The organism is Lysobacterales bacterium (assembly GCA_016703225.1).
In the GTDB taxonomy this organism is placed as follows: Bacteria; Pseudomonadota; Gammaproteobacteria; order Xanthomonadales; family Ahniellaceae; genus JADKHK01.
Genome location: JADJCM010000002.1, coordinates 791,122 through 971,608, shown reverse-complemented (window position 1 = coordinate 971,608; position 180,487 = coordinate 791,122). Strand labels below are relative to the sequence as shown.

The window sequence follows — 180,487 nt, the reverse complement described above, 5'->3', positions numbered from 1 at the left end:
CGCGCGCGAGCACGCACGCAGCCACATCGATATTCCCCAGGCACGACCGATGGCAGCCGCGATCGCCTACGCGCTGCACGCTCCGTCGCTGATCCCCGAGGATCCCGCCGAAGTCAGCAACGAGCCGGCGCCGAGCGAACCCGCAATCGAGACGTCTCCGGTAGTTGCAGAGGCAGTCTCGCCACCACCCGCAGCGCCCTGAAACCGCGTTTCCTGCAATCGAAAGAGCCGCGCCCTAGCGCGGCTTTTTTCTGCTGGATTCAACCAGACCGTGCTGGATGGCGAGATGCGTCAGCGCCACGTCGCTGTCGACTTCAAGCTTCTTGAACACGTTGTACTTGTGCGAAGCGATGGTCTTGGCGGTCACATGCAGACGCTTGCCGATGCCCGGCATGTCCTCGCCTTGGGCGAGCGCCACCACGATCTCGATTTCGCGCTTGGTCAGCAGATCGAACGGAGATGACGCCGCGCCATTCATCGCATCCAGCGCCATCGCCTGGGCGATGTGCTGGCTGATGAAGCGGCCGCCGGCGGCAACGGTGCGGATCGCCTGCACCAACTCTTCGACCGGGCAGTCCTTGGTCACGTAGCCGGCAGCTCCGGCCTCGATGAACTTGCGCGGGAATGGCGATTCATTGTGCCCAGTGAGCGCAATGACCTTGCACTCGGCATCGTGCTGGTGGATGCGCGCTGCGGCTTCCAGCCCGCTGATGCCGGGCAGGTGCAGGTCCATCAACACCACCTGCGGCTTCAATTCGCGCGCCAGCTTCACACCGTCTTCGCCGCTGCCGGCCTCGCCAACCACGTCGATGTCGGCGATCTTCGCCAGCGAAGCGCGATAGCCCGCACGCACCATGGCGTGGTCGTCCACGAAGATCACACGAATCATGCGAGTTCCCCTGTGCCCGGCGTCCCGCCCCGATTAGACGCCGCCGCAGCACGATCCTGCAACAAAAAAGCGGGCCGAAGCCCGCTTTTCTTGTCTTGGCCGGTTCGAACCGTCGCGAATCAGTCGTCGAGGTCGAGCGCACCCTTGGTCTTCTCGCGACGGCGGCTTTCCTTGGCGTCGTACTCGGCGACGCAACCGTCCCGCTGGACCATCACGCAATTGAGGTAATCGGTGATCTCGATGATCGCCGCGCGGATCGCCTTGCCAGCCGGCGTCTTCTGCTGCTTGCCGAGCGCGCCGCCAAAACCACCACGCGAGATGCCGATGCTCATGCCGCCGCTCTTGGCATTGCCTTCGACGGTACGCACGAAATCAAGCTCACCGGTGGTGGCATTGATCACACGCAGGTCGACGGCCAGATAGGCATTGGACTTGTTGCCACCGAGCGAGATGCCCTTGAAGCTGACGCCGCCGCCGGTGCTGGCCGTGTCCTCTTCGTAGGCAGTGACGGTGCCGGCGATCAGGTATTGGGCGCCCGTCAGCTTGCCGATCTTGGCGCCGGTACCGGCCGCGACGCGACCCGATGCGGCCAGGTTCTGCTCGGACAGCACGGCTTCGATCTTGCTGCGCTCCAGCACCTTGAAATCACCGGTCGCCGCCAGCTCGTTGGAGACCAGCCCCGCCAGCTCCCAGCCCACGCCGCCGCTCCACCAGGCAGCGCCGGACTCGTTCCGGAACTCGATGACCGCGACCACGGGCTTTCCACCCGCCAGCACCGAACCGGCTCCGAACAGCGCAGCGGCAGCGGCGAAACCCAGCATCAACTTCTTCATGACTCATTATCCTCGGAGTGTATTCGGGCCATTCGGCCATGCGCCGTGCTCGACGCATGGGATCGGGTCGATTCTAGCCGTGGCAATCGCCGCTGCAAGCGCGCCACGCACGACCGTCTGTCGACCCGGGTCTACCGGCAATACGCCAAAGCGATCACGAACCGGTCGGTGCCAATTGTCGTAGAAGGAAAACTCTAAAGCTTGCGTTCAGTTTCGCACCCGGCAATGCCGCCAACCCGAGGTATCCCGATGAGTCTTTCCCGCGCCTTTTCACTTCTGCTTACGACCGCAGCTGCCCCGGTGCTGGCTGGCACCACGATCGACATCGCCGACCGCGATGCCGACGCCCTCGCCGCAGCGATCCACCAGGCGAACCAGTCCGCCGGAGAGACGACGATCCGTCTGGCCCGCGGAGGCCTGTACTTCCTGGCCACGGCCGCTGACGACGAGCGCGAACTCGGCCTGCCCACGGTCACCGGCAAGATCGTCCTCCACGGCAACGACGCCGAACTGCGTCGCTATTCGAACGAGGACTTCGCCCTTCTCGCCGTGGCCAAGGGCGGACAATTGCATATCGACTCCCTGACCATGGCCGAGGGCTCGCGCGGCGCGCTGGTGAACCACGGCGACCTGTGGCTGGACCGGGTCCGCGTGGTCGACAACATTGCCAAGAACGTGCCGGCGATCATCGAGAACTACGGCCACCTGCGGGTAGCCTCCAGCGAGATCAGCTTCAACCAGCTCGCCGCCACCCAGCGCGACGCCGGCACCGTGCTGAACTACGGAACCCTGGAGCTGGCGCGCTCGAGCATCGAGTCAAACTGGATCAGCCGCCGCTACGATTCGCTGATCGCGGCATCGGCGGTGCTCAACCTCGGCGAGCTCCGCTTGGCCGGCGTCAGCATTCGCGAAAACACCGCCAGTGCCGAGGACGCGAGCGCCGCCGTCGGCGCCATCGTCAACGCCGGCAATGGCGCCTATGAAGGCACCGAAGTCACGCTGGAGAACAACGATCCGGTGGACACGGTCACTGCGGCACGGCTGGCGAACTGACCCCGACCATCGAGATCTGCAACAGCCACGCCTGTACCGCCTCACGCGCGGGGCGGGCGTGGATCGGCAAGACCAGTACGTCGCCCGACCGCGCGAGGTCCATGGCGGCTTGGGCCGCATCCAACTCGGGCAGATGCACACTCAGTTGTTCCCGCGCATAACCGCGCGCGAGCAACTGGTCCTGCAGCAAGGCCGGCACGGCACCGGGCGCGCGGCCGCGCAACATGCCATCGATGTCCTTCAGCACGATAAAGGCCGGCTGCGCATCTGCGGCGATATCAGCGAGCGCACGGATGTCGTCGTCAGTGCGATTGCCCGCCTGGCCGAGCACGAGACCCAGCCGACGCTGCGGGAAACGGCGACGTGCGAGTTCAAGCAGGCCCGCGAGCCCTTCCGGGTTGTGCGCGTAATCGAGCAGGACGTCGATGCCACGCGCGTGGAAATGTTGCAGGCGACCCGGGTTGTCCGCGCGTTCGCGACCGAAACTGGCCATCACCGCACGGAGGTGTGCGATGTCGACACCGAGCAACGCCGCCGCGAGTGCAGCACCGAGCAGGTTGTGGATGTTGTAGCGGGCAGCGCCATCGAGCGTCAGCGGCAAGGCGTCGATCTCGCCGAGATCATGCTCGACGCCGGCCAGCGTCAACACGACACGACGCGCGCGCAACCCGCAGGTTGGCATGTCCGCCTTCGCCCACTGGCGTGCCTGCGCCGCGTCGAGCGCGAACCATGCAACCGGCGCCTCGAGCTTCAGTGCGCGCTCGCGCAGCACGCTGTCGTCGGCATTGACGACGATGCGTGCACCGGGACGCAGCGCGCGCGCCAGGGTGAGCTTGACGTCGGCGAGATCGGCGAGCGTGTCGATACCGTATTCGCCGAAATGGTCGGCACTGACATTGGTGACCACGGCGACATCGGCCTCGTCGATCGCGAGACCACGCCGCAGAATGCCGCCACGCGCCGTCTCCAGCACCGCCGCCTGTACACGCGCATCACGCAGCACGCTGCGCGCCCCGGCTGGTCCGGAATAATCTCCGCCCTGCTCACCGACACCATTGAAGAACAGACCATCGGTGCAGCTGTGACCGCAGAACCAGCCCTGCGCACGCGCCATCGCCGCGATCAGGCGCACGCTCGTGGTCTTGCCGTTGGAGCCACTGACCAGCGCAACCGGCACGCGAGCGAGCGACGTCCACGGCACTGCGGCGACCTCGGGCAGCGAGGTCATTGGCCAGCGCGCACTCGTCGCACCGGCGCCGATGCTGAGTTCCTCGTCGTCCCACAACAGCGGCAGCCCGTGCGCGGTGGCCGCAGCGATCAGGGCCAACAGCGCCGGTCGGAGTTCGGCGATCGACGAACGCGACAAGGTCGCACGCGCCGAAGCCTCATCGTCGACTGCAGGATGCGCGGGCGCGTGCATCTCGCAGCGACCGCAGGCTTGCTGCCAGGCCCATTCATTGACTTCGGTCGCGGTGAACAATTGGTCGAGCGGCGCCGCAATCGCGAGCATCGCGCCGCGCCGATGCGGGCGCGCAACGATCGCGTCACCCTGCGGCCAACCCAGCCACGCGCGCGCCTGCTGCACGCGATCGCGCCAGTGCTCGATCTGCGCGGGCGTCGGCATCACCCCCACGGTGTCGAGCACGGCACCGGACGCGGCGAAATACAGGTTCGGGCCGGTCAGCCGGCGCGAGTCTTCGAAGCAGTACGACAACGCCGCGGCCGTCTCAGTCTTCGGCGTCGCGGCTGAAACGCACGCCGCGCTCGTCGCGCACCAGACCATCGAAACTCGCGAGCACGGCCTCGTCGGCAAGCGCCGGCTGGTCCTCGGGCTTGTTCGCCGCCGCGGGCGCCGGCGTGCGTGCCGGCGGACTCGTGCCTTCCGGGCGGAAATAGATCACCTGCTTCCACGATCGCACCAACGCGTCCGCGAAGATCAGTAGCAGGTCTCCGTGCCGGCCCTGCTTGAGCGCGTGGCCGATCGCTTCCTGCTCGTCGGGGATCAAGGTGATCGCGGCATCGCCAACGCCATGACTGCGCAACTGCGCCGCCAGCATTTTCGGCACTTCATCGGCTTCGCGACCGCGCAGCGTGTCATCGCGCCGGCAGATGTAATGATCGAAACGGCCGGCGACGGCATCGGCGATCGCGCGGATGTCCTCGTCGCGACGGTCACCGGGCCCGGCCAGCACGACGATGCGCCGACCAGGCACCTCGAGCCGTTGCGCGAGATCGGCCATCGCCGCCACCGCATGCGCGTTGTGGCCATAATCGAACAGCACCTTGAACGGATGCTCGTTGAACACGTTCATCCGGCCTGGCGCCTGGAAGAAGGTGGTGTCGAAGGTACGCAGGCCCTGGCGGATGGCGTCGAGCTTGATGCCAAGCGCGAACGCCATCGCCGCCGCGAACATGGCGTTCTGCACGTTGTGCATCGCGCGTCCTTCCAGGGTCGCCGGCACAAGATGCGTCCACAGCAGTGGGATATGGCTGCCCTTGTCGTACAGCGTGATCATCTGGCCGTTGACGCCGGCCTCGAGCGCGCAGGCGCGGCCGCCGGCACGGATGTGCTCGCGCACCAGGGCGTGGCTCGGGTTGAGAGTGACGTAACACAGCGACTTGGCGTCGGTGTACGCGCTCATGCGCACCACGTTCGGGTCGTCGGCATTCAGCACCGCGCAGTCCTGCGCCACCTCGACGACGATGCGCTTGACCTCGGCCAGCTGCTCGAGGGTGTCGATGCCCTTGAGGCCGAGATGGTCGGACTGCACGTTCAGCACCGCACCGACATTGACTTCGCGCACGCCGAGGCCAGCACGCACCAGGCCGCCGCGCGCGGTCTCCAGCACGGCGAGATCGATCTGCGGATCGGACAACACCATGCGCGCCGACACCGGCCCGGTCATGTCGCCCTCGACCGTGCGCTGGCCGTCGATGTAGACGCCGTCGGTGGTGGTCAGGCCCGGTGTGTAGCCGGCCATCTTGGCGATGTGCGCGAGCATGCGCGAAGTGGTGGTCTTGCCATTGGTGCCGGTGATCGCCGCGATCGGCACGCGTGATGGCGTGCCCTGCGGGAACAGCATGTCGATGACCGGTGCGGCGACATCACGCGGTGTGCCTTCCGAGGGCGCGACATGCATCCGGAAGCCGGGCGCGGCATTGACCTCGCAGATGCCGCCGCCGATGGCGCGATAACTCTCGGCGATGTTGGTCGACAGGAAATCAACCCCGCCGACATCGAGGCCGATGGCACGGATCGCACGCACAGCCATGTCGCGGTTGTCGGGGTGGATGATGTCGGTGACATCGGTCGCGGTACCGCCGGTGGACAGGTTGGCGGTCGAGCGCAGGTAGATCACGCGCCCGACCTCGGGCACCGATTCGGCAGTGACGCCGGCGCGCGTCATCATCATCTCGGCCTGGGCGTCGAGCACCAGGCGCGTCAGCACCTTCTCGTGGCCGATGCCGCGGCGCGGGTCCTGGTTCACGATGTCGACCAGTTGCGCGATCGTGTGCTGGCCGTCGCCGACGACGTGACCGGGCGTGCGCCGGGTTGCCGCGACCAGCTCGCCGTTGACCACCAGCAGGCGATGGTCGTCGCCCTCGAGGAAGGTCTCGACAATGACCGAACGCGAGATCTCCTTGGCCTTCGCGAAGCCTTCGGCGACCTCCTCGTCGCTGCGCAGGCCAATCGAGATGCCGCGACCATGATTGCCGTTGTAGGGTTTGGTCACCACCGGAAAGCCGATGCGACGCGCGGCGCGGATGGCACCGGTCTCGCTCTGCACCAGTTCCTGGCGTGGCACCGGCAAGCCGAGCGAGCCGAGGATCTTGTTGGTCTCTTCCTTGTCGGACGCGAGTTCGACCGCGATGTGCGGCGTCTTGCCGGTTACCGTCGCCTGGATGCGTTGCTGGTACTTGCCGTGCCCGAGTTGCACCAGCGATTGCTCGTTCAGGCGCAGCCAGGGGATGTTGCGCGCTTCGGCCGCGCGCACCAGCGACATCGTCGACGGCCCGAGCGCACGCCGTTGCGCATACCGGATGAACTCGTCGCGGGCGTCTGCCCAGTGCCAGTCATCGGGCGTGGTCTCGCGATCGCGCAGGTCATCCGGCAACAGCGAGTTCAGCAGTTTCAGCGCGAGTTCGCCGGCCTCGATGCCTTCCTCGCGCTGCGCGTATTCGTAGACCACCGTGTACACGCCGGGTCGGCCATCGATGCTGCGCGTCTTGCCGAAAGTCACGTCTTCACCGGCGCAGTTCTGCAGTTCAATCGCGACGTGTTCGAGCACATGGCCGAGCCAGGTGCCCTCGCCTTCCTTCATGCGACGGATGAAGCCGCCCGGTTCGCGATAGGAACAACCGTGTTCGGCGAGCCCGGGCAAGGCCTGCACCAGCGCATCGACATAACCCGCGCCGAGCTTCGCGGTCGGCCACGCCTCGAGCGCGCCGAGATCGAGCTCGAGCCGGATCACCGGGAAATGCGCATACAGCGAAGGGCCGACATACACCGAACGATCGAGAATGCGCATCGTGAAACTCCCCCGTGGGACTTATTCCTTGGAACGGATCAGCGAACCGGCGCTGGCGCGGCGCGTGTGCAGGTTGAAGGTCGCACCACGCGTGAGCATGTGCAGCTTGAGCCCGAGCAGGCAGACCGGCTGGCCTTCGTCGACCAGGTCCATCGACGAGAACTCCAGTTCCGCCGCATCGACGATGGTGACGCCGCCGGAACCCGATACCTCGAGCGTGTTGTCGGGAGCAATGAAGGCCGCGGTGTCCTCGTCAAGGCCGATGCCGACCGCAAACGGGTTGTACGCGAGCGAGGTGACCAGGCGACCGAGGCGGTCGCGCTGGCGAAAGTGCTGGTCGATCACGAAGCGGTTGGTCAGGCCCAAACCCGGCGCCAGTCGCACCGAACCGGCGATGGCCGAGCCGCCCTCGTCGCCGAACGCGATCATGTGTTCGCTCAGGAAGCTGGCGCCGGCGCTGGTGCCGGCGATATGCACGCCTTCGGCATTGCGGGTGCGAATGCGCTTCGCGATCGGCGTGCCGCCGATGATCGTGGCCAACCGCAGCTGGTTGCCACCGGTGAAGAACACGCCGGTCGCGGCGTCGAGGCGATCGAGGCGGCTTTGCTCGTGGGCATCGCGGCGGGTATCGAAGTCCATCGCGTCGGCGCGTGCGGCACCGAGTTCGCGGAACAGCTTCTCGTACCTGGCGCCGGTGTCCTTCATCCGGCTCGCAGTCGGAATCACCACGATGTCAGCCTGTGCTCCACCGCAGAGTTCGACAAAGCGCGACAGGATTTCCGGCCCGTCGGTTTTCTCCTCGGCGCCACCGATCGGAATGATCCATCCACGTTCGGCACCTTCGGGGACTTTCGCTGGACACATACGGCATTTTCCTCGGACGACAATGGGCTGGAACTTAGCACGGGCACCACATTCCGCTCACCCTTCGCGTGGCCGACATCGCGCTGCATCGAAAGCCCCGTTCGCCCTCCTGCAACCGCGCCTTTACCTTCACAACGGGCGACCACTATATTTCCCCATGCACCCGGAACAGCAGCCAGCGCAGCATGCGATCCTCCAGCACCAGTCGGCTCGGCGCCAAGGCAGAAATTACGCAATTGCTGCGCCGTTGGCAGAACGGTGACGACGCCGCCCGTGAACAACTGGTGGAATTGGTCTACGACCAGGTGCGCGCCATTGCCCGCGGCGCCATTCGCCAACACCCCGGAGGCACGCTGTCTGCCACCGATCTGGCGCATGAGGCATTGATACGACTACTGGGCGAACAGGCCGACTGGGAAGACCGCCGCCACTTCTACAACGTGATTGCCCAGGCCACTCGTCAGCTCCTGGTCGATGCCGCGCGACGCCGACAGCGGCAAAAGCGCGGTGGCGGCGTGGTTCCAGAAGCGCTTTCCGCTGCCGAGAACGTGGCGATTTCCGAGGATGACAACCTCCTTCGTCTGAACGAAGCCATCGAGAAGTTGATCCTGCGCGATCCACGCAGCGCCCAGGTCATCGAGCTCAGCTACTTCGGCGGACTGGAGCGCAGCGAAGTAGCCAGCGCATTGGGTCTGTCGGTGCCGACGATTGATCGCGACCTGCGCTTCGGACGCGCATGGCTCAAGCGAGCACTGGAAGCATGAACACGGACAGCAACCCGGCGCGACGCGATGCACAGTGTGAGCGATTCGCAAAATTGGTCGAGCTACCGGAAGCAGAGCGCGGCCAAGCCCTTGCGGCAATGGCCATCAGCGACGTCGAACGCATCGAGCTTGGCCAGCTGCTGGCCGCCGACGCCATCGCTGATGAGGCATTGGATGCCAGCGTATCGAGCTGCGCGAAGCAGACCTTCGCCCCGTCGCGCGCAGGTGATCGATTCGGGCCTTGGCGGGTCCTCGGCGAAATCGGGGCCGGCGGCATGGGCACCGTGTTTCTTGGCGAGCGCGCCGATGGTCACTTCGAGCAAAAGGTCGCGATCAAGCTGTTGCGAGGCTTCCCCACCGCGGATGGCCGACGCCGGCTGCGGCAGGAGCGCCAGGTACTGGCGCAACTGGATCACCCCGGTATCTGTCGACTCATCGACGGCGGCGAAACCGACGACGGCCAGCCCTACTTCGTCATGGAATTCGTGGAAGGCGAGCTGGTCACCGCTTTCGCGGCGCGGCGCGCATTGCTCCTTCCCGCGCGCATCGAGCTGATCGACCTGATCGCCCAGGCGCTCGCGCATGCGCATCAGCGCCTGGTCATCCACCGCGATCTCAAGCCCGCCAACGTCATGGTCGGTAGCGATGGTCGGCCCAAACTGCTCGATTTTGGTGTCGCCAAACTGATCGACATCGACGCAGCGGCAGACGCCACCTCCACACGCGTCTGGACACCGGGTTACGCCAGCCCGGAGCAAATCGCCGGAAGACCGATCACCACGGCTAGCGACGTGTTTGCGCTCGGCACACTGCTGCGCGAACTGCTCACTGGCGAACGCCCGGACACAGTCCGGAGTGCGGCGGAACTGCTGCCGGTGGCCATCGATGCAGATCTCGCTGGTCTTATCCGCAAGGCAACCGCGGAGGATCCCGCACAGCGCTATGCCACGATCGAAGCCTTTCGCGACGACCTGAGCCGCTGGCGCGACGGGCGCCCGCTGCGCGCAGCACGCGATGACTTCAGTTACCGCCTGAGGAAATTCCTGCAGCGGCATCGCATCGCGACCAGCTTGGCATTGCTGGCTGTCGTCGCCTGCGCGCTGTTTGTGTGGCAGCTTGCGTTACAGCGCAACCGCGCAGTGAGCGCCGAGCAGCAGGCTCAGCAAGCACGCGTCCAAGCCGAAGCTTCGGCACTGGAAGCAGGCAAACAGCTCGACCGCTCGCGCCAGGCGATCGAGTTTCTCTCGTCGATCTTCAAAGCCGGCGACCCGGACCAGACCCTGGGCAAGATGATGACGGCAAGAGATCTGCTGGACGCCGGCGAACGGCAACTGCAATCGTCGCCGCCAGCCGACGCCGGCGTGCGTGACGATTTCGCGGCATTGCTCGCCCAGCTCTACTACAAACTTGGCGACAATCAGGGCGCATTGCGCATGCTCGATATCGCGCTTGGCGCGGCGCCGCCACGTGATCGCAGCGAAGCGCTGGAGTTCGCACTCCGGCAGGAGATGCGCATGGGGGTCCATCTCGCGCAGGGCGATGCAAAAAACGCGAGGGTCGCTGCTGAAGCCGCGGTGGCTCTGCGTGACCGCTGGGCACCGAATGACGAACCGGCGCGCATCGCCAGTCTCTGGGCGCTCAGCGAGGTGCGCAAGGCCGAGGGCGATCTTGAAGGCGCCAACCGGCATGGGCTAGAAGGCCTGCAATTGGCCGATCGCAGCACGGGTTACGCGCCAATCTTGCTGATCAATCTGCTCGGCACGCTGGCCGATTCGGCATCGCAGGCCGGAGACGCTACCGCAGCACTGACCTACGCCGATCGCATGGCGCGCGAGATCGCTGCAAACCCCAACATCGAGCGTTCGCGTCAGGTATGGACGCAGCAACTGCGTTCCCGCGCACTGCAAAGTCTGGGACGACTCGCCGAAGCAGAGCTCGCGCTGCAAGACGCCATCGATGCACAGACGCGCCTGATCGGCGACCGCGGCTTCGCGAGCGCGCATCTGATCAACGACCTCGGCTTGCTGCAGGCCAGTGCCGGCCGCTTCGATCGCGCCATTACCTCGTATCAGGCCTATGCCGAATTGATGCGCCAATCCAGCGACCGCAAACCCGAGATGGATACCGTCTTCCTCAACAATGTCTGCGACGCACAGAACGGGCTGGGCGACTACGCGGCGGCACTGTTGAACTGCGAGCAAGCGGTGCGCCTGATCCGCCAACGCTCCGCACCGCTGGCGCCCGACCGGCTTGCCGTGGAAAGCCAGTACGCGCGCACCCTCGGATTTGCGGGGCGCGCGCAGGAAAGTCTGCTGCTGTTCGACGACGTGATCGCGCGCGCCATCCAGGCCTTCGGCGAAACCTCGGTGCCGGTGGCGGTCGCCCGCTTTCGTGCCGCGCGCGTTGCGCTGCTGGCCAACGACCCGAAGCGCGCGCACCAACTCGCGGAGCAGGCGCAGCAGAGTTTTGTCGCGCAGTTCGCCTCACCTCACCCGTGGCGCGCACGCGGTGCGCGGCTTCTGGGTTTGATCGCGCTCGAAGATCGCCAGCCCGACGACGCTGCCAAAGCGCTGGCGGAGGCCGCAGTCGAGATCAAAGGCAGTATTCCGCCCGAGCACATCATCCACTTGCAGCTGGTCGCCGACCAGGCCGAACTCAGCAAGCTGCGCGGCGATCCAGCGCAAGCGAAGGCACAACTGAATGGCGTGCTGACCGCACTGCGTCGTGCCTCCGCCGCGATGGAAGTCGATCGCGTGCGGGCCGAGCGCTTGGCAAAAACGCTGGGCTTGTAGCACGACGCCCAGAGCATTCGCGCGCCGACGATCGCATTACGACGAAGATGATAGGTGCCGGCATGGAACGACGTAGCGGGAATCAACCTCGTTGCGGAGTTGCTGCGCCATGTCCCGATGTCTTGCATCTGTCGTTCTTCTCATGTCCTGCAGCAGTGCGACATGCGCCCAGCAATTCGCCTTCTTCCGCATTGAAGGTCAACCCGCAATTCCGGGCGGCAGCGGCATCCAGTCGAGCGGAGCATTGACGCAGCCGGCTTTGTCTGCCGACGGCAAGACACTGGTGTTTCGGGCCAATGGCGGCAATCTGGTGCCGGCGCCCGGCGGCGCCCAGGTCTTGGCGTATTCACTGACGAGCGGTGCGATCAGCATCGCCAGCAGGTCGCCGAGTGGTCAAGCGTCGGCTTCGAGCACCAGCAACGAGAGACCCGCCGTCTCCGCAAACGGTCGCTATGTGGCGTTCGAAACCACATCGTCCACCTACACCGGCGGCATCGCGGGCGTGCACATCGTGCGGGTCGACCAGCAAACCAGTCAGTTCGAGCTGGTCAACCTCGATGCTGGCAGCGCGCTGCCCCCGGCCACGCTTTCCAAAATGGGCGGAATCTCCGGAGATGGTCGCTTCGTTGCCTTCACTTCCAGTGCGGCCAACCTGGTGGCCGGCGAACCTGCCAACAGCAGCAACAGCGTCTACCTGCGCGATCTGCTCAACGACAGCACGCAACGCATCGACATCAGCAGTGCGGGCATCGGCGGCAATGGTGGGGCGTTCGGCGAGACCCCGACCATCAGCCTTGATGGACGCTACGTGGCGTTCGCCTCCACGGCGACCAATCTGGTCAGCGGCGCATTCACGGGTTCGCAGCGCATCTACGTGCGCGATCGCAGCGCCAGCACGACGACCCGCGTCAGCATCGGGCCTGGCAATAGCGACCTCAGTGGGTCCGGCAACGCGGCGATCTCCGCCGACGGCAGCAGTGTCGTGTTTCGATCGAATGCCGGTGGCGGCAGCGCCACGCAACTCTGGGCGAGAAGACTGAGCGCGCCGACGGCCACCGCCGTACCTGCGGCGGCAGGCATGGGACTGTGCGATATCGCACGCATCGCCGACTCCGGTCTGGTGATCACGCAATGCCGCAATACCAGCGCGATGCTGCCCTACCAGGCGTTCGTCTGGTCACTGAACACTGCGGCGATTGCACCGGAACTGATCAGCGGCAGCGATTGGGCCAACACGATTCCCGGCAATGGCACATCGGGCAGCAACGTGACGATCAGCGCCGATGCGCGGGCGTTCGCATTCGACTCGCTGGCCAGCGACCTGGTTCTGTTCGACACCAACAACGTCAGCGACGTTTTTGTCTATGCCGAGGTCAGCCTGATCGACACGCTGCTTGCCGATGGGTTCGAGCAATGAGTAAGACGATAGCTTCCGCACCACAACAGCGTAACCGTCCGGCAAGCCCGACTGCTGGAGAAACCTGATGCGCCGTTTCAGTACCGATCGAGCGCGCGACGCGATGACAATTGCTGCCGCCTGCTTGCTACTTTTCGTCTCTACCATGCTCCCGGCACGCGCACAGCAGTTGTCGCTCGACACCAGCTTCGGCAACGCCGGCGCGCTGACCCTGGATGCGGGCACCGACTGGTACACCGCCTGGAACGATCGCAATGCACATATCGCCGAAATCGACAGCACGCGCTGGATGCTCGGTGGCAGCTTCAGTCGCTTCGTCAGCCCCGATCTGTTCTATATGCGCCGCTACAGCGTGTTCAGCGACGATACTGTCGGGGCCTTGAGCAGCGTTGGCTGGGGCGTTGGACCACCACTCTCCACCGGCGGAATTCTGTACTACGGCGACGACGGCAGCATCGGCTTCGTCGGTACCGGCAATCCCGGTGGCGGCGCGGCAACCACGGTGCACCAAGCGCGCACGTTCGTCGACTCCGGAAGCGTTTACAGCGACTGCACAGGCGGCTTCCAGAGCAACCACTCCTTTGGTCCGACGGCGCAGGACGAGGTTCGCGGCGCCACGCGCGGATGGTTCGCGCGCGGTGTTCATACTGCGGTTGCGGTCGGCAGCACGCGGCTGGCGAACGGTGAATCACGCGGCTTGATTGCACAGTTTCGATCCGACTGCGTACCCGACGCCGGCTTCGGCTCTGGCGGCGCCATGCTGCTCGACGTCAACCCGTTCGTGATCGGCGCGCCACTGCGCGCGGTGCGGATCAACACCGTGGGGCGGTATCTCAATGCGTCCGGCGAACCGCGTCTGGTCGTGGCGGGCGGCGTGCGCTACGGCCTCGGCGCGAGTGATCCTGGCGCCTGCTTCATCGCGATGCTGACCAACGAAGGTGTGCTTGACGGCGCTTTCGACTTTGATGGCATCCGCATCTATGACCCGCCGGCACAAGGCGGTGGCAACATCGCCTGCGACTTCAACACCCTCGCCTTGACCTTTCAGCCCGGCGACACGATCGGCACGGTCGCGGACTGGAAGCGCGTTGGCGGTGGCACTGTGGTCTATGCCGCGGCACCGGTGCGATTCCATGGCAACGGCGCCCTGTTTGCGGATTGGTCCAGTCACTACAACCTCGGCAGCGTGACCGAACGAGGACCCAGCACGCTGGCCGTTCGATCCGATCAGCAGTGGGTTTTCGGATCCTCCCTGCTCTCCGGTGTTTCGGCCGGCGGCCAACCGCTGTCGTCCACCGAGCTGCGACTGATCCATCCCGGCACCGGACTCGGCAGCAGCGCTGCCACCGTACCCTGGCAATTCAGCGACAGCAGCAGGCAGATCTCGGCCATCCTGCCGCTGCCGGACAACCGGGTCCTCGTGATCGGCACCTCGGGCGATGGCCGCTTTGGTCATCGGCGTTTGCACGTGGCGCGATTCAACGACGGCCGCTTGGCGCTCCATGTAGCGGTCACCGGCAGCGGCGGTGGCGATATCGGAAGCGCGCCCGCAGGCATCGCCTGCAATCGATTTGGCGGAGATTGCGAAGAGTACTTCGCCCCCGGAACAGCGGTTACGCTGACGGCAACGCCTGCGCTCGGCTCGCGATTCACCGGTTGGTCGGGAGCGGCATCCGCCTGCAACACCAATCTCACATGCCCGCTAACGATCGATGCGAACACTGCAGTCGGAGCGAGCTTCGCTCCGTTGGTTAGCGTAGCCGTGACCCGCATCGGCAACGGACTCGTCGTCAGCACACCCGCCGGTATCGACTGTGGCGCCACCTGCTCCGCGTCTTTCGCAACGGGATCCACAGTAACTTTGCAGGCCACCGCAATCCCGAACAGTGGCTTCGTGTTCGACTCCTGGTCCGGAGACGCAGCCGTCTGCGCGTCCAATCCGCTATGTGCGCTGAACGTGACCAGCACACTGGACATCACCGCCAGCTTTCGAAGCACATCGGAAATCGTGTTTGCCGATGGCTTCGAGTAGTCCTGCGGCCAATCGGTCGCTGGCGCCGCGCCGGGGCGGGTGAACACGGCGAGACGCGTCGGGTATTTTCGCCCCGACCCGATCTCGCCTACCATCCGCCGTTCGCTCGCCGCGCCGAGCCCCGCTTCGAGAACACGACATGACCGCACCTGCGTCATCCGGCAGCAGCAACAAGCTCACCCTGTGGATCCTCATTGCGCTCGTGCTCGGCGCCGTTGCCGGCTTCGTGATCCACAAGCGCGTCGCCGACCCGACGCCTTGGGTCACGAACCTCGGCCTGGTCACCACCATCTTCCTGCGCCTGATCAAGATGATCATCGCGCCGCTGGTGTTCGCGACGCTTACCGTCGGCATCGCCAAGATGGGCGACATGGCGGTGGTCGGGCGCCTGGGATTGAAGGCGATGTTGTGGTTCATCGCCGCGTCGCTGATGTCGCTTGGCCTCGGCCTGCTGCTGGTGAATCTGTTCCAGCCGGGCATCGGCCTGAATCTGCCGCTGCCCGATGTCAACGCCAATTCGGGCATCGCCGCCTCGTCGATGTCGCTGGCCGACTTCATCACCCACCTGGTGCCATCGAGCATCGTCGACGGCATGGCGCGCAACGAGATCCTGCAGATCGTCGTGTTCTCGATCTTCTTCGGTGTCGGCTGCGCCGGCGTCGGCGACAAGGCCAAGGTGCTGGTCGAGGCGCTCGAAGGCCTGTCCTACGTGATGCTCAAGGTGACCATGTTCGTGATGTGGTTCGCCCCGTTCGCGGTGTTCGCGGCGGTGGCGGCGGCGATCGCCAAGAGTGGACCCGGCATCTTCGAGACCTATGCCTTCTTCATGGCCGAGTTCTACCTCGGCATCGTGATCCTGTGGCTGCTGTTGTTCGTCGCCGCGTTTGCCGTGCTGGGCCGTCGCTGCGGCGCGCTGTTCAAGGCGGTGCGCGAACCGACCATGCTCGCCTTCGCCACCGCGTCGAGCGAAGCGGCCTACCCGAAGACGCTGGCCCAGCTAGAGAAGTTCGGCTGCAGCAACCGCGTCGCCTCCTTCGTGCTGCCGCTTGGCTATTCGTTCAACCTCGACGGCTCGATGATGTACTGCACCTTCGCGGTGATGTTCATCGCCCAGGCCTATGGCATTGAACTCAGCGCCGCCCAGCAGGTGACCATGCTGCTGATCCTGATGGTGACCTCCAAGGGCATGGCCGGCGTGCCGCGCGCGTCCCTGGTCGTGATCGCCGCGACGCTGTCGCAATTCAACATTCCGGAAGCCGGCCTGCTGCTCCTGCTCGGCATCGACCACTTCCTCGACATGGCTCGCTCCGCAACCAATGTCATCGGCAATTCGGTCGCCACCGCCGTGGTCTCGAAATGGGAAGGCCACCTGCGCAGCGAAGCCGAAGTGGCCGAGGAACTCGCCAACGCGACCAAGGCCGAGCTGCCGCATCATCCGATGTGAGTCGATCCACGTCGCTTGGGTGTGCTTCAATCACCACGACCACGACAGCGCCAGGACTGGCATGGACTCGACCGACCCGATCGCCGAACTGCTCGAGCGCATCCGCGGCGGTGACAGCGGGGCCTCGGATCGATTGTTCGCGCTGCTGTACGACGAGTTCCGCGGCAAGGCCCATCAGTTGCTGCGCATCGGGCCGCGGCAGACGCTGTGCACCACCGAACTGGTCAACGAAACCTGGCTGCGCCTGCGCGGACACGGCATCCCGGTCGAGAGCCGCGAGCACTTCGCGCATCTGGCCGCGCGCGCGATGCGCTTCGTGCTGATCGACCGCGCCCGCCAGCGCCAGGCGCTGAAGCGTGGCGAAGGCGAGGCGCCGCTCGAACTCGGCACCCTCGACGCCGGCGGCGACGACCCGTTCGAGGTGCTGGCGCTCGCCGACACCCTGTCCGAACTGGCGCGCATCGACCCCGACCTGGCACGCATCGCCGAGCTGCACCTGTTCGGCGGCTACTCGATCATCGAGATCGGCGAGTTGCTCGGCATTCCCGAGCGATCGGCGTTCAGGCGCTGGCGCACGGCGCGGATGTTCCTGGTCCGCACACTCACGGGTCGGGACGACCCGACGCCGGAAAGCTGAACCGCGCCTGTACCAGCGCGGACACGGTGGCAGCAACCGGCATCCGCCGCCGAATCAGCCGGCACGTCCCCAAGGAGTGCCGCGTCATGTTCCGCCGTTTCCTGATGTCCTTGTTCGCCTCTTGCCTGCTCGCAGGCCCGCTGCGTGCCGATGTCGTCTGCGTCGATACCGTGTCCGAGCTGGTGAACGCGCTGGCATCCTTCGAGTACCAAGTCGACGGAACCTCTCGCACCGTCAAGGTGGTGCAAGGCACCTATCTGGTCGGCAACCAGCTCGGCGGCACCTTCGCGAGCTATCCGAATTCGGTCACCTTCTCGATCAAGGGCGGCTACACCGCCGGTTGCGCCAGCCGCGTGATCAATCCGGCCAATACGGTGATCGACGGCAACAACCTGGCCGACAGCGGCTTCTCTTTCTCGGTGACTGGCGATGCCAACTTCTTCGTCGAGGGCCTGAGTTTCACCCGCCTCGACGGCAGCGGCTGGCCAGCGTTTGGCATCGGGCTCGATGTCGGCACCAGCAACACCGCGCGCTTCACCATTCGCCACTGCCGCTTCACGCGCAATGCGGGCGCCAGCATCGTGCGCATGAACGGGCCGGAGATGCGCTTCACCAACAACCTGGTCGCCGACAACCTGCCGAGCGGCAGCGGGCGCGCCGGCGTACTGCTGGAATACTCCTACGAAGCAGGCAGCGGCGCGATCGCCACCAACAACACCATCGCGACCAATTCCGGATCGGGACTGCGCCTGCTCGATTTCGACGGCCAAGTGGGCGTGCGCTTTTCCGAGATCACCAACAACATTCTCTGGAACAACGTGGCCGACCTCGACCTGGGCGAGTTCGATCCTCTCCTGAACCCGATCTTCGTCGAGGGCAACGTGGTCGAGGACTATTCCGGCATCCAGCCGCTCAGCAGCTCCAACCTGACCAGCAATCCGCAGTTCATCAATCTGGCCGCAGGAAACTACGGACTGAACTTCGCTTCTCCCGCGATCAACAGCGGTTTCATGTTCCAGTCGCTCGGCTTCCCATCGAAGGACCTGGCCGGCGGCGAGCGCGTGGTCGGGACCAAGATCGACCGCGGCGCGTTCGAGTCCTCGATCGACGACCGCGTCGCCTTCGTGGTCACCAACGTCGGTGACAACGGCAGCAACACCAGCCCGCTTGCGGGATCGCTACGCGCAGCGATCAAGGCGGCCAACGCGGCCGCTGGACCCTATCGGATCACCTTCGAAATTGGCGGAGCCTGCCCGCACATCATCAACCTGACCACAACCATGCTCGACATTACCGGCGACGTCACCCTGGACGCGCGCACCCAAAACGGATGGAGCCCCAACACGTTTTACGGACGCTCGGACGCGAACCTGTGCATCGTGCTCAACGGCAGCGGCGCCACTGCGCATGCCTTCCGTGTCCCCTCACTGGCCGGCAGCGACGCGCGCCTGGCGGTGTTCGGCATGATGTTCGCCGGGTTCACCGATGCCGCGCTCAGGGTCGAAAACGGCCACGACCACCGCATCGCCGGCAACCAGTTCGGTGCCGTGCCCTTCACCTCGCCGAATGGCGCTGCAGTGCGTGTCACTGGCTCCTCCGGCGGTGCCTTCATCGGCGGTTACGACGATCCGGCCTCGATGAACCTGATCGCCGGCAGCACCGTGGCGGGCGTCTATCTCGACAATGCGAACGGCGGCAGCACGATCGCCAACAACGTCATCGGCTACCAGACCGACGGCATGTCGGCCGGCGGCAACCAGATCGGCGTGTTCGTGTTCAATTCGCCGAACAACCACCTCCAGTACAACTACATCGGCTACAGCGCGGCCACCGGCATCACCTTGTCCGGCGCGGCCAGCCAGGACAACGAGATCCAGTACAACGGCATCGGCGCGGACTGGGTGAATGGCACGCCGGGCAACACCGGCGCCGGCATCGGCATCCTGTTCGGCGCGCACGACAACACCATCGGCGCGCCCCTGCTCGGCGCCTACGGCTGGAACTACATCGCGCGCAACACCGGCCCGGGCGTGTGGATTTCCGCGAGCGGCGGCGCCGGCAACCGGGTGCTGTACAACACCTTCTTCGACAATGGCGCAATCGACATCGACCTCGGCGCCGCCGGACCGAGCGCGAACCAGGTCAGCAATCCCGCCGTCGGACCGAACCACCTGCAGAACTACCCGACCCTGACGCTCGCCGAGCGCAGCACCGGCAACAGCCCGACACTCAGCATCAGCGGCCAGTTGCACAGCGCGCCGAACACCGCTTACCGCTTCGAGCTTTACGTCGGACGCTGCGATCCGCAAGCGCCGACCCGAGGCACGGCCGAATACTGGGTGGGCCGGATCAACCGTCTGACCGACGCCCAGGGTGACGTCACCTTCAGCGCGGTGTTCAGCGTGTCGAACGTGTACAGCCACCTCACACGGATCAGCGCCACCGCCACCAGCAGCAGCGGCGATACCTCGGAGATCGGCGAGTGCTTCCCCATCACCGACGTTGCGCCGCCGGATGCCTTGTTCCAGAACGGCTTCGAGTAGCGCGATCGTGCGCACCCGCGGGTGGCTGCTGGCGCAGACGGAGGGGCCGGCTATGCTTGCGCCAGGCCTTCTCCGGAACCGGTCCATGATCGACGCGCAGCAGCACACCGAACGGATGCAACGCGCGCTCGGCATCGTCGGTGCGGCGCTCGATCGGCCGGAGGATGAGCGCGAGCCGTGGGCGATTACGCAATGCGCGGACGACGCAGCACTCGCGAACGAAGTGAGGTCGCTGCTCGCGGCCGATCACGCGACGCTGTGGCCCGAGCGCGCTCGCAGCGAGCCGCTTGATGATTCGCTGATCGGCCAACGCATCGACCGTTACCTGATCCGCGCCCGCCTCGGCGCCGGCGGCATGGGCACCGTCTATCGCGCCGAGGCGCAGGGCGAGCTGGCGCTGCCGGCGGTGGCGCTGAAGGTGATCAAGCGCGGCATGGACAGCGAGGAGATCGTTTCCCGCTTCCTGCGCGAACGCGAAATCCTGGGGCGCATCGAGCACCCGCACATCGCGCGCCTGCTCGATGGCGGCATGAGCCAGGACGGCCGCCCCTGGTTCGCGATGGAACTGGTCGACGGCGAGCCGCTGCTCGCGCACTGCGACCGCCTCGCGCTCTCCATCGAAGCGCGGCTGGCGCTGATGCTGCAGGTCTGCGATGCGGTCGCGTACGCGCACCGGCTGCTGATCGTGCACCGTGACCTGAAGCCGGGCAACGTGCTGGTGGATCGCCAAGGGCAGGTCAAGCTGCTCGACTTCGGCATCGCCAAGTTGCTCGACCACGAGGCCGGGTCCGGCACCGGCAGCGCAGCGCTGATGATGACCCCCGAGTACGCCGCGCCCGAACAGTTCGAGCGCGGCGCGATCACCACGCAGACCGATGTCTATCAGCTCGGCATGCTGCTCGCCGAACTGCTCGGCGGTCGCAAGCCGTTGCCGGCCAGCCTCGGGCGCAGAGAAACGCAACACCGTCTCGATGCTCCATTTCGCGCCACTGGTGCCGCCCGCGACGAAGCCATGCGGCGGATCGCGGCCCGTCGCGACCTGCAGGTGCCGACACTGGCGCGGCGTCTGGCCGGTGATCTGGACCGGATCACGCGCTGCGCCACGGCCGCGCAGCCGGAGGCGCGCTACGCCAGCGTCAGCGCGCTCGCCGATGACCTGCGCCGGCACCTGCGCGGCGAACCGGTGCACGTGATGGGCGACCGCTTCGGCTACCGCCTCGGCAAGTTCGTGCGCCGCCACCGGCTGGCGGTGGGTGCCGCGGCGGCGATCGTCTTGTCGCTCGCGCTCGGCCTCGGTGCCACGCTGCGCGAAAACGCGCGCTCGCGTCGCGCCGAAGCACAGACGGAAACCACGCTGGCGCTGCTCGAAGACGTGTTCCTCGGCGCCAATCCCTACGCCGCCCGCGCCGGCGACACGCGCGCCAGCGACTTGCTCGACGGCGCTCGCGAGCGCTTGAATCGGTCCGCCGACTTGGCTCCGGCGCTGGCCACTCGGCTGTGGGCGAAGATCGCATCCTCCTACGTCTCGCTCGAGCAGCGCGAGCCGGCGGAGGCGGCGTTGCGCCAAGCACTCGTCGAAGGCGAACGCGCGCTGGCCTGTCGCGGTGCGAGCTGCGTCGGACCCGATGCGCTGACCACGCGCGCCACCATGGCCGCCGCCCGCGCCCGTCTCGCCCACTATGCCGTTGCGCACGATCACGTTGCGGACGCACGTGGCGATCTGGAAGGCGCCATCACCGAGATGCGTGTGCTCGGCGCGCGCGCCGACATGGAACTGGCCGAGGCGCTGCAGCTGTTGAACGACCTGGACTTCGGCCAGGGCGACTACTCGCAACTCGACGCCCGCGGCCAGGAGGCCATCGACGTACTACGCCGCGCGCGCGGCGAGCGCAATGCCGACACGATCATGGCGATCGCCAACCGAGCCTCCCTGTTGCGCGCCAGTGGCCACGCGGACGCGGCGCTTGCGCCCGCGGCCGAGGCCTATCGGCTGCTCGCCGGCCTCGACCATGGCGCGCCGGCGGCGGTCGCCCTCTACGTCGAACAGCAATACGCCGGCGCGCTGTCCGAAAGCGGCCAACCTGCCGCGGCGGAACCCGTGCTGCGCCAGGCCCTTGCGCGCGCCAAAGTGCTGCGCGGCGCAAACAGCGGGCTCGCCATCGGGCTCGCCTGGGACCTGGCCGGCGCCCACACCGAACTCGGGCGCAACGCCGAGGCCATCCCCGAATACCGCGCGCTGCTCGTGCGCATGCCGGACCTGAAGTCCGCCAACGTCGCCGCGATCCACAATTCGCTCGGCAATGCGTTGCTCGCCGAGGGTGATGCGGCGGCAGCCGAAGTCGCGTTCGGCGACGCGCTCGCGGTCCTTTGCATAGCCGAGTCAAACAGTCCGCCCTGCCAGGTGATCGGACTGAACCGCTGCGATGCCGAGTTGAGCCAGGATCGGCGCGGCTGTCTGGCCACGCTGGCGAGCGGCGCGCGCACCGCCGGCGGACCCATCGCACGACGCCACGCCATGCTGCGGGCACGCGCCGCACTCGCCGATGGCGACACCGCAGCCGCCGAAGCCGCACTTGCCGAAGCACGATCCTTCGATCCCGCGACCGCGAGCGATCCGGTGCTGCGCGGCCACATTCTGCGCCTGCAAGCCGACATCGCCAACGCCCGCGGCCAGGCCGAACCGGCGCGCCAACTCAACCGGCAAGCCGTGCTCGCCTTCCGCGAGCGCTGGACCGGCGAACCCGCGGCACTACGCGCGGCGCTCGTGGGCAGCGGGGAACGCTGAGGTTGCGTCCCGCTGCTACCCGGCCAGTGCGCGCACCGCCGCCGGAATCTCTGCGGCGCGGGCGACTTCGCGCAGGCGCGCTGAAGCCGGCAGCGGCTGACCCGACTCCATCGCCCACAGCAGGTGATAGGGCACGTACACCGCGCTGCCGCCGAGTTCGAGCACGGGTTCGATGTCGGACTTCGGCGAGTTGCCGACCATGATGAACTGTTCGGGCGCGACACCGATCTCGTCGAGCACGCGCCGATAGGTCGGCACGTCCTTCTCGCTGACGATCTCGATGCGATGGAACCACTCGCTCAGGCCCGACTTCGCGATCTTGGCCTCCTGATGGAACAGATCGCCCTTGGTGATCAGCAGCAGGGTGAAGTCGCGTGCCACCTCGGCCACTGCCTCGGTGATGCCGGGCAGCAGTTCCACCGGGTGTTCAAGTACGGCCACACCCAGATCAACGATGCGCTGGATGTCGCTCGCACTGATGCGCGCTTCGGTCATCGCGATCGCGGCCTCGACCATCGACAGCGTCATGCCCTTGGCGCCGTAGCCGAAGCGCTTGATGTTGCGACGCTCGACTTCGAGCAGACGCGCATGCACGTTGGCATCGGCGACATCGATGTAGGACGCGAGCAAACGCTCGTACGCCGCCTGCGCATCGTGATAATGGCCCTCGCTGTGCCACAGCGTGTCGTCGGCGTCGAAGGCGACGTGGGTGATCACGCCCGCACCAGCTTCAACGCCGCCTCGAGCACGGTCGCGTCCGTCGGCAGGATCAGGTTCGCGGCGCCGGCGAGTGGAGTGTAGGTGTCGTCGCCGACGACGCGGACCAGCGGTTTGGCACCGTGACCACCTTCGACGATGGCGGTGATCACGCCTTCGCCGATGCCGGCGCTGCGGCGACCTTCATCCAGCACCAGGATGCGGTCGCAGTCGCCGGCGTGTTTCACGATTGCCTGCGCGTTCAGCGGTTGCAGCCAGCGCAGGTCGACGACGCGGGTTTTCTTGCCGGTCTGCGCTTCGACCGCCTTCGCGGTGCGCAATGCGAACGGCACGCCGTTGCCGAAGCTGAGGATCAGCAGGTCCTTCGCGTCCTCGTGGTAGACGCGCTCGGCGCCGTATTCGAGTGCCTGGTCGGGCGCCGGATACGGGAACGACCATTGCGCGTCGCCGGCTTCGTACAGGTCCTTGGTCATGTACAGCGCGATCGGTTCGAGGAACACGCAGACACGCCCGTCCACCTTCGACAGCGCGGCGAGCGTTCGCAGCATCATTGCCGCGTCATCGCCGCGGCTCGGGCAGCCGACGACGAGACCCGGGATGTCGCGCAACGCGGTCACCGAGTTGTCGTTGTGGAAGTGGCCGCCGAAACCGCGCTGGTAACCGAGGCCGGCGACGCGCATGACCATCGGGTTGCGGTACTGGTCGTTGCTGAAGAACTGCAGCGAGCAGGCTTCGCCGCGGATCTGGTCGCAGGCGTTGTGGAAATACGCCAGGTACTGAATCTCCGGGAACGGCAACATGCCCAGGTTCGCGAAACCCTGGGCCAGGCCGAGGATGGTGGTCTCGTCGAGCAAGGTGTTGAACACGCGGTTCGACTTGAACGCCTTGTGCAGGCCCTTGGTCACCGTGTACACGCCGCCCTTGTGCGCCACGTCCTCGCCAAACAGCAACGACTCCGGGTACTTGATGAACAGGTCATGCAGGGCCTGGTTGATCTGGATCGCCAGGTGCTTCGGCGGCTGGTTCTCGGGCAGCTGCTTCTCGGAGCCGAACACCGCGATGCGCTGCTCACTCGTCGGCGCACGCGTCGCCTCGGCGCGCACGCGCTCCGGCGAATACGGCGCCAGCGGGCGCATGACCTCTTCCTTGCTGAGCAGCTTCGGCGTCTGGTCGGCATGTTCGGCGGCGGCCATGCACTTGCCGCGGATGGATTCGTACTGCGCCAGCAATTCGTCCTTGCCCATCAGCCCGGAGGCGAGCGCGATCTCGGCCGAGCGCAGCAGCGGGTCGGTGGCTTCGACGCGCAACAGTTCCTCGATCGGGCGGTATTCGATCTCGAAGTCGGTGCCGGCATGGCCCATGATGCGCGTGGTGCGCAGGTGCAGGAAGGTCGGACGGCGCGTGCTGCGACAATGCAGGATCGCGGCCGCCACCTGTTCGTAGCCCTCGGCGAGGTCGAGGCCGTTGGCGTAGAAGTAGTCGAGCGCTTCGCGATTGCGAAATGCGGCGCCGACCCAGCCGCCCGGCGTCCGCGTCGAGATGCCGATGCCGTTGTCCTCGCAGACGAACAGCACCGGCGCCGGCAGATGCTGGTACGCGGTCCACTGCGCTGTGTTGAACGCGCACTGCGCGGTGGCGTGGTTGCTGGAGGCGTCGCCGAAGGAGCAGATGGCGATCGAATCCTCGGGAATCGGCAGCGTGTGGCCGATGCGCTTCGCGGTCTCGATGGCGATGGCGGTGCCCAGCGCCTTCGGCAGGTGCGAGGCGATGGTCGAGGTCTGCGGCAGTACCCACAACGGCTTGCTGCCCCAGACCTTGTGGCGCCCACCCGAGGCCGGATCTTCCTTGCTGGCGGCGAAGCTCAGCGCCGAATCCTGGATCGGGTCCATGCCCGGCAGCTTGCGGAAGCGCTCGGCCATGAAGCCGCCGCTGCGGTAATGCAAGAAGGCCGGATCGGTATGGCGCGTCAGACGCGCGACCATGGCATTGCCTTCGTGGCCCGAGGACCCGATCGTGTAGTAGACCTTGTTCTGCACCCGCAGCACGCGCGCCATCAGGTCCAGATGGCGGCTGATCAGCTGCGACTCGAACAGCTTCAGGAAATCCTCGGCTGTGCACAGGCTGCCCGGCAACACGGCCTCACCCGGACGCGGCTTCGCCGCCACCGGCCCGGCATAACCGCGCACGAACTCGACGAAGTTCTCGTCGCAGACCTTGGCGCGGTTGACGTCCTTGAGACGGGCGGGAATCGGATTCGGAATCTGGATCGCGGACATGGCAGGGACGCTTGGAAAAGAGGCGCATTCTACGGGCTCGACCGCGGCGAATGCGGGCGGAATTGGGGAAGGCCAACGCCGCCCGCAGCGGCTTTGCGTTAGGCTGGGCGGATGTCACCCAAATCCACCGTCTACAAAGTCGAGTTGCAGGTCTCCGACCTCGATCGCCACTACTACCAGGAACACAATCTCACCCTGGCCCTGCATCCCTCGGAAACCGAGGAACGGATGATGGTGCGGCTGCTCGCGTTCGCGATGAACGCCGATGAGCGCCTGAGCTTCGGCCGCGGCCTGAGCACGGAGGACGAGCCCGACCTGTGGCTGCGCGACGACACCGGTGAAATCGGGCTGTGGATCGAGACCGGGCAACCGGACGAGGCCAGAATCCGCAAGGCCTGTGGCCGCGCGCGGCATGTGTTGATCTACACCTACAGCGGCCGCGGCGCCCAGGTCTGGTGGGACAAGGTCGGCTCGGGCCTCAATCGCAAGAACCTGAGCGTAATCGACCTGCCGGGCGAATCGGTCACCGCCCTCGCCGGCCTCGCTGCACGCACGATGCGGCTGCAGTGCATGATCGAGGACCGGCACGTGCAGCTCATGGACCAGAGCGGATCGGTGTCGATCGATCCGGTCGTGCGCGTCGCGGCGCAGCTGCGCTGAGGCGGCGGCGCTACTCGAAGTCGCCCGGTTCGCCGCCGAAGACGATATCTAGCGGGCCGCCGAGCACGAAGGCGGGACTTGGTCGTTCATGCACGCCGCCGACCTGGCCGTCGCCCAGTTGCCCGAAGTTGCCGTGGCCCCAGCACATGACGTTGATCGGGTCTTCTCGCACGCGGGCGCAGGTGTGTTCCGCGCCGGCGGCGATCGCGGTGACGTCGCCGACGCCGACCACGACCACCGGACTCTCGCGGTTGTTGCGATTGCTGCCATCGCCCACGGTGCCGAACCAGTTGTAGCCCCAGCAGCTCATTGCGCCACCCGAGCGAATCACGCAGGCGTGGAAGTCGCCCGACGCGATCGCGGTGGCGTCGGCGATGCCGCTGACCGCCACCGGCACCGCGCTGTCGCCGCTGGCGCCATTGCCCAGGTTGCCGTAACCGCCGTGGCCCCAGCAGCGCACCGCGCCACCCTGCAGCAGCGCGCAGGTGTGGTTGGCACCGGCGGCGAGCGCGACCGCGTTGCTGATGCCGAACACATCGACGGCCCCGAGTACGCCCGGGTCGGCATCGACCGCGCCGTTGCCGAGCTGTCCCTGATGGTTGCGACCCCAGCACTTGATCGCGCCGGCGCCGACGATGGCGCAGCTGTGGTTTTCCCCGGTCGCGATGGCAGTGGCGGCCGCGATGCCTGCGGCCTGCACCGGGACGTTGCTCTCGGTGAACGTGCCCGAGCCAAGCTGGCCGTGGTAGCCGTGGCCCCAGCACCACACCGAGCCCGCGGCGAGCAATGCGCAGCTGTGATTGCCGCCGGTGGCGACGGACAGCGCGGTGCTGATACCCACCACCGGCGTCGGCGTGGCTGGACTCGCGCCACTGCCATTGCCGATCTGTCCCCAGCGGTTGTAGCCCCAGCACCAGGCGCCGCCGGTGCTGGTTGCCGCGCAGGTGTGCTGGCTGCCACCGTCGACCGAGACCACGTCGGTCAAGCCTTCGGCCCGCACCGGTTCGGCGATGCTGTAGTGCGGCGCACTGTCGCCGAGTTGCCCCTGTTCATCCCAACCCCAGCAGTGCAGGTTGCCGCCGGGGACGATCGCGCAGGTGTGTCCAGCTCCGGCGGCCATTTGCTGTGCCTGCGCCGTGACCGGCTGCAGCAGCAGCACGGCGAGGCCGACCAGCGCTGCCGCGAGCGCCCGGGAGGAAAGCGAGGGGGTAGCCATGTCGGTCGTCTCCAGATGCGACGCGATGGCGTCGTTTCCGGTACACGCACGGAACCGGGGCGAAAAGGCTCAGTCGCGCGAGAGCCGCGCGCGCAGGGCGTCGCGGCGCGCGGTGGCCGGCACCGACAACTTGCCTTCGGCGGCGAAGGCGTCCCAGATCGCGAGCGCGGACTGCGCGGCTGAAATCGCCTGCGGCGCATCGGGCTGCGCTTGCCAGCAGGCGTCGGCGAGCTGCGCCCAGGCTTCGGCCTGATGGTCGCGATAGCGCGTCGCCTCGGGATTTGCGGCGACCAGCGCGGTGATTGCATCCGCCGCCGCGCGCAGCGATTCGCGCGCCGCGACAACCTCGCCCGCCGCCGCCAGGTTGCGCCCGAGGTGCATGCGCGACAATGCCTGGCCCAGAGCGAAGTCGGGCGAGATCGCCACCAGCGTGGCCTGCAACTCCAGCGCCGTTCGATGGCTGCTCGCGGCGGCGGCGAAATCGCGCAGGGCTTCGCGCAGTTCGCCCTGGCGCCGATGCGCAAGCGAGAGCGCGAAGCGCGCTTCCGGATTGTCCGGCGCGGCCTGCAACCAGCGCTGGTTGATCTCGATCTGGCGTGCCACCACCGGCGCGGCTTCGGCGGCACGATCGGCCTTCAGCAGTTGCCGTGCCGCCCAGCCGCAACTGGCCGACACCGCCTGCCACAGCATGTCGTTGCCGGGATCGCGCGCGAGCATCGCCTCGGTCGTGGCCAGCGCCTGCAAGGCCGAATCGACCGAGGCATCGAGCCGGCCCTGCGCCTCGAACACCGGCACCCGGCGCGAATGCACCAGCGCCTGTTCGTAGCGATAGAAGCTGTCGTCCGGATCGACGGCAACCAGCGCGGAAATCGTTTGCAACGCGGCGTTCAATGCGGACTCGGCCTGCGCCATGTCCCCCTGGCCGATCCAGTACTCGCCCTCGCGCAGTTCGCTTTGGTAGCGACCAAAGCGCAAGCCTGCATCGTCCGGATGAGCAACCAGCGCTGCCTCGCGCAGTGCCCGCGCGCGCTGGTGGGCCTGGCGCGCGGCATCGACCTGGTTCAGCGAGGCCGCGCTCTCGCGACCGAGCAGATCGCCGTAGTGGTCGAGGACGTTGGCCTGCTCGATCACCACCTCGTGGCGCTGCTGCAACGCGGACGGCAGCGCCGTGAAGCGCGCCAGCGCGCGCTCGAACTGCGCCTTCGCGACCTCCAGTTCACCCGCCTGATGACGCAACTCGGCCTGGCGCGACTGCAGGCGCGCGTCGAGCAGGCGCAGCGACTCGACCTCCGGCCCCATTCCGCGCAGGCGCGCCAGCAGGGCCGCGGCGGTGTCGTAACTGCGCGTGGCGCCCTCCAGGTCGGCGATGTTCGGGCCATAGGGATTGCCTTGCAGGTCGCCGACCTTCAGGTAGGCAGCGGCGAGATCGGCGAGCAGCGCGGCATCGTCGCCGGCCTCGCGCCGCAGCGATTCGAGATAGGCCAGCGCATCGGCGACGAGCCGCTGCTGCATCGGCAGCGAACCGGCGAGCTTGCGGATGCGTTCCTGGTAGTCGAACAGCACGGTGTTGGCGAAGCGGTGCACGTCCTCGAAGCGACGCTCGGCGTGCGCGCGCTGCTCGGCCGCGACGCGCGACTGCCACAAGGCCGCGGCGGTGGCCGCGAACAGCAGCATCAGGCTCACGCCGAGCGCGGCCACCGCGACGCGATGGCGCCCGACGAAGCGACGCAGCACATAGCCGGCGCTGGCGCGACGCGCCGATACCGGACGGCCGGCGAGCACCGCACGCACGTCGGCGGCCAGTTCGCGCGCCGACGCATAGCGCCGCTGCGGCTCCTTCTCCAGCGCCATCGCGACGATGCGGTCCAGATCGATGCGCCAGGACTTCGGCATTGCGACCAGCCCGGTCTGGCGCAGCAACGGCGGCGCGTCTTCGTGCAGCAGTGCCTGGCGCAAGGCCTCGTCACGGCGCCCATCGCGACGGAACGGGTGCGCGTTGCACAGCAACTCGAACAGCAGCAAGCCGAGCGCATGCACATCGGTCGCGGTGGTGACCGGTTCGCCGCGCAACTGCTCCGGTGCGGCGTAGGCCGGGGTCAGCGAGGTGCCGAAGTCGCGCGTCAGCGTGCTGTCGCCGGCGTCGCCGAGGAGCTTGCCGATGCCGTAGTCGAGCAGCTTGGGTCTACCCTCGCGGTTCACCATCAGGTTGCCGGGCTTGATGTCGCGGTGCACGAGCAGGCGCTGGTGCGCGTAGGCGACGGCATCACAGACCTGCGCGAACAGCTCGAGTCTTGGCCCGACACCCGGGTTCGCCGCGGCCAGGTAGCGATCCAGGGTTTCGCCATCGACGCATTCGAGCGCGAGGTAGGGCCGTCCGTCGACGGCCACGCCGGCATCGACCAGACGCACGATGCCCGGGTGATCGAGCCGCAGCAGCAGGTCGCGTTCATGCTGCAGGCGCCGCGTTCCGATCGCGTCGAGACGTCCGCCGTGCAGCAGCTTGATCGCGACGGTCTGCGCATAGTCGCCCTCGCGATGCGCGCGATAGACGCTGCCCGAGCCGCCTTCGCCGAGGTGCGCGTCGAGCACGAACGGACCGAATCGTTGTCCGATGCGTTCGTCGCCCGCGGCCCCGGCATCGAGCGCCGCCAGCGCCGACAACGGCAAGGCTTCGGGCAGCGCCACACCATCCAGTTGCGCGAGCAGCGAGTCCAGCTCCTCGGCCAGTTCGGGCGAGGCGGCGCGCAGCGCGTCCAGCCGCGTCTTGCGCGCCGCGGCATCCCGTTCCAGCAGATGGTCGAGCTCGTCTTGCAGTTCGCGCCAGCGGGCGGCGTCCGCGCGCGAACTCATGCCGACAGCTCGCGCGACAGCCACAGCCGCGCCATGGTCCAGTCGCGCTTGACGGTCGCGAGCGAGACCCCGAGCAGTTCGGCGATCTCGGCCAGTTCCAGGCCAGCGAAGAACTTCATCTCGACCACCCGCGCCTGGCGTGCATCGAGCCGGGCCAGCACCTCCAGCGCTTCGTGCAGGCCGAGCAGATCGAACTCGCCCGCTGCCACCTGATCGGCCGCCGACAGGCTGACCAGGTCGACGCCATCGCCGCGCTTCTGCGCCGCGCGATCACGCGCGTGGTTGACCAGGATGCGCCGCATCATCGTCGCCGCCAGGCTGAAGAAGTACAGGCGGTCGCCGCTGCCGGCGGCGTCCTGCGCGGCCATGCGCAGCCAGGCCTCGTGCACCAGCGCCGTGGTCTGCAACGTGTGGTTGGCACGCTCGCCGCGCATCAACCCGCGCGCGATGCGTTTCAGCTCCTCGTAGATCACCGGCAGCAGGCGCTCCAGCGCAGCCCCGTCGCCGCTGCGGGCACTGCGCAGGTCAGCGTCGATCGATCCCTCTGCGAACACGAATCCCCCTGGTGCAAGGCGCGGCACGATCCCGGACCGGCGTGATTCTACGTCGATCGGTCGCGACCCTGCCGTTCTGGCAAGATCGGGCGCGCCCACCGGGAGCCCGGCATGCCCTTTCCCATCCGCAGCGTGCGTCCGCTCTACCCGCCCTTCCCCGACGGCGTCTGCGACTGCGAGCTGCTGCCGAGCGATCACCCGACCATCCTCGAAGAACTGGTGCACACGCGCCTGATCGATTCGCAGCCGCTCGACCTCGCGCTCGATGAAGGCCGAACGCGTGCGCACTGCACGATCGAGGTGCGGCAGTGCCCGTACTGCGGCCAGTGGTGGTGGGCCGAGCGCAGCTCGCGCACCGACATCACCTACGCCCGCGACAGCGACAACACGGTTCCGGTGGGTTCGGTGTCGGTCATGCTCAGTTCGGCAGTGCGCTGCGCCAACGCCGAGGAGGCCGCCGCATTGACCGCATGGTGGGCCGAGTACCAGGAAGCGCTGGCGGTGCGCGACCGCTACGCGCGCAAGGACGACGGCCGCGGCGTGGCGCGCTGCATCGAACTCGGCGCACGCAGCGCGGCCGCGCAAATGCTCTCCGAGAGCACCGCGCGTTCGGTCAAGCTGGCGCGCAACACGCGCGCGGCGCTCGATCGCGAAATGCAAGCTTGCATCGAGATCCTGAATCGGAAGCCCGACGACGAAGCCGCCTGGACGGAGTTGCAACGACTGCAGCGCCGCTGCGCGCTGGCACGCGGTTGGGACGCGGCAGCGGAACCGCAGGACTGGACGATCGAGGAATGGTGGACGCCCGCGCTGGCTGGCGTGAGTCGCCTGGAGTTCGAGTTGCATGCGGTGCGCCATGCCGCGCGCGGCAAGGCGCTCGGTTCGCCCGAGCACCTGGAGCTGCGGCGTTGCGAGGACGAGCTGGCGACGCGCTGGGAGGCGCACTGCGCGCGCGTCGAATGGCCCTCGCTCGCGGTCGGCTTTCACGCCCTGCTCGAGCACGCCAAGTTGCTGCAGCCGCTGGTGGTGGCCGGGGACATGGCGTCCTGGCGCCATCCCGACCGCATCGGGCGCATCCTTCGCGACTGGTTCCAGGCCGGCGTGGTGACCCCGACCCGTCACCTGGCCGTGGTCCCGTGGCTCGCCGCGCGCACCGGCCTGCCCGACAACCTGGTCCGCAACGAAGCACAGAACCGCGCCAACTACTGGCGGCCGATCCGCCGCGCCATGCGCGCCGAAGCCCAGCAGCGCTGAGGACGGAGCTTGGCGCTCAGGCTTGCTGCGCGATGAAGCGCGGCTGCCCCTCGACCCGCGCCAGCCACGCTCGCAGGCGCGGGTATGCATCGAGACCGACGCCACCGGCAGGCGCGTCGTGGGTGTAGGCATACAGCGCGATGTCGGCGATTGAATAACCGCTCGCGAGCATGAAGTCTCGCGTCGCCAGTTCACCTTCCATCACCGCCAGCGCCTGGTGGCCGCGCTCCTGCAAACGCGGCAGCTCGGCGCGACGCGGATGGTCGGCGGGCAGGAATTTCGCGATGAAGCGCGCAACCGCGACATAGGGTTCGTGGCTGTACTGCTCGAAGAACAACCATTGCAGGATTTGCGCGCGCCGCCACGGATCGGCCGGGAAATACGCCGAGCCCTCCGCGAGATAGCAAAGGATCGCGTTCGACTCGGCGAGACAACGACCGTCCTCGAGTTCGAGCAGCGGCACCTTGCCGTTCGGATTCTTCGCGAGGAACTCAGGCGTACGCGTCCCGCCGCTCAAAGTATCGACCTCGACCCAGCGATAGGGTCGTGCGATCTGCGCCAGCAGCAATTGCAGTTTGTAGCAGTTGCCCGACGCCGACATGCCGTGGATGGTGATCATGCGATCTCCAGATCGTTTGCGCGGCGCCGTGCGAACCATTGTGCGCGCGACTGCGCCCAGATGCCGATCTTGGCGTCAGCGAAGGGTTCAGGCAGTTGCCCGGGGCCGCGGTAGCTGGAACCGAGTCGCTCGGCGAGGCGGATGGACGCGGCATTGTCCGGATCGATGCTGTGGATCACCTCGCTCCAGTCGAGATGAGCGAAGGTCCAATCGATCGCCGCGGTGGCGGCTTCGCTGGCGTAACCCTTGCCCCAGGCATCGCGATGGAACGACCAGCCGATTTCGGTACCCGGCCAGCCTTCTGGAAACCACGGCCCGGTCTGGCCGACCCAGCGACCGCTCGACTGCTCGACCACGCTGAACATCGCGAATCCCTGCACCGCCCAGGCACCCGGCATCTGCAGGAAACGCCGCCAGGCCGCGGTGCGCGGCAGCACGCCGCCGATGTGGCGGGCGCTGGCGTCGTCGCCGAGCATCTCGGCGAAGCGCTCGAAATCGCCGGCAATCGGCCGGCGCAGCAGCAACCGGGGGGTCTGCAGCGGAACGTCGGAAGGTTCTGGGATGGCGGACATGCGGGTCGCTCGTGACAGCGGCCGAAGCCGGCCGCCACCGAGCTTGCCGCGCCCGTCGGCCGCGCGCAAACCCGACTCGCCGCAGCGCGCGCGAGGGCGCTAGACTCCGGCCAGGCCCGTTCTCCGGAGATTCCCCGCCATGAGCAATTCCCAGCGCTACCGTCTGGTCACCCGCAGCGACTTCGATGGCCTGGTGTGCGCGGTGCTGCTCAAGCAACGCGGCATCATCGACGAAATCACCTTCGTGCATCCGAAGGACATGCAGGACGGCAAGGTCGAGATCGGTCCGCGCGACATCACCACCAACTTGCCCTACGTCGCCGGCTGCCACATGGCCTTCGACCACCACGCCAGCGAAATCGTTCGCCTTGCCGGTGGCCGTCCCGCCAATCTGGTGATCGATGCCGGCGCTCCCTCGGCAGCACGCGTGGTCTACAACCACTTCGGCGGTGCCGAGGCGTTTCCGAACATCACCGAAGAAATGATGGCCGCAGTCGACCAGGCCGACTCGGCGCAATACTCGATCGACGAGATCCTGAATCCGCAAGGCTGGGTGCTGCTGAACTACCTGATGGACGCGCGCACCGGGCTCGGGCGCTTCCGCGACTTCCGCGTCTCGAACTACCAGTTGATGATGGAATTGATCGACTACTGCGCGACCCACAGCATCGAGGAAATCCTCGCGCTTCCCGACGTGCGCGAGCGCTCCGACCTGTACTTCGTGCACCGCGAGCGCGCCGAGGACCAGATTCGCGACTGCGCCAAGGTGCACGGCCCGTTGGTGGTGCTCGACCTGCGCGACGAAGAAACCATCTACGCGACCAACCGCTTCATGCTGTACGCGCTGTATCCGGCATGCAACATCTCGATCCACGTGCTCTGGGGCCTGAAGCGACAGAACACCGCCTTCGCCATCGGCCGCTCGATCGTCAACCGCAGCTCGCGGGTCGACGTGGGCGAGATCTGTCTCAAGTATGGCGGCGGCGGCCACCTCGCCGCCGGCACCTGCCAGGTCGACCTCGAGAACAGCGAACGCGTGCTCTCCGAGTTGATCCAGGCGATCACATCGGGTCACTGAGAATCTGGCGAGTTCGCGGTCCCCTTCACCGAGGCCCGCAGAATCGAGCAGCGCAAAACCGCGCCATGGACCACCACGGCGACCTTCGCGCTCGCCCCCCGCTGCAAGTAAGTTGGCACTCGTTACCGCGGGAAGAACGCGGCGACTCCGGCGACTCGATCCGAACAGGACGCGAGTCGGTCAGGTCAGGAAGCGATTCGCGTGCGTCCAGGGCCGGTGCAAGTCGGCCAGCGGCGGCGTGCCTGCGGCTTCAGCGAAGCGAATCGTCTGCGCAAGCAGGGCGAAGCGTTGTTCGATGCTCAAGTTGCGCTCGTACTCGAGCAGCTGCGGCTCGGCCACGGCAAATGCCGGCTTGAGTTCGGCGGCCCAGGCCAGCCACTGCCGCTTTTCCGCTTCACTGATGGGCGAGGAGTCGTTCGAGTTCTTCATGGAAACCGAAAAGGCCGAAGTAGTCACGCACGCGTTGCATATTGATCTCGTCGCGGCGCAAGTCAAGGATGCCGCGGATGTCGCCCCAGTCGCGGTATCGACTGGGGTCGTTGGCCAGCGCCTGCAGCTTGAGGCCAATCAAGTCTTCCGCGGCGATGACGGACAGCGCGACATCGCCCAATGATTCCTTGCAGGCTCGTTCGAGCATTCCTTGTCCGAGCGCTGAGCGTGCATACAACGCGTCGACGCGACGCCCGTCCTCACGCATGTAGTTTCCGAAGGCGGAAGCCTCGTGGAACGGCTCGAATCCGAGTTGGCGCAGGATGTCGACAAAAGCCTCGCGGCGCTGCGCAGCGACCAGGAAATCGATATCGAAGGTGACCCTCGACTTGCCTCGAACCAGCACGGCCAATCCACCGATCAGCGCATGATCGATGCCGGCCGTCGTGAGCGCCTGCGCGATCACGACCATGTCGGCTTCGAGACCTGGCGCGGGGCGCTGCGTCAAAACGCGTTGATCCCGGTCAGTTCGCGGCCGACCACGAGTTGGTGCACGGTTTCGGTGCCCTCGTAGGTGATCACCGATTCCAGGTTCAGGGCGTGGCGGATCGGGCTGTATTCGGTGGTGATGCCGGCACCGCCGAGGATGTCGCGGGCCTCGCGCGCGATGTCGAGCGCCATGCGCACGTTGTTCCACTTCGCCAGAGAAACCTGGGTCGGCTGCATCGTGCCCTGGTCCTTGAGCCGGCCGAGCTGCAGCGACAGCAGTTGCGCCAGCGTGATGCGCCGCGCCATGTCGGCGAGCTTCAGCTGCACCGCCTGGGTCGAGGCGATCGGCTTGCCGAACAGGATGCGCGACTTGGCGTACTCGTTGGCGGTGTGCAGGCAGTCGATGGCGGCGCCGATCGGACCCCAGGTGATGCCATAGCGCGCCTGCGTCAGGCAGCCGAGTGGTCCCTTCAGGCCGCGCACGTTCGGCAGGCGGTTCGCTTCCGGCACGCGCACGTTGTCGAAGAACAGCGCCGAGGTGACCGAGGCCCGCAGCGACATCTTGCGATGCACGACCTGGGCCGTGAACCCGGGCATGCCCTTCTCCAGAATGAAGCCGTTGATGCCGTCCTCGGTCTGCGCCCAGACGATCGCGATGTTGGCGAGGTTGCCGTTGGTGATCCACATCTTGGCGCCGTTGATCAGCCAGTCGCCGCCGTCACGCTTGGCGTGCGTCTTCATGTTCGCCGGGTCGGAACCGCCATGCGGTTCGGTCAGGCCGAAGCAGCCGATCACCTCACCGCGCGCCATCGGCGGCAGCCACTTGCGGCGCTGATCTTCCGAGCCGTAGGCGTAGATCGGATACATGCACAGCGAACTCTGCACCGAGGCAAAGCTGCGGATACCGGAATCGCCGCGTTCGAGTTCCTGGCAGATCAGTCCGTAGCTGACGCCGTTCATACCGGCGCATCCGTATTCGCTCGGCAGCGAAGACCCGAGCAGGCCCATCTCGGCCATTTCCGCAACCAGGTGCTGCGGGAATTCGCCCTTGTCGAAGCAGTCGCCGATGATCGGGATCACGCGCTCGTCGGTGAACCGCGCGACCGCATCCTGCACCGCGCGCTCTTCCTCGGTCAGCAGCGAACGGATGTCGAACAGGTCGTAGGGATTCAGGGCCATGGCAGCGCATCCGGCAGCGAAAAAAGGACGGGCATTGTAGTCAGCCACCCAAGCCCGGTCACGCCAACACCCGCCCCCCCCCCCCCCCCCCCGGCCCCCTTCGGGACCGGCTGCCCCTGCTCGCGATTCGCAGCCCGTTCCCCCCCCCCCCCCCCCCCGGGGTATTCCGCCGGCGGCGTGGGCCGGTGCGGTGGCGACAGACACGCGGGCACGCTCGCGGGGTGAACTCTTGCCGATGAGGGTGATGTCGGGCTTGTCCCAGGTGCCGCGGACGCGGTAGCGGGTGGAGATGACCTCGTCGATCGGCTTGCGCATGACTTCCTGCGCCAGCACGCCAACCACCGCCCCGACCGGGCCGCCCGCGACGGCGCCGACGATCGGCAACGCGCCGCGCAGCTTCGGCGTAACTTCCATCTCCTGCTCGTAGTCCTTGTCGCGCAGTCCGGTGCGGCCGCTGACGCGGATGTCGGCCGCAGGTCCCTTGATCAGCAGATTGGCGGTGTACGCACTGCCATCGCTGAGGGTGAAGCTGCCGCGGATGCTGTCGAAGGCCATGCCGCTCTGGAAAAAATCGCGGAAGTCGAGCGAGAGTCGACGCGGGATGGCGCTGAAATTGACCAGGCCGAAGATGCGTCCGGCGCCCGGATCGACGTTGAGGATGCGGCCTTCGCCGACCTCGCCGGACAGTTCACCGTCGATGCGGTCGAGTCCGAACAGCGCCGGCGAACCCGCCCAGCTGCCACGCACGTGCGCGACCGTCTGGCCACCGTCGATCACGCCCGCGTATCCGAGCGAGCCGAGCATGTCGCCGAGGCTCTCTGAGCTGAGCGTGATGTCGAGCATGCTGCGTTCATCGCCATCGACCAACTTCCATTCGCCGCTGGCGCGCATGGTCAGCGTCGGCGAGCGCGCATCGAACTGTTCGATGCGCAGGCCGTCGAGCATCGGCTGGGTCTCGATGCGCGCTTCGCCGAAGCTGGCGTTGCCGAGCTTGAGGTCGCGCACCCAGATGTGCAGCGGCGGCAACTGCGCCGGATCGGCCGGGCGGGTCGCGCGTTGGCGCTCCTGGGCGTGCGCTTCGGGCCAGTGCAATTTCTCGAACTGCAGGGTCAGGCCGCGGGTGCCCAGTTCGGCGCGCGGCACTTCGAAATTGCCGACGATGCCGGCGCCATCGAGATCGACGCGGGTCAGGCGCGCATCGCGCTCGATGCGCAGCGACGTATCCGGAAACGCTCGCCCCATCACGTCGAGTTCGCTGGTGCTGAGATCGACCGAGAGCTCCATGCCGGATTCGCTGCCGGTACCGAAGGCGCTCCAGCCGCCGAGATCGATGCTCGGCGCAGTGCCGCTGATGCGCAGCCCCGGCCGCGACGGCAACGCCGCCAATTCGCCGCCAAGCGCAAGATGGCCTGCAAATGGCTGCTGTTCCGATTCGATGCGCGCCCTGAACCGCGCCATCGCCCCGAGCTGCACGTCGAGTTCGTTGCCGGCCACCGGCAACTGCACCACCATGCGCAAGGGCAGCGGCGACTCGGCGTCCTTGCCGAGTGGCGCCGGCAGATCGAGCGCGATGCCGCGCAAGTCGGAGATCAGGGTCAGCGTCGACAACGGCGGCCGTTCCGGGCCGGCGGCGCGCGGCACCGCCAGCGCCAGGTCGAAGTGCGCGCGTCCCGGCATGCGGTTCCAGTACGGGTCGAGCGCATGAAACGAGCTCATCGCGGCTGATGCCTGCATGCGGCCACGCAGGCTCGCCTCGACCTGGTTCTCCGGGTCGGCCACGAACTGTCCGACCGCGATACTGAACTTCGCAGCGTCGCCATCGACCAGCACATCGAGCGCGTCCGCCGAGAATCCCTGCCGCGAATAGCGGATTGCGCCGCTGGCACGATCGAACTTCAAGCCCCAGCGGGCGTCGACCAGATCGGCATCCTGCAGCACCACGCTGCCGCCGACCTCGGGCTCGCCGAGCCGCGCCGCCAACGGCAGGGTCAAGTTGAAATCGGCGATGCCGCTGCCACCGATCTTCAACGCCAGCAACTCGTCGCGATAGTGCTGGTTCAAGGGCGTGGCGCGCAGGAATTCGAGCAGGGCGGCGCCCGCGCCGCCGCCGCTCCCGGCAATGCGCAGCACCGGGTCACGGAAGCTCGGCAGGTCGGCCTCGACCGTGCGCACGGCAACGCCAAGCACGCGGCCGTCGCGCGCGGTGGCGCGCATGCCGCCATTGCGGAAGCGCGCTTCGGTGCGGCGCACCTCCCCGCGCGGCCAGTCCCGGTGGTAGTCGAGCACCAGATCGACGATCTCGGCGTCGGCCAAGAAGCGGCCTTCGTCGTGATGGAAGGGCCAGTCGTCAAGGTCGCCGCGGATGCTGGCGACGCCACGTGTGATGCGCCCGGAAACCAGCGCGTCGTCCAGCCAGCTGCGCGTGCCCTGCGGCATCACCGCGATCGGCCAGAACGCCTTGGCCGCGACCACAGCACTGTCGCGCACGTTGACCGCTCCCTCGATGAATGGACGCCGCCCTCCGCTTTCGAACGCCAACGCCAGCCAGCCGTCGAGCCCGAAGTCTTCGCCCTGCAATGCCAGCTCGGGGAACTCCACGCGCACCGCATCGCCGTCACGACTGAGCACCAGTTGCGCGCGTTCAATCAGCACCGGGAACGGCGCCGGAAACATGCCGGGGAAGTCGATCACGGTCTCGACCGGCTCGATGCGCAGCGCCACCGCGTCGGCGTCGCCGTGGATGCGCGCATCGATTCCGGTCAGGCGCGGACTGTGTCGCGTCGACTGCAGCGACAAGCCCTGCAGCGCGCCGCTGATCGAGGCGATATCGCCGCCGCGCCCGCTCATGCGCAAACCGCGCAGATGTCCGCTCGGCGCCGCTTCGAACAGCCAGCCGGCGGCGCCTGGCGACGCCAGGCTGCTCAGGCTCAGCCACGGCATCAAGCGCTCCAGCGCCAACTGCTCGACATCCAGAGACCACGCACCGCTGGCACGCTCGCGCGTGAACTCGAGTTTGCTGCGCGCCGGCTCGTCCGTACGCCAGATCCGGTCCTTCGAGCACCGCCAGCTGTTCGCGCTCGGCGTCGCGGGTCCAGTGCAGCGAGAGGTGGGTGCGGTCCGGGCTGTAGCGCGCTTCGATCTCAGCCCCGTTCGCAAGCCGAACCGCGTTCAGACCGCGCAAGGCCAGCTCGTCGGCCGCCAATTCGATACGCGCCTCGGCGACTTCGCCCTGCTGCAGGTTCAGCCACATCGAGACATCGGCGCTGCCGCCGGCGAAAGCAATCCCGCCGATGCTCAATTCACCGAGCGCCGCCGCAACCGGCAGGTCCCGCGCTTGTGCGTAGCAGCGTCCGGAATGGAAGTCTGCGGCCAGATCGCAGCGCACGCCGAGGTCGGCATCGGCCCCCAGACGCACGCTGCCGAGGATACGTTGACCACCAACGCGCTTGCCAACGGCGACGTCGATGTCGCTGAAGTGCAGACGACTGCCGCTGCCGACATCGTGCAGGGCGAGCGACGAACGACTGATGCGAAACGCGCCGAGCGAGCGCAAGGCATCGAGTGGATCGCCCATGGCATCGGCGGAGCCGCGCCATTGCACGATGCGGAAGTGGCCTTCGGCATCGCGTTCGGCGTCGATGTCGAGGCCGATGATGCGCAGTTCATGCCAGGACACGCCGCGCTTGAATGGCGCGTAGAAATCGATGACCAGCTCGGCGCGCTCCAGCTCCAGCGCCGGATGCCCGGCGTCGCCACCGATGCGCAGCGCGTCGAGCCGGAACAGCGGCCCACCGGGCAACCATTCGCCGTCCAGGCGGGCGAAGCTGACCGGCCGCTGCAGCCGCTCGGACAGAAACACCTGCACGCGCTCGGGGTGCGCCAGCAGCCACGGGAACATCAGGCTCATGCCACCGACCAGGGTCGCCGCCAGGATCAGCAGCCCGCCGACCGTGAACAGCACGCGGCGGCGGATGCGGCGGCGACGCGCGCGGTCGGCGTTCATCCGCCCGGAACCCGGCGTTCGGCGCGCAGCGTGTTCACAACAGCACCACGTCGTACTGCTCCTGAGCGTACTGGTCCTCCGGCTGGAAGCTGATGCTCTTGCCGGTGAACTCTTCGAGCTCGGCGACTGCGGCCGACTCCTCGTCGAGAATCTTGGCGACTACCTTCGGCGCCGCCAGCACCAGCAACTTCTCGGCATCGAACTGCCGCACCGCGCGGGTGATCTCGCGGAAGATCTCGTAGCACACGGTTTCCGCAGTCTTCATGGTGCCGCGCCCGGCACAGCACGGACAGGGTTCGCACAGCTGGCGTTCCAGGCTCTCGGTGGTGCGCTTGCGCGTCATCTCGACCAGACCGAGCGGCGACATCTCGTAAACCGTGGTCTTGGCGTGATCGCGCGCCAGCAGCTTCTCCAGCTGCCGCAGCACCTGGCGCCGATGTTCCTCATCGGTCATGTCGATGAAGTCGATGATGATGATGCCGCCGAGATTGCGCAGGCGCAGTTGCCGCGCAACCGCCTGGGCGGCCTCGAGATTGGTGCGATACACCGTCTCCTCGAGGTTGCGCGTGCCAAGGAAAGCACCGGTGTTCACATCGACCGTGGTCATCGCCTCGGTCTGGTCAACGATCAGGTAGCCACCCGATTTCAGCGGTACTTCCTTCTTCAGCGCGCGCTGCATTTCGTCCTCGACGCCGTAGAGATCGAAGATCGGGCGCTCGCCGGGATAGTGCTCGACGCGCTCGACCCAGTCCGGCATGAACTGGCGCGCGAACTTGAGCAGGCGTTCGAACGTCTCGCGGGAATCGACGCGCACCTTGACGATGGCGTTGCGCATGTGGTCGCGCACCGAGCGCAGCGGCAGACTCAGGTCCTCGTAGACGCAATCACCGACCTTGGCCGCGGCGAAGCGCGCGCTCACCGCCCGCCAGACCTTCTGCAGGTAGGCAATGTCGTCGCGCATGGCTTCCTCGCCGACGCCATCGGCATTGGTGCGCACGATGTAGCCGTGCTCGCGCTCTCCGGCCAATGCCTGCACCAAATCCTTCAGGCGCGCGCGTTCGATCTCATCCTCGATGCGCGCCGACACACCGATCTGCTTGCTGGTGGCGAGCAGCACCAGAAAGCGCGAAGGCAGCGACAGATGCGTGGTCAGGCGCGCGCCCTTGCTGCCGATCGGGTCCTTCACGATCTGGACCACGATCTCCTGGCCCTCGTGCAATAGTTCATTGATCGGCGGCGTGACCGAATTCGCCTCCGGCTCGACATCGGCCGAAGGCGTGCGCAGGATGTCGGACGCATGCAGGAACGCAGCGCGTTCCAATCCAACCTCGACGAACGCCGCCTGCATGCCCGGCATCACCCGCTGCACGCGCCCCTTGTAGATGTTGCCGACATAGCCACGGCGCGAGGCACGCTCGACGTACACCTCCTGCAGCATGCCGTTCTCGACGATGGCGACACGCGTCTCGCGCGGCGTGACATTGATCAGGATCTCTTCGCTCACGCGGTTCTTCCATTCTGCTTTGCTGCTTTATAGCCCGGGAGCGATGAACCGCGATAGTCCGCAATCGCGTGCGCCGCAAACAAACGCGACTCACGAATTTCTTACAACGCGAATCCGAAGCCACGCAGCAATGCGGCAGTTTCGAACAGCGGCAGGCCCATCACCCCGGAGTAGCTGCCGGACAAATGCGCCACCAGCGTCGCGCCGCGTCCCTGGATCGCATAGCCGCCGGCCTTGCCGAACGGCTCGCCGCTCTCTACGTAGGCGCCAATGGCGGCTTCGTCGAGCGCTGCGAACGTGACCTCGGAGATCGCCACCGCTTCGTCTTCGCGCCCGGCACTGACCACCGCCACCGCCGAAATCACCTGGTGCCGCCGCCCGGACAACAGGCGCAGCATGCGCGTTGCGTCCGCTGCGTCTCGCGGCTTGCCGAATACCGCACCATCGAGCACCACTTCAGTATCGGCACCGAGCACCAGCGCCCCGGCCACCGCCGACACCTGCAGCAACCCGGCTCCGGCTTTCTCGCGGGCCACCCGACGTACATAGTCCAGCGCCGGCTCGTCTGCCGCCGGCGTCTCGTCCACCGCGACATCGAGCGGCTCGAACACCACCCCGATCTGGGTCAACAACTCGCGCCGCCGCGGCGACTGGGAAGCGAGGAACAGGGGCATCGGTTTGGGCTCAGGCGCGGTGATAGGGATGCCCTTCGAGGATCGAATGGGCGCGGTAGATCTGTTCGGCGACGAGCACGCGCACGATGCCGTGCGGCAGCGTGAGCGGCGACAGCGACCAGCGCGCCGTGGCGCGTTCGAGCAGCGCCGCGGCGTGCCCGTCGGGGCCGCCGATGGCGAGCGCGACGTCGCGCCCGTCCAGCGTCCAGCGTCGCATCTGTTCGGCCAGCTGCACGCTGGTCCAGGCAGCACCGCGCTCGTCGAGTGCAATCAGTTGCACGTCGCGCCCGCCTGCGGCGAGCAGGCGTTGCGACTCTTCCTCCTTGTACTTCGCCGCATCGCCCGATTTGCCGCGTTTGGCGAGCGGCAGCTCGACCAGCTCCGGCGCCAGGTGCTTCGGCAGGCGCCTGGCGTATTCGGCGAAGCCGTCGTTGATCCAGGCCGGCTGGCGCTCGCTGATCGTCAGCAGGCGGATGCGCATGCTCAGGGCGGTGCGTCGAAGCCTTCGTCGCCACCGACGCTCCACAGCCGCTCCAGGCCGTAGAACTCGCGGATGCGCGGCAACATCACGTGCACGACGATATCGCCGAGATCGACCAGCACCCACTCTGCTTCCTTTTCGCCCTCGATGCCGAGCGGCATCATGCCCGCCTTCTTGACGAACTTGACGACCTCGTCGGCAATCGACTTGACGTGCCGCGTCGAGTGCCGCTGGCGACGAACAACAAGTCCGCGAACGACGCCTTGGCGCGGATGTCGATCTCGCTCACATCCTTCGCCTTCAGCTCCTCGAGCGCTGCCACCACCTGCCGCCGCAATAGCGCCGTTTCCTTCGCCAGCGCCGCGGGTAACGGTGCGGTCACCGCCACCTCCGGCTTCGCCGACGGTTTGCGCGGTACCGCAACCTTCCTGACCGCTGCCTTCTTCGCCGGCTTCTTCGCTGCCGCCTTCTTCTTCGATGGCGCCTTGCGCGCGCCGCTCGCGGCCTTCTTCGCGGGCGCCTTGCGCGCGCTTGTTTTCGCCTTCGGCCTGGCCTTCGAGGTGGTGTTCAAGTCGGACATTCCCTTTCGCGCGACGGCTTGCCGCGGTCGCAGTATAGGCCTGGAGCGGCACCGCTTGCAGTCACGAGCGATCGGCGCAGAATGTGCTCCGTCGCTCCCGCAGGAATTCGATCATGGCCTGTACCCGCGCCCTCGCCGGCCTTGTCCTGGCTTCCGTGCTGGTTGGCACGCACGCAGCTGACTTCGAGGTCTCGACCCGCGACTGGAACGACTCGCAGGATGGAGACCTCAGCCTGCGGGAGGCCATCGATGTCGCCGCTGGAAACGGACGCTGCCTGACGTCCGGGGAACACGACCATGTCAGCGGCGGCAATTGGCAGGAGATCTTCCTGAGCGTGCCCGGCTGCACCGTGCCCGTCGGGGGCAGCCGCTGGATCGGTCATCCGGCGCTGCCCGACAATTTCGGTGATGGCGTCGCCGACCTGATCAAGTTCAACAACTTCTCCGGCAGCAACATCCTCAACCCCGCAGGGACCCTGATTCTCGACAGTCTGGACACGCTGGATGGGCGGCGTCCCGACGGCGTGCTGGTGGTGATCGACGGCAACAATGCCGCGCGCCACGGCATCTCCACCGAGATCGACAATTGCGTGGAGTGCTACGAGAGCAACATCACCTTCCGCAACATCGTCGTCGAGGACGTCAATGGCGACTGCTTCAACTTGGGCGCCTCCAACAGCATCACGCTGGAGCACGTGGTGGCACGGTCCTGCAATACCGGCATCGCGGTCTACACTTCGTTCACCGGCAACCAGCCGGAAGGCTTCCGCCTTCGAGGCAACGGCTACGGCCGCAGCGAAGTCGTCAACAACCGCGGCGACGGCGTCTACATCCTCGGCAACGGCAGTACCCCCGCGACCAATTTCCTGATCACCAGCACGCTGGTTGCCGACAACACCGGCACGGGCATCCATGTCATCAACGTGCCAGACGTGGCCATCGGCCTCAATGATGCGAGCGACGGCGTCGAGGTCAGCGGCCACGGCGGCGACCCCGGCATCCTGTTCGAAGGCGCCAACACCGCCGGCGGACGCGTCGTCGGCAGCCTGGTGTTCAACAATGGCAAGGGCATCCAGCTCGGCGGCGGAGCGCAGCAGATCACCATCGGCAGCGCCAGCGATGTCGCCCAAGCCAACCGCATCGCGCTCAATGGCGCGGAAGGCGTTTACCTCACCGGCGCAACCACGCATGCCAACAGCATCGAGGGCAACCTGATTGGCGCGCTCGCGGTCGGCGACGCCAGCTCCGGCAACGGCTTCGATGGCGTGCTGATCAACCTCGGCGCCTACGGCAATTTCGTGCACGACAACGTCATCGTCGACAACGGTGCCGGCGCCGACGCGAACTACGGTTGGGGCGTGCAGATCCAGGACGCCGGCAGCAACGCCAACGAGATCGCCGACAACCGCATCGGCGTGCATGCGAATGGCGCGGCGGCGGGCAACCGTCTCGGCGGCATCCGCGTCCGCTACGACGCCGCCGCCAACCTGATCGGCACCGCGGCCAGCGACGCCGCCCAGCACGTGTCAGGCAATGGCGGGCCCGGCATCGTCATCGACGGCGAGGGCGCGGATGCCAACCTCATCCGCCGCAACGACATCGGTTTCACGCCCGCCGGCGCTGCACTCGGCAACGGCGCCGATGGCATCGTCGTTTCCGGCGGTGCCGACAACACCGAAATCGGCGGCAGCGGCAACCAGCGCAACCGCATCGGCAGCAACTCCGGCGACGGCATCGACATTTCCAATGACGCCAGCGACGGCAGCAAGGTTCTCGGCAACGTGATCGGGTTGAGCGCTTACAACGGCGTTGCCCGCGGCAACGCCCAGCACGGCGTGCGAATTGGTGACGGCGATGGCGGCACTGTGCAATCCAACCTGGTATCCGGCAACGGATGGGACGGCATCCAGCTCGCCGGGAGCGCCAGCGGCTGGCAGGTGCTCGGCAACGAAGTCGGCACCGACGGTGACCCGTTCGCACCAGACCGCATCGCCAATGGCTTCTCGGGCTTGGCGCTGCTCAGCGGCGCCATCAACAACCAGATCGGCACCGTTGCATCCCCCAACCTGATCGTGGGTACCGGCGATGGAATCTTCATCGCCGACAGCGGCACCACTGGCAACGTGATCGAGGGCAACAATCTCGGCACTGGCTGGGGACTCGCTCCGGGCATCGCCGTCGGCAACGACGGTCGCGGCATTCACGTGCTGGCGTCGGCGCACGGCAACACCCTGCGCGGCAATGCCATCGGCGCCAGCGGCTTCGCCGGCATCGAAGTGGCCGGCGCCAACAACACCTTGATCATCGGCAACCTGGTCGGCCGCACGCGCAACGGCTATTACTTCGGCAACGCGCGCGGCATCCGCGTCAGCAACGCCAGCGGCACCCAGATCGGCGGCACCACCGTGGCCGACCGCAACCTCGTGATCAGCAATCCCACCTACGGCATCGGACTGCTGCCAGGCACCAGCGGCACAACCATTCGCAACAATCACGTCGGCGTCGACAGCGATGGCGGCACGGCGCGGGCCAACGGCAACTACGGCATCGTGCTGGAGAACGCCGACAACAACTCACTGGTCGGCAATCTGGTGTCGGGCAACAACGGCATCGGCATCCACCTGTATGCCGGCGCCTCGGGAAACCTGGTCGCCTCGAACCGGATCGGCACCACGGCAGGTGCAAGCGCGTCGCTGGGCAACAGCGGCCAAGGCGCGACGGTCTCTGGGCTGGGCAGCGATGGCAACGAGTTCTTCGCCAACATCGTGGCCTACAACGGCCTCGAAGGCGTCCTGGTCCAGAACGGCAGCATCGGCAACAGCATCGGCGCGCCCGACGATGGCAACCAGATCTATGGCAACGGCGGCGACGGCATTGCCATCCGCGATGGCAGCGGGCATCGCATCGAGGGCAATGATCTCTTCGCCAACGACGAGGACGAGATCGATCTGGGCAACGACGGCCCGACCCCCAACGACCCGGGCGATACCGACACCGGACCCAACGATTTGCAGAACTACCCGAACCTCGTTTCCACCTACACCAACATCAGCCAGAACCTGACCCAGGTGACGGTCTCGCTCGATTCGCTGCCGCTGCGTGACTACCGCGTCACCGTGTACGGCGATACCGACTGCGAACAGAACGGTCGCGGCAGCGGCACGGCGTTGCTCATGCTATCCGTGCAGACCAATGCCGCCGGCATCGGCCAGGGCACCTGGCTGGGCCCGGCGATCACGTTGCCACGATTCAGCGCGAGCGTGCGCGACCTGGCGAACGGGAATTCGTCGGAAATCGGTCCTTGCTTCAGCAACGTCGTGCGGCTGTTCGAGGACGGCTTCGAGGACCCCTTCCCGAACCGCGCCCCCGTCACGGGCAATCAGGGCGAGACCGGCGAGTACAGCCTGCATCCGCCGATGTAGTCGGCGACCGCTTCGGGGACCAGGAAGCGCGGATCGCGGCCGGCGGCGATACGCATTCGGATCGCGGTGGCCGAAATCGACAAGGGCGTGACCGCGAGTTCGGCGATGCGACCGGCGGGGGCGTGGGAGAGATCGGGGATCGATCCGCGCCGAGTCACCGCATTCGTGCGCAGCGCCTCAGGCCACGCCGCGCGCGTGCCCTGTCCCGGACGCGTCAGCACCAGCACGTGCGCGAGCTCGAAGATATCGGCATGGCGATGCCAGGTCGCAAAACCGGCAAAGGCATCCGCCCCCACGCACAGCACCAGCGGCGTGTCGGCACCCAGCTCGTGGCGCAGTTCCGCGAGCGTGTCGACGGTGTAGCTCGGACCGCTGCGTCGCAGTTCGCGATCATCGACTGCGAGGTGCGCGCAACTGCCGACGCCGAGCCGCAACATGGCCAGGCGCTCGTCCGCCGATGCCAGGGGCTGCGGACGGTGCGGTGGAATCAGTGCCGGCATCAGGTGCACCACGGCATCGAGCGCCTCGGCCACTTCGAGCGCCACGCGCAGGTGACCGACGTGGATCGGGTCGAAGGTGCCGCCGAAGATCGCGGTCAGCTTGCGCATCAGGCCACCATGCGCTTGCCGGCACGCACGTCGCTGATGCGCAGCAACAGGCGCTCGAGCGCGACGAAGGGATCGCCGCTGCCGCGGCCCTTGGCGAGCCGATCCACGGCGGCGGCCTCGGCCAGGCGCTGTTCCCAGAAGCGGGCATCGCCGCGTGCCAGCGCCTTGCGGAACGCGGCATCGCGCGTGCCCCAGATGCCTTCGCTGCGAAACGCTCCGGCCTGCTGCGCCCGCGGCAACTGCGACAGGCGCGCCGCCGCATGCAGCTGCATCAGCAGCCAGGCCATCAGCATCGCCGGCTGCTCGCCCTCGGCGCGCAAGGATGCGAGCATGCGCCGTGCACGCGCGCCATCGCCGGACAACGCGGCTTCGGTCATGCCGAACACATCGAAACGCGCGGAGTCGGCAACCAGGTTATCCAGTTCGGCCTCATCGACCCGGCGCCCGTCGGCGAGCAGGGCGAGCTTGTCGATCTCCTGCGCGCAGGCCAGCAGGTTGCCCTCGGTGCGCCGCACCAGCGCCGCGACCGCATCCGCCGTCAACTGCACCGAGCGCGAGGCCGCACGCGACTGCACCCAGGCGCCGAGTTCGTCGCGCTTCAGCGGCCACACTGCCAGGAACACGCCGCAACGTTCGATCGCCTGGGTCCACTTGCCTTCCTGCTTCTTGCTCCATTGATTGCAGGTGATCAACAGCACGCAATCCGACGGCGCACGCTCGCACCATTCCTGGATCGCCGCCGAACCCTCGGTACCGGGCTTGCCGGTCGGCAGGCGCAGTTCGATCAACCGCTGCGATGCGAACAGGGACATCGCCGCGCCCGAGCGCGCCAGATCGTTCCAGTCGAAGCTCGCATCAACATCGTGCACTTCGCGCTCGCTGAAACCGAGTTCGCGCGCACGGCTGCGCAGCGCGTCGGCGGCTTCCATCACCAGCAGGTGTTCCTCACCGGCGATCAGGTACACCGGTTTCAGGTCCGCCGCCTTCGCGATGCGGCTCGCGAACTGTGCGGAAGCGCTCATCAGCGGATCGCTTCGATCCGGCGCACGAGGGCGTTCAAGGTGTCGCGGCGCAATTCCTTGCGCGCCAACTCGTCCTCGGCGGCAGCGCCGAGCGCCTGCGTCTCGTCGAAGCGATAGTCGCGACGGCGTTCGATGCTGTGGCGTGCGACCAGCACCGCACCGTCCGCGCCCAGCACTTCGAACTCAATGCGATGAACGACCTGGTACTCCTGCACGCGCGCGGTGCCGCTGACCGACAGCGGCACCGTGCTCAGCGCATCGGTGTGGATGCGCACCACCGCGACCTTGGCGCCGTCGTCGTCATGCAGGTTTGCGCCAGCGCGACGCAGGGCGCGGCCGAGTTCGGGACCGATCGGACTGAACGGATCGGCGATCTCGATGCGCAACTCGGACAGCGCCGCCGGCAACGCCGCCTGCTCGCGCAGATGGAAGCCGCAGCCGGACAGCAACACGATCGCAATCAGGACGAGGCTGCGCATCTCAGTTGGCCACGATGTTGACGATCTTGCCGGGCACGACGATGACCTTGCGGATGGTCGCGCCTTCGAGGAACTTGAGCACGGTGACATCGTTGCGCGCGGCCGTTTCCGCATCCTCCTTCGAGGCCGAAGCCGGCACCTCGATCTGGCTGCGCAGCTTGCCGTTGACCTGCACCGCCAGCGTGATCGAATCGCGCACCAGCGCCGCCTCGTCCGGCTTCGGCCATGGCTGGTCGTCGATCTGGGTCTCATCGTGGCCCAGCGCCTGCCACAGCGCGTGCGCCATGTGCGGCACGATCGGATTCAGCATCAGGGTGATCGCCGTCCACGCTTCCTGGCGCACCGCACGCGCGTGCTCGCTGGCGTCGTCGAACTTCGCCAGCGCGTTCATCAGCTCCATGATCGCGGCGATCGCGGTGTTGAAGGTGTGGCGACGGCCGAGGTCGTCGCCGACCTTGGCGATCGTTTCGTGCAGCTTGCGCCGCACGGCTTTCTGCTCCGGATTCAAGCTCGCCGGATCGATGCCAAGCCCCGTTCGCCCTGAGCTTTCCGCCAGAGACTCCGTTCGCCCTGAGCTTGTCGAAGGGCGCTGCGATGAAGCATCGGGCTGTTCATGGTTCGACAGGCTCACCACGAATGGTTGGCCTCCCGCTCCCTCCGAGCCGGCCGCGACATGCGCATGCACGCCGGTCCACAGGCGGCGCAGGAAACGCGCCATGCCCTCGACGCCGGACTCGTTCCAGTCCAGCGACATCTCCGGTGGCGATGCGAACATCGAGAACAGACGCACGGTGTCGGCACCGTAGCGCTCGATCATCAGTTGCGGGTCGACGCCGTTGTTCTTCGACTTCGACATCTTCTCGGTGCCGCCGATCAGCACCGGCTTGCCGTCGGACGCGAGCTTGGCGCCGGTGATGCGGGCGCGCTCGTCGCGCTCGATCTCGACATCGGCCGGGTTGAACCACTCCTTGCCGCCGTTCGCCTGCTCTCGATAGAAGGTCTCGGCGACGACCATGCCCTGGCACAGCAGGTGGGTCGCCGGCTCGTTCGTCTGCACCAGGCCGGCGTCCCGCATCAGCTTGTGGAAGAAGCGGAAGTACAGCAAGTGCAGGATCGCGTGTTCGATGCCACCGATGTACTGGTCGACCGGCAACCAGTAGTTCGCGCGTTCGTCGACCAGGTCGGTCGCACCCGGCGAGGTGTAGCGCGCGTAGTACCAACTCGACTCCATGAAGGTGTCGAAGGTGTCGGTCTCGCGTTCGGCGGCGCCGCCGCACTGCGGGCAGGTGGTCGTGCGCCAGGCCGGATCGGCCTTGATCGGCGACTTTACGCCGGAGAATTCGACGTCCTCGGGCAGTACCACCGGCAACTGGTCTTCCGGCACCGGCACCGCCTCACATTGGGGGCAGTAGATGATCGGGATCGGGCAGCCCCAGTAACGCTGGCGACTCACACCCCAGTCGCGCAGACGGTAGTTCACCTTGCGCGCGCCGGACTTGCACTTCTCCAGCCGCTCGGCGATCGCCTTGAAGCTCTGCTCGAAGGTCATGCCGTCGTACGCGCCGGAATTCAGCAGCAAGCCGTGTTCGGTGTAGGCCGCGGCCTGCACGTCGATGTCGCCGCCATCGAGCGGACGGATCACCTGCTTGATCGGCAGGCCGTACTTCTTCGCGAACTCGTGGTCGCGCTCGTCGTGGCCAGGCACCGCCATCACTGCACCGGTGCCATAACCCATCAGCACGAAGTTCGCGATCCACACCGGCACACGTTCGCCGCTGATCGGATGGACCACGTGCAGACCGGTGGCGATGCCGCGTTTCTCCTGCGTCTCCAGCGCCGCTTCGGCGGTGGCGAGATGGCGGCATTCCTCGATGAATGCGGCCACCTCGGCGTTGCCCTGCGCGGCCTTCTGCGCCAACGGATGCTCGGCCGCGACCGAGACGAAGGTGACGCCCATCAGGGTGTCCGGGCGCGTGGTGTAGACGCGCAGCGGCGCAGCGTCCTGGGCGCCGGTCGCTCCCGGCATCCTGCCTTCCGCGACACTCGTGCGTCCCTGCACGTCGGTCGCTCCCGGCATCCTGCCTGCCGCGACGCTCGTGCGTCCCTGCACGTCGGTCGCTCCCGGCATCCTGCCTTCCGCGACACTCGTGCGTCCCTGCACGTCGAAGTCGATCTCAAGCCCTTCCGAGCGACCGATCCAGTTGCGCTGCATGGTCTTGACCGCATCCGGCCAGCCCGGCAGATGGTCGAGTTCGTGCAGCAGTTCCTCGGCGTAGGCGGTGATCTTGAAAAACCACTGCGGGATCTCGCGTCGCTCGACGACCGCTCCGGAGCGCCAGCCGCGGCCGTCGATGACCTGCTCGTTGGCGAGCACGGTCTCGTCGACCGGGTCCCAGTTCACCACCGAGTTGCGGCGATAGACCAGGCCGCGCTGGAACAGGCGCGTGAAGAACAGTTGTTCCCAGCGGTAATAGTCGGGGCGACAGGTGGCGAATTCGCGTGACCAGTCGATCGCGTAGCCGAGCGCCTGCAGCTGGCCGCGCATGTGCTCGATGTTGGCGTAGGTCCATTTAGCCGGTGCGGTGTGGTTCTTGATCGCGGCATTCTCGGCCGGCAGGCCGAAGGCGTCCCAGCCCATCGGCTGCAACACGTTCTTGCCCTGCATGCGCTGGTAGCGGCTGATCACGTCGCCGATGGTGTAGTTGCGCACGTGGCCCATGTGCAGCGCGCCGGACGGATACGGCAACATCGACAGGCAGTAGAACTTCGGCTTGCTGCGATCCTCCGTCACCGCGTAGGCACGGGTTCGCGTCCAGTAATGCTGTGCGGCGGCTTCAATCAGTTTCGGGTCGTATTGCTCGTGCATGTCGGGTCCACGCCGCGGGGGCGCGCAATCTCAAGAGGGATGAGGGCCAGACTAGCGCAGCGGCTTTCCGGGCGGCAACCGAAGCCGGCGTGGCTTGGCTACACTGCCGGCCTTTCGTCAGGAGTCCACGCATGCGCCCCTTGCTTGCCGCCAGTCTGTTCGCCCTCTCCGCCGCCGCCGCGGCCGCCAACGACCCGGCGCAAGTGATCGACTGCGAGCACGCTGTCGATGTGCGCAGCGGAAAAATGCTCGGGCGCACCGTGCTGCTGGTGATCGACGGTCGCATCGCCGAACGTGCCGACAGCGTCGAGGCGCTGCGCAGCTCGCCCAAGTTCGCCGAGCATGGGCTCGACTCGCAGTCCTTCCGTGTGATCGCTCTGCCCGGGCATACCTGCACGCCGGGCTGGACCGATCTGCACGTGCATCTCTCCGGCGAACAGAACAAGGAGTCCTACAGCGAGGGCTTCCGCCTGAACCCAGCCGACTACGCGCTGCGCGGCAGCGTCTATGCCGAGCGCACGCTGCAGGCCGGTTTCACCACGGTGCGCGACCTCGGCGCCGGCGACGGCGTGTCGATCAGCCTGCGCAATGCGATTGCCAGCGGCTGGATCGAAGGCCCGCGCATGTTCGTCGCCGGCAAGTCGATCGCCACCACCGGCGGCCACGCCGATCCGACCAATGGCATCAACGCGCGCCTGACCCGGGCGCTCGGCTATCCCGGACCGGAAGACGGTGTCGTCGGCGGCGTCGAAGAAGCGCGCAAAGCAGTTCGCCAGCGATACAAGGAGGGCGCCGATCTGATCAAGGTCACCGCCACCGGCGGCGTGCTCTCGTATGCGAAGTCGGCCGACAACCCGCAGTTCACGCAGGAGGAAATCCAGAGCGTGGTGAACACCGCGCGCGACTACGGTTTTCATGTAGCCGCGCACGCGCATGGCGCCGAAGGCATGAAGCGCGCGATCCGCGCCGGTGTGACCACGATCGAGCACGGCACTCACGCCGACGACGAAGTCTTCCGGCTGATGAAGGCGCATGGCACCTATCTGGTCCCGACGCTGTCCGCCGGCGCCTATGTCAGCGAAAAGGCCAAGGACCCGACCTGGTTCCCGGCGATCGTGCGACCCAAGGCAGAGCGCGTGGGAGCGCAGATTGCCGCCACCTTCGCCAAGGCCGTGAAAGCCGGCGTGCCGTTCGCGTTCGGCACCGACGCCGGGGTATCGCCACATGGCGAGAATGCCAAGGAGTTCGCGCTGCTGGTCAGCGCTGGGGCCACGCCGATGCAAGCGCTGCAGGCGGCCACGATCACCGCCGCGAAAATCCTCGGCGAAAGTCGCGACCAGGGCACGCTGGACGTGGGCATGCGCGCGGACATCGTCGCCGTGCCGGGCAATCCGCTCGAGGACATCGGCGTCACCGAACGCGTCGCCTTCGTCATGAAGGATGGCGTCGTCCACCGCGAACCGTGACCACTGGCGGTTGCCGTCGACACGGCGCCTGCTAGCGTTCGCCCCCTTTTCCTGCCGAGGTGCAAGCGATGCGTCGTCTCCTGCGTTGGTTCTTCCGCGGCGGCCTGCTGCTCACGCTCCTGCTCGGCATCGTCGTGGTGCACGAGTGGAACTTCCGGCCGTGGTCGCTGCGCGTGTTCTACGAGCGCGTGTTCGTCCAGTTCGCGGTCGAAAGCCCGCAGATGCTCTCCAGCATGCGCATGCTGCCGTCCTGGCTCGACTGGTACAGCGACGACCTCGACGACGTGTCGCTGGCGCAAGGCGAGCGCATGCGCCAGAAGCTGTTCGCCGACCGCGCCACGCTCGCCAGCTACGACCGCAATGAGCTCGATGCCGAAGGCCAGCTGAGCTACGACGTGCTCGACTACTTCCTGGCGATGCAGGCTGAGGGCGACCCGTTCCGCTTCCACGACTATCCGGCGAACCAGCTCTCCGGCTTCCAGAACGGCCTGCCGAGCTATCTGGCCTCGCAACATCCGGTGCGTTCGCTGGCCGATGCCGAGGACTACCTGGCGCGGCTGTCGCAGTTCGACCGCTACTTCGCGCAGCAGATGGAGGGCGTGCGCCTGCGCATCGATGAACACCACATCGTGCCGCCGCGCTTCGTGGTCGAGAAGGTGCTCGCCGAGACGCGCGAGTTCGTCGCCGCGAAGCCCGAGGACAACGTGCTCTACGCCTCGTTCGCCGAGAAGCTCGACAAGATCCAGCCGCCCTTGCCCGCCGCCGAGCGCCAGCGCCTGCTCGATGGCGCGCGCGAACGCATCGAGCGCGTGGTCTATCCCGCCTACCGCACGCTGATCGAACACCACGAGGCGCTGCTGCCGAAAGCGCGCCCGAACAACGGCGTCTGGGACTTGCCGCAAGGGCCCGAGTTCTACGCCTGGGCGGTGCGCATGCACACCACCACCGACATGAGCCCCGCCGACGTGCACGCGCTCGGGTTGGCCGAGGTGGCGCGCATCGAAGCCGAGATGGACGCGATCCTGCGTGGCGAAGGCCTGCTCGAAGGCAGCAACGGCACGCGCGTGCGCCAAATCGCCGAGCGCCCCGACCAGTTGTACCCGGACAGCGACGAAGGCCGCGCGCAGATCATCGCCGACTACCAGGCCATCCTCGACGAGATCGACGGTGGCCTTGCACCGCATTTCGGCCTGCGTCCGAGCACCGGCGTCAAGGTCGAACGCGTACCGGTGTTCCGCCAGAAGACCGCGCCCGGCGCCTACTACGAGCCGCCGGCATTCGACGGCAGTCGTCCCGGCACCTTCTTCGCCAACCTGCGCGAGGTGGGCGAGATTCCGCGTTTCAGCATGCGCACGCTGGCCTATCACGAGGGCATTCCGGGACATCATTTCCAGATCGGCATCCAGCAGGGCATGGAAGGGCCGATGTTCCGCAAGCTGCTGCCGTTCACCGCATTTGCCGAAGGCTGGGCGCTGTATGCCGAGCGGCTCGCGTCCGAGATGGGCTTCCAGCGCACGCCGCTCGACAACCTCGGCCGCTTGCAGGCCGAGATGTTCCGCGCCGTGCGTCTGGTGGTCGACACCGGCATGCACGACCAGCGCTGGACGCGCGAGCAGGCGATCGCCTACATGATTGACAAGACCGGGATGTCCGAGACCGATGTCGTCGCCGAGATCGAACGTTACCTGGTCAACCCGGGCCAGGCGCTGGCGTACAAGGTCGGCATGAACACGTTGCTGCGACTGCGCGACGAGGCGCGTGCCGAACTCGGCGAGCGCTTCGATGCCAAGGCCTTCCACGATCTGGTGCTCGGCGGCGGCAGCCTGCCGCTGACTCTGCTCGAACGCCGCGTCGACGCCTGGGTCGCGACGCGCAAGGCCAGCGCCTGAGCGCCACCACCCTTGCATCCTGGCGCAGGCGAACCCATGTTTGCCGCGCCCATCCTCCGACAGCGAATCCGCCATGAATGACGCCGCCAAGCCACACGTGTTCGACGCCAGCCTCGAAGGGTTCGAGCAGACGGTATTGGCGAAGTCGAACGAGACGCCGGTGCTGGTCGACTTCTGGGCCACCTGGTGCGGCCCGTGCAAGTCGATCGGACCAATCCTCGAAAAGCTCGCGGAAGAATTCAACGGCGGCTTCATGCTGGCCAAAGTCGATGTCGACAAGGAGCAGCAGCTCGCCGGCTACTTTCAGATCCGCTCGGTGCCAACGGTAATGTTGGTCAAGGGCGGCCAGATCGTCGATGGATTCCCGGGCGCGCTGCCGGAAGGCCAGGTGCGCCAGTTCCTGCAACACCACGGCATCGTCCCGCTCGATGCCGTGGCCGCGCCCGCAGTCGAACCCGAAGTGATCGAACTTTCGTTGTCGCCCGCGGAACAGGTGCAGGCCGCGCGCGATGCCGTGGCCGCGTCGCCAGAGCAACCCGAACTGCGCCTCGACCTGATCGCGGCCCTGCTCCAGGCCGGCGATGCCGCCGCCGCCGAACACGAACTCGACGACCTGCCCGCCAATCTCGCCACCGACGACCGCACCAAGCGCGCCCGCGCCCAACTCGATTTCGCCAAGGCCCTGGACGGCGCACCGGGCGAGAGCGAACTCGTCATCGAACTCACCGCCAACCCGAACAACCTGCGCGCCCGCCACCAGCTCGGCGTGCGTCGCCTGCTCGCCGGCGACAGCGTCGATGCACTCGAATGCTTCCTCGCCATGATGCGCGCCGACCGCAAGTTCGCCGACGACCTCGGCCGCAAGTCCCTGATCTCCGCCTTCGCCCTCATCGACGACCCCGACCTCGTCAGCCGCACCCGCAAGCAAATGGCGGCGCTGATTTTCTACTGACCGTCTCATAAAGAATGCAATGTTCAATGCAAAAAAATGGGCAAATCAGATTGCGTGACACAGCCTCGCATCACGCGTTGCGAGGCTCGGGTCTTTCGCAAGCTTGCAACCAGTGCATCACCAAGTTCCGAGATGCTGTCAGGCCGGCCGTTGGCCAGCGGATGCTTGATTGCATGCCACGCGGCTTCGATCGGGTTGAGTTCCGGCGCGTAGGCCGGCAATTTCTCCAGATGCAGCCGCGGATATTTGCGACAGAAGCCTTGCAGTGCCTTGGGGTTATGGATCGAGGCGCCATCCCAAACCACAAAGACATGGCCACGCAGATGCTTGAGCAGATACCAAAGGAAGTCTTCCACTTCATCAGCGGAGATATTCTTGGCGTGGGGCCTAAAGTAGAACCCGAGCCGCGTGCGCTGGGGGCTGATCGACAGGCCCCCGATCACCGAGATCCGGGCATGGTTGTAGCGGTGGCGAATAACCGGGGTCTGACCCGAGTGCCCAAGTACGTCGAACAGTCGGAGTCAACATGAAGCCGGATTCGTCGACAAAGACGATGTGCGCACCCAGCCGCGCAGCGTTTTTTTTACCTGCGGCCAGTCCTTGCGCTTCCACTCTTCAATGCGTGCTTCATCCCGCTCCAGTGCCCGGCGTTCGGGCTTCTGGCAACTGAAGCCAAAGTCATGCAGCAGGCGGGCGACGTGACTGCGGTGGAATTGAACCTTGCAACACTGCTGAATGACCGTCGCCACCCGGCTGGTGGTCCACAGTTCTGTGGTGAACCCGTTGGCCATGGCACCCTTCATCAGTCGCTTGATGATGCGCTGCTGCTGCGTGTGGGTCAGTGTCGGCGGTCGACCCGGCGTCGGACGCACCTTCAGCGCCTGACTGCCACCTTGTGTTCGAGCATCGCGCCAGCGCATCACGGAACTGGGTGCGGAGTCGATCATGCGGCCAACCTCAGCCAGCGAGTAACCTTGGTCCAGCAAGCGCAGCGCTTGGTGCCGCCGCGCTTCGATCAGTTCTGCCGATCCTGTTGGTCGTGCCACACCCGTACTCCTTCGTGGAACAGGTGTGCAGTATTGCATTATTTATGAGACAGGCAGTAAGCGGGGTCGAAAACGGGGTCAGAGCACAATGGCGCTTCCTTAAGCCACAGCGGCGCGTAACGTGGCTTGCTGCTTGACGATCCGGACCCTCGCGCGTTGCCTCGGCTCAGTCAGAAGTGCTCGTGGCTTGGGTCTTCGCTTGACCGCGCGGGGTTCGATTCGGCCCGGCCGATCCGGGATGCGCCAGTAGCTGATTTGCTGCAGCATCAGGAATCGCGCCGCAGCGCAGTTCTTCGTGGTCGCGTTGTTGCGGACATTGCTCTGGTACATCGCGGCGGCGCGGCGCGCGGCGGCGAAGCTGAGCTGGCGTAGGTCCAAACCTTCGGGACGCGCCGCTTCGCCCATGGCGACACGGATCAGGTTGTAGGCAAGCAAGTGCGCAGCGACTTCCTTGCGCACCATGTCCGGCGACTTGCAGCGCAGCACGTCCATCTCCATCACGCACTTGATGCTGCGGAAATCCAGTTCGATGTGCCAGCGCTGGGTGTAGAGCCAGGCAACCTCGTCGGCGGACACCTCGCTCGGGTCGCGCAGGCTGGTGACAATCAGCCGTTCACCATCGCGCACTTCACGCACACACATCGCTTCCGGTACGGCATCGTATGTCGCCTGCGACATCCAACTCGGACGAGTTGGGCGCGACCACACCAGGAGGCGATCGTTACTCCCCAGCACTTCGCTGTAGGCGGAGGCATTCTTGCGTGCACCGTGTTCGCGCATCACGAAATCGATGCCTCGCAGCGAAAGGGCAGCCAGCAAGAAGTACGAACAGTAAGCGCGGTCGGCGATTACCACCTCGCCAGGCGCGAAGTGATCCAGCAAGTTCCATAGCTGGCTGCACTCCCCGTTACGCTTGCCTTGAGCCGCCGTTATGGTCCAATCGGTGACACATCCCGACCCGAGCGAGATCACGCCGACGATCAGCGCGTGCGGAAAGCCTACACCTGGCGCCTGGCTGCGACTCTGCGGAAACGCGGCCTGCAGGCTGGGTGTGTCCGGCATCGAGACGCCAGTGCCATCGATCAGCTTGATCTCTCGCCCCCCGCCAGCGCGCCGCTGGCGACAGTGCTCGCGCTGCGATGGTCGCAACCTCGGCTGCGCAGTCCTGGATCAGCGCCAGCGGCAATCGCTGGCGCGCCTTGCAATACGAGCTCGTTCCCAGCCCATTCGGTGCCAGCCCCAATGCGGTTCGCTCGCTCAGGTAACGCCCCACAACATCCTGGCAGGCAGCGTCGACATTCATCACTTGCTCGACCAACAGCCCCAAGGTGACGCCAGGCGGAAAAACGCGCTGGCGGTGTCTGCCGCAGTGCTGAGCGACCACGTCGTCGAGCCCGCTGCTCGACAACACGCCCAAAAGCCGACCACGCGCACCCGCTTGCAACAGCAGGCGCTGCTGCTCAATGGCTGCGTACAGGCGTTTTTTTGGTAGTCTGCATCAGGGCTGATCCTCTCAGTGCACTCAGCGGTTTAGACATCTGCAGAGTACCCGCCGTGAGGCTCTCAGCCCACTCCCTTAACCTGTTGATTGAACAGCGCTTCTGGGCTTAAGGAAGTGCCATTGGTCCCAGTGGCCTCTTTTCTCTCCGCCACATGACGCACCGGTCAGCAGCAACTCCATTGGGTCCGGCGCTCACGCCTGCCTGAGGAAATCGGGATGTCGGTGCAGGACCTGGGCGCGCCAGTCGGCCTGGGTGCGGTCGATCTCGTCGACCGGCAGGTTCGGAAGAAAGCCGCAAGCACGATTGCGGCCGTCGCGCTTGGCGATGTAGAGCGCGCGATCAGCGATGCCCAGCACGAAGTCGAGGCTGAACAGGTCGGCGCGCTCGCGATAGAGCGGATACACCGACCAGCCAACCGATGCGGTCGGGTCGAGCAGCACGCCGCCTTCCAGCTCGACCTGAACCTGCGCGATCTCGCGCACGAGCGACTCGGCCAGCTGCGCGCCTTCGTCGCGATGGCGCTGCGTGCCGAGGTAAACGAATTCCTCGCCGCCGAAACGGAAGATCAGGTCGTTCGGGCGCCTGCAGCCTTGCAGCCGATCAGCCACCGCCTTCAGCACCAGGTCGCCGGCGGCGTGGCCGTGCTGATCGTTGACGCGCTTGAAGTGGTCCAGATCGATCACGCAGACGATCAGGTCGACCGGCTCCTCCGCGGGCGCGACCACGGCCTTGGCGTTGAGGTCGATCATCTCCTTGCGCAGCCACTGCCCGAAGCGATGGCGATTCCACAACCCGGTCAACGGGTCGGTGTTGGCGGCGACCTGCAAGGCATCGGTCTTGATCATGACCAAGCGCTCCAGCTCGACGCCGCGCATGCGCAGCGCACGCACGCGCCATTGCACGCCGATGGCGATCAGCAGCAGGCCGGCGACGCTGAACGCGACGATCGCCCAGCCGCGCTGGTACCAGGGCGCGATCACGGTGATCGGCACCGAAGCCACGCCGCCGCTGACGCCGGCAGCGTCCTCGGCCTCGACCTCGAACAACAGCTCGCCCGCGGGCAGGTTGGTGAAGTCGCGTCGCGTTTCGTTGCTCCAGCCGCTCCACTCGCTGCCCTCGCCCGCATGGCGAATGCGCGAACGGAAGCGATTCAGTTCGGGCGCGCGGTAGCTCGGCAGCGTGAATTCGACACGCAGGCTCGCGCCCGCATCCAGCTGCGCGGTAGTGGGCCCGCCGCGCCCGCCGAGCAGGCTGCGGTCGCCCACGGAGAGGTCGCGGATCAGGACTTGCTGCGGCGTCGGCTTCGGCACCTCCATCTTCGGATCGATGCGCACGACCTTGGAATCCTGCGCCAGCCAGACGATGCCGTCGGGATCGACGTGCATCGAGCGCGTCTTCTCCACGCTCGCGATCTCGTCGAAGATGCTCGGCTGGTGCCGATAGACGCCGGTGATGTCCCGCCGCAGCAAGCGCAAGCGGCTGTTCGGACTGCTCACCAGCAGCTGCGCTTCGTCGATCCGCTTAACCTCGTTGATCGGTCCCGATTCCTCAGCCGGCACGATCCGGCTCGGATGAAAGGTGCCGTCACGGAACTCGTAGAAGTGCCCGCCCTGCGCCCAGAAGAAGATCTGCTGGCCGACTTGCTCCAATGAGATGGTGGCTTTCGGCAGACCAGCGGACTGATCGAACTCGTCGATTTCGGCTCCCTGCAACGAACCGTCCATTCCGAGGCGAACCCGAGCGGCGCGGCCAACCAGTGAGCCAAGCCAGAGCGTTTGTGGATCGGACTGCATAACCGAAACCACGTCGAACGAAACCCTGGAGCTCCGGCTGATCTCGATCCACGCGGGGCCAGCGCGCGTCAGTCTCGCAACGCCATTGCGGAGACCCGTCCAAATGCCGGTCTCGCTGCCCATCGCCGGCGCGGCCGAAAACACAAGGTCGGCTGGAAGTGCCAGTGTCTCCTCCTGCAATGACCCAATGCCGCCAGCCGTACCAACGAGATCATAGCCGTCGATCGATTGGATCATCAGGATCGAGGGTCTGGGTTCTCCATGCGGTTGGAACTCCCAGCGCTTCGTGCCGGCTGTTTGCTGCAGGGCCCGCACGGTATTGCCATGAAACGCGGTGATTCCCAACTTCGTCCGCGACAGCACCATTGACTGACCGAACAAGCTCGGAGGCAACGCGAAGACGCGCATCCTTGACGGATACTCCACTCGGGAAATCGCGCTCCTCCAGGCGATCCACAGCGCCCCCTCGCGGTCGACCATCAGCGCCTGCGCGCCTGTTCCAACGCCCAGATCGATCGGGTCGATACGGTCGACGAGATGTCCCTGGGTATCCAGAATGGCCACACCACCGTTGTCTTCGGGAAGTGCAATCCGTTCTCGCGCCACGTTCCAGCCAATGCCTTTTGGCTTGGCTACTTGATCGCGGGACAGATGCTCGCGTATCGATGGCGTTTGGCCGGAACGCCAGTGCCAAAACCCGTGCTGTTCGTTGGTAACGGCCACAAAGGTCCCATCTGGGAACTCGACCAAGGACTGCAATCCGGCCCGAATGAACCCCTCACCACCCGGAATGACCTCGGGGCCACGCGAGGTCACAAGACTGAGACCGACTTCATCCACGTCAACGAAAATGCCGCTCCGCCCCTGAAACAACCTGCCGAATCCAGAGCGGGCTGGGTAGGTAACGAATTCTTGTCCCCGACGGCATACCAACAGGGCAGTGGACCGCAGGCACCATTGCGAAGGGTCTTCGGCAAACTCCCAGAATTCACCGACACCGCGCAGCTTGTCGGAAAGCAGTTTGCCCACATCAACCGCTCGATTGGAGCGGCCGGGATCTTCGACCGCAAGAATCGTTTCGGCGCCGCCCATGACCAGCGTTCCAGACCGAGTAACGCCAAGCACGGTAATGGCAGAGTTGATGTCGAGCGGGAGTCTTCGCCACTGCAGACCATCAAACTCGAGCACGCCGCGCCGATCGCTGGCGTAGATCAGCCCGCTTTGCGACTGGGCCAACGCGAAGAAGGGAGGGTCTGGGTAGTCGTCGCCCAAGCGGATCTGCTGGATGTCCCACGTTCGCGCCGGATGAACGCCCGCCTCCGACGCGATCACCTGCGCCGGAGCGGACATCAGCAGTGCGAGCAGGAGCAGCTTTCGCGGGCGCATGCGAATCGAGGGTGTGGTGGTTCCGGAACCATAGAGAGTCGTCAATTGACGCGCAACGGCTCGAACCGTAGGCTCGGCAGCGCTGCGGCATTCCGTCGCAGTTCAAGAACCGAGGGAGAGCGCAATGAATTCCATCGTCAAAGCAGGATCGGCGGTTTCAGTACCACCATCGTTGATCGACCAATTGCAGCGCATGGCCAAACCCGTCGATGCCTCGATCATGGCTGCCCCTCAGGTTCCGGGGCCCGCACCCCGCCCGACGCCCGGACCAGCGCCCGTTCAATCCTGACCGCACCCGCCCGATTCCATGCACCTATCCTCGCTCGGGTTGGCCCTCAACCCATGCGCCAGCATCAGTGTTCAGGGCGGCTCCGAGCCGCCCTTGTTCTTGGTGCGGGCGCCGGTCAAGGGAGCGCAGTATTCGGCGCGTGTGGTGGATCCGGTCGATTTGCCGGAGGCGCATGGGTTCCTTGCGGCGGCGTTGATTCGCGGCGAGGCGGTCGAGCAACTGTCCGAGCAGGCCGTAGCCGAGCTGCGGCAGATCGGGCTGCTGGCGCCGGCGGATGCGCTGCCGCGGCCGGTGCATTACGAACTCGCTGCGACCGTGCATGCCAACGGCCAGCCAGCGCTGGCACGGCATGCAGCCGCAGCGGCCTGCGGCGAGCCGGTGCGCAGTCGCGGATTTCGCTTGCCAGCGGACTGGGCGGAGCTGCCGCTGCAGTTCCTGCCGCACCACCACGGCAGCGTGTGGGCGCCGGTGCTGGCCAGCGAGTCGCTGCGGCAAGCAACCGACGACCAGGCGCCGGTCGAACTCGACACCCAGGAAACCCGCGACTTCTTCGCGTGCGAAGGTTTCGTCGAACTCGCCGACCTGCTGCCGGCATCGCACGTGGCCGAACTGGCGCGCTACTACTGGGCACTGGCGGCCGAGGGCTTCATGGCGCTGGACCAGGATCGCGGCTGCCGCCGCCATGTCGCGCACAGCCATCCGGTCGCGGACTTCTGGCATGACCAGTTGAACGAGCGCGTGTCGCAATTGGTCGGGCGCCGCACCAAGCCCTCGTACTCCTTCGTCTCGCTCTACCTCGAAGGCGGCGACTTGAAGTGGCACAACGACCGCCCGCCCTGCGAGTACACCATCACCCTGCTGATCGATTACGCGCCGCTCGACGACGCCGGTCGCTCGCCCTGGGCGCTGCAGGTGAAGGGGCGCGATGGCACCCTGCACCGCCTGCATCAACGCATCGGCGACGCGCTGATTTTCCAGGGCCGCGAGCTGTTGCACTGTCGCGATGCGCTGCCCGCCGGCCATCGTTCCGGCTCGCTGCTGTTCCACTTCGTCGATGCCGAATACGACGGGGTGATGACGTGACCGAAACAGCTTCGATGCATCGCGTCGAAGCGTTCTTCCGGCGCCTGGGCGACGATATCGCCGCCACGCTCGGCGAATCGCGCGAGGCGATCTATGCCGGCCTGGAGCAAGTCGCGCTGGCCAAGCTCGACGAGCACAATCCGTCCGCGCACATCAGCCAGGCCGACCTGATCGACTACGTGCTGGGCGCAGACAATCTCTGCAAACAGGCCGACCTCGATGCACGCTTCGCCGAGCCGCCGTTGTCGCTGTACAACGGCACGCACTTCGACATCTCGGTGCTGACCTGGCTCGACGGCACCACCAGCATCCACCAGCACGCCTTCTGCGGCGCCTTCCATGTGTTGCAGGGATCGAGCATCCACAGCCGCTACCGCTTCAAACCATGGCAATCCCCCGAGCCCAGGCAACGCGCGATCGCGGGCGAACTGGAGCTGCTCGACATCGAAGTGCTGCGCACCGGCGACACGCGCGTGATCCGGCGCGGCGACACCCTGATCCATGCGCTGTTTCACATGATCCGACCGTCGCTGACGATCGTGATCCGCACCATCACCGACGACCCCGAAGCCGAAGTGCAGTACGACTACCGCTGGCCCGGCCTGGCGCACGACCCCTTCCACAAGCATGCACCGACCATCCGCAAGCTGCAGTACCTGCGCATGTTGCGCGTGCTCGACGGCGACGCCTTCCAGGCGCATCTGGCGCACGTCCTGCCGCGCTGCGACCTGTTCCTGGCCTATGCGCTGGTCTCGGAGCAGATCCAGGTCAGTGCCGACGTGGACGCAGCGCGGCGCCTGGCCGAACTGTGCACGCAACTGCCGGCGGCCGAGCGCGAGTTGCTGGCCAGGGCGGCGCACAACGACCTGCTCAGCCGCACCATCATCGACTGTCGGCGCAAGCTGCACGCGCGCGAGCATCGCTTCCTGCTCGCGCTGCTGCTGAACGTGTTCGACCGCGCGGAGTTGCTGCGCCTGGTGCAACGCGAGACGGGCTGTGCCGATCCGATCGCGCAGGTGTGCACCTGGATCGCCGAGATCAGCGGCAATACCGAGCGCTACCCGAACCTGATCGGCATCGACTTCAATGCCACCGCGCTCGAGATGCTGGTGTGCATGTTCGCCGGAATGAACGTGGCCGAAACGCTGGCGCGCATGGGCGCGCGCCACGGCGAAGCCGCGGTGGACGAACAGCGCGACGCGCTGGGCGCGTTGTATCGGGCACTGCAGCGATGCGCGCTGTTTCATTCCGTGTTCGCCGAACTGAATGCCGGCGTGGATGAAAGCGCGCGCGGCTAGACCTTCTTCAGGAACTCCGCCTTGAGCAGCATCGGCCCGAGGTCGGTCTTGCAGTCGATCTCGTGGTCGCCGTCGACGATGCGGATGTTCTTGATGCGCGTGCCCATCTTCAGTGGCGAGGATGCGCCCTTGACCTTGAGGTCCTTGACCAGCACCACGCTGTCGCCGTCGGCGAGCACGCTGCCGTTGGCATCGCGCACGATGCGCACGGTGTCGTCGAGGCCGGCACTGGCAGCGCCGGGGCTCCACTCATGGCCGCACTCGGCGCAGACCAGCAGATCGCCATCGGCATAGGTGTTGTCGTTGCCGCAACTCGGGCAAACAGGTGTCACAGCCATCGCAGCAACCTCAGGGGAAGAAATCGGCGCCTACCGTTCTATCGCGGTCGCACGTGTTCCTGGGGGGAGGAGACACGCGGGCAGTCCCGCGCCGGGCGCGCATGTTAGCGGCTGCACCCGGATGCGCAAGTGCGCCAGCGTCACTCGTCGACTTCGTCGAAGTGGAACCACAGGCCTTGCTCCGAGCCATCGATATCGCCGCGCTCGAAACCGATCGCCTCTTCCTGATCGCCGAGCAGATAGAGCACGTCGTCGGCCTCCTCATAAAGGTGATCGTGCAAGGAAAGGGCCAGCTGGCGTTCAAAACCCATGCACTGGGTCTCGCCGACGATGTCGTCCTCGTAGCTGATCATGGCCGCGAACGGATTGTCTTCGAGGTGGCTGGACAGCAGCACTTCCCACTGCGATTCCGGAAAGGCATAGGGCAACTCGCCGGGACCACAGCGCCCCGAGGCGCGCAGCACCGACGGATATTCGTCCTCCCAGTAGTCGAGCACGAGGTCGCGGCGAGCGTCGGCGAAGCGCTTGCCGATGAAGCGGCGGCCGGCCTCGATCAGTTCCGCGTCGGTGTCGTTGTCGCGGGCCTTGGCCAGTGCGTACTCTTCCAACGTGACCACCGCTGCGGGCGCCAGCAGCGCCGCGCCCGGTTGACTGGCGCTGCCGATGTGCAGACTGCCGTGCGCGAGCACGAAGTCGCGATAGGCCTTCGGCAATGAGCGGCGCAGGCGGCGTTCGGCGCTGACCAGCGCCGACATGCTCGCAACGCCGCCCCAGTGGATGCGCAGGTTCTCGATCGGAAACTCGGGCGCGGCAGCGTGCAGGTCGGTCAGCACCGCCTCATACACGGCGATGGCCTGCATGGCGTCCTTGGCCTGGCCGATTCGATCCATCGCCGCCGTGCGCAGGATCAGTCCCCCGCCGGCAATCGCGACGCGGCTGCCGTCGTTCATGACCGCTTCGCCACTCAGCCGATAGCGGTGTTGATCGCCGGGAAGCGACAAGTCCAGGCCGGCCTGTTTGCGCTTGCCGTCCACGCGCAGCACCCCGACCTCGTGCCCGTCGATTTCGACCCGGATCGTCTCGCTGCGCTGGTCTTGGCCCAACTCGTTGCGCAATTCGACGGCGTGAACCGTGACCGCTGCCAGCAGTGCAAGGATCGGGAACAGCAGGCGCATGGCGAATCTCCGTGGGTGTCTTCCGTGGCGGCCGCGGATTCTAGCCAGTCATCACGCCGAGCTGCAGCCCACGACCTGCGTCTCCCAGCCCTCGTAGTCGCCGTCGCATTCGCAGGCAGCGTGATACAGCGGTAGCGTGAGCGCGTCGATGTTGCGATGGGACGGAATGCCGAGGGCGGACACGCGCACGCCGAACTGGTCGCCGCGCTCTTCCGGATCGATCATCTCGATCGCGCGAAAGCCGAGCGCGTTGGCGCGCAGCACGAACTCGGCGCGCGCGTCGACATCCGGGAAGTAGGCGCAGTGTTCGATCGGCCGCTCGCGGTCGAGGCGATCGCCGCCCTGCTGCAGCGAGTCGCACATGCGCCGATTGCGCAGGCGCTCCAGATCTTCGTCCGACGGACTCAGTCGCTCGAGATAGATGCCCCACTCGCGATCCGGACGCGAACCGCACTGGAACCTGCAGTCAGGGAACGCCGCCAGCGCATTCGCGACCTGCTCTTTCCAGCCCTTCGCGGCTGCGGTGTAGAAGTAAAAATCGCAGCGCCCGCCACTGGCCACACGCCCGACATAAGCAGTGGCCTTCGACACCAGCCGTGCCTTCAACGCCGCCTCGATCGCATCCAGGCGCGCGCCCTCCTCCGCATCCGCCGGGCCGTCCGCATCCGCCCGCAGCATCGCCACCTGCACCCAAGCGGCCAGGGGCAGTCGCTCGACCGGCACATCCTCGGCAATGCCCATGTCCACGAACACCGCCGCCGGCTTGCCGTCAATCTCGCAGCGATAGCTGTCCCAGTCCTTGCTCATGTGTGCTCCCGAAGCGTCGCCGATCATCACGCCAAACACCCGATTCAGGAAGTTCGAACTGCGGTGCCGAGATCGCATGCCCGCGCAGCCCCGATGGTTGCAGTCGCTGGCAGGCACGCGCCCCGATCCCTAGAATGAATCGCCGGCGTTCGATGATGCACCCGCAGTCGCTGGCGCTTGCGGCGCTCGAGCGCGCCGCCGCAATGCGACGCAGCAGCGGCATGAAGCAAGGAGTCCTGAGATGAATCTACCTGAGACGATCTACGCCCATGCCCGGGCGCTGCCTACCGACCTGCAACGGGAAACACTCGATTTCATCGCGTGGCTCGAGAATCGCTATGCCATTCAGCGCGCTGCCAATCCCGGATTGGCAACCGATGCGTTCCTCCAACGCTTCGCCGGCAGCATTGGCGATGACTTTCCCGATGACATCGACGATTCCGGGTGGGCGGGCGATCTGCCGCGCGAGGCGCTTGAATGACCGGCTTCGTGCTCGATACCAATGTCTGGATCGCCCTGCTGAAAAGCAATCCAGAAGTCGTGGCGGGCGTGCGTCGCGTGGGTATCGAGTCCCTGTATCTCTGCGCGCCAGTATGGTCGGAGTTGTGGTTTGGCGCGTGCAACAGCCAGCGCGTCACCGAGAACCAGGGGCGCATCCGTGAGCTGGCGTCCCACGTGCCCAGCCTGCCCTTCGATGATCGCGCGGCCGAACATTGTGGGGAGATTCGCGCGCTACTGGCGCGACAGGGCCGGCCCATTGGTCCCTATGACCTCCAAATTGCCGCCATTGCCCGATCCGCTGGGCTGCGCCTGGTGACACGCAATATTTCGGAATACTCGCGCGTGCCCGGCCTGACGATTGAAAACTGGCAGACCGATTCTTGACGACGTTCGCGCCCAACCTTTCACCGCTGGGCGCTGCAGCGTCCTGATGGCAAGGCACTGACGACTGGATTGGATCGAGGAGCCGCTGATCTGATCGATGGCGTCGCGCGGCTCTGCACCCTGCGGCAACGGAACGGAACTCGATCGAAAGCCGACCTCATTGCTCGAACCCATTGCCGAAGATCAGCGTGCCGGTGTCGCTGACCAGCGCGTCGGCGAGCAGGTTCAGGTACACCTCGAGGTTGGTGTAGCCGGAGACGCCGGTGAGCGGCAGCGACAGCGCGGCTCCGTTGTGGTCGGCGACGTTGGGATTCAGTCCGAGCGCGGCGTGTTGCAGCTCGAACGCGTTGGGCATGCCGTCGTTGTCGCTGTCGACGGGTGCCGGAGGCGGCGAGCCGGCGGGGAAGTCGAGCGTCAGGGCATCGAGCGCGAGCGGGGTCTCGTGTGCGGTCGGGTCGATGCTGCCATCGGCCACGTCGCTGCGGATGCGCCGGTCCATCGGGTCTGCGGGCAGCGCGCCGGTGTTGCCGAGCAGCGCGCCAGCGAGCGTGGTCGCATCGAGGTAGGCGACGTCGCCGAAGGCATGCCGACTCGCGCGTCGCATGGCGACGCCGAGGTCGGTGTTCGGGGCCTCGGTCGGGAAATCGTTGCAGCAGTAGAACAGCTGGTAATCGAGGTAAGCCGGGTACGGGCTCAGGTGGTTGTCGTTGACGTAGAGCTGGTTGTCGGCGACATCGAGCACGTCGTGCAGCACCATGCCGTAGGGATGTCCGGCGCGCACCTGCATGCGGTTGCCGACCAGGTTGAACTGCAGCCGATACGGCCCTAGCCCCGCGTTCTGGTCGACATCGCGGTTGTACCAGAGCAGGAACCCGGGATCGTGGTAGTAGTTGTTCGACACTTCGAGCTGGTAGGCGTGCGCCTGGCAATCGGCGCTGCTGCCCGGGTCGCCGTCGTACCCGCTCGCCTCGCAGCTGATCTCGGGCAGGCGCCCGCGGATGCGGTACCACAGGTTCTTGAGCACGCTGACCTGATTCTGCGGATGCTCGGGATGCGAGTAGTTGATCAGCATGCCGCCGAACTCGGCATGGCTGCCGACGGTTTCGGCGATGATGCTGCGCTGGATCGTGCCTTGCGACGCCCACGACACCTGCACCGCCTCGTCGGTGGCGTGCGCGATCGAGAAATGATCGAAGATGAAGCGGCTGATGCCATCGAGCCGCAGACCGTCGTCCAGGTGCTCGCCGCCCGGCGGCAGCGGGTCGGCCCAGGCTGGGCGCGTGCGCAGGTGGCGTGCAATCACGTTGTCGCAGTCGTTGCGCTCGTAGTGTCCGTCGCAGATCAGCCCGCGCACGATCACGCCGCCGGGCGAGGTTTGTCCGGCAATCGTCACGTCGCCGTGGACGATGTTGCCGATGCCATGGATCACGCCGCTGACCTTGAACAACACGTAGCGCGGGCCGCTCTGGCGCAGCGCGTGGTTCAGCGAACCGGGAATGACCCCCATCGGATCGGGATCGAGCGTGGTCACGTAGTACACCGTCCCGCCGCGACCGCCGCTGGCGACCGCTCCGAAACCCTCTGCGCCGGGGAAGGCAGGCGGAACTGCTGTCACCGCCAGCGACCAGGCAAACACGGCGAACGAGATCAGGAATCGGAATGCTGCGGGCATCGGGTCACCTCGTCGGAAGGACCACGATTACAGGATGCCACGAGTCGGCGCCGTTAGGCTGGATGCGCCATTTGTTTGCCTGATCGCGCCAATCAGGCGGCGTCGGCGCGATCCGCCCCGAGTCGCGACGGTGCCACCCCGTAGGCGGCGCGGAAGCGACGCGAGAAGTGCGACAGGTCCTCGAAACCGACGCGACTGGCCACTTCCGACACGCGCAGACCGCCGGCAGCGAGCAACTGGTAAGCGGCCTCCAGGCGCGCCGCCAGCACCAGTTCCTGCGGGCTGGTGTCCATGCCATCGCGCAGACGCCGCTGCAGACTGCGCAGGGAGACGTGCATCGCCGTAGCCAGCGCAGCCGGCGACAAGTCGCTGGCGAGATGCGTTCGCACATGTGCCAGCACCCGTTCGGCGAAGGCACGGTCGCGTGGGTCGGCAGCGGCACTCGATGTCTCGTCAACGACGCCGGGCAAGGCGACGCCCGGTTCCGCTGACGCGACCACCGACTGCGCGTCCGCCGCCGGCCGCGGCCACTGCGCGAGCAAGCGCCGCAGGTGCCGTGCCGCGCGGCGCTGGCCGAGCCAATGCGTCGTCAGCGCGACCACGGCCAGCAGGACCGCCACCACGACCGTCAGGCGACCGGTTCCGAGCGTGCGCAAAGTGCGTTCGAGCGCAGTCGGGCCGCCGACCAAACGCAGCGACTGCCAGCGATTCGGAAAACCGAAGTCGCGATCCCCGCTCCAGTTCAGCGGCCAAACCTGCGTGCCGACCTCGGCCGCGGGCGGCAGCGACGGCGTGTCTTCGCCCTCGCGCAAGCGCTCCGCAGTGAAGGCCGAGGACGCGGCCGGGGCATGGTCCTGCACCCAGTCGTTCATCGCGATGTCGATATGCATCGGCGCGGCCAGTGGCAACTGCACGCCGAGGCCGGACCACGGAATCGCCAGCTCGAATGCCCAGCCCTGCGCTGTGCGCCGCGCCGCATAGCGATGGCTGAGCGGCGCCGCCTGGCGCTGCGGCACGCGCACATCGGCCAGCTCGGCGATCAGCTCGTCGCCACGCAACACGCCGGAGCGGCCATCGGGCAACAGCAGCAGATCGAGATCGTCAGCGTTCATGCGCTGCGTCGAATCGCCGAGCGGGTCGAGATAGACCTGGATCGAGTCGTATTGATGGAACTGCTCGACCTCGATCGCGGCGGGCGCGTCGATGCGGTCTGCATCCTGCACTTCGGCAGCGATCAGCAAATCGTCGAGCGTCCAGGCCATGCGTGCATGCACGCGGTTGCGCAACGCGACTGGTGCCTGCAGCTCCTGCCACTGTCGCTCGAACCAGGGCGCGCGCCACTCGTCGAGCACGCCATCGACCTGCACCCGAAACGTGGCATGGGGCAGCGCCTGCAGCGAACCGATGGCACTCAGCAACAGGCACGCGACTGCGGCCTGCGGCTTGCGCGAAACCGGCGCTTGCTCGGGTCGTCGGCGATGCATGCGGGCTCCATGGGCGGGACCTGCGGATCATCGCGCAATGGCTGCCGCTACGGCAGCCTCCATCGCCCGCGGGCTACGCCGCCTGCTGCATCCGCGTCGTCCGCGCGGCCGCCGCGAGCGCCTGCTGCAGGTCGGCCCAGAGGTCGTCTACGTGCTCGATGCCGACCGAGATGCGCAGCATGCCCGGAGTGATGCCGCATTCGGCGCGCGCGGCGTCGTCGAGCACGCGATGGGTGAGCCCGGCCGGATGCTGGATCAGGGTATCGACCGCACCGAGGCTGACCGCCGGCGTGAGCACGCGCACCGCACCCATCACCGCCGCTGCCGCCTCGTGGCCGCCGTGCAGGTCGAGCGCCATCAGCGCGCCGGGGCCTCGCATCTGGGTCTTCAGCACGGCGTCGTTGCGCACCGTGCCGAGGCCCGGAAAGAACACCTTGCGCACCGCCGCATGCTGCGCCAGCCGCTGTGCCAGTTCGATCGCGTTGCGCTGGGCGCGCTCGACGCGCAGGGCGAGCGTGCTGAGACCACGATGCAGCAGGTAGGCGGCGAGCGGATGCAGCAGTGCGCCGGTGGCGGCACGCATCGTGCGCAGCGGCTTGGCGTCGGCTTCGCTGCACGCGATCACGCCGGCGATCACATCGCCATGGCCGCCGAGGAACTTGGTCGCGCTGTGCAGCGCATAGCGCGCACCGAAGGCCAGCGGGTTCTGCAGGATCGGCGTGGCGAAGCTGGAATCGACCACCACCGGCACCGTGCCCGCAGCCGCGACCACGGCGGCGATGTCGACCAGGTCGAGCGTCGGGTTGGCCGGGGTTTCGATCAGCACCAGCACGGTGTCGGGACGGATGCGCGCGGCGATCTCGTCGGCGCGCACGAACTCGCACTCGATCCCGGTGAGCCCGCTCGCCAGCAAGTGATCGCTGGTGCCGTACACCGGCCGCACCGCGAGCATGTGCGCGCCACGCTGGCGCGAGACCAGCAACAACGCGGTCAGCGCCGCCATGCCCGAGCCGTAGGCGACGCAGGCTTCGGCGCCCTCGAGCTGCGCGATCGCGTTCTCGACCCGGGCCACGGTCGGATTGTGCAGCCGCGCATAGATCGGGTTCGCCGCGCTCGCCGCTCCACCCACGAGCGCGTCGAAGCTGGCGGTGCCGACATCCAGGTCCGGCACCGGATAGGTGGTCGACAGGTCGATCGGCGGCGCATGCACCCCGAGGCGAATGAAATCCTCACGGCCGGCGTGGACGCAACGGGTGTCGATGGACTCGTTCATGGCAGCTCCGCGGTCGGTGGATGCCGATGACACTAGAACGATCGTCGCGCTATGGTTCACGCGCCGAATACTATTTCGCGGATGATCGAAATCATGGAACTGGACCGAATCGACATCGAACTCCTGCGGCTGTTGCGAAACAACGCACGGATGCCGAACAAGGACCTCGCGGAAAAGGTCGGGGTGGCGCCCTCGACCGCGCTCGAGCGCATCCGCCGCATGCGCGAGGCGAAGATCATCGAGGGCTACCACGCCGAATTGTCGCCCACCGGCATCGGCATCGGCCTGCAGGCGATGGTGGCGGTGCGCCTGTCGCGCCACCTGCGCGAACAGGTGCTCGCCTTGCACGACCACCTGCTCGCCCTGCCCGAGGTCATCGCCTTCTATCACGTCGCCGGCGCCAATGATTTCCTGGTGCACGTCGGCGTGCGCAACGCCGACCACCTGCGCGACTTCGCCCTCTCGGCGCTGACCTCGCGGCCCGAGGTCGCGCACATCGAGACCAATCTGATCTTCGAGTACCGCCGCAGCGCGGAGTTGCCGATCTACCTCGACGGGAACCGGTGACTCACGCCGCCGCGGCAACCGGGGCCGCGTCCAGCGATGCCAGCCAGTCGTCATCCGAGCCTTCGTTCACGCCTTCGAACAGGATCGTCGACAGATAGCGTTCGCCGGTGTCCGGGGCCATCGCCAGGATGGTGGCGCCGGGCACGGCGCGCTCGGCCACCTTCAGCGCCGCGGCGATGGTGCCGCCGGCGGAGAGTCCGACGAAGATGCCTTCCTCCGCCGCCAAGCGGCGTGCGGTGTCGCGCGCGAGCAAGTCGTCGACCGGAAGGATCTCGTCGGCGACGTTGCGATTGAGCACCTGCGGCACGAAGTCCGGCGTCCAGCCCTGGATCTTGTGCGGCGCCCAGGTGTTGCTCCCGAGCAGGGACGCGCCCGCGGGTTCGGTGGCGGTGATGCGCGTTTCCGGGCGCGCCAGCTTGAGCACTTCGCCGACGCCGGTGAGCGTGCCGCCGGTGCCCCAGCCGCTCACGAAATGGTCAAGCCTGCGACCGGCGAAGTCGCGCAGGATCTCGGCCGCGGTGGTGCTGCGGTGGTAGGCGGGATTGGCCGGATTCTCGAACTGGCGCGCCAGGAACCAGCCATGCTTTTGCGCCAGTTCCTCGGCGCGGCGGACCATGCCCGAGCCGCGCTCGGCGGCCGGTGTCAGGATCACCTTGGCACCGAACCGGCCGGATTGAAGGCCTCGACCTTGACGTAGAGATCGACGTGCTTCGGTGCGATGCGGTGCAGCTTGACCACGGGCGTGTTGCCGATGGTGTCGAGGATGGAGTGGTAGATGGCCATGGCGGATCTCCTGCGATGCGGGTGGTTCTGGATTCAAGCGGCGAGTTCGAGCGGAGGCTGAGTAGTGATCGCGTGTCGACATCGGCCATCGATCGGCGCCGCGCCGAACCAGTGCAGCCGCTCGGCGAGTGCCGCCACTTCGCCGAGAATCAGCAGCGCCGGCGACTGCACCGAATGCGCGCGCGCGATCTCCGGCAGTTGCGCCAGCGTTCCGGTGATTACGCGTTGCTCGGGGCGACTGCCGTTCTCGACGATCGCGAACGGCGTCGAAGCCGCGCGTCCGTGTGCGAGCAGCCGGTCGCGGATGCGCCCGAGGCCGGCCACGCCCATGTAGAAGGCCAGCGTCTGCCGGTCCTGCGCCAGCCCCGCCCAGTCCAGGCGGTCGGCCGACTGCTCGCAATGCGCGGTCACCAGGCGCACCGATTGCGCGTGGTCACGATGCGTCAGCGGAATCCCGGCATAGGCGGCGCAGGCATTCGCGGCGGTAATGCCAGGCACCACTTCGAAGCGGATACCGGCGGCCTGCAGCGCTTCCAGTTCCTCACCGCCGCGACCGAACACGAACGGATCGCCACCCTTGAGCCGCACCACGCGTGCACCGCGGCGGGCGTGCGCGATCATCAGTCGATGGATCCGGGCCTGATCGACGCGCGCACCCTGCGCCTGCTTGCCGACATCGATCATCTGCGCATCACGCCGCGCCATCGCCAGGATTTCGGCGCCGACCAGATGGTCGTGCAGGATCACGTCGGCCTCGTTCAATGCCCGCAATGCGCGCAGGGTCAGCAGGCCAGCGTCGCCGGGGCCGGCGCCGACCAGCAGCACGGAACCCTGTGCATCCGCACCTTCGGCTGCATCCAGCGCGTCCTGCAACGCGATCTCGGCGGCGGCATGCTGGCGCGCCCGCAGCAGTCGCGGCACCACGCCCGCGAGCACGCGTTCGAACCAGCGGCGGCGTTGCGGAAGATCACGCAGGCGCGAGCGAATCGCGTCGCGGTGGCGCTCGAACAATTCGACCAGATCACCGAGCGACTCGTCGAGCAACGCCTCGATGCGCGCCCGCGCCTGCCGCGCCAGCATCGGGGCGGCGCCGCCCGAAGACACCGCGACCTGCAGTCGTCCGCGCTGAACCACCGCCGGGAACTGCACCGCGGAGCGCGCGACATCATCGACCACGTTCGCGAACACGCGGCGCGCCGCCGCGGCGTCGGCAACGCGGGCGTTGCTGGCATCATCGCCGGTCGCGGCGATCACCAGCCAGGCATCCTCAAGCTGTGCTTCCGCGAATTCGCCGAGATGCAGGGCGATCCGACCCCGCGCCGCGAGTTGGGTGATCTCCGCGTTCGCCGCACGCGCAACGACCTCGATCCGCGCCCCGGTATCGAGCAGCGCACCAATCTTGCGCGACGCCACGCTGCCGGCGCCGACCACCAGCACGCGGCGTCCGCGCAGGTCCGCAAACAGCGGAAACAGGCGGTGCGAAGTGGCGCTGACGGCGGCTTGGCTCATGGCCGCAAGCTAGGCCAGAGCATCCCCGGAGCGGAAATGGCGCGATCGACTGGCCATATTCCCGGACGTTATGTGCTGCTCGACCGACGGTCTTGCCAAAATGGCACCACGCGCAGCATTCCGACATGGGCACCATGAACATCTCGCTCCCCGACCCGCTGAAGGACTTCGTCGACGAACAAGTTTCGCAGCGAGGCTTCGGGACCAGCAGTGAATACGTCCGCGAACTGATCCGGCGCGATCAGGAACGCCTGCAGCTGCGCGGCCTGCTGCTTGCTGGCGCGCAGTCGCCTCCCGCCGCAGTCAGCAACGACGCGTTTTTCGCCGGCTTGCGCGAAAAGATCGGGCACCAAGCCCGCTGATGGCGGCGAAGCCAGTCCGCCCGCGAGCGCTTGCCCAGGCGGATATCGATGCCGCCGCGATGCACTATCTCGGAGAGGCTGGCGCCGGATTGGCATTGGCGTTTGTCGATAGCGTCGAGCGCGCCTTTTCGCAGTTGGGCGCGCATCCCGGAAGCGGAGCAGGTCGCTATGCGCGCGCACTGGACTTGCCTGGACTGCGCTTCTGGCCATTGAGGCGATTTCCCTACCTGATTTTCTACGTCGAGCGAGCCGATCACGTGGACGTCTGGCGCGTGCTCCACGCCAGTCGTGACGTGCCGGCATGGTTGAGGGCGCCCGGCTCCAAGTGACTGGCTTTACAACTCCAGCCATCGCCGCTAGCTTCGCTTCATCCTTTCATCGCGATAGTGAGATATTTATGCGTCGCCCGTGTTGTCGAATGTCGATCCCCCTGGACCGCGTCGACCCTTCCCCAGCACGAGCCATGCCGCCATGACCCTCACGCAACTGCGCTTCATCGTCGCGATCGCCGACGCCAACCTCAACATCACCCAGGCTGCGACCAAGGTGCATGCGACCCAGCCGGGTCTGTCCAAGCAACTGAAGCAGCTGGAGGACGAACTCGGTTTCCAGCTGTTCACGCGCCGCGCGCGCAGCATCGAGGCGGTGACGCCGGCTGGCGAGAAGGTGCTCAAGCATGCGCGCATCGTGCTCGCCGAAGCCGCCAACATCCGTGCGGTCGCCGCCAACCTGCGCCGCGAAGCCGAAGGCGAATTGCTGATCGCGACCACGCACACCCAGGCGCGCTACGTGCTGCCGCGTCCGCTCGCGGTGCTGAAGCAACGCTTCCCGCAGGTCGCCCTGCACGTCGCGCCCGGTGGCGACGCCGAAACCGTGGCCCGCCACGAGAAGGGCGAGGCAGACATCGCCATCGTCAGCAGCTCGGGCACACCGCCGCACGCCGACCTGACTCTGCCGATCTATCGCTGGGAGCGCATCGTGCTGGTGCCGCGCGGGCATGCATTGACCCAGCTCGGGCGCGCGCTCACCCTCGCCGATATCGCCGCGTATCCGCTGATCAGCTACGAGTCGAGTCGCGCGCCGGACTCGTCGCTGCGACGCGCTTTCACCGAGGCCGGGCTCACGCCCGAGATCAGCGTGACCGCGCGCGATGCCGACCTGATCAAGACCTATGTACGCACCGGCCTTGGCGTCGGCATCCTCGCCGAGATGGCGATCGACGCCAGTGATGGCGATCTGGTCGCCCTGCCCGCGCGCGGCCTGTTCCCGACCTGCACCACCTGGCTGCTGATCCGCAAGGACCGCGTGTTGCGCGACTACAGCGAAGCACTGATCCGCACCCTGGTTCCGGAGATCGACCTGCGCGACCTGCGCCGCGCGTTGAGCGACGGCGCACCGCTGCGCATCGAGGCGCAGACCTGGACCCAGCGCGAAGACCTGTCGAAACCGGCGCCGGTCGGCGAGTTCCAGATCTGAATGCACGACGCCCGCACAAGGCGGGCGTCGGCAACGTGGGCTGGCGGACCGGATCAGCGCTGCGCGGTGGCCTTGGCGGCCGGGGTCACGGTCATCTGGTCGCGGTTCTTCTCGACCGTCTTCAGACCGATGCCCTTCACGTTCGCGAGTTCATCGACCGACTTGAAACCGCCGTGCTCGGCGCGATAGGCGACGATGGCTTCGGCCTTGGCGGCGCCGATGCCATTCAGCGTTTCGAGCTGGGTCGCGCTCGCGGTGTTGAGGTTGATCTGCGCCGCGAAGGCAGCGAGCGAGGCCAGCGACAGGGTCAAGCCGAGGACGAGGTTCTTGATGAAGTTCATGGCGGTTTCCTTGGATGGGTTGGAGGTTGTGCCGGTGTGCTCACCGGACAGGAACCATTCTCGGCATCGGCCCATCACCGCGCCTCCGCGTACTTCGGAACCGTCGCTCAGCATTCGCCGCGCGCGGGCTTGCGAATTTTCCGAACTCCGCACACCGCTGCCCCGTGCTTCTTCCAGGCCACTGACACCAGACGCGCCGTGTTCGCAACACCGCTCGGTGGCAGCACGAACGTCGATTCCGGATACCCGAATTCGCGCGTGATCGCCTGCATCCGCGCATCGCTCAACCCTTCAGCATCCAGCACCACCGCCAGCGGATTCCCGCCAAGCTGTGGCCGATGACACCGGCACGATTGCCCGCACGCGAAGCGGGCAATACCATCGATCCGGTCCGCGCGCCCACGCGCATCCGATTCCCGGGCGAACCAGGGCATTCGATCGACGGAGCCGAAGCATGAACAGGCAACAAGCGCTAAAGGCATTGGCACATGCGAAGTCGCCGCTGCAGCAGCAGTTCGGCGTGACCCGACTGGCCTTGTTCGGTTCGACTGCGCGCGATGCCGCGAAGCCCGATAGCGATGTCGACGTGCTCGTCGCCTTCGACGGTCCGGCCACTTCGACCCGCTATTTCGGCGTCCAGTTCTACCTTGAGGACCTACTGGGTCGCCCTGTGGATCTCGCATCCGAAAGAGCTCTGCGCCCCGAACTTCGCGCCGCCGTCGAACGGGAGCTGGTCGATGTCTGAAGCAAGTCGCGAGTGGCGTTTCTACATCGATGACATGATCGCGTTTGCCGAAAAGGTGCTTGCCTACACGGACGGCATGGATCAAGGCATGTTCGAGGCCAGCGCGCTCAATTACGACGCGACCCTGCGAAACCTCGAATTGATCGGAGAAGCGGCCACGCATGTTCCGGCAGCGGTCCGCTCACGCCACCCGGAGGTTCCATGGCGCACGATCGTCGCGACGCGCAATCGTTTGATCCATGGCTATCTTGGCATCGACAACGACACCGTCTGGAGCATCGTTCGCGACGAGATCCCGAACTTGCTAGCGCGACTCGAACGAATTGACGGCTGACCCCAGCGACTGCTTCTCGAGTCGGCATGGTTCACGCGTGCAACCCGCACTCCCTCACCAGCCCTGAAAAACGGGTGTCTTCTTCGCGCATGCCTTCGGACCAGCGGGTGGTGCTGTGGGTGTCGCCGATGCTGAGGTAGCCGTCGTGCCAGAGTGGGTGGTACGGCAAGTCGTGAGTTTGCAGGTAGGTCCAGATGTCGCGGTCGCGCCAGTCGGCGAGTGGGTGCAGTTTGAAGCAGCCGTCGCGCAGTGAAAGGAAATCGATCTCGGCGCGGCTTTCGGATTGCTGGCGGCGGATGCCGGTGATCCAGGTGCCGGCACCGAGTTCGGCGAGCGCGCGTTGCATCGGCTCGACCTTGCGGATGCGGTTGTACAGGCGGATGGCCTCGCGGCCCTGGGTCCACAGCTGGCCGTGCTGTGCCTCCATCGCTTCCGGGCTTTGCGCGGCGCGGTAGACATGCAGATTCAGTTGCAGGCGATCATGCAGTTCGCGCACGAAATCCAGGGTTTGCGGAAACAAGTAGCCGGTATCGACCAGCACCACCGGGATCTCGGCCCTGCGCTGCACGGCCATGTGCAGCGAGACCGCGGCCTGGGCGCCGAAGCTGGAGGACAGCACGTGCGTGCCGGGAAGGTGTGCCAGCGCCCATTCGATGCGCTCGCCGGCACTCAACGGCGCAAGCCGCGCGTTCAATTCGGCCAGACGCTCCGGCGCCAGCGCGTAGTGGTCGAAGTCGAGCGGCTTCATGCGCCGAGCTCCACGGCGATGGCGACCGGCGCCCGCACGATGCCCACACGCACGACAAAGTCCCCGAAATGTTCATCGGGCCTGTGCTCCGCGGCAAAGCGCGCGAACAGCACGTCGAGTTCGGCCAGGATCGCCGCCTCGTCGATGTTCTCGCGATGCAGGCGGTTCAGCCGCCGCCCCTCGAAATCGGCGCCAAGCATCAGGTTGTAGCGGCCCGGGCCCTTGCCGACGAGTGCAATCTCGCCGAGGTAGGGGCGCGAGCAGCCGTTGGGGCATCCGGAGATGCGAAACAGAATGGGCTCATCACGCAATCCATGCTTGATCAGTACGGACTCGATGCGATCGAGGATGTCCGGCAGGTAACGCTCGGCCTCGGCCATCGCCAGGGTGCAGGTCGGCAGTGCGACACAGGCGAGTGCGAAGCGACGGAAGGTCGCGCCGCGCAGCTGACCATCGAGACCATGTTCGGCGAGCAACGTGTCGATCCGCGCGCGAGCGGCGGCGTCGACATTCGCGATCACCAGATTCTGGTTCGGCGTCAGCCGGAAGTCGCCGCGATGCTCGGTGGCGATCGCGCGCAGTCCGCTCAGGCCACGCACGGTCTCGGTGTTGCGCAGTCGGCCGCTCTCGATGCGCAAGGTGTAGTGCCAGCGGCCGTCATAACCTTCGACCCAGCCGAAGCGATCGCCGTTGTGGTCGAAACGGACCGCACGTGCGGGTTGCAGCGGCTCGCCCAATCGATTCTCGACCTCGTGCTTGAACGCATCGAGTCCGAGCCGGTCGATCGTGTATTTCAGCCGCGACAACTTGCGGTCGGAGCGGTTGCCGTGATCACGTTGCGTGGTCAGCACCGCGGTGGCCGCGGCGATGACCTGGTCGGCGCGGATGAACCCGAGCACATCAGCCAGACGCGCATAGGTGCGCGCGTCGCCATGGGTGGTGCCCATGCCGCCGCCGGCGAGCAGGTTGTAGCCGAGCAGTTCGCCACCTTCGATGACGGCGATGAAACCAAGGTCCTGGCTGAACACGTCGACATCGTTGGTCGGCGGGATGGCGAAGCCGATCTTGAACTTGCGCGGCAGATAGGTGGGCCCGTAGATCGGCTCGGACTCGTCGGCACCGACGACCTGCTGCTCGTCGAGCCAGATCTCGTGATAGGCGCGCGTGTGCGGCAGCAGGTGCTCGGACAAGGCGACCGCATGCGCCTGCACCTCGGCATGCGCGCGCGACTCGACCGGGTTGGCGCTGACCATCACGTTGCGGTTCACGTCGCCGCAGGCGGCGATGGTGTCGATCAGGGTCTGGTTGATCGCGGCGATGGTCGGCTTCAGGTCCTGCTTCAGTATTCCGTGGATCTGGAACGCCTGGCGCGTGGTCAGGCGCAGCGTGTCGTTGCCGTAACGTGTCGCCAGCGCATCCAGCGCTAACCACTGCGCCGGAGTCGCGACGCCACCGGGCAGGCGGGTGCGGATCATGAAGCTGTACGCCGGTTCCAGTTTCTGCAGGCGACGCTCCTCGCGCAGATCGCGGTCGTCCTGCTGATAGCTGCCATGGAATTTCAGCAGTTGCGCATCGGACTCGCGCAGGCTGCCGGTGATCGCGTCCTCCAGGCTTTCGCGCAGCGTGCCGCGCAGGCCGCGGCTCTCGCGCTTCAGGGTTTCGACGGGGGAGAGCAACCCCCTCCCGGCCTCCCCCTCTCTGTGCGAAGGGGAGGAGAAATTCGGCGCGTCGTGACTGCCGATCGCTGCCATCAGTAGACATCCCGCGCGTATCGACCGCTGCGTTGCAGTTCGCCGAGGTACTCGTCGGCACGCTCGCCATCGACCGCAGCGTGTTCGATCACGATCTCGCGCAAGGCGGCGTGCACCGACTTGCCCATCGCAATCGCACCGCAGACATAAAGGTGCGCGCCGCTCTCGAGCCAGGCATAGACGTCCCTGCCCTGTTCACGCAGCCGCTGTTGCACGTACACGCGCTCGACCTGGTCGCGCGAGAACGCGAGGTCGAGTCGGTGCAACTGCCCTGCCTTCAGTGCGGCCTGCCATTCGAGCTGGTACAGGAACTGCGAACGTGCATGGCGCGCGCCGAAGAACAGCCAATTGCGACCGGCCGCCGCGATCGCTGTCCGTTCCTGCACGAAGCCGCGAAACGGTGCGACGCCGGTGCCGGGACCAATCATGATCACGTCGCGCGACGTGTCCGCCGGCAAGCGGAAACGTTCATTGCGCTCGAGATACGCCGGCAACGACGCGCCGACTTCGGCGTCGACGAGGAACCCGGAGGCAACCCCGCGTTGCGCACCGAACGGACCCTGCGCGTCGAACACCGCGACCGCCAGATGTGCCTCGTCACCGACCGCCTTGCGGCTCGACGCGATCGAATACAGCCGCGGCGCCAGCGGGCGCAACGCAGCGACGAATTCGCCCGCACTCCACTCGCCCGGGAACTCCTGCAGCACGTCGTCAACCTGGCGTGCGCCGAGCCATGCGTTGAATGCCGCGGCATCGCCAGCGGCGAGCAAGGCATCGAGCGCGGGTACATTCGCGCGCTGCGCCTGCTGCTGCACGAAGCCGCGATGCAGGCGCGTCAGTTCGCGATGGCCGCTGAGCCAGTCGTGCAGGGAGCGGATCTCGTCGCCAATGCGCACGCTCTCGTGCCCGGACAACCCGAGCCGGGTGATGACCCGTTCGACCACGGCGGCAGCGTTCCGTGGGCGGATGCCGAGGGCATCACCCGGCTCGTAGTCGAAACCGGCATCGACGGCGATCTCGAGATGGCGCACGTCCTGCGTGCTCTCGCGCGCGGTGATGCGCTGGTTCACCAGCAATTCGGCGCTGCCGGGCTGCTCCTTGCTCCAGGTGGTGGCCACCGGGGCGATGCCGGTGGCGCCGATCACTGCCACGCTCGACGACGGCTTCAGCGCGCGCACTTGCTCGCGCGCCTGCGCGAGCCACGGTGCGGCAACAGTCGCGACATCGACATCGGCCTCGCCGCGCGCAAACAGGCGCCGGCCGCCGAGTGCCTCGAAGCGAGTATCGAGCAAACGCCCGACCGCATTGAACTGCGGATAGCTGGAGTCGCCGAGGCCGAGCACCGCGAACTGCAGTTGATCGAGTTTGGGCGCGCGTCGCCCGGACAGGAATTCGACGAAGGCACGCGCATCGTCCGGCGGCTCGCCTTCACCCTGGGTGCTGATCACCACGAACAGCACGCGCTCGTCGGCGAGTTCGCGCAACGGATAGGCATCAGCGCGCAGCAAACGCACCTCGGCGCCTTCGCCACGCAAGGTCTCCTGCAGACGCTCGGCCTCGCGCTTGGCATTGCCGGTCTGGCTGCCGTACAGCACGGTCACGCGGGTGGGAGCGACGTCCACGTCGCGATCTCTTGCTGGCACCACCGCCAATGCCGGTGCACCGCGCGCGGCGAGACCGGCGGCGTAACCGGAGATCCAGTGCAGCGCGGCCGCATCCAGTCCATCGGTCAGCCGCGCCAGCAGGGCGCTGCGTTCCTCGTTCAGCGACGGAACCGGAATGATGATGGGCGGAAGAATCGGTTGCGCGGACATGGCGACCACACTAGGCCGCGCCGGAAAGACTCGGAAACAATCGCTGGCGATGAACTTATGCCCGGGCGTCATTTCCGGGCCGCGGGGGCGCACTCGACACTGGCCTCACATCGTCACGGACCCCCATGTTCACGACCGCCCTGCTTCCCTTCATCGGCATCGGCCTGCTCGCGCAGTCGATCGACGGCGCGCTCGGCATGGCCTATGGCGTGACCAGCTCGACGCTGCTGCTCGGGCTCGGCATGGCGCCGGCGCTGGCATCGGCCAGCGTGCACATGGCCGAACTTGCAACCACCGGCGTGTCCGGGCTCAGCCATGGCTTCTTCGGCAATGTCGATCGCCGACTGTTGTTGCGCCTAGCCCTGCCCGGGGCACTCGGCGGCATGCTCGGCGCCTTCGTGTTGAGTCATCTGCAGACACCCTGGCTCGGTGCCGTGGTCGCGGCGTATCTGCTCGCGCTCGGCCTGTTGCTGATGCTGCGGGCGTGGCGCAATCGCCCAGTCGATGCCGAGACCCGCCCCCGTCGCACCAAGCGCCTCGCGCTCGCCGCCGGATTCCTCGACGCAGTCGGCGGCGGCGGCTGGGGCCCGATGACCAGCACCAGCCTGATCGCGCAAAACCTGCCACCGCGCATCGCCATCGGCACCGCCAACGCCGCCGAGTTCTTCGTCAGCCTCGCGATCAGCGCGGTCTTCATCGGCACCCTTGGCCGCGTCTACGGCCAGGCCGTGGTTGGCCTGTTGCTCGGCGGCCTGATCGCCGCCCCCTTCGCCGCCTGGCTCACCCGCCACCTGCCGGCCCGCATCACCACCGCCGCCGTCGGCGGCCTCGTCACCGTGCTGAGCCTGGTCACGCTGGGAAGGCATTTGGCGGGGTGAATGCGCCGCTGCCCCGCCTCAAGCGGGCTTGCGCCGAAACAGCGCGTACACCCAGACCGCTGCGTGCAACGCCGCGAATAGCGACAACAACGTCCACCGCAGGATGTCGTAGAGGCCGACCACGTCCCCCGCCATTACCTCCCATGCCAGATAGCACAGCACCGGCACCGCCAGTACCGAGGGGATAGCGAAGCACCAGAGCGCCATCCACCAGGCCCAACGAGGCATGACCGTGCGGGAACAACCCGCAAGCAGATCGACTTCCGCAAAGTTGATCTGGAGCGGATCGGAAGTCGAGCGTTTCGGCGCTGCCTCAAACTCCGCCACCACGCCCGGCAAGGAAGCGGTCGTCTCGGAAGGCGTGGGCGGCAACAGCTCGTGCACGTTGGTGCGCCTCAACGCTGCGGCCAGTCGCTTCGCACTATCGGGCACGACTGCGCTCCGACTTGTAGTCACAGGAGGCATCCCACTCGAGCTTACCGAGCAATTCGGCCACACGGCGCTGCTCGCGCCTCGCGATGAACTCCTGCAGCGCCTTGGTCACGACAGCCTCTCGGGTGGGCTCGCCGCTGATCTTGATAGCGCGCTCCAGCAGCTCGGGATCGATGACCAGACGTGTTGCCATGGACAGCTTCGTGGGAGTTGACGAAGCCAGCATACACAGGCTTCGGACCAGGACCAATCGCAAGCGCGAACCTCATCCTGCTTCTGGGCTGCCCATCAGAAACCGAATCTTTTCAGATGGATACCCGAAATTCCGGATCGATCATCTCAGGTTCCGAGAAGACGCCGCCGGACATTCCGGCCATTGCCGAACGGCGGCGGATACTGTACATATTTACAGCATGAACGAACCCCTGAGTCCCCGCCAGAAAGACGTCCTCGCGCTGATCGAGCGCTCGATCGCGGAGCATGGCTACCCGCCGACGCGTTCCGAAATCTCGGCCGCGCTCGGCGCGACCAGCCCGAACGCGGCCGAGCAGCACCTGCGCGCGCTGGAGCGCAAGGGCTACATCGAGATCCTGCCGCTGGCGCGCGGGATTCGGGTGTTGGGGGAAAAGCGGAGGGAAAAACGGGGTCAGAGTGAATTTTCGAAGCGGAAAGTGTTTTCTGGCGTTGTCTCGATTCCGAAAATTCACTCTGACCCCGTTTTTGCCCGCATCCTGCGCCTGCCGCTGATCGGTCGCGTCGCCGCCGGGCAGCCGATCCTGGCCGAGCAGTCGATCGAGGACGAGCTCGCGCTCGATCCGCAGCTGTTCACGCCGACGCCGGACTTCCTGCTGCGCGTGCGCGGCGACAGCATGCGCGATGCCGGCATCCACGATGGCGATTTCGTCGCGGTGGCACGCAGTCGCGATGCGGCGAACGGCCAGATCGTGGTCGCGCGCATCGACGACGAAGCCACCGTCAAGACCTTCGAGCGCAAGGACGGTCGCATCCGCCTGCTGCCCGCGAATCCCGATTACGCCCCCATCGACGTCGATGGCGACCTGGTCATCGAAGGCCGCGTCGTCGGCGTCATCCGCAGGAGTCTCTGACATGGCCGCCAGCATCGAATCCCTGCTCACCCGCCCCGACCTCTGGCGTGCCGGCGAGCGCCATGCGACCACACCGGTGATCGCCAGCGGCCATCGCGAACTCGATGCCGCCCTGCCCGGTGGCGGCTGGCCGCTGCAGGCCCTGACCGAGGTCTGCCATGCCCGACCCGGTCTCGGTGAATTGAGCCTGATGCTGCCGGCCTTCGCCCGCGCAATGGACGACAAGCGCTGGCTGCTGTTCGTGTCGGCACCGCACCTGCCCTATGCACCGGCGCTGGCCGAAGCCGGTATCGACCTCGAACGCTTCGCGCACCTGCGCTGCGCGACCAGCGAACAGGCACTGTGGGCAGCCGAACAGGCGCTGCGCAGCGGCGTCTGTGGCGCACTCGCGTTGTGGCTCGGCCATGCCGAGACCAATGCCTTGCGCCGCCTGCAGCTCGCGGCCGAATCCGGGCGCAGCCTGGCGGTGTTGTATCGCCCGCTCGCGCATGCCGACCAGGCCTCGCCGGCGGCGTTGCGGATCGCGCTCGAAGGCGAGCAGATGCGCGTCGTCAAATGTCGCGGCGCGCTCGGTGATGTTGCCCGTTTCGTGCTGCGGCGTACGCCGCACGGGGTCAGCGTGCATTCGCAACTCGCAAGCGTACGCGTCGTGCCGTTCGCGCGCAGCCGCTGAGGTCGCCATGCTCTGGCTGGCACTGCAATTCACGCGGCTCGCCCTCGACACCCGTCCCGGCGCCGAGGTCCACAGCGAACCGCTCGCGATCGTCGAGGCCCAGGGCGCACGCCGCATCGTCGTCGCCGCAAATGCCGCCGCGCGCGCGCAGGGCGTGCGCGCCGGCCAGGTGCTCGCGGCGGCGCAGGCGTTATGCGCGGGACTGAAGACCGAGCTGCGTCGCCGCCAGGACGAGGACGCGGCGATGCAGAGCCTGGCCCTGTGGGCGCTCGGCTACAGCTCGCTGGTCGCGCGCCATGGCGAGGACGTGCTGCTGGTCGAGATCGGCGCCTCGCGCCTGCTGTTCGGCAACGAACGCCGCCTGCTGCAGGCGATCGCGCTCGATCTCGAAGGCGACGGCTACGCCTGCGTCGCCGGGCTCGCCGCGACACCGAGCGCGGCGCGCCTGTTCGCCGCTGCCGGCGTGAGCCGCATCGTGCGCGATGCCGCGGCGCTGCGCGAACAGGTCGCCCACCTCGAACTCGTGCATGGCGATCTGCCGCGCGAGACCTGCGAAGCGCTGGCCGCGGTCGGCGTGCGCAGCTACGGCGCCTTGCTCAAGCTGCCGCGTGCGGAGGTCGCGCGCCGCTTCGGCCAGGTCGTGCCCGACCATCTCGATGCGCTGCTCGGACGACGCGCCGAAGTGATCGTGCCGATGCGCATCAGCTCACGCTTCCGCCAGCACCTCGAATGGCCGTATGCGATCGACAGCAGCACCGCCCTGCTGTTCCCGGCGCGGCGCCTGATCGTCGCCGCCGCGCACTGGCTGGTCGCCTGCCAGCAGTCGGCACTGCGCCTGCGCATGGGTTTCGTGCACGAGGACCACGTCGACACCGTGATCGACATCGGCCTCGGCCAGGCCAGCGCCGACCGCGAACATCTGCTCGCGGTCGTGCGTGCGCGTCTCGAACGCCTGACGCTGCCGCAGGGCAGTACCGCGTTGACGCTCGAGTTGACCGAGACTCAGGCGCTGAATGCCCCTTCGCGCGATCTGTTCGTGCGCCATGGCGAAGCCCCCGAGGATGCGACGCAGTTGCTGGACCGGTTGCAGGGACGCCTCGGTGACGGCGCGGTCGAGCGTTTCGTGTTGAACGCGGATCACCGACCCGAGCGCGGCACAACCCCTTCTTCTGTAGGAGCGCCGCGTGCGTCGCGACCATCGATACCGCGCCGCATGCCGGATCGCGCCGCACGCGGCGCTCCTACACAAGCGCGCATGCCACAACGCCCGATGTTCCTGTTGCCACAACCGACGCCGATCGAACAATGGCCGAGCTTCGACTGGCGCCGGGCGCGACTCAGCCTGCCCGAGCGCATCGAGAGCGGCTGGTGGGACGACGCCGACGCAACCCGCGACTACTACCGCCTCGACCAGCTCGACGGCGCGCGGCTGTGGGTGTTCCGCAACCGCCAGGCCCCGCACGACTGGTTCGTGCAGGGGGTGTACGCGTGAACGGCCATGAGCGATGCCCCTGCCTACGCCGAACTGCATTGCCTCTCGAACTTCACCTTCCTGCGTGGGGCATCAAGCGCGATCGAGTTGTTCAGGCGCGCACAGCGCATGGGTTACACGGCGCTCGCGATCACCGATGAGTGTTCGCTCGCCGGCATCGTGCGCGCGCACGAGGCGGCGGAGAAGACCGGGCTCAAGCTGATCGTCGGTGCCGAATTCACCCTAGTCGAAGGCACGCGCCTGGTGTTGCTGGTGATCGACCATGACGGCTACACGAATCTCTGCCGCATCATCACCCAGGGACGCCGGGCCTCGCCGAAGGGTTCGTACCGGCTCGCGCGCGCCGACCTCGAAGGCCGCGGCGATGGCCTGATCGCGCTGCTGTTGCCCGATGCAGAGCACCCCACCCCAACCCTCCCCTCCGCGCTGCGCGCGCAAGGGAGGGGGTATGAGCCAGAGACCTTCACTCATGAGGGCTTGTCTCCTCCCCTTGGCGAAGCCAGGGGGAGGCCGGGAGGGGGTTCGCCCTGCAGTACCGACTCCATCGCATGGGCCAAGGCGCTGTTCGGCGAACGCGTGTATCTCGCCGTCGAACTGCATCGCGGCGCCGCTGACGACCAGCATCTGACGGCGTTGCTCGCACTTGCGGAACAGCATGCGTTGACCCCGGTCGCCTGCGGCGACGTGCACATGCATGTACGTTCGCGGCGCGCATTGCAGGACACGCTGACCGCGATCCGTCTGAACACCACCATCGCCGAAGCCGGTTTCGCCTTGCATCCGAATGGCGAGCGCCATCTGCGCAGCATCGAGGACCTCGCCGAGATCTACCCGCGCGCACTGCTCGACGCCAGCGTCGACATCGCCGCGCAATGCCGGTTCTCGATGAAGCAACTGCGCTACGAATACCCGCACGAACTGGTGCCCGCGGGCCTGAGCGCGAGTGAACACCTGCGCAACTTGACGGAAGCAGGTGCCCGCTGGCGCTGGCCCGAAGGCACGCCCGCACACGTGCGCGTGCTGATCGAAAAGGAACTCGATCTGATCGCGCAACTGCGCTACGAAGCCTTCTTCCTGACCGTCGAGGACATTGTCCGCTTCGCGCGCAGCAAGGGCATCCTTTGCCAGGGCCGCGGTTCTTCGGCGAACTCGGTGGTCTGCTTCTGCCTCGGTATCACCGAGGTCGACCCGGCGCGCATGTCGATGCTGTTCGAGCGTTTTGTGTCGAAGGAACGCAACGAGCCGCCGGACATCGACGTCGACTTCGAACACGAACGCCGCGAGGAAGTGATCCAGTACATCTATCGCAAGTACGGCCGCACCCGCACCGCGCTGGCCGCGACCGTGATCGCCTATCGCGCACGCAGTGCGGTGCGCGACGTCGGCCGTGCGCTCGGCCTGCCGCTCGACACGCTCGAACGCATCGGTCGCGCGCTCGGCGGCTGGGACGACACCAGCGAACTCGAGACCCGCCTGCGCGAGCAGGGCTTCGACCCGCAGGCGCCGGTGCTGCGCAAGCTGGCGCGCCTCGCCGGGCAGTTGCAGCGCTTCCCGCGGCACCTGTCGCAACACGTCGGCGGCTTCGTGATCTCCGAACGGGACCTGGCCGAACTGGTGCCGGTCGAGAACGCGGCGATGCCCGACCGCACCATCATCCAGTGGGACAAGGACGACCTCGACGCGATGAACCTGCTCAAGGTCGACGTGCTCGCACTCGGCATGCTGAGCTGCCTGCGCCGCTGCTTCGACCTCGTGCACGCATTGCGTGGCCAGCGCTGGACGATCGCGACCCTGCCGCCCGAAGACCCGGCGACCTACGCGATGATCCAGGCCGCCGACACCCTCGGCGTGTTCCAGATCGAATCACGCGCGCAGATGGCGATGCTGCCGCGGCTGAAACCGCAGCACTTCTACGACCTGGTCATCGAGGTCGCGATCGTCCGCCCGGGTCCGATCCAGGGCAAGATGGTGCATCCCTACCTGCATCGCCGCCAGCACCCGGGCGAGGTGCGTTACGAGTCGCCGAAGCTCGAACCGGTGCTCGCGCGTACGCTCGGCGTGCCGCTGTTCCAGGAGCAGGTGATGCAGATCGCGATGGTCGCCGCCGACTTCACGCCCGGCGAAGCCGACGAACTGCGCCGCTCGATGGCGGCCTGGAAACGCCACGGCGGCCTCGAGCACCTGCGCGAACGCCTGTTCAGCGGCATGCGCAAGAACGGCTACAGCGACGATTTCCAGGAGCGCATCTTCGAGCAGATCAAGGGCTTCGGCAGCTACGGTTTCCCGGAATCGCACGCCGCGAGTTTCGCGATCCTGGTCTATGCCTCGTGCTGGCTGAAATGCCACGAGCCCGCGGCCTATGCCTGCGCGCTGCTGAACTCGCTGCCGATGGGCTTCTACGCGCCGGCGCAGATCGTGCAGGACGTCGAACGCCACGGCGTGCAGGTGCGCCCCGCCGATGTCGTGCACAGCGACTGGGACTGTACCCTTGAGTCTGATTCGAGTTCTCCCGATCGAACTGCTCCGCCAACCCCCGTTCGCCCTGAGCCTGTCGAAGGGCGTTGCGATGCGGTCACAGATGCCGTTCATGGTTCGACAGGCTCACCACGAACGGCACACGTCCGCGCGCTGCAGCATGCATTGCCGCAACCGGCGCTGCGCCTGGGCCTGTGCCTGATCAAGGGACTCGCGGAGGAATGCGGGCAACGCATCATGGATGCGCGGCGCGAGCGACCGTTCATCGACGTGCGTGACCTGGTCGAGCGCGCGCGCCTCGATCGCTCCAAGCAGGCGCGCCTCGCCGATGCCGATGCGCTGCGCAGCCTGTCCGGACACCGCCACCGCGCGCGCTGGGATGTCGAGGCGCTCACCGCGCCAACGCCGCTGCTCGGCCAGGCGCGCATCGCCGAGGAGAAAGTCGAACTGGTGCAGCCAAGCCTGTTCGACGATGTCATCACCGACTACGACCGCGTCGGCCTGTCGCTGAAGGCGCACCCAGTGAGTCTGGTGCGCAGCCAGTTGCAATCACGGCGCGTGGTGTCAGCCAAGTCGCTCGAACAGCGCCCCGATGGCGCCCGCGTGCGCATCGCCGGGCTGGTCACCGTGCGCCAGCGCCCGCAGACCGCGAGCGGCGTCACCTTCGTCACCCTCGAAGACGAAACCGGCGTCGTCAACATCGTCGTCTGGCGCCGCCTCGCCGACGCGCAACGGCGCGTGTTGCGCGAATCCCGCCTGCTCGCCCTCGACGGCCGCATCGAACGCGCCGACGGCGTCCAGCACGTCGTCGCCGAACGCCTGCACGACTACAGCGCCCTGCTCGACGGACTCGCCGCACCATCGCGGGATTTTCACTGACTCGCTACGCTCGGACATGCGCCTGCTCCCGCGGCTACTGGATCTTTCGATGATGGCGACCCCGCTCGTCATCGCGTTCCGCTGCGACTGGACCTTGTACGAATTCGCGCTGCTGGTCGTCTACGACGCCACACTGATTGCGCTGCTGGCCCTGCTCGCACGCCCTCTGCAAGCCGTGTTGACGATGCTCGACCTGGCGATGCGGGGACGGTCGCCTGCTACGCTCGGGCTTACGTCACCTTCGGCCACAGAATCGGCATGGAACTACTGGGTCTGTTCGCGGTTTTGCTCGTCCTCTACCTGCTGATCGCGCCCGCGGTCGCATGGATCAAGGCCAATGGCGCCATCAACGAGGCACAGGAACTGGTGGCGCGCCAAGCGCGCGAAGTCAGCGACCTGCGCAAGGAATTGCGTCAGTTGCGCGAGCAGCACGCTCAGCTGCTGCAGCGTGTGGAACAGTTGGGCGAAGGCCCCGCGCCAGCCGACGCGGAGACCGCAGCCGCAGCAACTGCGCCAACACCGACACCAGCGCCCGTCAGCGGCCGCGCCGTGTTCACCGCATCCGAGCCGAAGCGGCCGCCACCATTGCCGACAGCACCCCCGCAGCCCACCGTCGTCCCGGAAGAGACTGCCAGCGAAGCGTCGGTCGATCTCGCGGACACGCCGCCGCTTGCGCCGAGCGCCGACGTGGTCGGGGTACCGATCCCGGACGAACCGGTGCAGGCGCGTTGGAACCCGCCGCGCGTGCAGGAACCGGTTGAAACTCCGGCTGCACGCGAACCGATGCCGCAGCCGAACCCGACCGTCGAAGCCGCGCCGACACCGGCCCGCGCGCATGAACCGGCGGCGAAGCCCAAGCCAACGATCGACCGCCCAGCGCCACGACCCGCGGCGCCGCATGAACCAGACCCGGTCACGCGCCTGTTGACCGGCGCGAAGGACTGGCTGTTCGGCGGCAACCTGGTCGCGCGCATCGGACTGATGATCCTGTTCATCGGCGTCGCCTTCCTGCTGCGTTTTGCCTCCAACTACGTCGTGGTGCCGATCGAAGTGCGCCTGGCCGGAATCGCCGCCGGCGCAATCGCGTTGCTCGGTTGGGGCTGGCACATTCGCACGCGTCGGCCCGGCATCGCGCTGCCGACCCAGGGTGCGGCGCTGGCGACGCTGATGCTGGTGGTGTTCGGCGCCTACAAGTTCTGGCACCTGCTGCCGACCGGCGCGACCTTCGGCCTGCTGCTGACGCTGGTGGCGTTCACCTGCGTCCTCGCGGTGCTGTAGGACGGGCTGTGGCTCGCGATCTTCGGCATCGTCGGCGGCTTCGCCGTGCCGATCCTGGTGTCGAGCGGCAGCGGCAACCACGTTGCCCTGTTCAGCTACTACGCGCTGCTGAACGCCGGCATCTTCGCGATCGCATGGACGCGCGCCTGGCGCGTGCTGAACTTCCTCGGCTTCCTGTTCACTTTCCTGATCGGTACCGCCTGGGGCGTGCAGCGCTACGAGGCCGAGCATTACCAGAGTTCGCAGGGCTTCCTGGCGCTGTTCGTGGCGATGTACGCGGCGATCGCGATCCTCTATGCCTGGCGCCAGGCGCCGAGGCTCAAGTCCTATGTCGATGCGACGCTGGTATTCGGCGTGCCGATCGTGGCCATGGGCCTGCAGTACGGCATGGTCAAGGACATGCACCTCGGCAGCGCGCTGTCGGCGGTGGCCTTCGGTGTGTTCTACGCCAGCCTCGGACTGGCGCTGTGGCGCTGGCGTGCGGGCAGCCTGCGCCTGCTGGTCGAATCCTTCTTCGCGCTCGCGGTGGTCTTTGGCACGCTGGCGATCCCGCTCGCCTTCGATGGCCGCTGGACCAGCGCCGCCTGGGCGTTGCAGGGCGCCGGCATGGTCTGGGTGGGACTGCGGCAGAAGCAGGCGCTGGTGTGGCGCTTCGGCATCCTGCTGCAATTCGGCGCCTGGATCGCTTTCCTGCGCGTGCTGACCGGGATCGACCCGCTGCGAGCGCTCACCGAACACATCAGCCTGGGCTTCCTGCTGCTCGGTGCCACCGGCGTGTTCCTGGCGCTGACCCTGCGCCGCCAGAGCCTGCCGGTCGGCGACGACAAGGACGCCGCGCGCGCCGGCTTCGGTGGCTGGGCCGGCATCTTCATTGCCATCGCGGTGATCTGGCTGCTCGGCGGACTGTGGGTGGAAGTGTGGTTGCGCGTGCACGGCGTGCACCGCGCCAGCCTGTACGTGCTGACCGCGATGCTGCTGGTGTACGGCCTGCAATGGCTTGGCCGCCGCGCTGACTGGCGCCTGCCGGCCGTGCTTGCCGGCGCGGTCACGGCCGTGGCCGGGCTGACCTTCCTCGGACTGATGACCCGCTACATGCGCTGGCACAACGTACCGGTCTATCCGGAGGCCAGTCTCGGCGAGGTACTGAGTGGCGGCGCGCTGTTCGGCGGCTTGCTGCTCAGCATCGGGGCGCTGGTCTCGGCCTTCGCTTTCAAGCGCCGCTGGCAGAGCGACACCGGCATGGCCCAGGAACGCGACCGCAGCGCCAGCGTCGCCTGGCTGTGGCTGTCCATGTTCTGGTGCTGTGGCTTCGCATTGCACGGCGCGGCGCACGCGCTGGCTTTCGCCACCGGCGCCGCGGCCGCTGCGCCAATACCGTGGTACCAGGTGAGCTTCTGGGCCGCCTACGGCATCGGACTGGCGCTGTCGGGCTACGGCTTCACGGCGCTGGCGCAGCGCTTCGCATTCGCCAATGCTGCAAACCTGCAACGCATCGCCTGGCCGCTGCTGACCGTCCTCGGCAGCTTCATCTTCCTGGTCCAGGTGGCCGACAGTCTGGTGGTCGAACGCCTGCTGCAGTTCGACTGGGCGCTGCCCGCGTCCGGCGATGGCAGCACGCGTGACGCCTGGCTCGCCTTCATCGGCGGTCCCTTGTCCGGCACCCTGGTGTTGTTGGCGCTGGCGTGGCTCGGCCTGACGCGGATGCGAGACGCCGAGCGCTCGCCCGCGCTCAGCGAGCACCAGCGCGGCACCGCGGCGGTGGTCTGGCTGATCGGCCTCGGCATTCTGCTGTACCTGCCGCTGGTGGACGTGCTGGCGCAATTCGGCGCGCGGCTGCTCGAAGCCAACGGGTTGATGCGCGACGAATCGAGCTGGTTCGGATACGCCGATTGGCGCTTGGCGTGCATGACCCTGCTGGCGATGGCGGCACTGTTCATGGCGCGGGCTTGCGCGACACCGCTGCTTCGCTTGCTGGCGGTGCCAACGATGGTGATGCAGGCGCTGGTCTGGATGGTCTTGCTGGCCGATGCCTACCTGCAACAGCAGTTGCCTTCGCCGGGCACGGCCATTGCGGTGCTGCTCTGCTGGGCGGGCATGGCCTGGTGCCTGCAACGTTGGCAGACGCACCGGGATATCCCGGATGGTGGCCTCAAGGGCCTGCACTTCAGTCGGGTGGTCGCACCCTGGCTGATGCTGGCGCCAGTGGTGTCGCTGAACCTGATGCCCTGGCTCGCGGGCGATCCGGAACTCGCGCTGCAGGCGCAAGGCGGCTGGGTGGTGGCGGGCATGTGGCCGGACTACCTCGCGGCGTGGGCAGCCATCGCTTGTCTGTTCCTCGGACTGATGCAGGTGCGCCGCGGCGGCTGGCCGCTACAGCCGCTACACGATTGGTACGGTCGCGTCGTGATCCCGCTGGCGGCGCTGTGGGCGCTGCTGCTGGTGATCTACTGGAACCTGCGCCAGGACGGCAACATGGCGCCGCTGCCCTACCTGCCGCTGCTCAATCCGCTCGACCTGAGCACCGGCTTCGTTGCCTTGCTGCTTGCCGATCTCTGGCGCCTGCACCGCGAGCGCGCCAGCGACGAGCAGCACCGCCTGGCGCTGCGAACTTCGATGGCGCTCGGCTTTGGCTGGTTCAACCTGATGCTGCTGCGCACCGCGGCAAAGTATCTCGACCTGCCCTACCGCTTCGAACCGCTCTTCCACTCGCAGTTCGTGCAAGCGATGTTGTCGCTGACCTGGACGCTGTGCGCCTTTGCGCTGATGCGCCACGCCGCGCGCCGGCTGTCCAAGCCGCTGTGGATGATCGGTGCCGCGCTGCTCGGTGTGGTCGTGTTCAAACTGTTCATCATCGACCTGCGCAACGTCGGCAGTGTCGCCCGCATCGTGTCCTTCATGGGCGTCGGCGGGCTGATGCTGCTGATCGGCTACGTCGCGCCGTTGCCGAGGGAGGCAGAGCAATGAAGCGCTTGCGGCTGACGCAATCGGGGACGCGCACGATACGCAGATGCGATGCGCACGGTCGCCCTGAATCGGGACGGTGCACGGGCTGGGTACCGGCGATGGCCGTTGCCGCCCTGGTCGCCATCACCCTGACCACCGCGCCATCGCGAGCCAGCGCCACCGCCGCGCCGCACGACCCCAAGCTCGATGAATTCGCAGCCGTGTTCCCGCTCGCGGCCAGCGGCGATGACGGCGTGCTGCAGTTGCAATTGCCGCTCGCGGTGTACCAGGCGTCGCGCACCGCGGGCCTGGCCGACCTGCGGATTTACAACGGTGCCGGCCAGTTGCTGCCCCACGCCCTGCACTTCCCGGAGCAACGCGCGCGCACCGAAGTGCGCGAACAGGCCGGCACGCTGTTCCCGATCTACGCCGACGTCCAGACCCCGGGCAACACCGGCGGCCTGGACCTGCAACTGCGCACCGACGCGGATGGGGCGCTGGTCGAACTCGATGTCCGCACGAACACCGCGCAGGTCGAGCGCGACCCGCGCGAAGCAGCGACGGCGGTCACGCGACCACTGGCCGCACTCGTGGTCGATCTCGGCCCGAGCGCCGCCAACGAGGTGCTGCAGGCGCTGCGCTTCCAGATCGGCGATTCGGTACGCGACTACCACGCGCGCCTCGCGATCGAGCGCAGCGACGACCTGAAACTCTGGGATGGCGTGGCACACGGCACGCTCGACTGGATCCCCGGCAACGACCCGACGGTACGCCTGGTCAGCGACCGCATCGAACTACCGCGCGGCAACGGTCGCTACCTCAAGCTGCGCTGGCTGGACGGCGCGCCACTGGCCTTCACCACCATCCTCGGCGAATGGCGCGGCGCCACGGCCACGCCAGACCCGGGATTGGAACTCACACTGCAGGCTCAACCGGGGCGCGTCGACAGCGACTTCGTCTACGTCACCAGCCCGTCGATCGCCGCCAGTTCGATCGGCCTCGATCTGCCCGAACCCAACACCGTGCTGCCGGTGATCATCGGCGTCTATCGCGAGCAGCGCGGGCCGAAACCGCAATGGCTGCTCGCACCGCAGATCAGCAGCACCTTTTATCGCCTGAACCACGACGGTGGCGAGCGTCGTTCCAGCCGCATCCAGGTAGCACCAATGGGCAGCGCCGAGTGGGTAGTGCGGCCGCAATCCGCCGGATCGACACCGCCGCGGCTGGTGCTCGGCTGGCGCCCGCAGACGCTGGTGTTCACAGCGCGCGGCAAGGGCTTCCGGTTGGCGGTCGGCGCAGCGCCAGAAGTGGTCCGACACTGGAACGGCGGCGCGGCGGCCCTTGCGCAGGTGGCGCCAGGGTTCAGCACCAGGGAAATCGCACAACTGCAAAGCGTGCTGATCGGCAAGCCGCAACGGCCAACCGCTCCGATTGCGCCGGCCGCTGCGTCCGCGCCGACCGACGACGCCGATGCCGCTGCGCGCACGCGCCGCTTCGCGTTGTGGGCAGTGCTCGCCCTCGGCCTGCTGGTGCTCGGCTGGATGACCTGGCGGCTCTACTCGCAACTCGGCCAGAACGCGCATCCCGAGGACTGATCGGGGCCGGCCGCAGTGGCAGCCAACGCAGGTCACGCCGTGCCGAGGGGGTGTCGTCCAGAACCTCGATCGCGCCCAACATCTGGGTGTTCGGGCGCGGCCAATCACCCGCGCCGGTAGTGCAGCAGGCAGCCGCGAAACGGCGGGCGGTCCTTGGCGTCGAAGCGGGTGCGGGTTTCTTCCATGCTGAAGCCGAGCGCGGCCATGGCACGGGTGAAGCCGCCGCTGTTGCCGCGGCCGGGGTCGGTGATGACGACTTCGGCCTTGGGTTGGGCGTGGCGCTCGCATAGGGCGGTGAGCAACACGGCGTGATCGCGTTCGTACAGCACGTCGCTGGCGATGATCAGGTCGAAGCAACCCAGGCCTTCGTCGGCGACCGCCCACTGCAGGTCGTGGAAGTGCGGAATGCTGAGGTCGTTGAGGCCGGCGTTGTGCGAGAGGAAGACCTCGGCGAGCGGGTGGTGGTCGCTGGCGGTGACGTTGGCGCCGCGGCGGGTGAGCACCAGGCTGGCGAGCCCGAGGCCGCAGCCGAGTTCGAGCACGCGCTTGCCGGCGACATCAAACTCGGACATGGCCTCGGCCAGCAACCGCCCTGATGGCCAGAGCTGACCGAACAGGCTCCAGTTCGCCGAGGAAATGCCGGCCTTGGCGGCGCGACCGAGCGGATCGGCGAATTGCTGGCGATCGCTGAGTGAACGAATGCGGTAATCGTGTCCACCGAGTTGCACGGTGGAGACGCGGGTGTTGTAGCCCGACATGGGAGCTCCCTCGGCGATACGCGCCCACTCGACGAGACGGGCCGTGACGGGAGCGGTTCGACGCAGCGGGTACCGGAAGAATCGCGAGAGACGCGTTGGAGCGGGCCGACTATAGCGCGGATCGCGCGCGCTACCCGGCACGCGCTGCCACCGCCTACTTCATCGTCAACCGCAACCGCACCTGGCGCAGGTTGCGTCGCTCCGTGGGCAAATCGTCGAGCACCTCGATCCCCACGAACATCGTGGTGTTCAGGCGCAGGCGCTTCAGGATCATCTCGGTTGTTTCCGGGCCGATCACGTCGAGCGTGGCGACGTACACATCGCCGTTGACCTCAACCTTGCTGACGCTGACCATCGGGTGCTGCATGCGCTCGATCTCGTGCTGCACGCGAAACACGCTGGGATGCCAGCCTGCCTTCACATCGCCGCCGCCAGCACCGAAGCGAAACTGCATGCTGTAGCCGTTGTTCGACCAGATCGGCGATCGCGTTACGTCATAGGCGATGCCCGCGGCGTGCAATCGGTCTTCGAACGCGATCACATCCTCGGATCGCGGCGCATGGAGGCTGGCGAGCACGCCGCTGCTGCCGCCCTGCAAGCCACCGAGGTTGATGCTGCCGAGCAACGATGCCGTCAGCGTTCGCCGCATCGCCTGCACCGGCTCGGACTCGGGCGGAGCGACATAGGTGTCCGCGAACGGCCGCGGCTCGCTGATATTCGGCCAACGGATTGCATTGGCGAACGTGCGCGAAGTGCCGAACTTGGGCAGGCTGATGCGTGCCGAGTCGTAGCTGTAGATCGTTGTGCGCTGACGGCCGCTGAACTCGCTGGCGAGGCCGAGGCCGCTGCCCGAGCGCACGAGCCGCACCGTGGCACTGCCCTCGAGCCAACCTTCATCGCTGTTGCGGCTCGCGCTCACCTTGCGCTTCAGCACCACCGCGCCAGCAACGCAGTCGTAGTCCACGCCATGCGTCAGCGTGCGACTGGGCTGGTTCGACATCGGGCTGCTGCCGCCGCTCTTGATCCAGAACTGCAGCGAAGTCTCGACACGCCCGGTGATCTTCACTTCGCTGCCGGTGAACCCGGCCATGCGCAGGTCGAGCGCATCGAGCGCGTCACCGAGCACGGGTCCGAAGCCGTCGACGCGGTAGTGACCGGCGAGATCAGAGCAGTTCTGAGCACCGCTCGCTTGTGCGCCAGAGCTGCGAGTCAATCCGAGCGCAAGAGTCATCAGCACCACCGCGGCGGCACGCGCCCGAACGCAGTCGGGCTGCGCACCTTGTCCACCCGTACCGATTTTCCGATGCTCGAAGCGCATGAGGTTCCTTGTCCCGAGGTCAGTTCATTCCTCGAACAGATCGGCATGCGTGCCCGCACGGACGAAGATGAGGGTCTGGCCTTCCATTCGATGGATCAACAGGAAATCGCCGCCGATGTGGCACTCGCGATGGTCGGCCCATTCGCCCTTGAGGGGGTGATCGAGCCATTCGGGTCCAAGCGGAGCATCGTTGGCGACGAGCAGGAGCATCACCTGCTTGAGTCGCTGGAGGTCGTAGCGACCCGATCGCGACAGGCGCTCCCAATCCTTGCGGAAGGCCTTGGTGAAATCGCACGGCCTCGGCGGCGCAGCGCGCTTGTTATGCGTTGGTTTTTTCGAGGTCATCGATCAACGCGCCAGCCGATCGAAAGCGGGTCTTTCGGGACTTCGTCATCGCACGGGCCTCGACCATCGCCGCGCGTGTCTTGGCATTGGGCACCTTGAGCTCCAAAGGAAATGCCTGATCGTTGACCAGCCGCGTCAGCAGAATGCGCACGGCATCCGACACGGTCAGCCCCATCGCCGCCAACGCCGCTCCGGCCTGCACCTTGATTTCGTCATCCACCCGGACGTGCAACATCGACGAACGCGCCATGGCTCAACCCTCCGTTGGGGCGAATTATGTATCTCTTATGCGAGACATTCAATGCGTTCGAGTCCAAGCGTCAACTAGCGCAGCCTCAGTGCCTGCGCACCGCCGACTTCGGGCAGTGGCAGGGGGCGCTGGGGCCGTATTCGATGCCGAAGCTGCGGCCGTTGCGGTGGCGTTGCCAGTAGAACTCGGGGGCGCGGGCCTGGCGGTGGCCGATCTCGGCCATGTCGGCGTCGACGTCGAACAGGCGACCGTTGACCATCACGTAGCGGGTGTCGATGGTGGCGCGGATGTTCTCGAGCGGATTGCTGTTCAGCACCACCAGATCAGCGCGCTTGCCGGCTTCGATCGAGCCGAGTTGCTTCGACAGGCCGATCAGGTCGGCGCCATCGATGGTCGCCGCGCGCAGCGCTTCGAAGTTGCTCATGCCACCCTGGGTCAGGCTCCAGATTTCCCAATTCGGCGACAGCCCCTGCAACTGGCCGTGACCACCGATCTGGATGCGCACGCCGGCGTCGCGCAGCGTCTTCAGTGACTTCGCGACTTCGATATGGTGGTAGTCCCAATCCGGTGCCGTCTCGCGACGGATGGCACGCGCAGCCAGCGTTTCCTTCGGGAAGAAGCGATTGAGTTTCTTGTCCTCCCAGACGTTGTCGCGCGCATACCACCAGTATTCGCCATTGAGGCCGCCGTAACTGACGACCAGGGTCGGCGTGTTGCGCACGTCGGTCTGCGACCACAGCTTGATCACGTCCTGGTACAGCGGCGCGACCGGCAGGTTGTGTTCGATGCTGGTGGCGCCGTCGAGGATCATCGGCAGGTTGTGATTCAGCGTCGAACCGCCTTCCTCGACCACCAGCATGCCGAGCTCGCGCGCGGCCTGGTTGATCATCTGATGCTGTTCGCGTCGCGGCTGGTTGTAACTCTTCACGCTGAACGCGCCATTCGCCTGCATCCGTCGCAGATGGGCGCGCGCATCGTCGAGCGAGTTCACCACCGCCTTGAAGTCGCCGTCGGCGCCGTACAGGATGGTGCCGGTCGAGAACACGCGCGGGCCGACCAGCTTGCCGGCCTTCTGCAACTCGGCCTGCGAGAACACCGTTTCCGTGGTTGCCGAAGGATCGTGCATGGTGGTGACGCCGAACGCGAGGTTCGCGTAGTAGGCCCAGTTTTCCTGCGCGATCACGCCGCCGTTGAAGTGATTGGCGTTCGCATGCACATCGATGTAGCCGGGCACGATGGTCTTGCCGCGCGCATCAATCACCCGTGCGTGGCTCGGCACCGGCACGTCGGTGCCGACATTGGCGATCATGTCACCGGCGATCAGCACGGTGCCGTTCTCGATCACCTGCTCGCCCTTCATGGTGACGATGCGTGCATTCGTGAATGCGACCACCTCGTCGGTGGAATCCACTTCGACCTCGAGACCGACCGCAACGCCCTTGGCCGCCTTCGGGTCCGGCAGTTTCGCCGGCGCGCCCGGCACGAACGCGAACGCATCCTTCAGGTCACGCGAGAAATACTGGTCACCGACCATCCAGTGCACGCCACCACTGTTCTGCGACCAGTGCAGGTAGGAACCGACATCGGTCGAGATCTTTGCCACCGGGATCGCCGTGGTGTCCTTGCCGAGTTCGATCACGCCGCCGGTTTTCGGCATCGGCGCGATGTAGGCGTTGAACAATTCGGTGAACGCGACCCATTGCCCGTCCGGACTGACCGAGACGTAGTCGGTGTACTTCAGCGTGAACACGTCACGCGGTTCCTCGCCATGCAGGCCCACGCTCTGCAGCTTCTTGTTGAGCCCACCGCCGGTCTGGAAGCTGACGCGCGTGCCCTCGGCAATGAACTGCGGCGCGTAGCCATCCTTGGCGATGCGCTTGGCGGCACCACCGGCGACCGGCATCCACCAGATGCCCTGCTCGCCGCTGTTCAACGATCCGGTCAGCGACGAGCCGCTTTGCTTCGACCACACGATCTTGCTGCCATCACGCGAATAACTCGGCGAGTAGTAGAAGCCCGGCTGCGTGCTCAGGGTGCGTTCGTTGCCGCTGGCGAGATCGCGCTCGATGATCGCGCCCTGGGCGGCATCGTTCCAGGTGATGTAGAGCAGCTTGCGGCCATCGGCGCTGAAGCTCGGCTGGTATTCGAACGCGTCGGCGCGCGTGCTCAAGCGCTGCGCTTTGCCGTTCGGCAACGCCTTGGTCCAAAGCTGTCCGACGGCGTGGAAGACCAGGGTCTTGCCATCGGGGCTGGTCGCGACATCGCGGATCATCTTCGCGGTGAAGCCGCCTGATTCGATTTGCTGCTCGAAGCGCAGCGGAGCGGCCACCGTCTGTTCGACCTCGGCCGTGAACGGAATCGCAGACGGCGCGCCACTCGCGGCGTCGACGCGCCACAGCTTGCCCTGCGCCCAGATCACGATGGCGCCCGAGTCGGGCGTCCAGCCGAAGTTCGCGTACGGACTGAATACGGCCTAGCCTTCCTGCTGGTCGTGCGAGAGCCCGTTCCACAGCGGCTTCACTTCGCCGCTGGCGAGTTCGATCTTGTGCAGCACGGTCTTGTCGGCGACGCGCTTCACGAACGCGAGCGACTTGCCGTCGGGTGAGGGCTGCGGACGCACCGCACCACCGGCGGTCGCGACGATGGTCTCGATTTCGCCGGTCTCGCGGTCGAGGCGCTTGATCGCATAGATCACGCCATGCGGGTTCTTGTTGTACTCGAAGGTACTGCCGCCACTCACGTCTTCGGAGAAATACACATAGCGGCCGTCCGGGCTGAGCGCAGGCTCGCCAAGGTCTTGCTGGTCGTTCTTCTTCTTGGTCAGCTGCAATCCGGCGCCACCACTCTTGTGGAACAGCCACAGTTCACCGGCGCCGAGCGAGCGCTCGGAGGTGAAGTGCTTGCGCCCGATCAGGTACTGGCCATCGGGCGTCCATACCGGGTTGTTGAGCAGGCGGAAGTCTTCCTTGGTCACCTGCGCGTAGTGGCTGCCGTCGACCCGCACTCGCCACAGGTTGTTGCCGCCGCCGCGATCCGAGGTGAATGCGATCTCGCTGCCATCCGGCGAGAAGCGCGGCTGCACATCCCACTGCGGGCCCGAGGTCACACGCTTGGCGTCGCCACCCGCAATCGGCAGGGTGTACAGATCGCCGAGCAGCGCGAACACGATGGTGCGGCCGTCGGGACTTACGTCCAGATCCATCCAGGTGCCCTCGTCGGTCGTGAACTTCACCGACTTGACCGCACCGTGGGCGGCGTTGACGTCCCACTTCGGCGGCTCCGGCTTGTCCTTGTCTGCGGCCATCGAGGGCATGCACAGGGCGCAGGCAAGCGCCAGCACGAGCGGGTGAGGAATCATGGCGATCTCCAATGGATGAACCCGGACATGCTATGCGAAGCCGAATGGCGACCGCCCTGCCACACGTCCCGCGATGGCAACGGCTCGGCCGATTCGCCCGCCTTTGGGCACAGGCAGGATGCACGCAACTCGCGCATCATGGGCGCCCGGAGGAAACCCTGAATGTCGATGCAAGCAAAGCCTGCGCTACACCGTGCCCATCGACGGGCGACCGCGTGGTGTGGCGCGCTGCTGTTCGGCGCCATCGCTGCCGTGCAGGTCGCGCCGCCGCGCGAGCCCCCACGCGCGGTCCCGGTACCGACGCACGCGCGCGCCACGTTTGCGACCGAAGCGGCCGCGCATGCGTTGGCCCGGCGCCTGCCGAGCGGAGCGCGCACGCTGCCGGTCGGCTACCGCGAACGAGCTGCGCGATCTGCCCAAGCATCGCAACGCGAGCGGAATCGGCAAGACATCGGGCGGATGGGAGTGGATCGGCCCGCAGGGCGTGGCCGGGCGCATGCGCACGCTGCTGTTCGATCCGCGCAACCCGGAGCGGCTGCTCGCCGGCGGTGTCTCCGGCGGTATCTGGGAGAGCACGGACCGTGGGCTGCATTGGCAGGCGATCAGCGACGACGCGGTCAACCTCAACATCGGCGCACTCGCCTTCGAGCCTGGCAATCCGGACGTGATCTACGCCGGCACCGGCGAGCTGTACCGCAACAACGCCATCCCCTACGCCGCCATGAGCGGCGCCGGCATCCTGCGCTCGCGCGACGGTGGCCGCAGCTTTCTGCAACTGCTCGCCACCGCCAGCGACGATTTCCGCTACGTCTCCGACCTGGTCGTCAGCCGCATCGATCCGCGTCGCGTCTATGCGGCGACCAACAGCGGCCTGTGGCGCTCGCCCGATTCCGGCGCCACCTGGCAGCACATACTGCGCCCGGCGAACGCGGCCGGCGAGGCGAGCTACGAGGGCTGCACCGATTTGCTCGCGCTGCCGGTCGATGGGCGCGACGTGCTGCTCGCGGCCTGTGCCTCGCGCTCGCTCGACGACCGCTACTACCAGCCGGGCAGCGTGCTGCCGCCGGCCTGCAGCGGTCCGTGCCCCGGCGCGGTGTTCCGCAATGACGACGCGGGCGGCAACGGCACCTGGCAGACCGTGCTGAGCGAAACCGGCATGGGTCGTACCAGCCTGGAAGTGGCGCGTTCCAATCCGAACGTGGTCTACGCATTGTCCTCAAGCATCGTTGCCGGTTTCGATCGCACCGGTGATGGCTACGGCGACTACGACAACGGTCTGCACGCGCTGTTTCGCTCCGAGGATGGCGGCCGCACCTTCAGCGCGCGCCTGCGCAACGACAGCCCCGACGCACTCTCGACCTACCTGCTCAGCTACGCCGACGGCTTCGATGCGCCGCGTTGCGGCTTCGGCTCGGTCTGGGTGTATTCCGCCGGCTGGTACAACCAGGCGCTCGCGGTGCATCCGGAGAACGCCGATGTCGTGTTCGTCGGCGGCATGGAGCTGTACCGTTCCGACGACGGCGGTCGCAGCTTCGGCAAGGCCAGCTACCACTGGCTCGACGAATCACAGCCCGAAGGCCTGCACGCCGACCTGCACCGGATCGTGCATGCGCCCGACTACGGCCCGGATCGCCGCGAGCTGTTCGTGCTCGGTGACGGTGGCGTGGCCATGACCGCGAACGACCTCGCACCGACCACGCGCGGTGCCCAGGCCGCCTGCGCCCCCGCCGCAGGGACCATGCAATGGCAGGCCCGGGTGAACGGCCTTGGCACCACCCAGTTCTATGCCGGTTCGGTCAGCGCCGATGGCGCGATGGTGCTCGGTGGCCTGCAGGACAACGGCACCTGGCGCGGCCGCTGCGGTTCGAACGGCTGCAGCTGGGCGCACGTGCGTGGCGGCGACGGCGGCCAGAGCGCGATTGACCCGCGCAGCAACGAACGCATCTACACCAGTTACCAGGGCGTTACCATCGCGCGCTCGGAAAACGGCGGCGCCACGCACGTGCAGGCGACCAGCGGGATCTCCGACAGTGTCCACTTCATCATGCCCTGGCAGCTCGACCGCAACGCGCCCGATCGTCTCTGGGCCGCCGGCATGCGTCTGTGGCGCAGCGACAACCGCGGCGGCCAGTGGCGCGCCGCGAGCGCGCGCGTCGGCACCACGTTCTCCGACCGCATCAGCGCGTTCGCGATCGCACCCGGCGACAGCAACCGCATGCTGCTCGGCAACCTCGACCGCATCTACCGCAGCGACAACGCCCTGGCCAGCGCCAACACCACGACCTGGCCCTCGACGGCGCCCCGCCCCGGATGGGTGTCGTCACTGGCCTTCGCCGCGGATGATCCGCGAACGGCCTATGCCACCTACTCGACCCTCGGCGGCGGTGCCCATGTCTGGCGCAGTCGCGACGGCGGCGCAACCTGGAGCGCGCTCGATGGCAGTGGCGATGGCCGTCTGCCCGACGTACCAGTGCACAGCATCGCCATCGACCCCGGCGATCCGCAGCGATTGTTCCTCGGCAGCGACATCGGCGTGTTCGCCTCGGTCGACGCAGGCGAGCACTGGTCGGTCGAGCACACCGGCTTCGCCAGCGCCATCACCGAACACCTGGTGGTCCGCCCGGCCAGCGGCAGCGAACCGGCCTGGCTGTACGCCTTCACCTACGGCCGCGGCATCTGGCGCGTGCCCCTCGCACAGCTCGATGGCACCGCCAGCTATCGCATCGGTGCCAATCTGTCCGGATCGTTCTACGACCCGGCACAGAGCGGCCAGGGCTTCGTGCTCGAACCGATTCTGGTCGACGGCGTGTTGCAGGTCAGCGCCGCCTGGTACACCTATGCCGACGGCCAGCCGCTATGGCTGTTCGGCACTGGCCCGGCCGATGGCGACCGTGTGCAGATGACCCTGCACACCGCCCGCGGTGCCGACTTCCCGCCACGCTTCGCTGCCGGCGACGTGCAGATCGATGCGTTCGGTGAACTCGAACTCCGTTTCTCCTCGGCCAGCGTCGGCAAAGCGACCTGGACCACAACGCGACCCGGTTTCACCTCCGGCAACATGCCGCTGCAGCGTCTCGCCGCCAGCATCGCCGACGACGGTCGCGATGGCCACGACGGCATCGCCGCCTGCCACATCGGCAGCTGGTACCAGCCGGCGCAGAGCGGCCACGGACTATCGATCGACATCCACGCCGTGGGCACGCAACGCCTGCTCGCAGCCGCTTGGTACGTGCACCTCGACGGCGCGCCGCTGTGGCTGGTCGGCACCGGCGAAATCGTCGGTGACCACGCCGATCTGTCCATGTACCGCACCGAAGGCACCGGCTTCGGCAGTGCATTCGACCCCGACGATGTGCGCCGGATCGCTGTCGGCAATTTGCGCTACACCACCACCGGCGCGGCTACGGCCCGGATCGACTGGCAATTCAACGAGCCGCGACTCGGCAGCGGCTCCTTGGAACTAGTGCAACTGGCGCGAGTGCTCGGCCGCGACTGCGGCGACTGAAGCCACAGGGATCACGGCGCGCCGTCGAAGATGCGTCTCAAGCGACGCGCTTCCGCGGCCGCCCACCTAATTTCCCATTGCGACGCGCGGCAGCGACCTTGCGTTGGGTAGTGGCCTTGCCGCCGATCTTGCCGGCCTCGGAGGCAACCCAGCGTTTGCTGCCCAGCACTCCCTGGAGCAGCGCCGGCAGATCGATGTCTGCGTCTAGCGCAGGGAAGTGCAGCCCAAGCCCCGACGGCGATATCTCGGCTGCCGACAGTTCGCTCGCAGACGCGCCCGCCAATCCCTCGACCAACTCGGCACGAAAGCCGATCTGGACACCCGTGGCCAATTCGACAATCACCCGGGCCGTGCGCCGATCGAAGCGCACCGACAGCGCGTGCGGAAATGCTGCGCGCCGCGCTTCGCCGCGTCGGCTCGCGGCATCGAACTCGTTGTCAGAAATCGCCATGAATGGCTCTCCAGCGTTGGCACACTATGGCGCACCGTCGATGCGGATGCGATCGCGGTTCTTCTGGACGGTCTTGGGACCCACGCCCTTGACGTCTTCCAGTTGCTCCACGGAACGAAAGCGGCCGTTGGCCTCGCGATGCTCGACGATAGCGCGCGCCTTGACCTCGCCGATGCCGTCGAGCGCGGTCAGCTGCTCGACGCTGGCGGTGTTGATGTTGACCGACTCCGCAGACACGGCCGGCGTGGCGATGGCGAACAGCAGCGCGAACAACAGGGACTGGATCAGGTTCATGCCGACACTCCTTGAGTCAGGAACATCCCCAGGCACGCTGCGGCTCGGGGCGTGCCGGCATTCTGCGGAAGTCCCAGGCAGCGCGCCTCGGTCGAAATCCGGAAATCGTCTGCGAAATTTCGCAGGCCTTGAAAGTGAAAACCCGCCTTGCGGCGGGTTTTCACTCGAAACAGGCGGTGGCTCAGGCCTGCGGCGCCGGGGTGCCTGCGACCGGACCGGGCGCGGGCACGTCGGGCGTGCTGTCGTCGCTCTTGCCCCAGTCGCGCGGCGGGCCGGGCTTGCGCCCTTCCATGATCGCGTCGATCTGCTCGATGTCGATGGTCTCGTACTCGAGCAGTGCCGCCGCCATCACATGCAGCTTGTCGAGGTTGGCCGCCAGCAACTCGGTAGTGCGCTGGTAGGCGCGATCGAGGATGCTGCGCACCACTTCGTCGATCTTGGCTGCGGTGTCGTCGGAGACGTTCTTGGTCTGCGTTACCGAGCGCCCGAGGAACACCTCCTCGTCTTGCTCGGCGTAGGCAATCGGTCCCATCTCGGTCGACAAGCCCCATTTGGTGACCATGTTGCGCGCCATCTTGGTCGCGCGTTCGATGTCGTTGGAGGCGCCGGTGGTGACGTGCTCGCTGCCGAAGATCAACTCCTCGGCGACGCGGCCGCCATACAGCGAACACAGCCGGCTCTCGATGTTGACCTTGTCGTAACTGTAGCGGTCGCCCTCGGGCAGGTACATGGTCAGCCCCAGCGCGCGCCCGCGCGGGATGATGGTGACCTTGTAGACCGGGTCATGGTCGGGCACCAGCCGGCCGACGATGGCGTGGCCGGCTTCGTGGTACGCGGTATTGCGCTTCTCCTGCTCGCTCATGACCATGGACTTGCGTTCGGCGCCCATCAGGATCTTGTCCTTGGCCTTCTCGAAGTGCTCCATGCGCACGTTCTTGGCGTTCTCGCGCGCGGCGAACAACGCTGCCTCGTTCACCAGGTTGGCGAGATCGGCACCGGAAAAGCCCGGCGTGCCGCGCGCGATCTGCGTCGGATTCACGTCGTCGGCCAACGGCACCTTGCGCATGTGCACCTTGACGATCTGCTCGCGCCCCTTCACGTCCGGCAAGTTCACCACCACCTGACGATCGAAACGACCCGGTCGCAGCAGCGCCGGATCGAGCACGTCGGGGCGGTTGGTCGCGGCGATCACGATGATGCCCTCGTTGCCCTCGAAGCCGTCCATCTCGACCAGCAACTGGTTCAGCGTCTGCTCGCGCTCGTCATGACCGCCGCCAAGCCCGGCGCCGCGATGGCGGCCGACCGCGTCGATCTCGTCGATGAAGATGATGCAGGGCGCGTGCTTCTTGGCCTGCTCGAACATGTCGCGTACGCGGCTCGCGCCGACACCGACGAACATCTCGACGAAGTCGGAACCGGAAATGGTGAAGAACGGCACCTTGGCCTCGCCGGCGATCGCCTTGGCCAGCAGGGTCTTGCCGGTGCCGGGCGAGCCGACCATGAGTACACCGCGCGGAATGCGGCCGCCGAGGCGCTGGAACTTGCCGGGGTCACGCAGGAACTCGACCAGTTCCTTGACCTCTTCCTTGGCCTCGTCAACACCGGCGACGTCGGCGAAGGTGATCTTGACCTGGTCCTCGCCCTGCAGCCGCGCACGCGAACGCCCGAACGTCATCGCGCCGCGACCACCACCGCCGGCCTGCATCTGGCGCATGAAATAGAACAGCACGCCGATGAACAGCAGGAACGGCAAGGCGTTCAACAGGAACCCGAGAATCATGTTCTCCTTCGGCACCGGCTTCTGCACGATCTCGACCTTGTGCTTGATCAGGTCGGCGAACATGCCGAAGTCGCGCACCGGGGCGGTCGTGGTGAACTTGTCGCCACCCTTGCGCTCGCCGCTGATGCTGCTGCCATCTTCGGAAATGGTGACCTTGGCGACGCCATCGTTGCGCACCTCGGCCAGGAATTCGGAATACGCCAGCTCACCGCGCGTGGCGGTGTTCTGGCTGAGGCTCTGAAACACGGAAAGCAGCACGACCGCGATGACGATCCACAGCAGCAGTTGTTTGGCCCAATCGTTCAACACGGTCTCGCTCCTGTCGTCATTTCGCTGCGCCGGAACGGAATCCGGTGCAGAGCGCGTACACCTCCGGGCTGCGTGCCCGCGAGGCCTTCGGCTTGCGCATCGTTACCTTGGTGTAACGCTTGCGCAAGTCCCGCACGTAATCATCAAAGCCCACACCCTGAAACACTTTCACCAGGAAGGTGCCACCGGACTTGAGATGCTGCTCGGCGAAGTCGCGCGCCAGTTCGCACAGATGCATCGAGCGCGCCTGATCGACCGACTCCACGCCGCTCATATTGGGGGCCATGTCGGACAAGACAAGATCAACCGCGCGCCCGCCGACCATCGCCTCGAACACGGTCAACACGGACTCTTCACGGAAGTCGCCCTGCAGGAACTCGACGCCGGGGATGCTGGGCATGTCGAGGATGTCGAGTGCGATCACGTCGCCATTGCGACCGAGCGCGCGACGCACCATCTGCGACCAACCGCCGGGCGCGGCGCCAAGATCGACCACGACCATGCCCGGCGCGAGGATGCGGTCGCGTTCGATCAGTTCTTCGAGCTTGTACGCCGCGCGCGAACGCAGGCCCTCGGACTGGGCGCGTTTCACGAACGGATCGGAGAAGTGTTCCTTGAGCCAGCGCTGACTGGACTTGCTGCGCGTCACGGGCGATTCGGGGAGGGATTCAGGGCCGCGCATGATACCCTCGCGCCCGTTTTCTTTCCTGAAGGTGTGCCCGTGGCACTCGACGCAACCCAGATCCGCTTCCTGCGCGGCCTCGCGCACGACCTCAACCCGGTCGTGATGATCGGCCAGAAGGGCATGTCCGACGGCGTGCGCATCGAACTCGACGACGCGCTGTCGCGGCATGAACTGGTGAAGATCCGGGTGATCGCCGAGGATCGCGCCGAGCGCGACGAGATCATCCAGTCGCTGGTGCGCGATACCAAGTCCGAGTTGATCCAGAAGGTCGGGCATACGGCCACGTTCTATCGCCGCGCCAAGAAGCCGACGATCCTGATGCCGGGGGAAAAGCCGGCGAAGAGCGAGTCCGCCTTCGGTGCGCGCCCGGCGCGCGATGGCCAGCGCCCGTTCCGCGCCCGTCGCGATGATGCCGGCGGTGGCTATGGCGAGCGCCCGCATCGCCCGCATGACCCCGCCGATACGCGTCCGCCGCGCCGCGAAGGTGGCAAGTACGCGAAGGCGCCCGCGCGCAGTGGCGCCGGCGGATTCAGCAAGCGCCCACCGCGCGCCCAGGACATCGTCGGCACCGCGCCGCGCCGCGAGCGCAGCTTCGGCGGCCGCGCCGATGGCCCAACCCATCGTCCGTCGCGTCCTGCGCGCGACTTCGGCGATCGCGCGGCACGTCCTGCGCGCGACTTTGGTGACCGTCCCGCACGTCCCGCCGGCAATTTCGCCGACCGGCCCAAGCGCGCCTATGGCGATCGGCCGGCACGCCCGGCGGGCGGTGCGAGCGATCGTCCCAAGCGCGATTTCGGCGACCGTCCCGCACGTCCCGCAGGCGCCTTCACCGACCGACCGAAACGCACCTATGGCGATCGTCCGGCACGTCCCGCGGGTGCTGCGAGCGATCGTCCCAAGCGCGATTTCGGCGACCGTCCCGCACGTCCCGCCGGCAACTTCGCCGACCGACCCAAGCGCGCCTATGGCGATCGCCCGGCGCGTCCGGCGGGCGGCGCAGCCGATCGCCCCAAGCGTGATTTTGGCGCCAAGCCGGCGTACAAATCGGCGAAGCCCGCGTACCGGGCAGCGACGACCAAGCCCGCCGGCAAGACCGGAAGCTCGGTGTACAAGCCGCTCGCTGCCAAGCGCAGCAAGCGCGAGGCTGACGAGGACTAGGCGCGGCCATGCAATTGAGTCATGAGGCGCCCGGCGGCGATCATGTCCGCGCCGTCGGCCCTGACCGCATCCTGCTGGCCAGCGGCGAACGTCGTTCGAGCTTCGTGCTGGGCACCGGCGTCGCCGCATTCGACTGGCCGGTGCGCGACGCGAAAGCGCTGTCTGCAGGCGAGTGCGAGGCCCTGCTCGCACTCGAACCCGCAGTGGTGATTCTCGGCACCGGCCCGAGCCAGGTATTTCCCGCGCGTGAAGTGTTCGCCGCCTTCCTGACGCGGCGCATCGGCATCGAAGTGATGGACAACGCCGCCGCCGCGCGCACCTACAACGTGCTGCTCGGCGAAGGGCGCAAGGCACTCGTCGCCTTCATCCTCCCGACCGTGGACTGAAGCAGCAAACCCCGAACCGCCTGCATGCGCGTTGCCCGCTCTACCGGAGCCGTTCCGGTTTCAGAGGGGAAGCTCATGTCAGCACTTGCCACCACCGCTCCCGAAACCCGCATCAGCCCGGCGCGTACCAGCGCCATGGCCTTTGCCCTGGTCCTGCATGTTGGTGCATTCGCCCTGCTCATCGCTCCGGTGCGGGCACCGGACACCGCACCGAATGTGGTCGCCGATCCGATCGAAGTGCTGATCCGCGAGCGCCCGATCGATCCGCCGCCACCGGCGCCGCTGGTTCCGCTGCAGACGCCAAAGCCGACAGCGGCACCGACACACCGCGCGCCGCCGCTTCCAGCAGCGATCCCGAATCCGCTACCGGCTGCGTCGCTGGCCGAGCTCGTGACCGACACCGCGCCCACGCTGCCAACCCTGCCGCAAACCGCAATCGGCGACTCCGAAGCCTTCACACCGGAACAGATCGGCGCCGCCTCCTACCTCGAAGCACCGCCGCCGCGCTATCCGACCGCAGCCATCCGCAAGGGCTGGCAGGGCGAAGTCCTGTTGCTGGTGACGATCGGCGTCGACGGTCGGCCGGAAGCCGTGCAGGTGCAGCACGGTTCCGGGCACGGCGTGCTGGACCGCAGCGCGATCGAACAGGTGCAGCGCCGCTGGCGCTTCCGACCCTCGATCGAGAACGGATTGCCGGTCCGTTCGCGCGCGCTGGTGCCGATCTACTTCAGCCTGGCGCAAGGCTAGTTCGGTTCGCGCGCTCGCACGCGCAACCGCGCCAGAGCCTCGGCTTCGATCTGGCGCACGCGCTCGCGCGACACGCCGAGCACCTGCGCCACTTCGGCGAGTGACTGCAGCGGTTGTTCGAGCAGACCGAATCGCCGCTCCAGCACCTCGCGGCTGCGCGCCGGCAGTTCCGCCAGCCACAGGTCGAGGCGGGCATCGTGCGCGATTTCACCGAGGCCGTCAGCGGCGGCCTCGTCGGGCGTCGGCACCAGTTCGCCGAGCAGTCGCTCGTCGTCCGCTGCCAGCGCCGCATCGAGCGAATCGATGCGCGCGTTGAAGCGATACAGGCGCGCGACCTCGGTGGCGTCCTTGCCGACGGCGCGGCCGATCTCTTCCAGCGTCGGCGTGCGCGCCAGCGTGCGCGTCAGCTCGCGGCCGGCGCGCAGCACCTGCGCCAGTTCGCGCAGCACGTGCACCGGCAGTCGTACCGCGCGCGTCTGCCGCATCAGCGCGAACTCGATGGCTTCGCGAATCCACCACATCGCGTAGGTCGAGAAACGGAATCCGCGCGCGGGATCGAACTTCTCCACCGCGCGGATCAGCCCGAGATTGCCTTCGGCGATCAAGTCCAGCATCGGCAGGCCACGCCCGAGGTAGGCACGGGCGGCATTCACCACCAGACGCAGATTGGCTTCGATCAGGCCTTGTCGCGCAGCCAGTTCGCCGGCGCGGGCGCGCTCGGCCAGTTCGCGTTCGGCCGCGGCGTCAAGCAAGGGAATCAAGCCGATCTCGTTCAGATAGGCGGTGGTCGAGTCGCGTTCGAAGGTGTCCGCATTCGCCGGCCCGAGCAGTTCGAGCAGGTCGTCGGTCGGCAGTTCATCTTCGGGCGTGCGGTGCATGGCGGCCTCAGCGCTGCGGCAGATAGCCTAGCGGGTCAACCGGCTTGCCGTTGCGGCGGATCTCGAAATGCAGCATGTCGATGCCGCCGCGTCGACCCATCTCGGCAATCGGCTGGCCGGCCTGGACCTTGGCGCCCTCGAGCACCAGCCGCTTCTGGTTGTGGCCATAGGCGCTCAGGAAACCTGGCGTGTGCTGCACGATCACCAACTCGCCGTAGCCGAGCAGGCCGTTGCCGGAGTAGACCACTTCACCGGCGGCGGCCGCGAGCACCGGGTTCCCCAGTCCGCCACCGAGGTCGATGCCCTGCTGGGTCGGATCGCCTTCGACGAAACGTCCGATCAGCGCGCCATTCACCGGCCAGCGCCAGCGCAGGCCCTCACGCTCGCGCGTCGGCGCTTTCGGGTCCACCACCGCGCGCGGCGCACTGTCGACTGCGGCCGGTGTCGGAGCAACCGCCACGCCGACATCAGCGGTCGCAGCTGCGACCGGAACCGCCGCAACCTCGGCCGGCGCAGGCGCGGTCGGCGCCAGGCCGATCGCTGCGGCCGGCGAGCTCGTCGCGGGCGTGGCCGCTGGCGCCGCCTGTGTGATCAGCGGCTGTGCAGCGGCCACCGCGCCGGGCGCAGGGTCGTCGCTGACGGCGAAGGTCTGCACATCACTAGTGTCGACGACCGCCGCCGCCACCGGCAGCGCAGCGTCGACCGGCGCCGCCGCGACAGCGGTGGCGGCTACAGGCGGATCCGGCACCACGACCCGAGTGGTGCGCGTCGGCGGCGTCAGGCGCAGCGGCTGTCCCGGGTAGATCGTGTACGGTGCAGCGATGTTGTTCCACGCCGCGAGATCGCGGAAATCGAGCTTGTTGCGAAAGGCGATGCCATACAGCGTGTCGCCGCGTGCCACCACGTAGCCGCCAGCGACGGAAGTCGCGACCGCACCATCGGTGGGTGCAGACTCCGGTGCCGACATATTGCCTGCCGGCTTGTGCGACTCGACCGAGATGCGCGGTTCGAAGCTCGCGCATGCGGCGAGCCACACGGTCATGCAGGCCAGTACGCGCAGGCGCATGCTCAGCCCTTCCACACGAACAGCGCGATCATGCCGATCGCCAGCAATGCCAGCGCGGCCCAGCCCACCGGCTCGATGTAGCGATGCAACGCGCGCTCGGCACGCTCGCCGCCCAGGCGGATGGCACCCGCGACCAGATACACGCGCTTGCCGCGGCCGATCAGCACCGCGGCGACGAAGGGCAGCAGCGGCATCGACACCGTGCCCGCGGCGATCGTGAACAGTTTGAATGGCACCGGCGTGAAACCGCCGACCAGCATGATCCAGAAGCCATGCTTCTGCAGCGAATCGCGGGCCTCGTTGAAGGCGCCGTCCAGACCCCAGCTGACCAGGTGCGGCTCGACCAGCGCGATCGCGAACATGCCGAGCGCATAGCCGATGAAGGCGCCGGCGGTGGAACCGAGCAGGCTCGCCGATGCGTAGCGGAACCAGGATTTCGGGTGCGCCAGCGTCATCGGCGCCAGCATCACCTCCGGCGGCACCGGGAAGAAAATCGCCTCGATGAAACTCAGAAAGGTCAACCACGCCGGCGCGTGGCGATGTCGCGACCAGCCCAGCGTCTTCTGGTACAGCGGCTGGAACACGGCCATCAGAGCACCCCCCCGAGCAGCGGCACGAAGCTCACCGCTTCCAGCACCGACTCGTGCAGGCCGTCGGCATCGCGGGTCACGCGCACCAGTTTCTGCTCGCCGCCCTGCGGTCCAACCGGTGCGATCAGCACACCGCCGGGCGCCAGTTGTTCGGCCAGCAGCGGGTCGATGTATTCGCCGGCCGCGGTCACCACGATCGCGTCGAATGGCGCCTCTTCGGGCCAGCCGCGACGGCCGTCGTCGTGGCGGGTGCGGATGTTCTCGATGCCGAGGCTGCGAAAGTGCCGCCGCGCATTGCGCAGCAACGAACCGATGCGCTCGACCGAGAACACCTGCGACACCAGTTGCGACAGTACCGCGGCCTGGTAACCGGAGCCGGTGCCGATCTCCAGCACCTTCTTCGGGTTCGCCGCGAGCACCAGTTCGGTCATGCGCGCGACGATGTAGGGCTGCGAAATCGTCTGCCCCTGCCCGATCGGCAGTGGCGAGTTCTCGTAGGCGCGCACCTCCAGACCCTCGTCGACGAACAGGTGCCGCGACAGGTTGCGCATGACATCGAGCACGCGCGGATTCTGGATGCCGCCCGCGCGCAGGGTTTCGACCATGCGGTCGCGCGCGCGTTGCGAGGTCATGCCGAGCCCGGCCGGATCGCGCCGCACCATCATGCCTTGCGCGTCCCGATCGAACCCGACAGCGCATCGACCCAGGCGGCGACGTTTTCCAGCGCGGTGTAGCGCGTCAGATCGACTTGCAGCGGGGTGATCGAAATGAACCCGCGACGCACCGCATCGAAGTCAGTACCGGGACCTGCGTCCTGCTCGGGGCCGGCCGGACCGATCCACCAGATGTCGCGGCCGCGCGGATCGTTGGCGCGGACGCAGGGCTCGGCACGATGGCGATGGCCGAGCCGGGTCACCTCGAAACCGGCGATCTCGTCCCAGGCGCGATCCGGCACGTTGACGTTGAGGATGGTGTCCGCCGGCAGCGGGTCAGCGACCAGCTTGCGTACGATGGCGAGCGTGGCGCGCGCCGCCGTCGCGTAGTGCTGCGGATCGTGTTCGCGCGAGGCGAGCGACACCGCGACCGCCGGATGACCGAGGAAGCGCCCCTCCATCGCCGCCGCGACCGTGCCCGAATAGAGCACGTCGTCGCCCATGTTGGCCGAGGTATTGATCCCGGAGACCACGATGTCGGGCTCGTTTTCCAGCATGCCGCACAGCGCCAGATGCACGCAGTCGGTCGGGGTGCCGGCGACGCGGTAGCGCCCCGGTTCGATCTCGGTCACGCGGATCGGGCCATCGAGCGTCAGCGAATTGCTGGCACCGCTGCGATCGCGGTCGGGCGCGACCACGGTGACCTTGCCAAGTGCGCGCATCGCATCGGCGAGGATGCGGATGCCAGGCGCTTCGACGCCGTCGTCATTGCTTACCAGGACATGCATGTACGGGGAATTCTCGGAAACGGCGCATGATAGCGGAGCCGCCCGCGCACCGACGCACCGGCTGCGGCGGTTCTGCTACAAGTTCCGCCATCGCCAGCGCGCTCGCCCATGTCCAAACGCCCGCCCGACTCCCGCCGCAAGCCCGCTGCGCCCACGCCCGTCGCGGCCGATGACCGCGCGCTGTTCCTGGAAGCGATCGGCAGCGTGCGTCGCATCGAAAGTGATCGCCAGGACACGCGCGCGCCGGCGCCCGCGGCGGAGCCGGTACAGTCGCGGCGCGACGACGCGCGGGTGATGGAGGAACTGTTGCGTCCGCTGCCGAGTTCGCTCGACCCGGACGCCGCCGAACCGCTGCGCTACCTCAAGAACGGCATCGCGCCGCGCATCCTGCTCAAGCTCGGCCGCGGCCAGTACAGCGTGCGCGACGAACTCGACCTGCACCAGATGACCGCCGCCGTGGCCCGCGAGGCAATCGCGCGCTTCCTCGGCGAGTGCAAGGCACGCGATTTCCTGTGCGTGAAGATCATCCACGGCAAGGGCCTGCGCTCCAGGCACGACGGCCCGGTGCTCAAGGCCCTCACCGACCGCCTGCTGCGCCAGCGCGGCGACGTGCTCGCCTTCCGCTCGGCACGCTTCAACGACGGCGGCAGCGGTGCGGTGGTGGTGTTGCTGAAAGGGACCCGCTAAGCCCACCCCGGCGCGGCTGTGGTAATTTTCGCGGCATCGGAGTCGCCATGAAAGCCAAGCCCAAAGCCAAGCGTGTGGTGGTCAAGTCATCGGACCTTCAAAGGTCGGACGATGTCGCGCGCGAGAAAGAACTGGCTGCCTATGCCGCCGATCGATCACTGAAGATGCCCGTACTCTTGAGCCTTCGCGCGCCCGGAGTTCGCTTGAAATGGCCGGGACGAATTCGTTAAGACTCACTCAGGCGGAAGCGAGAGAAGTTCTCTCGGCCAGACTTGAGGGAATCCTCGTTGGTGGGCAAGCGCTGGCGATGTGGGCGGACTACTACGGCGTTGCGCCACCAAGTGCGTTGGCGGCCGGCCTCACCTCGGATCTCGATTTTCTGGGCACTCGCTTTGACGCGCGCCGGTCGCTCAGTAGATTGGTGAACACTTTGGACGCAGCCCCAGGCTATAGGGAGGCAACGCTTTCTGATGCCACCACCAACTCGGCGCGAATCTGGATCCATGGATTTCACGATCGACGAGATCCGATAGGAATCGATTACCTCAACGCGCTCATTGGATATTCGCGCGAGGACGAGGACAAGCTCAGATCCAACGCTGTGGAAATGACCGTCGGCGACATCACACTCAAGCTGATGCATCCCATCGACTGCTTGCTAAGTCGAGCGAGAAATGTTGAGCGGCTTCCCGAGAAGCGTGGGTCAGCCTCCATTGCCCAATGCCGACTGGCGATTGAAGTGGTGAAGGCCTACCTGTCCGAAGTCTGCCAGGGCGGTGCAGGAACTCGGCTTCGCGAGCAACTCAAGGCTGCGGAACGCATTGCGACGCTGGCCCGATCTGACGCCGGCATCTATCTCAAGACCGAGTTTGATGTCGACGTACTCGATGCTGTACCCATCGAAAGGATTGAATCACGAGAGTTCCGTGAAATCCGCTGGCCGCAGGTCCGGAAGTCCGTTGCCGAGGCCATCGAAACGCTGAAGCGTCAACGCGAGCGACGGCGCAAGCACACCAAGCCGGCCTGACTCGGAAACGACCACGCCCGCGCAAAGGCGGGCGTGTCGTCATCGCGGGAGGCGGCTTACGGCTGCGACTTGCGCGTCGGGGCGGCGACGGTCATCTGGTCGCGATTCTTCTCGACCGTCTTCAGGCCGATGCCCTTCACGTTGGCGAGTTCGTCGACCGACTTGAAGCCGCCGTGCTCGGTGCGATAGGCGACGATGGCTTCTGCCTTGGCGGCGCCGATGCCGTTCAGGGTTTCGAGTTGCGTTGCGCTCGCGGTGTTGAGGTTGATCTGCGCCGCGAAGGCAGCGAGCGAGGCCAGCGACAGGGTCAGGCCGAGGACGAGGTTCTTGATGAAGTTCATGGCGGTTTCCTTGGATGGGTTGGAGGTTGTGCCGGTGTGCTCACCGGACGGAGACCATTCTCGGCATCCGCCCCTCCCCATTCCTGCGTCTGCTTCGGAACCCAGCCTGCGCCTTCCCCGCCCGATCGCCTGCGAAATTTCGCGGGCGCTCAGCGCGGCGGCAGCATTCCACCCGGCCCCATGCCACCGGGGCCCATGCCGCCCGCGCCCATCATGCCCTTCATCTGTCGCATCAGGCCCTTGAGCCCGCCGCCGGAGAGCTTGGACATCATCTTCTCCATCTGCTGGTACTGCTTGAGCAGGCGGTTGACGTCGGCCGGCTGCGTGCCGGAACCACGCGCCACACGCACCTTGCGCGAGCCGTTGAGCAGGTCCGGGTGGCGCCGTTCCTTTCTGGTCATCGAACCGATGATCGCGATCATGCGATCGACATCGCGGTTGTTGACCTTGTCCTTCAGATTCTGCGGGATCTGGCCCATCCCCGGCAGCTTGTCCATCAGCCCGGTCAAGCCGCCCATGTTCTGCATCTGGCTGAGCTGGTCGCGCATGTCGTTCAAGTCGAACTTCTTGCCCTTGATGACCTTCTCGGCCAGCTTCTGCGCCTTCTCCTGGTCGACTTTGCGCTCGACCTCCTCGACCAGGCTGAGCACATCGCCCATGTCCAGGATGCGCGACGCGGCGCGTTCGGGATGGAAGGGTTCGAGCGCGTCGGGCTTTTCGCCGGCACCGACGAACTTGATCGGACGGCCGGTGATGTAGCGCACCGACAGGGCCGCGCCGCCGCGCGCGTCGCCGTCGGTCTTGGTCAGGATCACGCCGGTCAGCGGCAACGCGGCCGCAAACGCCTTGGCAGTATTGGCCGCATCCTGGCCGGTCATGGCATCGACCACGAACAGGGTCTCGATCGGTTGCGCGGCCTCATGCACCGCCGCGATCTCCTCCATCATCGCGTTGTCGATCGCGAGACGACCAGCCGAGTCGATGATCAGCACGTCGGCGAAGCTCTTGCGCGCATCGTCGAGCGCGCGCTGCACGATGGTGACCGCGGCCTCGCCGGTTTCGCTGGGATGGAACAGCGCATCGACTTGACCAGCCAGCGTCTTCAGCTGTTCGATCGCGGCGGGTCGATAGACGTCGCAACTCACCACCATGACCTTCTTCTTGCGCCGCTCGCGCAGGTGCTTGGCCAACTTGGCGACGGTGGTGGTCTTGCCGGCGCCCTGCAGACCGGCCATCAGGATCACCGCCGGCGCCGGGCAATTCAGGTTCAGCTCGCTGTTCTGGCTGCCCATCACCGCAGTCAATTCCTGCTGCACCACTTTCACCAGCGCCTGGCCCGGCGACAGGCTCTTCAACACATCCTGTCCGACCGCGCGCTGCTTGATGCGCTCGATCAGCGCCGAGACCACCGGCAGCGCGACGTCGGCTTCGAGCAGCGCGATGCGCACGTCGCGCATCGCCTCGCGGATGTTCTCCTCGGTCAGGCGCGCGCGACCGCGCAGTTTCTGCATCGTGGCGGAGAGACGACTGCTGAGCGACTCGAACATGTGCGCGACCGGCTGAAAAAACGGGCGCGGAGTATAGCCGCAGGCGGGTGCCGGCATTCCCGCAGCGCTGCCACGCATGCCAAACTGCGGTCCATGTCCCTGTCGCTCGCCCTGCTTGCCAGCGTGTTCTATGCGCTTGGCTCCCTTGCCGCACTGACGCCAGCCGCCCGACCCGAGCGGCTACGCCTGGTGCCCGGGCTCGGCTGCGTGGCGCTGGCTGCACATCTGCTGATGCTGTTCGCGCATGGCCGCGGTCGCAGCCTCGACCTGCATTTCTTCAACGCCCTGTCGGTCACCGCGGCGCTGTGCGTGCTGGGTCTGCTGCTGCTGATGCACTGGCAACGCCTGCAGCGACTCGCTGCCGTCGTCTTCCCGATCGCCGCAGTGGCGGTGCTGCTGGCCTTGCTGATCGACGAACGGCCGGGTGCACGTGGCATCGCCGACTGGCGCATCGCCACCCACGCCGGGCTCGCGGTGCTGGCCTTCGCGATCCTCTCGATCGCCGGCGTGGTCGCGCTGCAGCTCGGCTTGCAGGACCACGCGCTGCGCACACACCAGTTCTCGCGCATGTTCTCCGGCGCCCCTCCGCTGGTGCAGGTCGAGCAATTGCTGTTCCAGCTGATCGGCGCCGGATTCCTGGTGCTGACGCTGGCGCTGGTCACTGGCGTGCTGTTCGTCGAGGACCTGATGGCGCAGCACCTTGCACACAAGACCGTATTGTCGGTGATCGCATGGGCGGTCTTCGGCACGCTACTGTTCGGCCGCTGGCGCCAAGGCTGGCGCGGGCGACGCGCGGTGCGCCTGGTCCTGGCCGGCATCGCCTTGCTGGTGCTGGCCTACTTCGGCTCCAAGTTCGTGCTGGAACTGGTCCTGCAGCGCCGATCCTGAGGTGCGGCGCAAGCGTGAGCGGGCGCACACTTCGGTGGACTTCCTGAGCTAGACTCCGGCCTCGCCACCGCCATGACCGAGTGCATGACGAACCAAGACAACTCCGAACGTCGCCGCTTCCACCGCTTCCGTTTCGAGGGCAGCGTCAAGCTCTATTCCGACCGCGCCATGTGGGACGCCGAGCTGATCGACATCTCGCTCAAGGGTGCGCTGACCACGCGTCCGGCGGAATGGACCGGCAAGCTGAACTCGATGCATCGCATCGAACTGCGCCTCGGCGATGGCCTGAAGATCAGCATGGGCGCAAGCGCCGCGCACGCGACGTCCGACCAGATCGGCTTCCGCTGGGAGAAGATCGACCTAGACAGCTTCACCCAGCTGAAGCGACTGATCGAGCTCAACCTCGGCGACCCCGAGCGGCTGAACGCGGAGCTCTCCGCGCTCGGCTGAACCGCTACTTCGAAGCGGGCTCGGCGATCAGCTTCTCGACCAGTCCGACCAGCTCCTTGTCGTCCGGCTTGGTGCGACTGCCAAAGCTCTTCACCACCTTGCCGTTGCGATCGACCAGATACTTGTGGAAGTTCCAACCCGGAGCATCACCGGTGGCTTCACGCAGCCGCTTGTAGAGCACGCTGGCATCGTCGCCCTTGACCCGGGTCTTCTCGAACATCGGGAACTTGACGCCGTAGGTAAGGGTGCAGAACTCCTTGATCTGTTCTTCGCTGCCGGGTTCCTGGCCCATGAACTCGTTTGACGGAAAGCCGAGCACGGCAAAGCCCTGATCCGCGTATTTCGCGTGCATCGCCTCCAGTCCCTCGTACTGCGGCGTGAAGCCGCACTTGCTGGCGGTATTGACGATTAGCAGCACCTTGCCGTCGAACTTCTCGCACAGCTGCACCGATTCCTTGCCGGCCAGCGGCCGCACAGAAACGTCGAGCAAGGGACTGCAGGCCAGCGCAGTGTGGTCAACACAGAGCAGTAAGACACTGATCAGAAAGCGTTTCATCGAGGAACTCCGGTGGTTTTCGCGCACTCTAGCGGCCTGAATGCATGACTGGCGTCATGGTCCGGCCGCCGGCGCTTGACGGCTCGAATCTAGGTGTTATAGTTCACTACAACACGCCACCGCAGGAGCGGATGCCATGAGCCAGTCCTTGCTTCAATACGCGTTCCACCTGTTGCTGGCCACGGCCGCCAGCTTCGGCCCAGCCACTGACGCCGCCCGCCTGATGGCGCAGGCTGCGCCCACCTCGGCGTCCGAACCGGCTGTCGTGGCCGCGACGACCACCGCATCGCAGCGCCTGCGTCGCACCGCACGCGTCAGCCTGCGCGACCCCTACTACAGCTTCAGCCGCGGCCAGCGCTCCGGCGCCCGGAGCTGACCATGTCGATCCAGTGGAACGAAAGCGCGCCGATCTATCGTCAGCTGCGTGACTACATCAAGGCGATGATCCTCGATGAGGCACTGAAGGAAGGTGACGCTCTGCCCTCAGTGCGACAGGTCTCGGCCGACTTCCAGCTCAATCCGATCACCGTGTCCAAGGCTTACCAGGAACTGGTCGACGAGAACCTGGTGGACAAGCGCCGTGGCCTCGGCATGTACGTGAACCAGGGCGCACGCGAGGCCCTGCTGAAGAGCGAGCGCGAATATTTCCTGCGCGAAGAGTGGCCGCCATTGCGCGAACGGTTACGCCGACTCGGATTGAATCTCGCCACGCTGGCAATGAACGACAACACTGGGGAATCCAAGCAATGAGCAAGGTCATCGAAGCGCGAGGACTGCGCAAGCGATACGGCAAGACCGAGGCGGTCAAGGGCATCGACCTGAGCATCGAAGCCGGCAAGATCGTCGGCCTGATCGGCCCGAATGGCGCCGGCAAGACCAGCGTGCTGAAGGCGATGCTGGGCCTGACCGATTTCGAAGGGGAACTCGGGATCCTCGGTCGCAACCCACATACCGAGCGCCATGCGTTGATGCAAGACGTATGCTTCATCGCCGACGTTGCCGTGCTGCCACGCTGGATCCGCGTGCGCGAGGCAATCGCGTACGTCGAAGGCGTGCATCCGAAGTTCTCGCGCGCCAAGTGCGAAGCGTTCCTGGCCAAGACCAAGCTCAAGCCCGAGATGCGCGTGCGCGAGATGTCCAAGGGCATGATCGTGCAGCTGCACCTGGCGCTGGTCATGGCCATCGACGCCAAACTGCTGGTGCTCGACGAACCCACGCTCGGGCTCGACGTGCTCTATCGCAAGGATTTCTACCAGACGCTGTTGAACGACTACTTCGACCATGAGAAGACGATCATCGTCACCACCCACCAGGTCGAGGAGATCGAGCACATCCTCACCGACGTGCTGTTCATCAAGGACGGACTGATTTCGTTGTCGGCGACGATGGAGGAACTCGGCACCCGTTTCAGCGAAGTGATGGTGCCGGCCGACAAACGCGATTCCGCACTGGCGCTCAAGCCGTTGGACGAACGCCAGGTATTCGGCAAGTCGATCCTGCTCTTCGACGGCGTCGAGCGCAGCCAGCTCGAAGCGCTCGGTGAAGTGCGCACGCCCGGCCTTGCCGACATCTTCGTGGCCACGATGAAGGGAACCTACCGATGAGCATGTTCGTGACCCAACTGAAACGCGAATTCTGGGAAAACCGCGGCGGCTTCGTCTGGGCCCCGAGCGCAGTCGCGATTGCGTTCACATCGATATTCTTGCTCGGCTTGCTGGTCGCGCAATCGCACATCGCCGATGCGCAGATCATGGGCGTGAAGCTTTCGCAACTGCGCATCAAGATGCCGGACACGGTGCTTCCGGAAATCCTCAACGGCTTCCAGATTTTCCACAGCGTCATCGGCCTGATCATGCAGATGGTGCTCGGCATCGTGCTGTTCTTCTACTTCATCGGCTCATTGTTCGACGAACGCAAGGACCGCTCGGTGCTGTTCTGGAAGTCGATGCCGGTGTCCGATCGCGACACGGTACTGTCCAAGATCGTCGCGGCGATGCTGGTCGCGCCGCTGATCGCGCTGGCGGTCACCATCGTCTTCAACCTGCTGCTGGTATTGCTGCTCGGCGCCTTCCTGTCGCTCAACGGCATCAACGCCTGGAAACTGCTGTTGTGGCAAGCGGCACCGCTGAAGGTCTGGCTGACGCTGCTCGCCGGCGTTCCGGTCAACGCGATCTGGGCGCTGCCCTCGATCGGCTGGTTGATGCTGGTCTCAAGCTGGGCGCGCGGCAAACCGTTCCTGTGGGCAGTGCTGGCGCCGCTGGTCTGCGGCGTGATGCTGACCGTGTTCGACGCCATGTCTTCGCTGAGCATTCCCGATACCTGGTACTGGAAAGAGGTGTTCTGGCGCGGACTGGCGAGCGTGTCACCGTGGTCATTCGATGTCGCCGGCGGATTCCGATTCGGCATCAACATCGACCACCGCACCCAGGCCTTCCAGCTGATCTCGCTGCAGTCCTTGCTTGCCGTGCTGACCTCGGTCAAGACCTGGATCGGCGCGGTCGCCGGCGTGGCCATGATCGCCGGCGCCATCCACCTGCGTCGCACCCGCGAACTGACCGACTGAGCCTCAACCGCCGGCCGCGACACCAATCGACCCGCCACGCGTGAGCGTGCGCGGGTCGAGCAGTTTCTGCAGCCGGGCGCGCGGCCAGCCAGTGTCCTCGGCAGCGATGTCGAGCACTGGACGGCCTTCCCGGTAGGCGCGCTTGGCGATCGCAGCGGCGCGTTCGTAGCCGATCAACGGATTCAGTGCGGTGACCAGAATGGAGTTGCGCGCAAGCGTCGAAGCGATGCGGTCTTCGTGCACGCGAAAGCCGGCAATGGACGAATCGGCGAGCAGACGCGCGGCATTCGCGAGCAGGTCGATGGCGGTGAGCAGGTTCCAGGCGATCAGCGGCAGCATCGTATTCAACTGGAAATTCCCGCTGGCCGCAGCGAAGGCGATCGCCGCGTCGCAACCGATCACCTGTGCCGCGACCATCGCCACCGCTTCCGGAATCACCGGATTGACCTTGCCGGGCATGATCGAGGAGCCCGGCTGCAGCGCCGGCAGTTCGATCTCGCCGAGACCGGCGAGTGGCCCCGAGTTCATCCAGCGCAGGTCGTTGGCGATCTTGGTCAGCGCGACCGCGGCGGTGCGCAGCACGCCGGAGAGTTCGAGCGCGGCGTCCTGGGTGGCGATGCCGTAGAAGCGGTCACGATGCGGTGCGAAGTGGATCCCGGTCTGCGCCTTCAGCGCGGCGCACACCTCGGCACCGAAGCGCTTCGGCGCGTTGATGCCGGTGCCGATCGCGGTGCCGCCGAGCGGCAGCCGCCGCAAGCGCTTCAGGGCGTCGCCCAGGCGCGCATCGACCTCGTCGATCTGCGTCGCCCAGGCACCGAGCTCCTGGTCAAAGCGCAACGGCATCGCGTCCATCAGGTGCGTGCGCCCGGTCTTGCTGACCTTCGCGAGTTCACGCGCACGCCGCCGAATGCTCTGGCGCAGATGCCGCAGTGCCGGCAGCAGGCGCTCGCTGACTTCGATCGTGGCCGCAACCTGGATGCAGGATGGGATCACGTCGTTCGAGGACTGCGCAGCGTTGACCTCATCATTGGGATGCACTGGCCGTTCCAACGCCCTCGATGCAATCCCGGCAATCACCTCGTTGGCGTTCATGTTGCTGGAGGTGCCCGATCCGGTCTGGAACACATCGACCGGGAACGCCGCATCGAATCTGCCGGCGGCGACGCGCAGCGCGGCATTGCGGATCGCGCGCGCCTTCCCCTTCGGCAGCAGCCCAAGCCCGGCGTTGGCATCGGCGCCGGCGGCCTTGATCAATCCCAGCGCACGCAGGAACGCGCGCGGCATGCGCCATCCCGAAACCGGAAAATTGGCGATCGCGCGCTGCGTCTGGATGCCCCAGGGCGCATCCGAGGGAATCGCGAGTTCACCCAGGCTGTCGCGTTCGGTTCGGGTACTGGCCATCGTCGATTCCTCCGTCCGGAGCCGATCATCGCCCCACACCTGATGCAATGCCATCGGCAGCGTCTGCCACCCGCGCCTGCGAATTTTCCGACTCGACAATGCGAACGCCGCCGATGCGCGGTGTCGAGGTGGCGCGCGATGCTCACCGCCCCGCCTGCTGGAGCCCCACCGATGCCCCGTCCCCTGCTGCTGCCTGCACTCGTCTTCGCGCTGCTCGCGCCCACGGCCCACGCCGGCAAACTATTCGTCTGCCGCGGTGCCGATGGCCGCATCAGCGTGGTCGATGGCGCCTGCCCGGGCGCGATCGAGCGGCGCGAGATCGTGGTCGCGACTGCTCCCGTCGCGCGCGCCGGAGCCGATGCAGATGCGAAGCAGATCGCGGCCTGGGCGCGGGCATCGCAGGCACGACTGCCGCCTTCGCTCGGCGGCACTGCGCGCCCGCAAGCTGCTCGCACGCGAACGCAGCGCGCACCCGATCCACAGGCGCACGCCTGCGCCACGGCGCGCGCCCATCGCACCCGACGTGAACGCGAGGACAGCTTTCACCTGGGCTTCGATGAGCGCCGCCGCCTGCTCGACGCCGAGATCGCGGCCTGCGGCCTGCACTGAGTCTTGCCGCTGCCATGGCGAGCGTCGCTAGAATCGCCGCTCTCTCTGCCGCGGATGCCCGCATGTCGCTCGATCCCCTGATTGCCCTGTCACCGCTGGATGGCCGCTACGCCGGCAAGGTGGAGCCGCTGCGCGGCGTGTTCAGCGAATACGGCCTGATCGCACGGCGCGTGCGCGTCGAGGTCGAATGGCTGATGGCGCTCGGCGACGAGCCGGCGATTCCCGAGGTGCCACGCTTCGACGCCGATGCACGCGCGGCCTTGCGTGCGATCGCGTCGAGCTTCGGTCTGGACGAAGCGGCGCGCGTCAAGGCGATCGAGGCCACCACCAACCACGACGTCAAGGCGGTCGAATACTTCCTCAAGGAACGCATGGCGAAAGAGCCTGCACTGGCGCCGCTGCGCGAATTCGTGCATTTCGCCTGCACCAGCGAAGACATCAACAACCTCGCCTACGCGCTGATGCTGAAGGACGCCCGCGATGCGGTGTTCGTGCCGCTGCTCGGGCGGCTGCGCGAACGCCTGGCAGAACTCGCGCAGCAAGCCGCGGCCAAGCCGATGCTGGCGCGCACCCACGGGCAGACCGCCTCGCCGACCACGCTCGGCAAGGAAGTCGCCAACGTGATCGCGCGCCTCAACCGCCAGTGCGAGCAGCTTTCTGCATGGCAGTCTCCGGGCAAGATCAACGGCGCGGTCGGCAATTTCAACGCGCACTTGGTCGCCTATCCGGAAGTCGACTGGCGCGCGTTCTCGCAGCGCTTCGTGACCTCGCTCGGGCTGCAGTGGAATGCCTGGACCACGCAGATCGAGCCGCACGATGGCATCGCCGAGATCAGTGACATCCTGCGCCGCATCGACACCATCCTGATCGACTTCTGCCGCGATGTCTGGGGCTACATCTCGCTCGGCTACTTCCGCCAGACGGTGAAGGCGGGCGAGGTCGGGTCATCGACGATGCCGCACAAGGTCAACCCGATCGACTTCGAGAATGCCGAGGGTAACTTCGGCATCGCCAATGCCCTGTTCGAGCACTTCGCGGCCAAGCTGCCGATCTCGCGCTGGCAGCGCGACCTCACCGACTCGACCGTGTTGCGCACGCTCGGCGTCGGCTTCGGCCACGCCCTGGTCGGCATTGATGCGCTGATGCGCGGACTGGCCAAGCTCAGCATCGACGATGCCCGCCTCGCCGCCGACCTCGATGCGAACTGGGAGGTGCTGGCCGAAGCGATCCAGACGGTGATGCGCCGCTACGGACTGCCCGAGCCCTACGAACAACTCAAGGCGCTGACCCGCGGCAAGGGCATCTCGCGCGAAAGCCTGCGCGAATTCGTCGCCGGACTCGACCTGCCGGCGGAGGTCAAGCGCAGTCTGATAGCGATGACGCCGGCCGACTACACCGGCCTCGCCAGCGAACTCGCCAATGCGATCGCGCGCGACTAATCCGCGCCCGGCCATCCAGGTCCATGCCACGGCGGACCAGCCGCTCGGCATGGCGGTCGAGAAGTTTCTCGCGAACTGGTGGCTGAAGCGGCCCTTGCTGATCCGCGGCATGGGTGGCAGCGACTTCGCCTCACCCATCACGCCCGACGATCTCGCCGGACTGGCCTGCGAGGATCTGGTCGAAGCGCATCTGCACACCGCGGTCGGACGCGAGCGGGGCCCGTTCGCCGCCGAGCGGCTGCGGGCCTTGCCGGAACATGGCTTCGCGCTTGAAGTGGCCGAGGTGGACCGCTTCGACCGCGATGTCGCCGCCGTGCTCGATCGCCTCGGCTTCCTGCCGCGCTGGCGCATCCGCGGCGTTGACGCGCGCTTCGCTGCCGCGGCGGCGCCCGCGATCAGCTACGCCGATCCCGCCGGTTGCCTGTTGCTGCAGGCCGAAGGTCGCACCCGGCTGCAGGTCGAGGAAATGCCGCCGGCCTGGCAGCAGATCGAGCTGCAGCCAAGCGATGCGCTGTATCTGCCGCCCGCAGTAGCGGCCACCGCGCAGTCGACCGCGCCCGGTCTTTGCCTGCGCATCGGCTTTGCGGCCGCGAGCGCAGGCGAGTTGATCGAAGGACTCGCCGCACAGTTCGCACGCGACGCCAGCGAACGCTATGCCGACCCCGGCCTCGCCGCGCGCCGCGATCCCACCGCGGTCGAAGCCGAGGACATGCTGCGCCTGCGCCACTGCCTGCGTGGCTGGCTGCAACTCGACGACGCCACGCTGGCGCGCCACTTCGCGCGTTTCCTCTCGACCCACGGTGCCCGCTACCTGCCGGCGCCACGACCGCGACCGCTGACGAGGGCGCAATTCCAGCAGCGACTGGCCCGTGGTGCGGGCTTGTCGCAACATCCTTTTCTGCAACCGGTGAGCACGCCGGCGCGCCGCGGTCGCCGCAGGGTCGCGCTCGCAGGACAGGAGTTCGAGACTTCGACGCGACTCGCTGCACTGCTCGCCCGACGCGAACTGCTCGCCACCCATCTCGCGCCGCTCGATGACGCGGAGCGCGCCGATCTGCTGCAATGGCTCAACCTCGGACTGATTGGATTCCTCTCATGACCCCGAACCTGCGCGTCATCGAAGCCCACTACCCCGCCGATCTCGAGCGGCTGCGCGCGGTGCGCGAGCCGGTGTTCGTGGTCGAGCAACACTGTCCGATCGAAGAAGAGTGGGACGCGCTCGACGCGACTTCGCTGCACGTGCTCGCGCTGAACGAACGCGACGAACCGGTTGCGACCGGCAGGCTCACGCCCGACCACAAGATCGGACGCATGGCCGTGCTCGCCGATTACCGTGGCAGCGGTGTCGGCGCACTGATCATGGAGCGACTGATCGAACTGGCTCGCAAGCGCGGCGATGGCGAACTGTCGCTGTCCTCGCAGACACATGCGATCCCGTTCTACGAGCGCTTCGGCTTCATCGCCGACGGCCCCGAGTATCTCGACGCCAACATCCCCCACCGCACGATGCGTCGTGCGTTGCCGGTTGCATCGCCGACCGGCGTCATCGGCTTCGACCGCGGCCTGAGCGCACGCGCCTGCGTCATCGACCTGCTGCGCACGGCGCGCCACCGCGTCGGCATCTGTTCGATGGCGCTCGATCCGGGCCTGCTCGACCACGACGCCGTGGTCGCGCTGATCAAGCGCGTGGCGATGTCCGGGCGCGGCGCGCGCGTGCAGATCCTGGTCGAGGACATCACGCCGGCGCTGCACAGCGGCCACCGCCTGCTCGACCTCGCGCAACGCCTGTCCAGCCTGATCGAAATCCGCCGCGCCGACCGCCGCAACGACCCCGAGTTCGGCCCCGCCATCGTGCTCAACGACACCGGCGGCTGGCTGCGCCGCCCCGACCCCGCCCGCTTCGACGGCGAAGCCCACCTCGCCGACCGCCCCCGCGCGCAGGAAATGTGGCGCGCCTTCGAGCGCTCCTGGGACCGCGCCCAACCGGAAACCGCGGTGCGGGCGTTGAAGCTCTGATCGCACGTACCGCTCGATCGCCAATTCTCAGCGCACGCGAAAGCCGGTCATCTCGGGGCCGTCGGGGTCGGTGATGCTGCGCTCCCCGACATCCCGCAGCGATCCGCGCCAGGCGCGAATGCGGTCGAGTTGCGTGTAGTTGGCTTCGAACGAGAACACGGTCTCGCCCGCTTCGACCAAGGCGCATCCGAACGTCCACGGATCGATGCCAACGCCGCCGGAGTCTTCTCGCGTGCGCCGGCAGCGCAAGACCGCATTGCTGAGTTCGTCCGCGTACAACAATTCCTGAGTTTGATCGTGGAAGTCGCAGCGCAACTCGCTGGTCGGAACCAAGTCCTGCGTCCACGCCCGCACCTGCGGCTGCGCCAGCTTGAACCGCCGCGCCGGGCGGCTCACGTCCTCCCGATCCACGAACACCCACTCTCCCGCGAGATTCGGCCAGCAGTTCACGTGCGGCAGATAGTCATGCCGCCCAAAACCACCGTAGCCGAAATTGAATCGCTGCAGCAGACTGAATACGGACTGCCCGTTGTGACGAAGGAGCAAGATCACGCGCCCGTCGCCGTAGAACTCTGCGGTGATTTGGCCGACGGGAGCGGACGTGAAATAGGGAACATCGTCTCCAGGCAGCAGCCCAGAAAAACCGATTGGCGGCCCGCCTGCGAGTCGAAAAAGGGAGCCAGTGATGTAGGAAGCATCCCCCGGATCGTGCCCATGTGTTCCGATCAGCATTCCCGACTGCAGCGGCCCCGAAGCCGTGAACCACTCCGCCCGCCCCGCCTCGTCGTAGCTCAGCATGACCAGCGCGACGCGATCACCCTGATGCTCGATTGCGTACGCCTGCGCCGGCCGCCCAGGATCCCAGTACAGGCCATTCTCAGGGGTTGCGGCAAAAGCGTTGGCAACGCATAAGCAACTGGCGAGCAAACCGAGTGCGAGCGAGCACGCACGCAAAGACCAACCAGCAGCGATGAAAACTTGGGTTCCGTTCATTGCATCTCCCTTTCGTTCATCCCGAACGACGCCCAGCTTGCGCGTATTCCCCCAACCGTCAAGCGGTTCGCGTCGGTCGTTGGCCCCCGAACAAGCTGCCGCAGCACGCTAATTCTGCGGACAACCACTAGGCAGCCTCACACTCTGCCCCGGAATCGCCGCCCCGAGCGGGGGCGTGCCGGCTATAATCGCCGCCCATTTGCGCGCTGCCTCAGCAATCGCACGCAAGTTTCGGAATTTCTTCATTTTTTAGCTGCGGGCGCAGCAGAGCTAAGGGCATGAGTCTTCTCGAACAATTCAGGGCCTCGTCGCAACTCGGGACCGGCAACGCCGCCTATGTGGACGAGTTGTATGAACTGTGGCTGGCGGACGCGGCCAGCGTCGATGCGGCCTGGCGTGGCTACTTCGAGTCGCTGCGCGGGCGCGAGGCCGGAGACCGGGCGCACGGACCGGTGATCGCCGGCCTTGCCGCAGCCGCGAAACAGCGCGCACCGCGGGTGGTCGTGGGCGCCAGCAACAACGAGTACGCGGAGAAGCAGGCCGCGGTGTTCAAGCTGGTCACAGCCTACCGCTCGCGCGGCCATCTCGGCGCCGATCTCGATCCGCTGGCGATGACGCCGAAGCCCGACGCCCCCGATCTGGACCTGCCCTTCCACGGGCTGGCCAACGCCGACCTCGACACCGAGTTCAGCACGCATTCGCACGCCGGCGCACCGCGCATGAAGCTGCGCGAAATCCTCTCCCGCCTCCAGGCCACGTATTCGTCGTCGATCGGCGCCGAGTTCATGCACATCAGCGATTCACAGCAGCGACGCTGGTTCTACGACCGACTCGAAGCCGCCGCCGGCCAATTCGGCTTCGACGCCGAGCGCAAGCGACGCGTGCTCGAACGCCTGACCGCGGCCGAAGGCCTGGAGCGCTACCTGCATACCAAGTACGTCGGTCAGAAGCGCTTTTCGCTCGAAGGCGGCGAGTCGCTGATCCCGCTGATCGACGGCGTGATCCAGAAGGGCGGCGCCGACGGCGTCAAGGAAATCGTCATCGGCATGGCCCATCGCGGCCGCATCAACGTGCTGATCAACACGCTTGGCAAGGCCCCGGGCCTGCTGTTCGACGAGTTCGAAGGCAAGCACGAAGTGCACACCGACCCCGCGCACAGTGGCGACGTGAAATACCACATGGGCTACTCCGCCGACGTGCGCACGCCCGGCGGCGCCGTGCACCTGGCGCTCGCGTTCAACCCCTCGCATCTGGAGATCGTCGATCCGGTCGTGGCCGGCTCGGTACGTGCGCGCCAGGCGCGCCGCAACGACGAGGCTGGCGCGCAGGTGCTGCCGATCCTGGTCCATGGCGATTCCGCATTCGCCGGCCAGGGCGTGATCATGGAACTGTTCAACATGTCGCAGGCACGCGGGTTCGCGGTCGGCGGCACGCTGCACATCGTCGTCAACAACCAGGTCGGGTTCACCACGCATCGCGCCGACGACACGCGCTCGACGCTGTATTGCACCGACGTCGCCAAGATGGTCAACGCGCCGATCATCCACGTCAACGGCGACGACCCGGAGGCTTGCCTGTTCGTCGCCGAACTGGCCTGCGACTACCGCCGCGAGTTCAAGCGCGACATCGTCATCGACCTGGTCTGCTACCGCCGCCATGGCCACAACGAGGCCGACGAGCCGGCGGCAACGCAGCCGCTGATGTACCAGAACATCCGTGCGCGCAAGACCACGCGCGAACTCTATGCCGACCGCCTGCTCGCCGATGCGGTGCTCAAGACGGAAGACGCCAAGGCGCTGGTCGATGCCTATCGCGCCAAACTCGATGCCGGCCAGTCGGTCGCCGAGTTGTCGAAACCGGACGACGGCCTGCCGCACATCGAATGGCACCACTTCCACGACGGCAAGCTCGATGATGCCGTCGGCACCGGCGTCGCTGCGGACAAGCTGAAGGCGCTGTCGGATCGAATCAACAAGGCCCCGGCGGCCTGGTCGCTGCATTCACGTGTCGCCAAGGTCTACGACGACCGCCAGAAGATGGCGAAGGGCGAGCTGCGCATGGACTGGGGCTACGCCGAAACGCTGGCCTATGCGACCCTGATCGACGAAGGCTACAAGTTGCGCGTGGTCGGCCAGGACGCCGGGCGCGGCACCTTTTTCCATCGCCATGCCGTGATCCACGACCAGAAGTCCGGCGAAGCGCACTTCCCGCTGCGCGCGCTCGCCGAGAACCCGAAGTCGGTCGCAGTGATCGACTCGTTGCTCAGCGAAGAAGCCGTGCTTGGCTTTGAATACGGCTACGCCACCGCCGATCCGCAGACGCTGGTGATCTGGGAAGGCCAGTTCGGCGACTTCGCCAATGGCGCCCAGGTGGTCATCGACCAGTTCATCTCCTCGGGCGAAGCCAAGTGGGGCCGCCTGTGCGGCTTGGTGCTGTTCCTGCCGCACGGTTACGAAGGCCAGGGCCCCGAGCATTCCTCGGCGCGTCTCGAACGTTTCCTGCAGCTGTGCGCAGCGAACAACATGCAGGTGTGCACGCCGACCACGCCGGCACAGATGTTCCACATGCTGCGCCGACAGATGGTGCGCAACGTGCGCAAGCCGCTGGTGGTGATGACGCCGAAGTCGATGTTGCGCCACAAGCTCTCGACCTCGTCGATGCAAGACCTGTCCACGGGCAGCTTCCAGCGACTGATCCCGGACAGCACGGCGAAGAATCCGTTCCTGGTCACGCGTGTCGTCGTCTGCGGCGGCAAGGTCTACTACGACCTCATCGAAGACGCCGAGAAGCGCGGGCTGAACGATGTCGCGATCGTGCGCGTCGAACAGCTGTATCCGTTCCCGCGCACCGAACTGTCGGCCGAACTGAAGCGCTTCACCTCGGCCAAGGATGTGGTCTGGTGCCAGGAAGAGCCGATGAACCAGGGTGCGTGGTACCAGATCGCCCATCATCTGCGCGCGTCGATCACCGACAAGCACAAGCTCCACTACGCCGGCCGCGTGCGCTCGCCCGCACCCGCCTGCGGCCACTTCTCGACGCATGTCGTCGAGCAGGCAGCGCTGATCGAGCAGGCCCTGGTGGCCAAGCTCAACGGCGACCATACCCACGAATAAGCACGAACACTCCCCGAATCCAACCTGCTGCTGAGGACGCAACCATGTCCATCGAAGTCAAAGTACCGGTCCTGCCCGAGTCGGTGTCCGACGCCGTCATCGCCACCTGGCACAAGAAGCCCGGCGACGCCGTGCGCCGCGACGAGAATCTCGTCGATCTCGAAACCGACAAGGTCGTGCTGGAAGTGCCGGCGCCGACCGACGGCGTGCTCAAGCAGATCCTCAAGAACACCGGTGACACCGTCGGTTCGCAGGAACTGATCGCGATCATCGAGGCGGGCGCGGTCGCCGCTGCCCCAGCCGCAGCCGCTGTTGTGGGAGCGGCCTCCGGCCGCGATACCGGCTCCGTAGGAGCGGCTTCCAGCCGCGATACCGAAAGCCTCTCGCCAGCCGGCCGCCGCGTCGCCGAAGAGAACAAGATCGATCCGGCCAACGTCGCCGGCACCGGCCGCGGTGGCCAGGTGACCAAGGAAGACCTGGTCAACTTCATGCGCAGCGGCGGTGCGACCATCCCCGTAGGAGCGGTTTCCAACCGCGATACGTCCGCACCCGTAGGAGCGGTCTCCAACCGCGATTCCGCTGCCATGGGCCCGCGCAGCGAACAGCGCGTGCCGATGACGCGCATGCGCACGCGCATTGCCGAGCGCATGATGCAGGCGAAGAACTCGATCGCGATGCTGACCTCGTTCAACGAGATCAACCTCAAGGCCGTGTCCGACCTGCGCAAGACGCATCAGGAAGCCTTCGAGAAGACGCACGGCATCAAGCTCGGCTTCATGAGCTTCTTCGTCAAGGCCGCGGCGGAAGCGCTCAAGCGCCATCCGATCGTGAATGCCTCGGTCGACGGCAATGACGTGATCTACCACGGCTACAGCGACATCTCGATCGCGGTCGCGACCGACAAGGGCCTGGTCACGCCGGTGCTGCGCGATGCCGAAACCATGGGCTTCGCCGACATCGAGAAGGCGATCGCCGGCTACGCCAAGAAGGCGCGCGAAGGCGGCCTGGCGCTGGAAGACCTGCAGGGCGGCACCTTCACCATCACCAATGGCGGAACCTTCGGCTCGCTGTTCTCGACGCCAAGCGTGAACCCGCCCCAGTCGGCGATCCTCGGCATGCACGCGATCAAGGAACGCGCCATCGTCGAGAACGGCGCCGTAGTCGCCTCACCGATGATGTACGTCGCGCTCAGCTACGACCATCGCATCATCGACGGCAAGGACGCGGTGCTGTTCCTGGTCGACATCAAGAACCAGCTCGAAAACCCGCACCGCATGCTGCTGGGTCTCTAAGCCTGCTGCGCTCCGATCCGTTCACCCTTCGACAGGCTCAGGGCGAACGGTATTCGGCAAGATTGCAACGACCGTTCGTGGTGAGCCTGTCGAACCATGAACGGTCCACATCGGAAGACTCTCAATGAGCGAACAGTTTGATGTCATCGTCATCGGCGGCGGTCCCGGCGGTTATGTCGCGGCGATCCGTGCGGCGCAACTCGGCCTGAAGACGGCCTGCGTCGACGCCTTCCTCGGCAAGGACGGCAAGCCGGCGCTCGGCGGCACCTGCCTCAACGTCGGCTGCATCCCGTCCAAGGCGATGCTCGATTCGTCCAAGCAGTTCCACAACCTGACGCACGGCTTCAAGGACCACGGCATCAGCGCCGACAACGCCACGATGGATGTCGGCGTGATGGTCGGGCGCAAGGACAAGATCGTGAAGCAGTTCACCGGCGGCATCACGATGCTGTTCAAGGGCAACAAGGTCACGCCGTTCGCCGGCTGGGGCCGTCTGCTGCCGAACCGCCAGGTCGAAGTCACCGCGCATGACGGCAGCAAGCAGGTGCTGTCGGCGACAAACGTGATCCTCGCCTCCGGATCGGTGCCGATCGAACTGCCGTTCGCGAAGTTCGACGGCAATTCCATCGTCGACAACGCCGGTGCACTCGATTTCAACGCAGTGCCCAAGCGCCTCGGCGTGATCGGCGCCGGCGTGATCGGACTCGAACTCGGTTCGGTGTGGAAGCGCCTCGGCGCCGAGGTGACCGTGGTCGAGGCCCTGCCCGACTTCCTCGCTGCCGCCGATGCCGATGTCGCCAAGCTCGCCAAGCGCGAGTTCGACAAGCAGGGTCTCAAGATCCTGCTCGGCGCGAAGTGCTCGAAGTCCGAAATCAAGAACGGCGAAGTGCACCTGACCTGGACCGACAAGGACGGCGAGAAGACCCAGGCCTTCGACAAGCTGCTGGTCGCCGTGGGCCGCCGCGCCTGCACCGAGAAGCTGCTCGCGGAAGGCACCGGCGTGAAACTCGACGATCGCGGTCGCGTGCTCGTCGACGAACACAACTGGACCGGCGTCGAAGGCGTCTGGGGCATCGGCGACTGCGTGCGCGGCCCGATGCTGGCGCACAAGGCCTCCGAAGAAGGCATCGCCGTCGCCGAGATCATCGCCGGCAAGCCCGGTCACGTGAACCTCGACACGGTGCCGTGGGTGATCTACACCGAGCCGGAAGTCAGCTGGGTCGGCAAGACCGAACAGCAGCTCAAGGCCGAAGGCGTGCCGTACAAGACCGGCTCGTTCCCGTTCGCCGCGATCGGCCGTGCCGTTGCCATGAACGAAACGGCGGGCATGGTCAAGGTCATCGCGCATGCCGAAACCGACCGCCTGCTTGGCGTGCACATGGTTGGCGCCTGCGTGTCCGAACTGATCCACGAAGCCGTGGTCGCGATGGAGTTCCGCGGTTCCGCCGAAGATCTCGCGCGCATTTGCCACGCGCATCCGACGCTGTCGGAAGCGGTGCACGAAGCCGCGCTCGCGGTCGACAAGCGCGCGATCCACAAGGCGAATTGATCACGCGGCGCATTCAACCCGCTATCACACCATCGCCGTCCGCTGGTAACGCAGCTTGGCCTCATGCGCACGGATCAGGGCAGTGCAGAGTTCGTCGATGATCACCGGTTTGGCGACAAAATCGTTCATGCCGGCGGCGAGGAATCGTTCGCGGCTGCCGGCAAGCACGTGCGCGGTCACGGCGATGATCTGCGGCGAGTCCTGCTGACCGAAGCGCACGCGCAAGGCACGAGATGCCTCAATGCCATCCATCTCGGGCATTTCCACGTCCATAAGGATCAGATCGTAGTGCTTGTGTTCGATCGCGCTGAGCACTTCACGGCCATGGTTGACGATGTCGCAACCGTAGCCCAGCGCCTCCAGCATCATTTGCAGCAGCATCTGGTTGATCAGGTTGTCCTCGGCCACCAGAATCGACAGCGGGTACCGATCCGCCAGCTTAGCAATCGTCGGTGTGGCGAACTCCTGGTGTTGGCGCCGCAACGCCTCATCGAGGTCGTTCAGCAACGCCAACAGCACGCTGGGCCGGATCGGGCGGGTGATGGTGCCGAGATCGCGCACCCAGTCCGGCAGCTCGCGCCGGATGTTGTCGCGCAAGGAAACGATGCGGGCGATCGCCGGGTGGCGCTGGTGGCGAGTGAGGATCTCGTCGATCAGTTCGGGGTAGTCAGCAAACAGCTGATCATCGAGCAGCAACAGTTCCTGCTCGACCAGGATCGACTCCGGCAGCGGGTCGCTGCCGTTGCAGCTCATCACCGATACCCCGAAACGGCGCAACTGCGTCACCGCGGCGTCGCGCGATGATCGATGCGGTGACGCGACCATGACCTGCAGGTTACGGATTTCCGGCAAGGCGCCGCCGAGATCATCGAACGGCAGACGGATCTCGAAGCGACTTCCCTGTCCGGCCAGGCTCACTGCGGTAATCCGCCCCTGCATCAGTTCGGCCAGACGCCGGCAGATGGCCAGCCCAAGCCCGGTACCGCCGTGGCGCCGGGTCATCGAGCCGTCGCCCTGACGGAACGGCAGGAACACCTGGCCAATCAGATCTTCGCTCATGCCGATGCCGGTGTCGGCGATCTGGAACTCGAGTTCGACGCGGCCGGCGTCGAGCGGCTGCATCTGCACGGTCAGGCGCACCTCTCCGCGATCGGTAAACTTGATCGCATTGACCAGCACGTTGACCAGGATCTGGCGCAGCCGCGTCGGGTCGCCGCGCACGCGGCGGCAGGCCTCGGGCGCGATGTCCAGGAACAGATCGAGCCCCTTGGCCTCGGCCTGCTGCGCGACGATTTCGATTGAGGACTCGATGCAAGCCAGCGTATCGAAGTCGGTGGCGTCGATCGGCATCTCGCCGGCCTCGATACGCGAGAAATCCAGCACGTCGTTGATCAGGCGCAGCAGCAGGTCACCGCTCGAACGAATGGTCTCAAGCAGCTCGCGCTGGCGCGCGTCTAGGTCGGTATCGACCAGCAGCCGTGTCATGCCGAGCACCGCATTCATCGGCGTACGCAACTCGTGGCTGGTCGCCGCCAGAAACGAAGACTTCGCGCGGGAAGCCTGCTCGGCGGTAGCCAGCGCCGCGGCCATGGCTTGTTCCTGGCGATGGCGGGCGCTGACGTCATAGGTGACTCCGACCAGCTTGTCGGGCTGCCCGGCGCGGTCGCGCACCAGCTGACCGAGCGCCGAGAACCAGCGCTTCTCACCGGTCGGCGTGGTGACGCCGTATTCCACTTCGTAGTGGCCCGCGGCGGTGAGCGCGCGCTGCATGGCGGCGTCGAGAGCCGCGGCGTCTTCGGGCGAGAGCAGCTGCTTGAAGGCTTCGTGGTCCTGCGGGCTGAAACCGTAGAAAGCGGCGTCACGCGGTCCACCGCGACGCACGCCCGTCTGCAGGTCGAACTCCCAGATGTTCAAACCGGCGCCTTCGATCGCCAGTTCCTGCAGGCGCCGACTCTCGATCAGGGCATCTTCCACCTGCTTGCGTGCGCTGATGTCCCAGACCAGTCCGGACAGACGCACCACCCGGCCATCGGCACCCCGGGTCGGCGTTCCGCGCGAGAGTAGCCAATGTTCGCTGCCATCCGGCCAGATCACCCGGAACTCGCTCTGGTAAGGCTCGCCTCCGGAAATCGCGCGGTCGATATCGGCGAGGTGCCGTTCCAGGTCCTCCGGGTGCACACGCGTCTTGGCGGTATGGATGGTCACCGGTGACTCGCCGAGCACCGCCAGGTCGTTGCCAATCGAACGCCGCTCTCCGCTTTCCAGGTCCCACTCCCAGGAAACCATGCGCGCCGCTTCGAGCGCCCCGCGCAGCTGCGCTTCCGACTCGCGCAAGGCGATCTCGGCGCGCTTGTGCTCGGTGATGTCCCAGGACAGGCCGACCTGGCGGCGGGGCTGGCCCTGGGCATCGCGCTCCAGGCGTCCGACCGCCTGGATCCAACGCACGTCGCTGTCACGCAATACCCGAAACTCGACATCGAATTCATCCACCGGAATCGCGTCGGCGCCCCACAGCGCACGCACGCGCTCGCGGTCGTCCGGGTGCGTCAACGCCACCAGTTGCTCGCCGCTCTCGATCTCGCAGCCGAACAACTCGACATCGCGCTCACCGCCCGAGCCACGACCCAGCACGAAATCCCATTCCCATGCATTGAAGTGGCCAGCGTCGAGTGCCATCGAGCGACTGATGCTCAAGCGTTCCGATTCGATCTGCGCGAGCTTGCGTGCGGTGATGTCCCAACTCGCCCCGACCAGGCGACCCGGATTGCCGAGGCTGCGGTCGATCACGCGCGCCACCGCGCAGCGCCAGCGCGGCGTCGGGCCGATCGCGACGCGGTACTCGATGGTGCCGTGTTCCTGGCCCTGGATCGCTTGATCAAGCACCGCGGCGAAGCGCTCGCGATCCTCCGGATGCACGAAGCGCTCGCGCATGTCTGCGAGGCTTTCCGGCTGCTGTCCGAATAGTTCGTAGTCGCGGGTGCCGACCACGCGCCGGCCGCTGCCGAGGTCATACTCGAACAGGTTCAGCTCGACCGCGTCCATGACCAATTCCAGATGCCGCATGGTCTCCAGCCGCTCGGCCTCGGCGCGCTTCTGATGGGTGGTGTCGAAGCGGCAGATCACGGCGCCGCCCTCACCACCGAGACGCACAATCGACACCTGGAAATGACGGCGTCCACCGGCGGAGACGTCGACACTGTATTCGCACTCGAAACGCAACCGCTCCCCGCTTAGCACCTGGTCCAGGCCGCTGCACACTTCGGACAAGTGCGCCGCGCCCACGGCTGCGGCACGTGCGCAGAGGTCGCGGTAGTTCCAGCCAACCGCAGCGGGCTCGGCCACGACGCCTTCGTAGAGGCGCCAAGCGCGATTGCCCATGGTCACTCGGCCCTCGGCATCGACCACACAGACCTGCGCCGGCAGCGCATCGATCATCGCCATTTGCGACTCGGACTGCGCTGCGCTGCGTGCCACCCTCAATTCGGTACAGATCAGGTGCCCGACCTTGGCTGCCAGCCAGCGCGGATGCAGCGGTGTGCGCATCAGGTCCCAATGGCCTTCCGGCGCCAACGCCAGCAGATCGTCCACCGCCTTCGCGCTGTCGGCAATGAACAACACTGGTGCGGCCGCGATCTCCGGCTTGCCTCGCAGTTTCGCAACCACCAACTGCCAGCCATCGCCAGCGGCCAAATCGACGATCACGCAACGAACCGGCCACACGGTCAGCGTCGCCATCGCGTCTGCTGCGTCGTAGGCATGCTGCATGCGCACGTCCAGCGTGGCGGCCGCGCCTGTCACCGCCGCGTGGAATGCGGGTTCAAGGCTCAGGATCAGGCAAACAGGACGTGAGCCCTGGCTCATCGCGTCGGGTCCTCGATATGGTTCGGGATTATGCGCTGCCACCGCCGCCAGCCGGATGCAAATGATTGCGGCAGCACGCCCCTCGCGGCCATGTCCATGGACCGCGATAATGACGGTCCGTTCTTTTCCCTGGAGCCACCATGACCATTCCCGATCGATTCCGCGCGTACCGCGTGCACAGCGAAGGCAAGTCGGCGCGCGGCCGCGTCGACCAGATCGCACTCGACGATCTCGGCGCCGGAGAGATCGTGATCCGTACCGCTTGCTCCAGCGTCAACTACAAGGATGCGCTCGCGGGCAGCGGCCAGGGCCGCATCCTGCGCCAGTATCCGCTGGTCGGTGGCATCGATGTCGCCGGACACGTGGTTCGCTCGGAAGACAGCCGCTTCAAGGAAGGCGATGCCGTGCTCGTCACTGGCAGCGGCCTCTCGGAAACCCGCGACGGTGGCTACAGCGAATATGCGCGTATCGAAGCCAAGTGGGCGATCCCGCTGCCCGCCGGCCTGAGCCTGCGCGAGGCGATGATCCTCGGCACCGCCGGCTTCACCGCGGCGCTGGCGCTGTACCGGATGGAAGCCAACGGACAGACGCCGGAGATGGGCCCGATCGTGGTGACCGGAGCCACCGGTGGCGTCGGCATGCTGGCCATCGACCTGCTCAGCACCGCCGGCTACGAGGTCCATGCAATCACCGGCAAGACCGACCAGTTCGACGCCCTGATCGCACTCGGCGCGCGCCAGTGCATCGCGCGCAAGGATTTGTACTGGGGCCAGCGGCCGCTGGAAACCGCTTCCTGGGCCGGCGCCATCGACAACGTCGGCGGCGATCTGCTGTCCGGTCTGTCGCGCGTCATCCACCCCTACGGCAACATCGCCAGCTGCGGTCTGGCTGGCGGCGCCGAACTGCACACCACGGTCATGCCCTTCATCATTCGTGGCGTGAGCATCCTCGGCGTGGCCTCGGCCGGCACCGCGTACACCCTTCGGCGCACCTTGTGGGAGCGCCTCGCCGGGATGTGGAAGCCGAGACACTTGGAAACGATTCTCACGAAGATCGTCACGCTGGATGAATTGGACGGCGTTTTTGCTAGGATGCTGTCCGGCGGCTCGTTCGGACGCACCTTGGTGCAGTTCTGACGGGTCCTGCAACAACCACGATCAACCTACGCAACGAGGGAGCCATGGGTCGCATTCTTATTGTGGACGATTCACCGTCGCAGATCGAAGGCCTGCGCCGCGTTGTGCAGAAGCTGGGTCACGACGTCATCACCGCCGAAGACGGCCAGCAGGGCATCGAAGTCGCGAAGCGCGAATTGCCCGACCTGATCCTGATGGACGTGGTCATGCCCAATCTCAACGGGTTCCAGGCCACCCGCCAGATCAGCAAGGACCCCAAGACCAGTCACATCCCGGTCATCCTGGTCACCACCAAGGACCAGGAAACCGACAAGGTCTGGGGCATGCGCCAGGGAGCCAAGGCCTATGTCACCAAGCCGATCAACGAGGCGCAGCTGGTCCAGACCATCAACGAACTGATTCCGAAGTGATCAATCGAGCGCCGCGCGCGGCTTAAACGCCGCGAACTCTTCGCGCATCGATTCGTACCAACGCCGCTCCGTGTCTTTCGATGCGGGCGGCGTCTGTATTTCCAGCACCACGTACTGATCGCCCGGCGGCTGCCCGGGCAGGCCCTTCTCGCGCAGGCGCATGCGGCGCCCGCTTTGCGAGCCCTCGGGAATGCGCAGGTTGACGCGGCCGGCCAGCGTCGGCACATCGACGTTGGCGCCCAGCGCTGCCTCCCACGGCGCAATCGGCAGGCGCAGGATGACGTTGCGACCGTCGAGTTCGAAGTACCGATGCGGCGCGATCTCGATGTTGATCAACAGGTCGCCGGGGCCGGCCGGACCGGGCTCGCCCTGGCCGCCCAGGCGGATGGTCTGGCCATGGGCGATTCCTGCGGGAATGCGCACCTCGAGCGTCTTGGGTCCTTCACGTCGCGACACGGTGACGCGCTGCGAGCCCCCGGCATGGGCGACTTCGAGTGGCACCGACAACCTCGCCTCGAGATCGCGGCCACGCCGGGTCGGGCCGCGCCGGGCGCGGCCGCCACCACCGAACAGCGACTCGAAGAACTCGCTGAATCCGGCACCCTCGCCTTCGTCGAAACGGAAGTCGTGGCCGCGACCGAAATCCGGCGGCGGCCGAAAGTCGTCGCCGGAGCGGAAGCCGCTGCGCTTGAGCTGGTCGTAGGCTTTGCGCTTTTCGTCGTCCTTGAGCACCTCGTGCGCTTCGTTGATCGCCTTGAAGCGCTCCTCGGCGTCCTTCTCCTTGCTGACATCAGGGTGGTACTTGCGCGCCAGTTTGCGATAGGCCGCCTTGATCTCGTCGCTGCTGGCGCTCTCGCCGACGCCGAGGGTCTCGTAATAGTCGTTGAACTTCATTCTCTGTCCTTGTCGCGAAACCTCGAACGATGCCGCGACTATGCACGAACGAGGTTCGCGACGCGATCAGCCGTTGATGGTGATGCGCCGTGGCGTCGACTCCGGCTTCTTGGGAATCACGATCTCCAGCACACCATGCTTGCCGCTGGCACTGATCTGCTCGGCGTCGGCGGTATCCGGCAGCGCGAAGCGACGATAGAAGCTGCCGTGGGTGCGTTCGACGCGGGTGAACTTGCCATCCTCGGTCTTGCTCTCCGAACTGCGCTCGCCGCGGATGCTGAGCACGCCCTTTTCCATGTGGATTTCGATGTCCTTGGGATCGACGCCGGGGATGTCGGCTGCGATCACGAAGCGCTTGGGCTCCTCCTTGATGTCGACGCGCGGCTGCCACTGGCTGGTGACGACGTTGCTCTGGTCATCGCCATCCGGCGCCAGGAACTTGTCGAAAAACTGCTTCATGTCGTTCTCGAAGCCGCGGAACTGGGGTTGGGTGTTGTAACGAATCAGGCTCATCTTGGTTCTCCGTCGAGGTGCGGCCCACTGCCGCGTCGCCAACGAAATGCGAACAAGCGACGGCGCTTCAAGTCCCTTGAATCGCGGCGATGCGCCCGCAACTCGGAGCGTCTGCGTGCGCGACTGCGCGCCAACCCCGGAGCACTTCATGACCATCGCCTGCGGCAACCGCATCCCCTCGGCCACGCTGCATTACCTGCGCGACGGCGTGCAGGCGATTCGCAGCGAGGACCTGTTCGCCGGCAAGACCGTGCTGCTGTTCGCGGTACCGGGCGCATTCACGCCGACCTGTTCGGACAAGCACCTGCCCGGTTACGTCACCCGGCTGGAAGCGTTCCGCGCGCGCGGCATCGATCTCGTGGCCTGCATGGCGGTCAACGATGCCTTCGTGATGGAAGCCTGGGCGCGCAGCCAGAATGCACCGACGGATATCATGATGCTGGCCGACGGCAATGCGGTGTTCACGAAAGCGCTTGGGCTGGAAATGGACGCCACCGACTTCGGCATGGGCATGCGCTCGAAGCGCTTCGCGCTGATCGCCCGGGACGGCATCGTCGAGCAACTGTTCGTCGATGCGCCGGGCGAGTTCAAGGTTTCGGCGGCGGAGCATGTGCTTGCGAACTTGTGATGGGAGAGCGTCCGATTGAAATCGGACCCACGAGAGCAGAGAGCGTCCGATTGAAATCGGACCCACGAGAGCAGAGAGCGTCCAATTGAAATCGGACCCACGAGAGCGGGGCTCGCCTCCTACTCGGCTTCCAGCAGCGACTTCGCACGCTGTGTGGCCGAGGCCAGACGCGCTGCCGAGGTGAGCAGCATGCGCGCGTTCGGGCGCGAGGCGGAGCCCGGGTTTTCGCTTTCGTCGAAATCCATCGACACGTAGCCAAGCACGTCGCCTTCGGCATTGAACGCGAGACCGGCTGCACCGGTGCCGATGTGCGCCGGCTGCGGTACCAGGACCGCGCCCTGGACCACGCCCCAGGACAGGATCGGGGCATCGCCGTAGCGTTCCTCCAGGCGTTCGATCACGTAGTAGGCCATGCCCGGTTCGGCTGCTTCGCGCCGTTTCAGGTCGATCGGCTTGAGCAGCTTGGCGTCCGGCTCGGTGATGCGCAGCCAGGCAATGCCCTGGTCGGCGTCCGTGGTCAGCGCCTCGGCCTCGAACGGCTTGTCCTGCCCGGCGAAATGCACGCGGAAATCGCGCGATTCGAGCTTGAAGCCCATGCGCTGCTCGGCACTCATGCGGTTCATGCCCGGGAAGCTCGGATCGACCACCAGCTTCGGCACCAGCACCAGACCGGAGGCGTCGACGATGGCGCCGGTGACGCTCGATTCCTGGCGCTGTTCCTGGCCGCCGTAGGACGAGACGATCACGAAACTCACCCGCACCACGCTGTCGGCGTACTGCTTGAGCAGGCTGGCGAAAATCGCCTTGGTTTCCTCGTCGGACTTGCTCGCCTGCGCAATCGTTGCGCCCAGCATTGCCGCCGCCACCAACATCCAGCGCATCGCACGCATCATCGGCCCTGCTCCCATTCCGCATCGAGATACAACAGGCGCGTGCGCGATCCGCGCAGCACCAGGAAAGACAAGGGCGCGCCGGTCTTGCGCGCCTTGCGGTCGGTCAAGCGCTCGAAGCTCTCGACATCGGTCACCGCGGTGCCACTCACCCGGATCACGACATCGCCACTGGCCAGGTGCGCTAGCCCGGCGAGCCCGCCCGAAGCGACGTTTTCGACGATCACGCCCTGGCTGTCTGGAGCGATACCGCGCGCCACCCGATCGTAGAAACCGAGGTTGCGGACACCGAGGTCGAGCCATTCGATGGTGCGCGACTTCAGCGCCGACGCCGGCGCCGGGGCCGCAACTGGTGCAACCGCGAACTGCATGGACTTGCCTTCGCGCCACGCCACCAGTTGCAGAGGTTCATCGAGCAGGGCCTCGCGGATTCGCTGCTGCAGCGGCTCGTCGCCGACATCGCCGGAAACCGGAACGACGTCGCCGGCGAGCGTGGTGATCACGTCGCCTAGTTGCACTCCAGCCTTCGCGGCAGGCGAGTCGGCATAGACGCGAGTCACGCGATAGCCACCGGCACTCGGCCCGGCGATCAGTGCCGCTGTGGTCGCCGTGATCGGCTGACTGTCGATGCCGATCCAGGCCTTCGGCAACTCGCGCAACTTCTTGTCCTCGTCGCGCGCCGCCTTGACGTCGAGCACGCTGATCAGATGCTGGCCGTTGCGCTCGATCGCGACCACGCGCCGAGCGCGGGCACCGCCGTTGTCGAGATCGAGCGCCTGCATGTCGACGCGACTGCCGACCGGCTGGCCGTCGATGGTGTGCACGACGTCGCCGACCTGCCACGGCGGATGCGCAGTGGCTGCACGCTTGCCCGGCAGCACCCCGGTCACCAGCAGTCCGGCATCGCGACTCAGGTAGCGCGAGCGCGCGATGTTCGGCGTCAGCTCGGTAAAGGTGACACCCCAGGCGCGGACCTCGAGATCGTGGCCCAGGTCGGGCGGATACGCGGTCGATGTCATCTGCGCCCTGCGTTCGTCGCCATTGCGCAGCAACAGCAGTTGCAACTTCGAACCGATCCGGCGCTCGGTCAGCGCGCGCAGGAACGGCGGCACCTGTTCCGGCTCGGCCACCGTCACCGCCGCGCCGTCAATGGCGACGATGCGATCACCCGCCTCCAGCCCCGCAAGCGCTGCGGGCGAACCGCGGATCACCGAACTGACCAACACGCCGCGATCGAATCCGGACCGCTTCAGCGAACGCACGCCGAAGCCAAAGAAGCTGCGCGGCACGCCGCCCTGTGTGACCAGATCGGCGACGATCTTCGACGCCACCGGTGCCGGAATCGCAAAGGCCATATCGCCACCCATCGAATTGCCGCGGGTGTTGATGCCGACGATCTCGCCGGCCATGTTCACCAGCGGGCCACCGGAGTTGCCCGGAGAGATCGAGGCGTCATGCTGGATCCAGGCATAGAAGCGCGCCGTCGGCTGGTTCTGGCCGAGCTGCTGTTCGTAGTCGGCCTCATCCTGGAACAGCGACAGCAACAACCGTTCGGGATTGTTGACCACGCCCTGCGACACCGAATGCGCCATGCCCCAGGGCGCGCCCATGGCCATCACCACGTCGCCGGCCTGCAGCTTGTTCTCGCTGGCGAAATGCGCGAACGGAAAGCCGCCGGTGGGTACGTCACGGATCTTCAGTACCGCGATGTCCGACAGCGCATCCTCGCCGACCAGGATCGCGCTGAGTTCGCGCTTGTCGGCGAGCACGACGCGAAAGCGCTTGCCGTTTTCGGTCACATGCGCGTTGGTCGCGACATGACCTTCGGCCGAGATGATGGTGCCGCTGCCGCTCGACACGCGCAGTTCGGCCCGTCCCTGCACCGCGTCCTCGCGCACCGCGAAGATGCTGACGACGTAGGGCAGCACCGCATCGCGTGCGGTCTGCATGCGCGCCTGGGTGGACGCAGCGACATCCGCCGCCAGGCCGGAGTCGGCCCGGGGGGCAATGCTTGCGAAGCCGAGTGACAAGGCCAGCAAGAGCCGTCGCAGGCGCATCATGGCGCGAGCTCCGGAGCCGACGGACCTTCGCCTTCCAGCACATCTTCGGCGGCGGCTTCATCGCCCAGCGATTCGACCTTGGCCAGTCCGACCAGCGCCTCGTCGGCCGGCAGACGGATCAGGGTCACGCCCTGGGTGTTGCGCCCGACCTGGGCGACTTCGCCGACGCGGGTGCGCACCAGCGTGCCCTGGTTGCTGATCAGCATGATCTCGTAGGCCTCGGTGACCTGCACCGCACCGACCAGGGCGCCATTGCGGTCCGAAGTCTGGATCGCGATCACGCCCTGGGTGCCACGGCCCTTGCGCGGATAGTCGTCGAGCGGCGTGCGCTTGCCAAAGCCGCGTTCGGTCGCGGTCAAGATATCGCCGACATCAGCGACGATCATCGACACCACTTTCTCGCCTTCGGCCAGCGTCATGCCGCGCACGCCGCGGGCACTGCGGCCGACCGCGCGCACTTCAGCCTCGGCGAAACGCACGGCCTTGCCGTTGGAGGCGAACAGCATCACGTCGCGCGAACCGTCGGTGATCGCGACATCGACCAGTCGATCGCCCTCGTCGAGTTCTACGGCACGGATGCCGATCGAGCGCGGACGCGAGAAATCGCTGAGCGGGGTCTTCTTGACGACACCGGCCTGGGTCGCGAAGAACACGAAACGGTCGTCGCTGTATTCACGCACCGGCAGCATCGCGTTGACCTTCTCGCCTTCGTCGAGCTTGGGCAGCAGGTTCACGATCGGGCGACCACGCGAATTCGGGCCGGCCATCGGGAATTGGAAAGTACGCAGCCAGAACACGCGCCCGCCGGACGTGAAGCAGAGGATGGTGTCGTGGCTGTGTGCCACCAGGATGTTCTCGATGAAGTCGAGTTCCTTGATCGCGGTCGCCGAACGCCCGCGCCCACCGCGGCGCTGGGCGCGATAGTCGGTGACCGGCTGCGCCTTGGCGTAGCCCGAGTGCGACAAGGTGACGACCAGGTCCTGCTTGTCGATCAGATCCTCGTTCTTCAAGTCTTCCTGATTGAACTGGATGACGGTGCGACGCTGATCGCCATAGGCTTCCTTCATCTCGATCAGCTCGTCGCGGATCAGCGTCAGCAGCAGGACCGGATCGGTCAGGATCGCGATCAGGCCGCGAATGGCGTCGAGCAGTTCCTTGTATTCATCGGTCAACTTCTCCTGCTCGAGCCCGGTCAGCTTCTGCAGGCGCATGTCGAGGATTTCCTTGACCTGCACTTCCGAGAGTTGGTAGCCGTCCTCGAACATGCCCTCGTTCGGCGCCAGATCTTCCGGACGCGACAGCTCCGCTCCGGCCTCACCGAGCAGCGCGCGCACCAGGCCCGGCTGCCAGCGCTTCGCCAGCAGCCGCTCGCGGGCTTCGGCCGGATTCGGCGAGGTCTTGATCAGCTCGATCATCTCGTCGATGTTGGCGAGCGCGACGGTCAGGCCTTCGAGCACGTGGGCACGGGCGCGCGCCTTGCGCAGTTCGAAGATGGTGCGGCGGGTCACCACTTCGCGACGATGGCGCACGAACGCCGCAAGGATCTCCTTGAGGTTCAGCACCTTGGGCTGGCCGTCGAGCAGGGCCACCATGTTGATGCCGAACACGGTCTCCATCTGCGTCTGCTGGAACAGGTTGTTCAGCAGCACATCGGCCTGCTCGCCACGCTTGACCTGGATGAAGATGCGCATGCCGTCCTTGTCGGACTCGTCGCGCAGACCATCGGGGGCGATGCCCTCGATCTTCTTCTCCTTGTGCAGCTCGGCGATCTTCTCGATCAGCCGCGCCTTGTTCACCATGTACGGCAGTTCGGTGACGATGATCGCGTCGCGGCCGTCGCTGTCGGTCTCGATGTCGGCTTTGGCACGCACCAGGATGCGACCGCGGCCGGTGCGATAGGCCTCGATGATGCCGGAGCTGCCGTTGATGATGCCGGCGGTCGGGAAGTCCGGACCGGGCACGTGCTGCATCAAGGCATCGATCGTGATCTCGGGGTCGTCGATCACCGCGATGGTCGCGTCAATCACCTCGCCGAGGTTGTGCGGCGGGATATTGGTGGCCATGCCGACCGCGATGCCGGCCGAGCCGTTGATCAGCAGGTTCGGCACCCGCGTCGGCAGCACCGTCGGCTCGAGTTCCTTCTCGTCGTAGTTCGGCGTGAAGTCGACGGTTTCCTTGTCGATGTCGGCGAGCAGGTCATGGGTGAGCTTGGCCATGCGCGCTTCGGTGTAGCGCATCGCCGCCGGCGAATCGCCGTCGACCGAACCGAAGTTGCCCTGGCCGTCGACCAGCATGTAGCGCAGCGAGAACGGTTGCGCCATGCGCACCAGGGTGTCGTAGACCGACGCGTCGCCGTGCGGGTGGTACTTACCGATCACGTCACCGACGATACGCGCCGATTTGTAGTACGGCTTGTTGCTGTGCGCACCGAGTTCGTTCATCGCGAACAGCACCCGGCGGTGCACCGGTTTCAGGCCATCGCGAACATCCGGAAGTGCGCGTCCGACGATCACGCTCATGGCGTAATCGAGGTAACTCTGGCGCATCTCGTCTTCGATGTTGACGCGGATAATTTCCTTGGCGAACTCGGACATCAGGAATCCCATCAGAATCAAGCGATTGCACGCCCGCCGCGGGAGCTGAAAAGGGCGGGGGCGAAGCCGCGGATTCTAGCAGGGAACGGGCTGCGGACGCCCGTGCTCAAACCGCACCGCAGGCAACGATTTGGGCGATACTATTCGCCGAGTCCGAAGCAACCCGCAGCCATGCACAGCGTCAAGCAGATCGTTCACGACATTGCCGAGCAATTGCCCGACGAAGCGACGTTCGACGACGCGATGTACGCGCTGTACGTGCGCCAGAAACTGCAAGCCTCGATCGAAACGGCAGCACGTGGCGAATTGATCTCGCAGGCTGATATCGAGCGCGAGTTTCTTGGCGATGCGGGTTGATTGGTCGCGCCCTGCCCGGGACGACCTTGTGGAGATCCGGGGCTTCATCAGCCGCGATTCGCAGCACTATGCAGAACAGTTCACGCGGCGCATCGTGCTCGCCACGCGGCGTCTCCGCGATTTTCCCGACAGCGGCCGCATGATCCCCGAAGTTGGCGAACACGACCTGCGCGAAATCATCGTCCAAAGTTATCGCGTGATGTACCGCCGCGAGTCGAATCGCGTGCTGATCCTTGCCATCATGCATGGCGCACGCCAATTCACGAGCGAGCTGCTGAATCCCTGAACACCGCCGCCATCTTCGCGGCATCGGGCTTTTCGATCACGCCGCGCTCGGTGACGATGGCGTCGATCAGCGTCGTCGGCGCGACATCGAACACCGGATTCCACGCGTCCACGCCTTCGGCCGCGACGCGATGCCCGGCGTGTTCCAGCAGTTCTTTCGGTTCGCGCAGTTCGATGTGGATGTCGTGGCCATTCGGCATCGCCATGTCCACGGTGGAACTCGGTGCGACGACCATGAACTTCGCGCCGAAGTGGCGTGCCGCGACCGCCAACTGCAGGGTGCCGATCTTGTTCGCGGTGTCGCCGTTCGCGGCGATGCGGTCGGCGCCGACCACGATCCACTGCACGGCGCCGGTCGACATCAGGTGCGCGGCCGCCGAGTCGGCGATGAGTTTCGCCGGAATGCCATCGGTCAACAGTTCCCACGCGGTCAGGCGTGTGCCCTGCAGCCACGGCCGGGTCTCGGTGTTGAACACGCGCGCCAACCGGCCCTGCGCGTAGGCAGCGCGGATCACGCCGAGCGCGGTGCCGAAACCGGCAGTCGCGAGCGACCCGGTATTGCAGTGGGTGAGCACGCCGGCGTCTGGCGTAATCAGGGCCGCACCGAGTTCGCCCATGCGCCGGTTCGCGGCCAGATCTTCGCGCTCGATCGCGATCGCCTCATGCTCCATGCGTTCGGCGGAGGCGGCGTCTCCGAGCACCCGCGCCATGCGGTCCAGTGCCCAGAACAGGTTCACCGCAGTCGGGCGCGATGCGCGCAGGACGGCGAACGCATCGCGCAACGATTCGGCGTGCACCAGCCCGCTTCCCGCAACGGAGAGCGCTCGCGCCGCCAGCGCGATGCCATACGCCGCGGCGATGCCGATGGCCGGCGCACCGCGCACGGTCAGGTTGCGGATCGCCACAGCGACCTCTTCGGCATTGTGGCAATCGACGTACGCGGTGCGCAACGGCAACACTCGCTGGTCGAGCAGACGCAGCGCACTGCCCTGCCACTGCACGGCACGGATGCGGTCGTAGCGGTCGTAGTCGATCATCGGCGCGGGCTCGGCAATGGGCCGCAAAGCGTAGCGACCGCCCCGGTTTCGCGCACCCCTGTCGCCGCGCGTGACAATCGTCATAATCGGGCGATGCGCCAATCCAGCCTGTCCCTGTGGGATGCCGTCACCCATGCCGACCGCGATGCCGCCATCGCGCGCGTCGAACGCCTGCGCCAGGCCCATCCGAAAGCGGGGCGCGACGCCCTGCACAAGATGCTGGTGCGCTCAAAGTGCCTGCAGGCGGGCGCGGTGGGGGCGCTGTCGGCGCTCACCGGCGCAATTCCCGGCATCGGCCGGATCGCCTCGTTCGCACTCGGACCGCTCGCCGACGCCGCTCTGGTCAGCGTGCTGCAGGCCGAACTGGTGCTCGAGACCTTCACGCTGTACGAGTTCGAACTGCCCGCGGGTGCCGAGAAGATGGCCGTGCTTGGCATCGCCGCGACCAATATCGGCGCCGACGAAATCGCCAAGCGCACCGGCCAGGTGATCGCGGAAACGCTGGGCAAGGGCCTGGCTGCACGCCTGCTGATCAAGGCCTGGCCGCTGGCCAAGATCGGGACCGCGGCAGCGACCAACATCGCGGTCACCTACGCCATCGGCAGTCGCGCGCAGAAACTGTGCAAGATGCGCGAGACCAGCCTGAAGCAGTGGCCGCAGCTGATGCGTTCGGCGGTGATGATTCCGCCCACGCAGCTCACCGACTGGGCCACGCGATCTGCACGCACGGCACTGGACCAGAACTTCGACATGCTGCGCAGCTGGCGCGAGCGCATGACCCAACTGGCCCCGACCGCCGAGCTGCCGCTGCTGCCGCAAATGGCCACCGCATCGTCCCGGAAGGCGCGGGCTGCGCCCCCGGTGGCGGCCACGCGCAAGGCCGCAGCACGCCGCGGTACGCCCAAGTCGGCAACGAACCCGGTCGTTGCCAAGAAAGCTCCTGCGAAACAGCGGAAGCCGCGCTGATCAGTTCACCAGGAACTCTGCGCGGCAACCTTGTTCGACCCAGATCGATTGGTCGTCGAAACCCCAGCTCACCTGGAAGCGGCAACGCTCGCGGCTGCGCTCGTAGATCAGATCGACATCCCGGACATCCTCGATTGGACACACGACACGGCTCTTGCCGCGCGCCTCGCATACCACGCGCACGCTGCTGCCGGCGGCCTGCTGCCCATCGCGATAGAAGCGACCGTAGCCGCGCTGCGAACTCCAGCCGCGTCCGGAGCTGTACGCGCGCGGCACGTCGAAGTCGGCGCGACAGCCTTTGCGCACCCAGATCCCGGTCGCATCGAACCCCCAGCTCTGGCCCTCAATGCACGCGGCTTTGCTCAGAGTGCGCCGCAGCTCGACGCCGCCACTGGTATCCGCCGTGCAGTAGTTGTCGCGCTCACGTCTCGACTCGCAGCGGATGACATAGCCGTCTTCTACCGCTTGCACCGAACCCGCACCCAAGCCCGCCAGCAAGCCCCAGGCCCACGCCAGAACGCAGATGATCCGCCGCATGCTCCATCCTTCCCGACCAAGTGGCCGCAAGTCTAGTCTTCCGCCATGCAATCTGCGCGAATCTGCCCTTCCGCCCGGTGCCGCCCGCCGGCCAGCCGCGACGGTTCCAGGCTCAGAAAACCAATCACGCTTCGTAGTTGCCTTGCGCGCTCGCGCGCAGCCCGGACCGATGGCGCATCGACCGCCCTGCGAACGAGTCGTCTTGGGGAAGACACGATGAATCCGCGCTCACGAAACCTCCGCTGGGGCATCGCGCTCCTTGCAACACTGGCCGGACCCGCTTCCGCGGAGCTCCAGATTTCAACGATCGATGCCGCCAGCCAGCCGGTGGAAATCAAGGGCGAAGCGCCGGCACGCGCCTCCTCGCCGGTGACACTGCCCGCCGGCCTGAAGCATGCGCCTTACGCGGTGCTCGGTCAGGGTTATGCCGCCGAGATCGAGCCGAACGGCACCTCCGGCACAGCTACTCCGATCACCGGCGCCAACACGGTCGTGCGCGCCAACGTCTTCCCGAACGCCGACGAGGATTTCTACTCGTTTACCGCCGCCGCGGGCGACAAGCGCTATGCGGCGGTGATGACATCGGCCAACGTCAGTAGCAGCTCGGATTCGCAGCTCTACCTGTATCAGTCCGACGGCACAACACAGATCGAGTTCGACGATGACGACGGTTCTTTCAGCGGGCTCGGCTCGAGCATCGCCGGAGCCACGCTGACCGCTGGGGGCACCTACTACCTGCGCGTGAAACACTTCAGCGCGACCAACCAGCTGCGGCCGTACGAACTGCATTTCCGACTGCAGAGCGGCGCACCCGCCACGGAAGTTGAAGCCAATGACTCCACGGCCACGGCCACCCCGCTCCCAGCAAGCGGCTGGACCAGCGGCACCCGCGGCACGCCCACCGACGTCGATTTCTTCAGCTTTACCGCCAATGCCGGCGACACCGTATTCCTGAGCCTGGACCTCGATCCCGAACGCGACAACGTGCAGTGGAACGGCCGCTTGGGGCTCGCCCTGTTTGGCGATGCTGCCGATCAGATTCTGGTCATCAACGACGCCAGCACGGGATCGGTCGCCAATCCGCTGTCGGAAGCGATGATGATGACGGTGAAAGATGCCGGCACCTATTACGCCTATGTCGACTCGTCCGGCGCCACCGGTGACGCGACGCACACCTACCAACTCAGCGCTTCCATTCATGCCGATACCGACGAAGGCGTGAACTGCACCACTTACACCAGCACCAATGTGCCGCAGACCATCGGCCCCGGCGCCGGCCTGGTCTCGTCCACGATCACGGTGCCGGGCAACCCGCGCATTGCCGACATCGACGTCAGCATCACGCTCAATCACACGGTCATGAACCAGATCGATGCACACTTGCGCTCGCCGGCCGGCAACGACAACGGCATCTTCACCGACATCGGCGCGGGAGCTGCTGGCGGTCAGGCGCAGATGGATATTTCCTTCGACGATGAAGCGGCCGTCCCGCCCGTCGGTTACACGGTAATGAAGGGGATGCGACTGAAGCCGGAAACTGCTTATCGCATGTCCTGGTTCGATGGCGAAGATGCCGGCGGCACCTGGACCCTCGACCTTCGCGATGACATTGCCGACGCCAACGGTGGCACCCTGACCGCCTGGAGCCTGCGCATCTGCGAAGCAGCCACCTCTCCGACCTGTGCCCCCGGGTTCACACCACAGACCGTCCTGACGACCGACTTCGAGGGCGGCGCTGCGGGCTTCACCCATTCCGGCACTGCCGACGAGTGGGAACTCGGGCTTCCCGCGACATTGGCCACGACCACGGCCAACCCGATCGCCGGCTTCACCACCTGCAACAGCGGCGTGAGTTGCTGGAAGACCGATCTCGACAACACCTACGACGCCAGCAGCAACCAGGACCTGCTCTCGTCGGCCGTCAATCTGGCCGGCCTGTCCGCGCCCGTGGTAGTCAGCTGGGCGCAGAAGTACCAGATGGAGAATGCATCGTTCGACCATCTGTTCGTCGACTTTCAGCAAGTTGGCGGCGCAACGCCGGTGCGCTTGTTCGAATGGATGGACGCGACGATGGTCGATGCGCCCGGCAACCCGGCCGTCAACGTCGGTGCCAGTTCCGGCTGGAGCCTGCGTAGCGCGCGGGCAGACTCGCTCGCTGGCCTCAATACCGAAATGCGCTTCCATGTGGATTCGGAAACTTCGATCAATTTCGGCGGCCTGGCCATCGACGACGTCACCGTCACCGCCTGCCGGGCGCTGTCGGCCGACCTGTCGATCACCAAGACCGACGGCACCGCGACCGAGATTCCGGGGACCACCGTCACCTACACGATCGTCGCCAGCAACATCGGCGGCGACCCGGTGACTGGCGCAACGGTGACCGACACCTTCCCGGCGACGCTCTCCGCCTGCACCTGGACTTGTGTCGGCGCCGGCACCGGTGCCTGCACTGCGGCAGGCAGCGGCAACATCAACGACAGCGCCGTGAATCTCGCGGTCGGCGACAGCGTGACCTACACCGCGACCTGCACCATCGCATCCTCTGCCAGCGGAAACCTGATCAATACGGCGACGGTCGCGAGCGCGATCACCGATCCGAACGCGGCCAACAACAGCGCGACCGACACCGACATACTGACGCCGCAGGCGGACTTGTCCATCTCCAAGACCGACGGCCTCGCGTCGGTGACTGCGGGTGGCAACCTCACCTACACCATCGTCGCTAGCAATCTCGGTCCAAGCGACGCACCGGGCACACTGGTCAGCGACACCTTCCCGGCCGCGCTGACCTGCACCTGGACCTGCGTGGTATCGGTGGGTGGAACCTGCGGCGCGGGAGGACCCGGCAACATCGCCGACGTGGCCAGCATTCCGGCCGCTGGTACTGCCACCTACACCGCGACCTGCGCGGTCGCGGCCGGCGCCGGTGGCAGCACCCTCAGCAATACCGCAACGGTGGCCGCGGGTGCAGGCGTGAGCGACGCCAACCCCGGCAACAACAGCGCCACCGACACCACCAACGTGCTGACCGCAGCCAATGTCACCGGCAGCAAGACCGTGACCGGCGTATTCTTCGGTGGCGGGGCCGTGGTCTACACCATCGTGCTGACCAACGCCGGCGGAACCGCGCAGGCGGACAATGCAGGCGATGAGTTCACCGACGTGGTCTCGCCGATGCTTGCCGGCCTGCTCGCGAGCGCCAGTTCGGGCACCACCAATGTGGCCGGAAACACCGTCACGTGGAACGGCGCCATTCCCGCCGGCGGATCGGTGACGATCACGATCAACGCCACCCTGCTGGTAACCGCCTCGGGCACCATCTCCAATCAGGGCACGATTGCATTCGATGCCGACGGCAATGGCAGCAATGAAGCGACGGCCTTGACCGACGACCCGGCCACCGGCGTTGCCGGTGACCCGACCAACTTCGGCGTGGCCGTGCCGCCCATCCCGGTGCCCGCACTGAATTGGGTCGGGCTCGCGCTGCTGGCGTTGTTGCTCGGCGGCTTCGCGATGCGCCGACGCAACGCCTGATCGAGCGCCGATCAAACAACGAAACGGCCCGGGCAATCGGGCCGTTTCTGTTTGGGTCCTGGCGAACCGCCGGCTGCTAGGTCTTCGAGCAGTCGCGAATCCGGGGTCAGTCGATCGCCTTCGCCTTTACCGCTGCATCGATCTGCAGCAAGGTCTCCAGCAGCGCCTCCATGCGCTCGAGCGGCCACGCGTTCGGCCCGTCGGAGAGCGCCCGGTCCGGGTCCGGATGGGTTTCCATGAATAGGCCGGAGATGCCGACTGCAACCGCGGCCCGCGACAGCGCCGGCACGAACTCGCGTTGGCCGCCGCTGGTCGTGCCCTGCCCGCCTGGCAGCTGCACCGAGTGGGTGGCGTCGAACACCACCGGGCAACGCGTCTCGCGCATCACCACCAGCGAGCGCATATCGGAGACGAGGTTGTTGTAACCGAAGCTGGCGCCACGCTCGCAGACCATCAGCTGCTCGTTGCCGACCGCGCGCGCCTTGTCGACGACGTGCTTCATGTCCCAGGGTGCGAGGAACTGACCCTTCTTGATGTTGACCGGCTTCATCGTGCGTGCGACTGCCTGGATGAAATCGGTCTGCCGGCACAGGAAGGCCGGCGTCTGCAACACATCGACGACCGCCGCGACTTCATCGAAGGGTGTGTACTCGTGCACGTCGCTGAGCAGCGGCACGCCGATCTGCCGTTTCACCTCCGACAGGATGCGCAAGCCCTCGGCCATGCCGGGACCACGAAAACTCTTGCCGGAAGAACGATTGGCCTTGTCGAAACTGGACTTGAAGACGAAGGGGATACCGAGTCGCGAGGTGATTTCCTTGAGTGTGCCGGCGGCATCGACCTGCAACTGCTCGCTCTCGACCACGCACGGGCCGGCGATCAGAAAAAAGGGGCGATCCAGCCCGATCTCGAAATCGAGCAACTTCATGCCGCGACCTCGTGCGGCTGCCGGTTGCGCTGGTACGCGAGCGCGGCGGTGATGAAGCCGATGAACAACGGATGCCCCTTGAGCGGCGTCGACAGGAATTCCGGGTGCGCCTGGCAGGCCAGGAACCACGGATGGTCGCGGTACTCGATCATCTCGACCAGACTGTCGTCCATCGACTTGCCGGAGAACACCATGCCCAACTCGGCAAAGCGTTCGAGATAACGGTTGTTGAACTCGTAGCGATGACGATGGCGCTCGCTGACCACTTCCTTGCCGTACAGCTGAAAAGCCAGCGTGCCGAGCTGGACGCGGCAATCCTGCGCACCGAGGCGCATGGTTCCGCCGAGATCCGAGGATTCGCTGCGCTGCTCGACGGCGCCGCTGCTGCTGCGCCACTCGGTGATCAAGCCAATTACCGGGTTCAGCGTCGAGCGGTCGTTCTCGGTGCTGTTGGCGTCGGCCAACCCCGCAACATTGCGCGCGAAATCGACCACGGCGGCATGCAGTCCATAGCAAATTCCGAAGTAGGGAATCTGCTGGGTGCGAGCATGCCGCGCAGCGGCGATCTTGCCCTCGAAGCCGCGCTTGCCGAAGCCGCCGGGCACCAGGATCGCGTCCACGCCGGCGAGCAGGCCGGTGCCTTCGGACTCGACCCGCTCACACTCGATCCAGCGCAAATCGACATCTACCGACTGCTTGAGCCCGCCATGTTTCAGCGCTTCGCCGAGCGACTTGTAGGCGTCCTTGTGCTCAACGTACTTGCCGACGATGGCGACGGTCACCCTCGCCTTCGGGTGCGCTTCGCGGTCGCAGACCTCGTGCCAGGCCGCGAGATTGGCCACCGGCGCGGCCGCGAGCCGAAGCTGATCGACGGCGAGTTGGTCGAGGCCCTGCTGCTGCAGCCACTCGGGGATCTGGTAGATCGAGGGCAGGTCCACGGCCGAGATCACCGCCTTCTCCGGCACATTGGTGAACAGCGCGATCTTGCGCCGCTCGGCATCCGGCAACGGCTGTTCGCTGCGACAGAGCAGCACGTCGGCCTGGATGCCGATGTTGCGCAATTCCTTGACCGAATGCTGGGTCGGCTTGGTCTTGATCTCGCCGGCGGCCTTGATGTAGGGCACCAGGGTCAGGTGCATGAACATGGCGCGGTCGGCGCCGCGTTCGATGCGCAACTGGCGGATCGCTTCCAGGAACGGCAGCGACTCGATGTCGCCGACGGTGCCGCCGACTTCGACCAGTGCGACGTCATAGCCGGAGGTGGCCTCCTCGACCGCGCGCTTGATCTCGTCGGTGATGTGCGGAATGACCTGCACCGTCGCTCCGAGATAATCGCCGCGGCGTTCCTTGCGGATCACGTTTTCGTAGATCTTGCCGGTGGTGATGGCATTGCGCCGCGTCAGCCGGGTGTTGACGAAGCGCTCGTAGTGGCCGAGGTCGAGGTCGGTCTCGGCACCATCGTCCAGCACGTAGACCTCGCCGTGCTGGTAGGGGCTCATCGTGCCCGGATCGACGTTGATGTAAGGATCGAGCTTCATCATCGTGACCCGGAGGCCGCGCGCCTCGAGGATGGCGCCAAGCGAAGCAGCCGCAATGCCCTTGCCCAACGAGGACACCACGCCACCGGTAACGAAAATCAGGGGAGTCATGAAACACCGGGATCGCGTGAAAGCAGCATTCTACCGGATGCCCCGGTTCACCGCCCCTGAATCATCGTCGCGGGCCATCAGCGCGGCATGTGTCGCATCCGCCTTGACCGGGACCTGCGACACGCCCACCATGCCGCCCCCGCAGTTCTCCCAGGCCACCGCATGAGTCGTTACAACGCCGCCGATATCGAAGTGCTGTCCGGGCTGGAGCCGGTGAAGCGCCGCCCCGGCATGTACACGGACACGACGCGGCCGAACCATCTGGTGCAGGAAGTGGTGGACAACTCGGTCGACGAGGCACTGGCCGGTCACGCCGACACCATCGACGTATGCGTGTTCGCCGATGGCTCGGTCGAGGTCAGCGACAACGGCCGCGGCATGCCGGTCGATATCCACCCCGAGGAAGGCATCCCCGGTGTCGAACTGATCCTCACCCGACTGCATGCCGGCGGCAAGTTCTCGAACAAGAACTACCAGTTTTCAGGCGGTCTGCACGGCGTCGGCGTGTCGGTGGTGAACGCGCTGTCGCAGAAGGTGGAAGTCGTCATTCGCCGCGACGGCTGCGTCCACCAGATGGATTTCCGCAATGGCGACCGCGCCACCGACCTCGCGGTGGTCGGCTCGGTGCCGAAGAAGCAGACCGGCACGCGCGTGCGTTTCTGGCCGAACCCGAAGTACTTCGACTCGCCGAAGATCTCGCTGTCGCGCCTGAAGCACGTGCTGCGCGCCAAGGCCGTGCTCTGCCCCGGCCTGACCATGAAGCTGTTCGACGAGGCAAGTGGCGAGCGCAGCGAGTGGCGCTACGAGGACGGACTGCGCGACTACCTGCGCTCGATGCTCAAGGATCAGGAACTGCTGCCTCCGGAGATCTTCATTGCGGCGCTGAAGAAGGAGGTCGATGCGGTCGATTCGCCGTGTGCTGGACGCCGGACGGCGAATTGGTACAGGAGAGCTATGTCAACCTCATCCCGACCGCGCAGCACGGCACTCACGCCAACGGCCTGCGCTCGGGACTCACCGAATCCCTGCGCGAGTTCTGCGACTTCCGCAACCTGCTGCCGCGCGGCGTCAAGATCGCGCCGGAAGACGTCTGGGATCGTCTCAGCTTCGTGCTCAGCTACAAGACCGCCGATCCGCAGTTCTCCGGACAAACCAAGGAACGACTGTCCTCGCGCAATGCCGCCGCCTTCGTCGAAGGCGCGACCCACGACGCGTTCTCGCTGTGGCTGAACCAGCACGTCGATCTGGGCGAGCGCATTGCCATGCTCGCGATCGAGCGCGCACAGGCGCGACTGAAAGCCGACAAGATCGTCGTACGCAAGAAGGTCACGCAGGGCCCGGCCTTGCCCGGCAAGCTCGCCGACTGCATCAGTCAGGACCTCTCGCGTACCGAACTGTTCATCGTCGAAGGCGACTCCGCCGGCGGCTCGGCCAAGCAGGCGCGCGACAAGGACTTCCAGGCGATCCTGCCGCTGCGCGGCAAGATCCTGAACACTTGGGAGGTGGAGTCGAGCGGCGTACTGGCCTCGACCGAAGTGCACGACCTCGCCGTCGCCATTGGCTGCGACCCCGGCCACGACAAGATCGACGGCCTGCGCTACGGCAAGGTCATCATCCTTGCCGATGCTGACTCCGACGGTCTGCACATCGCCACCCTGCTGAGCGCCCTGTTTCTGCGCCACTTCCCGACCCTGGTGCGTGCCGGCCACGTGTTCGTGGCAATGCCGCCGCTGTTTCGCATCGACATCGGCAAGCAGGTGTTCTACGCGCTCGACGAAGACGAGAAACGGCAGATGCTGGAACGCATCGAGCGCGAGAAGATCCGCGGCACCGTCTCGGTCACGCGCTTCAAGGGATTGGGCGAGATGAACCCGCCGCAACTGCGCGAATCCACCATCCATCCGGACACCCGCCGCCTGATCCAGCTCACCGTCGCCGAAGATGACGGCACCCGCAAGCTGATGGACATGCTGCTCTCGAAGAAGCGCGCCAACGACCGCAAGGACTGGCTCGAAACCAAAGGCGATCTGGCGTCGATCGAAGTGTGATCGTTACAATGAGTGAAGCGCCGCGGGGGCGGCACCACTCACGATCACGAAAGGAATCCCTGATGACCCGACACCTCCCGCGCTGCGTCGCGCCCCTCGCGCTCGCGCTCTGCCTCGCACCGCTCGCCCACGCCGAACGCCTGCCAGCGAAGTTGTTTGCGCAGAACCCTGGGTTCAGCGCAGTCGCGCTTTCACCCGATGGCCAGCACTTGGCGTTGACCACGCCGATCGAGAACCGTACCGACGTGCTAATCGTTGACCTGCAAGGCAAGGCAGAGCCGATGCGGATTGGCTACCGCGCCAACGAGCACGTCGTTGCGCCCTACTGGGCCGACGATGAACGTCTGGTGCTGTCCAAGGCGGAAAAAGCCGGTTCGCGCGCAGCACCCCGCGGCACCGGGGAGATCTACTCGGTAGACGCATCTGGCAAGAACCAGGAACTCCTGTTCGGCTACATCCCCGACGAGGGCAACATCCGCGGCCGGCGCAAGGACACCGGCTTCGCCAGCCTGCTCGACCGCATTCCCGGGAGCAAGGGCGGATTGTTGTTTGCCTTTTTCGACCCATCCAATGCCGACCGGCACTCGGCGATCTACAAGGTCGACGCGCACAGCGGCAAGCGCGAGCAGATCGAGCAGATCCCGATGCGCGCCGGCGTGGTCGCGGTGGACCGCAACCAGAGGCCACGGTTCGCCCTCAGCCGCAACGACGACGCCAAGCCCGAGATGATCTACCGGCCGACCGCGGACGCCGACTGGCGCCCCGTGCCCAAGGCGCTCGCCGGCAACGTCATGACCGTGCTCGCCTTCGAACGCGACAACAACATCGCGTGGGCCGAAATCAGCGACGCCGGGGAAGCAAGCAGCCTGTATCGCGTCGACTTTGGCAAGGGATCGCGCGAGAAGGTCTATGGCCGAGCGGACATGGATGTGGGCAGCGTGCTGTACGGCGGCTTCGATGGCGTGCCCTTCGCGATCCTGTACGAGGAAGGCAAACCGGCAGTGCAGTACCTCGACCCCAAGTCGGAATGGGCGCAGCTGCATGCGGGTCTGATGAAGACCTTCCCCGGCAACCTAGTGCGTTTCGTCGATTTCTCGCGCGACGACCGCAAGGTGCTCGCCTACGTCTACTCGGATCGAAATCCAGGCGACCACTACCTGGTGGACCGCAACACCCAGAAGGTCTCCAAGCTGCAGTCGCGCCTGCAGGGCATTGATCCCTCCCAGATGGCCTCGATGAGTCCGTTCCGCTATGCGGCGAGTGACGGCCAGGAACTGGACGCATTCCTGACCATTCCGAAGGAAGGCAGCAAGCCGTTTCCGGTTGTGGTGCTGCCCCACGGCGGACCGCACGGACCGTTCGACAGCTGGGGCTTCGACACAGACGTCCAGTTCCTGGCCAATCGCGGCTACGCGGTTCTGCAGGTAAACTTCCGTGGCTCCGGCGGTCGCGGCGAAGACTTCGAGAAATCCGGCTACCGCAAGTGGGGCACGCGCATCATGGACGACATCGTCGACGGCCTGAGGCACGTCGCCGGGCAGGGGCTGGTCGACGCGGGGCGCGCGTGCATCTTCGGCGCAAGCTTCGGTGGCTACTCCGCGCTGATGGCGCCGGTGAGAAGCCCGGGAACCTTCCGCTGCGCCATCGGTTACGTCGGCGTGTACGACCTCAACCTGCTGCATACCAAGGGCGACAGCAACGACACCCGTCAGGGCCGCAACATCGTCACCCAGTACGTAAGCGAGGACCAGGCCGAACTGGATGCGAACTCCCCCGCCAAACAGGCGAGCCGGGTGGGGATTCCGGTGTTCCTGGTGGCCGGCAAGGACGACATCCGCGCCCCGGTCGCGCACACCGACGCCATGGCCAAGGCCCTGAAGCAGGCAGGCACGCCGGTGGAAGTCATGATCAAGGCCGGCGAAGCGCACGGCTTCTACGACGAGAAGAACCGCATCGAGCTGTACGACAGGTTGGAGGCATTTCTCGACCAGCACATCGGGAAGAAGGCGCAGTGAGGCGCTGTGCGTGGTTTGCGGCGGCGCTGTTCGCCGCTACCGGGGCGGCGTGTGCTGCGTCTTTCGAGCAATTGGCGGCGTTTCCGAAGGTGCGCGATATCGCGATGTCGCCGGACGGGCGCCACGTCGCCATCGTCGCGCCGTTCGAGGACCAGCAGTCGCTGTACCTGATCGCGGTCGATGACAAGGATCAGGGCCGGGTGTTGCGCTTTCGCCCCGGGCACACGGTTGCAAACGTGACCTGGGTGGACGACGAGCGTGTCGTGTTCCAGAAGGCCTTGCAGATTGCCGCGCTCGAAATGCCGATGCTGAGCGGCGAGTACTACTCGGCGAGCATCAACTCCAAGCGCCAGCGTCTGGTGTTCGGCGGCCGCCAGGCCATGCTCGAACACAGCGGTTTTGGTCATGCCCGCAACATCTTCGTGATGGACCAGGTTCCCGGAAGCTTCTTCGCGCAATTCACGCGCTGGCGTGACGGCGATGACAGCGGCCAGGAACTGTGGCGGGTGAATGCGCGCACCGGGCGCCAGCAACTCATCGCCAGCCGGGACGCGAACGAAGGCACGATGTTCGTCGACAACCAGCTGGAGCCCCGCATCGTCCACGGCTATGACGTCGAACTCGAGCCGATCGCTCGCTTTCGATCCAAGTCCGACGAGGAATGGCAGACGTTCCCGCGTGAACTGGTCGGACGCAGCCTGCAACCGCAGTTCTTCGGGCCCGACCAGGAGCTCTACGCCCTGATCAGCGATCAAGGCGAACCGGAATCTCTGTACCGGGTCGATCTGGAGCGCGGGCAGCGCCAGCGTCTGGCCGGGCGCGCCGATGCCGCCGTTGCTGAGGTCATCCGTTCCGGTCGCAATGGGCCGCCCGCCGCCGTGCTCTACGACGCCGGCTCGCCAAGGATCGATCTTCTTCAAGGCGCCGATCCGGACTTCGCGGACATGCTCGCGGCGCTGCTCGTCAAGTTCCCGGGACAGCTGGTGCGGCCCCTGCAATTCAGCCGCGACGATGGGCGCGTATTGCTGCAGGTCGAATCCGACCGCGAGCCGCCCAACTGGTATGTGTTCGACCGTGATGCGCAGCGGCTGATTCCAGTCGCAGCGGCTTATCCCGGCTTGCGTGGACAGGCGTTCGCGCCGACGCGTGCGCTCCGTTTCCGCACCGACGATGGCGTCGATATCGATGCCCTGCTGACGCTGCCCGAGGGTGTCGCGAAACCCTCGCTGGTGGTCATGCCGCACGGCGGACCGCATGGCATCCACGACCGCTGGACCTTCAACGCCGACACGCAGTTGCTGGTCCAGGCCGGGCACGCGGTGCTGCGCGTGAACTACCGAGGTTCCGGCGGGCGCGGTGAGCGCTTCCTGCGCTCTGGTTTCGGCGAGTGGGCGGGGCGCATCCAGGACGACATCGCCGGTGCAGTGCGCCATGTGGTCGCCGAGGGACTGGTGGATGGCGGCCGCGTCTGCATCTTCGGCGGCAGCTTTGGTGCTTATTCAGCGCTGATGAATGCGATCCGCAATCCCGATCTGTACCGCTGCGCGATCGGCTACGCCGGCGTCTACGACCTGAACCTGATGCACATCGTGGGTGATATCCCGGAAGCGAAATCGAGTCGAAACTACCTCGACCTGGCCATTGGCAACGATGTCCAGAAGCTGGGTCGCGACTCGGTCACCAGCCACCTGAAGCGCCTGGACGCGAGCTTGCTGCTGATCCATGGCAGCGCCGACCAGCGCACTCCCATCGAGCAGTTTCACGTGCTCACCAGTGCGCTGGACCGCGCCGGCAAGCCGCACGAGGATCTCGTCGTCGAACACGAGGGCCACGGGTTCTACAAGCAGGCCAACCGTGAGCGGATGTACCGAGAGGTGCTGCAGTTCCTCGACGCGAGCCTGACCACTGCATCGCCCTGAGTCAGCGCGCGTTACTCGAAGCTGTTTGCGAAGATCGCGCCGGAGTTGCTGAGCTCGACCACGTAGCCGCTGCTGCTGCCGCGCACGTCGAGACGCCAGCCCGAGTAGTAGGTTTCGTCGGGACCGGTGCGCGTGGTCCAGTCGAGCGCGGTCAGGGTGGCGCTGGCGGGCGAGAGCACTCGGATCTTGAGGTTGCCGGCGGTGGCGGTGTTGCCGTTGATGATTGGCTGCACCGGCGTGTTGACCTGGAAGATGGCTTCGGTCCCGCTGCCGAGGGTGAACTGGTCGCTGACCGTGAGCTTGCGGTTGGCGAAGTCGATCGTGCGCTGCCACGCCCCGACGGCGGGGTCTCCGTCATAGGCGGGCAACAGGTTCGCCACGGCATGCACCGCGCCGCCTGCGCCCGGAGTCACCGTCATCGTCGAAGTGGTACCGACGCGCTGCGGCACGATCGAGCCGTTCTGTTCGAAACGCAGCAGATTGTGGGTGGCAGTGCTCTGCTGGATGCCGCTGTGCGTCCAGATGTTTTCGGTGGCCGCGAGCCAGTCGCCCTCGAATAGCGTGAACGCGCCCTGGTCCTGGTGCGCATGGCTTTGCACATAGGGACCGGCCGAGAACTGCAGCCACATTGCCGCAGTGTCCCAACCGGTGCGCGCGAACAGTTGCCCGGTGCCGGTGGCGTGGTAGACCAGTTGTGCCGGCGGGGTTCCGGTGGGTCCAGCCGGCAGCAGGTTTTGGCGCCGGTTGAACCCCGACTCCATGTCCTGGTCGGAGATCGAATGCAGCCACCAGGAGGCATCGTCGCGCGCAGTGGCGTCAATCGAGAGAGCGCGCGCTTCCAGCACCAAGTGGCGGTGGTAGTCGTAGATCACCGGTTCCGACACTCGCGCCTGGTCGCCGATCGGCGCCACGCGGTCCAGCGTGGGCACGGTGGCGTGGATCCACCAGGCGATGCTGTCGTTGACGTGGGCATTGGCGTTGCCGATGTCCGCCGCCATCGAGTCGCGCCACACCCGGTACATCATGAACAGCATTCGGTGCGACAGCCCGTAGGCGGTGCCCTCCTCGCTGCCACCACCGGGAATGCTCGCGGTGTAGGCCAGTTGCTCCGGCCACTTGTCGTTCTGCAGCAGGTTCTTCCAGGTCGCGTTGTTGGAAGCGAGCCCCCAGTACATCGTCGCGCGCAGAAAACTGTAGTGATAGTTGTTGGCAGGGTCGTCGACGCCCCAGCCCGCCCACGGGTGCGAGTGCCCGCCCCACTGGGCCTGGTTGTTGTGCCAGACATTCCAGACCGCCTGTTCGGCATAGTTGGCCCAACGCGTGCGCTGCGCAGCGCTCGTGTGCGCGGCGCACCAGTCGTAGGTCAGGGCCAAGTCTTCGATCATCGGACCGACATCAAGGTACTGATCGCCGGCGATCGACGGCGCATTGCCGGCGGCGATTGCGAGCTCCGCCTCGTGGACCTGCGTCTCCACCGTCTGCACCGCCAGCGTGGCGTATTGCACCTGGCCGGTCAGGCGATACATGTACGCGGCGTCGGCGGCCGAGAACCCGTAGCCGGGGTTGTTGGCCACGGCCGCATCGACGAACGACTTGAAGCGCTGGAACTCGGGCGACTGCTGGTCGACGTAGCTGAAGTCGACCGTGATCGCGGCTTGCGTGGAGGCGCTCAGGCAGAGCAACCATCCGCAGACAATGCGTGCGCAGCGCGCCGAGGTGGACCGTCCGATCATGAGGCAAGCGCCTTGCAGCCAGGGAAGCCCGCAGGCTAGCGCCAGCGGGCGCGACAAACTGTGACCCTGTCCGGCGAGATCTGCCGCGATATCGACGTTGGTCGCGGTCAGTCGCGCGCGACGGTTTCCTTCGCGGCATCGGCGACGCGCCACAGGTACAGGCTGGCCGCGGTGCGGTAGGGCGCCCAGACTTCGCCATGCGCGAACAGTTGCTTCGGCTTCAGCATCTCGTCGTGGCCGAGCACGATCTGCGCGCCCTTGCGAATGCCCAGATCATCGACCGGCAGAATGTCCGGGCGGCCGAGCCAGAAGATCAGCATCATCTCGACCGTCCAGCGACCGATGCCACGCACGTCGGTCAGGCGTTCGACGATTTCATCGTGATGCAGCCGGCGCATTGCCGCGAGCGTAGGCACCACGCCCTGCTCCGCCTTCGCGGCCAAGTCTTTCAACGCCGCAATCTTGTTGAACGAAACGCCGCATTCGCGCAGCCCGCCGTCCGGGGCCGCCAGCAAGCTGCCCGGCGTGAGCTTGCGCCGCACTCCATAGCGATCCAGCACGCGACCATGGATGGTGGCCGCGGCCTTGCCCGAGAGTTGCTGGTAGAGGATCGATCGTGCCAGCGAATCGACCGGATCGAAACGCCGATGCCACTGCGTTTCGATCCCGCCGATGCGCTTCATCCACGACCCGAGCGCCTTGTCGCGACGTGCCAGGATTCGGCACGCCGCGCCAAGATCGAAGCCGCGCGCATGCTCCGCGCGCGGCGCTGCCTGTGACTTCGACGTCACGGATTTCCCGCGGGCACGAAGTGCAGCGTGGTGGTGACCGCTGCCGCATGCGCGGCCTCGTCGATCGGCAAAGGCTTGTAGGCGTTGACCAGCCAGCGCGGCAACTGCGAGATGTAGCCGGGAGAGCCCAGTACCCCACTCTGTCCACCCGGATAGATCTGGTCGGCCGCGATCGGCATGCCCATCTCACCGACGAAACGCCGCGCCGGGCCAGAGCCGAACATGAAGCCGTTGACCGAGTTCGCACGCGAACTGTGGCTGGAAGCATCGACCGCCTCGTAACCGCCCTGACGCGCGAGGCCGAGCAGGTCGCTCGACACGTTGGTCAACCCATACAGGCCCGGCCCCGGGATGTTGAACGGACCACCGAGGGCATGGTCGAACACGATGCGGTGCAGCTTGCCCCAGCGGTAGTCGTCCTGATCCTGCGAACCGCCGAATGCAGGGGCGAAAGCCGGGCTCGCGGCCAGATCGAGCGCGTCCGCCAGCGACTTCAGCAGCAGGTAATCACGCGCCGCATTGGCATTCGGCGCACCGCTGACCTGGAAGAAGTTCAGCCCGGACACGCCCCGACCCTGCTGCGCGTCATGGCGCTCGAGCAGACGCTTCAGCGCAATATAAGCCTCGTTGCTGCCGGGCAAGTAGTTGCCGAGACCAACGCGGGTGAGCGTGGCATCGACGCTGCTGCGCACCGCCTGGCCGCGCCACAGCGACCAGATCGTCGCCGCAACCGAGTTCGCGATCTCGATCTCGCTCGGCGCGACCATCGCCATCGGATTGTCTCCGGCGTCGAAGCCCTGCGTCAGACCGGTCGGAGACGAGTAGTCCCAGTCCTGCAGTCGCTTGATCGCCTCGTCGATGCGCGGATCGGCGCCGAGCGCGTGCAGATCCGCCCAACTCGACGTCTGCGCATTGCTGAATGCGGCATCGAGATACGGGAATACCAGCTCGGCATCGAGCAACTCGGTATTCGCCTGCAACGCCTTCATGTGCGAGGGGGTGATCGGCGTGGAGCTGTCGATCAGCGACTGCAATTCGCGATCAATGCGACCCATACGCAGGCTGGAATAGCCGAAGCTCAGGTAGTGCAGTCCACCGCCCGGTCGCAGCTGGTTGAAGGCGTTGTTGTCGAAGGTGCTGCCGATCGGGTCGTTGTTCGCATTCGCGATGTAGCCCGAGGACGGATTGATCACGAACGGCATCTCGCTCGGCGGCAGGATCTCGTAGGGCACTGCCTGGTTGAGCTGAGGATGCGTGACCGGCAGCCACTCGTTCTTGCGCGTGCCGGAGCCGTCGCGGATCAGGAACGGCGGCATGCCATCCACGGTATTGCCCTGCAGGTCCTCGCGTACCGGCGCCTCGGCGGTCGCGAAATAGGCGATGGTGCCATCGGTTCCGGCATAGGCGAAGTTCTGCGAGCCGACATCGAAGAAGCTCAGCGCGGTGCGGAACTCATCCAGACTGGTGGCGCGATTGATGCGGCGGATCGCTTCCAGTTCCCGCGTCGCCCCCCAGCCGGTGTAGGCCACCGAGATGCCGCTGTCGTTGGTGATCGAGAGCACCGGCCCGTTGTTGCGGCGGGGAATGGTGATGGTCAGTCCACCATTTGTGTAGCCGATCGAATTGTCGCGCGCGGCGTTGTCCGGCACGCCGTCGAGTTGGTTGACGTAGTAGCTCTGGAAGGTCCAGTTCACCGGCTCGACGACGCCCTTGTACAGCGTGTGCGTCGGCAGTCCGTAGGTGTTGAGCAGGAACTTCTCCTGATAGGTGTCGGAGACATCCATCGGGTTGGTGGTCAGGCCCCAGCAGAACACCGGCGTGCAGCCGAGCAGGATCGAGGGCACGCCCGGCGGCGCCAGCCCGGAGACGTTCATCGTCGTCGGATACGCAGGGTCGGTTGAGACGACATGCGCCTCGTGCATCACCGCCGGCAGGTCAAGGCCGAGGTGAGGATCGTTGGACAAGATCGCCTTGCCTGATGCCGTCTTCGCACCGTGCACCAGCCACCAGTTGGAACCGCCGCGGTTTTCGCGCGGTGCCAGTTTCGGTGCGATCCATTCGTTGCCCTGCAGCGGGTCGCGCAGCGCCTCGGTCTGGCGCAGGAAATCGGCGTCGTAGTCGGGAATGCCAAGACCGAGCGCTTTCGCATCGACGGTCGCGCTGGCCGGATGAAAATCTCCCGCACTGATCGATGCCCGCGAGTCGAACGGCTGCACCCGATGTGTATCCTCGAAGAACAACGCTTGGCCATTGAAGCCGGCCGCAGCACCCGCCGCCGCGTAGGCACCGAGGCGCACGGTGTAGTCGATGTCGAGATCGAAACTGAGCTGGAACGCGAGCAGCTTGCCGATGATCAGCGAATCGACCGGCGACCAGGGCTCGAAGCGGGTGAGTTCAAGGGCCCCGTACTCGGCAGGCAGCGAATTGCTGCGCACCCACAGGTTGACACCCTCGGCATAGGCGCGCAGTTCGCCGCGCGCGACGTCGGGCATCGCCGACCAACTCGACTGTGCAGCACGGCGCAGACCCAGCGTGCGCAACTGGATGTCGTTGGCGAGTGCCGGTGTGCCGACCAGTTCGGCCAGGGTGCCGCTCGCCGCGCGGCGCAGGTAGTCCATCTGCCACAGGCGGTCGCGCGCATGCACGTAGCCCATCAGGAAGGCGGCGTCGTAGTCGTTCGCGGCCTGGATCAACGGCACGCCTTCGGCGTCGTAGCCGATGCTGCCTGGAGCGCGCAGCCCGGAGGCATTGATGGTTTCGGCAGAAACGGAGGTCGCGACAAAGGCAGCGGCAAGCGCGACGCCGAGCAGACGAGGCGCCATGCGGCGCACCGGAAGATTGAGCATGATGGAATCCCTCCCGCCCCGACATGGGGCCCCGGGATTATCCGCCGCTCGCCGGCGCTGGCAAATGCAGTGCAGCAATGTCGGATGCGCCCAGCACGCGCCACTCGCCCTTGTCCAGTGGACCGAGCTGCAGCGCGCCGATGGCCACGCGAACCAGGCGCATCACCGGATAGCCGAGCGTCTCCAGCATGCGCCGGATCTGGCGATTGCGGCCTTCATCGAGCACGATCTCCAGCCAGCAATTCTTCGCCCCACGACGCAGCTCGCGCGCCCGCAGCGCGCGCCAGCATTCGCCGTCGATGGACAGACCGCTTCCAGTTCCGCCAGACCTTCAGCCGTGGGCAATCCTCCGACTTGCACGTGGTAGGTCTTCTCGATGCCGCACCCGGGTTCGTTGATGGACGCGGCGAAACCGGGATCGTTGCTGAACAGCAGCAGCCCCTCGCTGGCGCGGTCCAAACGTCCGACCGGCGCTACCCACGGCAAGTTCGCGTTGGCGAAGCAGTCGTACACGGTCGCCCGCCCGTGCTCGTCCATGCGCGTGGTGATCAGACCGCGGCGCTTGTTCAGCATCAGATGCAGCGGAATCACCAGTTCGGCCTGCTCGCCATCGATGACGATTTCGGCATCGAGCGTGGTCGGTGCTTCGGCGTCGCGCACCACCCGCCCGGCCACACGCACGCGCCCCGCGGCGATCCAGCGCGCAGCCTCGGTGCGCGAACACAGGCCGCGCTTCGACAGGATGCGGGCAAGACCATAATGTGTCGCCATGCATCAGCCGCCAGCGTCGATTTCCGCGTTTCCGGCCGCGCCCGGCTCCTCGAGCAGCACCAGGCAGCGCGGCTCGATCTCGCGAACCTGCAGCGCAATCTCGCGCGCGACAATGCGGAAGTGTCCGTCCTGCATGACGATGCCGAGATCACCGGCGTTGATCGCGCTCACCTGTGCTTCGCTGCCGTAGACACGCTTGATCTTGCCCTGGTGCTCGAAGTGGCGCGGATGCTCGGCGTCCGCCAGATTCTGCGCCCTGCCTTCGAGCAATGCCGCCATGCGCAGCTTGCGCTCGCGCTTCTCGGCGGCCTTGCGCTCGGCATCGCGCCGCGCCTGCTCGGCCTCTTCGCGCTCGAGCTTGGCGCGCAACGCATAGGCGCGCGCCAGGTCGATTTCTTCCTGCGATCGGGTCTCGGCACGCGCCGCAGTCACCGGCTTGGCATGCGCGTGCGGCCGGCCATGTGCCGGTGATTTCCCGGGGCCGGTCGCCCTGGGCTGCTGCGGGCGCGGCTTCGGCACCTCGTACTTCTTGGGTGCGAAGCCGAGCTTCAGCATCTGGTCGCGCAGGGAATCGGTCATGACTGGACTGGGAGTGGGTTCAATAGTGCGGCGGTGGCGGCTCGTCGGCCGCATCGTGTCCGAGCGCAGCGCGCAACAGGATCACTTCATGCCGCAACTGCCGGAGTTCCTCCACCAGATCGACCAGGCGTCGTTCCTGGGTCGCGACCTGCGGATTCAAGGTTGCCACGACATCGTCCTGGAACGCGAAACGCGACTCCAGTTCGGCCAGGCGTGCATTGATTTCAGCGAGCGTCGAGGGCATGGCGAAAGTGTACTGGAGCCGAGTCGCCTCAGTTCGGAGCGAGCGCGGGAAAATGCATGGCGGCGATGCGCGCCGGGCGCAACGCAACCAGTTCCCAGGAAACGGCATCGCCCAGAATCTCCGCCGCGACCACGCGCCCGGGCTCGATGCGCGGCGGCTGGCGAACCAGATCATGGGCGTTGCTTGCGAGAATGGTGACCCAGCCTTCGCGCAGCAAGCGCAGCGAGGTCTCCTGCGCAAACGGTCCGCAGCCGCCGGCCAGCGCGTCGGCATCGACCTGCAACAGCAGCCCGGCGGCCACCAGCGGCGCCAGGCATTGCGGTCGCGACTGAACTTCGCGAATGCGCTCCGGATGCGCGAGCATCGGGCGAATGCCGCGGGTACGCATCCATTCGATCGCAGGCACGATCTTCGCCGGCAGTCGGGCATCGGAGAACTCGATCAGCACCACATAGTCATCCTGCCAGCGACCGAGCCATGGCAGATCGCCGGTCTGGATCGCCTGATGCAGAGCGGCGTCGAAACGGCACTCACCGGCGAGCGCGACTTCCATCGTCAGGCCGCGATCGACCAGTGCCTCGCGCAACCGGATCAGGCGCGTCGACAAGCGCACGATGCGTTCGGCGTAGGGTTTTCCGCGAAAGTGCGGCGTCAGCACCGCATGCGAGATGCCGTTGTGCGCAGCCTGCACGCACAGCTCCACCGCCGCCGACCAGGAAACCGGGCCGTTGTCGACACCGGGCAACGCGTGTACGTGCAGATCGACGAACGGCAGCAAGGGTGCCAGCGCGGTGGCGCCGCCGAGCATCCGCATCGCCTTGCGCTGCTCAGCCATGCCCTCGCTCCGCGCCCCCCGCAAGCAAGCCTTCGAAATAGGCGATGGCGACGCGCAGACCACTCTCGAGGTCGATTTTCGGCGTCCAGCCCAGCTCGCTGCTGGCACGGCTGATGTCGGGTTGCCGCTGGCGCGGGTCGTCGGTGGGCAACGGCCGCATCACGATGCACGACGACGAACCGGTCAGAGCGATCACCTTTTCGGCCAGCTCGCGGATGGTGAACTCCGCAGGATTGCCGAGATTGATCGGGCCGGTCACCCGATCCTCGGTCGCCATCAGCCGGATGAACCCCTCGATCAGATCATCGACGAAGCAGAACGAACGCGTCTGCTGACCTTCACCGTAGAGCGTGATCGGCTCGTTGCGCAGTGCCTGCATGATGAAGTTCGACACCACCCGACCGTCGTTAGGGTGCATGCGCGGGCCGTAGGTGTTGAAGATGCGCGCAACCTTGACGCGCAGTCCATGCTGGCGGTGGTAGTCGAAGAACAGCGTTTCGGCGCAGCGCTTGCCTTCGTCGTAGCACGAACGCGGTCCGATCGGATTCACGTGACCCCAGTAGTCCTCGCGCTGCGGATGTTGTTCGGGGTCACCGTAAACCTCGCTGGTCGAGGCCTGAAAGATCGGCGCACGCAGACGCTTGGCCAAGCCGAGCAGATTGATCGCGCCGTGCACGCTGGTCTTCGTCGTCTGCACCGGATCGTGCTGGTAGTGGATCGGCGATGCCGGACACGCCAGGTTCCAGATCTCATCGACCTCGACAAACAACGGCATGGTCACGTCATGGCGCAGGAACTCGAAACGCGGGTGTCCATGCAGGTGTGCGATATTGCGCTTGCTGCCGGTAAACAGGTTATCGACGCAGAGCACCTCGTGCCCGTCGGCGAGCAGGCGGTCGCACAGATGCGAGCCAAGGAAGCCGGCGCCGCCGGTGACCAGTACACGTCTGACCGAATCGTAGTCGCGCACGGAAATCCTCAGGTCATGGAAGGAGAAGCAACCGATCGCCCGCGACCGATGCCGTAATAGGCCAAGCCGGCGTCCTCGACCGATTTTGGATCGTAGATGTTGCGGCCATCGAACACGACCGGCGACTTCAAGGCAGCGCGGATCCGCTCGAAATCCGGGCTCCAGAACAGTTTCCACTCGGTCAGCACCACCAGGGCGTCCGCGCCCTCGACGGCAGCAAAGGGTTCATCACAGAGCATGAAGTCGTCACGCGGACCAAAAACGTGCGCGGCTTCCTTCATCGCCTCCGGGTCGTGCGCGCACCATGGCACCGGCCTCCCACAACTGCGCGAGCAGCACGCGCGCGGGGGCCTCGCGCATGTCGTCGGTATTCGGCTTGAACGCGAGCCCCCAGACGGCGATGGTGCGGCCTCGCAGGTCGCCGCCGAAGTGCTGTTGCAGCAACGCGAACACGCGGCTCTTCTGCGCGTCATTGACCGCCTCGACCGCAGCCAGAATGCGCGGCGTGTAGCCATGCTGGCGTGCGGTGCGGTCCAGCGCCTGCACGTCCTTCGGGAAACACGAACCGCCATAGCCGGCGCCGGGATAGATGAACGAGTAGCCGATACGCGGATCCGAGCCTATGCCGTGGCGCACATGCTCGATGTCGGCGCCGACGCGCTCGGCGATGTTGGCCATCTCGTTCATGAAACTGATCTTGGTCGCGAGCATCGCGTTCGCGGCGTACTTGGTCAGCTCGGCGGAACGCAGGTCCATCAGCACGAAGCGCTCGTGGTTGCGATTGAAGGGCGCGTAGAGCACTTTCAGGCGTTCCACCGCCTGCGCGCTGTCGGAGCCGATGACAATGCGATCCGGACGCATGCAGTCCTTGACCGCATCTCCCTCCTTCAGGAACTCCGGGTTGGAGACGACCTCGAAGCTCGCGTCCACACCGCGTGCGGCCAGTTCGGCGGAGATGGCGATGAGCACCCGATCCGCGGTGCCCACCGGCACCGTCGACTTGTTCACGACGATCGCATGACGCACCAGGTGCTGGCCAATCGTTCGCGCCACCGCGAGTACATGCGACAGGTCGGCGCTGCCATCCTCGCCCGGCGGCGTGCCGACGGCGATGAACAGAATCTCCGCGGTCGCGATTGCGCTCGCTGCGTCGGTGGTGAATTGCAGCCGCCCCGCTTTGTGGTTGGCATGGACCAGCTCATCGAGGCCGGGTTCGTAGATCGGCACGACACCCTGGTTGAGCCCCTCGACCTTGCGCGCATCGATATCCACGCAACGGATATGGTTGCCGACTTCGGCGAGACAAGCGCCGGTGACCAAGCCGACATAGCCGGTACCAAAGATGGTGACGTGCATGCATTCCTTCCCTGCATCGATGTCCGCGACGCTATCTTATCCGCCCCGCAGCAGCGCATGCGCCCCAAACGCGAACGCCGGCTTGCGCCGGCGTCCCGCAATCTTCGTCAAGCGATGACTCAGTTGACGATTTCGATCAGTTCGACGTCAAAGATCAACGTCGAGTTCGGCCCGATCGGACCCGGCGTGGCGCGATCACCGTAGGCCAAGTTGGAGGGGATGAAGAACTTGTACTTGGAGCCGACGGTCATCAGCTGCAGACCTTCGGTCCAGCCGGCGATGACGCCATTCAGCGGGAACTGTGCCGGCTCGCCACGATCGACCGAGCTGTCGAACTTGGTGCCGTCGAGCAGGGTGCCGGTGTAGTGCACCTTGACCGTCGACTCGGCCGTCGGCTTCTTGCCGGTGCCTTCCTTGACCACCGAGTACTGCAGGCCCGAGGCAGTCGTCTTCACACCCGGCTTGGATTTGTTCGCGGCCAGGAACTTGTCGCCCTCGGCCTTGTTCTTTCCGGCCAGCTCGGCGGTCTTCGCCTGCTGTGCCGCCTGCAGCTTCTGCATGAAGGTGTCACGCACCGCTTTCGATTCCTCGGCCGTCATCAGCAACTTGCCGCCGGAGAGTTGAGTCTTCATCGCGTCGATCACGATGTTGAGGTCGATCTCGTCCTTGATCTGGCCGACGCCGTTGGCCAGATCAAGGCCGACCATGTAGCTGACCTTTTCCTTTTCCGTGGTCAGCTTGTCGAGCGCGCTCGCCGACAGCGGCAGGGCCAGACCGACCGCTACTGCGGCTGCGAGAGCTGCTGCGAAAGAACTGCTTCATTCTTGTGTGCTCCAGGTTGGAACCGGCGTGGGCCGGGAAAAATGGCCGCGTATTGTCATGGCGAGTTGGCCTGGACGCAAACGGGCGGGAATTGGAACGTGTCGCGCACGACGAGTTCCGGTACCGAGAGGTGCCGTTGCCGCGCGTTCAAGGACGGATGCTGCGCACTGGGCCAAAAAAGAGCCCGCTGGGGTCAGCAGCGGGCTTTGAGTTTCCCTGAAGCAGCACTACCGGCCGAAGAAAGCCGGCAGATATTCGGCCATTACCCTTCGCCGACGACCGACAACTTGACGGTGCAGTGCACATCAGCGTGCAGTGCGACGTGGATGTCGAATTCGCCGGCTCGACGGATCGGACCTTCCCCGAGAATCACTTCGGCCTTGGAAAGCGGGAAACCCGCATTCGTGAAGGCGTCAGCGATATCTCGCGGACCGACCGAGCCGTAGAGCTTGCCTTCCGTGCTGGCATTGGCGCGAACTGTTACCGCGGCGGCTTCGAGTTTCTGCTTGCGCGCTTCGGCATCTGCCAGCAGGCCATTGGCCTTGGCTTCATACTCGGCGCGGCGCTTCTCGAACTCCGCCACGTTGGTCGCAGTGGCCGGAGCGGCCTTGCCCTGCGGGACCAGATAATTACGCCCGTAACCGGGCTTGACGTTGACCTTGTCGCCGAGGGCGCCGAGGTTCACAACTTTCTGCAGAAGAATCAGTTCCATTGCGGCTCGCTCCTCAGTGGTTGTCGCAATACGGCAGCAACGCCAGGAAACGCGCACGCTTGACGGCAGTGGTGAGCTGACGCTGGTAGCGCGACTTGGTGCCGGTGATGCGGCTGGGAACGATCTTGCCGGTCTCGGTCAGGTACTGACGAAGGGTGTTGAGATCCTTGTAATCGATCTCTTTGACACCTTCGGCGGTGAATCGGCAGAACTTCTTGCGGCGGAAAAACTTGGACATGTTGGCTCCTCGTGACTCAGGCGGCGTCTTCGAATTCGGCGTCGCTGAAGCCTTCTTCGCTGTTGCGACGGCTCGGCTTCTCATCCTTCATCTTCGCGATCGGCGACTGTTCGGTCGCCGCATCTTCGCGAGTCGTGATCAGATGACGCAGCACGGCGTCGTTGAAGCGGAACGAGGACTGCAGTTCATTCAGGACCGCTTGGCTGCACTCGATGTTCATCAACACGTAGTGGGCTTTGCCGAGATCCTGGATCGAATAGGCGAGTTGGCGGCGACCCCAGTCTTCAAGACGGTGGATCGTGCCCTGGTCGCCTTCGATGAGCGTCTTGTATCGCTCGATCATCGCCGGAACCTGCTCGCTCTGGTCGGGGTGGACCAGGAAAACAATTTCATAGTGACGCATCAAAAAAACTCCTTGCGGACTTGTAGGCCTCCCGAAGTGGAACCGGTGAGGCAAGGTCCTGTCGGCCAGCGGCTGACAGGGGACGGAAGCTTAGCCGAGGCCCGCCCCTGCCGCAATGCAAAAGTCGTGAAAAATCAGCGGATTAGTTCAGCTTTCCCAAGCCGTATCAGAGACTTAGGCGATCTATCCACAAGCGCAAAAAATTTTCGGCCGACACTTCAAGCCAAGCGCCATGACCTACGTCGACACGGCTGTTTTCATTGGCTTTTTGTTGGGGCGCCGAAGACCAATCTCAAGCGGTGGTGAAACTTTCCCCACACCCACACTGGGCCGCCACGTTCGGGTTGCGGAACTGGAACTGGGCGTTAAACCCCTGGCGGGCATAGTCGATCTCGGTGCCGTCGACCCAGGCCAGGCAATCGCGGTCGACGAGCACGCGGATCCCGCGTGATTCAAACACCACATCACTGGCCCCGATCGCATCAGCCAGATCGACCACATAGGCAAAGCCGGAACATCCGGTCTTGCGTACGCCAAAGCGCAGACCAACCGCCTCCGGTTTCTCGCGCAGGAAGCCGGCCACGCGCTCGGCCGCCGATTCGGAAAGTTGAATGCCCATCGTGCTCCACTCCATGCCGTCGGGTGTGCGCGCTCGGATATGATCGCGCGTTCCATGGCGACCGTTCGGGTCGCCGCCAACGGAGTTTCAGGGCATGAGTGTAGCAAGCGTGCGCGAAGCACTCGCCGGTCGTGTCGCGATCGGTGAAAAAATCACGGTTCGCGGCTGGGTGCGCACCCGACGCGATTCGAAGGCCGGCATTTCCTTCGTCACCGTCAACGATGGGTCCGGGCAGGAGTCGATCCAGCTGGTAGTGCCGAACACGGTCGCGAATTACGAACGCGAGATCGTGCACCTGACCGCCGGCTGTGCGGTCATCGCCTCCGGCACCCTGGTGCAGTCGCAGGGAAAGGGCCAGAGCTACGAAATCCAGGCCGATTCGGTCGAGGTGACCGGCATGGTCGACGACCCCGAAACCTATCCGATCCAGCCCAAGCCGCACACGATGGAGTTCCTGCGCGAAGTGGCGCACCTGCGCCCGCGCACCAACACCTTCGGTGCGGTTGCCCGCGTCCGCCACAGCATCGCCCAGGCGATCCACCGCTATTTCCACGAGCGTGGCTTCTTCTGGGTGAACACACCGATCGTGACCGCCAGCGACTGCGAAGGCGCCGGCCAGATGTTCCGCGTCTCGACGCTCGATCTCGCGAACCTTCCGCGCACCGACAAGGGCGCGATCGACTGGAACAAGGATTTCTTCGGCAAGGAGGCCTACCTGACGGTCTCGGGCCAACTCAACGTCGAGGCCTATTGCCTGGCGCTCAGCAAGGTCTACACCTTCGGCCCGACCTTCCGTGCCGAGAACTCGAACACGACGCGCCACCTCGCCGAGTTCTGGATGATCGAACCCGAGATCGCGTTCGCCGACCTGAACGATGATGCGAGCCTGGCCGAGGATTTCCTGAAGTACATCTTTCAGGCCGTGCTCGCCGAGCGCGGCGACGACATGGCCTTCATCAACGACCGCATCGAGAAGACGGCAATCGCCCGTCTGGAGAGCTTCATCTCCGCACCGTTCGAGCGCGTCGACTACGGTCAGGCCATCGATCTGCTGAAGAAATCCGGCGAGAAGTTCGACTACCCGGTCGAATGGGGCCTCGACCTGCAGACCGAGCACGAGCGTTGGCTGACGGAGAAGCACATCGGCCGTCCGACCGTGGTGATGAACTACCCGGAGCAGATCAAGTCGTTCTACATGCGCCTGAACGATGACGGCCGCACGGTTGCCGCGATGGACGTGCTCGCTCCCGGCATCGGCGAGATCATCGGCGGATCGCAGCGTGAAGAACGCCTCGACCATCTCGACGCGCGCATCGCGAAGTTCGGACTGAACCCCGACAGCTATCAGTGGTACCGCGACCTGCGCCGCTACGGCACCGTGCCACACGCTGGCTTCGGGCTCGGCTTCGAGCGCCTGGTGGTGTACGTCTGCGGACTTGGCAACATCCGCGACGCGATCCCCTATCCGCGCGTGCCGGGCTCGGCCGAGTTCTGAGCGATGGCCGGCCTGGACCGCTCGCAGCTGTTGCTGTTTGCCGCGCTCGGCGACCTGGTGTTCGCAGCAATCTTCGCGGTAGCCGCCGCGCTGCTGCTGCGCCGGCTCCTGGCGCGGCTGGTCGAGCGCCACCCGAAGGTGGCACTGCACCTGATCGAGCCCGTCGCGGGCCGTGCGCAGCGGCTGCATGCTTACCTGAAAGCACGCGAGTCGCGGCATTTGAACGACCCGCGCGCACATGCGTTCGCCTTCGGCGCCTACGTCTGCGCCTGGTGCGTGCTGTTCCTTCTGCTACTGGCGCCGCTGACCTTGCTCGCCGCCCTGATCCTCTGATCCGCAACCAGGAATTCCGATGTCCTCAACACAATGGTGGCTCGTCACCTTCGGCGACCGACTGCACTGGGCACGACTCACGGTACTCGCCAACGGCACCGCCGAGGTCTTCAGCGCCAACGGCGAAACCGAGCGCTTTCCCGACGAAGACGCCGCGAAGTCGGCGCTGTTCGACGCCGAGTATCGAGCCTTCGACGGCATCGACGAGGACGACGCCGAATTGATGGGCTTTGACCTCGACAGCGTCACCCCCCCGCATACCGGCATGGATGCGTCCGAGGCGGACGATGAGTCACTGCTCGAACAGATGACCATGCAACTGACTCCGCGTGACTGATCCGACACCGATGAATCTGCATCTCACCGGCAAGCACGCGCTGGTTTGTGGCGCATCCCGCGGCATTGGTCGCGCGGCTGCCGAGGCCTTGGCCGGTCTGGGTGCGGACGTAACCGTGCTCGCGCGCGACCGCGATGCGCTCGATGCGCTGGCCCGCACGCTGCCGAAGATGCACGGCACACAGCGTCATGGCTGGTTGGCCGCGGATGTCGCCGACACCATCGCGCTGCGCAGTGCGGTGGAAGCCATGGTCGCGGCGCACCCGGTGCAGATTCTGATCAACAACACCGGCGGCCCCAATCCGGGACTCGCAATCGAAGCCAGTGGCGACCAGTTCGTCGATACCTTCCGTCGCCATCTGCTCGCAAGCCACGCGCTGGTGCAGGCCACGATCGGCGGCATGAGGGCCGCCGGTTACGGCCGCATCATCAATGTCATCTCGACCTCGGTGAAGGAACCCATCCGCAACCTCGGCGTGTCCAACACCATCCGCGGCGCCGTCGCGAGCTGGGCCAAGACGCTGGCCGCCGAACTCGCGCCACACGGCATCACCGTCAACAACGTACTGCCCGGTTTCACGCGCACACAGCGCCTGGAACAGATCATCGCGGAACGCGTCGCCGCCACTGGCAAGTCGCGCGACGAGATCGAGAGCGGCATGCTCGCCTCGGTCCCGGCCGCACGCTTCGCCGAAGCCGCAGAAGTCGCCGCCGCCATCG

Annotated in this window: 149 protein-coding genes and 6 pseudogenes (1 of these 155 cut by a window edge); 70 read left to right on the top strand and 85 right to left on the bottom strand. The window is 66.3% G+C overall.

The features are described from left to right. Positions 1-49 precede the first annotated feature (49 nt). Complete coding sequence (locus IPG63_13160) at positions 50-202, top strand: hypothetical protein (protein ID MBK6728188.1); 153 nt, start codon at positions 50-52, stop codon at positions 200-202. 33 nt (positions 203-235) lie between these two features. On the opposite strand, the gene IPG63_13155 is transcribed toward IPG63_13160, so the two are convergent. Beyond that, positions 236-889, bottom strand: coding sequence for a response regulator (locus IPG63_13155; GenBank protein ID MBK6728187.1), 654 nt, complete (start codon positions 887-889; stop codon positions 236-238). Between the two features lie 119 nt (positions 890-1,008). Further along, positions 1,009-1,722, bottom strand: a complete 714-nt coding sequence (locus IPG63_13150) for a CsgG/HfaB family protein (protein MBK6728186.1) — start codon at positions 1,720-1,722, stop codon at positions 1,009-1,011. Positions 1,723-1,971: 249 nt separating this feature from the next. On the opposite strand from IPG63_13150, the gene IPG63_13145 reads away from it, so the two are divergent. After that, a complete protein-coding gene (locus tag IPG63_13145; protein ID MBK6728185.1) occupies positions 1,972-2,775 on the top strand; it encodes a hypothetical protein in 804 nt (267 codons plus the stop codon). Here IPG63_13145 and IPG63_13140 read toward each other — a convergent pair. The 3 genes from IPG63_13140 to IPG63_13130 are packed head-to-tail and all read right to left on the bottom strand — an operon-like array spanning position 2,750 to position 8,168. Continuing rightward, positions 2,750-4,489, bottom strand: a complete 1,740-nt coding sequence (locus IPG63_13140) for a Mur ligase (GenBank protein MBK6728184.1) — start codon at positions 4,487-4,489, stop codon at positions 2,750-2,752. The genes IPG63_13145 and IPG63_13140 overlap by 26 nt on opposite strands. A gap of 13 nt (positions 4,490-4,502) precedes the next feature. Further along, a complete protein-coding gene (gene cphA / locus IPG63_13135) occupies positions 4,503-7,304 on the bottom strand; it encodes a cyanophycin synthetase (protein ID MBK6728183.1) in 2,802 nt (933 codons plus the stop codon). Between the two features lie 21 nt (positions 7,305-7,325). Next, complete coding sequence (locus tag IPG63_13130; GenBank protein ID MBK6728182.1) at positions 7,326-8,168, bottom strand: cyanophycinase; 843 nt, start codon at positions 8,166-8,168, stop codon at positions 7,326-7,328. Positions 8,169-8,236: 68 nt separating this feature from the next. On the opposite strand from IPG63_13130, the gene IPG63_13125 reads away from it, so the two are divergent. The 8 genes from IPG63_13125 (at position 8,237) to IPG63_13090 (ending at position 22,582) form a co-directional block, all read left to right on the top strand. After that, a complete protein-coding gene (locus IPG63_13125) occupies positions 8,237-8,932 on the top strand; it encodes a sigma-70 family RNA polymerase sigma factor (protein MBK6728181.1) in 696 nt (231 codons plus the stop codon). Further along, positions 8,929-11,724 carry a protein kinase gene (locus IPG63_13120; GenBank protein ID MBK6728180.1) on the top strand — a complete coding sequence of 932 codons (2,796 nt, stop codon included), beginning with the start codon at positions 8,929-8,931 and terminating at the stop codon, positions 11,722-11,724. Before IPG63_13125 ends, IPG63_13120 begins: the two co-directional genes overlap by 4 nt. 142 nt (positions 11,725-11,866) lie before the next feature. After that, positions 11,867-13,141 (top strand): PD40 domain-containing protein, encoded by a 1,275-nt coding sequence (locus IPG63_13115; GenBank protein MBK6728179.1) that lies wholly within the window; start codon positions 11,867-11,869, stop codon positions 13,139-13,141. A 145-nt stretch (positions 13,142-13,286) separates the two neighbouring features. Next, positions 13,287-15,173, top strand: coding sequence for a hypothetical protein (locus IPG63_13110; protein MBK6728178.1), 1,887 nt, complete (start codon positions 13,287-13,289; stop codon positions 15,171-15,173). Between the two features lie 139 nt (positions 15,174-15,312). Further along, on the top strand, positions 15,313-16,617 hold the full coding sequence (locus IPG63_13105; protein ID MBK6728177.1) for a dicarboxylate/amino acid:cation symporter: 1,305 nt from the start codon (positions 15,313-15,315) through the stop codon (positions 16,615-16,617). Between the two features lie 61 nt (positions 16,618-16,678). Then, entirely contained in the window at positions 16,679-17,254 is a 576-nt protein-coding gene (locus IPG63_13100) for an RNA polymerase subunit sigma-70 (protein ID MBK6728176.1), read from the top strand. A gap of 86 nt (positions 17,255-17,340) precedes the next feature. Next, on the top strand, positions 17,341-19,797 hold the full coding sequence (locus IPG63_13095) for a right-handed parallel beta-helix repeat-containing protein (GenBank protein MBK6728175.1): 2,457 nt from the start codon (positions 17,341-17,343) through the stop codon (positions 19,795-19,797). 85 nt (positions 19,798-19,882) lie between these two features. Further along, on the top strand, positions 19,883-22,582 hold the full coding sequence (locus IPG63_13090; protein ID MBK6728174.1) for a serine/threonine protein kinase: 2,700 nt from the start codon (positions 19,883-19,885) through the stop codon (positions 22,580-22,582). Positions 22,583-22,597: 15 nt separating this feature from the next. Here the strand turns inward: IPG63_13090 and IPG63_13085 are convergent, their stop codons facing one another. Then, positions 22,598-23,299 carry an HAD family hydrolase gene (locus tag IPG63_13085; GenBank protein ID MBK6728173.1) on the bottom strand — a complete coding sequence of 234 codons (702 nt, stop codon included), beginning with the start codon at positions 23,297-23,299 and terminating at the stop codon, positions 22,598-22,600. Then, entirely contained in the window at positions 23,296-25,575 is a 2,280-nt protein-coding gene (locus IPG63_13080; GenBank protein ID MBK6728172.1) for an MFS transporter, read from the bottom strand. The genes IPG63_13085 and IPG63_13080 overlap by 4 nt, the downstream gene beginning before the upstream one ends. Before the next feature lie 111 nt (positions 25,576-25,686). On the opposite strand from IPG63_13080, the gene IPG63_13075 reads away from it, so the two are divergent. Then, complete coding sequence (locus IPG63_13075) at positions 25,687-26,235, top strand: YaeQ family protein (GenBank protein ID MBK6728171.1); 549 nt, start codon at positions 25,687-25,689, stop codon at positions 26,233-26,235. Between the two features lie 10 nt (positions 26,236-26,245). Here the strand turns inward: IPG63_13075 and IPG63_13070 are convergent, their stop codons facing one another. From IPG63_13070 to IPG63_13060, 3 genes are all read right to left on the bottom strand, one after another. Then, positions 26,246-27,451 carry a chromosome condensation regulator RCC1 gene (locus tag IPG63_13070; protein MBK6728170.1) on the bottom strand — a complete coding sequence of 402 codons (1,206 nt, stop codon included), beginning with the start codon at positions 27,449-27,451 and terminating at the stop codon, positions 26,246-26,248. Positions 27,452-27,520: 69 nt separating this feature from the next. After that, positions 27,521-30,301, bottom strand: coding sequence for a protein kinase (locus tag IPG63_13065; protein ID MBK6728169.1), 2,781 nt, complete (start codon positions 30,299-30,301; stop codon positions 27,521-27,523). After that, the gene (locus tag IPG63_13060; protein MBK6728168.1) at positions 30,298-31,701 is read right to left on the bottom strand and encodes a sigma-70 family RNA polymerase sigma factor; all 1,404 of its coding nucleotides are present in this window, start codon (positions 31,699-31,701) and stop codon (positions 30,298-30,300) included. Before IPG63_13060 ends, IPG63_13065 begins: the two co-directional genes overlap by 4 nt. Here IPG63_13060 and IPG63_13055 point away from each other — a divergent pair. Continuing rightward, positions 31,675-32,109, top strand: a complete 435-nt coding sequence (locus IPG63_13055; GenBank protein MBK6728167.1) for a hypothetical protein — start codon at positions 31,675-31,677, stop codon at positions 32,107-32,109. The genes IPG63_13060 and IPG63_13055 overlap by 27 nt on opposite strands. 16 nt (positions 32,110-32,125) lie before the next feature. On the opposite strand, the gene IPG63_13050 is transcribed toward IPG63_13055, so the two are convergent. Next, positions 32,126-32,728, bottom strand: a complete 603-nt coding sequence (locus IPG63_13050) for a glutathione S-transferase family protein (GenBank protein ID MBK6728166.1) — start codon at positions 32,726-32,728, stop codon at positions 32,126-32,128. After that, positions 32,725-33,300, bottom strand: coding sequence for a GNAT family N-acetyltransferase (locus IPG63_13045; GenBank protein MBK6728165.1), 576 nt, complete (start codon positions 33,298-33,300; stop codon positions 32,725-32,727). Before IPG63_13045 ends, IPG63_13050 begins: the two co-directional genes overlap by 4 nt. Positions 33,301-33,439: 139 nt before the next feature. Between IPG63_13045 and IPG63_13040 the strand changes: the two genes are divergently transcribed. Beyond that, complete coding sequence (locus tag IPG63_13040; GenBank protein MBK6728164.1) at positions 33,440-34,378, top strand: exopolyphosphatase; 939 nt, start codon at positions 33,440-33,442, stop codon at positions 34,376-34,378. Positions 34,379-34,558: 180 nt separating this feature from the next. On the opposite strand, the gene IPG63_13035 is transcribed toward IPG63_13040, so the two are convergent. From IPG63_13035 to rsfS, 7 genes and pseudogenes are all read right to left on the bottom strand, one after another. Next, a complete protein-coding gene (locus IPG63_13035) occupies positions 34,559-34,807 on the bottom strand; it encodes a hypothetical protein (protein MBK6728163.1) in 249 nt (82 codons plus the stop codon). Then, on the bottom strand, positions 34,773-35,279 hold the full coding sequence (locus tag IPG63_13030) for a hypothetical protein (GenBank protein MBK6728162.1): 507 nt from the start codon (positions 35,277-35,279) through the stop codon (positions 34,773-34,775). The genes IPG63_13035 and IPG63_13030 overlap by 35 nt, the downstream gene beginning before the upstream one ends. Before the next feature lie 32 nt (positions 35,280-35,311). After that, positions 35,312-39,631, bottom strand: a complete 4,320-nt coding sequence (locus tag IPG63_13025; protein MBK6728161.1) for a TIGR02099 family protein — start codon at positions 39,629-39,631, stop codon at positions 35,312-35,314. Between the two features lie 881 nt (positions 39,632-40,512). Then, the gene (rng, locus tag IPG63_13020; GenBank protein MBK6728160.1) at positions 40,513-41,982 is read right to left on the bottom strand and encodes a ribonuclease G; all 1,470 of its coding nucleotides are present in this window, start codon (positions 41,980-41,982) and stop codon (positions 40,513-40,515) included. Between the two features lie 101 nt (positions 41,983-42,083). Beyond that, on the bottom strand, positions 42,084-42,656 hold the full coding sequence (gene maf, locus IPG63_13015) for a septum formation inhibitor Maf (protein MBK6728159.1): 573 nt from the start codon (positions 42,654-42,656) through the stop codon (positions 42,084-42,086). Positions 42,657-42,666: 10 nt separating this feature from the next. Further along, a complete protein-coding gene (gene rlmH, locus IPG63_13010) occupies positions 42,667-43,137 on the bottom strand; it encodes a 23S rRNA (pseudouridine(1915)-N(3))-methyltransferase RlmH (GenBank protein ID MBK6728158.1) in 471 nt (156 codons plus the stop codon). A 2-nt stretch (positions 43,138-43,139) separates the two neighbouring features. Beyond that, positions 43,140-43,525 (bottom strand): annotated as a pseudogene (rsfS, locus tag IPG63_13005) (ribosome silencing factor). Positions 43,526-43,830: 305 nt separating this feature from the next. On the opposite strand from rsfS, the gene IPG63_13000 reads away from it, so the two are divergent. Further along, positions 43,831-47,139 carry a right-handed parallel beta-helix repeat-containing protein gene (locus IPG63_13000; GenBank protein MBK6728157.1) on the top strand — a complete coding sequence of 1,103 codons (3,309 nt, stop codon included), beginning with the start codon at positions 43,831-43,833 and terminating at the stop codon, positions 47,137-47,139. On the opposite strand, the gene nadD is transcribed toward IPG63_13000, so the two are convergent. From nadD to IPG63_12980, 4 genes are read right to left on the bottom strand one after another with little or no spacing between them, the layout of a single operon-like run. Beyond that, positions 47,097-47,747, bottom strand: coding sequence for a nicotinate-nucleotide adenylyltransferase (gene nadD / locus IPG63_12995; GenBank protein MBK6728156.1), 651 nt, complete (start codon positions 47,745-47,747; stop codon positions 47,097-47,099). The two genes, IPG63_13000 and nadD, sit on opposite strands and share 43 nt — an antisense overlap. Continuing rightward, positions 47,747-48,769: a DNA polymerase III subunit delta gene (holA, locus tag IPG63_12990; GenBank protein ID MBK6728155.1), complete on the bottom strand. Its 1,023-nt coding sequence runs from the start codon at positions 48,767-48,769 to the stop codon at positions 47,747-47,749. The genes nadD and holA overlap by 1 nt, the downstream gene beginning before the upstream one ends. Continuing rightward, positions 48,769-49,248 (bottom strand): hypothetical protein, encoded by a 480-nt coding sequence (locus IPG63_12985; GenBank protein MBK6728154.1) that lies wholly within the window; start codon positions 49,246-49,248, stop codon positions 48,769-48,771. Before IPG63_12985 ends, holA begins: the two co-directional genes overlap by 1 nt. Before the next feature lies 1 nt (position 49,249). Continuing rightward, positions 49,250-51,460, bottom strand: a complete 2,211-nt coding sequence (locus tag IPG63_12980; protein ID MBK6728153.1) for a leucine--tRNA ligase — start codon at positions 51,458-51,460, stop codon at positions 49,250-49,252. 785 nt (positions 51,461-52,245) lie between these two features. Between IPG63_12980 and IPG63_12975 the strand changes: the two genes are divergently transcribed. The 3 genes from IPG63_12975 (at position 52,246) to trxA (ending at position 56,421) form a co-directional block, all read left to right on the top strand. Next, positions 52,246-53,580, top strand: a complete 1,335-nt coding sequence (locus tag IPG63_12975) for an amidohydrolase family protein (GenBank protein ID MBK6728152.1) — start codon at positions 52,246-52,248, stop codon at positions 53,578-53,580. A gap of 68 nt (positions 53,581-53,648) precedes the next feature. Continuing rightward, positions 53,649-55,469 (top strand): DUF885 domain-containing protein, encoded by a 1,821-nt coding sequence (locus IPG63_12970; GenBank protein MBK6728151.1) that lies wholly within the window; start codon positions 53,649-53,651, stop codon positions 55,467-55,469. A gap of 73 nt (positions 55,470-55,542) precedes the next feature. Then, positions 55,543-56,421 carry a thioredoxin gene (gene trxA / locus IPG63_12965; GenBank protein MBK6728150.1) on the top strand — a complete coding sequence of 293 codons (879 nt, stop codon included), beginning with the start codon at positions 55,543-55,545 and terminating at the stop codon, positions 56,419-56,421. A gap of 23 nt (positions 56,422-56,444) precedes the next feature. On the opposite strand, the gene IPG63_12960 is transcribed toward trxA, so the two are convergent. From IPG63_12960 to IPG63_12945, 4 genes are all read right to left on the bottom strand, one after another. Beyond that, positions 56,445-56,936: a transposase gene (locus IPG63_12960; GenBank protein ID MBK6728149.1), complete on the bottom strand. Its 492-nt coding sequence runs from the start codon at positions 56,934-56,936 to the stop codon at positions 56,445-56,447. Between the two features lie 6 nt (positions 56,937-56,942). Further along, on the bottom strand, positions 56,943-57,467 hold the full coding sequence (locus IPG63_12955; protein ID MBK6728148.1) for a transposase: 525 nt from the start codon (positions 57,465-57,467) through the stop codon (positions 56,943-56,945). Between the two features lie 99 nt (positions 57,468-57,566). Then, the gene (locus tag IPG63_12950; protein MBK6728147.1) at positions 57,567-58,616 is read right to left on the bottom strand and encodes an IS4 family transposase; all 1,050 of its coding nucleotides are present in this window, start codon (positions 58,614-58,616) and stop codon (positions 57,567-57,569) included. Between the two features lie 544 nt (positions 58,617-59,160). Continuing rightward, positions 59,161-62,148 carry a diguanylate cyclase gene (locus tag IPG63_12945; protein MBK6728146.1) on the bottom strand — a complete coding sequence of 996 codons (2,988 nt, stop codon included), beginning with the start codon at positions 62,146-62,148 and terminating at the stop codon, positions 59,161-59,163. 382 nt (positions 62,149-62,530) lie between these two features. Here IPG63_12945 and IPG63_12940 point away from each other — a divergent pair, with 382 nt between their 5' ends. Together IPG63_12940 and IPG63_12935 are read left to right on the top strand one after the other, a co-directional pair. Continuing rightward, complete coding sequence (locus IPG63_12940; GenBank protein MBK6728145.1) at positions 62,531-63,520, top strand: hypothetical protein; 990 nt, start codon at positions 62,531-62,533, stop codon at positions 63,518-63,520. Next, complete coding sequence (locus tag IPG63_12935; GenBank protein ID MBK6728144.1) at positions 63,517-64,818, top strand: hypothetical protein; 1,302 nt, start codon at positions 63,517-63,519, stop codon at positions 64,816-64,818. Before IPG63_12940 ends, IPG63_12935 begins: the two co-directional genes overlap by 4 nt. Here the strand turns inward: IPG63_12935 and IPG63_12930 are convergent. The 3 genes from IPG63_12930 to IPG63_12920 all read right to left on the bottom strand — a co-directional run bounded on the left by IPG63_12930 (position 64,815) and on the right by IPG63_12920 (position 67,138). Beyond that, positions 64,815-65,156 (bottom strand): alkylphosphonate utilization protein, encoded by a 342-nt coding sequence (locus tag IPG63_12930; protein MBK6728143.1) that lies wholly within the window; start codon positions 65,154-65,156, stop codon positions 64,815-64,817. The genes IPG63_12935 and IPG63_12930 overlap by 4 nt on opposite strands. A 140-nt stretch (positions 65,157-65,296) precedes the next feature. Then, the gene (locus IPG63_12925; protein ID MBK6728142.1) at positions 65,297-66,331 is read right to left on the bottom strand and encodes a hypothetical protein; all 1,035 of its coding nucleotides are present in this window, start codon (positions 66,329-66,331) and stop codon (positions 65,297-65,299) included. Between the two features lie 51 nt (positions 66,332-66,382). Further along, positions 66,383-67,138, bottom strand: coding sequence for a DUF695 domain-containing protein (locus IPG63_12920; GenBank protein MBK6728141.1), 756 nt, complete (start codon positions 67,136-67,138; stop codon positions 66,383-66,385). A gap of 241 nt (positions 67,139-67,379) precedes the next feature. Here IPG63_12920 and IPG63_12915 point away from each other — a divergent pair, with 241 nt between their 5' ends. Beyond that, a complete protein-coding gene (locus IPG63_12915; protein ID MBK6728140.1) occupies positions 67,380-67,619 on the top strand; it encodes a DUF2281 domain-containing protein in 240 nt (79 codons plus the stop codon). Then, positions 67,616-68,023, top strand: a complete 408-nt coding sequence (locus IPG63_12910) for a type II toxin-antitoxin system VapC family toxin (protein MBK6728139.1) — start codon at positions 67,616-67,618, stop codon at positions 68,021-68,023. The genes IPG63_12915 and IPG63_12910 overlap by 4 nt, the downstream gene beginning before the upstream one ends. 157 nt (positions 68,024-68,180) lie before the next feature. Here IPG63_12910 and IPG63_12905 read toward each other — a convergent pair whose 3' ends face one another. The 3 genes from IPG63_12905 to IPG63_12895 all read right to left on the bottom strand — a co-directional run bounded on the left by IPG63_12905 (position 68,181) and on the right by IPG63_12895 (position 72,452). After that, positions 68,181-69,695: a hypothetical protein gene (locus tag IPG63_12905; protein MBK6728138.1), complete on the bottom strand. Its 1,515-nt coding sequence runs from the start codon at positions 69,693-69,695 to the stop codon at positions 68,181-68,183. 92 nt (positions 69,696-69,787) lie between these two features. Then, positions 69,788-71,179, bottom strand: a complete 1,392-nt coding sequence (locus IPG63_12900; protein ID MBK6728137.1) for a helix-turn-helix domain-containing protein — start codon at positions 71,177-71,179, stop codon at positions 69,788-69,790. A 73-nt stretch (positions 71,180-71,252) separates the two neighbouring features. Then, positions 71,253-72,452, bottom strand: coding sequence for a PLP-dependent transferase (locus IPG63_12895; protein MBK6728136.1), 1,200 nt, complete (start codon positions 72,450-72,452; stop codon positions 71,253-71,255). 93 nt (positions 72,453-72,545) lie between these two features. On the opposite strand from IPG63_12895, the gene IPG63_12890 reads away from it, so the two are divergent. After that, positions 72,546-73,019, top strand: coding sequence for an Lrp/AsnC family transcriptional regulator (locus IPG63_12890; GenBank protein ID MBK6728135.1), 474 nt, complete (start codon positions 72,546-72,548; stop codon positions 73,017-73,019). A gap of 1 nt (position 73,020) precedes the next feature. Here IPG63_12890 and IPG63_12885 read toward each other — a convergent pair. Together IPG63_12885 and cobA are read right to left on the bottom strand one after the other, a co-directional pair. After that, positions 73,021-73,802, bottom strand: a pseudogene (locus tag IPG63_12885) (pyridoxal-phosphate dependent enzyme). A gap of 33 nt (positions 73,803-73,835) precedes the next feature. Continuing rightward, positions 73,836-75,311, bottom strand: coding sequence for a uroporphyrinogen-III C-methyltransferase (cobA, locus tag IPG63_12880; GenBank protein MBK6728134.1), 1,476 nt, complete (start codon positions 75,309-75,311; stop codon positions 73,836-73,838). A gap of 125 nt (positions 75,312-75,436) precedes the next feature. Here cobA and IPG63_12875 point away from each other — a divergent pair, with 125 nt between their 5' ends. The 3 genes from IPG63_12875 (at position 75,437) to IPG63_12865 (ending at position 77,149) form a co-directional block, all read left to right on the top strand. Next, on the top strand, positions 75,437-75,673 hold the full coding sequence (locus IPG63_12875; GenBank protein ID MBK6728133.1) for a type II toxin-antitoxin system ParD family antitoxin: 237 nt from the start codon (positions 75,437-75,439) through the stop codon (positions 75,671-75,673). Then, on the top strand, positions 75,673-76,002 hold the full coding sequence (locus tag IPG63_12870) for a type II toxin-antitoxin system RelE/ParE family toxin (protein MBK6728132.1): 330 nt from the start codon (positions 75,673-75,675) through the stop codon (positions 76,000-76,002). The genes IPG63_12875 and IPG63_12870 overlap by 1 nt, the downstream gene beginning before the upstream one ends. Positions 76,003-76,144: 142 nt before the next feature. Next, entirely contained in the window at positions 76,145-77,149 is a 1,005-nt protein-coding gene (locus tag IPG63_12865) for a LysR family transcriptional regulator (protein ID MBK6728131.1), read from the top strand. Between the two features lie 53 nt (positions 77,150-77,202). On the opposite strand, the gene IPG63_12860 is transcribed toward IPG63_12865, so the two are convergent. Together IPG63_12860 and IPG63_12855 are read right to left on the bottom strand one after the other, a co-directional pair. Next, complete coding sequence (locus IPG63_12860) at positions 77,203-77,490, bottom strand: helix-hairpin-helix domain-containing protein (GenBank protein ID MBK6728130.1); 288 nt, start codon at positions 77,488-77,490, stop codon at positions 77,203-77,205. A gap of 107 nt (positions 77,491-77,597) precedes the next feature. After that, positions 77,598-77,924: a PhzF family phenazine biosynthesis protein gene (locus IPG63_12855; protein ID MBK6728129.1), complete on the bottom strand. Its 327-nt coding sequence runs from the start codon at positions 77,922-77,924 to the stop codon at positions 77,598-77,600. Between the two features lie 20 nt (positions 77,925-77,944). Between IPG63_12855 and IPG63_12850 the strand changes: the two genes are divergently transcribed. Both IPG63_12850 and IPG63_12845 read left to right on the top strand, forming a co-directional pair. Next, positions 77,945-78,235, top strand: a complete 291-nt coding sequence (locus IPG63_12850; protein ID MBK6728128.1) for a nucleotidyltransferase family protein — start codon at positions 77,945-77,947, stop codon at positions 78,233-78,235. Beyond that, positions 78,228-78,569: a DUF86 domain-containing protein gene (locus IPG63_12845; protein MBK6728127.1), complete on the top strand. Its 342-nt coding sequence runs from the start codon at positions 78,228-78,230 to the stop codon at positions 78,567-78,569. The genes IPG63_12850 and IPG63_12845 overlap by 8 nt, the downstream gene beginning before the upstream one ends. 31 nt (positions 78,570-78,600) lie before the next feature. Here IPG63_12845 and IPG63_12840 read toward each other — a convergent pair whose 3' ends face one another. From IPG63_12840 to IPG63_12830, 3 genes are read right to left on the bottom strand one after another with little or no spacing between them, the layout of a single operon-like run. Beyond that, positions 78,601-79,317, bottom strand: coding sequence for a phosphoadenylyl-sulfate reductase (locus IPG63_12840; GenBank protein MBK6728126.1), 717 nt, complete (start codon positions 79,315-79,317; stop codon positions 78,601-78,603). Further along, positions 79,314-81,068 carry an assimilatory sulfite reductase (NADPH) hemoprotein subunit gene (cysI, locus tag IPG63_12835; protein MBK6728125.1) on the bottom strand — a complete coding sequence of 585 codons (1,755 nt, stop codon included), beginning with the start codon at positions 81,066-81,068 and terminating at the stop codon, positions 79,314-79,316. Before cysI ends, IPG63_12840 begins: the two co-directional genes overlap by 4 nt. Then, complete coding sequence (locus tag IPG63_12830) at positions 81,068-82,882, bottom strand: assimilatory sulfite reductase (NADPH) flavoprotein subunit (protein MBK6728124.1); 1,815 nt, start codon at positions 82,880-82,882, stop codon at positions 81,068-81,070. Before IPG63_12830 ends, cysI begins: the two co-directional genes overlap by 1 nt. A gap of 125 nt (positions 82,883-83,007) precedes the next feature. Here IPG63_12830 and IPG63_12825 point away from each other — a divergent pair, with 125 nt between their 5' ends. After that, the gene (locus tag IPG63_12825; protein ID MBK6728123.1) at positions 83,008-83,760 is read left to right on the top strand and encodes a sulfite exporter TauE/SafE family protein; all 753 of its coding nucleotides are present in this window, start codon (positions 83,008-83,010) and stop codon (positions 83,758-83,760) included. Positions 83,761-83,778: 18 nt separating this feature from the next. Here the strand turns inward: IPG63_12825 and IPG63_12820 are convergent, their stop codons facing one another. Continuing rightward, entirely contained in the window at positions 83,779-84,192 is a 414-nt protein-coding gene (locus IPG63_12820) for a hypothetical protein (GenBank protein ID MBK6728122.1), read from the bottom strand. Then, a complete protein-coding gene (locus tag IPG63_12815; GenBank protein ID MBK6728121.1) occupies positions 84,182-84,385 on the bottom strand; it encodes a type II toxin-antitoxin system VapB family antitoxin in 204 nt (67 codons plus the stop codon). The genes IPG63_12820 and IPG63_12815 overlap by 11 nt, the downstream gene beginning before the upstream one ends. Before the next feature lie 220 nt (positions 84,386-84,605). Between IPG63_12815 and lexA the strand changes: the two genes are divergently transcribed. The 8 genes from lexA to IPG63_12775 all read left to right on the top strand — a co-directional run bounded on the left by lexA (position 84,606) and on the right by IPG63_12775 (position 96,633). Beyond that, on the top strand, positions 84,606-85,298 hold the full coding sequence (lexA, locus tag IPG63_12810) for a transcriptional repressor LexA (GenBank protein ID MBK6728120.1): 693 nt from the start codon (positions 84,606-84,608) through the stop codon (positions 85,296-85,298). Position 85,299: 1 nt separating this feature from the next. Further along, entirely contained in the window at positions 85,300-85,971 is a 672-nt protein-coding gene (imuA, locus tag IPG63_12805) for a translesion DNA synthesis-associated protein ImuA (protein ID MBK6728119.1), read from the top strand. A gap of 7 nt (positions 85,972-85,978) precedes the next feature. Beyond that, entirely contained in the window at positions 85,979-87,463 is a 1,485-nt protein-coding gene (locus tag IPG63_12800; protein ID MBK6728118.1) for a DNA polymerase Y family protein, read from the top strand. 6 nt (positions 87,464-87,469) lie between these two features. Further along, positions 87,470-90,817, top strand: a complete 3,348-nt coding sequence (locus IPG63_12795) for an error-prone DNA polymerase (GenBank protein MBK6728117.1) — start codon at positions 87,470-87,472, stop codon at positions 90,815-90,817. 49 nt (positions 90,818-90,866) lie between these two features. Continuing rightward, positions 90,867-91,124 carry a hypothetical protein gene (locus IPG63_12790; protein MBK6728116.1) on the top strand — a complete coding sequence of 86 codons (258 nt, stop codon included), beginning with the start codon at positions 90,867-90,869 and terminating at the stop codon, positions 91,122-91,124. Beyond that, the gene (locus tag IPG63_12785; GenBank protein ID MBK6728115.1) at positions 91,076-92,095 is read left to right on the top strand and encodes a DUF2339 domain-containing protein; all 1,020 of its coding nucleotides are present in this window, start codon (positions 91,076-91,078) and stop codon (positions 92,093-92,095) included. The genes IPG63_12790 and IPG63_12785 overlap by 49 nt, the downstream gene beginning before the upstream one ends. A gap of 45 nt (positions 92,096-92,140) precedes the next feature. Continuing rightward, positions 92,141-95,059, top strand: coding sequence for a DUF2339 domain-containing protein (locus IPG63_12780; protein MBK6728114.1), 2,919 nt, complete (start codon positions 92,141-92,143; stop codon positions 95,057-95,059). 98 nt (positions 95,060-95,157) lie between these two features. Then, on the top strand, positions 95,158-96,633 hold the full coding sequence (locus IPG63_12775; protein MBK6728113.1) for a DUF3999 family protein: 1,476 nt from the start codon (positions 95,158-95,160) through the stop codon (positions 96,631-96,633). Positions 96,634-96,737: 104 nt separating this feature from the next. On the opposite strand, the gene IPG63_12770 is transcribed toward IPG63_12775, so the two are convergent. From IPG63_12770 to IPG63_12750, 5 genes and pseudogenes are all read right to left on the bottom strand, one after another. Next, positions 96,738-97,391, bottom strand: coding sequence for a methyltransferase domain-containing protein (locus IPG63_12770; GenBank protein MBK6728112.1), 654 nt, complete (start codon positions 97,389-97,391; stop codon positions 96,738-96,740). A gap of 154 nt (positions 97,392-97,545) precedes the next feature. Next, positions 97,546-98,622 carry a hypothetical protein gene (locus tag IPG63_12765; GenBank protein ID MBK6728111.1) on the bottom strand — a complete coding sequence of 359 codons (1,077 nt, stop codon included), beginning with the start codon at positions 98,620-98,622 and terminating at the stop codon, positions 97,546-97,548. 111 nt (positions 98,623-98,733) lie between these two features. Next, positions 98,734-99,054 carry a type II toxin-antitoxin system YafQ family toxin gene (locus IPG63_12760; GenBank protein ID MBK6728110.1) on the bottom strand — a complete coding sequence of 107 codons (321 nt, stop codon included), beginning with the start codon at positions 99,052-99,054 and terminating at the stop codon, positions 98,734-98,736. Beyond that, positions 99,029-99,289: a type II toxin-antitoxin system RelB/DinJ family antitoxin gene (locus IPG63_12755; protein ID MBK6728109.1), complete on the bottom strand. Its 261-nt coding sequence runs from the start codon at positions 99,287-99,289 to the stop codon at positions 99,029-99,031. Before IPG63_12755 ends, IPG63_12760 begins: the two co-directional genes overlap by 26 nt. Positions 99,290-99,389: 100 nt before the next feature. Further along, a pseudogene (locus IPG63_12750) lies at positions 99,390-102,668 on the bottom strand (PD40 domain-containing protein). A gap of 334 nt (positions 102,669-103,002) precedes the next feature. Between IPG63_12750 and IPG63_12745 the strand changes: the two are divergent. After that, entirely contained in the window at positions 103,003-106,167 is a 3,165-nt protein-coding gene (locus tag IPG63_12745) for a hypothetical protein (protein ID MBK6728108.1), read from the top strand. A 37-nt stretch (positions 106,168-106,204) separates the two neighbouring features. On the opposite strand, the gene IPG63_12740 is transcribed toward IPG63_12745, so the two are convergent. From IPG63_12740 to rlmE, 4 genes are all read right to left on the bottom strand, one after another. Further along, positions 106,205-106,618 carry a DUF2442 domain-containing protein gene (locus IPG63_12740; protein MBK6728107.1) on the bottom strand — a complete coding sequence of 138 codons (414 nt, stop codon included), beginning with the start codon at positions 106,616-106,618 and terminating at the stop codon, positions 106,205-106,207. A 24-nt stretch (positions 106,619-106,642) separates the two neighbouring features. Then, entirely contained in the window at positions 106,643-106,912 is a 270-nt protein-coding gene (locus IPG63_12735; GenBank protein ID MBK6728106.1) for a helix-hairpin-helix domain-containing protein, read from the bottom strand. A gap of 181 nt (positions 106,913-107,093) precedes the next feature. Continuing rightward, entirely contained in the window at positions 107,094-108,998 is a 1,905-nt protein-coding gene (gene ftsH, locus IPG63_12730; GenBank protein MBK6728105.1) for an ATP-dependent zinc metalloprotease FtsH, read from the bottom strand. A 19-nt stretch (positions 108,999-109,017) separates the two neighbouring features. Next, complete coding sequence (rlmE, locus tag IPG63_12725) at positions 109,018-109,683, bottom strand: 23S rRNA (uridine(2552)-2'-O)-methyltransferase RlmE (protein MBK6728104.1); 666 nt, start codon at positions 109,681-109,683, stop codon at positions 109,018-109,020. Positions 109,684-109,722: 39 nt separating this feature from the next. Here rlmE and IPG63_12720 point away from each other — a divergent pair, with 39 nt between their 5' ends. From IPG63_12720 to IPG63_12710, 3 genes are all read left to right on the top strand, one after another. Further along, positions 109,723-110,844, top strand: coding sequence for a YhbY family RNA-binding protein (locus IPG63_12720; GenBank protein ID MBK6728103.1), 1,122 nt, complete (start codon positions 109,723-109,725; stop codon positions 110,842-110,844). Between the two features lie 8 nt (positions 110,845-110,852). After that, positions 110,853-111,230 carry a hypothetical protein gene (locus tag IPG63_12715; protein ID MBK6728102.1) on the top strand — a complete coding sequence of 126 codons (378 nt, stop codon included), beginning with the start codon at positions 110,853-110,855 and terminating at the stop codon, positions 111,228-111,230. 75 nt (positions 111,231-111,305) lie between these two features. Further along, entirely contained in the window at positions 111,306-111,977 is a 672-nt protein-coding gene (locus IPG63_12710) for an energy transducer TonB (GenBank protein MBK6728101.1), read from the top strand. Here IPG63_12710 and IPG63_12705 read toward each other — a convergent pair. From IPG63_12705 to surE, 5 genes are read right to left on the bottom strand one after another with little or no spacing between them, the layout of a single operon-like run. Next, positions 111,974-112,855 (bottom strand): sigma-70 family RNA polymerase sigma factor, encoded by an 882-nt coding sequence (locus IPG63_12705; GenBank protein ID MBK6728100.1) that lies wholly within the window; start codon positions 112,853-112,855, stop codon positions 111,974-111,976. The genes IPG63_12710 and IPG63_12705 overlap by 4 nt on opposite strands. 7 nt (positions 112,856-112,862) lie before the next feature. After that, positions 112,863-113,921, bottom strand: coding sequence for a peptidoglycan DD-metalloendopeptidase family protein (locus tag IPG63_12700; protein MBK6728099.1), 1,059 nt, complete (start codon positions 113,919-113,921; stop codon positions 112,863-112,865). A gap of 2 nt (positions 113,922-113,923) precedes the next feature. Continuing rightward, the gene (locus tag IPG63_12695) at positions 113,924-114,511 is read right to left on the bottom strand and encodes a DedA family protein (protein MBK6728098.1); all 588 of its coding nucleotides are present in this window, start codon (positions 114,509-114,511) and stop codon (positions 113,924-113,926) included. Continuing rightward, positions 114,511-115,170 carry a protein-L-isoaspartate(D-aspartate) O-methyltransferase gene (locus IPG63_12690; protein MBK6728097.1) on the bottom strand — a complete coding sequence of 220 codons (660 nt, stop codon included), beginning with the start codon at positions 115,168-115,170 and terminating at the stop codon, positions 114,511-114,513. Before IPG63_12690 ends, IPG63_12695 begins: the two co-directional genes overlap by 1 nt. Before the next feature lie 2 nt (positions 115,171-115,172). Next, a complete protein-coding gene (gene surE / locus IPG63_12685; GenBank protein MBK6728096.1) occupies positions 115,173-115,952 on the bottom strand; it encodes a 5'/3'-nucleotidase SurE in 780 nt (259 codons plus the stop codon). A 108-nt stretch (positions 115,953-116,060) separates the two neighbouring features. Between surE and IPG63_12680 the strand changes: the two genes are divergently transcribed. From IPG63_12680 to IPG63_12670, 3 genes are read left to right on the top strand one after another with little or no spacing between them, the layout of a single operon-like run. Continuing rightward, on the top strand, positions 116,061-116,639 hold the full coding sequence (locus IPG63_12680; GenBank protein ID MBK6728095.1) for a Smr/MutS family protein: 579 nt from the start codon (positions 116,061-116,063) through the stop codon (positions 116,637-116,639). 47 nt (positions 116,640-116,686) lie between these two features. Next, positions 116,687-116,869, top strand: coding sequence for a hypothetical protein (locus tag IPG63_12675; protein MBK6728094.1), 183 nt, complete (start codon positions 116,687-116,689; stop codon positions 116,867-116,869). Beyond that, on the top strand, positions 116,848-117,666 hold the full coding sequence (locus IPG63_12670; protein MBK6728093.1) for a hypothetical protein: 819 nt from the start codon (positions 116,848-116,850) through the stop codon (positions 117,664-117,666). Before IPG63_12675 ends, IPG63_12670 begins: the two co-directional genes overlap by 22 nt. A 56-nt stretch (positions 117,667-117,722) precedes the next feature. Here IPG63_12670 and IPG63_12665 read toward each other — a convergent pair whose 3' ends face one another. Together IPG63_12665 and ffh are read right to left on the bottom strand one after the other, a co-directional pair. Next, on the bottom strand, positions 117,723-118,088 hold the full coding sequence (locus IPG63_12665; GenBank protein MBK6728092.1) for a helix-hairpin-helix domain-containing protein: 366 nt from the start codon (positions 118,086-118,088) through the stop codon (positions 117,723-117,725). A gap of 68 nt (positions 118,089-118,156) precedes the next feature. After that, complete coding sequence (gene ffh, locus IPG63_12660; GenBank protein MBK6728091.1) at positions 118,157-119,554, bottom strand: signal recognition particle protein; 1,398 nt, start codon at positions 119,552-119,554, stop codon at positions 118,157-118,159. A 93-nt stretch (positions 119,555-119,647) separates the two neighbouring features. Between ffh and ccsA the strand changes: the two genes are divergently transcribed. Together ccsA and IPG63_12650 are read left to right on the top strand one after the other, a co-directional pair. Continuing rightward, entirely contained in the window at positions 119,648-120,442 is a 795-nt protein-coding gene (gene ccsA, locus IPG63_12655) for a cytochrome c biogenesis protein CcsA (protein ID MBK6728090.1), read from the top strand. A gap of 84 nt (positions 120,443-120,526) precedes the next feature. Continuing rightward, entirely contained in the window at positions 120,527-120,892 is a 366-nt protein-coding gene (locus IPG63_12650; protein MBK6728089.1) for a PilZ domain-containing protein, read from the top strand. Between the two features lie 4 nt (positions 120,893-120,896). On the opposite strand, the gene IPG63_12645 is transcribed toward IPG63_12650, so the two are convergent. After that, positions 120,897-121,448 (bottom strand): glutathione peroxidase, encoded by a 552-nt coding sequence (locus IPG63_12645; GenBank protein ID MBK6728088.1) that lies wholly within the window; start codon positions 121,446-121,448, stop codon positions 120,897-120,899. A 136-nt stretch (positions 121,449-121,584) separates the two neighbouring features. Between IPG63_12645 and IPG63_12640 the strand changes: the two genes are divergently transcribed. Genes IPG63_12640 through IPG63_12625 form a run of 4 tightly spaced genes read left to right on the top strand, consistent with a single transcriptional unit; the run spans position 121,585 to position 124,011 of the window. Next, a complete protein-coding gene (locus IPG63_12640) occupies positions 121,585-121,824 on the top strand; it encodes a hypothetical protein (GenBank protein MBK6728087.1) in 240 nt (79 codons plus the stop codon). Between the two features lie 2 nt (positions 121,825-121,826). Further along, on the top strand, positions 121,827-122,198 hold the full coding sequence (locus IPG63_12635) for a GntR family transcriptional regulator (GenBank protein ID MBK6728086.1): 372 nt from the start codon (positions 121,827-121,829) through the stop codon (positions 122,196-122,198). Next, positions 122,195-123,052, top strand: coding sequence for an ABC transporter ATP-binding protein (locus IPG63_12630; GenBank protein MBK6728085.1), 858 nt, complete (start codon positions 122,195-122,197; stop codon positions 123,050-123,052). The genes IPG63_12635 and IPG63_12630 overlap by 4 nt, the downstream gene beginning before the upstream one ends. Further along, the gene (locus IPG63_12625; GenBank protein MBK6728084.1) at positions 123,049-124,011 is read left to right on the top strand and encodes a hypothetical protein; all 963 of its coding nucleotides are present in this window, start codon (positions 123,049-123,051) and stop codon (positions 124,009-124,011) included. The genes IPG63_12630 and IPG63_12625 overlap by 4 nt, the downstream gene beginning before the upstream one ends. A 3-nt stretch (positions 124,012-124,014) precedes the next feature. Here the strand turns inward: IPG63_12625 and IPG63_12620 are convergent, their stop codons facing one another. Beyond that, a complete protein-coding gene (locus IPG63_12620; GenBank protein ID MBK6728083.1) occupies positions 124,015-125,412 on the bottom strand; it encodes a class II fumarate hydratase in 1,398 nt (465 codons plus the stop codon). Positions 125,413-125,583: 171 nt separating this feature from the next. Here IPG63_12620 and IPG63_12615 point away from each other — a divergent pair, with 171 nt between their 5' ends. The 4 genes from IPG63_12615 to IPG63_12600 all read left to right on the top strand — a co-directional run bounded on the left by IPG63_12615 (position 125,584) and on the right by IPG63_12600 (position 129,476). Beyond that, on the top strand, positions 125,584-126,021 hold the full coding sequence (locus IPG63_12615) for a hypothetical protein (protein MBK6728082.1): 438 nt from the start codon (positions 125,584-125,586) through the stop codon (positions 126,019-126,021). A 62-nt stretch (positions 126,022-126,083) separates the two neighbouring features. Next, positions 126,084-127,460: an adenylosuccinate lyase gene (gene purB / locus IPG63_12610; protein MBK6728081.1), complete on the top strand. Its 1,377-nt coding sequence runs from the start codon at positions 126,084-126,086 to the stop codon at positions 127,458-127,460. After that, complete coding sequence (locus tag IPG63_12605; protein MBK6728080.1) at positions 127,441-128,559, top strand: hypothetical protein; 1,119 nt, start codon at positions 127,441-127,443, stop codon at positions 128,557-128,559. The genes purB and IPG63_12605 overlap by 20 nt, the downstream gene beginning before the upstream one ends. Beyond that, complete coding sequence (locus tag IPG63_12600; protein MBK6728079.1) at positions 128,556-129,476, top strand: GNAT family N-acetyltransferase; 921 nt, start codon at positions 128,556-128,558, stop codon at positions 129,474-129,476. Before IPG63_12605 ends, IPG63_12600 begins: the two co-directional genes overlap by 4 nt. A gap of 27 nt (positions 129,477-129,503) precedes the next feature. Here the strand turns inward: IPG63_12600 and IPG63_12595 are convergent, their stop codons facing one another. Further along, a complete protein-coding gene (locus IPG63_12595) occupies positions 129,504-130,274 on the bottom strand; it encodes a hypothetical protein (GenBank protein ID MBK6728078.1) in 771 nt (256 codons plus the stop codon). Between the two features lie 473 nt (positions 130,275-130,747). On the opposite strand from IPG63_12595, the gene IPG63_12590 reads away from it, so the two are divergent. The 3 genes from IPG63_12590 to lpdA all read left to right on the top strand — a co-directional run bounded on the left by IPG63_12590 (position 130,748) and on the right by lpdA (position 136,423). After that, a complete protein-coding gene (locus IPG63_12590) occupies positions 130,748-133,582 on the top strand; it encodes a 2-oxoglutarate dehydrogenase E1 component (GenBank protein ID MBK6728077.1) in 2,835 nt (944 codons plus the stop codon). 44 nt (positions 133,583-133,626) lie between these two features. Continuing rightward, a complete protein-coding gene (odhB, locus tag IPG63_12585; protein MBK6728076.1) occupies positions 133,627-134,874 on the top strand; it encodes a 2-oxoglutarate dehydrogenase complex dihydrolipoyllysine-residue succinyltransferase in 1,248 nt (415 codons plus the stop codon). Positions 134,875-134,998: 124 nt separating this feature from the next. Next, the gene (lpdA, locus tag IPG63_12580; GenBank protein ID MBK6728075.1) at positions 134,999-136,423 is read left to right on the top strand and encodes a dihydrolipoyl dehydrogenase; all 1,425 of its coding nucleotides are present in this window, start codon (positions 134,999-135,001) and stop codon (positions 136,421-136,423) included. Between the two features lie 24 nt (positions 136,424-136,447). On the opposite strand, the gene IPG63_12575 is transcribed toward lpdA, so the two are convergent. Further along, positions 136,448-140,284 carry a PAS domain-containing protein gene (locus tag IPG63_12575; protein MBK6728074.1) on the bottom strand — a complete coding sequence of 1,279 codons (3,837 nt, stop codon included), beginning with the start codon at positions 140,282-140,284 and terminating at the stop codon, positions 136,448-136,450. A gap of 140 nt (positions 140,285-140,424) precedes the next feature. Here IPG63_12575 and IPG63_12570 point away from each other — a divergent pair, with 140 nt between their 5' ends. Together IPG63_12570 and IPG63_12565 are read left to right on the top strand one after the other, a co-directional pair. Next, positions 140,425-141,420: an acryloyl-CoA reductase gene (locus tag IPG63_12570; protein ID MBK6728073.1), complete on the top strand. Its 996-nt coding sequence runs from the start codon at positions 140,425-140,427 to the stop codon at positions 141,418-141,420. A 44-nt stretch (positions 141,421-141,464) separates the two neighbouring features. Then, the gene (locus tag IPG63_12565) at positions 141,465-141,830 is read left to right on the top strand and encodes a response regulator (protein MBK6728072.1); all 366 of its coding nucleotides are present in this window, start codon (positions 141,465-141,467) and stop codon (positions 141,828-141,830) included. Here IPG63_12565 and IPG63_12560 read toward each other — a convergent pair whose 3' ends face one another. Further along, on the bottom strand, positions 141,831-142,724 hold the full coding sequence (locus IPG63_12560; protein ID MBK6728071.1) for a DnaJ domain-containing protein: 894 nt from the start codon (positions 142,722-142,724) through the stop codon (positions 141,831-141,833). It lies immediately after the preceding gene. A 66-nt stretch (positions 142,725-142,790) separates the two neighbouring features. Continuing rightward, entirely contained in the window at positions 142,791-143,237 is a 447-nt protein-coding gene (locus IPG63_12555) for an Hsp20/alpha crystallin family protein (GenBank protein ID MBK6728070.1), read from the bottom strand. A gap of 148 nt (positions 143,238-143,385) precedes the next feature. On the opposite strand from IPG63_12555, the gene IPG63_12550 reads away from it, so the two are divergent. Next, positions 143,386-143,865 carry a peroxiredoxin gene (locus IPG63_12550; protein MBK6728069.1) on the top strand — a complete coding sequence of 160 codons (480 nt, stop codon included), beginning with the start codon at positions 143,386-143,388 and terminating at the stop codon, positions 143,863-143,865. Between the two features lie 119 nt (positions 143,866-143,984). Here IPG63_12550 and IPG63_12545 read toward each other — a convergent pair whose 3' ends face one another. The 3 genes from IPG63_12545 to gyrA are packed head-to-tail and all read right to left on the bottom strand — an operon-like array spanning position 143,985 to position 149,409. Further along, on the bottom strand, positions 143,985-144,758 hold the full coding sequence (locus IPG63_12545) for a hypothetical protein (protein ID MBK6728068.1): 774 nt from the start codon (positions 144,756-144,758) through the stop codon (positions 143,985-143,987). Continuing rightward, positions 144,755-146,815, bottom strand: a complete 2,061-nt coding sequence (locus IPG63_12540) for a PDZ domain-containing protein (GenBank protein ID MBK6728067.1) — start codon at positions 146,813-146,815, stop codon at positions 144,755-144,757. Before IPG63_12540 ends, IPG63_12545 begins: the two co-directional genes overlap by 4 nt. Next, a complete protein-coding gene (gyrA, locus tag IPG63_12535) occupies positions 146,812-149,409 on the bottom strand; it encodes a DNA gyrase subunit A (protein MBK6728066.1) in 2,598 nt (865 codons plus the stop codon). The genes IPG63_12540 and gyrA overlap by 4 nt, the downstream gene beginning before the upstream one ends. A gap of 171 nt (positions 149,410-149,580) precedes the next feature. Between gyrA and IPG63_12530 the strand changes: the two genes are divergently transcribed. Beyond that, positions 149,581-149,766: a hypothetical protein gene (locus tag IPG63_12530; GenBank protein MBK6728065.1), complete on the top strand. Its 186-nt coding sequence runs from the start codon at positions 149,581-149,583 to the stop codon at positions 149,764-149,766. Then, positions 149,756-150,052, top strand: coding sequence for a type II toxin-antitoxin system RelE/ParE family toxin (locus IPG63_12525; GenBank protein MBK6728064.1), 297 nt, complete (start codon positions 149,756-149,758; stop codon positions 150,050-150,052). Before IPG63_12530 ends, IPG63_12525 begins: the two co-directional genes overlap by 11 nt. On the opposite strand, the gene mtnA is transcribed toward IPG63_12525, so the two are convergent. Further along, the gene (mtnA, locus tag IPG63_12520) at positions 150,027-151,088 is read right to left on the bottom strand and encodes an S-methyl-5-thioribose-1-phosphate isomerase (GenBank protein ID MBK6728063.1); all 1,062 of its coding nucleotides are present in this window, start codon (positions 151,086-151,088) and stop codon (positions 150,027-150,029) included. The genes IPG63_12525 and mtnA overlap by 26 nt on opposite strands. A gap of 93 nt (positions 151,089-151,181) precedes the next feature. On the opposite strand from mtnA, the gene IPG63_12515 reads away from it, so the two are divergent. Further along, entirely contained in the window at positions 151,182-152,054 is an 873-nt protein-coding gene (locus IPG63_12515) for a hypothetical protein (protein MBK6728062.1), read from the top strand. Here the strand turns inward: IPG63_12515 and IPG63_12510 are convergent, their stop codons facing one another. After that, on the bottom strand, positions 152,055-152,591 hold the full coding sequence (locus tag IPG63_12510) for a DUF3011 domain-containing protein (protein MBK6728061.1): 537 nt from the start codon (positions 152,589-152,591) through the stop codon (positions 152,055-152,057). It lies immediately after the preceding gene. Positions 152,592-152,807: 216 nt separating this feature from the next. Here IPG63_12510 and IPG63_12505 point away from each other — a divergent pair, with 216 nt between their 5' ends. Then, positions 152,808-156,125 (top strand): DUF11 domain-containing protein, encoded by a 3,318-nt coding sequence (locus IPG63_12505; protein ID MBK6728060.1) that lies wholly within the window; start codon positions 152,808-152,810, stop codon positions 156,123-156,125. A 106-nt stretch (positions 156,126-156,231) separates the two neighbouring features. On the opposite strand, the gene kdsA is transcribed toward IPG63_12505, so the two are convergent. Beyond that, a complete protein-coding gene (kdsA, locus tag IPG63_12500) occupies positions 156,232-157,053 on the bottom strand; it encodes a 3-deoxy-8-phosphooctulonate synthase (GenBank protein ID MBK6728059.1) in 822 nt (273 codons plus the stop codon). Then, entirely contained in the window at positions 157,050-158,702 is a 1,653-nt protein-coding gene (locus IPG63_12495) for a CTP synthase (protein MBK6728058.1), read from the bottom strand. Before IPG63_12495 ends, kdsA begins: the two co-directional genes overlap by 4 nt. Positions 158,703-158,864: 162 nt before the next feature. On the opposite strand from IPG63_12495, the pseudogene parE reads away from it, so the two are divergent. From parE to IPG63_12480, 3 genes and pseudogenes are all read left to right on the top strand, one after another. Next, positions 158,865-160,750, top strand: a pseudogene (gene parE, locus IPG63_12490) (DNA topoisomerase IV subunit B). Between the two features lie 62 nt (positions 160,751-160,812). After that, positions 160,813-162,765, top strand: a complete 1,953-nt coding sequence (locus IPG63_12485) for a S9 family peptidase (protein MBK6728057.1) — start codon at positions 160,813-160,815, stop codon at positions 162,763-162,765. Continuing rightward, a complete protein-coding gene (locus tag IPG63_12480) occupies positions 162,762-164,684 on the top strand; it encodes a S9 family peptidase (protein ID MBK6728056.1) in 1,923 nt (640 codons plus the stop codon). Before IPG63_12485 ends, IPG63_12480 begins: the two co-directional genes overlap by 4 nt. Before the next feature lie 11 nt (positions 164,685-164,695). On the opposite strand, the gene IPG63_12475 is transcribed toward IPG63_12480, so the two are convergent. The 14 genes and pseudogenes from IPG63_12475 to IPG63_12410 all read right to left on the bottom strand — a co-directional run bounded on the left by IPG63_12475 (position 164,696) and on the right by IPG63_12410 (position 177,603). Continuing rightward, positions 164,696-166,417, bottom strand: coding sequence for a hypothetical protein (locus IPG63_12475; GenBank protein ID MBK6728055.1), 1,722 nt, complete (start codon positions 166,415-166,417; stop codon positions 164,696-164,698). A gap of 107 nt (positions 166,418-166,524) precedes the next feature. Further along, on the bottom strand, positions 166,525-167,100 hold the full coding sequence (locus tag IPG63_12470) for a DNA-3-methyladenine glycosylase 2 family protein (GenBank protein ID MBK6728054.1): 576 nt from the start codon (positions 167,098-167,100) through the stop codon (positions 166,525-166,527). Between the two features lie 104 nt (positions 167,101-167,204). Continuing rightward, the gene (locus IPG63_12465; GenBank protein MBK6728053.1) at positions 167,205-170,054 is read right to left on the bottom strand and encodes a penicillin acylase family protein; all 2,850 of its coding nucleotides are present in this window, start codon (positions 170,052-170,054) and stop codon (positions 167,205-167,207) included. Between the two features lie 37 nt (positions 170,055-170,091). Further along, positions 170,092-170,825: pseudogene (locus IPG63_12460) on the bottom strand (rRNA pseudouridine synthase). A gap of 3 nt (positions 170,826-170,828) precedes the next feature. Further along, positions 170,829-171,404, bottom strand: coding sequence for a DUF2058 family protein (locus tag IPG63_12455; GenBank protein ID MBK6728052.1), 576 nt, complete (start codon positions 171,402-171,404; stop codon positions 170,829-170,831). Between the two features lie 19 nt (positions 171,405-171,423). Next, positions 171,424-171,648, bottom strand: coding sequence for a SlyX family protein (locus IPG63_12450; GenBank protein MBK6728051.1), 225 nt, complete (start codon positions 171,646-171,648; stop codon positions 171,424-171,426). 28 nt (positions 171,649-171,676) lie between these two features. After that, positions 171,677-172,483, bottom strand: coding sequence for a capsular biosynthesis protein (locus tag IPG63_12445; protein ID MBK6728050.1), 807 nt, complete (start codon positions 172,481-172,483; stop codon positions 171,677-171,679). Beyond that, a complete protein-coding gene (locus IPG63_12440) occupies positions 172,476-173,453 on the bottom strand; it encodes an SDR family oxidoreductase (GenBank protein MBK6728049.1) in 978 nt (325 codons plus the stop codon). The genes IPG63_12445 and IPG63_12440 overlap by 8 nt, the downstream gene beginning before the upstream one ends. An 8-nt stretch (positions 173,454-173,461) precedes the next feature. Continuing rightward, a pseudogene (locus IPG63_12435) lies at positions 173,462-174,809 on the bottom strand (UDP-glucose/GDP-mannose dehydrogenase family protein). Positions 174,810-174,928: 119 nt separating this feature from the next. Further along, positions 174,929-175,582, bottom strand: coding sequence for an FKBP-type peptidyl-prolyl cis-trans isomerase (locus tag IPG63_12430; protein ID MBK6728048.1), 654 nt, complete (start codon positions 175,580-175,582; stop codon positions 174,929-174,931). 311 nt (positions 175,583-175,893) lie between these two features. Further along, positions 175,894-176,343, bottom strand: coding sequence for a 50S ribosomal protein L9 (rplI, locus tag IPG63_12425; GenBank protein MBK6728047.1), 450 nt, complete (start codon positions 176,341-176,343; stop codon positions 175,894-175,896). Between the two features lie 13 nt (positions 176,344-176,356). Next, on the bottom strand, positions 176,357-176,581 hold the full coding sequence (locus IPG63_12420; protein ID MBK6728046.1) for a 30S ribosomal protein S18: 225 nt from the start codon (positions 176,579-176,581) through the stop codon (positions 176,357-176,359). Between the two features lie 16 nt (positions 176,582-176,597). Continuing rightward, positions 176,598-176,987 carry a 30S ribosomal protein S6 gene (gene rpsF, locus IPG63_12415; protein MBK6728045.1) on the bottom strand — a complete coding sequence of 130 codons (390 nt, stop codon included), beginning with the start codon at positions 176,985-176,987 and terminating at the stop codon, positions 176,598-176,600. 289 nt (positions 176,988-177,276) lie between these two features. After that, complete coding sequence (locus tag IPG63_12410; protein ID MBK6728044.1) at positions 177,277-177,603, bottom strand: iron-sulfur cluster assembly accessory protein; 327 nt, start codon at positions 177,601-177,603, stop codon at positions 177,277-177,279. Positions 177,604-177,697: 94 nt separating this feature from the next. Here IPG63_12410 and asnS point away from each other — a divergent pair, with 94 nt between their 5' ends. The 4 genes in view from asnS to IPG63_12390 are tightly spaced (at most 19 nt apart) and all read left to right on the top strand, a layout consistent with a single transcriptional unit that may run on beyond the window. Then, positions 177,698-179,098: an asparagine--tRNA ligase gene (gene asnS / locus IPG63_12405; GenBank protein MBK6728043.1), complete on the top strand. Its 1,401-nt coding sequence runs from the start codon at positions 177,698-177,700 to the stop codon at positions 179,096-179,098. A 3-nt stretch (positions 179,099-179,101) separates the two neighbouring features. After that, positions 179,102-179,431, top strand: a complete 330-nt coding sequence (locus IPG63_12400; protein ID MBK6728042.1) for a hypothetical protein — start codon at positions 179,102-179,104, stop codon at positions 179,429-179,431. Between the two features lie 19 nt (positions 179,432-179,450). After that, positions 179,451-179,768, top strand: a complete 318-nt coding sequence (locus IPG63_12395) for a hypothetical protein (GenBank protein ID MBK6728041.1) — start codon at positions 179,451-179,453, stop codon at positions 179,766-179,768. A gap of 10 nt (positions 179,769-179,778) precedes the next feature. Then, positions 179,779-180,487 carry the 5' portion of an SDR family oxidoreductase gene (locus IPG63_12390; GenBank protein ID MBK6728040.1) on the top strand. 80 nt of this gene lie beyond the right edge of the window, so 709 of the gene's 789 nt are visible here — the first part of the coding sequence; its start codon is at positions 179,779-179,781; its stop codon lies off the right edge, out of view.

Bases quoted from the DNA above. Each gene is read 5' to 3' on its own strand.
- IPG63_13160 (MBK6728188.1), top strand. From the start codon at position 50: ATGGCAGCCGCGATCGCCTACGCGCTGCACGCTCCGTCGCTGATCCCC.
- IPG63_13155 (MBK6728187.1), bottom strand. From the start codon at position 889: ATGATTCGTGTGATCTTCGTGGACGACCACGCCATGGTGCGTGCGGGC.
- IPG63_13150 (MBK6728186.1), bottom strand. From the start codon at position 1,722: ATGAAGAAGTTGATGCTGGGTTTCGCCGCTGCCGCTGCGCTGTTCGGA.
- IPG63_13145 (MBK6728185.1), top strand. From the start codon at position 1,972: ATGAGTCTTTCCCGCGCCTTTTCACTTCTGCTTACGACCGCAGCTGCC.
- cphA (MBK6728183.1), bottom strand. From the start codon at position 7,304: ATGCGCATTCTCGATCGTTCGGTGTATGTCGGCCCTTCGCTGTATGCG.
- IPG63_13130 (MBK6728182.1), bottom strand. From the start codon at position 8,168: ATGTGTCCAGCGAAAGTCCCCGAAGGTGCCGAACGTGGATGGATCATT.
- IPG63_13120 (MBK6728180.1), top strand. From the start codon at position 8,929: ATGAACACGGACAGCAACCCGGCGCGACGCGATGCACAGTGTGAGCGA.
- IPG63_13115 (MBK6728179.1), top strand. From the start codon at position 11,867: ATGTCCTGCAGCAGTGCGACATGCGCCCAGCAATTCGCCTTCTTCCGC.
- IPG63_13110 (MBK6728178.1), top strand. From the start codon at position 13,287: ATGCTCCCGGCACGCGCACAGCAGTTGTCGCTCGACACCAGCTTCGGC.
- IPG63_13105 (MBK6728177.1), top strand. From the start codon at position 15,313: ATGACCGCACCTGCGTCATCCGGCAGCAGCAACAAGCTCACCCTGTGG.
- IPG63_13100 (MBK6728176.1), top strand. From the start codon at position 16,679: ATGGACTCGACCGACCCGATCGCCGAACTGCTCGAGCGCATCCGCGGC.
- IPG63_13095 (MBK6728175.1), top strand. From the start codon at position 17,341: ATGTTCCGCCGTTTCCTGATGTCCTTGTTCGCCTCTTGCCTGCTCGCA.
- IPG63_13090 (MBK6728174.1), top strand. From the start codon at position 19,883: ATGATCGACGCGCAGCAGCACACCGAACGGATGCAACGCGCGCTCGGC.
- IPG63_13080 (MBK6728172.1), bottom strand. From the start codon at position 25,575: ATGTCCGCGATCCAGATTCCGAATCCGATTCCCGCCCGTCTCAAGGAC.
- IPG63_13075 (MBK6728171.1), top strand. From the start codon at position 25,687: ATGTCACCCAAATCCACCGTCTACAAAGTCGAGTTGCAGGTCTCCGAC.
- IPG63_13070 (MBK6728170.1), bottom strand. From the start codon at position 27,451: ATGGCTACCCCCTCGCTTTCCTCCCGGGCGCTCGCGGCAGCGCTGGTC.
- IPG63_13065 (MBK6728169.1), bottom strand. From the start codon at position 30,301: ATGAGTTCGCGCGCGGACGCCGCCCGCTGGCGCGAACTGCAAGACGAG.
- IPG63_13060 (MBK6728168.1), bottom strand. From the start codon at position 31,701: ATGCAACTCGAACTCCAGGCGACTCACGCCAGCCAGCGCGGGCGTCCA.
- IPG63_13050 (MBK6728166.1), bottom strand. From the start codon at position 32,728: ATGATCACCATCCACGGCATGTCGGCGTCGGGCAACTGCTACAAACTG.
- IPG63_13045 (MBK6728165.1), bottom strand. From the start codon at position 33,300: ATGTCCGCCATCCCAGAACCTTCCGACGTTCCGCTGCAGACCCCCCGG.
- IPG63_13040 (MBK6728164.1), top strand. From the start codon at position 33,440: ATGAGCAATTCCCAGCGCTACCGTCTGGTCACCCGCAGCGACTTCGAT.
- IPG63_13035 (MBK6728163.1), bottom strand. From the start codon at position 34,807: ATGAAGAACTCGAACGACTCCTCGCCCATCAGTGAAGCGGAAAAGCGG.
- IPG63_13030 (MBK6728162.1), bottom strand. From the start codon at position 35,279: ATGGTCGTGATCGCGCAGGCGCTCACGACGGCCGGCATCGATCATGCG.
- maf (MBK6728159.1), bottom strand. From the start codon at position 42,656: ATGCCCCTGTTCCTCGCTTCCCAGTCGCCGCGGCGGCGCGAGTTGTTG.
- rlmH (MBK6728158.1), bottom strand. From the start codon at position 43,137: ATGCGCATCCGCCTGCTGACGATCAGCGAGCGCCAGCCGGCCTGGATC.
- IPG63_13000 (MBK6728157.1), top strand. From the start codon at position 43,831: ATGGCCTGTACCCGCGCCCTCGCCGGCCTTGTCCTGGCTTCCGTGCTG.
- nadD (MBK6728156.1), bottom strand. From the start codon at position 47,747: ATGCGCAAGCTGACCGCGATCTTCGGCGGCACCTTCGACCCGATCCAC.
- holA (MBK6728155.1), bottom strand. From the start codon at position 48,769: ATGAGCGCTTCCGCACAGTTCGCGAGCCGCATCGCGAAGGCGGCGGAC.
- IPG63_12985 (MBK6728154.1), bottom strand. From the start codon at position 49,248: ATGCGCAGCCTCGTCCTGATTGCGATCGTGTTGCTGTCCGGCTGCGGC.
- IPG63_12980 (MBK6728153.1), bottom strand. From the start codon at position 51,460: ATGCAGCGCAACTGGATCGGTCGCTCGGAAGGGCTTGAGATCGACTTC.
- IPG63_12975 (MBK6728152.1), top strand. From the start codon at position 52,246: ATGCGCCCCTTGCTTGCCGCCAGTCTGTTCGCCCTCTCCGCCGCCGCC.
- IPG63_12970 (MBK6728151.1), top strand. From the start codon at position 53,649: ATGCGTCGTCTCCTGCGTTGGTTCTTCCGCGGCGGCCTGCTGCTCACG.
- trxA (MBK6728150.1), top strand. From the start codon at position 55,543: ATGAATGACGCCGCCAAGCCACACGTGTTCGACGCCAGCCTCGAAGGG.
- IPG63_12945 (MBK6728146.1), bottom strand. From the start codon at position 62,148: ATGCGCCCGCGAAAGCTGCTCCTGCTCGCACTGCTGATGTCCGCTCCG.
- IPG63_12930 (MBK6728143.1), bottom strand. From the start codon at position 65,156: ATGGCTGTGACACCTGTTTGCCCGAGTTGCGGCAACGACAACACCTAT.
- IPG63_12925 (MBK6728142.1), bottom strand. From the start codon at position 66,331: ATGCGCCTGCTGTTCCCGATCCTTGCACTGCTGGCAGCGGTCACGGTT.
- IPG63_12920 (MBK6728141.1), bottom strand. From the start codon at position 67,138: ATGAGCAAGGACTGGGACAGCTATCGCTGCGAGATTGACGGCAAGCCG.
- IPG63_12915 (MBK6728140.1), top strand. From the start codon at position 67,380: ATGAATCTACCTGAGACGATCTACGCCCATGCCCGGGCGCTGCCTACC.
- IPG63_12910 (MBK6728139.1), top strand. From the start codon at position 67,616: ATGACCGGCTTCGTGCTCGATACCAATGTCTGGATCGCCCTGCTGAAA.
- IPG63_12905 (MBK6728138.1), bottom strand. From the start codon at position 69,695: ATGCCCGCAGCATTCCGATTCCTGATCTCGTTCGCCGTGTTTGCCTGG.
- IPG63_12900 (MBK6728137.1), bottom strand. From the start codon at position 71,179: ATGCATCGCCGACGACCCGAGCAAGCGCCGGTTTCGCGCAAGCCGCAG.
- IPG63_12895 (MBK6728136.1), bottom strand. From the start codon at position 72,452: ATGAACGAGTCCATCGACACCCGTTGCGTCCACGCCGGCCGTGAGGAT.
- IPG63_12890 (MBK6728135.1), top strand. From the start codon at position 72,546: ATGGAACTGGACCGAATCGACATCGAACTCCTGCGGCTGTTGCGAAAC.
- cobA (MBK6728134.1), bottom strand. From the start codon at position 75,311: ATGAGCCAAGCCGCCGTCAGCGCCACTTCGCACCGCCTGTTTCCGCTG.
- IPG63_12875 (MBK6728133.1), top strand. From the start codon at position 75,437: ATGGGCACCATGAACATCTCGCTCCCCGACCCGCTGAAGGACTTCGTC.
- IPG63_12870 (MBK6728132.1), top strand. From the start codon at position 75,673: ATGGCGGCGAAGCCAGTCCGCCCGCGAGCGCTTGCCCAGGCGGATATC.
- IPG63_12865 (MBK6728131.1), top strand. From the start codon at position 76,145: ATGACCCTCACGCAACTGCGCTTCATCGTCGCGATCGCCGACGCCAAC.
- IPG63_12860 (MBK6728130.1), bottom strand. From the start codon at position 77,490: ATGAACTTCATCAAGAACCTCGTCCTCGGCTTGACCCTGTCGCTGGCC.
- IPG63_12855 (MBK6728129.1), bottom strand. From the start codon at position 77,924: ATGCCCTGGTTCGCCCGGGAATCGGATGCGCGTGGGCGCGCGGACCGG.
- IPG63_12850 (MBK6728128.1), top strand. From the start codon at position 77,945: ATGAACAGGCAACAAGCGCTAAAGGCATTGGCACATGCGAAGTCGCCG.
- IPG63_12845 (MBK6728127.1), top strand. From the start codon at position 78,228: ATGTCTGAAGCAAGTCGCGAGTGGCGTTTCTACATCGATGACATGATC.
- IPG63_12840 (MBK6728126.1), bottom strand. From the start codon at position 79,317: ATGAAGCCGCTCGACTTCGACCACTACGCGCTGGCGCCGGAGCGTCTG.
- cysI (MBK6728125.1), bottom strand. From the start codon at position 81,068: ATGGCAGCGATCGGCAGTCACGACGCGCCGAATTTCTCCTCCCCTTCG.
- IPG63_12830 (MBK6728124.1), bottom strand. From the start codon at position 82,882: ATGTCCGCGCAACCGATTCTTCCGCCCATCATCATTCCGGTTCCGTCG.
- IPG63_12825 (MBK6728123.1), top strand. From the start codon at position 83,008: ATGTTCACGACCGCCCTGCTTCCCTTCATCGGCATCGGCCTGCTCGCG.
- IPG63_12815 (MBK6728121.1), bottom strand. From the start codon at position 84,385: ATGGCAACACGTCTGGTCATCGATCCCGAGCTGCTGGAGCGCGCTATC.
- lexA (MBK6728120.1), top strand. From the start codon at position 84,606: ATGAACGAACCCCTGAGTCCCCGCCAGAAAGACGTCCTCGCGCTGATC.
- imuA (MBK6728119.1), top strand. From the start codon at position 85,300: ATGGCCGCCAGCATCGAATCCCTGCTCACCCGCCCCGACCTCTGGCGT.
- IPG63_12800 (MBK6728118.1), top strand. From the start codon at position 85,979: ATGCTCTGGCTGGCACTGCAATTCACGCGGCTCGCCCTCGACACCCGT.
- IPG63_12795 (MBK6728117.1), top strand. From the start codon at position 87,470: ATGAGCGATGCCCCTGCCTACGCCGAACTGCATTGCCTCTCGAACTTC.
- IPG63_12790 (MBK6728116.1), top strand. From the start codon at position 90,867: ATGATGGCGACCCCGCTCGTCATCGCGTTCCGCTGCGACTGGACCTTG.
- IPG63_12785 (MBK6728115.1), top strand. From the start codon at position 91,076: ATGGAACTACTGGGTCTGTTCGCGGTTTTGCTCGTCCTCTACCTGCTG.
- IPG63_12775 (MBK6728113.1), top strand. From the start codon at position 95,158: ATGGCCGTTGCCGCCCTGGTCGCCATCACCCTGACCACCGCGCCATCG.
- IPG63_12770 (MBK6728112.1), bottom strand. From the start codon at position 97,391: ATGTCGGGCTACAACACCCGCGTCTCCACCGTGCAACTCGGTGGACAC.
- IPG63_12765 (MBK6728111.1), bottom strand. From the start codon at position 98,622: ATGACTCTTGCGCTCGGATTGACTCGCAGCTCTGGCGCACAAGCGAGC.
- IPG63_12760 (MBK6728110.1), bottom strand. From the start codon at position 99,054: ATGACCTCGAAAAAACCAACGCATAACAAGCGCGCTGCGCCGCCGAGG.
- IPG63_12755 (MBK6728109.1), bottom strand. From the start codon at position 99,289: ATGTTGCACGTCCGGGTGGATGACGAAATCAAGGTGCAGGCCGGAGCG.
- IPG63_12745 (MBK6728108.1), top strand. From the start codon at position 103,003: ATGCGTTGGCCCGGCGCCTGCCGAGCGGAGCGCGCACGCTGCCGGTCG.
- IPG63_12740 (MBK6728107.1), bottom strand. From the start codon at position 106,618: ATGGCGATTTCTGACAACGAGTTCGATGCCGCGAGCCGACGCGGCGAA.
- IPG63_12735 (MBK6728106.1), bottom strand. From the start codon at position 106,912: ATGAACCTGATCCAGTCCCTGTTGTTCGCGCTGCTGTTCGCCATCGCC.
- rlmE (MBK6728104.1), bottom strand. From the start codon at position 109,683: ATGCGCGGCCCTGAATCCCTCCCCGAATCGCCCGTGACGCGCAGCAAG.
- IPG63_12715 (MBK6728102.1), top strand. From the start codon at position 110,853: ATGCAATTGAGTCATGAGGCGCCCGGCGGCGATCATGTCCGCGCCGTC.
- IPG63_12710 (MBK6728101.1), top strand. From the start codon at position 111,306: ATGTCAGCACTTGCCACCACCGCTCCCGAAACCCGCATCAGCCCGGCG.
- IPG63_12705 (MBK6728100.1), bottom strand. From the start codon at position 112,855: ATGCACCGCACGCCCGAAGATGAACTGCCGACCGACGACCTGCTCGAA.
- IPG63_12700 (MBK6728099.1), bottom strand. From the start codon at position 113,921: ATGCGCCTGCGCGTACTGGCCTGCATGACCGTGTGGCTCGCCGCATGC.
- IPG63_12695 (MBK6728098.1), bottom strand. From the start codon at position 114,511: ATGGCCGTGTTCCAGCCGCTGTACCAGAAGACGCTGGGCTGGTCGCGA.
- surE (MBK6728096.1), bottom strand. From the start codon at position 115,952: ATGCATGTCCTGGTAAGCAATGACGACGGCGTCGAAGCGCCTGGCATC.
- IPG63_12680 (MBK6728095.1), top strand. From the start codon at position 116,061: ATGTCCAAACGCCCGCCCGACTCCCGCCGCAAGCCCGCTGCGCCCACG.
- IPG63_12675 (MBK6728094.1), top strand. From the start codon at position 116,687: ATGAAAGCCAAGCCCAAAGCCAAGCGTGTGGTGGTCAAGTCATCGGAC.
- IPG63_12670 (MBK6728093.1), top strand. From the start codon at position 116,848: ATGGCCGGGACGAATTCGTTAAGACTCACTCAGGCGGAAGCGAGAGAA.
- IPG63_12665 (MBK6728092.1), bottom strand. From the start codon at position 118,088: ATGGGGAGGGGCGGATGCCGAGAATGGTCTCCGTCCGGTGAGCACACC.
- ffh (MBK6728091.1), bottom strand. From the start codon at position 119,554: ATGTTCGAGTCGCTCAGCAGTCGTCTCTCCGCCACGATGCAGAAACTG.
- ccsA (MBK6728090.1), top strand. From the start codon at position 119,648: ATGTCCCTGTCGCTCGCCCTGCTTGCCAGCGTGTTCTATGCGCTTGGC.
- IPG63_12650 (MBK6728089.1), top strand. From the start codon at position 120,527: ATGACGAACCAAGACAACTCCGAACGTCGCCGCTTCCACCGCTTCCGT.
- IPG63_12645 (MBK6728088.1), bottom strand. From the start codon at position 121,448: ATGAAACGCTTTCTGATCAGTGTCTTACTGCTCTGTGTTGACCACACT.
- IPG63_12640 (MBK6728087.1), top strand. From the start codon at position 121,585: ATGAGCCAGTCCTTGCTTCAATACGCGTTCCACCTGTTGCTGGCCACG.
- IPG63_12635 (MBK6728086.1), top strand. From the start codon at position 121,827: ATGTCGATCCAGTGGAACGAAAGCGCGCCGATCTATCGTCAGCTGCGT.
- IPG63_12630 (MBK6728085.1), top strand. From the start codon at position 122,195: ATGAGCAAGGTCATCGAAGCGCGAGGACTGCGCAAGCGATACGGCAAG.
- IPG63_12625 (MBK6728084.1), top strand. From the start codon at position 123,049: ATGAGCATGTTCGTGACCCAACTGAAACGCGAATTCTGGGAAAACCGC.
- IPG63_12620 (MBK6728083.1), bottom strand. From the start codon at position 125,412: ATGGCCAGTACCCGAACCGAACGCGACAGCCTGGGTGAACTCGCGATT.
- IPG63_12615 (MBK6728082.1), top strand. From the start codon at position 125,584: ATGCCCCGTCCCCTGCTGCTGCCTGCACTCGTCTTCGCGCTGCTCGCG.
- purB (MBK6728081.1), top strand. From the start codon at position 126,084: ATGTCGCTCGATCCCCTGATTGCCCTGTCACCGCTGGATGGCCGCTAC.
- IPG63_12605 (MBK6728080.1), top strand. From the start codon at position 127,441: ATGCGATCGCGCGCGACTAATCCGCGCCCGGCCATCCAGGTCCATGCC.
- IPG63_12600 (MBK6728079.1), top strand. From the start codon at position 128,556: ATGACCCCGAACCTGCGCGTCATCGAAGCCCACTACCCCGCCGATCTC.
- IPG63_12595 (MBK6728078.1), bottom strand. From the start codon at position 130,274: ATGCTGAGCTACGACGAGGCGGGGCGGGCGGAGTGGTTCACGGCTTCG.
- IPG63_12590 (MBK6728077.1), top strand. From the start codon at position 130,748: ATGAGTCTTCTCGAACAATTCAGGGCCTCGTCGCAACTCGGGACCGGC.
- odhB (MBK6728076.1), top strand. From the start codon at position 133,627: ATGTCCATCGAAGTCAAAGTACCGGTCCTGCCCGAGTCGGTGTCCGAC.
- lpdA (MBK6728075.1), top strand. From the start codon at position 134,999: ATGAGCGAACAGTTTGATGTCATCGTCATCGGCGGCGGTCCCGGCGGT.
- IPG63_12575 (MBK6728074.1), bottom strand. From the start codon at position 140,284: ATGAGCCAGGGCTCACGTCCTGTTTGCCTGATCCTGAGCCTTGAACCC.
- IPG63_12570 (MBK6728073.1), top strand. From the start codon at position 140,425: ATGACCATTCCCGATCGATTCCGCGCGTACCGCGTGCACAGCGAAGGC.
- IPG63_12565 (MBK6728072.1), top strand. From the start codon at position 141,465: ATGGGTCGCATTCTTATTGTGGACGATTCACCGTCGCAGATCGAAGGC.
- IPG63_12560 (MBK6728071.1), bottom strand. From the start codon at position 142,724: ATGAAGTTCAACGACTATTACGAGACCCTCGGCGTCGGCGAGAGCGCC.
- IPG63_12555 (MBK6728070.1), bottom strand. From the start codon at position 143,237: ATGAGCCTGATTCGTTACAACACCCAACCCCAGTTCCGCGGCTTCGAG.
- IPG63_12550 (MBK6728069.1), top strand. From the start codon at position 143,386: ATGACCATCGCCTGCGGCAACCGCATCCCCTCGGCCACGCTGCATTAC.
- IPG63_12545 (MBK6728068.1), bottom strand. From the start codon at position 144,758: ATGATGCGTGCGATGCGCTGGATGTTGGTGGCGGCGGCAATGCTGGGC.
- IPG63_12540 (MBK6728067.1), bottom strand. From the start codon at position 146,815: ATGATGCGCCTGCGACGGCTCTTGCTGGCCTTGTCACTCGGCTTCGCA.
- gyrA (MBK6728066.1), bottom strand. From the start codon at position 149,409: ATGTCCGAGTTCGCCAAGGAAATTATCCGCGTCAACATCGAAGACGAG.
- IPG63_12530 (MBK6728065.1), top strand. From the start codon at position 149,581: ATGCACAGCGTCAAGCAGATCGTTCACGACATTGCCGAGCAATTGCCC.
- IPG63_12525 (MBK6728064.1), top strand. From the start codon at position 149,756: ATGCGGGTTGATTGGTCGCGCCCTGCCCGGGACGACCTTGTGGAGATC.
- mtnA (MBK6728063.1), bottom strand. From the start codon at position 151,088: ATGATCGACTACGACCGCTACGACCGCATCCGTGCCGTGCAGTGGCAG.
- IPG63_12515 (MBK6728062.1), top strand. From the start codon at position 151,182: ATGCGCCAATCCAGCCTGTCCCTGTGGGATGCCGTCACCCATGCCGAC.
- IPG63_12510 (MBK6728061.1), bottom strand. From the start codon at position 152,591: ATGCGGCGGATCATCTGCGTTCTGGCGTGGGCCTGGGGCTTGCTGGCG.
- IPG63_12505 (MBK6728060.1), top strand. From the start codon at position 152,808: ATGAATCCGCGCTCACGAAACCTCCGCTGGGGCATCGCGCTCCTTGCA.
- kdsA (MBK6728059.1), bottom strand. From the start codon at position 157,053: ATGAAGTTGCTCGATTTCGAGATCGGGCTGGATCGCCCCTTTTTTCTG.
- IPG63_12495 (MBK6728058.1), bottom strand. From the start codon at position 158,702: ATGACTCCCCTGATTTTCGTTACCGGTGGCGTGGTGTCCTCGTTGGGC.
- IPG63_12485 (MBK6728057.1), top strand. From the start codon at position 160,813: ATGACCCGACACCTCCCGCGCTGCGTCGCGCCCCTCGCGCTCGCGCTC.
- IPG63_12475 (MBK6728055.1), bottom strand. From the start codon at position 166,417: ATGATCGGACGGTCCACCTCGGCGCGCTGCGCACGCATTGTCTGCGGA.
- IPG63_12470 (MBK6728054.1), bottom strand. From the start codon at position 167,100: ATGAAGCGCATCGGCGGGATCGAAACGCAGTGGCATCGGCGTTTCGAT.
- IPG63_12465 (MBK6728053.1), bottom strand. From the start codon at position 170,054: ATGCTCAATCTTCCGGTGCGCCGCATGGCGCCTCGTCTGCTCGGCGTC.
- IPG63_12455 (MBK6728052.1), bottom strand. From the start codon at position 171,404: ATGACCGATTCCCTGCGCGACCAGATGCTGAAGCTCGGCTTCGCACCC.
- IPG63_12450 (MBK6728051.1), bottom strand. From the start codon at position 171,648: ATGCCCTCGACGCTCGCTGAAATCAATGCACGCCTGGCCGAACTGGAG.
- IPG63_12445 (MBK6728050.1), bottom strand. From the start codon at position 172,483: ATGGCTGAGCAGCGCAAGGCGATGCGGATGCTCGGCGGCGCCACCGCG.
- rplI (MBK6728047.1), bottom strand. From the start codon at position 176,343: ATGGAACTGATTCTTCTGCAGAAAGTTGTGAACCTCGGCGCCCTCGGC.
- IPG63_12420 (MBK6728046.1), bottom strand. From the start codon at position 176,581: ATGTCCAAGTTTTTCCGCCGCAAGAAGTTCTGCCGATTCACCGCCGAA.
- IPG63_12410 (MBK6728044.1), bottom strand. From the start codon at position 177,603: ATGGGCATTCAACTTTCCGAATCGGCGGCCGAGCGCGTGGCCGGCTTC.
- asnS (MBK6728043.1), top strand. From the start codon at position 177,698: ATGAGTGTAGCAAGCGTGCGCGAAGCACTCGCCGGTCGTGTCGCGATC.
- IPG63_12400 (MBK6728042.1), top strand. From the start codon at position 179,102: ATGGCCGGCCTGGACCGCTCGCAGCTGTTGCTGTTTGCCGCGCTCGGC.
- IPG63_12395 (MBK6728041.1), top strand. From the start codon at position 179,451: ATGTCCTCAACACAATGGTGGCTCGTCACCTTCGGCGACCGACTGCAC.